Here is a 230,686-nt window from a genome sequence, read left to right on the forward strand (position 1 = left end):
GGAGTTTGTGCAGGCACAACAGTTAATTTACAACCGCGGTCTGCGAGCATACGTAAGATGTTGGTTTTGACACCGTAATCATATGCAACAACATGGAATTTTGCTTCTGATTGGGAGAAACCTTGACCTAATTTCCAAGAACCTTCAGTCCATTCGAAACCGTTTGGATCACAGCATTCTTTCGCAAGGTCTAAACCATTCAGACCGCCGAATGCACGAGCTTTTTCTAAAGCTTCTTCTTCTGTAATATTTTCACCAGCTAAGATACAACCGTTTTGTGCACCTTTAGCACGTAAAATACGTGTCAGTTTACGTGTATCAATGTCAGCGATAGCGACAACATTGTGAGATTTTAAGTATTCGCCTAAAGATTGCGTAGATCGGAAGTTGCTGTGCAATAAAGGTAGGTCACGAATGATCAATCCGTTTGCCCATACTTTATGAATTCGACCTGACTCAGCGTCTTCATCATTACAACCTGTGTTACCAATGTGTGGATAGGTAAGCGTAACAAGCTGTTGTGCATAACTTGGGTCAGTCAAAATTTCTTGATAGCCAGTCATGGCAGTGTTGAAAACGACTTCACCAGTCGTACTACCCGATGCACCGATTGACGTTCCTTTAAAGATCGTACCATCGGCAAGGGCTAAAATTGCTGGGGTGCTCAAACCAAAGCTCCTGAAATTTAGGCTGTAAAAAAGCGAGTAGACGAAAAAAAAGGAAGGCTACTTTAAAACCCACCCTCCTTACATCTGCTCGCTTGAACTTAACACGGCATTATACGCAAACACCTTGTCAAAGTCCACGTAAATAAACCTGAATTCGTCAGATATATACCTTGTAATTTGTTTAAAAGTCTGCTTTTTAAACTTTGGACAAAAGTCTAAGAATGTAAGAATTGTTTAATAATTCAAAAGTTAAGTTTTATCACGATGTATCAAAGTTTATGTAGACTTACAATTAATAAGCTAAGTTTCTGAAACAGAATAACAAAGCTTCTAAAAAGCTGATTTGTTAAATAGAACAAATGTTGAAGTTGCTCCAGATGCTTTCTAAAAGTTCGAAAAAAGTACTGATTAGGTCTATCTACAAGTATTTTAGAAAAGATCAATTAAACATGGAAAATTGAGGTAAATATTGAATTGTTTGTTAAAAGTGTAGGTTAAATTATTCAAAGATGAAATTGGTATTTAGAATGATGGCATTTAAAAATTAAACCGATCGAATTTAAATAGATTTGAGGCTACTTCGGTGTTTGTGAAGAAATATTTAAGAGCAGATTTGGCTGTTCAAGTGATTAAGGACAATTTTGAAAATTAGAGATGAATAACAGGAATTACAAATATAACTAGATATAACACGTTGAGATCAGTTGTATAAAACTTAACTCTAAAAGAGGTGGGAAGAGTCTACAACTATAGAACTTAAATATTGGGGTAAAAAAATAGTGAGATTAAATCTCACTATTTTTTTAAAACTGATGCAACCAATCGCGCTTGTTATGGAAGTCAGCCTCAGGACTACTATGCTGCATCGCATAATAATGTTTAGCTTGCGATGTGTTTAATACAGCGGATAAGCCAATAAAAATATCCTGCCATTTCAATTTATGTTTTAACATAAACTCCGTTAAATCAAGGCTCACATTTAAACCATAGTGCGTCTTTTTGAGTGAGTTTAGTTCTATGTCATAAGCTGCTTGTGGTGGCATATCTTCAGGGTAACGATACTCTTCAAATTGATACGCTTGCCAAGCTTGAGAAGGGGAGAGATTGACTTCACGATAAAAGTCCTGATCTTTCACCCCAATGAAAATTTCAAAGCAAGTTTCTTCCCACAGAAAATCTCGTCGTGGATGTCCAGCTACAATTTCCGGATAGACTAAGTATTGATTTGGGTCACGTAACCAATAGCCCACATTTAGTGTATATGGACTCACTTGTTCAATTGCACCAACCAGGGAGATATCAAAGTAACGGTCAAAAGAATTTAGTTCGTAACTTGCCATTCAATGCAACTCAAATTAATTAGAAAGATGTGCGTGGCGAACAAGATTCGAAAGTTTAGGATTTTGTTTTGCCGCTTTCTTGTATAAAAGTGCAATTTTTCCAATGGTTTGAACAACTTCTGCACCAGTAACTTCGGCGATTTCAGTAATGACTGCTGCACGAGCATCACGATCTTCACCGCCAATTTTTACTTTAATTAACTCATGATCATTTAAAGCACGTTGAGTTTCTTCAATGACATTTTCAGTTAAACCTTGACCACCTAACATTACCACTGGGTTAAGTGCATGTCCGATTTGACGCAAACGTTTGCGTTCCTGAATTGATAAAGCCGCCATAAAGATAACCTAATTTTAAAAACGACTTAGTATAGCAAATCAAGAGATCAAACGCTTATGTTTCTCAGAAATAATCGATCAACTTAAATCAAAAAAACATAAACGATAATCTTGAATTAGATACAGATGAATACTGCAAGGGGGATAAAATTCACGTACAATAAAAAGTTAGAAGATTACGTGTATTTAAAGAGTTATGGCAACACGCATTACCAATCAGAAGTTATCCAAAAGTAGTCGTGCGTGGATGAGAGAGCATTTAGATGACCCGTTTGTGAAAAAAGCACAAAAGGAAGGTTATCGTGCGCGTGCTGCATATAAATTGCTTGAAATCCAAGAGAAATACAAAATCATTAAACCTGGTATGACTGTTGTAGACCTTGGTGCTGCACCTGGTAGTTGGTCCCAAATCGCTGGAAAATTAGTGGGTGATAAAGGTTTAGTGATTGCATCAGATATTTTGGAAATGGATGCACTTCCAGATGTGACGTTCCTGCAAGGAGACTTTCGAGAAGAGGAAGTTTTCGAAAAATTGTTAAATATTTTAAATGGACGAACTGTAGACGTTGTAATTTCAGATATGGCCCCCAATACATCAGGTAATAAGGCCGTTGATCAACCTCGACAAATTTATTTGTGTGAACTTGCATTAGACTTTGCCAATAAAGTTTTAGGTCCGAAAGGACAGTTTGTTGTCAAAGTTTTCCAAGGAACTGGTTTTGACGAATTCCGTAAGGAAGTTGTAGACAGTTTTGAAGTATTAAAAACTGCAAAGCCTGCTGCCTCGCGTGCTCGTTCGAAGGAAGTTTTTTTAATTGGACAGGGCCGTAAAAAGAATTCGCAATAAAGTGACTTGCCAAGTCGCTAAAAAATGTGCATTTTGTACCTTTTGAATATTTTATTGCGAAATTGATTTACTCGCTTTTTGTTAAAGGTCACCCAATTTTGGGCATGATCAAATTAGATTGATATGGGAATAAAGCTTTGAGCGATCTCTTTAAGAATGCCGTTTTATGGCTTGTTATACTTGGTGTGCTGATATTAATTTTCAGCAACATTAGTGACCGTGATAAGCCTGCTGCATTGAACTATTCAGAATTTGTTGCAGCGGTTAATGCTGGTCAAATTAAACAAGTTACCATTGACGGTGAACGAATTAGTGGCGAAAAAGTAAATGGTTCTCCATTTGAGAGTATTCGTCCTGCGGTTCAAGATCCTGAGTTAATGCCGAATCTCATCAAAAATAATGTCGTTGTTGAAGGCACTGCTCCGCAACGCCAAGGTTTATTGATGCAGCTTTTGATCGCAAGCTTTCCAGTACTTTTAATCATTTTGTTATTCATGTTCTTTATGCGCAACATGGGTGGCGGTGCTGGTGGTAAAAACGGCCCGATGAGTTTTGGTAAGTCAAAAGCAAAAATGCTTTCAGAAGACCAAATCAAAGTCACTTTCACAGATGTTGCGGGTTGTGACGAAGCGAAACAAGAAGTCGTTGAAATTGTTGATTTCTTGAAAGATCCAACAAAGTTTAAGCGTCTTGGTGCGAGCATTCCTCGCGGTGTCCTGATGGTAGGTCCACCGGGTACAGGTAAAACTTTACTTGCGAAAGCGATTGCTGGAGAGGCTAAGGTTCCATTCTTTAGTATCTCAGGTTCAGACTTCGTAGAAATGTTCGTTGGTGTTGGTGCATCACGTGTACGTGATATGTTTGAGCAAGCGAAACGCCATGCGCCGTGTATCATTTTCATTGATGAAATTGATGCGGTGGGTCGTCATCGTGGTTCAGGTACTGGCGGTGGTCATGATGAGCGTGAACAAACCTTGAACCAGATGTTGGTAGAAATGGATGGTTTCGAAGGTAATGAAGGTATCATCGTTATTGCTGCGACTAACCGTGCTGACGTGCTAGATAAAGCTTTACTTCGTCCGGGACGTTTCGACCGTCAAGTGATGGTTGGACTTCCAGATATTAAAGGTCGTGAGCAAATCCTGAATGTGCATTTGAAAAAATTACCTTCAGTGACTGGTGTGGATGTCAAAGTATTGGCACGTGGTACTCCAGGGTTCTCTGGTGCGCAATTGGCAAACTTAGTCAATGAAGCTGCGTTATTTGCTGCACGTCGTAATAAAAATACGGTCGATATGCACGACTTTGAAGATGCAAAAGATAAGCTTTATATGGGGCCAGAGCGTAAATCAATGGTTCTTCGTGAAGAAGAGCGTCGCGCAACGGCTTATCATGAAGCAGGTCATGCGATTGTAGCTGAAATGCTTCCAGGCACAGACCCAGTACATAAAGTCACGATCATGCCACGTGGTTGGGCATTAGGTGTAACTTGGCAGCTTCCAGAGTTTGATCAAACCAGTCATTACAAAGACAAAATGTTGAATGAGCTTTCTATTCTGTTTGGTGGTCGTATTGCAGAAGAAATTTTCATTAATCAGATGTCGACTGGGGCTTCTAATGACTTTGAACGTGCAACAAAAATGGCGCGTGCAATGGTGACTAAGTACGGTATGTCTGACAAGATGGGTGTCATGGTTTATGAAGAAGATGCTCAACAGTCATTTATGGGTAGTCTAGGTGGTCGTACTATTTCTGAAACGACTCAACTTGAAGTTGATCGTGAAATTCGCCGTATCCTAGATGAGCAGTACAAAGTTGCACGTGATATCTTAGAAAATAATAAAGATATTGCCCATGCGATGGTAAAAGCTTTGCTTGAGTGGGAAACGATTGATCGTGATCAAATCCGGGACATTATGGAAGGTCGTGAACCTCAACCACCTAAGGTATATGTGGCTGAGAATCCAATTGTAGATGTAACTCCTACAGATGGTCCTTCAACGCCTCCACCTTTACCAGCAAGCTAAAATGAAGGAGCCTCTTATGAGGCTCTTTTTTTGTGTTGAAATTATCCCTCATGTTTAAATTTTACTTGATATCATGTGAATAGATTTTCTAGGAACATCAATATGCAACTTATCTCTTTACCTAATCAGATTCTTAAATGTGGTGCATTGGAACTTGATTTGTCAAAGCCTCATGTAATGGGTGTGTTAAATGTAACGCCAGATTCGTTTAGCGATGGTGGTAAACACAATAGTGTAGAGGCGGCACTAGAGAGAGCAAAGCAAATGATTGCTGAAGGGGCGAGTGTTATTGATGTAGGTGGTGAGTCAACTCGCCCTGGCGCATCTGCTGTTGATGTTCACGATGAAGTAGATCGTGTAGTTCCGGTCGTTGAAGCGTTGTCAAAATTGAATGTAGTGATCTCAATCGACACTTCTCAACCAGAAGTGATTAAAAAGGCGGTTAAAGCTGGAGCACATATTTGGAATGATGTCAGAGCATTAACAAAGCCACATGCTTTAGAAACAGCTGCGGAATTAGATATTCCAGTCATTATCATGCATATGCGTGGTGAGCCAACCACAATGAACCAGTTGGATCAATATGATGATATTACTTTAGATGTGATTTCAGAATTGCAAACTCGATTAGATGCAGCATTAAATGCAGGAATTAAACCTGAAAATATCATGATTGATCCGGGTTTCGGATTTGCAAAAAATGCACATCAAAACCTGAAATTATTAAAAGAGTTGTATAAATTAAATGAGTTGGGCTATCCAATGCTTTCTGCATTATCTCGTAAGCGATTTATTGGTGAAGCTTTAGGTGGTGTACCTGCCCATGAACGTGCAGTGGGTTCGGTGACGGGGCATCTGTTAAGCATACAGCAAGGAGCATGTATGGTCAGAGCACATGATGTAAAAGAAATGGTGCAAGCTATTCAAATTTGGGCAGCAATGAATAGTGTTAGTTAAATTAAAGGCAGATTTAAGACGGTTAAAATCATCAATGAAAATATTAGCTTAGTTATCCTTTGACTCAAAGTGAGATTTACTCCTCGTTTTTATTGTTGGTTTAATGTCTAGCTTGTGTTATATAAGCTCGGTTTTTGTTAATGCTATTACTTGAGCTTTAATATGTTGAATGATGTACTTCTCCCGATGTTCGACGATGAATATTATCCTGATATTCTCGTGGCTGAAATTCAGCAACTCATTGAAAAATTCTCAAAAAAGGTATCTAAGGTGAATTCCGATGCTGAGATTTATCAAATCGCCAATGATATTGTGGCGGAAATTAATGAGATGAAACCTCAGTTCGAAGATCTTGATTCTTCTCTTGATGATGCAGCAGCAGACTATATTGCTGAGGCAATGATGATGGTCGTTCAGGAAGAGGGATTCTTAGATATCGAAATGGAAGAACTTGTTTCAAATAGAGAGTGGTAAATCGCTCTCTATTTTTTTGTGTTGTTATTGTTGTGGCTAAACGTTAGGCATAAAAAAACCAGCTTACGCTGGGTTTTTTATTTACACCATTATTCTCTATTAGAAGAATGGTGCCCGAGGCCAGACTCGAACTGGCACGCTTTGAGGGCGGGGGATTTTAAATCCCCTGTGTCTACCGATTTCACCACTCGGGCATGTGCGCAATAATAGAGGACACTTTTAAGCTTGGCAAGAGAAAATCGTATTATTTGCTTTCTTTTCAATCAACTTGCATTGATTAGGTTAAAAATTATAACTTTGGGGGCGATGGTTTAAGATATTTGGACATTAAATTGTCATCTGATTGCAATTTTAACTTCATAAATATGGTTTAAGTTCGAAGTTAAAATAACTCGCCAATTCATAAATAAAATGAAAAATAAAATCTCAAGACGCGCATTAATTAAAAATTCATTGGCTGGATTAGGTGCGATTTCACTGCCTGTTCTGATTACAGCATGTAATGGCGATGGTCAAACCAGCAATGAGCATAAAGTTGATTTTTTGCATGGAGTGGCGAGTGGAGATCCATTACAGGATCGAATAATTCTTTGGTCGCGAATAACACCTACAGATGTGGCGGCAACATATGAATTAGATTGGGAAATTGCACTTGATGAGAATTTTTCAAATATTGTTCAGATGGGGAAAATCAAGACTTCTGCTGCAAAAGACTTTTGCTTGAAAGTCGATGTACTTAATTTGAGTGCCGATACTCGTTATTATTACCGATTTAAATATGGGCAGATACATTCTCCAATTGGTCGTACGAAGACCTTAGCAACCAAGACCAATGCGGTTAACTTTGCCGTATGCTCATGCTCAAATTATCCAGCTGGTTATTTTTATGTGTATCGTGAAATTGCGAAGCAGGACGTGGATGCTGTGCTGCATCTGGGCGACTATATTTACGAATATGGCAAAGATGGGTATGCAACTGAACAAGCCGAAAAGCTTGGTAGAACACTCGATGTGGATAATCAAAACGAGATTTACCGTCTAGAAGATTATCGAAAACGTTATGCAAAATATCGAACAGATCCTGATTTACAAGCGGTTCATCAACGTCATCCATTTATTCTGATTTGGGATGATCATGAGCTGACAAATGATGCATGGAGAGCTGGTGCGCAGAATCATCAACCTGATTTAGAGGGAGATTTCGTAGCACGAAGAACAGCAGCCCTAACCGCTTATTTTGAGTGGATGCCAATCCGCGAAAAAAGCAATAACGATATTCTTCATATTTATCGTCAGTTTAATTTTGGTGATTTAGTTCAACTTAATATGCTAGATACACGTATGTTGGCACGAGATGAGCAACTGGCTTTTGCTTCATTTATGGATGGTGAAAATCTAAATGTTGAGCAATTTAGAGCGGCATTATTGAATGAGCAGCGACAGCTAATAGGGATAGATCAGTTAAATTGGTTGGCGAATAGTCTTCAGAGTTCTCGTGCAATATGGAATGTATTGGGTCAGCAAGTATTGATGGCGAAAATGTTGGTACCTGCTGAAGTATTGCAAATATTAAATGTTGCCAAAAGTGGAATGGTAGATGACAACTTTTTAATAGAAGCTCAAAAACGTCTGATGGAGTTGGTCGCGATTAAATTGCGTTATAAAAATAGTGACCCGAGCTTAACTGACGCTGAATTATTAAGAATCCTAACCGTGATTCCTTATAATTTAGACGCTTGGGATGGTTATTATGCTGAGCGTGAGCGTGTTTATGCTTTGTATGAGCAGTATCAGAAGAAAGTTGTTGTGTTGGCTGGAGATACACATAATGCGTGGGAGTCTGCATTACATCAACAAAATGGTGAGAAGGTGGGGATTGAATTAGCAACAAGTTCAGTTTCTTCACCAGGTATGGAGAAATATCTCAATTTACCTGAGAACTTAATGCAACAATTTGAACAAGTGTTTATCCAATTGATTGATGAATTAAGCTTTTGTAATTTGAATCAACGAGGCTATTTAAAATTGAGCTTTGATTCTACGCAATTGAGTGCAGATTGGTTGTTTTTAACAGATATTCATTCACAGAAGTATCAAGTTGATCAACTCAGATTGCACTCAACAACGTATGATACCAATTTGAATATAATTAAAGTAATGCAGCAAGCAAGTTGATCGTAGCGCTACATGATGCTATCGATATATTTTTCTATATCGGTATGCTTGTAGCGCATACACAATTTGTTTTCATAGTTCATCAAATGAACATAAAGTTGCGCATTTTTTTGTTTTTGTTCAATCAATAATTGATGCTGCTTTGAGTTTTTGGATGAAAAGATTAGTTTTAAGTAAAGCTTAAAATTTTGTTTATAACTCCAGAAAGCCACTCTACGAATTTCTTGAATGTAGTAATAGTTTTCTTTCGAAGTATTTTCTCGGAATAAATTCTCTTTATAAAATTTAACGAAACCAAAATTCATAGCGAAATAAAACAAAATTCCCTGTAAGAACCAACTTTCCATAAAAGCGATATTTAAACTTTGTAAAAGAATGAGGATGGTCAGTTTGAATGGGGTATTTTTAAGTTGCTGGTAAGTTGAGATGCTACTATGCTTGATCTGTTTGAGGATGATTGGCGTAATCAGCATAAAAAATAACATGATACACAACACAGCACTCCCGCCAGATTGAAAGCCTTCTAAAAAAACAATGTGTTGTTTAAGCAAAAGGGTTAACAAATATGAGCAAGGGAGGAAAATCATTAATGCAAGTGCAAGCGGGATCAGTTCTTTACGCTCATCTAGAATCCCTTTGGTCTTTAACTGACTATAGAGCAAGAAGTTTTTTTTAAACGCTTGAGGATATTGTTGTTTTAGTTCTTGAAGATATTGAGCAACTTGCTGATTTTGATTCATTTGAATATGAAATTCTGAAGATGAGTGATTATAGCAGATGAGTTTAAAGAAAATGCAGACATAAAAAAACCAGCTTACGCTGGGTTCTTTATTTACACCATTATTCTCTATTAGAAGAATGGTGCCCGAGGCCAGACTCGAACTGGCACGCTTTGTGGGCGGGGGATTTTAAATCCCCTGTGTCTACCGATTTCACCACTCGGGCTTAACAAGATGGAGGCGGAGGTCGGAATCGAACCGGCGTACACGGAGTTGCAGTCCGCTGCATGACCACTCTGCCACCCCGCCATGTCTTGTTGATGCGTATATTAACAAGCTCTGAAAAAAAAACAATAGTGCTTTTATTCGTATGTGCAGAAAAACAGCATATAACGGAAATTATTTAAAATATTCATGTAGAATGTGCGAAATTGATTCATATCAACACTTGGGAGATGTGCCGTGGCATTAGTTTTAGATGGTCGTGCATTGGCAAAACAAATTGAGGCTGATTTGTTAACTCGCGTAGAAGCGTTAAAAGCAAAATCAGGACGTACTCCAATTCTTGCGACGATTTTAGTAGGTGACGATGGTGCATCTGCAACTTATGTGCGTATGAAGGGTAATGCATGCCGCCGTGTTGGTATGGATTCACTTAAAGTTGAACTACCAAAAGAAACGACGACAGAACAATTGCTTGCTGAAATTGAAAAACTCAATGCAAATCCTGATGTTCACGGTATTCTTTTACAACATCCAGTACCAGCGCAAATTGATGAGCGAGCGTGTTTTGATGCGATCTCACTTGAAAAAGATGTGGATGGTGTTACTTGCCTTGGTTATGGTCGTATGGCAATGGGTGAAGCGGCTTACGGTTCTGCGACACCTGCAGGTATTATGACGATTCTGAAAGAAAACAACATCGAAATCGCAGGTAAGCATGCGGTTGTTGTAGGTCGTTCTGCAATTTTGGGTAAGCCAATGGCAGCTATGCTTCTCGAGGCGAATGCTACTGTAACGATTTGTCACTCTCGAACACAAGACCTTGCTAGCTTTGTGAAGCAAGCGGATATCATTGTGGGTGCAGTGGGTAAAGCTGAATTGATTCAAAAAGATTGGATTAAACCTGGTGCAGTAGTTGTTGATGCTGGTTTCCATCCACGTGATGGCGGTGGTGTGGGCGATATTCAACTTGTTGGTATTGAAGATATTGCTTCAGCTTACACACCAGTACCGGGTGGTGTAGGTCCAATGACAATCACAACGTTGATTCGTCAAACAGTTGAAGCAGCTGAAAAAGCTTTAGGTTAATATTATCTCCCTCTCTTGCGCCGTATACGGCTCAGGGAGAGGTTCGGGGTGAGGGTATTGAGTTAGATAAATCCTCTCGCTAACCCTCTCCTTTAAAAGGAGAGGGAATTCTCTTTATTAATTTAGGTTTCGTATTTGAAACTCAAATTTTGTATATTTAAAAATAAAATCCAATGAGCTGTACTTTCCAATTTCCTAAAGCGCCTGAACATTTACTAAAAGCCTTACATGATGTGATTCCACATTGTGAACTTCATGCACAGCAATTGCCTGATACACCAATTTCACTTTGGCTCATTCCACCCATTTTTCCAACCGATAAGCTAGACGATGAAGTTATTCGTCGTATTTGGAATGATACTCCATATTGGATTTTCTGTTGGGCATCAGGTTTAGCAATGGCACAATGGTTATTGACTGAACCGCATCATGTGAAAGACAAAGTGGTTTTAGACTTTGGCGCAGGTTCAGGCGTAGTTGCTATTGCGGCGAAAATGGCTGGGGCAAAACGAGTCATTTGTTGTGACATTGATCAAGTTAGTTTGGATGCGTGTCGTGCCAATGCTGAATTGAATGATGTTGAGCTTGAATATTTGGATGACTTATATAAAGCTGAGCAGGTTGATATCTTGTTGGCGGCTGATGTGTTGTATGACCATTGCAATCGTTTCTTCTTAGATGAGTTTTTAAAATTTGCACCCGAGGTATGGGTGGCGGATAGTCGTGTGAAAAACTTTAGTCATCCGAAGTATGAAAAGCTTGATGAGCGCAGTGCAACGACATGGCCAGACTTAGATGAATCACCTGAATTTAGAAATGTCAGTTTTTATAAGACACTCAATGAAGTACATTGAGTGTCTTAAGTTTAGAGTGTGCAGTTAAAGCGAACCACTTGTAAGAGACTAGGCTTAGTTTCTAAAGAAAGACGTGTATTGTAGTCTTCATTGCTGTATAGACTTTGAGTGTTTGAGAGTCCGAAAGATGTTCGTGATTGGCCAATTTGAACCTGTTGAGTTTCTTGAGTTTTGTAATTGGGATTGGCAATTTCATTTACACTCAAAATGGTGGTTTTATACTGTTGAGTATGTCCTAAAACTTGTTGGCAAGTGCGTTGCAATTTGTGTTCATCAATATTTTGGTTGGCACGTGCAGAGAGGGTATACGAAATAGTGGCAGAATTCTCTGATTTATTTTCAATTTGATATCCTGTAGCTCCATTGTGCTGTCGCGGAACAGATTGACAGGCTGTAAGCATAAGGGCGATTAAACAAGAGCCAATCATTTCTATTTTTTTCATTATTCGATCCTAATAAGCTGTTTAAATCAGTATGCCATAAGTGTGACAACTTATTGGTACTAATAAACGTTACTAAATACACTTTATTCAGTTTGTTTGAAGTAAAAAAAAGGTCACCGAAGTGACCTTTTTTCTCATCATGCTTAAGCAGATTTAACCGCTTCTAAAAGCTCAGCTTGACGTTTTTTCAACGCTTCTGGTAAACGATCACCAAGTTTGTTGAATAATTCAGTGTGGCTTTCAAGTTCTTTGATCCATTGATCTTTGTCTTGAGAAGTCACAAGGTCAAATTGTTCTTTCGTAAAGTCAGAACCAGTCCAGTTCAACTGTTCGTATGTTGGAACACGACCAATTGGAGTTTCAACAGCGTCAGCACGACCTTCACAGCGATCGATAATCCACTCAAGAACACGCATGTTTTGACCGAAACCAGGCCATACAAAGTTGCCTTCAGCATCACGACGGAACCAGTTCACGTTGTAAATACCAGGAAGCTTGTTACCAGCAGCTGCAGCTTTCTCGCCAACTTTCTCACCCATTTCTAACCAATGCGTGAAGTAGTCAGCCATGTTGTAGCCAGCAAATGGAAGCATCGCAAATGGATCGCGACGAACAATACCTTGTTGACCAACAGCAGCAGCAGTTGTTTCAGAGCCCATCGTTGCAGCTTTATAAACACCGTCAACCCAGTCAAATGCTTCTGAAATTAGAGGCACTGTGTCCGCACGGCGACCACCAAAGATGAACGCAGAGATTGGAACACCTGCTGGATTTTCCCAGTCAGCATCAATAGAAGGGCATTGACCAGCTGAAACTGTGAAACGCGCATTTGGATGAGCCGCTTTTTCTTCACCAGTGTGTGGTTGACCTTTCCAGTTAGTTAGGTTAGCAGGCGCTTCTTTAGAAAGACCTTCCCACCATACTTCACCGTTGTCAGTCACAGCAACGTTTGTATAGATCACGTCTTTATGAAGCGTAGCCATACAGTTCGGGTTCGTCTTCGTGTTAGTACCAGGCGCTACACCGAAGAAACCTGCTTCAGGGTTGATTGCATATAAGCGACCATCTTCACCTGGTTTGATCCAAGCAATATCGTCACCTACAGTTTCAATTTTCCAACCTTCATAACCTGCTGGTGGAATTAACATTGCAAAGTTTGTTTTACCACAAGCAGATGGGAATGCAGCTGCGATGTAATGTTTTTCACCTTGTGGATTTGTCACACCAAGGATGAGCATGTGTTCAGCTAACCAGCCTTGTTGACGACCCATGAATGATGCGATACGTAATGCTAAGCATTTTTTACCAAGCAATGCGTTACCACCATAACCAGAACCAAATGACCAAATTTCACGAGTTTCTGGATAATGAACGATGTATTTTTCTTTGTTGCAAGGCCAAGCAACGTCTTTTTGACCTTCTTCCAATGGTGCACCTACAGTGTGTACACATGGAACAAATTCGCCATCAGTGCCTAGAACGTCATAAACAGCTTTACCCATGCGAGCCATTTTAGACATGCTGACTGCAACATAAGGAGAGTCAGTAAGTTCGATACCAATGTGAGCAATATGAGAACCTAAAGGTCCCATAGAGAAAGGTACAACGTACAAAGTACGACCTTTCATAGAGCCGTCAAATAAACCGTTTAATTTTTCACGCATAACCGCTGGAGCTTCCCAGTTGTTAGTTGCGCCAGCATCTTCTTTGTTTTCAGAGCAGATAAAAGTACGGTCTTCAACACGAGCAACGTCAGAAGGATCAGAGTTTGCAAGATATGAACCAGGGTGCTTTTCTTGGTTAAGCGCTTGCATTGTGCCGTTAGCGATCATCAAGTCGATATAACGTTGATATTCTTCTGCGCTACCGTCACACCATTCAATTTTTGCTGGTTTTGTTAGTTTAGCAATCTCTTCCACCCAAGCAATAAGCTTAGGGTGACGAACGAATTCTGGTGCGTTCACTTGGGTCATGGTGAGGCCTATATCAAAAGTGTACAATGTGGTGTACAAATAATATCTAGATGCTGGTTTGCAGACTCTAGATTCAGTATGAAAAAAAGTGGCTGTATTAAAGCATATTTTCTTAAAAAAAATAAGACCAAAGGCTTAAATAGTGCTTAAGACTTGTTTGGTGTTAAGTTTATGTAATTATTTGATATTTTTTTAAAAAATGAGTAATTTCTTTTTCATTTTTAAATTTTATGTTTGGTATTTATAGTTAAAATATTCATTTAAAATAAAAACTTAATTAAAATATGAGATCAATTCTCATCATCGAAAAATCAAATGAACATCATTTAAAAATTACATAAATTGGCTTTTAATTGAGTAGTAAATAGACGAAATTTTAAAGTAATTCAATTTTTAAACTCATAAAATGAATTCAATGCTAAAGCCTTTGTCTATGATTTTTAATGAAAAATCTGGATTTCATGCCACCAATAATGATCAAATTTATGAACAACTTATGCATTATTGGACAGATCTAGGTTTTGAAATACAAGTTTTTGATATTGCTTCAGAAATGAGTGTTCAAGCACTCATCGAAAAAGTTCATCTTCGACATTTAAATCATGATAATCAGGGGGTGATTGTGGTTGCTGGCGGGGATGGAACGTTAAATTCTGTGGCTAATTATTTATTACATCAAACCATCCCTTTGGCAATTTTACCTTTAGGGACGTTCAATTATGTTGCACGGGTTTTGAATATTCCTTTAGATATTCTCGAAGCTGCAAAACTGGTGGTTGAAGGTAAGCCTAAAGCGGTACATGTGGCAAAAATTAATGATGCCATTTATCTAAATAATGCGAGTTTGGGTCTTTATCCATTGTTTATTAAAAAAAGAGAGTTATATAACCAAAAACTAGGGCGTCTACCATTACATGCCTATACTTCTGGCTTAGACGTGTTGATTCGTGATCGTAAAGAATTAAAGTTAGAAATTGAGGTGGATGGTGTAAATTATGCAGTTAAAACCCCTTTATTATTTTTAGGTAATAACCAACTTCAATTAAAAGAAATGAACCTCAATATCGCTAAAACGGCAGAAGAGGGTCGGGTTGCGGGAGTTGTACTTGCTCGCACGGATAAGCTGAGTATTTTTAAAACACTCATCCAACTCGTTCGTGGAAAATTAGATCAGGCAGCAGACGTATATAGTTTTAGTGCGGATCATGTGCGCATACGTTCTCATCAAAAAAAGATGACTGTAGCAATCGATGGAGAAATTATTCAACTGGATTCACCATTAAATATTCATGTTGAAAGAAATGCACTGACCTTAATGGTGCCACAATGATTTTACATTTGTCTGATTTGCATTTTGGGACTGAGCAACAAGATTGCTTAGATGCAATTACTCACTTTGTTGCAGAACATTTGATCGAAGCTGTTGTGGTCAGTGGTGATCTCACTCAAAGGGCAAGATTTTCACAGTTTTATCACTGCAAAAAATTTCTAGAAGAACTTAATGTTCCTTATATTGTGATTCCGGGTAATCACGATATTCCTTTGTTTCATTTATGGCGCAGATTTTTAAGTCCGTTTCATCGGTATAAGTTGTTTTTTGGTGACATGGAACAGACCTTAGAAACTGAGCATTTTTATATTATAGGAATCAATACAATTCACCCTAAGTACCATACCAAAGGTCGTATTACTGAGTTTCAAATTCAGGATGTTGATCAAAAAATTAAGGAAGCTCCTCAAGATAAATTAAAAATTCTGCTTACGCATCAACCTTTCTATAGTGGTGATCACGGTATAAATATGTCTAAAGATCGTCCTAAAAATACTGAAAAAGCCCTAAAGACATGGGCAAGCTCAGGGTTGAATGCAATTCTACATGGTCATTTACATGTATCTGCTGTTTATGATCTGAATAAGATTTTCCAACTTAATGCTCAACATCCAATATTGGATATTCATGCAGGTACCGCTACGTCACATCGTTTACATCATGACTTTTCTAATAGTTTTAATCTAATTGATGAAAAACTGAAGGTGCGTGAATATCGCTTTGATTCGAGATTCAAGAAATTTTATTTAGTTGCAAATCGGAATGAAGGCTAAATTATCGAAATGCCTAAAAAAAATACAAAAAATTAAATTTTTTTTCATTTTCCCCTTGAAGCAATTTTTTCCATCCCCACAAAAGTGACATCAAATAATTTTGGTGGTGATCTAAGGAAATTAAGATCACGACTATTAATCAAAAGACTTAGTCTGATGGAGTATTTTTATGAGCAACATTCGTCCATTACATGACCGTGTAGTAATTCGTCGTGTTGAAGAAGAAACAAAAACAGCTGGCGGCATTTTATTGCCAGGTTCTGCTGCAGAAAAACCTGCTCAAGGTGAAATTATTGCAGTTGGTAATGGTCAGATCACTGACAATGGCGTTCGCGCTTTAGATGTAAAAGTAGGTGACAAGGTATTGTTTGGTACTTATGCAGGAACAACTGTGAAAGTAGATGGCGAAGAACTATTAATCATGAAAGAGTCAGATATTTTAGCTGTTTTAGAAGGCTAATTGATTCTTTTTAATACTACTCATTTAATCAATCAGATTTAGTAATTTTAATAATATTCGGAGTCAAATATGTCAGCTAAAGACGTTAAGTTTGGTGATTCAGCTCGCACAAAAATGATTGCAGGTGTGAATATCCTTGCAGATGCGGTTAAAGTTACACTTGGTCCTAAAGGCCGCAACGTAGTTATCGATCGTTCATTCGGTGCGCCACACATCACTAAAGATGGTGTTTCTGTAGCGAAAGAAATCACATTAAAAGACAAGTTTGAAAACATGGGTGCTCAACTTGTTCGTGAGGTTTCTTCTAAAACAAATGACATCGCAGGTGACGGTACTACAACGGCAACTGTTTTAGCTCAAGCAATTTTGAACGAAGGGATCAAGTCAGTAACTGCGGGTATGAACCCAATGGACTTGAAGCGCGGTATTGATATTGCAGTTAAAGCTGTTGTTGCAGATATTAAAGCAACGGCTAAACCAGCATCTGATTCTAAAGCGATTGAACAAGTGGGTTCGATTTCTGCGAACTCTGATACGACTGTTGGTTCACTGATCGCTCAAGCGATGGAAAAAGTGGGTAAAGAAGGTGTAATCACTGTTGAAGAAGGTTCAGGCTTTGAAGATTCTCTAGATGTTGTAGAGGGTATGCAGTTTGACCGTGGTTATATTTCTCCATACTTCGCAAACAAACAAGATACATTGACTGCTGAATTGGAAAACCCATTTATCCTTCTTGTTGATAAGAAAGTAAGCAACATCCGTGAGTTGATTACTGTTCTCGAGGCAGTTGCGAAAACAGGTAAACCACTTCTTATCATCGCTGAAGATGTTGAAGGTGAAGCACTCGCAACGCTTGTTGTAAACAATATGCGTGGCATCATCAAAGTATGTGCTGTTAAAGCACCAGGCTTCGGTGATCGTCGTAAAGCAATGCTTCAAGATATCGCGATCTTAACTGGTGGTACTGTGATTTCTGAAGAAATCGGTATGCAGTTAGATCAAACAACACTTGAACATTTAGGTACTGCACACAAAGTAACTGTATCTAAAGAAAACACAGTGATTGTTGATGGTGCAGGCGATGCGAATCAAATTGCTGAGCGTGTTCAACAAATTCGTGCGCAAATCGAAGAATCAACTTCAGAATACGACAAAGAAAAACTTCAAGAGCGTGTTGCTAAATTAGCAGGCGGTGTAGCAGTGATTAAAATCGGTGCTGCAACTGAAGTTGAAATGAAAGAGAAGAAAGATCGTGTAGACGATGCTCTTCATGCAACTCGTGCTGCTGTTGAAGAAGGTGTTGTTGCGGGTGGTGGTGTTGCATTAGTACGTGCAGCTAAAGCACTTGACGGTGTAACGGGTATTAACGATGATCAAAACGTAGGTATCAACATCCTTCGTCGTGCGATTGAAGCGCCACTTCGTCAAATCGTATCTAACGCAGGTGACGAACCATCTGTAGTGATCAATGCAGTTAAAAATGGCGAAGGCAACTTCGGTTATAACGCTGCGACTGGTGAATACGGCGATATGCTAGAGATGGGTATCCTTGATCCAGCGAAAGTTACTCGTTCTGCACTTGAGCATGCTGCATCTGTTGCGGGCTTAATGTTAACAACTGAGTGCATGATTACAGAGATCCCAGAAGATAAACCAGCTATGCCTGACATGGGCGGTATGGGTGGTATGGGCGGTATGATGTAATTCATCCCACAGCCTAAAAAATCCCCGCTTTAAGCGGGGATTTTTTTGTCATCTATCTGATAAATATTTGAATATTATTGTAAATATTGAATAAAAGCCTAGTTGAGCGCTAATCTCAAAGAACATTAACACCATGATTGGGGGGTGATGATGTTAACTGCTCAAGAAAATCAAATCATAGAAGAAATTTATGAGGCTGCCTTAAAGCCACATCACTGGGAAAATGTTTTAAAACATGTCGTGGAATTTACACAGAGTTCAACGGCGATCTTTACTTACTTTGATCAGCTTCGGCCCGAACAAAATTTTATTTACACCATTAATATCCCGATTGATGGAATTCAAAATTATCAAACGTATAACTTAGATGTCGTAGACATGCGTATTCATGGTGAGTTAATGAATACCTATGGATTAGAGCATGCCTATCAAATTGATTGTCGATCATATGCTGAAACAGATAATGAGGATTTGAAAAGCTTTTATGAATATTGTTTAGTTCCTTCAAACATCTGCTATCTCAGTGGGGTATTGCTAGAGTATGGAAAATATAAATGGGGCGTGCTTGCGGTACATCGACCCTCAGATGCAGTTGCTTATGAGGCTGCTGAATTACAAAGTTTAGAAAGACTCGCAAAACACTTTAGAAGAGCGATTCAAATTCATCGACAAATTAAGTTTCTTCAAAATGATAGAAGTAATTACACCGAAATTTTAGATAAGTTGAATGTGGGTGTGCTCATCGTTCAATCTAACCTAGAAGTGAGATTTGTGAATCAGTATGCGAAGGATTGTTTGAATGATACGAGTATGATTGAAATTGATTTGCATAACAGATTAAAAATAATCGAGCCTTATAATACTCAATTAAAAAAATTGGTGCAGAGCACATTCAAAAAGAATGAGCGTTATTCATTAGAGAGGCATGATCAAGAAGAAGCTGGGGGTGCAATGCAGTTATATAGCGATCGACATCAATCAGCTTACTTAATCACAGTCTCACCACTTAAGGTGCTGTCAGATTTAATGATCTTAGACAATAATCAAGTTGCATTATTCTTATCAAAAATGCAGGATCGAAAACGCTTGTCTAAAATATTACTGAAGTCAACATTCCAACTGACAGCTCGAGAAATTGAAATTTGTCAGCATTTTATGGACGATCAGCATCTTGAAAATATTGCTTTGAAATGTGGGATTACGCTGAGTTCACTGCGGACATATCTGAAAACGATTTATCAGAAGTTAGGATGCTCCTCACAAGCTGAAATGATGCGGATTTTGATCGAATTTATTGATGCTTTTCAGCATATTGAATAATCCCCCTTTAACGAAGATGTTGAAGGGGGATAAAATTAATTCATTCTGGTCAGTGTAAATGTGCCTTCATCTGCCACGGTAAAGCTTAAACTTTGAGTAGAAATTTGTAATGGTAAGCCTAAATGCGCGTCTGTATTGGATAATCCAGCACAACCATTTGTATCAATGCTGAGGGGCGTGGTAACAAAGAGCTTGTTGTCGCGTAATTGATAACGACCATACTCAATACCAGGGCCACCACAAGGTCCGTCATATGGATCTGGTTGATCATCGCCAATAGCATCTACCATAATGAAAGTGTTATTAGAATTAAATACGAAAATTTGTTTACCACTTGAGGACTGCCATGCGCCTACAATTCCACTATTATTTCGAGGAACTCGCGTAAATTCTGCACTTTCATCAAGATTATTATCATCAAAAATTTTGAGTTTAGAACCATTAAAAGATAGCCTTAATGAACGTGATTCCCCATCATCGAGAAGTCCCCAATCTTCATTTGTGTCAATCACAGGCGTAGTACTATCTATGGAAGAAGTATAAAAGCTACCACTCAAAGCATCTAGATTAATCTTGGCGTATTCCATGCCATTTGAAGAACTATTGGGCTCACTTGGGATTGGTTCACCAAGCATATATTCGCCATTCTCTCCAATAAATAACACAATTTCAGACTCATTGTTTTTTGCATACCATACGCCTTGAATGTCTTTGAGCAGTGAGCTGCTAAAATGTTCTTTAGCTTGCTCTTCACTGACTACTGTATTGGAGGCAATTTCAGGAATATTGATAATTTGAGCTTGAAGTCGCTCTCTAAAATCACTTGTCGTGTTGCTGAAATCAATCGCTGAAGGCGAGAGAGTTGAAACATCATCAGGGATTTGTATGGTCTCTTTATCCTCATCGATATCCAGTGATTGTAAAAAAATCAGTAGATTGATAATTCTCTTGTTACGTTCATCTGCATTTAAATCTTCATCCACGAGTTCATTTGGTGTCACACGAGCTAAACCTTGTACAGTACCAATTTCGATATCACCAATTTTAAATGTAATGACATCTCCATCTTGATATTCAAATTCCCCATTTGCATTGGTTTTCTTCGCATTGTCATTATTGCCATTCACGATATACGTCGCACCTGCTACTGGGCTGTCAGTCAGTATTCCTATTTTAATCTGATCATCATTTTTTGCGGATTTATCCGAACCACCACAAGCTGCTAAACAGGTACTGAGCGCCAGTGTTAGAAGAGCTTTTTTCATCATTTCCCCCAAATCATTCGTATTTTTGTACCTCGAATATAGTTTTAAAAAATTGAATATGACTATCCTCAAATTGGGAGGGGGTGATGGCATTAATGCTGCTTAATTTTAGAAGTTTTTTACTTTTGAGAAATTGCGCATATTTTTTTTGAAGGATCTGATAAGCGGTTCATAGGTGAGGGCTTCATATTCTCTTCTTAATTCAATCAATGTTGATCGTTTCTGTTATTAGTTCTTGTTTTTTTATTCATAGTCACTGAATATCAATTAAATTTTTATATATTTTAATGAAAACACTTTCTAGAATTCTTTTGACGGCTTAACGACTATGTTATCTAAGTTCTTTATTGAACGACCTATTTTTGCTGGCGTACTTGCGATCATTGTCATGGCAATTGGTATATTTGCGGTGATGAGCTTACCGGTAGAACGCTATCCTGATATTGCTCCGCCAAGAATTACTGTATCAGCAACTTACACAGGAGCTGATGCCGAAACAGTTGAGGAAAGTGTCACACAGGTCATAGAACAACAAATTAAAGGAATTGATAACTTACTTTATTTTAGCTCTACCAGTAATGCATCTGGGAATAGTCGAATTAGTTTAAGTTTTGAAAACGGAACTGATCCAGACACAGCACAAGTCCAAGTTCAAAATAGCATTAATGGGGTGATCAATCGTTTGCCTGAAGACGTGCAGCGTCAAGGGGTCAATGTCTATAAATCCTTAGGTGACACCTTTATGGTGGTGGGGTTATATGACACTACGAACCAAAGTAATAATATTGCGTTGTCCGATTATTTGGCTGATCACATTGAACCAGAAATTGCGCGTGTAGAAGGTGTTGGTGAGGTTGATGTCTTTGGTTCTCAATATGCCATGCGTATTTGGCTAGATCCGAACTTATTGAAACAATATCAGTTGATGCCTAGTGATATTCGTGCCGCAATTGAAGCACAAAATACACAAGTTGCTGCAGGTGGAATCGGAGATTTACCGACAGTAGCAGACCAGTATCTTAATGCAAAAGTTACCGCTGGATCACGACTAAGAACAGTCGATGAATTTAAAAATATCATTGTCAAAGCGACCCCTGATGGAAGTTTTATTTATTTAAAAGATGTAGCACGCATTGAGTTAGGTGCTGAAAATTATCAAGCTTTTAATACCATTAATGGATCACCTTCAGCAGGCTTGGCTGTTTCAATGTCATCTGGTGCGAATGCTTTGGCAACCTCTGCAAAAATTAAAGAAGTCCTTGAAGACATCAAGAAAAAACTTCCTGAAGGCTACCAAATTGTCTACCCACGAGATAACACGCCGTTTGTTCAAGAGTCCATTAAAGAAGTTGTAAAGACCTTAGTTGAAGCCATTATCTTGGTCGTGTTGGTCATGTTTATCTTTTTACAAAGCTGGCGCGCAACACTTATTCCAACGGTCACGGTTCCAATTGTTATTTTGGGCACTTTCGCCGTCTTATTTGCGCTCGGAATGACCATCAATACATTGACACTTTTTGCATTAGTTCTTGCGATTGGATTACTTGTAGATGATGCAATTGTGGTGGTCGAAAATGTCGAACGTTTAATGCATGAAAAGGGGCTATCTGCAAAGCAAGCGTCTATCTTATCTATGCAAGAGATGACGGGGGCTTTAATTGGAATTACAGTGGTGCTAACTGCAGTATTTATTCCCATGGCTTTTTTTACAGGATCGACAGGGGTTATATACCGTCAGTTTTCAATTACCTTGATTGCAGCCATGTCACTGTCATTATTGGTCGCGTTAATTCTCACACCAGCATTGTGTGCGATTATTCTTAAACCTAAACAACAAGAAGCAAAATGGGCGACATGGTTTAATACAAAAATGGAATCATTACGATTGCATTATCTAAAGTGGGTTGAAAAAAGCCTGTCACTAAAATGGATCGTTTTAACCAGTTTTGCTGGGTTAATTGTGATTTTTGCTTTGTTTTATAAGTCGCTTCCAACCAGCTTTATTCCAAGTGAAGATCAAGGTTTTATCAGTGTCCAATTCAGTTTACCAGAAGGCGCACCTATGACAGAAAGTCAGCTTGTTGGTGAAAGTATTCGAGAGTATTTTCTTGAACAAGAAAAACAGAATGTTAGGTTGGTTCAAATTCGTTATGGACGAAATTTTTCAGGAACGGGTCAAAATTTAGGAACAGGATTTGTAGCATTACATCATTGGGATGATCGTCCAGGTGAGGCAAACTCTGCACAATCCATTCGTGAACGAGCGATGGAGTTCTTTAGAAAAGACAGTCGCGCTCGGATTATGGTGAGTTTGCCAGGTTCTGTAAGTGGTCTTGGCGATACAAACGGCATCGAGTTTTGGCTGCAAGATTTAAATGGACAAGGACGACAGTATTTAGAAGATCAATTTCAAGCGCTAGAACGACAGGCAATCAACTTCACGACTTTTGAAAATTTGGGCAAACGCTCTAATCCAGATAAAGCCAAATTGAAAGTGAATATCAATCAAAAATTAGTGATGGTGAATGGTCTTTCACAATCTGCGATTAACAGCACTTTGGCTGCAGCTTGGGGTGGTTCTTATGTGAACGACTTTATTGATCGCGGACGTATTAAACGCGTCATGATGCAGGGGGATGCCGAGTATCGTTCAAAGCCTGAAGATCTCAATTTATGGTCTGTACGAAATAATCAAAATCAAATGATTTCATTTGGTAATTTTGCCACTGTGGATTGGGATGGAGGCCCTGATGTGGTGACTCGTTTCCAAGGTTATTCCGCGCTACAAATGGAAGCAGACACTGCAAAAAATGTGAGCAGTGGTGCTGCAATGCGTGATATCAAGTCTATGGTTGATCAATTGGACGGGGTTGGGCTAGCGTGGAGTGGATTATCGTTTCAAGAGCAACAATCGAGTACACAAGCCATTTGGCTTTATCTCATCTCTGTTGGCTTTATCTTTCTATGTTTAGCTGCCTTATATGAAAGTTGGTCGATACCTTCTGTTGTGATTGCTGCTATTCCATTGGGTATTGGCGGTAATATTATTTTTAGTTGGTTGGTCGGATTTCCAAACGATATTTACTTCCAAATTGCGTTACTTACGACGATTGGGTTGTCATGTAAAAATGCCATCTTAATTGTTGAATTTGCGGCAATGGCTCAGGAGCGTGGAGCTAACGCGATTGCTGCTGCTTTACAAGGTGCAAGTTTGCGCTTACGTCCAATTTTAATGACCTCGCTTGCTTTTGGTGCAGGGGTTATACCTTTGGTATTTGCTTCAGGTGCGGGTGCTGCCAGTCGTCAAGAAATTGGTGTCAGTGTCCTTGGTGGGGTAATTTTCGGCACAATTTTAGTTCTAGCCTTTATTCCCTTTATGTTTGTTATCGTTCGGAATATTTTCAAATATAAATCAAAATCAGCATCTGAAACTTAATGTGGTATCCGCAGTATAAAGAGTATGGTACTGCGTTTGATTTAATCCACTTTTAAATATCAGTTTTTGACAAGATCAATACGCACTAACATTTTCAATTAGTGTTAGCATGCCTTGCGTAATTCTAAACGATAATAAATGAAGCGATTATGGATCAAATTAAACAAGATCATAAAATTGAAGCATTACAACAAGCATTGATCAATTCTGATGTCGCTCAGATTGATCATATTGCGGATACGATTAATCCTGCAGATTTGGCTTTGTATTTACAGCAATTAGAAATTGATCAACAAATACAACTTATCCACCATTTAGAAAACGCAGCATATGTATTTGAGTTTTTGCCACTCAATCATCAAGTACAGTTGGTTAAAAAAATGGACGGTAAAAGTACAGTCCAGTTAATTCGTTCAATGCATTCAGACGCTCGAACAGATTTGTACAAAGCTTTACCGGATCAAATTAAAACATTTATTTTTGCGAATTTAGATCGAGAAACGAAGCAGCAAGTTCAATCTTTGGCATTGTATGCTGAGGAAACAGCTGGTGCGATCATGACATCTGATTATGTCACTTTGCCATCAGACATCTCAATGCAACAAGCTTTAGAGATTTTGCGTCATTCCGCCAAAGATACTGAAACCTTATATCTGATCTATATTACCAATCAATTTCAGAAACTTGAGGGTGTAATTTCTCTTCGAGAAATTGTGCAAGCACCTTTGGATAAAACAGTCCAAGAAGTCATGACCACTGAGGTCATTTACGGACGGGTAGATGAGGATCAGGAATCAGTGGCAAAAAAATTAAGCCACTATGATTTTATCGCCTTACCCATTTTAGATCATGATGATCATCTACTCGGTATCGTCACTTATGATGATGCTATGGATGTATTCCAAGAAGAATTTACCGAGGACTTTTTGAAAAGTGGGGCGGTAGAGCTTAAAGAAAATATCAGTATTCGTTCAGCACCAATATTATTTTTATTTAGACAACGTGTTTTTTGGCTAGTGTTTCTGGTCTTTGGCAGCCTACTTTCGAGTATTGGGATCGCCCATTATGAAGACATCATTGCTGCGCATATTGTTTTGGTCTTCTTTTTACCGCTATTGGTTGGGAGTGGTGGTAACGCAGGCTCCCAATCTGCAACCTTGATGGTTCGAGCAATCGCAACTGGTGATGTAAAAGCCAAGGATTGGTTTGTGTTGCTTGGTCGTGAAGCGATGGTTGCTCTATGTTTGGGTGCAACGATGGCTGCAGCTGTTTCAATTCTTGGCTATATCCGTGGAGATATGATGGTCGCTTTAGTGCTTGCGATCAGTATGATGGGTATTGTCATGATGGGCTGTATGATCGGGATGAGTTTACCATTTGTACTCAATAAACTAGGACTCGATCCCGCAAGCGCATCTGCACCCTTGGTCACTTCAATATGTGATGCAACTGGTGTATTGGTCTATTTATTTATTGCTTCACAACTCTTATTCTAAGGCTATGACTGATGGAGTATCTTTGCAGGATGTTGCTTAAATGACAAATAAAAATAAATTAACCCAAGCTGAAGTCATCAAAATGGAACGCGATCTTGCCAAGTTCGCAAACATGATGGATTCCGTCGTAAGAATTCCATTCACTAAACAAGGGGTAGGGGCTGATGCAGCATTGAGTACGATTCCTGTGGCGGGTGACGTAGCTGGATTTGTACTTACGTGTTATGCAGTATTACAAGCTCGAAAAATCGGTGTGCCCCAATCTAAATTGAATGGCGTGCTTAAACTTGCTGTGATGGATGGTGTAGTAGGTTTAATCCCTGTTGCAGGTACACTCTTTGATGTGTTTATTCGACCGAGTCGCAAGGCTTTAGATGTGGTTCATGATCATATTCGTGAAGAGTATCAGATTCATTCAGACCATCATGTGGTACACCCATTTTTACATGAAAACTTAGAGCGTAAACAGCAGAACTCTGCCTTCTGGCGAAATCCTGTCGTGGCATGGATTTGGATTCATATTCCTGATTTACTGGGTCTTCTGTTTTTAATTATTTTTGGTGTTGCCTTATGGTTTGGTGTAACGTTCTTATGGCAATGGTTTCAATCTATTTAAAGTGTTATAGATTGAGTCCAATAAAAAAGCCTCCCTATGGAGGCTTTTTTTAGATGCAGATTAAGGACAATCAAGTTGTTGTAATGCTGCTACACGTTGCTCAATTGTTGGGTGTGTTTGGAAGAGTGCAGCAAGGCTGAATCCTTCTTCACGACCAGATGAAATTGAGAAAGCTTTCATTTCTTTAGGCATTTGATCTGGCATTTCAGTTTCTGCTTGCAAGCGAAGTAATGCACTGATCATGGCTTGTTTACCTGCTAAACGCGCGCCAGCCTCATCAGCACGATATTCACGATAGCGAGAGAACCACATCACAATTGCCGAAGCAAGAATACCGAATACGATATCTAACACGATTGTAATGAGGAAATAGCTCCAGCCCGGTGCTTCACCTTCTTCACGACCAAATACATTGCGATCTACAAAGTCGCCGACGATACGCGCGAAGAACATCACAAACGCGTTGACTACACCTTGTACTAAAGCAAGGGTGACCATGTCACCATTAGCAACGTGACCAATTTCATGCGCCAACACTGCACGTAATTCATCTTTATTCATGCGTTCCAATAAGCCTGTTGAAACAGCGACTAAAGCATCGTTTTTGTTCCAACCAGTTGCGAAAGCATTTGATTGATAAGATGGGAAAATACCAACTTCTGGCATTTTAATACCAGCACGTTGAGAAAGTTGTGCCACTTCATTGAGTAACCATGCTTCCGCTTGGTTGCGTGGAGCATTGGGATCAATTAACTCTGTACCTGTGGTTTTCTTTGCAATCCACTTTGACATGAATAGGGAGATTAAAGAACCCACCATACCAAAGACAAAACAGATCACAAGTAAATTGCCAAGATTCAAGCCACCCGCGCCATGGTAACTACCGACACCGAAGAGTGACAAGATTATGCCAGCTACCACCAGTACCGCGAGGTTGGTCAGCAAAAACAAACCAATCCGCATCATCGAGAAAATCCTCTTATAAATAAAATTTAATAAGCTTTTTGAATTAAAAAACCTACGTCAAATATGCTTTCGAATAGGGAAAATTTCAAGAAAAAAATAAAAAATATAACGAAAAAAATTGAGATTAATTCGAAATATAGATCTTCGCTGATGCTGTGGCATTATTTGTAGAATATGAACCAGCTGGTGCGTCAGTAAAACTGCCATCAGCGGCCACAATAATTTGGCGAGGAGGTGACTTTGGTTTAGATGGTGCAGTCACTTGAGCTGATAAATTCTGATTGTTATAGCTCGGTGAACTTAACTTAGAGGATGCTGAAGCTGCATAACTATTGGTTGGATTTGAGCCTACACCATTGGCGTATAAATTATTGTAACGACTGAGTACACGTCTGACATAGTCTTGAGTTTCACGAAAGGGCGGAATTCCACCATATTTAGCAACATTTCCTTCGCCAGCATTATAACCCGCTAATGCCAATTGCGTATTGCCATTAAAGCGTTTCAATAGCCAAGCCAAATATTTTGCACCAGCGAAAATATTTTGTTCAGGATCATATGCATTATTGACATTAAATCGTTGTGCAGTCGCAGGCATCAATTGCATAAGACCCTGAGCACCAACAGGGGAGCGTGCATGTATATTAAAACCAGACTCTGTGTGCATCACCGCTTTAATGAGTCCTTCAGAAATGCCGTGTCGTTGAGCTGCTTGGCGAATATAGCCATCAAAGGCATTTCGATTTTTACTATGGCTTGGGAGAACAGATGCTTCGTTGCTTCCCCAATTGCTGTAACTATGAATATTGCTATCTGGATAGTAGGTTTTCTTTTCAACTTTAAGATGGTTGTATTTGTTTTTGCGGTTGGTCAGTACGGTAGTGCCGTTTGAATCTTTCAGCTGATAGATTGTTTGACCTGCAGAAGCCTGTGGCGAGAATATTAGAAAATTCACACACCCAAATAACGCTATGACTTTTATTTTATTTGTAGTTTTCATCATTCGAACACTATTTTTGTCCCTAAATGATATGTGGGTGATTTTCTGCAATGGAGATGTCTCTCGACTATGTAATGTTTTTTAACAATTCGTTGTAAAAAAATCAAGTCTTAATTGTTGGCTTAATATCCAAAAAAATTATTTATTTTTATTTATAAACAACTGCTTGACACATATAAGTTATTGAATTTTAAGGATATAGAATAGTGGTTAAAAAATGACCAATCTAAGGGAAAGCACCATCTTATCTTGCCAAAACTTTGTCAACCCCTAAAAAGTCCACAATTTTATCCACAGGTTTTGTGGAAAACTGTGGAAAAGTCCAAAAGATAAGCAATTCGACTAAAAAATGAACCCAAGCGTCCATTTTAGATGTGTGAATAAGACAGTGTTATGAAAAAATAAAAATTAGATGTAAAAAACAGATTCTTTAGATGCGATTAAGCACTGAATCGGCTAAAATTGCGCAGTATTTTTTTTATGGTTAATGTCGTCTATGTACTCGCCAGTTGAATCCAACCAAGGATTTAATTTTAAGCCAGAGCCACCTACAAGTTCTGCATATTATCGTTTATTAAAAAAACTTCGTCGTCAAGTAGGTCATGCAATCCGTGACTACAAAATGATTGAGGATGGCGATAAGGTCATGGTATGTATTTCAGGTGGTAAAGATAGCTATACCATGCTGGACATTCTCCTGCAGTTTAAACGCATAGCACCAATCAATTTTGATGTTGTAGCTGTGAATCTTGATCAGAAACAACCAGGGTTCCCTGAGGATGTATTACCCCGTTATTTAGAAGAAAATAACATTCCGTACTACATCTTAGAAAAAGATACATATAGCATTACCAAAAAGCTTACACCTGAAGGTAAAACCTATTGTGCAGTGTGCTCACGCTTGCGCCGTGGTTCTTTATATGGTTTTGCTCAAGAAATTGGCGCGACCAAAGTTGCTTTAGGTCATCATCGTGATGATATTATGGCAACGTTCTTCTTGAACCTATTCCATGGCGGTAGTTTAAAGGCGATGCCACCAAAACTACTTTCATCGGATAAAAAGAATATTTTGATTCGTCCTTTGGCGTATGTTGAAGAGAAAGACATCATCAAATACGCTGAAATGCGCAAATTCCCAATTATTCCATGTAACTTGTGTGGTTCGCAGGAAAACTTACAGCGCGCAATCATCAATGATATGTTGCGTGAATGGGATAAAGCTCATCCAAAACGTTTACACAGCATTTTTGGCGCGTTACAGAATGTCTCGCCATCGCAATTGGCTGACCGAGATCTTTTCGATTTTGAAGCCTTAGATGGACAACGTGAAGTTGATTTTGATGTAACTTGTTCAACAGCCGAAGGGGACACACCAAATAAGCGTATTAGCATGGTCAATCTCGGTTTTGCTGCTGAGTAATTCGTCTTAATAAAAAAAGCACTTTTCGAAGTGCTTTTTTTATTTCTTAGATTTTTACATTTTAATGAAGGTGTTGAGTCGATTTACAAAATGATGTTTTTTGTCACTTTAGGTCGTAGTACCGATACAAAAAATCATTGACAAACTTGTGAAAAAATAAAGATTTGATGATATTTAGGCGATTAGTTTTATTTACAAAAAAAATCGAACGCAGAGTACAAAAAAACGTATCGCATTTGGAAAATATCATGCTATAACTCTCTCAAGCGTAAAGCTTCTACATGTTGTTATCTTGGATAGGTAACGCAATAAATTGAATAAATACATCGAGGAAAGAACATGCCTGCATTTTTAACTGATGATTGGTTTGCAAACGTTGAGAAACTTACAGCTGAAGCTGGTGATTTGAACTTACCACCATCATTAGCAAATCTAGCATTGAATCTTGTAGTAACAGGTAGCGAAGGAACGACTGAATTAGCGCTTGATAGCGGTAAGATCCAAAAAGGCGCTTCTGCGAATGCTAAAACAACTTTAAACTTAGATGCGGATACTTTACGCAAAGTATTCTTAGAGTTTGACATGGCTGCTGCTATGCAAGCATTTATGACTGGTAAAATCAAAGTTCAAGGCGATATGTCTCAATTGATGGCTTTACAAACAGCGAAGCCAAGCCAAGAACAAAAAGATTTGTTCAAAAAAGTTTTAGAGCAAACTACTTAAGACTTTTTAAACAAAAAAAAGCTTACCTTTAGGTAAGCTTTTTTTTGTTAAATACTCACCAAACTTGGTGTCGTTTTTATATGTTCTAAATAAGCACGAATACGAGTGACGTATTGGATCGCTTGCTTATAACGCGTATTGTGCGATTGATTACGGTAAAGAAAATCATATACCTGTATCCAATCATTCGGATTTTTTCCTTGGGCTTTTAGGCGCTTCATAATCGCATCTGTGGCACCTGGCCCCATATTGTAAGCCACGAGGGCATACCAATAACGATCATGTTTAGGAATATAATCATATTTCGACATCATCAGATCAAAATACTTCGCACCACCTGCAATACTTTGAGCAGGATCAACACGATCTGACACACCCATTGCTTTTGCTGTGTTGTTGGTGAGCATCATGATGCCACGCACACCTGTAGGAGACACAGAATTCGGTTTTAAGAACGACTCTTGGTAGCCTATCGCAGCGAGGAAGTGCCAATCTAAGTCGTATGTTTGGGCTGACTTTTTAAAGCTAGCTTTATAAATTGGCATACGTGTTTTCAGATTGCGCTGAATAGTATCCCAATCATCTTGTTTAACCACGTTGCGGTTGTAGAAAGATGCCATTTGACGGATAGCACCATTTTGCTTGCTTTGACAAACAAAACCGCTGGCAGTATCTGTTAAAGGATCAGCAGCATTTTTAAAAACCCAATTGATTTCTGGATTAAGCCCATTTTTGCGTAAGCTTTCAAGGTCACCACATGATGCGGAAAAACCTGAAAGATTCTTTTGCTCAATGGTCATGATCGATGCTGTGGTCACCGCGAAATGAGCTTTACCTTGCTGCACCATTTTCAAAGCGGCTTCATTACTTTGAACCGTTTTAAAATCGAGTTTTACATTTAAGTTTTGAGCGTAACTGCTCACCAAGTCATAGCCAAAGCCATGTTTGAAGTTACCGTCTTTAAAAACCACGGTGGGATTTGACACGGCCACCACTGTAAGCTTGTTCGAATTTACAATGGAGTTGTATTGGTTGTCGGTCTTTGTTGCATTTAATGCATGAAATGGGATAAATGCTGTAGCGAGGACCATCGCTTTAAACGAGAGAGAAGAAGTTAGTGAATTAAGGCAAAGCCTCGATCCAGTGTTTGAACTACTGCGCATGTTGTCTCCGCTACAAGTAATTTATGCCCAAAAAAAGCAAAAGCAGTACCGCCTTAAACTTTTATTTAAAGTTGATAAATTCAATTAGGGTGGGCGTCATGAACGTCATTCAAAATGACATGTGTGGGTGGATAAAATATTGAAGAAAAGATCTTCGTACAAAAAGTAATCAAGATAAAACATGGGCGCATATTAATGGTCAATTTTACTCATGTCAAATTTTGTACAAAAAAAAATAAAAAACATGGTTTTAAGATATTGATAAATAAAAAGAAAAAACTTTATAAAATTTTTCCATGTAGAAATGCGGTATAAAATGTTGCAATGTGTCGCTATAACGTAAGCAAAATACTCATTTTATCGCCTATGAAATCGAATTTAATTACCCGAAGTGGGCATGACAAATTGGTCGCAGAACTACAATACTTATGGCATGAGGAACGACCTGAAATCACCAAAAAAGTGAATTGGGCTGCCAGTTTAGGTGATCGTTCTGAAAACGCAGATTATCAATACAATAAACAAATTTTACGAAAAATAGACCGTCGTGTTCGTTACCTCGGTAAACGACTTGAAGAGTTGCGGATTATCGATTTTTCTCCTGAACAAGAGGGCAAAGTATATTTTGGCGCTTGGGTAGACATCGAGAACGAGGAAGGCCAACTAAAGACGATTCGGATTGTCGGTGTAGATGAAATTTATGATCATCATCCTCAACATATTTCAATAGATTCACCTATGGCACGTGCAATGTTAGGTAAGCAAGTAGATGATGAATTTGAGGTACATACACCCTTGGGAAAAAAAACATGGTTTATTAATTCAATTCGCTATGAAAAGCTCGAAAATTCATCAAAATAGTAATTTCTGATTTAAAAATAGGCAGGCGAGCAAAATTTCTTAGAAAAGTGTTTGCCAATTTTAAAAAATATTTATATGATAGCCGCCATTGGAAGCGTGGCAGAGCGGTTTAATGCACCGGTCTTGAAAACCGACGAGGGTGTGAGTCCTCCGTGAGTTCGAATCTCACCGCTTCCGCCAAATTTTTAAAAAGCCACTAATCATTAGTGGCTTTTTTTATTTTCTTCATATTCGTGCGATATTAAGACTGATATTTACTGTTTGATTTAATTTTTTGAGCATGGCATAAAAAACCACCCTAAGGTGGTTTCTCTACAGCGTTTAAGCCACTTTTTCTGGAAGATCGAACCAAATCACACGAGCATCTTCTGATGCTTCAATCTGCGCTGGATCAATAAATGCAATAGCATCTCCAGCATTCACAGTGTGTTCAGCGACTTGAATTGAACCACTAATCACATGTAGATAGCTGACATGTTGTGTTGCAACAACTTCAAGTGAATGACCTTTCTCCAAAACAGCTGTTTTAACCTCCGCATTTTGGCGAATATGCATGGGTGCTTGTTCTGTCGGTCCACAAATCAGATGCCATTTGTTCGGTTGTTCAGCAGGATCGAGTTGAATTTGTTGGTAATTCGGCTCTGCATCGCGCTGATTTGGAATAATCCAGATTTGCAGTAAATGAACTGTTTCATCACCTTGGTTTATTTCACTGTGTTGAATGCCTGTACCTGCACTCATCAGTTGCCATTCACCAGCTTTGATATCACCGTGGTTACCCATACTATCTTTATGTGTAATCGCTCCCTGCAATACACAGGTGAGAATTTCCATATTGTCGTGTGGATGTGTACCGAAGCCTTGATGACCAGCTATGAGGTCATCATTAATGACACGGAGAGCACTGATGCCCATGTGGTTAGGGTCATACCAGCTCCCAAATGAGAAGCTGTGTTTGGATTCTAACCAACCCATTTTTACATGACCACGTGATTCACTGCGATGTAAATAAGCATTCATGATGATGCTCCTTTCATTATTCTTAAAGATGATGTTATTTTAATAGTTTAAAATGAATAAGATAGTAGGTTAGGACAACGTATCGTTCTAATTTTGAAACATAAAAAGGATAAAAAAGCCTGCTTGAAGCAGGCTTTTTAAAATTAGATTATTCTAAGAATTTTACGGTAACGCCAGAACGAACTTTGTTACCCAGATCATTCGCATCCCAGTTGGTTAAGCGGATACAACCGTGTGAAGCTGTCTTAGAAATACTTGATGGGTTAGGTGTGCCGTGAATACCGAACGATTTTTTGCTTAAACCGATCCAGATATTACCTACAGGGCCATTAGGACCAGGTGGTAATGAAAGTGGCTTCAAATTTTTACCTTGTACAAAGTTACTTGGTGAATAGCTATACCAAGGGTTTTTCGCTACACCAGTAATTTTGTATGTTCCAGTCGGAGAAGGGGTGTCAGCACTACCGATGGTTGCTGGGAATGAGCCAACCATTTGGTTTTGTTGGTTAAATAAATAAAGTTGTTTAGCGCCTTTATGAGCCACGATTAAATGAATATTTTCTGGAAGTTCATTGCGAATGTTGGTCACAATAAGCTTTTCACCCGCTTTCTTAAATGTCGCTTTAGGATTTAGTTTCTTGAGAAACTCTTCATCCATATGGAATTTTTCAGCCAGCATTTCACTTACACGAGTGTAATAAAGACCTTTCATTTTCGCTTGTAAAGCATAGTCATGAGGAATTGAGGCTGCATAAGGACCTTTTAGGTCTGCTTCGGTAATCGTATATTCAACATAAGCAGGTTTACCAGCTTGGCGTGCAACTAGAGCATCCCAAGTTTCTTTCGTCAAAACACCTGTAGCCTTTAAACCATTCATTTGCTGGAATGAAGCAATTGCTTTAAGTGTATTTTTTCCACTTGTACCGTCAATAGCACCTGGTGAAGCATGTGAATTATTTAACATTACATGTGCACGGGCATATACAGGGAATTGACCTTTGCCAATATTTTCATACCATTCAGCATTATTCAGACTGTCTAGCGTCCATGAATTTGCTGTAGCAGGTGCTGATGTAGATGGAGCTGAATTTGTCACTGCTGAAGATGCAGGTGCACTGCCAATGTCCGCAGTGCTATCCTCAGTTCTTTCTAGGTTTTGAAGCGTATCTGCAGCTTGATTTAGATCATTTTGCTCTTGCTGGCTAATTTGGGCTTCAGAGCTAGATTCTACCGCGAGAGGATCAATTGGATCTTGAATAGTATCTAAACTCGTTTTTGTAATTGGAGAAAGCGGTTGTTCAGCAGTACCAGAAGCAGCCAATGCAGTTCCAGACATAATACAACTTAAACTCAAAGCAAGAATTGAGCGAACGAACATGTAATTCAACCTTAAGAATTATTCATATTGATTTATAAAAACACGGATAAAGTATTGCAGAAAAAACACGGATATGCAGTATTTGTTTTGTTTAAATCAAATAAATTCCGATAGTCTCAATCTTTATTTTCATTCTAACTAAATACTTTAAAGTGCAGCTTTTTGGTATGATGAATGGAATTTCAATTTTGCATCGAGAAAGTAAATGACGACCTTAAAAAATGATCGTTTTCTGCGTGCCTTATTACGTGAACCTGTGGACTGCACGCCAGTTTGGATGATGCGTCAGGCTGGTCGATATTTACCTGAATACCGTGCGACACGCGCAACTGCGGGTGATTTTCTTTCTTTATGCAAAAATAATGACTTTGCTTGTGAAGTGACTTTACAGCCGCTTCGTCGCTATGACTTAGATGCAGCCATCCTATTTTCAGATATTTTGACTATTCCTGATGCTTTGGGCTTAGGACTATATTTTGAAGCAGGGGAAGGACCAAAATTTAAGAAAACAGTCCGTACTGAGCAGGATGTAGCCCAATTACCAAAAATTGATGCTAAATCGGACTTAGACTATGTCATGAATGCAGTGTCGACAATCCGATCAGCATTAGGTGGCCAGGTACCGCTAATCGGGTTTTCTGGGAGTCCATGGACACTCGCGACGTATATGATCGAGGGTGGGTCGAGTAAAGATTTCCGTTACACCAAGCAAATGATGTATGCACAACCTGAAGTTTTACATGCCTTGTTAGATCATTTGGCTGATTCAGTCATAGATTATTTGAACGCACAGATTGAGGCAGGTGCGCAGGCGATTCAAATTTTTGACAGTTGGGGTGGTGCACTTGCACATCGAGAATATCAAGAATTTTCCCTCAATTATATGCACAAAATCGTGAAGGGTTTAAATCGTGAAAATGAAGGCCGCAAAGTACCAGTAATTTTATTTACCAAAGGTGGTGGTCAATGGTTAGAACCTATGATCGCAACTGGCGCAGATGCGTTTGGACTAGATTGGACAACCCCTTTAAATGTTGCACGTCAAACTGTTGCTGGTCGCGCTGCCCTACAAGGTAATTTAGACCCTGCAACATTATATGGCTCTCCTGCGAGTATCGAAAAGTCAGTAAAATTAATGCTCGATGATGCATATGCTGCTGGTGAAAAAACGGGTTATGTTGCAAACCTTGGACACGGTATCACCCAATGGGTAGATCCTGCGAATCCTAAAGTTTTCATTGATACGGTACATGAGTACAGCGCAAAATATTTAGGCTAAGCATTTAGGATGAATGTGTGAGCTTTTTAAAATCATTATTTGAGTTTCATTATAAGGCAGCATCCGCTGCCTTATTTGGTATTTTATTACTGCTAGCCTTTGCTTTGACGGCTTCGATAGGGCATCAAGAATATTATGGATTGTACCGATACGACTACCTCTTGATTTATGCAATGGTTATTCAGGTCTGTTTACTGCTTTTAAAGTTAGAGTCTTGGGCTGAAGCCAAAGTTATTGCAATTTTTCATATGGTGGCCATGGTCATGGAGATTTTCCTGACCCATCCACAGATTGCATCATGGCAATATCCGCAACCTGCGGTATTTAAGATTATGACCGTACCACTTTTTGCGGGATTTATGTATTCTGCTGTAGGCAGTTTTTTTGCTCGTTCACTCAGGCTCTATCGCGTAGAAATTGAGAACTTACCTAGTTTTTTCAATATGATGAGTTTAGCGATCTTGTCCTATTTAAACTTTATGACGAAGTTCTTTATCCCAGATATACGATACTTATTGTTTGCATGGAGCGTATTGATATTTTGGAAAACTAAAATAACGTTCAAGCTTAAATATCATGAAATGACCTTGCCAATGCTTCCTGTGCTTTTGTTGTTGGCATTTATTATTTGGATTGCTGAAAATATCAGTACTTTTTATCAAATTTGGTTGTATCCAACGCAAGTGGAACAGTGGCATATGGTGGGATGGGGGAAACTTGGCTCTTGGTATCTCCTATTAATGCTGAGTTTAGTATTGGTGTTAAAAATCCTAGGTGAACGGAATTCACAGGGTTTGTGGCGATTGAAGGGCGAATAAGTTAATTCATCAAAAAAACTCGATACTTGATGGCATTGGTAAGATTTGTTTTGCGTTCTTGGCTTGATATCGCTATGTTAAAGAAGTTCGTAAAAGAACAAAATTGAAACAATAAAGAACACTTGAGTACATCAAGTTTGGAGTGATGTTATGTATAAAAAATTAGCTTTAGCTGCGGTATTGGCAGTAGGATCAACAGCTGCATTTGCTGACCGTGATGTGGGTTGTGGTATCGGTTCACAAGTTTGGGCAGGTCAGTCTGGTAAAGTTGCAAAAATCTTAGCAGGTACGACCAACGGTTTATTTGCTAACCAATTATTCGGTATTACTTTCGGGACGTTAGGCTGTAGTGGTACAGGTACAGTAACAGCACAAGCAGTAACATTTACAAATGAAAATTCCGAAGCTCTTGCACGTGATATGGCGGTAGGTGAGGGGGAAAGTCTTAACGTCCTTGCAGAGCTTCTGAATATTAAATCTGAAGATAAAGCACGTTTCTTTGCAGTATCAAAAGAAAATTTCTCTGAAATTTATTCAGCGGACAATCAAGATGCATTCCAAGTCCTTGCATCTCTTCAAACTGTTATGTCTCAAGACGAAGTTTTAAAAGCTTACGTTTAATTGCGAAAACCCTGTCTTATGGCGGGGTTTTTTTGTTTCATCATTATTAAGTTCATTTTATGAAATTTGCTTTTTTTTCTGCCTTGATTGTCAGTAGCTTTCTGACACATGCATATACTTCTCCAGTTGAACAATATATTGCACAAGCACAACACCATCAGCTTGATAAAAATAAAACTTGGCAAAGATTAATGTATGCACATCAAGCGAAGAGTGAAGTCAGCTATTCAGGATTTTTTTTTAGTGCAAATGGTGCAGATAATTTAGAAGATGAGCTGAATGCAAATATTCGTGAATTATTTATAGATCGAGGACAAGATCAATCCATTATATGTCGTTTCCCAGCTCGCTCTGCATGGTTAATAGAACAACTGAAAATAAAACAAGAGGAGCTTCCTAAAGCAGATTGTCCTGCTCTAGAGGAATGGATTGGACAGATTAAACCGTATCAAGCAACATTGATTTATGCGACAGATTTCATGGGAAATCCAAGTTCGATGTTTGGTCATACCTTGCTACGTCTTGATCCTAAAGATCAAAAAGAGCTTAATCTTATTTCTTATGCAGTCAACTACGCTGCGACGGTCGAAAATAGTGATAGTTTTTCTTTTGCTTGGAAAGGCTTAACGGGTCAATATCCAGGTGAATATTCGTTAATGCCCTACTATCGAAAAGTAAAAGAGTATGGTGATTTCGAAAGCCGTGATTTGTGGGAATACGAATTAGCATTAAACCCAGAAGAAACCACACGTTTAGTACAACATATCTGGGAGTTAAAGCATGTCCAATTTCCCTATTATTTTATAAGTGATAATTGTGCCTACCGCTTATTGGGACTCATTGATTTGGTAAAACCCGATGCCAATCTACAAGCACAGTTTAGTCATATTGCAATTCCAGTCGAAACCATCAAAGCGGTGCAGCAGCAAGGCCTCATTAAAGATACTGTTTATCGCCCAGCACTTGAAACGCAGTTACTTCATCAAGCAAAACAACATGGTAATGACTTAGCACATTCGGCACATCAATTAACGCTGGTGCAACCAGCACAAATGCGTGAATTTTTAGCTCAATTTACGGCCAAGGATCAGGCGCGTATTCTTGAGATGGCATATGATCATTTGTATCTACAGCTCATTTCTCAAAAAATCGAAGCGAGTATTGCGCAACCTAAAATACGACAAATTTTGAGTTTAAGAAGCCAACTCCCTGTTGAAAAACAACGTACTGAAGTGGCAAGACCACGAATTGACCCTGTGGATGGGCATCATGCTCGAAAAACATCGATTGAATTTGGACGAGTGCAAGACGATACGTTTGTGCAGATCAACCATCGACAAGCCTATCACGATTTATCTGATCTTCAGGGGGGATACCGACTTGGAACGCAGTTGAAATTTCTTGAGGGGAGTCTTGAGTTTCGGAATGATCAACTCAAGTTGGCTGATTTGGATCTTTTAGAAGTGAATTCTTATAATCCAATTACGCCTTTTAAGACGCCGTTGAGTTGGGGATTTGGATTCGGTTGGAAACAACTCTCAATTGATGATTCTGGAAATTTCAGTGATACCGAGCAACATGGTGTTTTGAATCTATCAACACAGTTTGGATATAGTTGGGCAGATGCAGATCGTGAACACCTGTGTTATGCGCAGATGCAAAATCATATTCAAGCTGGAAAAAGTTTAGAAAAGGGTTGGAGATTGGGGCTAGGGCCAACTGTAGGTTGCCAAAGTTTATGGTCAGATCGAGTGAATAGTTTAGTGCAAGTTGAAATCCCTTTTTGGGAGGATCAGCAGGCTTGGCAGCTCGGACTAAGATCCTCACTTCATTATGCACCTAACTCGCAAAGTGCTATCTCTATTCACTGGAATTATCAATTACAAAAACAGCATGATTGGCATCAAACTAGTTTGGGATTTACGCGCTATTGGTAAATATACAGTACTAGGAAGTACTGTGCTGAAAGGTGAAGCTTGTTTTTAAACGATTACATTCACATAGTACTTTTTTACTTGCTCAACGACTTCAAATGTGCCAATGAATCCTGGTGGGATTACACCTGCTTGACCTGCCGAAACTTCGATAAAGTGATTTTTGTTTTGAGTGTGGATGCGAACTTTTCCTTCTATAATTTGAAAGAATTCTTGTTTATTGTCGGCAAATTGAATATTCCAAGCACCAACTTCACATTCCCAAATCCCACATTCCATATGCTCGTGTTCATAAAGACTGTAGGTGTGACGTTCGGGATTGCCTTGGACGAGACGATCAGGACGCGGGAAGTCGACTGATTTTTCTGCGTGTTGTTGACCTTGACCTGCAACATGAAGAGATGTCATATATTCACCTTAAGAAATTGAGCCTTGGAATACGGTCTAAAAAAAACCTCAACAGGGTTGAGGTTTTTATGAATTAATAACTTTCTGGAACAGCGCTCAGAAACTCGCGACGTTCATCTTTGTTAGTTTTAAAGTCCCCAACAAATGATACTGTACGAGTGGTTGACTCTTGTTTGCCTACACCACGCATCATCATACACATATGTGCTGAATCAATGACAACAGCTACGCCTCTAGCACCAGTCACTTGAGCCACAGCTTCAGCAATCTGTTGAGTTAGATTTTCTTGAATCTGTAGACGACGGGCAAACATTTCAGTAATACGTGCAAATTTAGATAAACCTAAAACTTGACCTTCTGGTAAGTAGGCAATATGCACACGTCCATAGAACGGCAGTAAATGATGTTCACAAAGCGAATAGAATTCGATGTTCTTGACCAAAACCATTTCACGGTTGTCTGAAGGGAAGACCGCATTGTTGGTCACTTCTTCAAGCGTTTGGCTATAACCTGACGTCAAATACGAAAAAGCTTTAGCAGCACGCATTGGTGTATCTTTAAGACCAGGACGAGTAAGATCTTCGCCAACGGCAGTTAAAATGTTGGCGTAGGATTGCTGCATAGACATAAGACGTGTTCACTTACACAGATGTTGAACAAGGACGGCATTGTATCAGAAAACGATTACAATGCCGTATATTCAGAAAAAATTCCGATTATTGAGTAAATTTTGGATTCTTTTCTGCACGTTTAAGCAGAACTAAGACCGCGCCAGTGCCACCTTGTTTTTCAGGCGCACTGACAAAAGCCAAAACATCACGATGTTGTCTGAGCCAACTATTAACATAGGTTTTTAAAACAGCTTCAGGGCCTTTACCATGAACAATTTTAATGACGTTTTGATTTTGCTCTTTCGCTATCTGAATAATTTGCAATACAGCTGAACGTGCTTCTTCTACGGTACAGCCATGCAAATCAACTGCTTCAAACCAACGTAAATTTCCAGCTTTCAGATCTTCAAATACTTTGTGTTGTAAGGTCGCAATTCGATAACTGAGACTAGCCTGACTGCCAACTGGATTGAGCATGGCTTGAGTATCAGACATCACAGTTTCATCAGTATGCATTGGACCTTCAGCAGCAGCACGTTTTGCTAAGGTTTGAGCATCCAATTTCTTTTTTAATGGTTTCTCAATTTTTGCAATATTGCCATGATCAATTTTTTGAACACCTTGCATCTGCTGACGAAAGAGTTCTAAATCTTCCTCATGCTCTTGTTCAACCGTCTTTTCAATAGGTTTAGGAGCTTCAACACGAGGAGCAGGATTACTGATTTGTTTCTTAAACTGTTTCAGTAAATTAAATTGATCTTTTGATAAAGAAGAATCATGTTTACTCATAACGTGTTTGTAACTTTAAAGTGGAAGATGAATGAATGTGATTATAATCCGAAAACCCCTCAACTTTGTAGTGAGGAGTATTTAAGTTGATTTTAACAGGTTAAATTAAGTGGAGATAACTTAAGGGACAAAGCTAAAAAATAGGTATGTGGCAAAAATACACAGATGTACAATGCCTGGCAAAATGGTGGTGTATCCAGTACGCAGAGAATTTGAAACAACAAAAAGTGATAGTACGAGTAATGCTAATGATTTTGCATCTAAACCTAACTCGAGTGTCCAGCCCATGCCGATCGCAAAAAAAGCCACCACAGGAATCGTAAGTCCGATACTTGCAATTGCAGAACCTATGGCTAAATTTAAACTTGATTGAAGCCGATTTGCTTTTGCTGCACGAATAGAAGCTCCAAACTCTGGCAGTAATACAATTGCTGCAATTATGATCCCAAGGGTCGCTAACGGTGCGCCAAACTGAGTCAGTAGGCTTTCAAGTGTTGGAGAAATTCCTTTTGCTGACAATACCACAGCAATCAAAGAGACGATCAGCATTATTAAGCTGATCATGACAGTATGAATACTAGGAATGAAGACATCTTCTTCTACAGCATTCTGATCGACTTCTACTGGTAGGAAGTAGTCACGATGACGTACAGTTTGGAAAAAAGTAAACGCTGAAAATAATATCAAAGTAATGATGGCGATAAAAAATAATTGTGAATTGTTGTAGCTGCCAATTGCTGGTGAGTTAGTCACATAATTTGGCAATACCATGGCAATAACAATAATGACGGTCATGGTGCCTAAAGCAGCAGTGACACCTTCTAAATTAAAGCCTTGAACTTGATGTTTAGTGGCACCTAATAATAAGCTTAGACCAATGATTGCATTTAAGATGATCATCACCGCTGCAAAAATCGTATCACGTGCAAGCCCCATGGCTTCAGGACCACCTGACATCATCATTGAAACAATCAGTGCAACTTCGATAATCGTGACGGATAATGCCAACACTAACGTACCAAACGGTTCTCCTACTTTATGAGCAATAACTTCTGCATGATGCACAGCAGTCACTACACTGCCAATCAGACCAACACAAAGTAATGTGACAATAAATGGAAAGCTTGGAACAAGATGATATACACCCAGAATAACCAGTGAAACTATAGGTATAGCAATGGTCCATGTGGGATTAAAGCGATTCGTTTTCATAAGATTATGTTCTATTTATTGTTGAAAAATAATGATAAGTGTTTGATGGTTTATTAATCAAATTTATTTTGAATTTGTTCTAGCTATTGTTGTTGGAATTAATGGAGGCAAGAATGGATTCGGGAATCCATTCTTATCAGGTCTAAAGCTTAGAATTTGAAAACCTTACCGCAGAATATTAGAGTTAAATATTCTGAGGTTCGCCAAATAATGCTGTAAAGGCATGATCAGGACGAGGCTGTTTCATAAAACTTTCACCCACAAGGAAAGTGTGAATGTCATTTTCTTGCATCATGGTGACATCCGCTGAGGTTGCAATGCCGCTTTCCGTCACTAATAAACGAGATGGTGCAAGTTGTTTTTTTAGACGAATTGATGTGTTCAAATCAACATCGAAAGTTTTTAAATTACGATTATTAACGCCTAATAAACAACGATCTGATAATTTGAGAGCACGTTCTAGTTCATATTCATCATGCACTTCAACCAGTACATCTAAATGATGTTCAAATGCAGTTTTCGACATTTCCTCAAGTTGTTGATCTGAAAGACATGCAACAATGAGAAGGATACAGTCTGCATGCAATGCGCGAGCTTCAATCACACCATAAGGATCGATTAAGAAATCTTTTCTTAGTGCAGGCAAATCACAGTGAGAACGAGCAATATGAATGTTCTCATCGGCACCTTGGAAGAAATCAATATCTGTAAGTACTGATAAACATGCCGCACCTGCTGATTGATACTGTTCAGCTATTTCAGCAGGATGGAAGTTTTCTCGAATAATGCCTTTAGATGGAGATGCTTTTTTGATTTCAGCAATGACAGCAGGACGTTTGTGCTGTAGTGCTTGAGCAAAACCGCGAACAGGGCTAGCGGCTTGAGCGAGTTCTTCGACGTCCTTATAACTACGTTGTTTTAATCGTGCAGCAAACTCTTCTTGTTTACGGTCAACAATTTTGCCAAGAATAGTATTCGCGATATCTAACATAAGAATGTCCTGACTTAATTAAGCTTCATAATGTTTTATTGTTTTTGTGAATTCAGAAAGCACATCCATCTTTTCAAGTGCCTGACCACCATAAATGATGTCATGTGCTAATGCCACACCTTGTTTATAACTCGAAGTTAAACCTGAGACATAAATACCAGCACCAGCATTTAATGCAATCATACTGGCCGCTTTTTCACCTTTCGGTGATTTTTTCTTACCTAGTGCATCTTTGATCAGTGCCAAACTTTCAGCAGAGCTATCAACAGATAAATGCGTCAATGTTTGAGACTCAATCTCTACATCCTCAGGGAGGATTTCCCATTCAGTAATTTCACCATTTTTTAACTCAGCAACATAGGTGGATGAAGCAAGACTGATTTCATCTAGCCCATCTTTAGAGTGAACAACCATGACGTGCTCAGCACCAAGTTGCTTAAGAACTTCAGCAATAGGTCGACATAATTCTGTTGAGAACACGCCAATTACAAAGCGCTTTACACCAGCCGGATTCGTAAGCGGGCCAAGTAAGTTGAAAATGCTTCTGAAGCCCAATTCTTTACGAGGACCTGCTGCATACTTCATTGCTTTATGATGGTTTGGAGCAAAGAGAAAACCCACACCCAAATCGCGGATACAGCGTTCAGTCTGTGCCATATTTAGGTCGAGATTAATACCAGCTTGTTCTAATAGATCTGACGAGCCTGATTTTGATGACACACCTCGGCCACCGTGTTTGGCAATCGTTGCACCTGCAGCTGCAATTACAAAACTTGATGCAGTTGATACATTAAACAGGTTTTGTCCATCACCACCCGTGCCAACAATATCGACTAAGTATGGAAGATCACTGACATCAATCTTGATCGCATATTCACGCATCACGCGTGCAGCAGCAGTAATTTCGTCAATACTTTCGCCTTTTAAACGTAAACCCATCATTAATGCACCGATTTGTGCATCAGTCGCTTCACCATCCATAATGGTGCGCATAACAGCTTCCATTTGAGGCTGTGTTAATTCAATATTTTTCGTAATGTTGTTTAATGCTTGTTGAATATTCATGTCTTGCTCTTACGCATAAATTTCTAAGAAGTTTTGGAAAATTTTGTGGCCATGTTGGCTGAGTATCGATTCTGGATGGAACTGAACACCTTCAACGGGAAGGGTTTTATGTTTCACACCCATAATTTCTTCCATAGAACCATCTTCTTCATTGGTCCAACACGTCACCTCTAAACATTCAGGTAAAGTCGCTTGATCAATGACTAAAGAGTGATAGCGAGTCGCTGAGAATGGAGAGGGTAGATTGCTAAAGATCCCTTGATCAGAGTGGTACATGTCAGATAAACGCCCGTGCATTACTTTTTTTGCACGAACAATATCTCCACCAAATGCTTGCCCGATACTTTGGTGACCTAAGCACACCCCAAGCAGTGGAATCTTGCCTGAAAAGTGTTGAATCGCTGGGATTGAAATACCTGCCTCAGAGGGAGAGCAGGGACCAGGTCCAATGACGAGATATTTTGGTTGCCATCGCTCAATATCCTCCAAAGTCACGGCATCATTACGGACCACTTTTACTTCCTGATTTAACTCGCCAAAATATTGGACGATGTTGTAGGTAAAAGAGTCATAGTTGTCGATCATCAGAAGCATTTTAAGCTTAACCTCTTGAAATTTATAATTTAACTTAATTTAGCTTTGTTATTCACATTGATAAGATGCATCACAGGGTGTTGACTGCATCCTTGTCTAGTAACTCAAAGCGATTAAGTGGCAGTTATCATAGCAGATTCTTTTATCAGCGCAGGTTAAATTTTGGGGTTCAAAACATCAGCAATATTGATCACTTAAATCAAATTAATGTGTGAATGAATGGTTCTAGGTGAATAGCGCTAATAAATGAAATATTGATCTGAATCTAAAAGCTCATACGTGTTATTCATAAGTTTTTTTAATCATTGTGTTTGATGAGTGAGATTTGTGTTAAAAACAAACAAACAAAATGCACTCAGTAAATTTATAATTTATAAGATTTAGTCTCGCGGTCGTTCACTTTTACATCATTTATCTAAGATATTTAATTTTACTGAACTAATATGATGCACAAAATTTAGATTTATCATGGCTCGATGTGTATTAATAAAGTTATGATTGAGTTGGATTATTTGTCTTCCAAATAAAAATAAAATATTAAAATTTTTTATTTAATGATATATAAAACAATGTGTTAAACGCATGTGTCTGAAAATTTGATCCATTTTTCTAATTTATAAAAATTTATAAAATATATCGTTTGGTAAATTAGGTAATTAAATCCCTGAATAAACTTGACTTTAAGTTTAATAATTAAACGATCATGCTCTGAGATGCACCATTTTGATACAGGTTGTAAATAAATATTTTTTATTGCGATGAACTGTGCCTGAATATGGTGCATTTAGTTTTAAGCACAGTATAATAGTCGCAAAGCAAAGTGAATAAAGCTGTTAATCTGATAAGGATTTCAAGATTTTAGCTTTGCTTTTAAAAGTTGGTACGGTAATTGCTTTAAAACTACCAACTACTAACACGCACTAAATGTGCAACAAAAAATCATCGGAGCAAAATGAGCATGGCGAACAAGGTCCTACAACTCATCCAAGAAAGTGGCGCAAAATGGGTAGACTTCCGTTTTACGGACACTAAGGGTAAAGAACAACATGTTACTTACCCAGCAGATACTATCGATGAAGATACTTTTGAAGATGGTAAAATGTTCGACGGTTCTTCAATTGCTGGTTGGAAAGGTATCGAAGCGTCTGACATGATCTTACGTCCAGATGCTGAAACAGGTTTTATCGACCCGTTTTTTGCAGAGCCAACTGTAGTGGTGACTTGTGATGTTATTGAGCCATCTACTGGTCAAGGTTATGACCGTGACCCACGTTCAATTGCTCGCCGTGCAGAAGAATATTTAAAATCTACTGGTATTGGTGATACTGCTTTCTTTGGTCCAGAACCAGAATTCTTCGTATTTGACGAAGTTAAATGGGACATCGATATGTCTGGTGCTCGCCATACATTAATCGCTGAAGAAGCTGCTTGGTCTACAGGTAATTCTTACGAATCAGGTAACTCAGGCCACCGTCCACGCGTTAAAGGTGGTTACTTCCCAGTGCCTCCAGTTGATTCTCACCACGATATGCGTGCAGAAATGTGTGCGAAAATTGAAGACATCATGGGGCCAGGTCGTGTAGAAGTACATCACCATGAAGTTGCATCTTGCCAATTAGAAATTGGTGTGAGCTTCAACACAATGGTTCGTAAAGCTGATGAAGTACAACAGTTTAAATATGCTGTTTGGAACGTTGCTCATCAATATGCTAAAACTGCAACGTTTATGCCTAAACCAATGGTTGGTGATAACGGTTCTGGTATGCACGTTCATATGTCAATTTCTAAAGACGGCAAGAACTTGTTTGCTGGTGATGAATATGCAGGCCTTTCAGAAATGGCATTGTATTTCATTGGCGGTATCATCAAGCACGCACGCTCATTAAATGCGATTACTAACCCTTCTACAAACTCGTATAAGCGTTTAGTGCCACATTATGAAGCGCCAATTATGCTTGCTTACTCAGCGCGTAACCGTTCAGCTTCTATCCGTATTCCATACGTTTCTAGCCCGAAAGGTAAACGTATTGAAGCACGTTTCCCAGATCCAATGATGAACCCGTACTTAGGTTTTGCTGCATTGTTAATGGCGGGTATCGACGGTATTCAAAACAAGATTCATCCAGGTGAAGCTTCAGACAAGAATTTGTATGATCTACCTCCTGAAGAAGAAGCAAAAATTCCTACAGTTGCACACAGCTTGGATATGGCTTTAGAAGCTCTTCAAGCGGATCACGATTACCTTCTTAAAGGTGGCGTATTCACTAAAGAAATGCTTGATGCTTACATTGAGCTTAAAACTGAAGAAGTTCGTCGTCTTAATACGACAACTCACCCAGTTGAATTTGATATGTACTACAGCCTGTAATTCGTTCACGAATTTCGCTGTAAAAAACCCGCGCAATGCGCGGGTTTTTTTGTGTTTTGAGTTAAAATAAATGTAGTCAAATATGAGAAATATTTCATGGCAAAGCCACGTAAAAAGCACACGGGATTTTTTCCTTGGAATGATCCAAGTGACCACGAAAAAGGATTTAAGCTCAATTTTTCTGAAGTGACCTATTTGGAAGTTGGCAGAACCATGGAAGGCTATAAACAGGCACAATTTCTTGAACTGAGAAATCCTGATTTGGCTTTACAATTTGATTATCCAAATGAATTTTATATCAGTGCCGAAGGTTTTATTTTAGTAAAAACAGCGCAAGGTAAATTTGAAGTGATTGCAAAATCAGACAGTGCTTGAATGTGTGTGTCTGCGCCTAAAAAATAAGATTTATTCCTTGTGATCATCCAAGTCATATTTGAGTAAGTTTTCACGCTCATAAGGTGCATCCTCAGCAGGATATCTTAAATTTTCAATATTTTGGCTCTTGGCGATAGACCATATAATACTCTCTCCAGCGGGGATATTAGAGCTGAAATTCTTATATAGTGGATTAGTATAAGCATCTGTTGCATTGATTATTTTCCAACCTTTGCTTTCTAAGGCTAGAATGATCTCGCCTAGAAACTGTCCATTAATCGCATTCATATGGAGTAACAATACATGTTGAGGAGAGTGTTGAAGGGTTTGCAATGCGAGTGAGTCATAATATTCAGCTCGATCAAGAAGATGATCAATATAAGCACGCTTCAATCTTTTAATGTGTGACGTTTTTCCTGCTTTTAGATACGCTAGATATTTTTGATTATAAAACCAGTCACTTGCATCAATACTGACACCACCATGCTGGTAATGATTTTGTTTTAACCAGTGTTGGACTTGATCTCTTTTCGCAATATTATTGCCTTCTTTGAGATAGGGATATCTAAAAATTTTCCTATAGTTTTTTAAATCATGAAAAACCAATTCATTAATTTTAATGCTCTTGATGTAGTCTTTCGCCAAAATTTCAGGTTTATTTAAATTTTCGTGAAAAGCACTGTGATTGCCAACAATGTGTCCGTGTTTATCCCATTGACGTATTAAGTCTTTACCCGCATTGTCACCGATTTTGATGTAACTTGGGAAAATGATCGATTGAATATTTTTGGATTTTAAATGCGCTAGTATTTGTTGATTAATGTGTGGAGCAGTAGGATCGATAGTTGGATTTAATCCATCATCAAAACTCAGTGCTAATTGACGAGCATGAGCTTGGGAAAGAAATAACAGTGATATAAATAAGTACAAGCTAAATTTAAGCATGTTTAATGAAGTTGTTTACGAATGAATGTTTATAGCATTTTTTGGGGGAGTGCAGTATGAAATGTGTGAGTGTGATGCCTTAAACTAAACCATAGGTTTGGTGCATTCGTTCTAAAGCTTGGGTACACTTGAGAGTATAAAATAATGGTAGTCTGAAATATGCTTGAAAGCCGTCAATTTAATCATCAGGAAAAATTAATGTGTCCTGAGTTAAAAAAATGGTTGTACGCCTCAGGCTCACTTACCCAACAACTGACAGATTTAGCTGATGGAATATTTAAAGTCCAACGAATCCAAGAGCGATTTCAACGTTTAAATTTTCATGATGCCAGCTGGATGGGTGTATCTCATCAGCATACTTCTTGGGTTAGAGAGACTCATTTATTTGGTTCTGAGTGTGAACCGTGGGTAAAAGCGAAATCTATTTTCCCAATTACTAGTCTTCAAAAAAAAGCACGTCTCTTTCAACATATTGGAAATCAGCCTATAGGTCGATTCCTCTTCCAACGCACAGAACCGCAATGCCAACGTCGCGTGATCCTACTTGAGGATGGATGGACCAGACAGAGCTGTTATACTTGGCATGGCTGTAAATTTATTGTCCAAGAAACATTTTTACCAGCATTTGAACGTTTTATAAAAACTCATTGAGCTAGACTTTATGGCAACCGCACAAGCAATCACCTGGCGCGAGCGTTTAAGCGCTTATTACTATTTATGTCGTTTCGATAAGCCAATTGGTACTGAGTTAGTCCTGTGGCCCACCTTATGGGCGCTGTGGATTGCAGCTGGTGGAATACCTGATTTAGTGACACTGCTTGCCATCGTATGTGGCACTATATTTATGCGTGCAGCGGGTTGTGCCATTAATGATTTTGCTGATCGTAAAGTGGATGCACACGTAGAAAGAACCAAAAATCGTCCATTAGCCACAGGTGTGATTTCTGCAAAAGAAGCAGTTTGGGTGTTTATCGCACTGGTTGCTGCAAGTGCTTGTACATTGTTCTTCCTGCCTATTGAAACTTTTTATTGTGCCTTAATTGGGCTGGTACTTGCTTTCATCTATCCATTTATGAAGCGCTATACACATTTACCTCAAGTGGTACTGGGGATGGCATTCTCATGGGGTATACCGATGTCATTTACTGCAATGGGTAAGCCTTTGGATTGGACATGTTGGCTACTTTATTTCGGTAATTTGGCTTGGACTGTAGCTTATGATACTCAATATGCGATTACGGATCGCGAATATGATTTAAAGATTGGGGTTAAGTCGACGGCCATTTTGTTTGGAAAAAATGATATTAAAATTATCAGTTTATTGCAGGCGATGAGTGTCATTTTAATTGGTGCTGCACTATGGCTTGAACAGATACTTGTCCCTTTTGGATTAATCGCATTAGTGCTCGTGGTAGGTGATTTCATCTATCAATGGACCAAAACACGTGATAAAGATCCGCAATGGTGCTTCTGGGCATTTAGACATAACCGATGGGTAGGGGTGATGATCTTTATGGGGATTTTTATTGCATTAATTTAATCTTAACATTAAATAAAAATAAACTAATTAAGCATCCTAGTCGGATGCTTTTTTTTATGTTTAATTAAAAGTACTCATGGAGAGTGATAATAATGAATGGAAAGAATTATGAAGAGTACAATTAAAAAAACGGTTATCGCAATGTGCTGTACGGCAGCATTACTCTTAACAGCTTGTAATAGTGATGATGATAAAAATATTTTTCAAGAAAAAGTGTTTGTTGCTGAGAAAGCTTATCAAAAAGATAGTCTAGAGCAAGCTTCCAAAATCCAAATTATGACTTATTTAATGCCGAATGTTCTGGGTCAGAAAACTAAGGCTACAGCAATGGTCATGTTTCCTAAGACTGCTCAGCCAGCAGCAGGATGGCCAGTGGTGGTATGGGCACATGGAACAACTGGTGTTGGAGACGAATGTGCACCAAGCAATAATGTACTCAATTCGAATTTTGAAATTTTAGCGAACAATCTTCTTAAAGAAGGTTATGTCATTGTAGCCCCTGATTATGAAGGTTTGGGGGTTAAAGGGATTCATCCTTATCTTCATCTATCTAGTGCTGCACAATCTGCGATTCATGCAATAAAGTCAGTTCACCAAGCATATCCATCACGATTAAATAAATCTTGGATGTCTGTCGGCCAATCCCAAGGTGGTCATGCATCATTAGGAATTGCACAATATGCCAATAATGATCCGTATTACAAAGGGGCTGTAGCGACTGCTCCAGCATCCAGTTTGGGTTACATTATTACCCAAGTCGCACCAAATGCCATTTCAGCGATAGAAAGTCAAAATAGAGATTTGGCAATCGCTATTTATTCAGAGCTATTAGCTTATGCTGCTTATACAGGCGTAGGGATTAAAGCATATGAACCTAGATTTTCATTAGCAACGATATTCCAATCTAGGTCTCAAGCTGTGGCAGAGAAAGCTGAGGGGGCGACTGGTGAAAATGGCATATGCTTGATGCCATTAATTGATGAGTTTAGAACAGATATTAAGACTTATTTGGAATCAAATTCAACACAAAAAGTAATGGACTATCCTGGGTTAAAGGTTGGTTTTGAAAATGATCCAGTGGTGAGTAGTTTTTTAAGTAATAATCAGCCTGGAACTCAAAAACTCATGAAACCGGTTTATGTGGTTCAAGGTGAAAATGACACCGCTGTCCCATATCAAGTAACACAACAATTAGTAAATCAGTTAAATGGATTGGGGACTCAACCTCCAATTGTATTAGATATTGTGGCAGGAGCATCGCATACACAAGCGATTGTTGAGAAAAATGATGAGGTTGTTGATTTTATTAAATCGTATTTACCGGTGCGTTAAACGTGACTAGGTCAGCTAGGGTGTTGCATCTTAGTTGACATTTAAAGCTAAAGTTTTTTCTATGACTTTATTCTGTTATATTGCCTCGGACTCAATGACTCAGGTTTTGTCGATGACTTCATCAAAAAAGAAATTCACCACTAAATTTATTTTATTGGCAAGTCTAGGCCCCCTTATCCCGTTGCTTATCATTGCGATTGCTTTTTTTGCAGTAAAGAGTGATGCAAAAAACAAAGCAGAGTACGATCGTTTACGTGCAGAACAAGCCGCGCGAATTGAAGCTAGAGAAAAACAAGAGCAACTTGAGCAGAATGCTTCGTCTGTAGCGGAGCCTTTGAACTAATTATTTTTTAGCAAGAATGTCTTTTCTGAGACTTTGAATACTTGGGATACCGTTATAGCGAAATACTCGATATCCTGCTTCATAAAACATTTGATCGCGTTCAGCATCTTCTTGTTCCTTACCAAGATGACTGGGATCATCGAGCTCGATAATGGCGATAACTTTAAGCTGATCATCCAGTAAGACAAAGTCAGTCACTTTTCGATTAAATTTAGCTCGAATCTTTAGACTGGGGTTTGTGATTAAAGCGCTAAAAGCGACTTGAGCAAGCACATGGTATTGCGGAAAACTCTCTTTTAATCTAAAAAACATTTTACTTTCAAATGCGGTAATAATGCGTTTGGGGTAAAAGCGTTGTGGCTTTTTAAATAATTGTTGAAAGATAATGGTGAGCAGGGCAAGGGTTGCAATAACACCAATAATTAAGAAAGTAATTTGACTGGATTGAAACACAGGAATTCGTAAATAAAAGCACATATAAGAAAAAACCCACTCGATTGAGTGGGTTTTTAGAATCTTGGCTCTCCAACCTGGGCTCGAACCAGGGACCTGCGGATTAACAGTCCGTCGCTCTACCGACTGAGCTATTGGAGAATCTGGTACGCATTCTATGAGTCAAATGAAGAGAGGTCAAGCCTTAACATTGAAAAATATTAGAAATATGAATCAACTGATTTAAATTTAATCTAAGTGAAACGATCTATAGCTTTTTTAATAAATGGACATACTCTGCTTTGCTTTTCAGTGGATTCGCTTTACGGCATAAACTCATAAGTTCCATCATGGTTTGTTGTGATGATTCCACATTTACCTCGTTTTGAATTTTTTTAATCAGGAGTGTGTGTTCAGAGGATAATTCTGAAGTGCAGTGATACAGACGTTCATACATAAGTGCAGGGGCTACTTTATTATGTTCAGATTGCTGAGTGCATTGAAATATAAAGATGAGACTGCCAACAAGTAGAGACCAGAAAATCAGTGATTTAAGCCAAGGTGTATTCATTTTAGACTTTTTTATAAAATTAGAATAATTCTATAATAAATCAAAAAATTTAGGCATAAAAAAACCCAAGTCATTATGCTTGGGTTTTTAGAAACTTGGCTCTCCCACCTGGGCTCGAACCAGGGACCTGCGGATTAACAGTCCGTCGCTCTACCGACTGAGCTATGGGAGATTAGATTGGCTCTCCAACCTGGGCTCGAACCAGGGACCTGCGGATTAACAGTCCGTCGCTCTACCGACTGAGCTATTGGAGAATCTGATGCGCATTTTAGGGTTGAAATTACTAGTCGTCAACCAATTATTGTAAAGAAATGAATAGTTTGATTTATTAATACTCAAATTGATGTAAATAACAAAAAAACCATCCTAAAAGGATGGTTTTTTTAAACCTAATAAGACGGTTAAATCTTATTTTTCTACGCCAGCTTCTTGACCAGCATATTTTGCGTTAGCGTAATCCCAGTTCACTAAGCTTTCTAAGAAAGTAGAAATATACTTAGGACGAGCGTTACGGAAGTCGATGTAGTAAGCATGTTCCCAAACATCGATCGTTAGTACAGCTACTTTACCATGAGCAAGTGGAGTATCAGCATTTGAAGTTTTCATGATAGAAAGTTTACCATTTACTTCATCAGCAACTAACCAAGCCCAACCTGAACCGAATTGAGTTGTAGCAGCAGCAGCAAATTCTTCAGCAAATTTTTCGTAAGAACCGAAAGCTTCGTCGATTTTAGCAGCTAAAGCACCAGTCGCTTTACCGCCACCGTTTTTAGCCATACAGTTCCAGTAGAATGTGTGGTTCCAAACTTGTGCTGCGTTGTTGAAGATACCCGCTTTAGAAGCATCACCAGCAGAAGCTTTGATAATTTCTTCAAGCGTTTTACCTTCAAGATCAGTACCTGCAATAAGGTTGTTTAAATTAACAACGTAAGTATTGTGGTGTTTGTCGTGGTGGTATTCTAAAGTTTCTTTGCTGATGTGTGGAGCAAGATCTTCGTAACCGTACGGAAGAGCTGGTAAAGTAATCGTTGTCATGTTTTAAGTTCCTTGCATTGTGCTGGGTTTTACATCGAAGTGCACTTATTGTAATAGATTCTCACCATATTTTGCGCATTACTTATAAATAAGAATACAGAATAAAGCGTGAATTAATACGTATAAGCTCACTCCAATTTAAAACGCGTGGTTAAATCAAATTAAATAGGATTATTGAGTTCAACGTAATGATATTCAAGACCAAATTGTTCACAAATTGCTTGACCTAGTCGTTGAACACCATAACGTTCAGTCGCATGATGTCCACATGCGTAATAATGCACATCTAATTCTAAAGCTTGATAAAAGGTACGCTCACTAACTTCACCTGAAATATAAGCATCGCAATTTTGTTCGGCAGCTTTAGTGATAAAGTCTTGAGCACCGCCAGTACAAAATCCAACTTTTTGAATACTTGGTTTATCAGCCATCAAATGTATCGCATCATAATTAAGTTGTTGTGACACAAAAGCTTTGAACTCATCTGGGGTCATTGCATTTTTTAAATAGCCGATATTTCCAATGGGATGACGTTCACTCGGATCAAGTGCTTCAATTTGATCAAGATGAAGTAAATCTGCTATCGCAGCATTATTTCCCAAGCTAGGGTGGCTATCGAGAGGTAAATGATAAGCTAATAGTGAAATATCATGTTGAATGAGTGATTTAATTCGCTTGCCACGCATTCCTGTAATCGGAGATGGCTCACCTTTCCAAAAATAGCCATGGTGAACCAATAAAACATCAGCTTGCAGCTCGATTGCAGCATCAATGGCTGATTGAGAAGCCGATACAGCACAAACAATTCGCTTTACTTCTGTTTTACCTTCGATTTGCAGACCATTGGGAGCGTAATCTTTAAATTCATTGGCCTTTAGGGTCTGATCACACCATTGGATAATGTCGTTTAGCTTTGCCATAATGTTCTTAAGTCTGTGAAAATATAAAGATCAAAGCATATTTTTAATCTTAACTAAAGCCGAACAAAACTATTTTCACAATTTTAGGTATATAAATTTTTTTTGATTACAATATGCAGTCATAAAATACTTTTGTCATCAATAAATTAAAATTCTCAGAGGATATTAAAGTGCGCCGGTCCTTTACATGGTTACCATGGGTGTTACTCATCATTGTCATTATTAGTTTTGTCACATGGCAAAAACTAAATCAACCAAAGCCTCAAATAGCAGCTGATGGATATAAAATGCCAGCTGAAAAAGTAGAACCTTTGGTGGATACGACACGTTCTGGGGGAGTAGTGTCATACAATGCTGCGGTAAAGGTCGCAGCACCTGCAGTCGTTAATATTTTTACAACACAAACTGTAAAAAAAGTGGATCATCCGATTTTAAATGATCCTGTTTTTAGAGAATTTTTTGGTGGTCAATTACCTGAACGTTTTGGACAAGAACCAAATGAAAATAGTTTGGGTTCGGGGGTGATTGTTCGGCCTGATGGTTATATTCTGACTAATAATCATGTGATTGCACAGGCTGACCAGATTGTTGTGGCTTTGTATGATGGTCGTCGAGCAGAAGCCAAAGTAATTGGAACAGATCCTGATACGGATTTAGCAGTCATTAAAATCGAAATGGACAAACTGCCAGTGCTTCCTTTCAAACTGAGTGGAAATGAAGTTGGAGATGTTGTACTCGCAATTGGTAATCCATTTGGCGTGGGACAAACAGTTACGCAAGGGATCATATCTGCGACAGAACGTTCGGGATTGGGTATAAATTTCTATGAAGATTTTATTCAAACCGATGCTGCTATTAATCCAGGTAATTCTGGGGGAGCACTCATTGATGTTGCAGGTAATTTGATTGGGATTAATACTGCAATTTTCTCGCAATCGGGTGGTTCTTTAGGAATTGGTTTTGCTATTCCTGCTAAAGTCTGCCAGCAAGTTCTGAATTCAATATTAAAAGAAGGCAGAGTAATTCGAGGGTGGCTAGGTATTGGTTTGGCGAATCCGACGCAACCCGATGTATTACAACCTCGTGAGAAGGGTGTAATTGTGAGCAGCGTCTATGAGTCTGGTCCTGCAGATAAAGCTAAGATTAAAGTCGGTGATCGGATCATGAAAGTAAATGATCAGGAGATCAACAATCCATCACAATTGATTAATTATGTTGCAATGCAATCACCGAATACCTCTGCAAAAATTGAGATTTTACGTGAAGGTAAGAGCATCAATACTGAAGTGGTTATTGGTGAACGACCAGCTGAAACCAGCGATCGTAATAGCCAGTATATTCCATTACCTCGTCGTTAAATTAACAAGCCCCAGTAATATGGGGCTTTTTTATAATTCTTAGATTCTATATTGTTTCATACCTTTGAATGAATCTGAATAAATCTGCTATTTAATAATTAAATACGGTCATGCATTCCTAAGTGACGGTGAGATAGAGTTTTAACACATGCAAAATTGAATTCACTCAACAATGATTAAACAGTGTACGAAACAAAAAAAGCCAGTGGTTCACTGGCTTTTTTTGAGAATAAAATTAGCTTTCCTGTTGAATACCCGCAACCAACCAATCTTGACTAGAACCTGCTGGTTTAACGAAATGCCAAACTTCAGCAAACGGTTGTGGAAGGCTATTTAAGTCTTCACTTACCGTACCCGTGAAACGAACGCTGACAACGTATTGACCATTTTCAGTCGCAGAATCAACAACCATAGCATTCAGATTTGAAAACTCAGCTACGTCTTGATCTTGGTTACCCATAATATCGTTATACATCGATTGATAAAGATCAGGCGTCAAATAACGTTGAATCTCAGCAATATTACTTGCCGTATTCATTGATTGAATATGGTTGAAGCGTTGGCGTGCAATGCGTAAGAAAGCAGCTGGTTCAGTTCCGTCAGGTAGCTGACTTCCACTAGACATTGTTGCTGCACCAAAAGGAGCTTGTGGTGCTTGACCAAATGGCGCTTGAGATGCAGCTGTGCCACCGCCCACAGATTGACCAAAAATATTGGTATTGTCATTAGACACTGAAGGGCGAGGTGCAGCAGTTTGACCAAACGGTGCAGATTGTGGACCTGAACTGTTTGGTGCATAAGGGTTGTTAGCCGCTAATTTTTTTTTTGCTCCGAATTTACGGAAGATGAAGAACGCAGCAGCAGCAATAATCAACAACCATACCCAACTTGGGATACCACCATCTTCCTCAGGTTGTGCAGCAACTTCTGCTTGACTTGCTGGAACAGTATCATCATCTGCTAAAGCATTTGCTGCGACTGCACCAATTGCAGCACCAGCAACACCAGCAGCGACCATACCACCCACACCAGGACCAGACTTTTGAGGCGCAGTCGCTGGAGCAGCAGGTTGTTGGGCAGGAGTAGCTTGACGTGGTTGCTGATATGATTGGGTTGGAGCAGCAGAACGGCTCATACCATGGCTTTTACCACCACCAGCACGTTTTGCTTCTGCAAAAGGCGCTACCATGAGTGTCGCCATTAAAATACCCGCAACTAAACTACGCTGTCGAACTTCCATCTAAAATTCCTATTTTAAAAAGTTAATTTCACACTGTATTTATGCAGTCTTTTGGCTTAAATTTCAACTTAAACCTCAATTTTTTTCAGTATTCATACACAGTGTATAGTTAAATAAATTGATCAGCTGAATTAATGTTCATCCGCTAAGCTCATCGCTTCAGTTAAAGCTTCATGTAGACGGGCAACGGCGATAATGCGAACACCAGGAATATCCTTTTGTGGTGCATTCGCTCTAGGGACTATAATATATTTAAACCCGTGCTTAATTGCTTCCTTCAACCGTTCCTGCCCGTTAGGTACGGGACGAATCTCTCCCGATAATCCCACTTCGCCAAATACAGCCAATTGCTGAGGGAGTGCTTTTGCTCTCAAACTTGAAGCACAGGCCAATAAGACGGCGAGATCTGAACCCGTTTCAGTAATTTTTAAGCCACCAACAACATTCACATATACGTCTTGACCAGAAGTTTGAACACCACCATGACGGTGCATGACGGCGAGTAGCATATTCAAACGGTTTTGCTCAAGACCCAATGCAACACGGCGAGGTTGACCATGCGCGTCATCTACTAGGGCTTGCACTTCAACTAAGAGTGGACGTGTGCCTTCTCGACTAATCATGACGATAGAACCAGGAATCGCTTCATCATATCGGCTAAGAAAGATGGCTGAGGGATTGGCAACCTCTCTAAGCCCTTTATCAGTCATCCCAAAAACACCGAGTTCATTGACTGCACCAAAACGATTTTTAACAGCTCGAATCATTCGATAACGTGAATCAGATTGACCTTCAAAATAAAGTACGCAATCTACCATGTGTTCTAAAACACGAGGGCCAGCTAAAGCACCTTCTTTGGTCACATGACCCACAATAAATAAAGCTGTTCCGCTGTTCTTCGCAAAACGTGTCAGAAGGGCTGCAGATTCTCGAATTTGAGAAACGCCGCCTGGCGCAGACTGTAAAGTTTCAGTGTATAAAGTTTGAATCGAGTCTAAGATCGCGACAGCAGGTCGTTCATGCGCTAATACTTCGCAAATACGCTCTACGCACGTCTCAGCCATCACTTTTAATTGATCAGTTGGAAGATCCAAACGATTGGCACGTAATGCAACTTGAGATAAAGATTCCTCACCAGTGACATATAGGGCGGAACTTTTCGCGGCAGCCATATGGGTTGCCGTCTGCAAAAGAATTGTTGATTTACCAATACCAGGGTCACCACCGATCAGTACAACTGAACCAGTAACAAGCCCTCCGCCTAAAACGCGATCAAATTCTCCAATCCCTGTTGCTAAACGTGTTTCGTGAGAAACTGAAACTTGATTCAATGTAGTGATTGATGCTGCTTGACCAGCATAACCGCCTGCAATTTTTGGATTTGCGCGATGCGTAATCGCTGGGGCAATGGTGACTTCAACTAAACTGTTCCATTCTCCGCATTCTGAGCATTGACCTGCCCATTTAGGATGATCTGCGCCACATTGTTCACAGCGATATACACTTTTTGCTTTAGCCATAACTTGATATAGGTTTTGTGATTTTCTATATGCTGAGCATACTGAGTAAAGGTCGCGAAAACAAAAAAATATTGATCAAATTTAAAAACAATAAGACAAGTCATGACGTGTGCTTTAACGTGATATTGAATTAAAGCGATCATGAATTAATTTATACTCATATCAAGAATCGACTGAGTTATTTGATATGCGCTTGTACGCCCAACATATTGATGCCATCGCACGTGAAATACAGCGTGATGTGCTGTTTATTCATTTTGAGAATTACACGGATGATCAGAATGAGGAAGAAAATATTCGAGATCTTGTGATTACATGGCTTGAACAACATGAAATTGAATTTGAGCCATGTCTAGGTTTGTCAGGTGAGGATGAAATTGATAGCTATCTGGGTGACCTATATCTAGATATTCCTTTTGATGAGCAAAATAAGCAGTATCAGCTGGTTAAAAATTATCTTGAAGATGAACAAGGCAATATGATAATTGAACATGTTCTATTTTTTGTATTGAGCTTAGAGGTTGCGGAAGAAATTGCAAAGGATCAAGAGGAAAAACAAAATTTGAATGAGCAGAAATTTTCGTGAAAAGATAAAAAAGCCTCATCAATGAGGCTTTTTTATTGGTTTAATTCTATTAATTTGTTTAATAAAGCTCACCAGATTTTCGACGTTCAATAAAGTCTTTAGATTCTTTTGCAATGACTCCAGAAAGTAATAATAAGGCAATTAAGTTTGGTGCTGCCATTAACCCATTGAAGGTGTCTGCGAAAAGCCAAACTAAATCAAGTGTGACGACACAGCCTACAAATACCGAAGCAATATAAATGAGACGATAGATAAATACTGACTTTTCACCCAGTAAATAGGTGCAACATTTTTCACCGTAATAACTCCAACCTAAAATAGTTGAATAAGCAAAAAAGATGATTCCGAACGTAACAACCCAGCCCCCAAATCCTGGTAGTAATTTGTCAAAAACACTAATGGTCAAAACAGCCCCAGTTTGATCACCAAATGTTTGTCCTGCCATGATGAAACCCATAACAAGAACAATACCCGTAATTGAGCACACAATAATCGTATCAATGAATGTACCTGTCATTGAAACTAGGCCTTGACGGGCAGGGTGATCAGTTTTAGCTGCTGCCGCTGCAATTGGAGCAGAGCCCATACCAGCTTCGTTTGAAAATACACCACGGGCAACACCGTAACGAATCGCTGCACCGATGGCTCCACCTGCTGCTGCTTCACCTGTGAATGCATAGGTAAAGATCATTTTTAAAGCAGGAACAACTAATTCAAGGTTATTGAAAATAATAATTAGCCCGCCAATGACATAGCCTAGAGCCATGACTGGAACAATAACTGAGGATGCTTTGGAAATAGACTTAATACCGCCTAAAATCACCAATGCAGAGAAAATTGTAATAATGATGGCAGTGGTGAGCGTGCTTATACCCAAACTATTTTCTACTGCTAGTGCCACTGTGTTTGATTGAACTGAGCTACCAATACCAAAGGATGCTAATGTACCAAATAATGCGAAGAGGACTGCGAGCCACTTCCATTTCGCGCCAAGTCCTCGTTCAATGTAGTACATTGGACCACCAGACATTTCTCCTTTTTCATTTTTTACACGGTATTTGACCGCCAAAACACCTTCACCGTATTTGGTTGCCATACCGAAAAAAGCAGTCATCCACATCCAGAATACAGCACCCGGACCACCCAGTACACAAGCAGTCGCTACCCCTGCGATATTACCTGTACCAATCGTGGCTGAAAGTGCGGTCATGAGTGAGGCAAATTGTGAGATATCTCCCGAGTCTTTTTTATCTGGGTGTTTCCCGAACACTTGTTTAAATGCCAATGGAAGCATCCTGAATTGCCAAAAAAGTAGACGGAATGTTAAGAAAACACCTGTCCCAACAATCAGCACCAGCATATAAGGTCCCCAGACTAAGCCGCTGAGTGTTTCCATGATTGATTGTATTTCTTGCATAAATTACCTTCTTATTTTCCTGATTGTTTTTTACATGCATGATCAAGCAAGGGATATGCCATACTTTTGCGCGATCAAACACATCATTCCTTTTGATTATTTTTTGCACTTATATTTTTTACATATAACAACAAGATTTTCAATATTTTACTCAAAATAAGATAAATAAATATGATGAATAATTGATCATTCTGGTGATATATAAGAAAAATGAATTAATACTTTAAACTAATTAGAAAATATTGATCGTGCTAATTTTCTTTTTGAAATCTGATTTTTTTCAGTTAAGTTGTGCCGATTAATATATTTGGTGAATTTGAAAATGTCAGATCAAAATATAAATTCGCCTCAGCAAAATGGTGAATTACAACGAAGTCTATCCAATCGACATTTGCAGTTAATTGCAATTGGAGGCGCAATTGGAACAGGTTTGTTCATGGGCTCTGGGAAAACAATTAGCCTAGCTGGTCCTTCAATTCTTGTAATTTACATGATCATCGGTTTCATGGTTTTTTTAGTGATGCGAGCACTAGGCGAATTGTTGCTTTCAAATTTGCAATATAAGTCGTTTATAGATTTCGCCACGGATTTAATTGGACCATGGGCAGGTTACTTTGTGGGCTGGACCTACTGGCTGTGTTGGATCACCATCGGTATTGCAGATTTATCGGCGATCATTTATTACCTTCAGTTCTTCAATAATGGGATGCCTTTTAGCCCTGAAGAAGGGGTAATGATTAGCATCGCTGCAATCGTATTTATTATGGGATTGAATCTTGTTACAGTGAAACTGTTTGGTGAATTAGAATTCTGGTTTGCTTTAATCAAGATTATCGCAATTGTGGTTTTAATTGGCGTTGGCTTTTGGATGATATTTACAGGTTTCACTTCTACATCAGGTGAAATCGCAGCATTTAGCAATATTTGGTCAAACGGCGGGATCTTCCCAACAGGTGCAATCGGTTTCTTGGCAGGCTTCCAAATCGCAATTTTTGCTTTTGTGGGTGTAGAACTGGTGGGTACAACCGCAGCTGAAACTAAAGATCCTGAAACGAACTTGCCGAAAGCTGTCAACTCGATTCCTATTCGAATCATTATTTTCTATGTTTTGTCGTTGCTGGTGGTGATGTCGGTTACACCATGGAATAAGATTGATCCGAATATTTCCCCATTTGTAAACTTGTTTAGTCAAGCAGGTATTGCAGCCGCTGCTATTATTATGAATTTGGTTGTATTGTCTTCAGTGATGTCATCGATGAACAGTGGCGTATTCTCAACCAGCCGCATGCTGTTTGGCTTGTCGCGCGAGACTCAAGCTCCTGAAGCTTTTGGAAGACTGAATAAGCGAGCTGTGCCAGCGAATGCCTTGTATTTCTCAGCAGTATGTTTGTTACTAGGGGCAGCACTGCAATACTTCGTACCGAATACGGTGGAAGCATTTACTTTAGCGACAACACTTTCCACCATTTTATTTATTTGTGTATGGTTGATGATTATTTGGAGTTATGTGGTGTATTACAAAACACGCCCAGAACTTCATGCCAAATCGAAATTTAAACTACCAGGTGGATTGGTGACATGTGCGATTGTTGCTATATTCTTTGTTGGCATGATTGGAGTATTGGCTTTAGAAGATGATACTCGCCGTGCATTGATGGTGAGCCCGATTTGGTTTGTTATTCTGATCATTGGTTATTTTGGTTTTTATAAGAAAAAATAAAAACTTATAAATGATTTGCAATTTAGGTCAAAAGAAACGTCAGTAATTACTGGCGTTTTTTTATTTCTGTTATTAATCTGTTGCGTTAAATACTTTGGTGAATTAGATGATCAAGGTATACTTCTATAAATTTTACTGATAGGTGTAGGTATGCGTATTTTGATCGGAGTTATCAGTGCAGCCGTTGTTTCAATCTTGGCTGGATGTGGTCAGACTGGTGCATTACAACTACCCAGTGATCCAAACTATGACAAGCGAGCACAATATTTAATTTATAAAAACAATGATCGCCCAAGTCAGGATCAAGCTGAACCTAAAGCAGATGCTGCACCTACTCAAGATTAATATTCATTTATTTTTTTTCTCCAGCGCAATTTAGAAAGGATACATCCATGAGTTTCCCTCGCATTCAAGGGGTTTTGCACGCAGAACAATGTTCATTGGATCAACTTGCTCAGCAATTTGGTACACCACTTTATGTTTATTCAAAAGCAACTTTTGAAAAACATTATTTGGATATGGATCGTGCTTTTAACTTTATCGATCACCAAATTTGTTTTGCAGTGAAGTCAAACTCAAATATCGCAGTTCTAAATGTGTTGGCGAAACTTGGTTGCGGTTTTGATATCGTGACTGGAGGTGAATTAGCACGTGTTTTACGCGCAGGTGGTGACGCTTCTAAAATTGTCTTCTCTGGTTTGGGCAAGTCTGAAGCTGACATTCGTCAAGCATTAGAAGTGGGTATTGCTTGTTTTAATGTGGAATCATATGCAGAGCTTGACCGTATTCAAAAAGTTGCAGCAGAACTTAATGTAAAAGCTCCAATTTCACTTCGGGTAAATCCAGATGTTGATGCCAAAACACATCCATATATCTCGACTGGTCTTAAAGAAAATAAATTTGGTATTCCTTCTGATTCGGTATATGAAACTTATCAGTATGCAGCAAGTTTAAGTCACTTAGATATCGTAGGAATTGATTGTCATATTGGTTCACAATTGACTGAAACTCAACCTTTTGTTGATGCGCTAGATCGTGTAATGAACATGATTGAAGCATTGAAAAAATTAGGGATCAACCTCAAACATATTGATATTGGTGGTGGTCTTGGTGTGACTTATAAAAATGAAGTTCCACCGACAGTTGAAGAATATGCAAATGCTTTACGTCCTGCATTAGAAAAACTAGGTCTTAAAGTGTATATGGAGCCAGGGCGTAGTATTTCGGCGAATGCTGGCGTATTGGTGACGAAAGTTGATCTTTTAAAACCAACCAATCATCGCAATTTTGCAATTGTTGATGCAGCAATGAATGACTTGATTCGTCCTTCTTTGTACGAAGCTTGGATGGATATCCAAGAAGTTAATCAAAATTCGCAAACTGAGAAAAAAGTTTGGGATGTGGTTGGTGCGATCTGTGAAACAGGTGACTTCCTCGGTAAAGAGCGTGAACTTGCGATTCAAGCGAACGATCATTTAGCTGTTTTGGGTGCAGGTGCTTATGGTTTTGTGATGAGTTCAAATTACAACAGCCGAGGTCGTGCAGCAGAGGTGATGGTTGACGGTGATCAAGCACACTTAATTCGTCAACGCGAAACGATTGAGTCTCTGTGGGAACGTGAGTCCTTATTGCCTTAAGGAGACAATAGATGTTGCTAGAATTTACTAAAATGCATGGTCTAGGTAATGACTTCATGGTGGTTGATTTAATCAGCCAACGTGCTTATCTAGATCCTGTCATGATTCGCCGGTTGGCTGACCGTAATTTTGGCATTGGTTTTGATCAGTTATTAATTGTTGAAACACCAGACCATCCGAACGTTGATTTCAAATATCGCATTTTTAATGCGGATGGTTCTGAAGTTGAGCAATGTGGCAATGGGGTTCGTTGTTTTGCCAAATTTGTTCATGATCGTCATTTAACCAATAAAACTAAATTCAAAGTGCAAACAAAGGCGGGGATTGTCGAGCCTGAGTTGGGTGCGAATGGATGGGTTCGTGTGAACATGGGGTATCCGAAGTTCTTACCGAACCAAATCCCATTTTTAGCAGAAACGCCTGCTGCTTTATATGATTTAGCTTTAGCGGATAATGAGACGATCAGCATCGATGTGGTTAATATGGGAAATCCGCATGCAGTGACCATTGTGCCAGACGTGTTAACTGCTGATGTTGCTAAAATAGGCCCTCAAGTGGAATCTCACGAACGTTTTCCTGAGCGTGTAAATGCTGGATTTATGCAGATCGTTGATGAAAAACATGCTCGATTACGAGTTTTTGAACGTGGTGTGGGAGAAACATTAGCTTGTGGTACAGGTGCATGTGCTGCTGCTGTCTCAGGTATGCGCCGTGGTTTATTGTCTAGCAATGTGGAAATCGAACTTGCCGGCGGTAAATTGCTGATTGAATGGAAAGAGGGAGATGTGGTTTGGATGACTGGTCCAACTGCAACGGTCTATGAAGGTCGTTTGGATCTACGTTATTTTCAATAAAACTTATTTCCTGACTAAAAAGCCCTGAAATTCAGGGCTTTTTACTTTATGATTTGTTGGAATGCCCACGAGTATTGATGATTAGGCATCGATTCAATAGAGAGAAAACCAAATGCAATATGGCGCAATGCAATTGCTGTCAATGTGGTTGAAAGAGAGAAAGATTCAAAATCAATCTGAGCATACGCTTGAGGCGTATTTCCGTGATGTGTCTGGTTTTATTGACTTTTGTTATGAAAAGAAAATTGAATTAAATCAAGTTGAAGCATCTGATTTACGAGAATATATGGCTTATAAGGTTGAACAACATCAACTCAACAGTGCAAGTTTACAACGTCATTTAACAGCCATTCGTCAATTCATGAAATGGGCTGTGGAAGGGAAATATCTATCGAATAATCCCATTCATGATTTTAAGTTAAAAAGACAGCCAAGGCCTTTGCCGGGTATGGTTGATGTCGAAACGATTCAGCAAATTTTGGATCAACCTGCACCTGAATCCTCTCAAGATCATCTCTTGTGGTTAAGAGATAAAGCTATTTTGGAGCTGCTTTATTCAAGTGGTTTACGATTAGCCGAAGTACAAGGATTGAATATTCGAGATATCGATTTTACACGACAATTACTTCGAATTACGGGTAAGGGAAATAAAACTCGGGTTGTTCCTTTTGGTTTGAAAGCGAAAACGAGTTTAATCGAATGGCTTAAAGTCCATCGTATCTGGTGTGGGGAAATTGAGTTAGATTCCCCAGTTTTTATTACTAAAAAAGGGAGTCGATTGACGAATCGACAGATTGAAAATCGAGTCAAATTGCAAGCACAAAGAGCGGGCGTAAATGTGGATTTACATCCTCACTTACTGCGACACTGTTTTGCTAGTCATCTGCTTTCAAACAGTGGTGATTTACGAGCAGTTCAAGAAATGCTAGGTCATAGTAATTTATCTACGACACAAATTTATACTCAGTTAGATTTTGATCGTTTGGCTCAAGTCTATGATAAAGCTCACCCTAGAGCCCAAAAATCTTAATCCTCAGTATTAAGTATATTGAATATACTTAATACTGTACTGAATGATAAAGTTATCTGTTTAAAGTGCTGGTGTGTGTATAGGTATCATACGTGCGGGATTCACTTTTTGGAATGCGACTGCGATTTCAAATAAAGTCGGCTCATCAAATTCACGAGCAATAAACTCGATGTTAACATTCATAGGATAACTACTGCGACTTGAGTTGACTGATTTAGCAGGCATAGATAATGCAGGAAAACCACTAAACGGACTTAGGCGATTATTGGTACCTGTGGTCGGGCTACTTCCTAAATTACCAGCGAACCCAGTATTAGAAGGGTAGGCTAAAGCGTCGTATTGTACGCCTTTACGAGTACCATCTAGTTCAACATTATTTAAAGCGCTGTTCATGCGTAAGCGCACGAATGGACTTCTTTCAGTGGTGTTGCGCTCATAATTCTCAATATATGAAGCACTTGTTGGATCAGAATTATAGCCACTGAAGTTACGGATCATTAGTTCACTAGCGAGTAAATCTTCATACGATTGGTAAATACTTCTTGTGGTCTTTAGATATTCTGTAAGTGATATTTTAAATTCAGCACTTGAAAGACTCGAATAACGTGTCAAAATTGTATTTAGATCGCTTATTGTAACTATTTCTACAGTCGCTCCTGCCTCTTCAAGTTTAGTAATTGCGTTATCCATTGCTTCTTTAACGAGATTGTAGTCTTCTTTCTGTTGAGTGGTTGAACCTTCGGAAGGGTAAAGTGCTTGTACTATACCAATACGCTTTCCTTCAAGACTTACAGTGTCATGAGGAACGTAGCTATTCGGTTGATTAATCAATTCGCGGTAAGCAGACTCTGATTTTAGAAGAGGAGAAGTGCGTGCAAATTCACTACGTTGATTTGAACTTAATGAGCTATCGAATCCGATCATTGCATCCATTAATTTTGCACAGTCAATAGCTTGTCTACACATTGGTCCAGCAGTATCTTGAGTTGGTGCCAGTGGAATAATTCCATCTTGGCTCAAAAGACGTAAAGATGGTCGTAAACCGACAAGACCCTGTACTGATGAAGGCACACGAATTGACCCTCCCGTATCAGTTCCTATTCCCACCATTGCAAAACTTGCAGATATGGCAGCGCCAGTTCCTGATGATGAACCACCTGGGCCTTTACTTAAGTCATACACATTTTTAGTTTGATCACCTAGAGTTGATTTTCCACCAAAGCCGAAAGCGAACTCATCAAGATTGGCTTTTCCTAAAATGATTCCGCCATTTTCTTTGATATTTTTTATGATATAGGCATCATCATGTGGAAAATTATCTTTTAATGCTACAGAACCTGCTGTGTTCGCCATATCTACAGCATCAATATTGTCTTTAGCGAGTACAGTGACACAGTGAAGAGGTCCTGAAAGTTTCGAATTTTTTGCAAATTGTTGGTCGAGCACTTCTGCTTCTTTAAGTGCATTTGGGTTTAAAGAAATAATGCTATTGAGCTCTGGACCTTGTCGATCGTAAGCTGATATACGATTTAAATATCCTTGCACAACATCAACACAAGATGAACCTTTGCTTAAAATCGAGTTATGCAAATCACTAATGGTTGCTTCTACAGGATTAAACGGGACAGGAGGCGGCGTGTTAGAATTATTTGTGCTACTTTCATTGTCACCACAGGCTGTTAAGAAAGTTGCTATCGTGACAACAAGCAGAGTTTTTTTAAATGTGATCATGTGCATTCCCCAGATTAAGTTCAAACTGGTTAAGCAATGAATGTGCCACTCTAAAAATGAATGAAATTTACAGTTTTATGCTCCAGAAAATAGCTAATAACCATTGATATAAATAAAATGCGTTAATTTAATGCGAATAAAATTATTTGAAAAATAATGTATTGTTGGGATTGAGCTTTTGAAAGCTGCGCTTTTAAAAATAATTTTCCCTTGAACTTTAGCTTAAATTTTTCGAATTGAATTTTTTTAATACGATTTTTAAGGTATAACTTTAATAGATGGATTTAAGTTGTATACAAATTAAAAAATATTTTGCAGGAATGATTAGGTCAAGCCATGATTGACAATATTGATCAAAAGTATCAGCAACTCTCTTCAGCACAAAAAGACATTTTTGCAGGTTATGGTTTACGTCAGGTGAAACATTTTGTGGAAATCAATTTACCGATGATTGAGGCCGCTCTCCCCAACAATGCCTATGTGCAGGGTATTAATACTGAAGGAAAAATCCAAGCGATTGATCCAATAGCATCTAAGACTTATTTGTGGATTTCTGATCAGCAATGGCAAGAAAGACCTATTGCAGATCAAGGAGTTGATTTGAAAGAAGACTTTATTGAAGTTTGGAAAATTTTTGAACTAGAACAATATCCTATTATTGAATTGAGTCACGTCCATCGTGATTACTTGGCGGCGCTCAATCAAGTTTGAAAAAAATCATTTAAAAAACAGGGCTAATAATTTTAGCTCTGTTACTTTATAGAAAATTAAATTTACCCGTTTCCAACAACTCAATACATAAATATAAAATTATTGATTAAATAACGTTCAATTTTGTTTCATATATTTATTCTGCTCATTCGATTCAGTCAAATTCTTTACACTTGTCTAATAATTTTGAATTTTTTTGGAGAGGGGTAAATGATTAAATTTCATGAAAATAATATCCATGCCGCCATTTTTGATATGGATGGCACAATGTTTGATACGGAGCGACTTCGTTTTCAAACGTTGAAGCAAGCATCATTAGAACTCATTGGTGTCGAATTTACAGACGCCTATTTATTATCTTGTTTGGGTTTAAGTGCTCGTAGTGCCGAAAAACTGGCAAATCAGCAATATGGTCAAGAAGTACCGTATGCGGAAATCAGAAAGCGAGCAGATCAGCTAGAACTTGAGCATGTAAGAAAATACGGAGTGCCGATTAAATTTGGACTCATGCAAGTTCTTGAACGTTTAAGAAAGTCCAATCTGAAAATGGCAGTAGCAACTTCGAGTCGACGTGAAATAGCTGAAGAGTATTTAATCAATGCCAATGTATATAAGTTTTTCGACATTATCGTATGCGGCGATGAGGTTGATAATGGAAAACCACACCCAGAAATTTTCTTAAAAGCTGCTGAGCAACTGAACATTGATCCAACTTTATGTTTAATGTTTGAAGACTCAGAAAATGGAGTGATGTCGGCGTTTGAAGCGGGTGGATTAACGGTATTACTTCAAGATATCAAAGAACCTAATTCAACCATGCTCGAAAAAGCGAATTTCTTTTACGAAAGCATGCATGATTTTCTGGAAGATTTGAATCAATTTACACCAAAATTAAAAATGCCTGCTCTATTTGACTCTTTTCCTCAGACTTTAAATCAGCATGTCGTGGGGATACATGGTTTTGGGGCAATAGGTGGTGGCTATATTGCCCAAGTATTGTCTCATTGGGATGGATATACTCGACCAAAACAAATCTATGCTTCAACTCGGAATTCACTCTATAGAAATAGTGTGAATACTTTTGGTGGTTACAGTATTCGTTATGGGCAACACTCTCATGACGAGCGAATAGACAATATAACCGTCATAGATGCATCAAATATTGAAATGATGCAGCACATGTATATTGAATCAAGTTTAATTGCACTGTGTTTACCTGAAAAGGCAATCGAGCAAGAGGCTAAAACCATTGCTCAAGGGTTGTATGCGCGTTATATCCATTTTGAAGAACAGTTGAATCCTCTAACAGTTTTAATTGTTTTAAACAAAGTAGGCGCAAAATCATTAATTGAACAACAGATTTGTAGTGCTTTGCATGAAATTACGGATGCGAAGACAGTCAATATCATCATGTCGCAGCACTATTTTTGCGATACAGTAGTCAATCGAATGGTAGCTAAAATTACAGATCAAAAACTATTTAGACAGTTAAAAATCAAATACAATATTTTTAGACATGTGCAGCATGAGCATGATTTAGACGTGACGGATGTGGATGAAGGGACGCGTTTAAATGCTGAACAAGAACAATTGGCTACTCAGTATATTGACGATCTATACGAAAAATTCAAATCGGCGCATATTCTACAAAATCTAGAATTGATCTTATTTCATGCCGAAACAGATATGCCACTTTATGTGGAAAATAACAGTCCTTTATTGGCAAAAATGCGCCAAATGATTCTGGTTGAAGAGATTGAAGAGATACAGTTAATCAAAAATCGCATGTGGAATGGTGTGCATGCAATGACAGCATGGGCTGCAAGTTTTCGACAATATGAAACGATCGGGATTGCACTGTCTGATGAGCAAATTTCTAAATTTATGTTGGCAGTACTCCATGAAGTTAAAGTTGGATTAAAGGATCTACTACCACATCGAAAAGAAAATTTAGAACTATTGGCAAAGAGTTTTATCGACTCTTGTGAGACGGCTTATAAAGACCCATGTGATCGAGTGGCGCGAGACCCATATCGTAAGTTAGGTTTTGGTGAGCGGGTACTATCTTCATTGGCATACAATTTTCAACGTGGTAAGCCTTATCAGGAAATTTTCAAAGGGCTTGTATTGGGTTATGCATACGTTATATTGAAGCAAAATCAACGACTTGAAGGTGTGATTCGATATTTTGCGCAGCAACTTAGTCAAACTGAATTGGAGCTTGAGGATCAATTGTATTTACAGGAAGAGCTGAAACGAAGACTCAAAATTTGTGATCCTAAATTGAGTGAATCAGTGGATCAGCATGTACTTTTAGAAAAAATTTTGAATGAAAAAATCGAGGTTGAAAAAACTTAAAGCATTGAAGATTTAACTTTTTAACTTGATCAAAATGGATAATCGGTCCGATCTGAAAAGTCAGTCGGATCGATTGCTTAATGGTATTAAATTGATTGCAGGGGCAGTTGATAGCTTTGTTTAATGATTTGACTGGGTAAATCCGTTTTCACACTGGTAATCCCATTTTTTTTGGTTAAGTGTTCTGACTGAAATTTACGATAGTTCTCCAAATCAGGTACGACAACTTTTAACATCGCATCACATTCGCCCAAAATAATATAGCACTCCATGACTTGAGGGAGTTCTTTCATCGCTTCAATAAAAGTATCGATGGTTTCAGCGTCTTGTCCCACCAACCAAATACGCGAAAATAGAATAAGTTGTAATCCGATTTTTTGAGGATCAACAATGGTTGTGTATTGCTGGATGACTCCAGCATCTTCGAGAATTTTTACGCGTCTTAAACAAGAGGATGGTGATAAGCCAATCTCTTTGGCTAAATCATTATTTTGAATTCGACCGTTGGTTTGAAGTTCATGAATGATACTTTTATCGATACGATCTAATTTAACTGAAATTGATTTAGATATTATTTTCATATATTGGAATTAAATTCTAAAAATTAAAGAATAAATAGAATATTTGAAATCCTATTTTATGTAAATTCGAAGATACTTTTTTTTCATTTTCATTAATGATGGAAGAAAGAAAATGTCTACCTATTGGTTATTTGCTTTGACAGTTATCCCTCTTATTTTTACGCCTGGTCCGGATATGTTATTTATTCTGTCACAGGTAATGGGTAAAAATGCGAAAGCAGGCGTTATGGCGACTTTAGGGGTGTGTTTGGGTTATTTCGTCCATTCTTTTTTAGTCGTTGTGGGTATTGCGGCTATCATTATTTCTTTCCCTATTATTTTTGAAACGATCAAATGGTTAGGAATCTGTTATTTGCTTTATTTGGCATTTAATTTGATTCGATCTGCGCTTAATCACAAAAATATTGAAATTAAACAAAGTCAGGTCATTAGTCCGATTCGACGCGGTTTTATAACATCCTTACTTAATCCTAAAGGTATGCTTATTTATTTTGCGATTTTGCCTCAATTTATTAACCAGCATACCTCTTCGATTATGGGACAGGGGATTGTCTTATCCCTAATCTTCATTGGATTATGCTTAATTATTTATTCATCATTGAGTTTTGTATTTGCATTTTTGACACAGAAAACAGGGATAAATGAAAAACGTCAAAAATGGATTGATGGTGGTTCGGGAGTGATGCTTTCATTGGCAGCAACATGGCTCATTGTGAATTAACATTAAAAAAGCGCAAACTAATGTTTGCGCTTTCTATTCAAATAGAATTAACTTTGGTTAAATTATACTCAAAAAGAATAGCTGTTATTGTAATTTTTGCTGTCTGTTATGACATTTTTTACCTCAAATTTGGTGACTCACGCCAACGCTTTTCAACGTAAAATAAGAGTCTACAGCATCAATTCAACTGATGTAGTTAATAAATTAAAAAAATATTAAAAATCAAAGTTTAATTTTTTACAAAAATATTGAAAAGCTGACAAATTTATTAACAAAATAATTTTGTGAACGCTCCGTTCAACGAAAATTACGCTTTTTTACAGCAGTTTTGTGAATTGTGACTTGACCGAAATGCCAAACACATTGCAAGATAGGACACCTAAAAATTTTAAATGAAGAGTTATTATAACTTTTCTGAATATTTACTTCTGTTAAAACAGCCGAGGATTACATGAAGGCTCTTGTTGCTGTAAAACGTGTGGTTGATGCCAACGTTAAAGTTCGCGTAAAGCCGGACAATAGTGGGGTTGACCTTACTAACGTTAAAATGTCAATTAACCCATTCTGTGAAATCGCAGTGGAAGAAGCGGTTCGCTTAAAAGAAAAAGGAACTGTTTCAGAAATCGTTGTTGTTTCTATTGGTCCTAAAGAAGCGCAAGAACAAATCCGTTCTGCAATGGCGCTTGGTGCAGACCGCGGTATCCTAGTTGAAGCTGATGATAGCCAACTTGGTGCTTTAGAAGTTGCGAAGATTCTTAAAGGCGTTGTAGACGCTGAACAGCCACAACTTATCCTTCTTGGTAAACAAGCAATTGATGACGACTCTAACCAAGTTGGTCAGATGCTTGGTGCATTACTTGGTGCTGGTCAAGGTACATTTGCTTCAGAAGTTAAAGTTGAAGGCGATAAAGTACAAGTGACTCGTGAAATCGACGGTGGTTTACAAACTGTTGAACTAGCACTTCCAGCGATCATTACGACTGACTTACGTTTGAATGAGCCACGTTATGCTGCTCTACCAAACATCATGAAAGCACGTAAGAAACCGCTTGATACTAAATCTCCTGCAGATTTTGGTGTTAATCCTGCAACTAAGCTTAAGACTGTTAAAGTTGAAGCGCCTGCTGAACGTAAAGCTGGTGTTCAAGTGAAGTCTGTTGATGAGCTTGTTGAAAAACTAAAAAATGAAGCGAAAGTGATCTAATACAGAAGGATAAAAATCATGAGTATTTTAGTAATCGCTGAGCACGACAACAAAGCACTTAACGGTGCAACTTTAAACGTTGTAGCTGCGGCTCAAAAAATCGGTGGTGATATCACTGTATTAGTTGCTGGTTCAGGCGCTCAAGCAGTTGCTGATGAAGCTGCTAAAGTTGCTGGTGTAAGCAAAGTTCTTTTAGCTGACGATGCTGCATATGCAAACCAATTGGCTGAAAATGTAGCGAAGCTTGTTGCTTCAATTGGTACAGGTTATTCACACATTCTTGCGGCGTCTACAACGACGGGCAAAAACGTACTTCCACGTGCTGCAGCACTTCTTGATGTAAGTATGATTACTGACATTATTGCAGTTGATGGTCCTAAAACTTTCAAGCGTCCAATCTATGCTGGTAACGCGATTGCAACTGTAGAGTCTGGTGAATCAGTTGTTGTTGGTACAGTTCGTGGTACAGCGTTTGATGCAGTTGCTGCTGAAGGTGGATCTGCTGCGGTTGAAGCTGCAACTTCTACTGGTGATGCGGGTATTTCTAAGTTCGTATCTGAAGAAATCGTAAAATCAGAACGTCCAGAATTAACAGCAGCTCGCATTGTTGTATCTGGTGGACGTGGTGTAGGTTCTGGTGAGAACTACCATAAAGTACTTGATCCATTAGCTGATAAGCTTGGTGCAGCTCAAGGTGCATCTCGTGCAGCAGTAGATGCTGGTTTCGTTCCAAACGATATGCAAGTTGGTCAAACGGGTAAAATCGTTGCGCCAGACCTTTATATTGCTGTAGGTATCTCTGGTGCGATTCAGCACTTGGCAGGTATGAAAGATTCTAAGGTGATCGTTGCGATCAACAAAGATGAAGAAGCTCCAATTAATGCAGTAGCTGACTACTGGTTAGTAGGTGACTTAAATACAGTGGTTCCAGAATTAGTTTCTAAAATCTAATTCAGCATTGCTGTACGAATGCTCTGATCGAGTAATGATTCATTTCATTTTACTTGGTCAGGGCATTTTTATATTTAATCATAAAAAAATCTCATAAAACAAAATTATAGATTATTCTCATCAAGGGATCAGAATTTACCGTTTTATATGTTTTTTGTAATTGTGATATGATTCGCCATCATTTTTTAAGCTCATTCATACTTTCAATGTATTAATGAGGGAGTTTGTGTTTTGCTGGTCGACACCCGAATAACATTACCGCTTGTTCTAATCGCGGTCTCATGTTTAATTTTTCCATTATTTAATCAAGTCCATTTCAATGTGTTTGGTATGGAAGACGTGCGTCTGATTGAAAATTTACAGGCTCTTTTATTGTTGTCCTTTGCAGTTATTAGCTATTTTTACATAAAGCCTTTACAGCTTAGAGAAGGTAAGAAGGAGTTTTGGCTTTGGGCTGTTTGCTGGTGGGTTTTATTGTTTGGTCGTAGTACCAGTTGGGGGCGAGATTATTTCCCTGATGTCCCAAAAATCTATTTTCGAGGTATCTCAATTGTATTGATTGGGTCTGTGGTTTTTCCACTATTGAACCAAAAATTACGCACAGAGATTGTGAACAAGTTTAAGACAGCTATTATCCCAGTTTGGGCCTTGTTTTTGGCTGTGATTGGGCTCGTTGTTTCTGATGCGATAGAGCATCATCGCTTTATAGGGATGCTCCTGCTCACAGAAAATAGTAATGAAAGCTTACTCGAAGAGCTGTATGAGTTTCCGTTGATTTTAAGCTTATTTGCAATTTCTTTTAGTTTAATGAAAGCGGACAAGCGCGAACTTCATCATTGAAGAATATTCATGTATTTATAAAGATCCTTACGAGGATCTTTTTTATGTATAAGTAGCAAAAAAGTGATTTTTATCATTCATTTTAGGGCAATACTGTTTAAGAATTTTGTGTTGAAAATTTAGTCATTTTTATGAATAAAATTAAACAGATCATCCATAAAATTTAGGGACAAAAATACGGATTTGTGCTATAATTTTCGGCTGAGTTTTAGAATTTAGCTCCATAGATTTTGGGCTAATTTTTTGCAAGATTGATTATATAAATCGAGCAGTTTCTTCAAGCTGTTTGTAATAAGGAGTATGCATGAGCGTATCGGAAATTCGACCGATTGCCATTGAGGATGAACTGAAGAGCTCATATCTCGACTATGCTATGAGTGTCATTGTCTCTCGTGCACTACCAGACGTTAGAGATGGTTTAAAGCCAGTTCATCGCCGTGTTCTTTATGCGATGCATGAGCTTGGAAATGATTATAACAAAGCTTACAAAAAATCAGCGCGTGTCGTTGGTGATGTAATCGGTAAATACCACCCTCATGGTGACTCTGCTGTATACGAAACAATCGTTCGTATGGCACAAGATTTCAGTTTACGTTATCAGTTGGTTGATGGTCAGGGTAACTTCGGCTCTGTTGATGGTGACAGTGCAGCAGCGATGCGTTATACCGAAGTGCGTATGCGTAAATTAACGCATGAACTGTTAGCTGATTTAGAAAAAGATACAGTAGAGTGGGAAGATAACTACGACGGTTCAGAGCGTATCCCACAAGTTATGCCAACTCGTGTGCCAAATTTACTCATTAATGGTGTCACGGGTATTGCTGTAGGTATGGCAACCAATATGGCGCCGCATAATATGACTGAAGTGGTCAATGCGTGCTTAGCCTATGCCAATAATCCGAATATCAGTATTGAAGGATTGATGGAACATATTTCGGGTCCAGACTTTCCTACAGGCGGCATCATCTACGGTAAATCGGGTATTGTTGATGCTTACCGTACTGGTAAAGGTCGTTTATTTATTCGTGGTAAGTATCATTTAGAAGAAGACCAAAAAACAGGTCGTACGACGATTGTATTCACTGAAATTCCATATCAAGTGAACAAAGCAAAAACGATTGAACGTATTGCTGAACTTGTGAAAGAGAAGAAGCTCGAAGGTATTTCAGAGTTACGCGACGAATCTGATAAAGAAGGGATGCGTATTGCAATTGACTTAAAGCGTGGCGAAAACGCTGAAGTAATTGTTAATAATTTATTCCAAAATACTCAGCTTCAAAATTCATTCAGTATTAATATGGTTTGCTTGGATAATGGCCAGCCAAAGCTGATGAATTTAAAAGACATCATTGCTGCTTTCATTCGCCATCGTCAAGAAGTTGTAACACGTCGTACGATGTTCGAATTACGTAAAGCGCGTGAACGTGGTCATATCTTGGAAGGTTTAACGGTTGCTTTAGCAAATATTGATGCCATCATCGAAACCATTAAAACCTCTGCGAATCCGCAAGAAGCACGTGAACGTTTGCAAGCAGGGGAATGGTCTGCAGGTGGTGTAGTTGCTTTATTGGAAAAAGCAGGTTCAGTTTCTGTTCGCCCAGATGAGATTGAGGGTGAAGATCCTAATAAACCGTTTGGATTATCTGGCAATATTTATCGTCTCTCGCCGACTCAAGTGGGTGCAATTTTAGAATTACGTTTGCATCGTTTAACTGGTTTAGAACAAGATAAGCTGCATGCAGAATATTCTGAAATTTTGGCACAAATTGCGGAGTTGACAGCAATTCTTAATGATTTTGAATTGTTGATGAACGTGATTCGTGAAGAACTTGCACTTATTCTTCAGCAATACGGTGATGAGCGTCGTACTGCGATTGTAGAATCTCGTGTAGATTTCTCTCGTGAGGATTTAATTCCAGAAGAACAAGTTGTTTTAACCGTTTCTCAATCAGGCTATGCGAAAACACAGCCACTTTCTGATTATGCTGCGCAACGTCGTGGTGGGCGTGGTAAATCAGCAACGTCTATGAAAGAAGATGATTACATTCAACATTTGATTGTGACATCTAACCATGCAACAGTTTTATGCTTTACCAATGTCGGCAAAGTCTATCGCTTAAAAGTTTTTGAAGTGCCTCAAGCTTCTCGTGGTGCAAAAGGTCGCCCTATGGTGAACTTATTGCCATTAGATGAAAATGAGACAATTACTGCTATTCTGCCAGTGATTGATGCACCGAAGAAATTTAAAGAACGTCTAGCCGATTTCCGTCAGTTTGTTAAATCTCATCAAGCTCAATTACAGCAAAACGAAATCATTGCTGCACACTATGATGCATTAGAAAAATCATTTGCTGATCTAGCAGATGGTGACGATCTATCGGACGAATTGCGTACACATCTGAAAGAGTTAGGAGTTGAATTATCAACTACAGATCTTGATGATGAAGTAGTAGTTGAATTTGCTGAGCTTGCAGAAAACTTACGTAAAAACTTCTATGTCTTTATGGCAACGGAATACGGTACGATCAAGCGAGTTGAACTTGAGCAGTTCTCTAATGTACGTTCAAATGGTTTACGTGCAATCGAGTTAGCTGGAGATGACCGTTTAATTGGTGTTGCGATTACTGACGGTGAACAACAAATTATGTTGTTCTCGAATGAAGGTAAAGCGATTCGATTTGCAGAAACTGATGTACGTGCAATGGGTCGTTCTGCGAAAGGTGTACGTGGTATGCGTGTCACCATTGGATTGGCTCAAGCGGAAGAAATTGAAGACAATGATGTAGATTCAGAAGATGAAGATACGGATTCTAATTTCTTAAGCCGTATTGTTTCATTAGTTGTTGTCCCGGCAACAGGTGAAGTGCTATGTGCTTCAGCTAATGGTTACGGTAAGCGTACGCCAGTGGATGACTTCCCGACCAAGAAACGTGGTGGTAAAGGCGTCATTGCGATCAAGACATCTGATCGTAATGGTGAGCTGGTTGGTGCCGTAGCGATCGATGTCAGTAAAGAAGTCATGCTGATTTCTGATGGTGGTACGCTAGTACGTACTCGTGCATCTGAAATAGCTCAGACGGGTCGTAATGCACAAGGTGTACGTTTAATCCGCTTAGGTGAAAACGAGACATTGGTTGGTGTTGAAGCGATTGAAGCTGTTGAGGAAGATGATTTTATAGAATCAGTTGAAGGTGAAGAGGCTTCAATTGAATCTAATGAATCAGTAGATACTCAAGAAATTGATACGACTGATAGCGATGAAAAATCTACAGATGAATAATTTGTAGGAATTAAAAAAGGACGCTGAAGCGTCCTTTTTTAATTAACAATAGTCTAAAAAAGAATTTTAATTAAAAATGAAACTCAAATTTAATTATAGCTTGCTGATTGTAATAGCACTGTTTATAACAGCATGTAGTGAACCCTTTCATTTCAGCTGAATGAAGGAGAGAGGGGAATCTGAGGAATATTGTTCATAAACAAAACATTCAGCTGTAAATACTGATGCGCTTTATGATGCAGTTCGAGATAAAAATAATGAAATGGTTGTTGAAATTGTAGATCAAGATATAAAAGATGGATTTTTATTACACAGTCATTTTAAAAGAGTCAGCTATGAATGGTATGGTGAGATGTTTTAATTGTTCGCATGAAATGAAAGACAATACAACGAAATAGTCATAATAAATTTTTGTCAGATTGAGAGCTGTTGTAGTGAGCGATTTAAACTTACTAACTACGGTGTCTCTCAAAATATAGTAAACATAAATCTCTGATAAATGTAGAGCTTATTGAAAAAATAGCTTTAGTGTGAAAACAAGATTGAAATTATTTAAGTTGAATATACTGCAAGCTATGGTTATCTGTGGTTAAATGCCATCATTTTATTGTGTTTCACTCTGAAAGGAAAAATCATGCGCGCGTACAACTTCTGTGCTGGTCCTGCTGCATTACCTACTGCTGTATTAGAAAAAGCTCAAGCTGAGATGCTTGATTGGCAGGGTAAGGGCCTATCAATCATGGAAATGAGTCATCGTAGTGCAGACTACGTCGCTGTTGCTGAAAAAGCAGAAGCAGACTTACGCAAGTTGATGAATATTCCTGAGAACTACAAAGTGCTTTTCTTACAGGGTGGTGCTTCTCTACAATTCTCTGCGATTCCATTGAATCTATTAGGGAAAAATAACAAAGCAGATTATATCCATACTGGCATTTGGTCTGAAAAAGCTTTAAAAGAAGCAAAACGTTATGGCGAAATTAACGTGATCGAAGCTGGTATTAAAGATGCAGATGGTAATCTTGCAATTTCTGATGAAAGTACATGGAATTTATCTGCTGATGCTGCCTATGTTCATTATGCAGATAACGAAACGATTGGTGGTATTCAATTTAAAAATATCCCAACTACGGATAAACCACTGGTTGCAGATTTATCTTCTAGTATTTTGTCGGCACCAATTGATGTTTCAAAATTCGGTCTTATTTACGCGGGTGCGCAAAAAAATATCGGTCCTGCTGGTTTAACATTGGTAATCATTCGCGATGATTTATTAGATCAAGCAAAAGAAGAAATTCCGAGCATCTTGAAGTATTCAGCGCAAGCGAAGAACGATTCTATGGTGAATACACCTTCTACTTATGCTTGGTATTTATCAGGCTTAGTATTTGAATGGTTGCTTGAACAGGGTGGTGTAGAGGCAATTCATCAAGTGAACCAGCAAAAAGCTGAATTATTGTATGGTTATATTGATTCAAGTGACTTCTATGCAAATCCAATTGCGAAAGAATATCGTTCAATTATGAATGTGCCATTTACATTGGCGAAGCCTGAACTTGAAAAGCAATTCCTGAAAGAAGCAGAGGAAAATAATTTATTAAATCTTGCAGGACATCGTTCAGTAGGTGGTATGCGTGCGAGTATTTACAATGCAGTGCCACTTGAAGGTGTACAAGCTCTTGTGAAATTTATGGATGATTTTGCGAAGCGTAACGCTTAAAATCAGTTCGTAAAAAAGCCTGTCATATGACAGGCTTTTTTATGTGTCTAAAACGTAGATGAAAGTAATCAACGCTAATTTATTAAAATGCTGGAATAAGATTGGTAAAGTGGAAAATAAAAGCAGCGAGGAAAACACCTAAGAAAAAGAAACAGTAAGCACCCTTGTCTACACGAATACGAGGGCGTGCTTGTTCCATTAAGCCTGTTGATTGTTCCGGTATAATTTTCATCTAGGAGCCTAAATATTACTTTATAGTTAAATCCTATTTATTTGATGTATTTTTAGCATAAATATTCGCCTGAATCCATATATTTCCACGAATATATTGACCAATTTCGAAATTTTTATAATTCTCATCCTTAGTCGCGATACGAATAAGTGTAGCAGGTTGGTTTTCTTCCAAAATAAGTGTTACATCATAAAGTTGATAAAATTGATCGTTGAACTGCATTTGGGTCTTGCCAACCACTTTTCCTTGGAACCAGGCCTCATCTTCCTGACCCATGGTTTCACCGTACAAGTAAGCCACCATTTTCGAAAAATCGACCGTTACAGGTTCTTTATCGGCATCTGATTTAGGTTCCCAAGCATCAATCAGCTGCTGTAAATTATCTGGCGCTACACCATTGTGTTCACTCAAAATTTCATTTAAAGCACGATGGTGTTTAATTGAAGCTGGATCATCCACAACAATTTGTTCTTGATCAGCAACTTTTTCTAGCTCATAAGCCCACGCATTTAATTGGACTTTATAAGATTGATTTTTTTGGTATTGAATTTGGTTAACACTGTATAAGCTATCAAAAGCATAAACCACACTATTATCACTAACTTTTAATTGTAACACTGCTTGCGTGTTGGACTTACATGTAATGATGCGTTCAATCGTCGCGTTCAACGTATAAGGACTATCAAAAGTAGGGAAGGCTGTTTTGACTGCTTTAGGTTTATTGTCTTCTACAGCAATGACTTGAACCAATTGGATAGGTTGTTGTTTAGGTCCTTGAATTAGCCAAACATTCGGATCCATATCTTGTTCTTCAGCACAAATCCCCATCGGCATGACAGGTGCATTTAGTGCTTCACTCAACCATTTTGGAACCTGAACAGTCGGATCATCAGTTAACAGCGCCCAATGTTCTACATGGCTACCAAAGCTTTGATCTTCTATCGTAATAATTTCAGGTTTGTTTTGATTGTTCATATGCTCATTCTAAGATTGAGTGAATTACTTTATGTAATATCGAGGATAATTGATATTTTTCAAGTCTTGAATTGTTTTTTCTTTATGCAATCCAAAAGTTTAACGTGGCATAAATGAAAAAGAGCACCTAAGTGCTCTATGGGAATCATGAGTTAGAACTTAAATGTAACATCTGCAATGAATTGACGACCGATTTCAGGACTTGGTGTTGGTGTCACTGAGGATGTATTGGAAGAAAAATACTCATTTTTACGGTTAAGTACATTATTAATGGTTAAACCAAAAATAGTTTGCGTATTCTTTGAACTCGGTATTGTGTAGGTAGTACGCATATCCCAATTCAAAGCATTTTTCGTTTTGTATGCAGTGTAAGTGTCATATTTCATACCATCGAGTTCATAGACGAATTCAGTTTTACTGGTACTCAGGGTTTTTTTCATACCTGGTGTCCCTGCACGATAGCTAAGATAATGATTAATATTTAAAGGAATATTATTAAAACCAATATTCCAATCTAGTCTAACTGTCCATGGAGTATTGAAATTATCAGTGGGTTTATCTTCAGCATTAATCAGTTTGCCATCATAATAAATTTGTGATGTACCTGTGTAGTAGTTGCTTTCATAGCTATCAAAATTACGATTTGTATCTGTCATATCGGCATTTAGGCTTAAATAATGCACAGAATTTTTAAATACAAGTCGTTTAATATTTTTTAAAGAGAAAGTTAATATTTCAGCTTCAGATTTTCCTGAGTTGTTATAAGACTTATTACCTTGCTGCTGGCGTAATTGGTCTTTGTTCTCTCGCTGAACATATTTTAAACCAGTATTGATGTTCCAAATATTGGTGTTAAAAGCAAATACAGATTCATCTGAAAACGGCGTATCCAGCTCTGACCTTGATTTGAAGGATGGCATAAACGTCGGGTCGAGTTCCCAATCTTCAGAAAGACTATTTCTCTTAAATTTTGTCTGTAATCGACCTCGTTGAGCTTGTAATTCGTTGGCGAATGCGTTTAAACCATAATAGCGATTCCAACCAGCCGTGATAAATAATTGATCATTGCCAAATGGCTTCAAAACAAATGAACTACGAGGTGCAATATTGGTGTTTTGAGTCAGTGAATCATAATCAGCTCGTAAGCCTAAACTAGATTGAATAAATGGATTAACATAAATTGAATCTTCGAGATATGCATGCCAACGATCTTGGCGTACATTGATTTGTCCTGCATCATATTTAAATCGTTGCGTTAAATATTGCCCGTCAATTGAATTGCCTTCGTCACAAGCATCATAACGACGACCATCAGAAGCGTAACAGTTTAAGTTTTCAATATTTTTGGAAGAGATAGTAGTTGTGTAATAATTATTAGAAACTTCAGGTCTTTCCCAATACGCTTCATAATGACCATAACCTGCACCCATTTTGAATTGGTGTGATGAGTTCGCAAAGTTTATTGGTTCAAATAGGGCTTTGATTGAGTATTCGAGTTTTTTTTCTTCTTGTGATAATGAACCATAGTTTCCATAAGATTGCGTACTTAAATTAGGATTCCAATTCTTTGTTGAAGATCGAGCCCACACGTACGCATCCTGTTCTGCCTGTCGCGAGTTTTTTTGTGTTTGATAATTAAGTTGTTGTTCTAACCGAACAGCATTTAATTTATTTTTTAAATTGATATAAATACTTTGACTATCAGATATTTGCGTGTTTTCTGAGTTTAAAAATGTAGCATTGAAGTACTCACCTTTATTTTCAAATAGCTGAGTTCCTATTTTTAATGAGGTTTTATCTGAAGGTGTATAGAAGAGTTCGACACTATAATTGCTCGCAGCACGTGTTTGGTCTAATTCTGCTGGCTCAATAAAATTCGTTTTTAATGGAATTAAGGAATGTCGAAAAGAGCCAAAAGCATTGAAACCTAATTGGTCTGTGAGATTACCATACAGTGTTGCACTGACTCCTTGTTTAGTAAAGAAAGGTTGATTTTTTTCACTGTTGGAGGTTTCAAATTCCTGTTGGCTTTCTGGATTAGGAAAGTTGATTTTAGACCAAGAATCAGATGTATAATCATAGGTAATATTACCGTGAATTTTGCCTATCTCAGTTTTTGGTGCGCAGGTTTCTGCACTCACTACACCGCCAGTAAATTCACCATATTCAGCGCTCACATTGCTATCAAGCAGTTTAATATTACAAATCAGGTCTGCATTGACTGCAACAGCTTGACTAGAGCCGAGTAGTTCATTATTTGAGTTCGATGTTGTTGCACCCACAGGGTTAATATTATTGTTGATGCTCATCCCATTGATTAGAAATTTATTTTCATAGGGTAAACCGCCATTGATGCTAATTTCGGCTGGGCTAAGTTCACCTTGTTGTAAGCCACTTTTAAAATTATTACCAAATTGCACATTAGGATTTACTTTTAAAAAATCAGTAATGTTCTTAGAACTATTGGGTGTCTTGTCTAAGTCATCCTTCGTATAAAGATTTTTTCCAACTTCTTGTTGCTCAGTTGCATTCGTTACAATTGTATTGAGTTTGATTGAATCATCATTAGCTGTTGAATTTATTTCTGTTTCATTTGCACAAACTGTAGTTGAGAGAATCGTAAGAATGGCTAAATTTAATTTTGAGCGTACAAATGACATGATTTAACATTGAGAGAATAAAAACGATAGCGATTATCATTTAATAATACTTATTTCACAATATTAATGATAATAATTATCAATACTATATTACGATTAACATAATATAAAAAAGCGATAGTTAAAAATTGGAACAAAAAGCCCCAATACTTTTCAATTAAGATCAATCCACAGGATGATCAAGATTTCTAAAATATTGGGGTATTTAAAGATTTTTACTCTGAAACGAGTGTTTCAAGTAAATGGGGCGCTAATTTATTTAAAATATAGCAGAATAATTCAGCTGTTTTCTGTGTGTCATACAAAGCAGAGTGGGCTTCTTTACCATCAAACTCGATGCCAGCTTGAATACATGATTTAGCCAAAACAGTTTGTCCGAACATCACAGCACTCAAAGTCACCGTATCAAAAACCGAGAAACTATGAAATGGATTTTGATTCTTAGTTCCAGTACGTGCAATTGCCGCTTTTAAAAAACCAAGATCAAAATGAGCATTGTGTCCAACTAGCACAGCATGTGTGCATTGTTGTTGTTTGCGTACCTCATTAATTGCTTTAAACATACGTTTAAGTGCAGACTTTTCATCTTCTGCCATCGCTACACGCATTGGATTAAAAGGATCAATGCCAATGAAGTCGAGTGAGCGACGATCTAAATTTGCACCTTCAAATGGATTGATGTGTGCATGATGCGCTTGACCAGGTACAAACTTTCCAGACTCGTCGTAAATGATTGGAATACATGCTATTTCGAGCAATGCATCAGTATCTGCATTAAAACCAGCTGTTTCCACGTCAACAACCACGGGTAGGAACCCGCGGAAGCGTTGACCGATGACAGGTAATGTTTCAGTGGTCACACTTTTCTCCATTGAATTGTTTTACCTGCATAAAGAGGAATGATCTGTTCGCCATCTAAATATTCAAGGCTTTCAGGAATCACTTGATCTTCTTTGATCAATGTAATGGTTTCAGTATTACGAGGTAAACCATAGAAATCCGCACCAAAGAATGAAGCGAAACCTTCAAGACGTTCAATTTTACCTACCTGATCGAATGCTTGAGCATACAATTCAATTGCAGTTGGAGCGCTATAGCATCCCGCACATCCACAGGCATTTTCTTTCGCATTTTTAGAATGCGGAGCGCTGTCAGTACCTAAGAAAAATTTAGGGTTGCCACTTGTTGCGACTTCTAACAAAGTTTGCTGATGTGTCTGGCGTTTTAAAATTGGCAAACAATAGAAATGCGGTTTAACACCACCAACCAACATGTCATTGCGATTGAATAACAAATGTTGTGGTGTAATCGTCGCTGCCACATTGCGATCTTGCTCAAGTACAAAATGTGCAGCTTCGCTTGTGGTGATATGTTCTAAAACTAATTTCAATTTTGGAAATTGTTTAAGCAGCGGTGCTAAAACTTCATCTAAGAAACGTTTTTCACGATCGAAAATATCAACATGATGATGTGTTACTTCGCCGTGGAGTAAGAGAGGAACCTGATGTTCTTCCAGTTGTTCAATGACGCTATACACTTTACGTATATCACTAACGCCATTATCAGAATTTGTGGTTGCTCCAGCAGGGTAAAGCTTAATTGCATTTACATATGGAGAGTTTTTAATTTTTTGTACTTCTTCAGGAGAAGTATGATCCGTAAAGTAGAGCACCATACGAGGATCGAATTTTACATTTTCAGGAACATGCGCCATGATTCTTTCACGATAGGCATGTGCCTCTTCCACAGTTTTTACAGGTGGAACTGTATTTGGCATACAGATTGCGCGATGAAATTGCTTCGCCAAATCAGGAACAGTACGTTGAAGTGCTAAACCATCTCTTAAATGAGCGTGCCAATCATCTGGCTGGATTAAAGTGATCGTATTCAAGGCAAGTCTTACTGAAAAAATAACATAGATGATAATCGATATTGCTTGAAATTGATAACGACAAAAGCCGATAAAAGGGGTTTTACATCTATTTGTGCTGATTAATATAAAAATGAAGCATACGTTAGATGAATGAGTCATTATCCATCTAGGGAACAATAATAGATTTTCACGTCCAAATAAAAAACCGCGCTCAAAGCGCGGTTTTTTGGGACTAAACTAAATCTTAGTTTTTGTCTTTAAGTTGTGGAACAGCAGAACCTGTACCGACAGCAAGTAAACCTGCACCAGTATAGATTCCTAACTTAGCGCGTGTATCTGTAATGTCTAGGTTACGCATGGTTAATTGACCAATACGATCCATTGGCGTGAATACAGAATCACCTTTTTCCATAGTTAAGCGTTCAGCTTCGTATGTAAGGTTCTCAGATTCAGTGTTCATAATGGTGTAATCGTTACCACGACGAAGTTCTAAAGTCACAGTACCTGTGATTGCTTTAGCAACCCAACGTTGCGCAGTTTCACGAAGCATAAGCGCTTGTGAGTCGAACCAACGACCTTGGTAAAGTAAACGACCTAAACGTAAACCGTTGATGCGGTACTGTTCAATGGTATCTTCGTTATGAATACCAGTCACAAGACGTTCGTAAGCAATATGCAGAAGCGCCATACCCGGAGCTTCATAAATACCACGAGATTTCGCTTCGATGATACGGTTTTCGATTTGGTCAGACATACCTAGACCATGACGACCACCGATACGGTTCGCTTCAAGAATTAACTCAACTGGATCTTCAATACGTTGACCGTTAAGAGCAACAGGGAAGCCTTCTTCAAATGTGATTGAAACTTCTTCAGGTGCAATTTCAACGTCTTCTTTCCAGAATGCAACACCCATAATTGGTTCAACGATTTTGATACCAGCATCAAGATACTCAAGATCTTTCGCTTCGTGAGTTGCACCAAGCATGTTTGAGTCTGTTGAGTATGCTTTTTCTTTTGACATTTTATAGTCAAAACCGTTGTCGATGAGGAACTGTGACATTTCTGCACGGCCACCAAGTTCATCGATAAATGTTTGGTCTAACCAAGGTTTGTAAATTTTAAGTGCTGGGTTCGTTAATAGACCATAACGGTAGAAACGCTCAATGTCGTTACCTTTATAAGTAGATCCGTCACCCCAAATGTTGACGTCATCTTCTTTCATCGCAGTAACAAGCATTGTACCTGTGACTGCACGACCAAGTGGCGTTGTATTGAAGTAAGGTACACCACCTGTAGAAATATGGAATGCACCACATTGAATTGCTGCAATACCTTCTAATGCAAGTTGTAAACGGCAATCCACTAAGCGTGCTTTAACAGCGCCATAAGCTTCAGCTTTCTTTGGAATAGCATCGTAATCATCTTCATCTGGCTGACCTAAGTTTGCTGTATACGCATAAGGTTCAGCACCTTTTTGCTTCATCCACAATAAAGCAGCAGAAGTATCAAGACCACCAGAGAAGGCAATACCAACTTTTTTGCCTACAGGTACATTCTGTAAGATAGTTGCATTATCAGACATTGTTCATCCTAACGATAGAATATAGGCACCTAGAAAATTGGTAACCTGAAAAATATATTTCTTCAATTATAGCACTTTTCGTTGGTAATTTTTTTTAAAAAAAGATACGTGGTGCAAAAATATTTGAATAAATAGCAATATTTCGTCAAAACTCAAAAGTAATAAGCAAGTCTTAATCTAATTCATGATTCCTCTTGAAAATAACACAGCGTATTTGTAAAGATTTTTATGCATCAATTTATTTTATTGCAATTTTTCAATGCGAACTTAATGAAAAATATTTTTTGTAAGTGATTGAATATTAATATCTAATTCAATAGTTGGTAATTTATTATAGAAAAAGAAAAAAAATTGCCATAAACAGTTATGAAAAAAGAAGTATAGTTTTATGCAACAAGTTGCAAAGCCCATAAAATAAGGAATTGCCATGACAACTCGCTATGCAAATATATTAAAACCTCTTGATCTTGGTTTCACTACCCTAAAAAATCGTGTCGTGATGGGATCGATGCATACCGGTCTAGAAGATCGTTTTTATAATTATCCTAAATTAGCAGCATATTTTGGTGAGCGTGCTAAAGGGGGCGTAGGTCTCATCATTACAGGTGGTATTTCCCCTAACCGTCAGGGCTGGCTGCTTCCAGCTGGTGGCACAATGAATACCTTAGGTGATGTTGCCCCACACCGATTAGTGACACATGCAGTTCATAAACATGGTGCAAAAATTTTAATGCAAATTTTGCATTCAGGGCGTTATGGTTATCAACCATTTGTGGTTTCTGCAAGCCCAATAAAATCGCCGATCTCACCATTTAAACCACGTCAGATGTCAGAAAAACAAATTCTGGATACGATTCAAGATTATGCGGCTACAGCAAGTATCGCGAAAAAAGCTGGCTATGATGGTGTCGAAATCATGGGATCAGAAGGCTATTTGCTGAACCAATTTATGAGTCGTCATGTCAATCAGCGTACAGACCAATGGGGCGGGGAAATAGAAAACCGTATGCGCTTTGCAGTTGAAATTGTTAAGGCAATTCGCGCGAAAGTTGGCGAAAAATTTATCATTTGTTTCCGTTTATCTATGCTCGATTTAGTTCATGACGGTAATACAATGAATGAAGTGATCACGGTTGCTAAAGCGCTAGAAGAAGCGGGTATCACATTATTGAATACAGGTATTGGTTGGCATGAAGCTCGTGTTCCAACAATTGTAACCTCTGTTCCTCGTGCGGCATTTGTAGATTATACCGCAGAGGTGAAAAAACATGTGTCTGTGCCTGTGATTGCATCCAACCGAATCAATATGCCTGAAACTGCCGAAGCTATTTTGGCTGAAGGTAAAGCCGACATGATTCAAATGGCTCGTCCATTATTGGCGGATGCTTTCTGGGTGAATAAAACGGCAACTAATCGTGTTGATGAAATCAATACGTGTATTGCGTGTAATCAGGCTTGTTTGGATCATACTTTCAAAAATAAACGTGCCACATGTTTAGTGAATCCACGTGCAGCCTATGAAACTGAACTGGTTTATTTAAAAACCAAGAAGCCAAAAAAAGTAGCTGTTGTGGGTGGTGGTGTAGCTGGAATGTCGGCAGCGACTGTTGCTGCCAGTCGTGGTCATCTAGTTACTTTATTTGAAGCCACTAATGATGTAGGGGGACAATTCAACTTAGCGAAAGTTGTTCCTGGGAAAGAAGAATTTCATGAAACCATTCGCTATTTTAAAGTCCAAATTGAGCGTACTGGGGTTGAACTTCGTTTAAATACTAAAGTTAATCGTGAACAGCTTGAGCGTGAAGGCTTTGATGAAGTGATTGTTGCGACAGGCGTTGTACCACGTGCATTGAAGATCGAAGGAAGTGATGCACCACAAGTTTTATCTTATGCAGAAGTATTAAGAGGTGCGCCTGTGGGTCAAAAGGTAGCAGTAATTGGTGCTGGTGGTATTGGATTTGATGTGTCAGAGTTTTTATTAAAACCTGAACATCAGCCACAGCCACAACCTTTGGCAGAATGGAAACGTGAGTGGGGAGTTGATCCACATGTTCAGTATGTTTCTGAAGGTGGTTTACAACCTGCTGAAGTGGATCATCCAGTTCGCGAAATATATTTATTGCAACGTAAGACAACGCCTTTGGGTATAGGATTAGGTAAAACCTCTGGTTGGGTTCATCGTGCCCAATTAAAAAAACATCATGTGAAAATGTTGCGTGGCGTTCAATATAAATCAGTGAGTGATGAAGGTCTGTGGATCGAAGTTGGTGGGCATGATCAATTATTACGAGTCGATACTATCGTTGTTTGTGCAGGGCAAGAATCTGTTAAAGAGATTATGCCATCAGAGACTGAAACAACTTTAGCGAAATATCATATTATTGGTGGTGCAAAGCTTGCTGCTGAGCTTGACGCTAAGCGTGCGATTCGTGAAGGTGCTGAAATTGCAGCCAAAATTTAATAAATTTGAATCATTTGGTGAAACTATATTCACTTGAATGGTTTGATTGTAATTTTTACTTGTCATGATATGAAAAGCTTCGTATTATGGCGCACATGGAAGCGTGGCAGAGCGGTTTAATGCACCGGTCTTGAAAACCGACGAGGGTGTGAGTCCTCCGTGAGTTCGAATCTCACCGCTTCCGCCAAATTCAAAAACCCTGGCTAATGTCAGGGTTTTTTTATGAGCGAAATAATCGTGCATCATTGCATCATTGCATCATTGCATCATTGCATCATTGCATCATTGCATCATTGCATCATATTGAATATTTAGAATTATGACGGGATCATGACAGAATTTGTCTAAATCAAAAATTTCATAATATCGCTTTAATATATATAAATATTTTAAAAATTATTAATTTTATAGAGTAATTAAACTAAATTTTTTAAAATTCATAGTTACAAAAAAATACATGAATAATTAATTAATAATAAATAAAGAGTTAAAGATAAATTTACAAATGTGAAATGGTTTTAATGAAAATGGCAAAATGTGACTTTATTTACACTTATTTTGTAATGTAATACCATGCTTTTGCAATTTTTTGCATATCAATCGACATTTTTAAACATCCCACCATTCCCCGAATTAGAGTAAGACTAATGAAAAAAATCGCATTATTTTCAGCAGTTTTATTAGCTACGATTGCACAAGCAAATGCAGCTGATGGAACAATTACAATCAACGGTTTAGTTACAGATAAGACTTGTGACATTGTAACGCCACAAGGCAAAAACTTTACTGTGACTCTACCTACAGTTTCAAAACAAACGCTCGCTACAGCTGGTGAAGTCGCTGGTCGTACACCGTTCACGATCAATCTAAGTGATTGTTCAGAAGGTAAAGTCGCAACTTATTTCGAACCTGGTGCAACGGTCGATTTCAACACTGGTCGTTTAAATAACCAAGATGCTAATGGTGCTAAAAACGTACAAGTTCAATTGTTAGGAAGCAACAACCAACCTATTTTAGTTCAGCAGGCTGGTGCGAACGGTGCGCAAACTAACTCTCAGTGGGTTGATGTTGTCGATGGTGGAACTGCTGCACTTGACTACTATGCAGAATACTATGCGACTGGTGCTTCTACAGCAGGTCCTGTAACTACTTCAGTTCAATACACGATTATTTATCAATAATTTGTTTTTAAAATAGAGTTAAGTTATTGATTAACTTGACTCTAATCAAATGTATTAAGTAGAGATCAATTGCATGCTAGGTTCATTTAAAAATATAACAATGACGTTGGGGCTATTGGCTTCGACAAGTTTTGCTCATGCTGAAATCATTATTCATGGAACAAGAGCAATATACCCAGCAGATGCAAGAGAAATCACACTACAGGTCAGTAACAATGGTGATAAACCATCATTGGTACAAGCATGGATTGATGAGGGTGATCCAAAGAGTAAGCCTGAACAATCTAAAGCTCCCTTTATTATTACACCGCCAATCTCGCGTGTTGATCCCACCAAGAGTCAATCGCTTCGAATCACGGCTTTGCCAAATGCAAAATCATTAAGTGGTGAGCAAGAAACTGTGTTTTGGTTGAATGTTTTAGATATTCCGCCTAAACCTAAAGCCAATGCTCAAAGCACGGAACCAGATAACTTTTTACAACTGGCAATACGCTCAAGAATTAAATTATTTTATCGACCAACAAATTTGAAAGATAAGGTTGCAGAAGCTCCAGCAAAATTACAATGGAAGCAAGTGGGTAATCAACTCCAGGTGATTAATCCAACGGCTTATCACGTCACAATCACATCGATATTAAGTCAACAAACTAATGGAAAATTGGTGGATTTGATGAAAGAAGGGATCATGGTGAGCCCCAAATCAAGTGAAAATATAAATCTAAAGTCAGCTATCACTCATAGTAAGTTGAGTTTTACAACGATTAATGATTTTGGTGGGCGTATTCAGACAGATTTGAAATTAAATCCCTAAATTAATGAATCAATATTCCTATTAAATATTAATAGGTAGGCAAAAATATGCTGATCCGTAACCAAAAACAAGATGATGAAAAAAAACTTCCTACAATTATGATTGTTTTGGGGGCTATAACGTTCGGATTTACTTATTTAACGCCAGCACATGGTGAAGAGATTTCAAACGAATCATCAGCGGATGGTGTGGAATTTGACTCATCTTTTTTGATTGGTGAAAACGCACAATCAATTAATACAGATAGGTTTAAGTTTGGAAATCCTATTTTGCCAGGTGAATATAATGTTGATGTTTACGTAAATGGTAACTGGTATCGTAAGCATCGAGTTGTATTCAAGAATGAATTAAATAATAAATCAGCAAATGCTTATACGTGTTTTGATGCAAAAACATTAATGCAGTTTGGTGTCAAAAAAGAGATTTTAAACTTTGAGCCGTCTAATTCTACTTCGACATCTTGTCAGCGTATTGAAAATTGGGTGAAAAATGCATTTTATGAGTTTGATTCTGCTCGTTTAAGACTAGATATTTCTATCCCTCAAATTGCGATGCAACAAAATGCTCAGGGCTACATCGACCCAAGTGCTTGGGATCGAGGGATTAATGCTGGATTTATTTCATACAGTGCCTCAGCATATAAAACAAAAAATAACTCTGAAACCAATCCTGAGATTAACAATGCCTTCATGTCTTTGGCAACTGGTGCAAATTTAGGTGGGTGGCAACTCCGTCATAATGGTCAATGGAAATGGTCTGATCACGAAGATCAGGGGCGTAATAAAAGTAGTTACGATGCAGTCACGACTTATGTACTACGTGCCTTTCCCCAATATCGAGGTATGTTGACACTCGGTGATTATTTTACCAATGGTGAATTATTTGATTCTGTAGGTTATCGCGGTCTAGATTTCACAAGTGATGAACGGATGTTACCCAATAGCATGACGGGTTATGCGCCCCGAATTCGTGGTAATGCTCGTACGAATGCTAAAATCGAAATTAAACAACAAGGTCAAATTATTTATCAAACTACAGTTGCACCGGGTAGTTTTGAAATTAATGATCTTTATCCCACTGGCTTTGGTGGTGAATTAGAAGTTTCAGTCATTGAATCTGACGGTCAAATTCAGCGCTTTTCTGTACCTTATGCATCAGTTGTACAAATGCTAAGACCTGGTATGAATCGTTATTCATTTACGATAGGTGAGTTTAGAGATAAGGATATTGATTTAGATCCATGGGTTGGTCAGGCAAAATATCAACATGGGATCAATAACTATATTACAGCCTATACAGGGCTACAATTTTCTGAAAATTATCAGGCATATTTAGTCGGTACAGCTTTTGCGACACCAATTGGTGCGATTGCAATTGATATCACGCAATCTGATGCTAAGTTTGATCGAAGAAAAGATCAAACTGGACAAAGTTATCGTTTGAGTTACAGCAAATTAATTAGCCCGACGAATACGAATTTAACTTTGGCTGCTTATCGTTATTCAACTGAAAACTTTTTGAAACTACGAGATGCCTTTTTAATCCAAGATTTGGATGAAAAGGGGGTAAGCTCAGGTCATGTAGGTAAGCAGAGAAGTGAGTTTACCATCACGTTAAACCAAGGATTACCAAATAATCTAGGCAATTTCTATGCTACAGGTTCTTGGAGTGATTATTGGAACACCAACCAAAAGTCTAAACAATATCAAGTTGGCTACAGTAATACTTATAATTTGCTGACGTATGGTTTATCTGCCATTAAACGAGAATTAGAAAATAATAATACGAATATTCGTAGCAGCGATACGGAGTATATGCTGACGCTTTCTTTGCCGCTCACATTTAAAAAGAGTGCTTTAAATCTAAGTTCAATTACCACGCAAGATCGTATTAATGTAGGTGCGAGTGGTACAGTGGGCGAAAAATTCAATTACGGATTTTCGACTTCTGCGGATTATGGCAATAATCCAAGTTTTAACACTAACGTACAATATCGAACAAATTATTCAACTCTTGGTGCGTCTTATAGTTTGGCGGATCAATATCAACAAATGTTAGTCACAGCCCGAGGCAATGTAGTTGTACACCGTGATGGCGTACATTTTGGACCAGATCAGGGGCAAACGATGGTCTTAGTCTATGCCCCTGAAGCCTCAGGTGCAAAAGTAAATAATTCGACAGGTTTAGAAATTAATAAATCTGGTTATGCGATTATTCCTTATGTCACACCATATCGTCTGAATGACATTAGCTTGAACCCTGAAGAGATGTCGACAGATGTAGAATTAATGCAAACAAGTCAAAGAATTGCACCTTATTCAGGCGCGATAACGAAAGTGAATTTTGCGACTAAATCAGGGAAGGCAATTTATATCAAAAGTGCGCTAAAAGATGGACAGTCTTTACCATTTGCAGCAGAAGTATTCAATTCTAATCAAGAAAGCATTGGTTTAGTTGCTCAAGGTGGTTTGGTTTATGTCAGAACCGCAGCACTCAAAGATACTTTAAACATTGTTTGGGGTGATGAGCCAGATGATCGTTGCCAAATCCAATATGATGTCACTGCGCATCAGTCTGAAAATATGATTACGACAGAGGCACTATGTCAATGAAAACTAAGATTTTAATAGGTGCTGTTGTACTCTCAGGTTTTGCCATAACTTCTGTTCAAGCAGCTTGTACACCTCAAGCTAACTTTAGAACAGTTGATATTAGCATGGCTGTTGGCAGAGTCGTAGTCAGACCATCTGATCCAGTAGGCCGAGTTTTAACCAAAAAAACGTTTCCAATTTCACCGAATGGTTCAAGTATTCGGTGTGATCGAAATCCTGTAAATATTAATGCAAGACTGATTCAAAATGGTCAGTTGAGTCCCGCTGGGGATTCAGTTTATGAAACCAATATTCCAGGTATTGGGATTAGGCTTTATCGTGAAGCCGCAAATAATCAAAATTTTTCAGGTTATTATCCATACTCTCGTAGGTTAACGGCTAATACAACTTATAACTTAGATAATGGTTTTTTTGTTGTCGAAATTATCAAAACTGCAGTGAATACGGGTTCAGGTGTAATAGCACCGGGACGTTATAGTACTTATTATGTAGAGGGCTATCCTCAGCAAGCTTTTTTAACCAGTACAGTATACGGTAATGCGATTACGATTGCTTCAAGTTCATGTGAGATCCAAGGAAATATCAATAAAACGGTGAATTTACCTACAGTAAATAAATCTGATTTTAAAGGTGTTGGATCTACAGCGGGTGAGCAGGCATTTGATATGAATATCTTATGTAATGGTGGAGATAATCCGACGAGTGTGACAGAAACAAACCGAATTAGCCTAAGCTTTGATTACACTTCAAATGGAAATAATTCAATCGTAAATGATGCAGCGTCAAATGTCAGAGCCAAAGGTGTAAATACACAATTAATTTCCAATTATCAAAATCAAGATAAAGTTATTACTCAAGGTGAGCCAATACAACTTGGCACCGTGAGCTCGAATCAAACGGTTCAATATAACTTGCCATTGAAAGCACGCTATATCCAAGTTGAAAACCAAGTAGAACCTGGTCGTGTGAGAGGTCAGGCAACGGTCACAATCCAATATCAATAGTGATATGTAGTTCACATTAACAAAAAATATTTAATTTATAATATTGTTTTAACTATATTTTTATGTAAATTTAAAGATCGTATGCTTTATTGGGGAAAGGCAATGCGATCATTATTTATACTTATTCTAAATATGGTCATTTCGGTGCACGTCGTGCATGCTCAAAATATTGAATTTCAAGGTTCAGTCATTGAAAATTATAGCTGTTCTGAAAGTTCTTTAGAAAAATATTGTATTGAATTACATGAACTCATTCAGCAGTTAAAAGATCATCAAGTGACTCAAGATGATCGTTTAAGTTTAGATCATTATGTGGTTCAAGTAAGCAATGTAAATGGGCAAGATAAGAAAATGATTTCAGTTTATTACCACTAATTAATCTCAAAAGCTTGCAATGGAATAATGCTCTTCCATAAGAAATCTACGTTGTCATTAATGGAGATGGATTGAATTGGTATTGAAGATTAATCACCAAACTTATTTGGGATGACCAGTAACCTTTTTTTGAGTTGATCATCTTCAACCAGTCTGACTTCAGCATCTAAGTTATAGAGTTGATGGACTAATTGCTTTGTTAGAACATCTTCTGATTTTCCTTGTGCAATGATTTGACCATTTTTCATGGCAACTAGAAAATCGGCACAGCGTGCAGCAGTGGCTAATTCATGTAGAACCATCACTATGGTTTTACCTTGTGAGGCTAGAGAGCGGACTAAATTTAAAATATCGGCTTGATGACCGATATCGAGCATACTGATTGGTTCATCTAAAAGAATTAAAGGAGTTTGTTGTGCGAGTACCATTGCGATCCATGCACGTTGACGTTGACCTCCTGATAGATTACTTAAATTTTGATTTTTTAATTCGCTTAAATGGGTCGCAGACAAAGCGTCATCAATCGCTTTTTGGTCCTCGATGTTGAGTCGTTTAAACCAACCTTGATGTGGAAAACGACCGAAGCTTACTAACTGCTCAACTGTCATGCCGTTGGGTGTAGTTACATGCTGTGGAAGTAATGCAAGTTGTTTAGCGAGCAACTTTTTACTGAGTATATTCAGTTGATTTTTTTCCCAAATGACTTCGCCTTGATCATATGGATGAATTTGAGCAATACATTTTAACAAGGTCGATTTTCCACAGCCATTTGGACCAATGAGGACGATGACTTGACCCTGCTGAAATTCAGCATTGATACCCTTCAAAACTTGATGATGATTATATCCAGCACTTAATTGATTGATGATTAAACTCATGTACGACTCATACTTCTAGAATGACGATATAACAACCACAACAACAGTGGACCACCAACCATGCCACTAATAATGCCTGCGGGAATTTCGACAGGGGCAAGCAAATTTTTTCCTAGTAAATCGGCACATAAAACCATTAATGCACCAATACACATGGTTGGAAAAATCGGAAATAAATGATGAGAAAATGATTTAAATGCGATGATTGGTGCGGCAATAGCCACGAATCCAATGGGGCCTGCAATACTGACAGCGGTCCCAGCGAGAAACGCAGCAATAATAATGAGCATCAGTCTAATTATAGGTAAGGGTTCTCCTAGACTATCAATGACAGAATCAGGGAGAACCATTGCACTAAATAGTCGCCGCCACAGCACAATAATACTGACAAGCAGCATGATAAAAATCGAAGTTGGTAGCAAGATGCTGTAGCTTCGACCAATCAAACTACCACTACTAAAAATTAAAATATTACTGGTGTGCATTACTGGCAGTGTCGCAAGGATAAGGTCAAAACTGGCTTTCATGAGTGTTGCAATTCCGACCCCGATGACCAAAATACGATACCCCTGTGTTCCTACGCCGCCTGAAGCAATTAAAATAAAAAAAACACAGAAGATCGCACCCACTAATGCTTGCCACCATTGACCTAACATACTAGAACTTGAGAGGAGAATGGTGAATGCCAAAGCAAGCACTGCACTGTCACTGATACCAAAAACATCTGGGCTCGCAAGAGGATTTTTGGTGATAATTTGAAGAATGAGACCAGATAAGGCGAGTGCAGCACCAATCAATAAGGCTGCCAAAAGTCGTGGTAATCTAATCTTTTCAACGAGAAGTTGATGTGGAGCTGACGCATTGCCTGTCAATACATTCCATAGCGTATTCAAATTTAATGTGATTTCACCGTACATCAGGCTAAATAAACTAAGTGATATCAGTAGAATTGCAATGATTATCCAAGCCTTTATCACTGATTTTTGTTTTAAACGACTCAAGAGAGAAGACATATTATTTCTCCGCTTGAATGATATTTTGTAGGTTATTTTGACGTACCATCCATATTAAAATAGGTGCGCCTAATAAGGCTAAAAGAATACTGACAGGGGCTTCGAAGGGTTGCACGACTGCACGTGCAATGATATCCGCGATCAGCAACAGCAACATGCCAAATAGTCCGCTATAGATGAATTGTTTCTGAATACTCTGAGCACCAATAGCTCGTGCAAAGTAAGGTGCAATCAAGCCTAAAAAGGCAATTGGCCCTGTTAATGCAACGGCACTTCCAGTTAATAAAACCACAGCTAAAATGCAGAATGCATCAAGTAGTTTCGTATTTAAGCCTAAGCTATTCGCCAATTGATCACCAACTAAACTAAGACCTAGAGGGCGTGTTACCAATATAGCGATGATGAGTCCGATCGCCATTAAAATCAGTGCAAGACCGAGATATTGAATATCAACGCGATTGAGCGAACCTAAAACCCAAAAACGATAGTCATCTAAACCATTTTGGAAACTCAGAAGAATGGCAGCCATAAAACCTTGGAATGTACTGGTGATTGCCAGTCCAGCCAAGACTAAACGTGTAAGTGAGCTTTGATCTGTCATTTGACGAGGGGTGATGGCAAAGACCAATAAGGCACTCACTAATGCACCAATCAGCGCCCAAAAAAATAGTCCGAAGGTATCCATTTGAAGAACAATGGCCAAAACAATGGCAAGAGATGCGCCACTATTAATTCCGATTAATCCACTATCAGCCAAAGGGTTTTTAAGCAAGTTTTGAAGGATGACGCCTGAGATCGCTAAAGCTAATCCGACACTCACCGCCGCAATAGTACGTGGAATTCTAATTTCCAATAGGGGAGTGATTGGTTCTAAGGACCATTGACTTAGTGCCTGAAGAATAAGTTGCAAACTGTCTGTAAAGTAGGGCTGACCAGCGCCGTACGCGATCGACAAAACAGCGCAACATAAAATAATCAAGCTAAGCACGATTCCCATCAGCGGGAATCGGTCAAGTACAGTTGTAGCATTCGTCAGCATGTTAATTATGGAGATGCTTCATTACATCATCAATGGCATGTCGAGCAGCATGTGGTCCACCTATGCCAGTCCACATAGATGCATCAACCACGAAATAATGCTTGTTTTTTGCAGCATTAAGACGTTGGAATTCTGGTAATTTTTCTAGTTCTGCCAGTTGCTTTTCCGAGTTTAGATGACTGCCAATGATGAGCCAGTCTGCATCAATTTGATCAAAACGCTCTCGACTGATTGGAGGCGTATGGCTTGCACCTGGTTGTTGCTGATGTTGAGGTCGTGTTAAGCCAATATCTTTTAAAATTTGGCTCGCAAATGAATCATTTAACATATACACAGGTCCATTGGCTGTCCAACGAATGACACTGACTGATTGACTTTGTTGAGCATGTAATTTCTGTTGAGCTTCTTGCGCATATTGATCGTACGCTTCTAGAGCTTTTTGGGCTTGTTGTTCTTTGTTTAATAAATGAGCTACCTTTTTGAAACTGTCTTTCCATGGCTCTCCGCGTGCAAAACTGACTGCAGTGGGTGCAATCTGCTGCAATTGATTAATCATTTGTGTATCAATCATGCTTCCAGCAATAATTAAGTCAGGTTGTAACGTGAGAATTTGTTCCATGCTCGGTTGTCCAAAGTTACCGACGGAGGCGATCTGTTGTGTTTCATTTTTGAGGTAATCTGGAAAATTACTTTGACCTCGAACATAACTACTGCCTATAGGTTTTATTCCAAGCGCAATAGCACTATCCAAATCAAGTTCACTTAAAACCACAACACGTTGTGGCTGAACAGGAATCGTAACTTGACGACCTAAAGCATCTTCAATTTGTCGTGTCGTATTTATTTGAGATTCAACCGTCGCTTTACTGTCTCGTGAAGAAGGTTCATTCGACTGAGAACATGCTGTGAAGAGAGTGATAGCACTCAATATAATTGCAATTTTATATTTCATATCTTTCTACATATTTCATTAAAATAATTCTATTCACTTATTCAACGGCATCCATCACTTGATGGCGTTCCTCATGATAAGCCTCTTCGTTGTGACCTTGCTTCCAATAAGGCACAGCATATAAATTGCTTTTGGGTAGCTGAAAGTTCTGTCTCAGTATTTTACGAAGTTCAACCACCGTTGAATTTTCACCCGCCAGTGATACTGAAATATCTTTATTTTTCCAGTCTAAGTTTTGCAAAGAATGACGGATGGTATTATTCAATTCATGAGGGCCTTTGCACCAATGAAGCTTAATGTGTTCAGGTTTATTCAGATGTATTTGGTCTGAATCATCTTCGATTTCGATCCAAACTTCACCATAAGCGTCTTTTGGTAATTGTTCAAGCGAGGCAGCGATCATCGGGATTGCTGAAAGATCTCCAACAAAAATCCAATATTCTGCATCGATTTTAAAACGTGCTGGTCCTCCTGGACCGGCTAGACCTAACAGATCACCTGGACTCGCATGCTTTGCCCAATCAGCCGCTATACCAAAATCTTCATGTCTTACAAAATCGATGACTAAAAGTTGCTGTTCTTCATCGAAATCTCGAACAGTATATGTCCGCGTAATTGGTTTCTTTCCATTTGGCCACGTAATTTTGCCTAAAGAATTTCGAAACGGGAGGTCAGGTGCTTGTTGATCAGGGTTCGGAAAAAACAATTTGATGTGCGCACCACCATCACATTTTGCATAACCTGTGAAATCTTCACTTTTAAACTTAATACGCTGTAAATGAGTGGAAATTTGTTCTGTTGAATGGACAGAAATATGTCGAGCTAGAGGAGGAGATTGTGTCGTCATTATTTAATCTTCTGTACTTATCAATGGAGTGAAGATCGTCGATACCGTAATACGTGCGTCAGTCGACAGATTTGAATGGTTATTAATCTAAATCAAACAAATTTAATTTGCAAATGATAATCATTATATTTAATAATCTTTTTGTGCCAAAGTGTAATCACAAAATATGAAGGTTTAAATATTTTGTAAAACTTTGATTTTATAATGAAAATTAAATTTATGCGGTTGTCTTATGCAAATCAATGAATCCCATGATCTATTAACTTGTGCACAACACAGTATGTGGAAAGGACATCATTATCATGGCAGTTATCCTTTTCATACGGCGGAGTGGTTGGTTATTGAGGGACCATTAGATCGAGAGCTTTTTCAAAAAGCAGTTTATCTCACATTAAAGGAAGCTAAATCGCTTCATTGGCGAGCTTTAGTTCAGGGTGAACACGTCTATCGAGTAGATGATGTGACGATACGGAAACCTAGCTTCGTTGATTTATCTCAGCTTGATGAGGAGGAAATTTTAGCGTGGGCTGAAAAAGAAGTAGAACCAGCATTTAATTTAGAATCGGGTCATTTATATGACTATGTATTTGCACACTTAGGTGAGCAAAAGTATGGATTATTTTTTAAAGCGCATCACGTTGCATTAGATGGCTACGCTTACGGACTGATGATTAGCCGATTTATTGATTATTATCAATCTCTCAAAAATGGTACTGAATTAAAAATTAAACGGTTCGATCATTATGAAAAGTTTATTGTAGAAGAACAGCACTACCTTCACTCTGAAAAAGCTAAAAAAGATTTAGACTTTTGGAAGGCTAATTTTTCGTATGAGAAAGCCCCTAAGAAACGACTTAAACGAAAATTAAAAGAACCATTTTCACAAGGGCCACGTTATGAAGAGGTAATAGACTGGTCTACACAGCTACAATTAAATGCATTAGCAACTGAATTAAAATTGCCCAGTGCTCTTATCGTTATGGCGGTGATGATGAGTTATTTAATGAAACAGTCTAAAGATCCTCAACAATGCTTTGGGATACCTTTTATGTCTCGGTTGGGTACTTCATCTATGCGTATCCCGTGCTTAGTCATGAATATCCTGCCATTAAGGTTGGGCATTACTGGACAGGAAAACTTAAAAGAAATCATTTTATTATTAACGAAAAGGTTTGCCGAAATTCGACCGCATCAGCAAAGCTATTTTGAGCAAATGCGATTTGTATTAGAAGATTTTGATCCCTATGAAAATATCTTATTTGGACCTATTGTGAATTGGATTCCTTATCCTTTACCTGAACATTTCGAAGGGTGTAAGTTAACAAAAACAACCATATCCGCTGGCCCAATTGAAGACTTTGATACCGCGATTACCAATAAGTTTGTTAATGGTATTGAGCGTTTGTATCTAGCTGTTGACGGCCATAAAGAACTTTATGATGTGCCAAGTCTCAAAGCTTATTGGTATGATTTTATGGGGATGATGAAAACTTGGTTAGCTCAACCAGAACTTGTTTTTGAACAACTTCAAATTCACAAACCACTGCCAGAATAGTCTGGCAGTTTATCCTTTGAATGAGGCAATAGGGCTGTTACACGCCTAGAGTTGCTCCACCATCAACCACTAATTCGTGCATTGTGATTTGGCGTGCTTGCTCTGAAAGTAAGAATATCACTGCATTGGCAATATCTTCAGCCTCAGCAATTTTTTGTAATGGAATACCATTTCGGAATTGTTCTAGATTTCCGTTGACAATGCCTGCTGGAGGGCGATCCTCAGTCCATAGTTGTTTTTGCATTTGTGTAAGGGTTGAGCCAGGTAAAACTAAGTTACAGCGAATATTGTGAGGCGCGAGTTCCAACGCGAGATTTTTAAAATAGTGACTCACTGTAGCTTTGGTCGTGGCATACAGACCCATATTCATTCTTGGAATGAGGGCTGCATTTGAACTGATGCTCACAATCGCACCTTCTCTTTGCGGAATCATTTGGTGAGCGACCCAACGACTAAGTTCGGCAGGGCCAATGAAATTTATCGACAAATTTTCATGCCATTGTTCAACAGATGTATTTAATAAAGATCCCATTTCTAAGACCCCCACAGCATTCACTAACCCCGTGATCGTGCCTTTAAAAAGTATCGAATTTTCAATGTGCTGAATAATCTCATTGGTCTTACGAATGTCACAGCTGATGTGGTCTAGATGGTTGAGTGATGCTTCAGGAATTAATTTAAAAAGTTCCCATTGATTGATGTCATCAATCCGATCAATTGCGATGACTTGATGATCCTTCTGCAATAGTTGACGACAAATTTCAGCACCAATTCCTCTGGCTGCACCCGTCACGATATATAAACCCATTTAAGTATCCTTTAATTTTATTAACAAATTGAAACGATAATCATTTTCAATTGGGAATAATAATTATTATATTGGTTGCGTTCAACTCCTAGAGGTTGTCCTTTTGTGAATGTTGAAAGTTTGATGCACGCAGTGTGAACAGATAATCGTGAGAACAAATATGTTGCCAATAGAACCGTCAGTTTTTCAAAATATGATAGGCATAAAAAAGGAAGAGTTAATTGAGGAAGATCAACCTGGTTTCGTGTTCGCAACGCCAACGGGGACCATTTCAAGTAAAAAGTTAGTTGAACATATCGAATTTGATCGAGCTTCTCATTTAAATTTTAATCAGCAGCAAGCACAGTGGCTCGAACAAGCAAAATCTGCACTACAAAAAAAAATCGAATTAACAGCGAATAAAGATCTTATTTTGGTCGGGAGCTTGCCTTTTGATCATCGAGATTTACCAGAAATCTCGATTGCGGAAGCAAAAAACACATTTGTAAATGAGCGCATTGATCAATCGGCTCAGTCTTCTCTTAATGATCAAGTGCAAGCGACTCTCATCCCAGCACAAGAGGAATACATTGCTGGTGTCGTTAAATTGGTTGAATTGATGAAGTCATCACCGCTAGAAAAAGCAGTATTGGCTCGGGCAATTGATCTTAAAACCCAACACAAAATTAATATTATTGATTTATTTTACCAGTTGTTGGCCTCTAATCCTGATGGCTACACATTTGCGTTGGCCCAAAACCCAAAACAATCTGGTTGGTTTATGGGGGCAAGTCCAGAACTTCTCGTTGCGAAGCAAAATGAATATTTGTTTAGCCATCCAGTTGCAGGAACATTAGCACGTCATTCAGATCCAACACTGGATCAACAACAAGCTGAAAAATTGCTTGCTTCGCAAAAAGATCAGCATGAACACGCCGTGGTCATCGAAGCCATTGCAGATCAACTCTCTCCCTTGTGCAAAACGCTCAATATCCCAAAATCACCTTCACTGATTAAAACAGAGGCGGTTTGGCACTTGGCGACCAAAATTCAGGGAACGTTGAAAGATCCAGAGCAACATATCTTTGATGTGGTCTCAATTTTACATCCAACGCCAGCAGTCTGTGGACAACCAGCCCCTATGGCTCGCCAGTTGATTTCGGAACTAGAGCCTTTTAACCGTAACCTATTCGCAGGAACTATGGGGTGGTGTGATGCCCGAGGGAATGGTGCTTGGGCAGTGAATGTACGTTGTGGGCGTATCTTTGACCATTATGCGCGTCTTTATGCGGGTGCAGGAATTGTCGAAGCTTCACAGCCGACCAGTGAACTGTCAGAAACCATCGTGAAATTTAAAACGATGTTAAATGCATTGGGTTTAGATTCTCAGCACTTAAATCATGGGGGAATAAAATGAATGCGAATGTAAATGACGAGTCTTTACTCTGGGATGGCATCGTTCCATATCCAGAAGAATTCGTAGAGCGGTACATTCAAAAGGGATATTGGAAAGGTCAAACCATTTCAGAGTTTTTTCAAGAATCAGCCCAGAAATTTGCCAATCAGGTGGCATTGATTTGTGGTGATCGCCAGTATTCTTATCAAGAGCTGAATCAAAATATTGAACAATTTGCAGTCTTCTTGACTAAACAAGGCTATGGGCTGGCAGATGCTGTTGTGATTCAAATGCCAAATATAGCAGAGTTTTTTATTGCTTATTTTGCAGCTTTGCGGATAGGGATGCGACCAGTGATGAGTTTACCAGCACACCGTCATGCCGAAGTAAGTCATTTTATTCAGCAAACAGATGCCAAATTGTATATCTGTGCAGATAAGCATCTAGGCTTTGATTACAGATCCTTAGCGCAAGAGTGCCAGCGCAGATGTCCGACTTTACAGCAAGTGATTGTCGTTGGTGATGCAGGCGATTTTGATCCTTGGCCGAATCTTACATCGTTTAAAAATCATATGGTTTCAAAGCCCAAAATAACGGCTCGCCATGTGGCTTTTTTTCAACTTTCAGGGGGCAGTACTGGCACACCGAAACTTATACCACGAACACATGATGACTATTTGTATAGTGTTCGTGCCAGTGCAGATATTTGTGAACTTGATACAGAAAGCCGTATGCTTATGGTGCTTCCAGTAGCACATAATTTCAGTATGAGTTCGGCTGGTTCATTGGGTCTATTTTATGCAGGTGGAACACTTGTTTTAGCGAAAGATCCTTCTCCCCAAACTGCATTTCCACTCATTGAAGCGCACCATATTACGTATGTTGCTCTTGTCCCTGCATTAGCAGCAACATGGTCGGAAGCAGTTCAAAACGGCGCAACAAATATTTTTAAGAAATTAACGGCTTTACAGGTCGGTGGGGCAAGGTTGCCAGATGCTTTAGCTGAAAAATTGATCGATCAATACCAATGCCGATTACAACAAGTATTTGGTATGGCAGAAGGCTTGGTGAATTACACGCGTTACGATGATCCGAAAGAAGTCATTATAGGTACCCAAGGTTCCCGTATAAGTCCAGATGATGAAATTAAAATCGTCGATGAAGATGATCACGAGCTGCCGTTGGGTGAGGTGGGGCATCTTATAACTCGCGGCCCTTATACCATTAGAGGGTATTATCGGGCTTCAGAACATAACCGAAGTGCTTTTACCTTAGATGGATTTTATCGCACTGGTGATTTAGTTCGATTAACGCCAGAAGGCAATATTATTGTTGAAGGGCGAAGTAAGGAACAAATTAATCGTGGCGGTGAAAAAATCGCGACGGAAGAAGTCGAACAGGTTTTAAATCAACACCAACAAATCATCTTGTCCGCCTTGGTTGCACAACCAGATCCAATGTTAGGAGAAAAAAGTTGTGCATTTATTCAATGGCGACCTAACAACCAAGATGCATCAGAAACAAGGCTGAAACTACAAATTAGACAATTCATTCAAGCATACGGTCTGGCGACCTATAAGATCCCAGATCGCATCGAATTTATTGAAGAAATGCCTTATACGGCATTGGGCAAAATCGACAAGAAACAACTCAGAAAACGCCTCACCGAAGACACGATTTAACGAAGGAAATAAAATATGGCAATCCCACGTATTGCAAGTTATCCCATGCCATCTGCTCAAGATTTTCCAGTTAACAAAGTTGATTGGACTTTAGATGCGTCACGGTCGGTTTTATTGGTACATGATGTTCAGCAATATTTTTTAGATTTTTACGATCAGACCCAAGCGCCCATTCCCACATTAATCCGAAATTGTAAAGCCCTTATTGATCAGGCACATGCACTAGGAATTCCAGTCTATTACACGGCACAACCTGGAGATCAGACGCAAGAACATCGTCAACTATTAACGGATTTTTGGGGTAAAGGTTTGTCAGCTGATCCAGCATTGACCAAAATTATTGATCCACTTCAACCAAAAAGTGAAGACACCGTGCTGACAAAATGGCGCTATAGCGCATTTAAAAAAAGTGATTTTGAGCAGCAAATCAAACAAGCTAATCGCGATCAATTAGTGATTTGTGGAGTATATGCCCATATTGGTTGCTTATTAACAGCTGCGGAAGCATTTATGCTGGATATTCAAGCATTTATGGTGGGTGATGCCTTGGCGGATTTTAGCCGAGAAGAACATGATCTTGCACTAAAATATGCGACTGGACGCTGTGCAAAAGTCATGGATACTCAGACTGTGATTAATGACTTAGGTCAGGGGCAATGATCATGAATGAATTAAGCATGCTTGAGTTAAAAAATATGGTCGCTCATCAATTAAATTTACCTGCAAATGAAATTCAGCAGGAGGATAATTTATTTATGTTAGGACTTGATTCAGTCAGTCTTATGACGCTGGTTGGATTGCTACGTGAAAAAGGCTTTCAAATTGAATTTCAAGATCTGGTGGAGGAGCCAACGTTGAATGAATGGAGTGATCGTCTTAAATTGGATAGAGATTGATGTAAGACTAATGTGCATACCTTGAAAATCAACACATGCACAATCAACGGCCCTAGCCAAAGTACTTATAGCCAAAGGCCATTTTCGTTAAATTATTCGCTAACGTGAGTGGATCTTACATGCAATTAGAAAAATACTATTCTGATCAACAATGGAAAAAAATCCAAAATTTTGCCGAAACAAAGCAAAGCCCTTTTTTAGTTGTTGATTTAGATCAAGTGCAAACTCAATTTATTGAGTTGCAAAATAGCTTTCCAAAAGCCCATATTTATTATGCAGTGAAAGCAAATCCAGGTCGTGAAATTATTCATAAACTTGATCAACTTGGCTCATATTTTGATATTGCATCAATTTATGAGTTAGACAAAGCGCTTGAATGTGGAATTCATCCAGATCGTATTTCATACGGTAATACTATTAAAAAAGCTTCAGACGTTGAATACGCTTACCGAAAAGGAATCCGTTTATTTGTTACCGATGCGGAAGCAGATCTCGCCCAAATAGCCGAATTCGCACCGAACTCTAAAGTCTTTGTCAGGGCAATGGTAGAGTCGGGAGGTACAGCAGATTGGCCACTGTCACGTAAATTTGGATGCCATCCAGATATGGCGGTTGATTTAATGGTGAAAGCTAGACAATTGGGTTTAATACCCTTTGGCGTGTCATTCCATGTCGGTAGTCAGCAACGTGATGTCACTGTATGGCGTTCAGCTTTAACGATAGTGAAGCAAATATTTAATACTTTGAAAGACCAATACGGTATCAGTTTACAATTAATCAATTTGGGTGGTGGTTTCCCAGCACATTACTTAGCTGAAGTTGACAGTATCCAAAGTTATGCGCACGAGATTCAACGCTATCTCGATGAACACTTTGATGATCAGGTAATATTATTTTTGGAGCCAGGCAGATCATTGGTGGGTAATGCTGGAGTGATTGTTTCAGAGATTGTTCTTATCGCCAATAAATCAGCACATGATGATAAACGATGGGTCTACACGGATGTGGGCGTCTTTAATGGACTAATTGAAACTTTAGGTGAGATGATCAAATATCCTATATACACACCTAAAATGCATTCAGCACCTGAGCATTCAAGTGTTGTGCTTGCAGGCCCGACCTGTGATTCAACTGATATCATGTATGAAAAAGTGCCTTATCAGTTACCTAAAAACTTGAGCATTGGAGATCGACTCTATTGGTTAAGTACTGGAGCTTATACAACCTCTTATGCTTCGGTCGAATTTAATGGTTATCCACCTTTAAAAACGTTCTATTTAGATTGATTTAAGGAATGGTGCTATGTGGTTGGTAGTCAGTCGCTCAAGCTGCGAGCCACATAGCCTAACCCTCCTAGAAGCGTTATCATAATGCTAAAATCTTGATGGGTAGGCTCATGAAAATCGTTGCAGATGAAAATCTCGCATTCACAGATTATTTCTTTTCAGAATTTGGCGATATTGATAATAAAGCTGGTCGTACCTTAAAGCATGAAGATGTGGTCGATGCTGAAGCCTTATTAGTACGTTCTGTGACGAAAGTGAATTCTGCGCTCATTCAAAATACTGCATTAACCTTTGTGGGTAGTGCAACGATCGGAACAGATCATTTGGACATTCCAGCAATTGAACAGCAAAATATTCAATGGTCAAATGCTGCAGGATGTAATGCCCAAGCTGTTTCTGAATATGTTATTACTGCGTTATTAGCTCTAAATCCTCATTTGCTAGATGCAGAACAAGATTTCACTTTAGCCATTATTGGACTGGGTAATGTCGGTTCACGACTCGCACATATGGCGAAATTATTGGGATGGAACGTCATCGGGGTTGATCCTTTTGTACAAAGAGAAAATATTCAGCAAGTCACTTTAGATGAAGTTTTTTCAAAAGCAGATGCAATTTCTATCCATGTGCCATTAACCACTTCAGGGATGCATGCAACCCGACATATGTTTAATGCTGAGACCTTAAAAAAGCTTAAACCATCTACAATTTTAATTAATTCTGCCCGTGGGTCAGTCATTGAAGAACAAGCTTTGATTGCAGATATTCGAGCAACAGGTCGTAAAGTTGTACTAGATGTCTTTGAGCATGAACCAGTCATTACGGAAGAGTTACTGGATCTTGTGCAATTGGTGACACCGCATATTGCGGGGTATAGTCTTGAGGGTAAAGCGCGTGGTACCCAGATGATTTATGATGCTTTCTGTCAGCATTTCGGCCATAAATCTTCAAAACAGTTCGAAACCCAATTGCCTACATGTGAACAATATTTTAACAATAGTGATTTCAAGCACACGCTGAAAACTCAATTAAACCATATCTACGATATCTTTAGAGATGATCAGAACTTAAGAGCATGCCTCAAAGATGGGAAAGTAGATCAAGCCTCATTTGATCAATTACGCAAAACATATCCATTACGCCGTGAATGGGCTGCTCATGGAGGGCCTCAGGCATGACTGACTCTCTGAGCTATCTACCAACTTGCGATTTTGCTGCCATGAAAGCCAGAGCGAGGATGTATCAACAGATTCGCCAATTTTTTTTAGAACGTGATGTTTTGGAAGTTGAAACTCCAATTTTATCTCATGCTGGAGTAACTGATGTCCACTTGGCGTCAGTTGAGGCAAGCCGTCATGTACATGGTCATTTGAAAAAGCACTATCTTCAAACTTCACCAGAATTTGCCATGAAACGACTGTTGGCAGCAGGAGTAGGGCCAATTTATCAAATCTGTAAAGTTTTTCGTGATGATGAACATGGCCGTAAACATAACAGTGAATTTACCATGCTTGAGTGGTATAGACCTGATTTTAGTCTCAAAGACTTGATGTTTGAAGTTACAGATTTACTCAATGTCACTTTGGCACATCGTTTTGGCGAAGTGCGACCTACGATTTTAAGTTATAAACATGCATTTATAGATCGCTTAGATTTTAATCCACTTAAATCCACATTAGAGGAATTAAAGGATTGTTGTAATCGTGTTGGGTTAAATCTAGATCTGGGTGATGATCGTCTAGGATATATCGACCTGTTATTTTCGCATATGGTGGAACCGAGCTTAGGTTTTGATACACCTGTATTTTTAACGGATTTTCCACCAGAACTTGCTTCTCTTGCAAAAACTCGAGTTGATGAAGATGGGGAATTGGTTGCAGCACGTTTTGAGCTTTACATTGAGGGCTTAGAGTTAGCAAATGCTTATGATGAGTTGATTGATGCAGATGTATTGCGTTCCCGTTTTGAAGCTGATAATGCTGAACGCGAAAAATTAGGCTTAGATGTTATGCCAATAGATGAAAATCTCTTAGCCGCATTGCCTAAAATGCCAGAATGCTCAGGTATCGCATTAGGAATCGATCGTTTACTGATGGTGGCAACAGAGAAAATGAAATTAGAGCAAGTGATTACATTTCCTGCTGATCGCTCATAAGATTTTTTATCCTCAGGATAAAGGACGATCTTGAGGAGCTAATATTTTGACAAATGTCGTGCTATACGCTTTAAAACCGTGATTTAAATAAAACTGATGTGCAGGTAATCGTTCAGCACGATTACCACTACTGACCACAATTTTTTGAATACCTTGTTGACTGGCTATATGTTCAACGTGAGCCAACAGTTTTTGACCAATCCCTTTATCGCGATGCGCCTGATCTACAATGAGTACTAGAATGCGAAAATACGGATCAGCACATTCACATGATATTTCTTCAACAAAACCAATATATGCGACAACTTGTCCATGATCGATAAATACTAGGGTTGTATAACGCTCCTGGGCTTGCAACCTCATCAAACGTTCTTTCATAACTTCTGTTTGAGTTGGATAGCCGAGTTGGGTAGTCAATTCAGCGATCGCTGCAACATCATGGTTTAAATTTACAGGTTTAATCAGTATTGTCATGGCTATTGAAACATGATTTATAAGTATGAATTGAACTATGTTTAAATAATTTAATCTTTCATGTATTTTGTTTAGATAAATTTAATATTTTATCTTTTAATATTGGATTTAATTCATTTTTCAACGTGAAGATTTAAAACAATAATCATAGGCGACTATATGTCTTTTTCTATATTTTTATCTTTTGTAATTTATACAATTGTGACATCCATAACACCTGGACCTAACAATTTGATGGTCGCAACCTCAGGAGTGAACTTTGGACTCCGTGCGACTTATGGACACATTTTAGGTGTAGCGATCGGTTTTGGGGTCATGGTGATTTTGGTTGGTTTAGGAATTGGTACATTACTGAGTCAAAATCAATTGGTATACGAAATTCTAAAGTTGATCGGTATTGCTTATTTAATCTATTTAGCTATTAAGATTGCTCAATCAGGCTCAGTTGAATTAGATAAAACTCAAGCGAAACCCATTACTTTTTTGCAAGCTGCATTATTTCAATGGGTCAATCCAAAAGCTTGGATTATGGCAATGGGCGCGGTGACGACTTATTTAGCTGCAGGCAGTGAATTTTATTGGTATATCATTTTGGGTGTTGTGTTTGGGTTAGTCTGTATTCCATGCACGGGAGCTTGGGGAATACTCGGAGAAAAATTACAAACTTTGGTGCGTACGCCACAGCATCTAAGAATTTTCAATTACAGTATGGCGCTACTATTAGTGGCTTCAATCATTAAACCAATGATTGATTCTTTTAAATATTTTCAACAATCATTTTTTTAAAATACGATTACCTCCTGAGTTTCAGGAGGTAAATATTATGCGTTTACCAAGGATTGATGTTTTTCTCGGTGCGTTGCCAAAGCCTCGATTCTTTTTTGTATCAGCATTTCACCAATATCAGGGCCTTTGATCTCAGGCGGTAAATCAGATGCTTTAATTGAACGAACAATCTGTACCGCATCTAATACATATTTTGCTTGAGGATATTCACGGTCTTCGAGACCTAAGCGACCTTTGGCATCACATTCACATGCTTGTACAAAAGCCTCAACACGTTCAGGACGGCGTAATACATCTAAACGTTGTAATAGACGCCAAAGTGTTCCTGGTTTTAATGTAAACGCCTGATGGCATTTAAGATGTTCTTTGCACACCGCAATTGCCAATTGTTTGGTTTGGGTCGGAACTTTAAGACGTTCACATAAATCAGTCACGGGCTGAACACCACGTTCCTCATGCATGATATGGCGAGGTAACTCATCTTTAGGCGTGAGTGCTTTACCCAGATCATGCACTAATACTGCGAAGCGTACATCCATCGAGTAGTCTGCTTTACAAGCTTGTTGTAATGACATCAAGGTATGAATACCACAGTCAATTTCAGGATGGTATTCAGGACGTTGTGGTACACCAAATAATGCTTCGATTTCTGGAAAGAGGATTTTGAGAGAATCACACTGACGAAGGACTTCAAAGTAAATATCAGCATCACGTTCCATTAAAGCACGAGAAGTTTCTTTCCAAACACGTTCAGGTGTAAGTGCTTGCAATTCACCAGAATCAGCCAAATTTTTCATTAAGGCTATGGTTTCTTCAGCTACTTTAAAACCATACTGATGATAGCGAGCTGCAAAACGGGCAACACGCAATACTCGTAGTGGATCCTCTGCAAATGCATCAGAAACGTGACGTAAAATGCGTTGATTCAAATCTTGATAACCATGATAAGGGTCGAACAACTCACCATCGTCATTCATGGCCATTGCATTTATGGTCAAATCACGACGAATTAAATCATCTTCAAGGGTTACCGAGGGATCGGTAAAAAATTCAAAGCCATGATAACCATGCCCAGATTTACGCTCAGTACGAGCGAGGGCGTATTCATCTTTAGTTTCGGGATGTAGAAATACAGGAAAATCTTTACCAACAGGTTGGAACCCTTGGTTTAAAAGTTGTTCTGGTGTTGCACCGACAACGACATAATCTTTTTCGTGATAGGGGTGTCCGAGCAACTGATCTCGTACTGCGCCGCCTACTAAATAAACTTGCATAAAAAACCTCTATTCTTAGCACCATCATGCATCAGAATAGAGGTTTTCTCAAGTCACAAAACGTGCCCTAAATAAAGGATTAGAGCGCGTTTTTTTCCTCTTCTTGAATTTCTGCAACAGTTAATGCAGTCATATTCACAACACGGCGCGTAGTTGCTGTTGGTGTTAAGATATGAACTGGCTTAGCCGCACCTAATAAGATTGGACCAATTGTTACATTATTTCCTGAAGTTGACTTCAACAGGTTGAATGAAATATTTGCAGCATCTAAATTCGGCATAATCAATAGATTCGCAGAACCTTTGAAGCGCGAGTTCGGGAATGCAAAGCTACGGATATTTTCATCAAGCGCTGCATCTGCATGCATTTCACCTTCAACTTCAAGTTCAGGTGCGATTTCAGAAAGAATTTCATACACTTTACGCATTTTTTGAGCGCTAGGATCAGTCTGGTCAGAACCAAAACTTGAGTGCGACAACAATGCTACACGTGGAGTAATACCGAAACGACGGACTTCTTCTGCTGCTAAAATAGTCATTTCAGCAAGCTGTTCAGCCGTAGGATTACGATTGATGTATGTATCTGCAATGAACAAGTTACGATCTTCGAGCATCAACGCATTTAAGGTAAAGAAAGTGTTATGACCTTCTTTTAAACCAATGACATTACTCACGAAATCTAAATGAATATCGTAGCTAGAATACGTACCACATAGCATACCATCTGCTAAGCCGTGGCGTACTAACATCGCTGCAATCAGGGTCGAACGACGACGTGATTCACGTTGTGCATACTCAGGTGTTACCCCTTTACGCATCATCAGATTATAGTAATCATCAGCAAACTTTTCGTAATCAGGATTTGTTTCTTGATCAACGATAGTGATATTCACACCATTTTCTAAACGTAAACCTAATTTCTTAATATTCGCTTCGATCACAGCAGTACGACCCACCAAGATCGGTTTTGCCAGGCCTTCGTCTACTGCAATTTGAACAGCACGAAGAACACGAAGATCTTCACCTTCCGCATAAGCAATACGTTTAGGATCAGTTTTCGCTTGAGCAAAAATTGGTTTCATCATAAATGCTGAGTTGTAAACGAACTCAGAAAGACGCTGATGATACACGGAGAAATCTTGGATTGGACGAGTCGCTACACCAGAATCCATCGCAGCTTTTGCAACAGCAGGCGCAATTTCAAGAATCAAGCGTTGATCTAGTGGGCGTGGAATTAGGTAATCACGTCCAAATGATGCAGATTTTTCACCATAAGATGCAGCATCAGCTTCTACATGTGCCATACGAGCAATTGCGTGTACACATGCAATCTTCATTTCTTCGTTAATGGTTGTTGCACCTACATCAAGTGCACCACGGAAGATATATGGGAAGCAAAGCGCATTATTCACTTGGTTCGGATAGTCTGAACGACCCGTCGCCATGATGACATCATCACGAACTTCATGTGCATGTTCAGGCAGAATTTCAGGATCTGGATTAGCAAGCGCGAAGATAATTGGATCCTTCGCCATGACTTTGACCATTTCTTTAGTCAAAATACCCGCAGCTGATAGACCAAGGAACATATCTGCACCAGCAATTACGTCGCCAATCTGAGAACCTTCGATATCTTGAACATAGCGTTTTTTAGACTCGTCTAAACCTTCACGTTTTTTTGTTAAGAGTCCACGAGAGTCAGCAACAATGATATTTTCTTTTTTAGCACCAAGCGCACAAAGAAGATCTAGACATGATAGTGCCGCAGCACCTGCTCCAGAAGCGACGATCTTGATATCTTCAATTTTTTTGCCGTTCAATTGCAAAGCATTTAAAAGCGCTGAACCTACAATAATTGATGTTCCATGCTGATCATCATGAAAAACTGGGATATTCATACGCTCGCGAAGTTTCTGTTCAATATAGAAACATTCTGGAGCTTTAATGTCCTCGAGGTTAATACCGCCGAAAGTCGGTTCAAGAGCAGCAACAATATCTACGATTTTATCTGGATCATTTTCTGCAATTTCGATATCGAAAACATCAACGCCTGCAAACTTTTTAAACAGGACGCCTTTACCTTCCATCACTGGTTTAGAGGCGAGGGGACCAATATTACCCAAACCGAGTACTGCAGTACCATTACTGACGACTGCGACTAAGTTACCACGTGCAGTATAAAGCGCTGCTTTAGAAGGGTCTTTTTCAATTTCCAAACATGGCACTGCAACACCTGGGGAATATGCTAATGCTAGATCATGTTGGTTGACGAGTTGCTTACTCGGAGTAACGCTGATTTTTCCTGGCGTTGGAAATTCGTGGTAATAGAGTGCTTGCTGTTTTAAAGATTGATCGTCCATCTGAATCCCAGTTATTACAATGTTCCAGCCTTGCTGGTTTTTTGGTTATATCGGTTCGAATATACCACTAGTTGCACATTGATCACAGTTAAAAGTCGAAATTTCATACATATTTAGGACTTTGGTCTAGCCTTTATTTGATTTTTGAGAATTGATATTCATTTTGCAGAAATTGAGTGCTATCAGCGCTATTTAATGGTCTCGAAAAATAATAACCTTGGAAATAATCACAACCTTGTTTTTTTAAATATTCAATTTGCTCGATATCCTCAACACCTTCAGCAACTAATTTCATCCCCATCGTTTTACCCATTGAAATAATTGCATCGACAATAGCATTATTTTTACGAGTGCCAATCTTTGAAATAAAGGCGCGATCAATCTTGAGTGTATCAATAGGATAGTCGGCAAGATATGCAAGTGAAGAATAGCCTGTTCCAAAGTCATCTAAGGCGATTAAGAAATTTTTATCCTTAATTTCGTCTAACAAATCAAAAACATGAGATGATTTATCTAATAATGATGACTCGGTAAGTTCAAACTCTATAAACTCGGGTTTGAGTGAGTATTTGAGCACGGCTTGATCAATAAAATTGAGAAATTCCCCACGATGGATCTGTTGCGCCACGACATTAATAGAAATTTGTAACTTATCAAATCCTAATTCATGCCATATTTTAAGTTGCTTACATGTCTGGAAAATAACAAATTTTCCGATATCTGAGATCAGACTAGTCATTTCAGCAATCGGTATAAAACGATCTGGCATGATGATGCCATACTTTGGATGATTCCAGCGGATTAATGCTTCAAAGCCGCTCACTTGCATCGTTTTACTTTCTATCTTAGGTTGATAGTAAATTTCTAAGTCCTGATTTTTTATAGCAAGTCGTAAATCTCTTTCGAGCTCAATGTCACTGCCAAAAATGGATTCAGGCTTGTTGTCATAATAATAGGCTGTGCTGCCCCCTAGTTTTTTTGCTTCTGTTAAAGCGCTTTCCGCGTGACTATTTAAGCTACCAATTTGTCTACCATGATTGGGGTAAATTGCGATACCCAGTGAGACATGAATCATGTGTTCTTGCCCATCGATGATAAAGGGTATTTCAAAGGCCTCAAGGATCTGATCGACGACTTGTTGGATCGTGTAATGACTATGATTTAAGTTGTAAATCATAGCAAAGTCATCATTATTTAAATATGAAATCAGAACAGCTTTAGAACAGGTATATTTCAGTCTTCGGGAAACTTCTTTGAGAACTTCATCTCCAGTTTGATGATTAATAAACTCATTAAAATGTCTAAATCGATCAATGTTAAGACGAATAATAGAAAAATGGCTCAGAATTTTAGATTTACTAATTAGATACTGGTGTAACTGTAAATTAAAATAAACACGGTTAGGTAAATCTGTAAGTAGATCGTAATTCTCTAAGTAGGCCATTCTTTCAAGATTTTGTTTCCGTTCAGTCAAATCTGAAATGATGCCTACATAATTTAAAATTCTATTTTTATCATCACGAACTGCATTGATATGCAGCCACAAGGTTAATATCTTTCCTGAAATAAATTCTTCTGTGACCTCAGCATCATATTGTCCGGTGAGTAACACCGTTTGAGTTATATCGGCGTGATGTTGGCTGAGTTGGGATGTGGAAGATTTGGTAATATCAAAGATGTGTTTTGAGATAATATCCTGCGGTGGGATGTTGACCAATTCACTAAAATAAGGATTAACTTCTAAAAAACACAAGTTATTGTCTAAAACGAAAACTCCTTGGGCCACTTGATTAAATACATTCGAAGCTAATTTCAATTTTTCTTGTGCTTTTTTTTCACTCTCAATGTCTTGGAAAATACCCACCATTTTAAGAGGTTTATTATTTTTAGGATCACGTGTAATAACTCGACCAATATCTTTAATCCAGAACCACTGATCTTTTACTTTAGTTCTATAATGTGCTTCAAAACGTTCAGTATTTCCTCTTAAATGTCTACGGAGCTCTTTACGATAATTTTCTTGATCTTCTGGGTGAATAAAATCGTTAATTTGATCAGTAGCACTTTGGTAGTGTAAAACCTGATTACCATATTTAATTCCTGAAATTTCAATGGTTCTTTTCTCAATATTCCATAGCCAAGATGAAATTCCAGCAGTTTCATGCGCAAAATCGAGATTAGCTTGATGGTGCTGCAGTCGATCGTTGATCTTATTAATATCGTAGGTTCGTTCAATTACTTTTTGTTCGAGTAATTGATTATGCATTTGTAATTGGCTTTCAATTTCTTTGGATTTTTCAATCTCATTTTTTAGCTTGTCTTGGAGAAGTGATGACTCCATAAGATGTTTTCTAGATTCAGATAGATAGAATTTATTGTGACTATTTAATATTCCAAGACGGCGGTACATCTTATGGGTAAGGAGTGCACAAATAAGTAATACACCAAACCAAATATTAAAGATTAAACTAAAAACATCAGGAGTATTATCTAAAAAAAGGAAATTGGAAAGGACTATGGCCGAAGCTGAAGGCAAAAAAACATAAAGGAAGTATCGTAAACGCTGTGATAAAAATACAATAGCAAAAGTATAAACAATAGATAACATTAACCCAGCTAAAGTCAACATATGTATATCTTTGACTTCTGGATTATGTTCGGGCATAAGCTGTAATACGGTATAAATACCAATAGCTAGACCAGCTCCAGTAATTAAGCAAACCAATTGTGCCCACATGTCTAAGTTAAAAATACTAATTTGATTAGATTTTTTAAAAAAGAGGGTAAAGCAAATACAGATTAAAAGAATGGCGGTAAATATAATGAGCCAAATGGTATAAGGTATTGAAAAGCTTTTGAAATAAAAGAAGTAAATAAGTTGATTATAGATACAGGCAAAGAGCACCCACGCTAAAAAAAAATGCAAATTAGAAGTCGCACTTTTGATCTGGCTATCGAGTACAGAGTTGGAAACATGCTCTCCCTGAACTTCACTCATAACTGGCAATACCTTAATTTTCTTTCTACTTTATTTGAATTATTTTTGAGTACGAACTTAAAAAATATAAATTTAGCGCGACAACTCTTTTCTCATTAAAGTACTGTCTAATTGGATGAAAATCAATTCTATTGTGAGTTAAATCACGGAATTTTGAGAAAATATTTATTAAAATTTGTAATTTAAGATCGATAAAGCAACCACTGGTGCGGTTTCTGTACGTAAAACACGTTCACCAATACACCAATTGATAAATCCATGCTGATTTGCAGATTGGATTTCAGCTTCACTTAATCCACCTTCTGGACCAATGAGTAGCGCTATATTTGAGGAGGCATCATTTAACACATCGACCTCATCTTTATTGGGGGCTAAGACTAATTTCGTTTCAGGGAGTGTGCTATTTAACCATTGTGCTAAAGGGAGTGGAGCTAATATTTTTGGAACAATATTCATTCCACACTGCTCGCAAGCTGCAATTGCTACACCTTGCCAATGATCAAGTTTTTTCTGATCACGGTCGTACTTTAAACGCATTTCGCAACGTTCAGAGGTGAGAAGTTGAATTTCAGATACGCCTAACTCAACCGCTTTTTGAATAGCATAATCCATGCGGTCACCTTTACTCATTACTTGACCAAGTAAGGCATTAAAGTTTGGTGTGCGATTGGTTGGGTTAAATTCTTGAACTAGAACCGAGCCTGTTTTTTTATTGGCTTCAGTTAATTCAACTTGATATTCGCCACCTTGACCATTAAACAGGGTCGCTTTTTCACCGACTTGTGCACGTAAAACTTTGACCCAATGATGAAATACAGTTTCAGTCAGTTCAACTGTTGTATTTACATTAAGGTCTGCTTCAATAAAAAAACGAGGCATCTGCATTACTCTAAAATCGGTAAAATAAAAACTTCTTTTATCTTCAGTCCCTACATCAAATAAGGTGAACCTAAGCTGTCGATAAAAGAAGTCAGGAGACTTATGCTAGACCGAGGTCTTTTACAAGTTGACGAGTTGGATCAGTGGTGTTCATCGTATAAAAGTGTAAGCTTGGCGCACCACCAGCAATGAGGCGTTCACATAGCTTCACAATCACTTCATGACCAAAGGCTTTAATTGAAGCAGTGTCATCACCATAAGCCGCAAGTTGCTTACGAATCCAACGAGGGATTTCGGCACCGGTACCATCCGCAAAACGAATGAGATTGCTTGCATTGGTAATTGGCATAATGCCCGGCGCAACAGGAATATTCACACCTTCTTTTTGAATGCGCTCTACAAAGTAAAAATACGCATCTGGATTAAAGAAGAATTGAGTTAAGGCTGCATTTGCACCTGCATTGGCTTTCTCACAAAAGCGTTTGATGTCTAAATCAAAGCTATCTGCTTGTGGATGCATTTCAGGGTAAGCTGCAACTTCAATTTGGAAGTGGTCACCCGAATGTTCACGGATAAAGCGTACTAAATCCTGGGCATACGGTAATTCACCTAAGCCAACTTGACCGGAAGGTAAGTCACCACGTAGTGCAACTATACGGTCAATCCCTTGAGATTTGTATAAATCTAAAAGTTCAGCGATCCGTTCTTTGCTATCACCAATACAAGAGAGGTGAGGAGCAACAGGCGTGCCTTTGCCATTAAAATCAGCTAAAGTCGAAAGTGTACGTTCACGTGTAGAACCACCTGCACCATAAGTCACAGAGAAAAACTCTGGATTCAGCAACTGCAGTTCTTGGTGAACAACCTTAAGTTTTTCCGCACCTGCATCAGTTTTGGTTGGGAAAAACTCAAAAGAAATTGGAATCTGTTTAGACATGTTCAAATCCTTTGTACTTATTTCAGCAAAATAGAATTCAAAGAAAAGCAGGCTGTTCAGCCTGCTTGTTCAAAGATTAGTATTTATAAGCGTCAGATTTGAATGGACCTTCAACAGCAACCCCAAGGTAGTCCGCTTGTTCTTGAGTTAATTGAGTCAGAACACCACCGAAACCTGCAACCATTGCTGCAGCAACTTCTTCATCTAATTTCTTAGGAAGAAGTTCAACACGAATCGCTGCTTGTTTTTGATCTTCAGGAAGATCAGCAAATTTCTCTGCGAACAAGTGCATTTGACCTAAAACTTGGTTCGCAAAAGAACCGTCCATCACGCGTGATGGGTGACCAGTTGCATTGCCAAGATTTACTAAGCGACCTTCAGAAAGAAGAATGAGGTAATCATTTTCATTTTCTGAACGATATACTTGGTGAACTTGTGGTTTAACTTCAACCCATTTATAACCACGTAAGTAGTTGGTATCGATTTCAGTGTCAAAGTGACCGATATTACAAACTACTGCACCTGCTTTTAATGTATCAAGCATTGCAGCGTCACAAACGTGGTAGTTACCAGTCGTTGTTACGATTAAGTCAGTATTTTGAAGAAGGTCAGCGTTAACGTCTTCTTTTTTACCTGTTTGTACGCCATTTTTGTATGGAGAAACTACTTCGTAACCGTCCATGCAGGCTTGCATTGCACAGATTGGATCGATTTCAGAAACACGTACGATCATGCCTTCTTGACGAAGTGATTGTGCAGAGCCTTTACCTACGTCACCGTAACCAATTACAAGCGCACGACGACCAGATAACAGCATGTCAGTTGCACGTTTGATCGCATCGTTTAGAGAGTGACGGCAACCGTATTTGTTGTCATTTTTAGATTTAGTTACTGAGTCATTTACGTTGATCGCAGGTACTTTCAATGAACCGTCTTTCCACATTTCGAGAAGACGTTGAACACCTGTTGTTGTTTCTTCAGTAATACCATGGATTTTTGCGAGTACTTCTGGGTATTTTTCATGAACAAGCGCAGTTAAGTCACCGCCGTCGTCCAAAATCATGTTGGCATCCCAAGGCGTACCATTTACATTAATTTGTTGTTCAAGACACCACATGTATTCTTCTTCAGTTTCGCCTTTCCAAGCAAATACAGGAACACCTGAAGCTGCAATAGCTGCCGCAGCGTGGTCTTGAGTAGAGAAAATGTTGCAAGATGTCCAACGAACTTCAGCACCAAGCTCTACCAAAGTTTCGATAAGAACAGCTGTTTGGATTGTCATGTGGATACAACCCAAAATTTTAGCACCAGCAAGTGGTTTAGCCGCAGAGTAACGCTTACGCAGACCCATAAGGGCTGGCATTTCAGCTTCTGCAAGTTTGATTTCTTTACGGCCGTAGTCAGCAAGTGAAATATCGGCAACTTTATAATCTGTAAATGAAGCATTAACCGCGTTCATCACGATCTCCTTATAAAAAACAAAAATTGATCATTATGTTCGCGGATGCCGTTGTTGGTCCATCTGAGCAGATTGACCGATCGTCGAGCCTGGCGCTTTTACATTTTTTACTTGTAAAACGTCGCAGCATCCCTCGACTAGGGCAGTATTGTACTTCTAAACTTGCGAATTTCCAATGTTAAGTTGGTTATTGGTGATTCAAAGTATTTCAATTAAATCGCGTCAACTTCAGATTCCGATGATATTAGAGATTTTATTTTCTGTGCTTTTTCAAAGTGGTCAAGTTTATGTTTCATGATCCACCAATGAGCTACTTCCATGAGTGCATCGGGGTCATTATTTTTATTTGAAAAGAAAGCATAAAATGACAAACCTACAGATTCTCCCTTCCGATCGATTTTTTCATCACAAATTCGAATAATTTTGTCTTTGATTGATTTATTCATTTTGGCAACGTATTAGAAATTTAATTTAAAATTTTTATCATTCAATCTATCAAGCTTTCATTAGTGTAATGTTGAGAAAATGTAGGATTGAATAATTTGGGCTATAAATAAACCGATTCCGAAGTTTAAGTGTGCCACTAAGCTATTTTTTATGCTGATCCATTGATTGGGCGTTTTACTCGCAAAGAAACCAAATCCAAGAATAGGTTGCATCACCAAAAATGGGATAATAGCAGTTGAAAGTCCAAATAAAATAGAAGATATAAAAGCTTCCAAAGTAGTATGTGAATTATCGATATAAGTATAAATTAAAGCGAAAAAAATACCGGTTATATAATGAAATACCCAACCCGTAATGTATTCAAATTTGTGTACAGGGGCTTCGGTAATATTTCTGTATACGTATTTTTTATTTTTAACTAAAAAGAAAAACCTACCCAAATAAGCATAGTTAAATGAGGGGATTTTAAAAATCATCGCTCTTACCCAACCTAAAAAATTCATAATTAAAGTAGCGCTTAGGCCTAAGGCTAAAATGTAAATTAAAATATTCATGAAAGGATGACTCTCTAATTTAAGTCATGTTAGTGTGCAACTTAAAGCTAACTTGAAGTCAAGGTGCATTAATGGAAATAGATATAGGTGATCTAGTTGATCGGACAAATACTTCAACTGCCACGATTAGGTTTTATGAATCAAAAGGACTTATTCGATCTATTGGAAGGAAAGGGCTTAGAAGACAGTATTCATCCCGAGCAATACAGAATATCTCATTAATCAAGATCTTCCAGAATGGTGGTATGACGCTGAGCCAAATTAAAAATATGGCAATTGATCATGAAAAAATTAAAATTAAACGAGATCAAGTTAGGGAAGCAAAAAACGAAATCAAAGATAAAATTGAGACTTTAAATAACTTACTCTTAATTTTAACACACGTTGAAAAATGTCCATACGATGACCATTTACAATGTCCAGACTTTTTGAAACTTTTAGATGAGTGAGCTTGAATTTTGTATTTAATTTCTTAAATTTTGAAGAAGATTATTTGTTATAATTGATAGCTCAATAAATAATATATATTTTTGATGGAAATTCCCGAAGAACTAGCTAACCTCGAAGCTAATGCTGGCATTTACGCCGTATGGATGCTCTTTCAACATCTTGGGTTAGACCCAGATATTGAACAACTAAAAGAAGTCTGTGGTTATGTAGAGGGTGATGGAACGACCACGATCGGTCTAGCTGTGGGACTTAAAAAATTTGGCTTAGATGTGGAATTTACCACAGATGAAGACAATGCACTTCAAGAGCAAGAAAAGCGAAGTTATTTAGAAGCTGAAAAACTTGCGCTAAAAATATCCCCCGCAATCAGCTATCAAGATATTCAAATCGCATTTGATGCCAATAAGTTTGTGATCGTGTATTACGATACTTTAGAAGGCATTGGTAATCATTCATTGGTATATGACATCAATGAAGAAGAAATCTGCTTTTTTGATAGCTTTGAAGCAATGCCGAAAAAAGTATTTGAACAGCAAAGGGCAGTAGATGGGATTTGTAGACAAGCCATCATCGCTGAAGTTAATTAATATCTAAAAGTATGTCACTATCTTAAAGTATGTTGCTATGTTAAGGTATGTTATAGTTAAAAAGATCTAAAGTAGCTCAATAAAAAGCCTTCAATCATGAAGGCTTTTTGATGCAAAGAAAACGTGATTTCTCTTAAGTGCTTGATTGAGCCTTTTCCTGCCAATAATCAGCTTTTTCCTCGTTTATATCCACACCTAAACCATGTGCAAAGATGGCAGATAAATCACGCATTGCTTGAGTATCACCAAGTTCAGCGGCTTGAGTCACCAATTCAACAGATTTTTGTACATCTTTTTCGACCACATTACCACGACGGTAATAACCTGCGAGCTCTAAAATTGCAGCAGCATGTTGATGTTTACTAGCTTGCGTGAGCCAGTTAAAACCGTACTCAAAGTTTAGTTTTGCATCTTCAGGATCTTCTTCTAAAACTTCTTTTGCATAATGGGTATAACCTTCCCCTAACCAGTACATCGCTTCGACATGACCCAATTGACCAGCACGTAAAGCCCATTCTTCTGCAAGCGCAATGTCTTCATCGTGTTCACTCGTCATATAAAGTTCAGCAAGTTCAAATTGAGCAGCGGCATTACCTGCATGAGCACGATTTTCGAGAGCAATCGGGACGGTAACACGTTTCGTCATAGTGGGATTCCATGGCTTCAAAGCGAAGCAAAAAATATTAAAGTTGTTCCCTGATTATACTGTAAAACTGATTCAAAGCTTGAATAGTATGGTTCGAGCCTATTTACTAAGATATTTTGTAGATGAATTACAAATTCAACTATAGGTAAAAGCTATAGATGAGCGACATAAATTAAGGTTTTTTGATGGAATTGAAGTAAAAGTGACAATTTCTTAAATTTCATAAGACCTTAGCATAACTTTTTCCTATGCTGAAAATCCTCTCTAATGCGAATATTAGAGGAGATTGACCATGTCACAGACCAACACTTATTCAGCAGATGTGATCGTACTTGGTGCAGGCCCAGTCGGTTTAACGATGGCGAACGGCCTTGGCCTTGCGGGCTTAAAAGTAAAAGTGATTGAACAGCTCGATCAATTGATTGATTATCCTCGTGCAATTGGTATTGATGATGAATCTCTAAGAACAATGCAATCGATTGGTTTGATCAACAAAGTATTGCCGCATACCACTCCCGATCATGCGATGCGTTTTCTTACGCCTTCAGGCCGTTGTTTTGCAGATATCCAACCTAAAACACGTGAGTTTGGTTTCCCTCGTCGTAACGCATTCGTACAACCTTATGTTGATGCAGAATTATTGGAAGGTTTAGAACGTTTTGATGATGTGGAAGTACTTTTTTCTCGTCAACTTCAAAGTTTTAAGCAGACTGAAGATCAAGTTGAAGTTCAAATCCAAAATAAAGATAAAACAATTGAATATATAACTGCAAAGTATCTTGTGGCATGTGATGGCGGTAATAGCTACGTTCGCCGTATGTTGAATATTCCTTTTGAAGGTAAAACTGCACCAAACCAATGGATTGTTGTCGATATTGCAAACGATCCATTGGCGACACCACATATTTACTTATGTTGCGATCCAGTACGTCCATATGTGTCAGCGGCTTTACCACATGGTATCCGTCGTTTTGAATTTATGGTGATGCCAGGGGAGACGCAAGAGCAACTGAGTCAACCTGAAAACATGGCTAAACTTTTATCCAAAGTATTACCAAACACTGAAAATATCGATGTGATCCGAAATCGTGTTTATACCCATAATGCACGTATTGCCAGTAGATTTAAAGAAGGTCGTATCTTACTTGCGGGAGATGCAGCGCACATCATGCCAGTATGGCAGGGACAGGGTTATAACAGTGGAATGCGTGATGCGTTCAATTTATCTTGGAAACTGGCTATGGTCGTACAAGGTAAAGTAGATGCTAAAGTTCTAGATTCTTATCAAGAAGAGCGTCATGATCATGCCAAAGCGATGATTGATTTATCTGTTACAGCAGGCCATGTGCTAGCTCCGCCTAAAAAATGGCAAGGTACTGCGCGTGATGCTATTTCATATGTTCTAAATTACATTAAACCAGTTAAACAATATTTGTTGGAAATGCGCTTTAAGCCAATGCCACAATATAAATCTGGTATTTTGGTTGGACAGGTCAATAAGACATCACCAATCGGTAAAATGTTTATTCAACCTAAAATGCAAGACAGCACAGGTCAGGTGAAATTACTGGATGATTTTATTGGTCAAGGCTTTGCTATTATTGCTTGGGGAGTAGATCCGACTTGGGGACTCACACCAACAAGTATTCAAAAATGGAAAGCATTGGGTGTGAAATTTATTAAAGTCGTTCCACCTGAACAATTGAATACTGATGCTCATGATGATGAAATATTGACACTTGGGGATACGGAGCATGCGATTCGAGCATGGTTTGGTCGTACTCAATACTCGATGGCATTTTTAAGACCAGATAAATTTGTCGCTGGCTTAAGTATTCCTCAGACGAGCGAAGAGCTCAGTCAAAAGCTGTTTGATAAACTTGGCGTTTAATCAAAAAGTTTAAGACTAATCTAAAAGAAAACCTGCAAATTTGCAGGTTTTTTATTTTTAAAATAGCGTTCAAATTTTTAAAAAATATGACAATGAAAGTGTTGGCTTAGAATATTTTTGACAGTTTGCAAATGCTTACTTTGATCTTGTTTTCTGAAACTCAAATATAAGCTGATATTCGGTAAATCGATTTCAGTTGATTTAATTAAGACATTTTCACTGAGCAAGCTTTCAACATATTTTGGAACAATGGTCCAACCGACTTGCATCGCTACAAGATTAATATTCATTAAAATGTTACTCGAGTATTGAGCAACTTGAATAGATGTATTTAGAGCTTCAAAAATGTTTTGAATTTTTTGGAATAAGATCGGTGAGGCAGTTTCCTCGCTCATGATAAATTTTTGGGCAATTAAATCCTGTTTTGAAATACAGTCTAAATGCGCATGGGCTGAATGACGAGGAATCAGCAAGATCAGAGGCTCACTAAACAATTCAATAGAGGCAATATGCTCATCATCGATACATTGGCGAGTGAATGCGACATCAATTTTTTGATCACGAAGTGCTTGGATTTGATGTACACAGCTCAAACTATGAAATTGAATATCTAAATCAGGCTGTTGTGCACGAATAATAGGCATGACATAGGGAAAAATTTTCATTTCTGCCACAGGTAAAAAGCCAATATTTAATTTATTTTTCTTGGTATTCGCCATGATTTGAATCTTGTGTTTGGCGTCTTGAGCAAGTTTCAAAATATGTCGAGCATCTTTTAAAAAAGTTTCTCCTTCCTCTGTGAGCGATAAGCTTCTGCTTTTACGAATCAGCAGGGATGTACCTAATTCCGCTTCAAGATCTTTAATTTGCTGACTTAAAGAGGGCTGCGCTATAAAGAGTTTTTCTGCAGCACGCGTAAAATTAAGTTCTTCGGCAACTGAGACGAAATATTTCAAATGTCGAAGTTCCATGCGTACCGATCCTTAATCGCCATAATAAATGAGGTTGATTATACGTTTGAATTGCTAGAACTACAGCGTGATTCACGTTTAAAGCTAATTTAAGAAGAAAAAAACCGACCCATATTGAAATGAAATATTGGTCGGTTTTTTTATCAAGTAGAGTATTTAAATGATGAGGAAGATCAAGCTGATGAATCCAATAAAGGATACGCCCAAAATGATTTTTTTCATTTGTGACTCAAAATAGGTCAGACAAAGTGCAACAAAAAGCGCAGCGAATGTCAGTACACCAATCCAATAACTCATCATATTACTGACTTGTCCTTTGCTCATGCAGAGGATAAGCCCTAACGACAGGAATCCCCATCCAACCATTGAGGCTATTTTCTGGTGTTTAGCACTCAATGTTTGACCAAAAATTTGTTTTTGATGCTTTTGCATTGCACTGGCTAAACCTATAAAACCTAAAGTACAAACTGCCCAAATGAGGAGAAAAAAGCTCATGGTGATTACCCCTCTACCTTAGGTAAAACTTGACTCATTTTTAATGGAGTTCCTTGATGATTTTGAACTTTGTAAAGAGCAAAATAAAAAACCACTGCTAAAACTAGCATCGCCAGATCGAACGAAGCGATAACCCATTGACCGTGAGCTATAGAACGCCATAAAGGTTGACCACCTGTGATAAAGTTTACAAGCGGAAGTAAAGCGAAAAGCAGGGTAGCGAGACCCAGTAATTCAAGCCAAGCTTGGCGATGGGTGCGAAAAACAGCATAAACAAGTGTGAAGAGCCACACAATAAAGAATGTACGGATTTCCCAGTTTAAACGCATTTCCATGTTGGCAGGGATAAAACGGTTTGCATAAAAATAAGCTGCACAAGCAATAGGTAAGCCGATAATCGCAGCGATGTTGGTAATCTCGACCGTACGATACCCAAAGGATTTATAACCTTGTTTCGCTTGTTGAGGTGCACGTTTGACGCACCATAAAATTAATCCTGTTGCGACCATTAGCGTGCCAACGATACCAGAAAAAAAGAGTATCCAACGTAAGGCTAAATCAACTCCTCGTGCTTCATGTAGAACAGTGGCAACATTGTAAATGCCATTGGGAATAGAAGGATTTTTGAGTTGAGTGGAATCATCTGTAATGTTTTGACCTGTCACACCATTGAAGTCTAAAGTTTCATATACGCCACGATGAGCGATACTTGCGCCGTGTAAAGCACGTAACTCAATGGTCGCCTTCGATGTATTTGGTGCTTTAATTGTGATCGAACCAATCGGATTGTTTTTCCACTTCGCTTCAGCTTGAGTGAGGATCGGAGCAATATCTGTAAGTGGTGCAGGTTCAGCTTTTCGATCTTGGTTGCGCGTACGTCGACTTTCACCTCGATTCTTTCTCTCACCATCCATTTTGTTAGTATGTTCATTTGATGCTGACTGCGTACCACGAGCCTCAATTTCTGTACGCGCATTCATCATCGAGCGCTGATTTCCTTGCGGTTGATCAGTACGAGTCTGCCCTTGTGGTTCTGCTGGATTTTGAATTAAGGATTTTCGTTGGTCTTGTAGAAAGGCGCCACGATTGTCATAAATTTGCTGTACCCCCCACGGCATGATGGTAAACAATAATAAAAGTAAACCACTAAAAGTGATCATGATATGAAAGGGAAGTGCGAATACAGCTGTTGCATTATGTGCGTCTAACCAAGAACGCTGTCCTTTACCTGTTCTAAAGGTAAAGAAATCTTTAAAGATTTTCTTATGGGTGATGATGCCACTAATAATTGCAACAAGCATAAACATAGTTGCTATGCCCACAATCCAACGTGACCATATACGTGGCATTCCGTATAATTCAAAATGGAAACGATACAGAAAGCTACCACCACGGGTTTCACGGGCTTCTAATACTTTACCTGTGGCACTGTCAATCGTCACACGTTCACCACCGCGACGAGCATTGGGATCTTCTCCGACACTCCGGATATTCAGTGTGGTGTAATTTTGACGAGCATTGGGTAATTGAATTCCCCAGCTCCCTGCATCAGCATGATTATTCTGCAAATATTGCAGAGCCACTTGCGTCTGCTCAAGTTGAGATCGGCTTGGAATCGATTGGTGATACTCGGGTTTCATCCATGTGCTGATTTCTGCTTGGAAAAAACTCAAAGTACCGGTTACAAAGATGGCATACAGCAACCATCCTAGTATCAAACTAGCCCAAGTATGTAACCATGACATAGACTGGCGTGGGCCTTCAGCTTTGGCATCACTTCTCATGAATTAGTTCCCCATGATTTTATAGATGAGAAATAAAGCAAGGCTAGGTAAGACGATGCCCAATGTAGCTTTTCTGGTTTTGTGAACCATAAAAACCCAAATAAACGCTGCACACTGTAAACAGAAAGCAATGAGCGTTGCTGACATCGCTGCGCTAGATTGATATGTGCTAAATGTTTGTGCAATCACGATAGCAGAGAGGGATGCAAGCAAATAACCTCCAATACCCGCCAATAAAAAACGATAGAGCACCATCAGGCGATAACTGATAGAAACTGATTTAGTAGTCCTACGAGTTTTTTTTACTTGATTCCCAAGTGTTAACTCGCCTGGTAGTTCGAATTCTGTACTGTTCATAAAAGTAAGAAAGTGTGAGTGTATGTAATTATTGTAAATGATAACAATTATTGTTTATCTTTAGAATTATAAATTTAGCATTTTAGAAATAAATTTTTAATTGAATTAGCTTGGGCATGTTAATTGCAGCGTTGTAGTTATTTTTTATCGATAGGTAAAATTTATGACGTATCAAGTTTTTTACTGCAAAGCTAATCCTAATGCTCAATTTGTGTTGTTATCTTCAGGGTTAGGAGGGCATGGACATTTTTGGCATCCTCAATTAGATATATTGACTCGATTTTTTCATGTCATTACATATGATCAACAAGGATGTCATGCAGATGCTGCATTACTAGCACCAACTTATTCAATGACCGATATGGCAATACAAGTGATACAGATTTTAGAGGATCTAAAGATCGATGAATTCCATTTTATCGGTCATGCTTTAGGTGGGCATATTGGAGCGGAGTTAGCCGTTTTAATTCAAAATACAAAATTGGAAATGTTGAGTTTGACCAGTATTAATGCGTGGGACTCACTAGATCCACATACGCTCAAATGTTTTGAAGCTCGAGAATCGTTATTACAAAATGCTGGTGCAGAGGCATATGTTAGAGCTCAAGCATTATTTCTTTATCCACCTGTATGGATCTCTGTTAATATCGATCAAATACAACAAGCAGAAAATAATCAACTCCGAAACTTTCCACCAAAAGAGAATGTATTGAGACGTCTGAAGGCTTTAAAGGAATTTAAAATAACGAATGAACATATCACCGCACTTCAACGAACTCCAATTCACTTGATTGCAAATCGTGATGATTTCTTGGTTCCAGTACATAAGACTCTTGATCTTCAGAAAAATTTTGTACATGCACAATGCTCAATTTTTGATGTAGGTGCACATGCTTCTACTGTGACTGAGCCAGATATCACTAATCAGGCAATTATTCAATTTCTTCGATCACTCTAGCATTTGAAACTTTTCAATTGCATATAAAAAACCACGATTGAGATCGTGGTTTTTTTAATTATTTTACCAAATGGTATTTTTTGGAACATCTTGTGCACTTTTATATGACGTTATTTAGGAGTAATGGGTATTGGGATTATGTGATTAATTTATCATAAGGTAAAATATAAAATTATTAAGTTGTTGTAATATATAATAAAATAATAATTGGCACATCATTTGCTAAATATCTAATACAAGCTCTAAGGCTTAATCCTACTAAATAAAATTTAACTGATCGTTAAATTAGGAGTGTTAGATATGAAAATTGGTGTCTTTTGTCCGATCGGAAATAATGGCTGGTTACTCTCAGAAAATGCTCCTCAATACAAACCAAGTTTTGAGTTAAATAAAAAAATTGTCCAACGCGCAGAGCATTACGGTTTTGACTTTGCATTGTCTATGATCAAGCTGCGTGGTTTCGGGGGTAAAACTGAGTTTTGGGATCACAACTTAGAAACTTTTACGCTTATGGCGGGTCTTGCTGCAGTCACCAGCAAAATAAAAATTTATGCAACAGCTGCGACGCTAGTGATGCCGCCTGCCATAGTTGCACGCATGGCATCTACGATTGATTCAATTTCGAATGGTCGTTTCGGCCTAAATGTCGTCACAGGTTGGCAAGCGCCAGAATATACCCAAATGGGCATGTGGCCCGGTGATGAATATTTCGGAAAGCGTTACGAATACTTATCTGAATACGTACAAATTCTGCGTGAATTATGGGCAACAGGTAAATCTGATTTTAAAGGTGACCATTTCCAAATGGATGATTGCCGAGTTAGCCCACGCCCGCAAGCAGAGATGAAAATTATCTGCGCTGGTCAATCGGATACAGGTTTGGAACTTTCTGCTAAACACGCTGATTACAATTTTGTTTTTGGTAAAGGGCTTAATACACCAACAGCATATGCAGAAATCAACGATCGTTTAAAAGCAAAAACAGATATTACGGGTCGTGATGTTCAAACCTACGTTTTGTTCATGATTATCGCTGCTGAAACAGACGAAGAAGCGATGGCGAAGTGGCAACATTACAACGATGGCGCTGATATTGAAGCGATCAACTGGTTAATGAATCAAGGCGGAAAAGATACTAAATCTGGTGCAGATACTAATATTCGTCAAATGGCTTCATCAGTATCACCAGTCAACATCAATATGGGAACGTTGGTGGGTTCTTACGAAACTATCGCAAAAATGCTAGATGAGATTAGTGAGGTGAAAGGAACTGAAGGCATTTTACTGACATTTGATGATTTTGTTGAAGGTGTTGAAAGTTTTGGACAACGGATTCAGCCGCTTATGAAATGTCGTGAACATGTTGTGGTTGAAGGAATGAGTTCAGAAACTGTGTTGGAGAAAATCGCATGAGTCATTTAGAAAATACCGTTGAAGCTGGATTTACTGTACAAGCGGGTACGGGTGTAAAACTCAAAGCCGAACCGGAAAATATTGTGCTTGCACCAGAGCAAACAGCACTAATCGTGATTGATATGCAAAATGCGTATACGTCAAAAGGTGGTTATTTAGATCTTGCTGGGTTTGATGTGTCGACGACAAAACCTGTGGTTGAAAATATTAAAAAGGCAGTTTCTGTAGCACATGATGCTGGTATTCAAGTGATCTATTTCAAAAACGGTTGGGATAATCAATATCGTGAAGCAGGTGGTATTGATTCACCAAACTTTCATAAATCAAATGCACTGAAGACCATGCGTAAGCGTCCTGAGCTACAAGGAAAGTTGTTAGCAAAAGGGGATTGGGATTTTGAGTTGATTGATGAGTTGGTGCCAGCTCCGCAAGATATTGTGATTGAAAAGCCTCGTTATAGTGGATTCTTTAACACAGCGCTAGACAGCATGCTCAGAGTGCGTGGAATTCGTAATTTGGTTTTTGTCGGTATCGCGACCAATGTATGTGTTGAATCGACGCTCAGAGATGGCTTCTTTCTAGAATATTTTGGCGTGGCTTTAGACGATGCCTGTCATCAAGCAGGGCCAAAAGAAGCCCATGTCGCAAGTATGTACAACATAAAAACCTTCTTTGGATGGGTGTCGGATACAGAAAGTTTTGTCAGTAGTTTTGCAGATCAACCAACACTCGCTGAAAGCGCATAGATATTTATAAATTCTAAAATTAGGAAATAAGTCATGTCAAAAGAAGTCATTATTCCAGTGGGTTCAGGTAAGCCACTCGCACCGTATTCGCCAGCAACTAAAGCAGACAACATTGTCTATGTTTCAGGCACTTTGCCTTTTGATGAAAACAACAATGTAGTTCATGTTGGAGACGTAGCAGCACAGACACGCCATGTCCTTGAAACAATAAAGAAGGTCATCGAAACTGCTGGCGGAACAATGTCGGACATTACTTTCAACCATATTTTTCTGACAGATTGGGCAAACTACGCTGCAATGAATGAAGTATATGCCGAATATTTTCCGAATGCAGAACCAGCTCGTTACTGTGTTCAAACAGGATTAGTCAAACCTGATGCACTCATCGAAATTGCTTCAATTGCTCATGTTTAATTTGAAAGCTTTCATCACCCTATTATGAGTCCCTCACTGACTGCTTAGGCGATGAGGGATGGAGAACACTATGAATGCAAATGTGCAATCAATCAATTTACCCGAGGCAGTGAGTGCCACACTCAACATTGACCAACAGGTTTTTAGACAAGGAATGTCGAATTTAGGTGCAGCTGTCAATGTCATTACTACAGCTGGTCTAGCAGGAAAAGCTGGCTTCACAGCTTCAGCTGTATGTAGTGTGACAGATACGCCACCAACATTGCTGGTATGTCTAAATCGATCAGCATCTGTATTTGAAACATTTAAAAGTAATCAGGTTTTGTGTGTCAATACTTTAAGCAGTAGTCAAAAGCATTTATCGAATGTGTTTGGGGGTAAAACTCCAATGGCAGAACGTTTCGAAAAGGGGGACTGGTCAACATTAGTCACAGGTGCACCTATTTTAGAAGGTGCGCTAGTGAGTTTTGATTGTGAAGTCGTACAAAGTTTATCGGTAGGCAGTCATGATGTTTTGTTCTGCCATGTAAAGGGGATGAAACAGCAAGCGGGTGAAAAAGCCCTCATGTATTTTAACCGCGTATATTGCGAGCCAGTTCCAATGGTCTAAAACAGCATGCTTGATCAGGAGAAGGTCGATGAGCACAAAAGAAACATGGTTTCCAAAATTTAAACCTTTCCAAGGAAATCTAGACACGACCGCAGTTCAAGTAGATGAGTACTTGCCGCCAGGTAAAAGTATGGTATTGGGGCTGCAGCATGCATTTGCAATGTTTGGAGCAACAGTACTTGCCCCATTACTGATGGGTTTCGATCCGAATCTTACAATGTTTATTACGGGTATTGGGACAATATTATTTTTCCTAATGACTGGGGGGCGTATGCCGAGCTATTTAGGTTCGAGCTTCGCTTTCATTGGAGCAGTCATTGCAGTCACTGGTTATACCGGTGTTGGCTTAAATCCAAACTTAGGCTTAGCACTTGGCGGTACCATTGCATGCGGTATTTTGTACGCCTTGATCGGTTTGATCGTGATGAAAACTGGCACAGCATGGATTGAAAAGTTGATGCCACCAATTGTGACTGGAGCAATTGTGATGATCATTGGTTTGCATTTAGCGCCAGTGGCGATCAAAAGTGTCTCTGCTAATCAGTTTGATTCATGGATGGCTCTAATCACGATTATTTGTATTAGTGTAATCGCCGTATTTACTAAGGGCATGATCCGTAGATTGTTATTGCTCATTGGCTTAGTGGCTTCTTACTTTATTTATTTTTTACTCACCAATGTTTTGGGTTTTGGTACAGCGATCGATTTTACTGAAGTCAGTGAGGCAGCTTGGTTCGGTTTACCTACTTTTCATGCGCCAGTGTTTGAATTTAATGCCATGCTGCTTATTGCTCCCATAGCGATCATCTTAGTTGCAGAGAATCTAGGACATTTTAAAGCGGTATCTGCAATGACTGGACGTAATCTATCACCATATATGGGAAGAGGTTTCTTTGCAGATGGTGTATGTACGACCTTGTCTGCATCAATCGGTGGAACAGGAATGACAACATATGCTGAGAACATTGGTGTTATGGCGGTAACCAAAATTTACGCAACCACCATATTTTTATTTGCTGGCGTATTTGCAATTTTGCTAGGTCTATCACCAAAATTTGGCGCGGTTATTAGTACGATTCCTGTCGCATTATTAGGGGGAGCTTCGATTGTTGTTTTTGGTCTGATTACAGTGGCCGGTGCTAAAATTTGGGTGGACAACCGCGTAGATTTTACCAAAAACAGTACTCTGTTGATTGCTGCTGTCACCTTAATTATGGGGACAGGCAATTATAGTTTACAAATTGGCCATTTTGATTTGGGTGGAATAGGGACTGCAACATTAGCGGCTATTTTATTGAATCTTTTCTTAAATCGAGAAGATAAGAATGCGCAAACAGTAGAGCTCGAAAACGAACCGCATTCAGCAGAAGCAACGGCACTCCCTAACACTCAAATTTAAGGTGAAATTAAAAATGAAAATTGCATTTATCGGTTTAGGTGCTATGGGATGGCACATGGCGAGCCATTTACCAAAACTAGGATTTGAAGTTTTAGTTTGGAACCGTAATTTTGAAAAAGCAGAAGCACATGCACAAACATTTGGTACTAAAGCGACTTCTGTCGATCAAGCAGTGAAAGCAGATTTTATTTTCAGTTGCTTACCCACCAGTGCAGATGTCGAACAGCTTATTGCTCAAAATCCTCCGGTCAAGGGGAGCGTATGGATCGACTGTACCAGTGGTGTACCTGTAAGTGCTTTAAAACTTGCAAATCAGTTGAAATTTAATGGTGTTGAATATTTAGATGCCCCCGTTTCTGGGCAAACTATAGGCGCTGAAAAAGGGACATTGACGGTAATGGTTGGGGGGGATGTCGATGCTTATAAGCGTGCAAAACCGATTATTCAGGCATTTGCAGGATTAATTGAATATGTCGGGGAGAGTGGTTCTGGATTTGCTGTTAAAGCAGTGAATAACACGTTGATGGCAACCCATCTATGGGCACTCGCAGAAGGATTGACGGTATTAAAGTCAAAAGGAGTAGATTTGAATAGTGCATTGAATTGTATTAATCATTCTAGTGGTAAAAGTTCAATGTCTGAAAATATTATGGCGCAACGTGTTCTGAGTCGTGCGTTTCCAAAAACCTTTGCCTTAGCTCTTTTACAAAAGGATATAGGAATTGCGACTGATCTAATTCAAGAGCAAGCGTTGAATTTGCCAGCGATGCAACTTATACAAAATCAGTATATGCAAATTGAAAAAGTGAAAGCTCAAGATTCTGATTTTTCAGCTGTGGTTCAGGTGCTTGAACATCAATCTAAAATTGAATTAAGTTAAATCTAGCGTCCAAATACCTTAAATACCGCTTAATGTAGATTAAGCGGTTCATCTATGAATGCTCAATGAGATTAGCTTTGTTGATATTCATTAATGACTTCTAACGCGGCTCTAAATGCTTCTTGTGTAGCTGGAGCACCACAGTACGGCAAGCTGTGCAAAAGAACCTCTTGGATTTCCTCAACAGTTGCGCCGTTATTTAAAGCACCACGTACATGACCTTTAAGTTCTGTTGGGCTTTTTTGGGCTGTTAAAAATGCAATCGTGATTAACGAACGATACTTGCGTGGTAAAACGCCTTCACGTTGCCAAGTTGAACCCCATGCATGCTCATTAATCCAATCTTGAAGTGGTTGAGTAAATGGAACTGTATTGTCTTGTGCACGTTTGACAAAAGTTTCTCCCATCACTTCTGTACGAACTTTTAAACCATTTTCATAATCTTGTTTTGACATTTTTTTCCTCATAAAAAAAGCGCATCTTGAGATGCGCTATAGCATAAATATTAAGCTGGGATTTCAATCGCAATCGCAGTTGCTTCTCCACCACCAATGCAAAGTGCGGCAACACCTTTTGTTTTACCTAAGCGTTTTAGTGCATGGATGAGAGTCAAAATAATTCGTGAACCTGATGACCCCAATGGATGTCCGAGTGCACAAGCTCCACCGTGGATATTCACTTTTTCAGGATCTAAATGAAAAGCATCGATCGCTGCCATGGTCACCATCGCAAACGCTTCATTAATTTCCCACAAATCCACGTCTTCAACAGTCCAACCCGCTTTGTTTAATACTTTTTCTATTGCACCAACAGGTGCGATGGTAAATTCTGATGGGTGTTGAGAGTGCGTTGCGTAAGCTTTAATCGTTGCTAAAGTTGAAAGTCCCTTTGCTGTTGCGAGTTCAGCAGAAGTCACTAAAAATGCTGATGCACCATCACTAATTGAACTGGCATTGGCTGCAGTAATTGTACCGTCTTTAGCAAATGCTGGGCGTAGCGTAGGAATTTTATCAATTTTTGCTGTAAATGGATTTTCATCTTGGGCAACGATGACATCGCCTTTACGTGAACTTACTGTAACAGGGGTGATTTCATCTTTGAAATAATTATTTTGAATCGCATTCTGAGCACGAGTTAAGGAGCGAATCGCGAAATCGTCTTGTTGTTCACGTGTGTAGTTTTTCTTATCTGCCATTTCTTGAGCAAGAATACCCATTGAATAGCCAGTTTCAGCATCTTCCAAACCTTCTTGGAACATGTGATCAATCACTTTGCCATGTCCCATACGGTAACCTGCGCGTGCTTTGTCCATGAGATAAGGTGCATTCGACATGGATTCCATTCCGCCAGCGACGATAATATTTACCGAGCCAGCTTTAATGGCATCTGCAGCTTGCATCACGGCTTTCATGCCAGACCCACAGATTTTATTGATCGTTGTTGCACCTACATGATCTGGTACACCTGCAATTCGCATCGCTTGACGAGCAGGACCTTGTTTTAATCCCGCAGGTAAAACACAGCCCATAATCACTTCATCTAATTGGTCTGCAGCAAGCTTAGATTGGTCAAGTACGGCTTTAATGACTTCAGCACCAAGTTGCGGGGCTGTTAAGCTTGAAAGTCCTCCCTGAAAGCTACCCATAGCGGTACGGCTACCTGCAACTAATACGATTTCTTGACTCATAGCGTTGATCCTTGTCCTGTAGTTTATATGATTCAAATGCGTGTCAATTTCATATGTTTAAAATTTAATGACAGCTATTTTATTAGTTGTAATCACATTATCATAAAAAATGAATAAAGATTCATTATTTTGTTTTCATTTAATTTCGCTGATTTTGATGTTGTTTTCTATAACACCATAGTGGAATGAAATATAAAAAGTGGAATGAAAAATAAAAAACGACCCTTTAGGATCGTTTTTTCAGAAGCAATTGAGTGACTAGTATTGTGTAGAATTTGACAGAGCCTGAGCGTGAGGGTTCTCAAGTTCTAAACTCTGGTTAAGTTCAGTATCGAAAACATCAGTCAACATACTGTCAAAACGTTTAGCGTTATACGTAAGCAACTGATCAGCTTCAGCTTGAGTGATGAAATTCTCCTTAAGAGCAGATTCAATATGCTCTTCGAAAGTCAGACCTCTAAATTGGCCTTTAGATTCAGCCTTTTTAAACTTATTCCATAAATCCTCAATTTGAAACAACATTTGGAATGTAGACTCCATGCGTCCATTGACATCATCGGGATCAGTGCTATAGAAGACATGTTTTTTTAATTCATCGCGGAAAGCATTTTCCTGAAGAATTAGTTCACCTAATTTAAGTTTCAAGGCATCCGATGGTTGAGTAATAGGACGACCAAAAGGGAAACAAATAAGTTTGACTAAACTTGCGGCAATTTTTACAGGGAAGTTATCAAACAGACCATAGAACGCTTCTTGAGATGCATATAATGCTTTCTCAAGTGCGAGTTTAGCATGCAGTTGTTCAGCTTCAGTACGTTGACCATTTTCATAAAATTTAAGAATTGCAGTCGCAATAAATAAGTGTGAATGCATATCTGCTAATCGTCCAGACAGCATTTCTTTGCGTTTGATATCACCTGCAAGGAGGCCTAAGCACATATCTGCGACTAAGGCAAAATTAGCACTCAAACGATTAATGGTTTTGTAGTAAGGGCGACTGAAATCATCAGCCTTTACTGAGCCTTCTGTTGATCCGCCTATAAAACCATAAGCAAATGATTTAGCGGTTCGATTAAATGTATACCCCAAATGCTTATAAAGAATGTCATTAAAATCTTTTAATGCTGCATCTTTATTTTCGGCTTGTAAAAGTTGTAATTCTTCAAATAAATAGGGATGACAACGCATCGAACCTTGACCAAAAATCATCAGTGAACGACTCAGAATATTGGCACCCTCAACAGTAATCGAAACAGGGATCGCTTGGTACATGAGCGCCAAGAAGTTACGAGGACCCATTTGAATAGCACGCCCGCCCACAATGTCCATACTATGATTAACAATCTTACGCATGGTCTCTGTTGCGTAGTATTTTGCCATTGCAGTCATGACTGCAGGTTTACCCCCTTGGTTTAGGCCACAAGTGACGAGGTAACGGAATGCTTCAAGCATATAGGTATCGCTAGCGATATCACTTGAAACCTCTTGAACACCTTCGAATTTACCGACTGAAATTTTGAATTGTTGACGGACACGAGCAAAGGCGCCGACATTTAAATAACACATTTCACCAGCAGCTGTTGATAATGCTGGAAGAGAAATACCGCGGCCAACTGCCAGACATTCCATTAGCATACGCCAGCCTTTACCTGCATTTTCTACACCACCAATAATCCAATCCAGCGGAATGAAGACATCTTTACCATCCACGGTACCATTCATAAATGGTGAACCTGGATTATGGCGTGCTCCTACAATCACACCTTCATGATCAGCTGGTAATAGGGCACATGTGATTCCGTATTCAGTTTTGTTTTTATCACCTAGTAAACCTTCAGGGTCATATAATTTGAAAGCTAAACCGACCACCGTAGCAACAGGGGCAAGTGTAATCCAACGTTTGGAAAAATTCATTTTTAGGCCAAGAACTTCTTGTCCTTCAAATTGACCATAACAAACCACACCTGTGTCAGGAATTGCACCTGCATCTGAACCTGCTTCAGGGCTTGTTAAACCAAAACAAGGAATTTCTTCACCTTTTGCTAAACCTGGTAAATAACGATTCTTTTGATCTTCAGTACCGTAGTGTAAGAGTAATTCTCCTGGACCTAAAGAGTTAGGCACCATACAACTGACAGCAGTGGTAAGTGAGCGCGAGGCAATCTTACTCATGATACGGCTTTGCGCAAATGAGCTGAATTGTTTACCGCCGTATTCTTTAGGGATAATTAAACCCAGAAAACCTTTGGATTTAATAAATGACCAGACTTCTTCAGGGAGGTCTTTACGATGATGGTGAATATCCCATTCATCCAGCATCTGGCAGAGCTGTTCGACTTCATGATCGATAAATGATTGTTCTTCTTCAGACAGTGTGGGGTACGGATACTGATCAAATTTCTTCCAGTCTGGTGCCCCCATAAATAATTCTTTTTCCCACCAACTGGTTCCTGCATCTAATGCTTCACGCTCGGTACTACTCATTGTTGGCATTGCATTGGCTAGAGCTTTATAGGCAGGTTGTGTAATAAATTTCATCCTTAACGTATCAATACTGACAATCAATGAAATTAGGATAAAAGGAATACCGAGTATCAGCGACCAAGGGCTGATCAACGCAACTAAAATAGATACGACTGTGAGTGTGATAGCCCCAGAAGTTCTTGAGAATTCGAAATAAAAAATAGCCCAGAGTGTTATAAATAGAATAATTAAACTGAGTATAAAAAACATTATGAACTGCTCCATTTATGATTTGGTCATGGAGCCAATACCCACAGTAAATTTAATCAAAGCACAAACATCAGATCTACAGCGATATTGGATCATGAAATGTGAAACGAAAGCGTTGAGTTCTAAAACGGACGCATATTAATACTTATATTGGATAAGATTGTTTGAAAAATATTCAAAATTCAAGCAGAAGAGAGATAAGAAATGTGTCAATAAGTAATTGAGAATTATAAAAACCACAAACAAAAAAGCCCTCATACGAGGGCTTTAAAGTAAGAAGAATTATGCTTCGATTGTTTGAACAGTAATTTTCTTTGCAGGATCAGCTTTACGACGAACTGCTGGTACTGGTTCGCCATAGTATTGACGATCAGCAAAATAACTTGAACGTACCATTGGTGCAGCCCAAATATTTTTAAAGCCTAATTTTTGCCCATGTGCTGTATAGCGTTCGAACTCTTCAGGTGTGACGAAGCGATCAATTGGTGCATGTTCTTTCGATGGTTGTAAATATTGACCAATTGTTACGTAGTCAACATCGTGTGCTTTGAGGTCATCAAGAAGTGCGAGAACTTCTTCTTCAGTTTCGCCAATACCTACCATCAAGCCACATTTAGTTGGAATATCTGGGCAGTATTCTTTAAACATTTTAAGAAGATTTAAGGAATGTTGATAGTCTGAACCTGGACGCATTGCTTTGTATAAACGTGGTACGGTTTCAATGTTGTGGTTAAACACATCTGGAGGACATTCCGTCATGATGCGTAATGCAACATCCATACGACCACGGAAATCAGGTACTAAAATTTCCAATAATGTATTAGGACTTAAAGCACGCGCTTCTTTAATACAATCAACAAAGTGTTGCGCTCCACCATCGAGTAGATCATCACGGTCTACAGATGTTATGACAGCGTATTTCAAACCTAAGTTTGCAATTGTCTCAGCCATGTGGCGTGGTTCATCTGGGTCTAATGCATTCGGACGACCATGTGCCACATCACAAAATGGGCAACGACGTGTACAAATGTCACCCATAATCATGAAAGTTGCTGTACCACCACCAAAACATTCAGGAAGATTTGGACATGCAGCTTCTTCACACACTGTATGTAATTTTTGTTCACGTAAAGTTGATTTAATGCGTTGAACCTCTTCTGGTGCAGCCATTTTGACGCGAATCCAGTCTGGTTTACGAGGTGCTTCAACCGTAGGAATCACTTTTACAGGAATACGTGCAACTTTCTCAGCGCCACGAAGTTTTTCACCCTGTACTGGTTTACGGTTTTCTGACATATTCAACGATTCCACTAATGTGTGACGGGAGGAAATATTAAAAATAGGTCTCTTATTATAGCGAATTTATGCATAAATTGGGCAAAAACGATATTCATAAAATAAATGTGGCTATCAAGCAATATATGGTATTGAAATACAGCAAATGTATGCATTTTCAGTCATAATATAAGTTAGATAAATGAAGAGATAATTGTATAGGAGCATTGAATGCCGCGTAAGAAAGAGGTCGTGAGTGGAACCTTTGTCAAATATGATGCAGTCGTTTTAGGTTCAGGCCCTGCTGGTGAAGGTGCGGCAATGAAACTTGCCAAATCAGGCAAGCGCGTTGCAGTAGTTGATATGCGTGAACAACTTGGTGGTAACTGTACGCATGTAGGAACCATTCCAAGTAAAGCTTTACGTCAAACGGTTTCTAGCATTATCCGTTATCAACGTGATCCAATGTTCCAAAAAGTGGGTGATTGGAAACAATTCACCATGAAGCAAGTGCTTCGTAATGCGCATAAAGTGATCCAACAGCAAGTGGATACACACTCGCGTTTTTATGACCGTAACCGCATTGATATTTTCCACGGTCGTGCTTATATCCAAGATCAAAATACGGTGGTGATTTTCACGCCTGAAGGTGTGAAAGAAACGATTATTTTTAAACAGTTGGTGATTGCGACAGGTAGTCGTCCATATCGTCCTTCAATTTTAGATTTTAATCACCCACGTGTGTTTGATTCTGACAAAATCTTAGATCTAGATTTTTCAATTCAAAAAATCATTATTTATGGCGCTGGTGTCATTGGCTGTGAATATGCATCTATCTTTATTGGCTTAGATCACAAAGTTGATTTGATTAATACTCAGCATAAATTATTGAGCTATTTAGATGACGAAATTGCAGATGCATTGTCATATCACTTACGTGAACAAGGTGTATTGATTCGCCACAATGAGCAGATTGATCACTTAGAAACATTTGATGATCATGTGGTGTTGCATCTTGAAAGTGGCAAGAAAATTAAAGCTGATGCAATTCTATGGTGTAATGGTCGATCTGGTAATACAGATGGTCTTGGCTTGGAAAATGTCGGTATCAAACCAAACAGCCGTGGACAACTATCAGTGAACGAGCAGTATCAAACTGAGGTTGAAAATATTTATGCTGCGGGTGACGTAATTGGTTGGCCGTCTCTAGCTTCAGCTGCATATGACCAAGGTCGCTGTGCTGGCGCGATTATGAGTGGTGAACAAGGTATCCAACCCGTGGTTGATATCCCTACTGGTATTTATACCATTCCAGAGATTTCATCAATTGGTAAAACTGAGCAGGAATTAACTGAAGAAAAAATTCCTTATGAAGTTGGTCAGGCGTCTTTCCGTCACCTTGCTCGTGCACAAATCACGGGAGATACAGTGGGTGAGTTAAAGATTTTGTTCCATCGCGAAACCTTAGAAATTTTAGGTGTGCATTGCTTCGGTAATAATGCTTCTGAAATTATTCATATTGGTCAAGCCGTGATGAATAGTCCGAACAACACGATCAAGTATTTTGTTGAGACAACGTTTAACTACCCAACGATGGCTGAAGCTTATCGCGTAGCAACGTTAAACGGGATGAATCGCTTGTTCTAAGGCAACGTGATGACAAAAAACTCGCAAGTTCAGGCTTGCGAGTTTTTTATTTTTGCATTTAAGTTTGATCTTTAAATCACAAAATACAATAAAGCTCCATAGCTAACAAAGCTCGCTAATAAAGAGATGATGACAGGGATTTTTGATCTCAGTAAAAGAATGACAATGCCGATAAAAATAAAATCATAAATTGAGTGTAGATGTTTTTCAGCCATTTGAGCAATTAAACAGAGTAATAATCCGATGACCGCTGCATTAATAGCAGCGACGGCTGCTGCAATCTTTTTGTTTTTGACCCATTTTGACCAATAAGGGAGCGTGCCGAAAATAAGCAGAAATGAGGGCAGGAAAATTATACTGGTTGCAATCGCAGCGTTCAGTAAAGGCGATGCGCTAAATCCTAAATATGTGCCAACGTATCCTGCAAAGCTAAATAAAGGGCCTGGAATAAGTTGAGCAAATGCATAGCCTAAGTCAAATTGTTCCGCAGTGATGTGTTGAGTAAGCACAAAATCTTCATACATGAGTGGCAGGATGATATGACCGCCCCCAAAAACCATTGAAGCAGTGTGATAAAAGCTTTCTATATTTCTAAGCAAGCTTGATGAATAGATAAATTGCAGCGCAGGAAAAAAAATAAATAAAGCGACAAACAGGATGAGCCAGAGATAATGATATTTTGAAGATGTCTGAGTGGTTTTTAAGCGAGGTGATGGCTGAGATTTTCCTTTTTTTGTAAAAGCTAAGCCAATGAATCCAGACACTAAAATTAAGAAAATTTGACTATAGCTCCACTGTGTAAAATAAATAAAAAAAGCAGAACTCAGCATCAGGACATACTGCCACATTTCAGTACAGAAGCTTTTGAACATTTGTAAAAAAGCCCAAATGACGACGGCTATTACAATCAAATGGATGACGTGAAAGAGTTCAAGAGGTACATCGGAAAAAAAATATTGACCAAAAATAGCAAATGAAGTCATTAGAATGAAGGCAGGTAATGTAAATCCTAACCAAGCAATAAAGCCCCCCCAATATCCTTTGGATAAATATCCTATCGATAGCCCCACTTGACTACTGGTCGGACCTGGCAACAATTGCGCTAATGCGACCAATTGTCCATATTCATGAGAGCTTAACCATTTGAGTTGATCAACAAAAGTGCGATGAAATAACACTAAATGCGCTGCAGGACCGCCAAATGAAATACATCCTAATTTAAGAAAAATAAAAAATAGTGCTGATAAGCTAACTTTAGGAAAATTATCTGATTTCATTTAGTAATCGTACGATGTTTTTGAACTAAGTCTAATAGGCGATTATGACAAGTATTTGAAATTAATGAAGGAGTGAGGAGGGGTAAGCCTTATCTTGAAAATGATAAGGCTTGTGGATGTTAAATTAAGCAAAATTTCCATTTCTGAAATCATCAAATGCTTGCACGATTTCTTCCTGAGTATTCATGACGAAAGGACCGTGGGCAACAATGGGTTCATTCAATGGTTCACCACTTAAGCAAAGAATTTTCGCCGTACGATGAGCAAATATTTCGACTTGTGTTGATTTTGGGTCAAGATAAAGCGTTTGCATGGCTGTATAGATCTGACCATCAATCTCAACTTCTCCATCAAGGATGAAAATCAGATGATTCCAGTTTGGCATAAGATTTAATGGAAGGCGTGCTCCATGATTAAGTCTAATGTCATAAACATTCATGTTGCTAAATGTTTGAGCTGGTCCTTGATAAACAGTTGAGCCGATTTGATATTGACCAGCAATAACACGAATCTTGGTTTGCTCATCGTGAGATAAAACTTCAGGAATATTTTGCTCAGTCAATTCCTGATATCTCGGCTCAGTCATCTTGGCATGCTCTGGTAGATTTACCCAAAGTTGAACCATATCCAAAACTCCGCCAGTTTTTGCAAAAGCTTCCGAATGGTGTTCTTCATGCAGAATACCTTTACCTGCGGTCATCCATTGCACTTCGTTTGGACCAATTTTTCCATGATTGCCTTTTGAGTCACGATGCTCTAATTCGCCGTCATAGACAATCGTCACCGTTTCAAAACCACGGTGGGGGTGTAAACCAACACCGCGTTGGTGGTGACTTGGAGAAAATCGATATTGACCTGTATAACCCATTACCAAGAATGGGCTGGTATGATTTCCTATTTCATGCATGGGTAACATGGAGTTTGTTGGAAAACCATCACCCACCCATGTGCTTCGATCGCTGGTATAGACTTTCTGAACTTGTGTCATTTGTATTCCTCTATATATCGTTCTAATCATGATATTGAGGTATATTGATGAGATTACAGGGCGATTCTCTCAACAGATAATTCCAAAAATGAAACAATTATGCAAAATTTAAATGATTACTACTATTTTGTGCAAGTCGTTAAATATCAAGGTTTTACTAAGGCAAGTGAAGCTTTAGGTATTACAAAATCTAAGTTATCTCGTCATATTTCAGATTTGGAAAACCGTTTACACGTAAGATTATTGCAACGAAATACACGAAAGTTTGCCGTAACCGCAGTTGGTCAAGAATTTTTTGAATATTGTATTAAGATTTTGGATCAAGTGGAGGCGGCAGAAAATTTTGTAGAGCAAAGTTTGTCGAGCGAGCCTTCAGGTTTAATTCGAATCTCGTGTCCAATTGGTTTGGTTGAGTTTCCATTGGGGAATATGATTGCTAAATTCATGCAACATTACCCACGTGTTCAAGTTCATCTGGTCGCAACAAATCGTAAAATTGATCTCATAGAAGAGGGGATTGATTTGGCTGTTAGGGTGAGAAATTTACCACTTGAAGATAGCGACTTGATTGTACGAGAGCTTGATGCTTGGCAACATGTGTTAGTGGCAACGCCTGAATTAATTCAACAGATTCATGAGCCTATCCATTTGGATAACCTTGAACAACTTCCGAGTATAGGTTTTCATGTCCCAAAATCGATTTGGAGATTTCAATCCAAATTTGACACAGTTAATAAGTTTCAAGAAGTAGAATTCTTTCCAAGACTCAAAACTGATAATTTTGCTGCCATGAAATCTGCAGTGTTGAACAGTGTTGGAATAGCATCATTACCTAGAGTGTTTGTTTATGAAGAGCTTAATCAAGGCACTCTTGTAGAATTAGTCCCTGAATGGGAGTTGCCACGTGGCGTTATTCATGTTGCCTATACATCACGACAAGGCATGATGCCTGCCGTGAGATGTTTATTAGATTATTTGATTGAGGAATTTAAAAAACTGAGCTGTCAAAACCATGAAATTATATGAATTAATGTGCGCAAAAAGCTTGATTAAAATATGTAAATAAATCAGGAGTGTTCATCCACAAAGTAATCGATAGACTAAGCAGAAGGATGACTCCGATGAATATGCTGATGTTGAGCAGATTGAAGCGATTAGTCATTGACGACATTCTCCTCATTAACAAATAAATGAATGAATACACCGAAGATACTGAGCGCAATACACATCATCCAAATAATATTGTAATTGCCTGTCATATCATGATTTAAGCCACCCAACCATCCTCCAAAAAATGAACCGACTTGGTGAGTAAAAAATACAATTCCACTTAGCATGGTGAGATACTTAACCCCAAACATATTGGCAACAATACCATTGGTAAGAGGAACGGTTGATAACCATAACAACCCCATAATGATGGCAAAACTATAAATCGTAAAGATCGAGAGTGGCAATGCGAGGAATAAAATGATGGCGATGCCACGTAGTCCATATAACCACATGAGCAATTTAGGTTTGGAATATTTATCACCCAGCCAACCAGCAGTGTAAGTTCCAACAATATTAAATAGCCCAACCAAGGCTAAAAACATAGTACCAGTGGTGGTGCTAAAACCATGGTCAGTTAAATAACCCGGCAAATGAATGCCCAAAAATACGACCTGAAATCCACAAACTAAAAATCCTAATGCCAACCAGATAAAAGGTTTGTGGTTTTTAGCAACAATGAGTATTTGTTTAAAACTTAAAGAAGGTTTAGCAATCGCATCAACTGCTTGAGGCGCTTGATACATTGGAGCTTTTAGCATCCAAGCCAAGGGTACAATTAATGCAATTAAAATCGCTGTGATGAGTAGCGCCGATGACCAACCAAAATTTTGTAAGAGTAAAAGTGTGGTTGGCAACATAATAAATTGCCCAAAAGAGCCTGCTGCGCTGGCAATACCCATAGCCATACTACGTCGACTTGGGTGCGCTGCACGTCCGACAGCAGAGAGCAAAACAGAAAATGAAGTAGCTGATAAAGCCAAACCAATGATTAGACCTAGACTAAGATTGATGAGAAGCCCTGTTGAGCTAAATGCCATCATCACAAGTCCAATCGCATATAAAGCGCCGCCTACGGCAACGACTTTTTTACTCCCATATTTATCTGCTAGCGCTCCCGTAAAGGGTTGAACAGCACCCCATAATAAATTTTGAAAGGCAATTGCTAAACTGAAAACTTGATGATTCCAATTAAACTCATGACTCATTGGAACTAAATACAAGCCAAATCCATGTCTGACACCTAAGGAGAGTGCCAAAATAAAAGCACTCCCAATGAGCATAAAGATGAGGGGTTTTGAAAATTTGGTTTCTGACATGGTCAATCCGCTTAGCATTTTTTGTAATTTTAAAAGATCAGTAGCATCATGACGACAGAATAAAAATTTATCAATCAATAAAATTTAGTTATTAGAATGAATAAAGCGGCACTTGGCCGCTTTATGAAGACTGATGGAAATTAGAATCGATAACCAATACCGGCATATCCCAGAATCGGATTAATTTCGATATCTGATTTTGCATTGATTAATTCACCAAGTTCAGCATCGTTTACGGTAATTGTTGTTTCACCTTTAAGATGCGCATAGGAAATTGATCCGACTGCAAACCAACGATCATTGAAATCATAAGTAAAACCAGCAGTAGCTACAGGGGCGAAAGCATCTTTAGCTTCGAGTTTAACTTTAGGATTCGCAGTACTTTCAATTCCATCAAGTGCTTTCCCAGCTTCACCTAATTTGATGTTCGCAATTTTATGACCTGCAGCGACTAGATCAGCTTCAAGGTTGGAGTTCATTTCCAATTCATTGAAGTATGCATACATCAAACCAAGCCCTACATAAGGTCTAAATTTATTTACGCCTGTTTTACCAAAATGGTATTGGAATTCGAATGCTGGCGTCCATGCACGAGCTTCTGCGACTTTACCGTGGGCTCCAAGATTTGTTACTTGGATATCTTGTTTGAGTGGAATATTGCCGCCAATAATACTCCCTGCATCTATATCTGCAATAATGATATTGACGTTTCCAGGATCTACTGAGCCTGTGAGAGGTGCTGATATATTCCCTTTACCTTTAATATCAACCTTAGGTGGAATTCCTGCTTTGACTTCTAAAGAAATATTATCTGTAAAGAAGTAATTAGTCATGATTCCGAGGGTAGTGACATCATCAGCTTCTAATCCTGTCCCTTGAGCAGTCCATGATGATAATCCATCAATTTCGGCAGTGCCACCAACTGATGGCTTAAGATATTTTACGCCATCGATTTCATCAAGGATTAATGGGCTAACAAGACCTGAGTTTATAAGTGTCTCTAATTTACGTTTTTTATCAACACCATCTGCTGTCGAAGTATCAATAGCACCTAGTACAGAAGATGTTGAAATTCGTCCAACTTCAGACTTGGTACCCTCTGGTACAGCGGTGTTAATATTAATCGGTTGAGCTTTACCCTGAGGCATTACATGTAATGCACCCACTGAAACCGAAAAACGTTTAAAGCCATCGCCATCTTTTAAACTAAAATAAGGTGAATCTGCATAACTGAAGACTGGAAAACTTAACGCGCTGATAGATGCAACTAAGTAAGCTAGTTTTTTTTTCATTATGGAACTCCATGTCCAAAACTGTAAATAAAGAGTGATTATTTTTGTATTTTTATTATCAAATTTATTTTTAGACACATTGTAGTAATAATTTGCCAATTATGTTTGGTTTTTGTTTGATTACAAAAAAAAGAGGCAATTGCCTCTTTTCTTACTCTATGCGTTAGAAACGCATGCCAACCCCAGCATAGCCCAATATCGGGTTAATCTCGATATCAGCTTTTGAGTTGATTAACTCTTGTCCAGTATTTTCATTGACGACTGTGATCTTCGTTTCATTCTGCAAGTGAGCGTAACTAATAGATGCTACTGCATACCATGTATCATTAAAGTCGTAGGTGAATCCAACTGTAGCTATAGGTGCAAAAACATCAGTTGCTTCTAAATTAACTTTCATTTTTCCATTGGTATCTTTCTTATCGAGTGCTGCACCAGCATTTTGATTAATAATATTTTGGATCATATGCCCAGCGGCGACTAAATCTTTTTCAATACCTGGATCCATTTTTAGCTCATTAAAATAAGCGTACATTAATCCAACGCCAATGTAAGGGCGGAATTTATTAATCCCGGTCTCACCAAAACGATATTGTAATTCAAAAGCAGGGGTCCATGCTCTAGCTTCAGCAGCTTTTGAAGATTGTTCTAGATTAGTAATATGAATATTATTTTTGAGGTCTAAGTTCCCCGCAATTCCACCTAACGGTGCTGCAGTAGCTGAGAAGGGGGCTTTAATATTTCCAATACCTTTGATATCCACTTTAGGTGGAATTCCACCTTTTATTTCCACAGACAAATTATCTGTAAAGTGATAACTACTCATGATGCCAACTGTTGTAACTTTATCAGCCTCCAAGCCAGTATTCGGATTATCCCATTCAGCTAATCCATTAATATAGGATTTTCCACTAATAGCCCCTGAGACATTGCCTTGAAAAGCAGAAATTAATTTAACAATACCTTCTACTAAATAATTTGGTTTACGATCTGGGTCAAGGTTATCGATTACTGTGGAAGCATTAATGTCCCCAACTTTAGATTCATAATTGTCATTTATGACTGTTTTTACATTAAAAGGTTGGGCCTTACCTTGCGGCATTACATGTAATGCACCCACTGAAATTGAAAAACGCTTAAACCCCTCATCAGAAAGGCTGAAATATCCTGACTCCGCATAACTCAGAGTAGATAAGAATGAACTTGCGAATAATGTAGGAACTAAAAACTTCTTCATTGTTTGAAGGACTCCATGTCCAATTTTTAGTTCATTTTATATTCATTAAATCATCTAAATGCAAAGCAGTTTGTTCACTTGAAATCAAATTTATTATCCTAATTTACAATTGTTAAATTATTGAAAAATATGATATAAGTTGGATTTTAAAGTGTGTGTTAATTGTCTTATTTTTTCTTTATTTGTGATAGGTTGGGCATATTGGGGTATGGCTTCAATATGCCTCAAGTGTTTTAGAAGCGATAGCCTACACCAGCATAACCAATGATAGGATTTACTTCTAAATCAACTTCCGATGAAAATAATGTTCCGAGTTTATCATCGTTGACTTCAATTGTGGTTTTACCTGTTAGATGTGCATAACTAATAGATGCAACTGCAAACCAGTTCTGATTGAAGTCGTAAGTAAACCCAAGCGTGGCTATTGGCGCAAAACTCAATTCGGACTCAAGTTTAACCTTGGGATTTGCTGTACTTTTTTTACCTTTAATTAATGCATCGCCACCGCGTCCATTTTTCATATTGGCAATCATGTGACCTGAATCAATTAGGTCTTTTTCAAGACTTGGATTCAATTCTAATTCATTGAAGTATGCGACCATAAGTCCAAGCCCAACATAGGGTCTAAATTTATTGATCCCAGTCTGTCCAAAATGGTACTGCAATTCCCACATTGGGGTCCATGCACGAGCTGTCGCAATAGAATTTCCATGACTTTCAAGATCTGTAATTGGCAGATCATTCTTAAGATAGATTGTTGGTAAAGGTATACCTAAAAGTGTTGAATTAGCTTCGGCTGTAAATGGTGCTGTAATCTTACCTTTACCTTGAATATCTACTTTTGGGGGGAATCCAGCTTTACTCTCGAATGAGATCTTATCGTTGAAATGGTAATTGATCATGATGCCAAGTGTTGTGACATCATCTGCAGTCATTCCAGAACCATCCATACTCCAACTTTCAATGCCGCTTACAGTTGAAGTTCCACTTTGACTGGCTGGATAAGTATCACTAAAAGCATCAACGATCTTCAAAAGTGCTTGCATACTTTGATTTTCTTTTTCTTTATCAGGATCTAAGTTCTCAAAAACTGTAGAAAGTGTAATATCACCATTTTTTGCAACTTCACCATTTTTTACTGCTGTACGAATTTTAGGTGCCTTGGCTTTACCTTGAGGCATAACATGTAATGGTCCGACTGAAATTGAATATCGTTTAAACCCTTCAGTTTCATCCAGATTAAAAAATGATGATTCTGCATAAATAGTTGTAGATGCAAAAACAATAGGTACGACCATGCACCAGAATGCTTTTTTCGTCATTTTGGACTCCCTGTCCGATTTTGTTGCTAGTTGTTGTTTTACATTCTTTAAGCGTTATATAAACATAAAATGAATCAGTTTGAAAAGCGTTTTTACTCATTTTTGTGATAAAAAATTTTTAAAAATCATGAATTTAAATTTTAAAAATCCAACATTTGTTAGGTTTGTTTGTGAATTTATTTCTTATTGAGTGACTTAGCAAAATAAAAAGTCAGATCAATTTAAATTGGTCTGACTTTTTTAACTTTATTAATTAACTAAAATTATTGAAATCGGGATAAATCCTCTTCAGGGCGAGCAGTTAATACCTCGACACCTGTTTTAGTGACTAAAACAGTATGTTCATATTGCGCAGATAATTTATGATCTTTCGTTACAACTGTCCATTTATCACCAAGAAGTTTAGTTTGCCATACACCAGCATTGACCATTGGTTCAATTGTAAATGTCATACCTTCTTCTAAAACCATGCCTGAATTTGGTTGACCGTAATGAAGCACTTGAGGTTCATCATGGAAAACAGTGCCAATACCATGACCACAATATTCACGAACGACACTGAAACGCTCTGACTCAACATATTTTTGAATCGCATGACCAATATCACCGATCGTCGAACCAGGTTTTACCGTAGCAATACCACGATACATTGCTTCTTGTGCAACTTTGCATAAGCGATCTGCAAGAATAGAAGTCTCGCCACCCACGATGTACATCATGTTGGTATCACCATGAAATCCATCTTTAATCACTGTGACATCAATATTCAAGATGTCACCTTTCTTTAAGATTTTGTTTTCAGAGGGAATACCGTGGCAAACCACATGGTTTACTGATGTGCAAATCGTATGCTGGAATGCAGGACGGCCAGGCGCAGCACCATAGCCTAGGCAAGCAGGAATGGCATCTTGTTTATTCACAATATAATCATGACAAATCGTATCCAATTCTAGTGTACTCACACCAGGCTTGATATGCGGTTTGATCATATCCAAAACTTCTGCCGCTAGTCGTCCCGCCACACGCATCTTTTCGATATCTTCAGCAGATTTAATTAAACGACGTGGTGCTTCATAAGTACTGTTCATGATCTTTAAAAACTTTTGGAAATTTGTGTGTGACTATGGTATAAATAGCCGCCCAATTTATCAAATGCTTTTCGTGAATAGATTCACTTAATCGGATGATATGTTGGTTAATAAAATCCGCACATATGTCGACACATTACTCTGGGTGCCCGTAAGGGTGGAGAATGCGGACATATGGAGGCCTAACCCAAACTTTTAAGGTAAAGAAAATGGCAGATTACAACGTAAGCATGCGCGACCTTCTTCAAGCTGGTGCGCACTTCGGTCACCAAACTCGCTTCTGGAACCCAAAAATGCGTCAATACATTTTTGGTGCGCGTAACAAAATTCACATCATCAACCTTGAGCACACTGTTCCTGCGTTAAATGATGCATTGAACTTTGTTAACAACCTAGCAAGCAAAAAGAACAAAGTATTGTTCGTTGGTACTAAACGTGCTGCTTCTAACATCATCCGTGAACAAGCTCAACGTGCTGGTCAACCATATGTGGATCACCGTTGGTTAGGTGGTATGTTGACGAACTGGAAAACTCTTCGTCAATCAATCAACCGTCTTAAAGATCTTCAAACTCAGTCTACTGACGGTACTTTCGCTAAGCTTACTAAACGTGAAGCTTTAGAGCGTACTCGTGAAATGGAAAAACTTGAACGTGCTCTTGGCGGTGTTAAGAACATGGGTGGTTTACCTGACGCATTGTTCATCATCGACGTTGACCACGAAGCGATTGCAATCAAAGAAGCTAAGAACCTTGGTATTCCAGTAATCGGTATCGTTGATACTAACTCTAACCCAGATAACGTTGATTTCGTTATTCCTGGTAACGATGATGCGATCCGCGCTGTAACTCTTTACGCTACTGCGATGGCTGATGCGATTATTGCTGGTAAAGAATACGCTCAAACTCAAGCTAATGCGCAAGCTAAAGGCGAAGAAGCTGCTAAAGAAGCTCCTGAGGCTTAATGCGATTTGATGCGGATTTGTCATTTTTGCGACACGTAATCGTGGCATCTTAAGCATCAATCAAGGAAAACGGCCCAGATGATTAATTTGGGCCGTTTTTGTTAACAGATACATATCTCGACCGAATTTAGGAGAATAACATGACTGCTATTACTGCAAGCATGGTTAAAGAGTTGCGTGATCGTACTGGTCTAGCAATGATGGAATGTAAAAAAGCGTTGACAGAAGCTGGTGGCGATATCGAGTTAGCGATCGACAACCTTCGTAAATCTGGTCAAGCAAAAGCTGCTAAAAAAGCAGGTAACATTGCTGCTGATGGCGCGATTACAATTGCTCAAGAAGGCAATAAAGCAATTCTTTTAGAAGTAAACTGTCAAACTGACTTCGTTGCTAAAGACGAAAACTTTGCTGGTTTCTCTGCGAAAGTTGCTGCTGCTGCGCTTGCTGCGAATGTAACTGATGCTGCTCAAATTGCTGAATTGAAACTTGAAGATGGTGCAACTGTAGAAGAAGCTCGTATTGCGCTTGTTCAAAAAATCGGTGAAAACATTCAAGTTCGTCGTGCTCAAATCGTTGAAGGTGAAAACCTTGCAGTTTACAAACACGGTTTAAAAATCGGTGTTGTAGTTTCATTTGCTGGTGATGCTGCTACTGGTAAAGGTATCGCAATGCACGTTGCTGCGTTCAACCCAGTTGCTGTAAATGCTGAAGGTGTTTCTGCTGAGTTAATCGCTAAAGAGAAAGAAATTGCTGAAGCAAAAGCAATTGAATCTGGTAAACCAGCGAATATCGTTGAAAAAATGGTAACTGGTTCAGTTGAAAAATACTTAAATGAAGTTGTTCTTGAGCGTCAAATGTACGTTATCGACAACGACAAGAAAGTTGCTGATGTTCTTAAGTCTACAGGTACAACTGTTGCTCAATTCGTACGTTTCGAAGTGGGTGAAGGTATTGAGAAAAAAGCTGAACTTTCTTTCGCTGAAGAAGTTGCTGCTGCTCAAGCTGCTGCAAAATAATTGATTCAATTATTTTGAAAAAGAAAAAGCCCTTTAAGGGCTTTTTCTTTTTTTTGATGAGTCTAAATGATATAAACTTTAGGATGAAATAAAAATATAACTTAGAGATCAATATGTCTCAGAAATCAAAAATGAGTATTGTTGCGTTAATTGCAGTGTTGGTCGCAGCATATTTCGGTGTCGATTTAAAACAGGATTTAAAACAGAGTAATGAGCACGCACTAAATCCTACAGATGCAAGTACTCAATATAATGATGCTAACCAACGAGAACTATCCTCTGCGGATAATGATGATGCCGCAAAAATAGCGACACTTTTTCAAAAAAAGATGAGTGATGTGCAAGTTAGGGCTTCTGGAGAAGTTGTTGCAATATTAAATGATGATAATGAAGGATCTAGACATCAGAAATTTATTTTAAAACTTAATCATGGTCAGACAGTTTTGGTAGCTCATAATATAGACTTGGCACCACGTGTTGAGAATATTCAAAAAGGGGATATCGTCGAGTTCTATGGTGAATATGAATATACCGACAAGGGTGGTGTAATTCATTGGACTCACCATGATCCTAAAAAACTGCATATTGATGGTTGGTTAAAGCATCAGGGTCGAAGTTATCAATAATTTTTATAAAAATAAATATATGAGATGAGCAATTTCATTCTAGATTTAAAATGCAGGCGTGATAGTTTTTATGCAATTTTATAGGCGTAATATCCAGAAAAAAGATGCAAGAGTCTGCTAATTATCTTCATTTCAAAGAATTGGGCGGATTGGAATTATTAAAAGCTCAATTTCAACGTAAGCAATTTTCAAAACATGCTCATGAGGGCTATTGTATTGGTGTCATTGAAGATGGGGCACAAAGTTTTTACCGCTCTGGAAAGCTTCATATCGCACCTAAAGGCGATATTATTCTGGTGAATGCTGATGAAATACATACTGGTTCATCCGCTGTGGAAACTGGTTGGAAATATCGAGCAATTTACCCAACACCTGAAATGATATTAGATCTGAGTCGAGATTTTTTTACAACCAAGAATGCAGTTCCATGGTTCTCGGATGCAGTGATTCATGATTTGGGTTTGGCGAGGCAACTAGTATTTTTATTCGATTTATTTGAGCAGGGCGAGGATACTTTGCTTAAAGAAAGCCTCTATTTGACGACATTTGCCAGATTGATCTATTGCTATGGACGGGCGAAATTGAGTCCAATCAACACACCAGAAATGAGAAAAAAAGTTGAACTAATAAAAGAACTTATGAGTAGTTTTCCTGAACATGACTATTCTCTACACGAGTTGTCTGCATATGTAGATACAAGCCCATGGCATTTATTACGTGAATTTAAAAAACATACGGGATTGCCTCCACATAGTTGGCTTGTTCAAAGAAGAATTCAAAAAGCCAAACAATTGCTTAAGCAGGGGGTGCGAATAACTGAGGTTGCACAACTCACTGGATTTTCTGATCAGAGTCATTTAAATCGACATTTTAAAAGTGCAATAGGTGTAACGCCTAGACAATATCTTTTGAACTATTAATTTTCCTTAAATTTGCGCCGCAATATTATTCAAGATCAATCATTACTCATCAGATGATAATAATCGATAAGTGAATCAGATTAAGATGTATTGATGAAAAAGATGAGTGATACAAAAAAGAATTTTATACATGGTGTGCTGGGTATTATGCCGTTGGCAATTGCAGTCATGCCATGGGGGTATTGGCTGGCTCCTTGGCGATACAGACTGGATTGAATGCGATACAAGCTTTTGCAATGTCATTGTTTATGTTTGCTGGTGCTGCACAATTAGTGAGCTTAGGATTGGTTTCGGGGCAGGCTTCGCTGATGACAATCTATCTGACGATATTTTTTCTGACGAGTCAGCATTTAATTTACGCGCTTAATTTTCGAAATGATGTTAGTAAATTTCCACTATTTAAACGTATTGTATTTGGCTTTCTGCTGACGGATGAATTATTTGCGGTTGGAGTAAAAAATAAATCACAACGCTCATTCGCATATTTATTTGGAGCTGGACTTTGTTTATATATTTTTTGGCTGATATTTAGTTTATTTGGGATTGTGCTTGCTCACTTCATTCCTAATTTATCAAATTTGCATCTTGATTTCTCAGTCGTTGCACTGCTTATATTAATTATAGTGCCAATGATAAAAAATCTTACAATACTTGTTGGTGTTGTGATTACCATAATTTTTTCTTTAATTTTAGAAGCTTACCAAGTAAATGCAGCGTTAATTATTTCTGGTCTATGTGGAATGTTTGCCAGTGTGATAGTTGAAAAATGGCAAACAACAGAAGGGGATTAAAAATGAGCTGGATACTTTTGCTGGGGTTGTCGATCATGATCTTTATTAATCGATATTTATTCTTGGAGCCAAGGGTAAATGTGCCACTTCCTAGAATTTTGAAAAAGATGTTGAAATATTCTGCGCCATGTTTGTTGACTGCAATATGTGTACCGATTGTGTTTTATGAAGCAGCAGAATTAAGGGTTATGTCGAGTAATCACTATTTATGGGCAGCAATGTTTTGTGTACTGCTTGCGGTAATAAGTCAAAAAGTTATCAGTAATTTAGTTTTTACTTTACTGTTTTTCTATCTCATAAATTACTTAATTAGAGTATGAACATCGGGCTAAATTAAATTCTAATTTAACCCATGCTGTATTTGCTAATTTAAGCGCTGATTTGGCGTGATTTCCAATTGGGTAGTATCTTATCTAGGTAGGCATCCATACACCATAGAGGGCCAATTAGAAGGAATTGGAGGTCTTTAAAGAAAGATGGCTTTTTCCCTTCAATTTTGTGCCCGTAAAATTGACCTATCCAAGCCAAAACGAATAGAGCAATATAGAATCCTTTCCCGAATGGAAGAATAATAATAAGCCAAGACATGACCAATAATAACGCTGCCATTGCAACAGCGAGTACAAGATCTAATCTTGCATAAAAAATAAGTGTTAACACCAGTAAAAGGGTAGTCAGTAATGCGCTGAAATGAGCAAGTATGCCAATGATCGAGAATAGAATCGTGGGTACGCAAATCCAGTGTAATGTTTTATTGGTTGGGTTTTGATGGCTATCACTATATTCATCTAACCATTCTGTAATTGTCTTCATCCTATTTCCTTCGCTGATTATTTGAATTTTATTTATTCTATAAAAGACAGTATGACATAAGATGATAAATCAAGATTCTTTTTTGTATATTGGTCACATCGAAACAATTAAAAATAATAAAGCCACTCGATGAGTGGCTTTTCGTTAAATGCTTCGCTGAATCATGAAAACTTAAGAATTTGGACCATCCACACGTTCGATGCTGACACGCGCAGTACCAGCATTGGTAATACCAAGAGATTTCGCAGCACCGTAAGATAAATCTACAACACGATTACCATGAAATGGGCCGCGATCATTTACTTTAACAACGACGCTTTTACCATTTGATTTATTTGTTACACGAATATAGCAATTAAGCGGTAAGCTACGATGCGCTGCAGTAAGTGCATTCATATCAAACGTCTCGCCACTTGCAGTTTTACGACCATGAAATTGACGACCGTACCAAGAAGCAACACCTGTTTGGCTAAAACGACGAACAGTGTTTGAAGCAACATTATTAAGTTTGTCAATCACTGAAGGCTCTTCAACAGGTACTTGAATTTTCGCTGCGATTGTTTCACGACGAATTTTATCACCTGAACTTTCAGTAATTGCTAAACTGTTTAAATTCGAGAAGTGTGAATTGAAACTTGTAGAGTCTTTGCTAATCACGCGTGAAGCAAGACTTGATTGGTCAACATCATTATTTAGATAAGAGGATTGAACCAACTCGGCATGAGTTTGAGTCAAAGCCAAACTAATACCTAATATTGATAACATTTTCAGCGAAGCATGCATCGTTTAACTCCTTGGAACCCTAAGTTAATTATCTAAGTTGCTGATAATTAACCTAAATGGTCTGTAAATTTACTTGTGCAACTGCATTTAACGGTAGTGGATGATATTCATCCTGATACAAAAGTGTCTAGCTTTATTTTCACTTTAGTTACAAAAACGACAAATTATCACAAAATATGGTTAAAAATTAATCAATAGTGTAACAAAATATGTAAAATGTGCAAATAGTGAACTTAATCACAAAAATATTTATTGACTTTTGTGAAAACAAGTAGATTTATATTTATCTACTCGCGATTTCAGTCCCTAAAAGCCACAGTGCAGTTGCATACATTCGACTACGGTTATAGGTCGTAATGACTTGAAAATTAGGATATGTAAGGTAATAAGCTGGTCCATAATTTTCTTGTAGTTGAATCACATTGACCATGTCTAAGTCATCTATTTTAACAATAGGATTGAGTGGGCTAATGCCTTGAACTTTTAATGCACCATATGGAGTAGGTTGTGTTAAGTCTTTGGCTATGATGGCATCCGCATTATTTCCTTGGTAGCGTGCGGCAAAAGCAATCGGTTGATCTCGTTGCCAACCATGTTGAGCAAGATAATTTGCAATAGAACCAATTGCATCTACAGCAGAGTTTCTGAGATCGATATGACCATTACCGTCATAATCCACACCAAATTTCGGAATATTGCTTGGCATAAATTGAGGATAGCCCACAGCACCAGCATAAGAGCCAACGACTGAATTAGCTGGAATGCCGTCCTTATAAGACCATGCAATCAAAGCGCTTAATTCGTCTTGAAAGTATTGTGCACGTCGTTCATATCCAAACCCTAAAGTGGCTAGTGCATCACGTGTGATGAATGAACCTTTATTTGCTCCAAAACCTGTCTCTACGCCGAGAATACCGAGAATGATGGACTGGGGAACACCGAACTGCTGTTCTGCTCGATTTAAAGTGTCTGCATATTGATTTTTAAAACGCACACCACGTTGAATTGTACTTTCTGCTAAAAAATTCTTTTTATATTCGTACCAAGGCTTGCTTTCTCCTGGGCGATTCATAATGTGGATAATATTTGGTAGGTTTTTTGATCCATTCATGGCCCAGTCAACTTGCTCAGCACTCAAACCATAGGTCTGCATCGTTTTTAGTTTAAAATTTTGATATTGAGGATGTTGAGCGAAGTCATTGGCTTGAACAAAACTTGTGATCATAAACGCACTGAGTGCTAAAGCAATACGTTGTAATTTAACATTAAAATTTTCAAATAACATAACAGCAGCAGATCCAATTATTATCGGTGGTAGATGCAAAGGTATAAGTGTTGATAAGGATTAAAAGTTCAACATCATTTGATTAATCGCAATGTTTATTAAGATAACATTAGGTCGTGATGGATTCACAAAAACCTACATAAAAAGTGTAAAAATGGATGAATTATGTCTTTTATTTATTCAATATTGATGAACTATTTTTAAAACATAAAAAAACCTAGCAGAAGCTAGGTTTTTGATTAGTCTGATTTATTCTTGAATAAATAGCGTGTCATGATATTCAGCTGTAGCTAACAATTCTTCTTTAGTAAAGTTAGGAATGAGCTTATCAATAGCAATATGAACCGCTTTGATGACCGCTGAAGAAGCGATATCAGACGCCTTACGTTTAATCATACCCAGATCTAGGGTCTTATTAAAATCATTCATAAAGTGACGAACTGCAGCTTCACCGAATTGTTTGTATTGTTCAGACAGAACTGCACGATTGACATCATTGCCTGCACGTACTTCTGCAAAGCTATTTTTTAAGTTTGTCACTAAATCAGCGGGTAATGGAGCACCGACACGATAATTACCCTCTGGATCTTTGAATAAACTCTTTTCAGAGAATTCAATCGATTGTCTCACGACGTCATTTGGTGCTTTACCCAATAACTGTTTAAGTAGTACCGATACTGTTGATTTAATATAACCAGCAAGTTTTTCAGCTGTTTCTCGTTTGTCACTTGCAGGGAAACGACGTACAAGTTCAACTAAAATTGCATCGATAATTTCATCATTAATAGCGAGTGCAGTTTGATCACGCAAAGGGTAAAGTGGTTCGTTTGAATTTTTTTTCTCAATTCCAGTTTGAATATTCTTTAACAAAGATTCAGATGGAATAAAACCAAAATATGACATCGTATAACCTCAACTATTCTTCAATTTATTGTCGCGCCAATCGAATTGGGCTTGGCATCCATGCAAAGTCCGATACACGACAAGGGTTAATGTCTAAACCACCACGGCGTGTATAAGTCGCATATACCATCAACTTTTCAGGATTAAAGTTTTCCCAAATATCTGCGTAGATTTGTTCAACGCATTGTTCGTGAAAGCCATTATGCTGACGATAGGAGATAATATAAGCTAAAATTGAACGATAACAAGGTTTTTTGCCACGATATCTTAAAAAAACTGTGCCCCAATCAGGCTGACCTGTGACTGGGCAGTTACTTCTTAATAAATGCGAATATAATTGAATTTCAACGATTTCTTCGGAAGACACTGCATCGAGTTTGAGTAAGCTCGCATCAGGGTGGTTTTCAAGACGTTCAGGCTCATAATGGTCGATACATATTCCTACAGGCTGAGCAATATTCAATTGATCAACATCGAATAATTCAAGTCTGACTTCTGCATTGGCTGCTTTAGAAAGATCACGCTCGACTGTCTCAATAAACTGATTTTGAGATTCAAATTGAGCAAAATTAAGACTATTGAAATATAGTTTTAGAGATTTTGACTCAATGAGATTGGGTGATGAAGCTGGAAGATGCATTCGACCAATCGCAACTTGAGGAATCCCTGACAGATTCAACCAAGAAATTTCAAAAATATGCCACCAATCTATTCCTTGTTGAATACCGTCTACATGTGCGTACTTCGCTCGTGCTTCTGCGCGAGCAATTGGAAATAGCACCTCAGGTTGATATTCAGTTGGATAGTTGGTGTCTTTGCCTAAAAGAGATTGTTCAACGCTCATTATTCACGCATTCCTGAACCACGGGAGAGTAAGTGATAAGCGACCGCATATAGCACGGCGCAACACGCTGTGATTACTAATAAAGAAATAGATACATTTACATCGCTATGGCCAAGAATTCCATAACGGAATGCATTGACCATATATACGACAGGGTTAATCAAAGATAGATTTTGCCAAAATGGACTTAATGCAGAAATTGCATAGAACACCCCACCTAAATAGGTCAACGGAGTTAAAACAAAAGTGGGAATAATCGAAATATCATCAAATGACTTTGCATAGACCGCATTAATAAATCCACCTAATGCAAACAGTAGTGACGTAATCAGGACGGTATAAATTGTGACGAACCAGTTGGTAATATATAAGTCAGTAAAAAATAAACTCATCGCAGTCACAATGATAGCAACCAATAAGCCTCGAGCAACACCACCAAGCACATAACCCCAAAGTACGGCATGTAATGGCACAGGACTCATGATCAGTTCTTCAATACTTTTTTGAAATTTAGAACTAAAAAAGCTTGATGAAACGTTGGCATAACTATTAGTAATGACAGCCATCATAATTAGACCAGGTACTATGAACTGCATGTAGGTAAAGCCACCCATTTCCCCAATTCTTGAACCAACTAGATTTCCAAAAATCACAAAATACAGTGACATGGTAATTGCTGGTGGTAACAATGTTTGTGGCCAAATGCGCATAAATCTACGAATTTCCTTATGGATAATCGTATATAAAGCTACAGCGAGTTGGTTAAAATTCATTGCGCAGCTCCATCAAGATTCTTTTCGACCATTTTGACGAATAACTCTTCTAAACGATTTGATTTATTACGCATACTTCGAACTTGAATGTTCTGTGATTCTAGAAGTTGGAAAAGATCATTCATGCTATGTGCTTTATCAAGCGTAATTTCTAAGGTCACTGGATCAACCAAATTAAATTTCACACCAATAATGTCAAGTTGTATCGGTTCTATAGGTTCAGCCAAATCAAAAATGAAAGATTCTTCATTTAATTGATTTAAGAAGTTCTTCATGGTGGTGTCTTCTTTAATGACGCCACGATCAATAATTGCAATTTTGCGACACAGTACTTCTGCTTCTTCTAAATAATGTGTTGTGAGAATGATAGATGTACCTTTCTGATTCATTTCTGTTAAGAAGTCCCACATCGAGCGACGTAGTTCAATATCAACACCAGCAGTCGGTTCATCGAGAATTAACAGTTTCGGATCATGCATCATTGCTCGGGCAATCATAAGGCGGCGTTTCATTCCTCCAGATAGCATACGTGCTTGAGTAGAACGTTTTTCCCATAAACCTAATTTGGTCAGATACTCCTCTGCACGAGTTTCAGCAACTTTTTTTGGAATGCCGTAATAACCTGCTTGTGTGACTAAAATATCGAAAGTCTTTTCAAATTGCGCAAAGTTAAACTCTTGAGGGACTACACCCAAGCATTGTTTAGCTTGAGAAGGATGTGTATCGAGGTTATGACCAAAAATCTGGACAGTTCCTGCAGTTTTTTTTGTAAGAGAGCTGATGATGCCAATAGTGGTTGATTTACCTGCACCATTAGGGCCTAGAAGTGCATAAAATTCACCTTCTGGAACATCTAAATTAATTCCTTTTAGTGCTTGAAAACCATTTCGATAGGTCTTCGACAAATCCCTTAAGGTCAATGCATCAGTCATGAATATCTCGAATGGTGAAAAGTTGAGATATTGTGAGTGATCTTGAAAAATAAACCAAGCTTTGTAATCAGAATTCTCTGTTTTGATGTTGAAACGCTGTATAAAGCATGAGCACTAAAAATTCGAAAGATATATAGTTGCTTTACCTTAGAGTTTTTTTTGTTATGATGTGCGCACTTCCTAAAATGCGCTCATAGCTCAACTGGATAGAGTACAGGTCTCCGAAGCCTGTGGCGTGGGTTCGAGTCCCGCTGAGCGCACCATTTCACTGTTTTACCTCATCCGAATAAATACGAAAATCATTAAAAATAAACAACTTATGTTTTTATCTTGTCCGATACAGTCCGAGCATGTTTTAGGTTATTTAAGTTTTTTGCGGTAATTTTTGCGGTAATTTCAAAATTATTGCAAAGGCTTACCGTAAAAATGCCAAAAATAATTGTAAATCTGACAGATACACAGATTCGTTCAGCTGTAAATGCACATAAAAAGTTATCAACCAATGTTCAAACCAAACTAGCCGATGGTAAAGGATTGTTTTTTATCATTGATAAGAATGGTAACTCATATTGGAGGTGGGACTATGCTCGCCCAATCACTAAAAAACGTAATAGCATTTCTTTTGGAACATACCCAGAGGTATCGTTGCTAAATGCACGAGCAAAAAGAACTGAATGTCGAGAATTACTCGCCCAAAATATAGATCCAGCGGTTGTGAAGAAAAATGAAGAAGAAGCTAAATTAGGCCAAAATACTTTCGGTTTAATCGCAGATGAATATAGAAAGACAGAGGAATTAGAGCCTAGTACTCAACGACGGAATCAATTTGTTTGGGGTAAGTTGTATTCTGCAATTGGGGATTATCCAATAGATAGTATTACTCCATCACAAATTTTAGAAGTTTGTCGTATTTACGAAAAGCAGGGTAAGACAGATTCAGCAAAGCGCATGAGAAGCAAAGCATCCCAAGTCTTCCGTTATGCGATTGCTTTAGGCTTGTGTCAATTTAACGTGGCAGATCAAATTAGTGGGATCTTAAAAGTTGGTAAAACCAAGCATAGATCAGCGATCACAGATGAGCAAAAGCTAGGACAGTTATTGAGGAATATTAATAATAGTGTTGGCCGTGGTGATATCGCGATAGATTATGCCGTGAAAATATTACCTCATGTTTTTGTGCGTCCAGGAGAATTAAGAGGAGCGAAGTGGGCAGACATTGATTTTGAAAATCGAGTTTGGAAATACACCCCTTCAAAGACAAAGAATCAAACGGCATTACAGCATATTGTTCCTTTGTCAGATCAAGTTATGACCTTGTTCAAAGAATTGCACCAGATAACAGGTTATACGGAGTATTGCTTTGTATCGATGCGAGATCAGTCTAAAACGATTAGCGAGTCAACTATTAACAAACGATTAAAGCAATATGGTTTTGAAAATGGTGAAACGACAGGTCATGGCTTTAGAGCGACTGCCAGAACACTATTAGATGAAGTATTAAAGTTTCCTATCGAACGGATTGAACAGCAACTTGCTCATCAGGTTCGTGATATGCATGGAAGAGCATACAACCGTACAAAATACTTAGAAGAACGTACGGTTATGATGCAAGCATGGTCTGATTATTTAGATAAGTTAATGTATAAGACTGTGGACTGATCAGTAAACTTAAATGTAGCAAGCGAATTCAGTTTCCGCCATCTCCACCAAAATTCAATTCAGAGAAGTTCGACTGAATGTAAAAAGCCCTTAAACTTAATGTTTAAGGGCTTTTTTATTGGCTGTCTTATCCGACCTTATCCTAAGCTGTGTGACCCAATTTTTGCCTTTAGTGGGTAATTATTGGGAAAATTTACCCAATAATTTTACGATTGATAAAGGGTAAATACACATGAAACTCACCGATACCGAATGTAGGAAAGCGACACCAAAAGAAAAGCGATACCGTCTCTCAGATGAAAATGGTCTTTCACTTCTTGTGACGCCAGCAGGACAAAAATACTGGAATGTACGCTATACCGTTCATGGTGAACGAAAGTCAGAGTCGCTTGGTCCATATCCTGACTTGAGTTTAAAAAGAGCAAGGGAGCTTGCACTAGAACTTAAATACAAACATTCTAAGTCAGTTTTGCATGAAGATACCAAACCATTTTTTAAAGAGGTAGCTGAAGATTGGTTTGAGAATCAAAGAGAGACTTGGTCAATCAAGCATATCAGTAATGTACGAGCATCTTTAGATGAGCTTTACAGTACGCTTGCCAATAAACGCATCAATCAGATCCAAGCACCGGAGATATTGCAAGTCATCAAAAAGATTGAGGCAAGAGGATCTACCGAAATTGCTAAACGCACGTTATCCCGTTGTGGCATGGTGATGAAATATGCCATTGCACATGGCTATAGATATGACAATCCAGCAAGTGATTTGGTTTATGCCCTTAAGAATAGAAAAGTAAAGAACTTAGCCTCTTTATCAGAAAATGAAATGCCTGAATTTCTTAGATGTATTAAAGCCTATCCTGCCGACGAGAAAACGCATCATGCAATTATTTTGATCATGTTGACGGGCGTTCGAGTAAGTGAGTTACTAAAAGCACGTTGGGACGAGTTTGATTTAGAAGAGCGTAAATGGGATATCCCTGCGGAACGTATGAAGAACGGTTTACCCCATCGTGTACCCCTAACAGATATGATGATAGATGAACTTCAGGCATTACGTAAAACACATAATCAAGATTTATTATTTCCACATCGTTTGAATAACAAAGAGCCCATGCGTAGTGAATCCATTTTGGCTGTAATTAAGCGCTCAGGTTATACAGGTCGTATGACAACACATGGTTTTAGATCACTTTTCAGTACAGTATTAAATGAGTCAAATTTATTTAATCCTGATGCCATTGAACGCCAGCTTGCACATGTACCACAGAACCGTATTCGCTCTGCATATAACCGAGCACAGTATTGGGATGAGCGTGTGAAGATCATGGAGTGGTACGGAGATAAGGTTAAAGAATGGATGGCTCAATAAAGAGCCTTTCCTTTTTCATCAAGCATCTCATTTTGGTACGCATCTTCAATTAATTTTTCTAAAACTTTTGTTTCAGAAATATTCATTTTTTCAGCTAGTGCTACTAATTGTGATTTAGTCTTTTTGGTTAAAGGAAGATGGTATTGTTTTTTAAGACCACCCTTATCTCTAAATTGTTTTTGTTGCCAAGCTTTTTTTAATTTTTGAATGTCTATAATATATTTATCAGTATTCTGAAAACATTGATTATCCCAAAAAATCAAAAACAAATCATATGCTTCTTTACTATTTTTAGGATTATTTTGGATAGGTTCGAGACGCCAGTCATAATTTTTTTTTGTATAATTTAAAGCCCATTCATTAAAATCAGATGTGTTTATGTATTTTTTGAGTACTGATTCGGGTTTCAAATCACTGTACAATTTATTTCTGTAGAAATGTATCTGCTCAAGTGTTATTTCATCATCATTGAAGATATTAAACAGAAGTGAAAAATAAGGATTAATTGTAATTAAATTATCTTCTATCGGAATGTCATTATCTAAGTTTAGCCTAAATAAAGTATTAATAATTAGCCAGCATAAACGTCTATCATTCGATAAAAACTTTAATTGCTGATAAGGAATGAGTGTTCTTCTTTTGGACAGGCATCTATTAATAAAATAATCAAATTGTCTTTGTGAGCACCGAGTAAATTCTAGATTAATAAATTCTAATAATGACTCGAAGCTTTGCTTTTCATTTAAAAAAAGCCAGTATTTTTGATAATCCATTTTATGATGGATTAAACACCATTCGTACACGGCCCAGATTAATTCCTCTTCTTTAAACTCTTTGGAGAATTCATGAAAATAGTCATTTTTGTAAAAATTTAAAGGCATAATTTTCGTAGTTTATATGTAGTATTTCTGTAGTATATCATATAGTATTTTTGTTTTTTTTATTAATTTGTAATTTAATATTTATCAATGGTTTAATTTTTTTTGTGTACTTATATTATGGAATCTCAACACTGTGAACTTCGAAAAATGGGCCTTTAGATATTTTTTAAGTGTCGGATAACTTGACCTATTAAAGTTAATGTAGATCATGCTAAATTCTAAGTAAGTAATGACTAGGCCGTATAGGTAAGCCTATTTATTGATATACAAAAGATCTAAGTGTTAGTGTAATGACTTTGTTATTTATTTAGTTACTAACACTAAGCGAATGATTCATTCACTTATATTTTAAAAAATACACATTAGTCACTTCCTATAGTCCCAAACTAAAGGTAAGTGAACATGAATGTAAACCTTAACCATAATGAAATTAAAGAAGCATTATTATTAATAGAAATAGAGAGGTTTGTTCTATCAATCATGGAGTCAAGAAGACAACCAAGATCATTCTATGAAAACTTTACAGATCTTCTTTTAGATTTTCATCAAGTTTACAATCCTGATTTTAGCTATTCACGCTTAATCGATCTCTTTTGTTGTTTATTGTACGATTATGATTTGAGGTGTGAAACAGAACATTCCCTTTACAATCGGTTAAAACAAAGGTCATTTAATGAATGGCAAAAATATTTCAAACAGGCAAGAGCTGACCACTTAAATGAAATACGTCAACACCGTTATAACGAAAGATTAAATGCAGATAAGCTAGATACACGATTGATTGAGCTGCAAGAAGATTATTCTGCTTTATTGGTGGTTCGTGTGGATTTAGCTTATTCGATGAGTCCAGATATCGAGCAGGTTGATCATGATTTAGAAGTACTGCGCAGAAGAATCAATCGATCTATTTATGGAGATGACCTATTACTTCTTGTATGGGCAATAGAGCAGGGAGAGAGGAAAGGTTACCACTGCCATATTGCATTAGTTTTTGATGAGCGTAAACGAACCAATGCATGGCCTATTGCCAAAGCTATAGGTGAATTATGGGAAGAGATTACATTAGGTGATGGTAACTACTTCAACTGTCATGATCGTAGATACTTAAAGCAATATGAAGAACAAGATGTTTTAGGTGTTGGTGTTATTTTTAGTAATGTTCCTTATCAAGCCAAGAAGATGCGTTCAACGCTTTCTTATTTAGCACGACCTGATAAAGATCAATATTTGAGAGTGAAGACCAGTAAAAGAATGCGAACCTTTGGCATGTCTCAACGTTAATTAAAAAACATTATGAATATATATCATCTAGATGAGAAACATCTTCTCTTTCAAGGCTTATCTAGTGATAAGCCTTTTTCTTTTATAGAGGTATATTTTATGCAAATTAACTGTCCATACTGCCATTCGGAGCATGTTGTCCGTATCATGCCACAACCGTCAAATCATCCTTCTCAGAATATTTTCTCATCCTCTGCATCATTTGCCACAATCGGAGCGACCCTCTCCAAAAGCTTACCGATCTCACCATTAGTTGGAGGTATTGCAGGCATTGTTGTAGGTGGGCTGTTAGATAATGTATTTGGGAGTCAATCTACAGCAGTGACACATTCTTATTTTCATTGCCAACATTGTGGACAAAAGTTTTACTAAATTAAAAAAAACATGGGAGTGGTATTGCTCCCATGTTGTTAACGTGACTTTGGTTTTCTTAAGGCTTAAAGATCCAGTCACCTTGATCTGTTGAAATCGTCACTTCAATAATTTTATTTTTATTGCAATTGGCATCCACTGAAATCCAGTTGCCAAAAGTGACTTTGCGAGGACTATTCATTTTTGCGTAAAGTGGACAGTTTCCACGGTTTAAATGAACGTCTTGTACCGTTACTTCATCCACCACAGATTGAATTTTGAGAATCGACATAAAGTTATGAGCAGGATTAGGCTCAAGGCTAATTTTAATAGGTGATTCTTTGGGAATAGTTTGTGATGAATGATCTCCTGAATATTCAGTCTGATCATCTACAGCATTAAAGCAACTACCTTGAAGTCCGATACCAATGTCATTGGTGTCAATATTCCACGATATTTCAGACTGATCACAACCCAGAATTTGCCCTGAACTATTTTCTTTAAATCTTAAACTGCTTGAATAGAGATAAAGACCTTGATCATCTCGACGAAGATATTGCACATTGAGAAGAGGTAAAGCGGTATAAGTATTGGGAAATTCAGAATCAAGCAATGTTTGTAGCTCAGCTTGAGCATAGCTTTCGATTGCCATTATTCCTAATTTAGAATGTTTGATTCCCGATGGTGGTGTAGGCTCACTATTTTGTTGTGCCTGTGTGTCTACTTGATCATTCGTTGTATCTTTTTGTTGGCAACCGAATAATGCCAAACAGACGATCAAACTAGGGAATAGAATTCTTTTTTTCATGCTGAAATCCTTGAATTAGTAATATAAAGAATCGTGTTTTAGTTTTTAGGTGATTCACCATATTGATTTGAATCTGTAGTGCCTTCTTGAGTCGCCCAAAACAAAAGCCACAAAATGCCAATGATGGGAATAAAGACCAAGAGCATCCACCAGCCTGAACGACCGATGTCATGCAAACGTCTTACACTGACAGCAAGGTTTGGAATGAAAGTAATGAGCATTGCCAAAGTGGCTAAGCTATCGCTAAACAGACTAAGCAAAAGACTGAGCAATACACAAAAGAGTTCGAAATACCAAAACTCACGACGACGTGCACGGCCTTTAAAATCAGCAAACTTTTTAAAGCAAGCGATAATGGCTTGACGATAATGATTTTCAGACTTTTCAAATTTAGCCAACAATGATGGGTTTGACTGACTAGATTCATCTTGTTGAAGCGTATTATTTGAGTCGGAACCAAGGGTTTGAGATGCATGGCTCGGTTGTTGCTGATGGATATCCAGATAAATGGCTATTGCTTGTTGTTCTGAGTTGACGTCGAAATCTACCGATAGTCCACGTACTGGAGCGAGAGAATCCTTCCATTCGTGAATGTCGAATGTAAAGCGTTGTTGATTGTCGCCAAGAATTAGACCTGTTTGATCTTGTACTGAAAAATCTAAAATCTTACCTTTCATTATTATGTCCTCATTATTTATAAATATTGATGTAAAAGCGTGTTAAAAATTAAAAGTAAATTCACCTTGATTGGTCTTAACGGTGACTTCTCTGACTTGCTCAATGTGGCAATCGATAACACTTTGATAGCTTTGCCCAAACTTCAGTGTGGACATGCGTTTTCTCCACGAAGATAAAGGACATTGCCCACGATTAATGACAATGTTTTCTATAGTGACTTGATCTTTAGTTGCTTGAATACTCACGGAATTGAAATAAGCAGGGGTATAGGGATTGTTAGGGATATAGAATTGATTCGGCATGAGGTCAAGACGTACAGATACAGGTGAAGACGAATCTGAATGACAAGCACTTATCCCAAAAATGATGAGCATCAAAAAGCAAAATTTTTTCATGACAAAACACTCATACCTTCCTCAAAGAAAGGCTAAGTTAAAAAGTAATCACCAAAAAATGTGGGTGAATGTAATTATTTTGATTTGTGTGAATACACACCCATACAAAAGCGTTGGGTATTCATTCGCTGCAATGAAGGCGAGGGATATAAATAAGAAAAATTGGTCATGGTTGACTCCTTGGAATTAAGAAGTTCTACCGCATTACTGCTAATTAATGGTGGCAGAACGAAAAGGGGTTAGCAGACTGGGATCCAAGGAACCAGCACACCCGTAGGTGTCCCCCTTCCGTCCTACCATTAAGAAAAAAGGGAGACGAGAGGATTCCCAAGAAATAACCTGAGCCATTTCTTGCTTGGATCTACGGTCTGCTAAAACCGACTGGCAATGTAGGCCAGCGCTAGAATCATAATCGTTGAAAGGGTTTAGGTCAATTTGACCGAGCTAAACTTTAAGCTGAATTTTAAACAAATGTATCCATCAATTATAAAAAAATAGAGATATATAACATCTAAATGAATCTTTTGTAGATTTCACAGTGATTGAATATCTACATGTCCAAGTTTGGTCTGCTTCCCCAGCAGGCCTTTTTTTATGCAGCTGAAGATTGCACAAATATAGAGGTTAAAAGCATGGCACATCAATTAGAACAAATGGCCTATGTGGGCGAAACCCCTTGGCATGGCTTAGGGAATCAACTCAGTCCAAATCAGCCACTCGAGGTTTGGGCACAACAAGCAGGCATGGATTGGCGCATCGAATCATCCAATGTCAGTTACATGGCTCAGAATGAACGTGGTCAAAGCATCATCATGCCCTTTGAAGAACAACGTGTGCTGTATCGCTCAGATACTCATGCACCGTTATCTGTGGTCAGTCAGCGTTATCAGGAAGTACAACCTAAAGAAATTCTAGAGTTCTACCGTGATCTGACTGAACAATCTGGCTTTGAGTTAGAAACAGCAGGCGTGCTGAAAGGTGGTAAGAAGTTCTGGGCTTTAGCACGTACAGGTCAAAGCACAGCGTTGAAAGGAAAGGATGTTAGTAATGGCTATGTGCTCCTTGCCTCTGCATGTGATGGTACGCTAGCAACTACAGCACAATTCACCAGTATTCGAGTCGTGTGTAACAACACGCTTGCGATAGCCCTGAAAGGTGCAACTGCAAGTTCAGGTGTAGTCAAAGTGCCGCACAGCACCAAGTTCGATGCAGAGAAGGTGAAGCAGCAATTGGGTATTTCAGTGCGTGCATGGGATGAGCACATGTATGAAATGAAACAGCTCTCGCAACGTAAAGTCAGTCAACAGGAAGCCAAAGCTTACTTTGATGCTGTGTTCAACAATAGCACCATGTCAATAAACGATCCTGAAGAGAACATCATTCAGTTCTATCGTCAGGTAGCAAGCAACCCACCACAGCAAAACAAAACTGAACCCAATGGAAGAGCCATGACTAAAGCACTCGACATGTTTAATGGTCAGGGACGAGGAGCAGAACTTTCATCTGCTAAAGGTACGGCTTATGGCTTACTCTGTTCGATCACTGAACTTGTTGATCATGAACGTCGTGCCATGAGTACGGATCATCGTCTCGATTCAGCATGGTTTGGTGCAGGCGCAGGTCTTAAACAACGTGGACTCGAACAGGCTTTATCTTTGATAGCCTAAGCTCATGTAATCCATCCAACCTTAACCCTACAAGTCTCAACAATCGCTGAATACAGCACACACGTAATTTGCTCTACTTTCAACTCACAATCCACAATCTGAATCAGCATCCATATCGCCATACCCGACCTCGTGTCGGGTATGGCTTTTTTATGCGTTTCTTTTTTACAAAAACTGAAATTTATAAGGATAGAACCATGAATCAAATCGCACCGATGTCTAATCAGCCTATACAGGTAGGTGTTCAAACAGCATTAAATCCATTAACCACAACTAAAAGAGCTAACTCTGCAAAACGCTTAGTCAGTACCAAAGATATGGCGTATCAAGATTGGCTTGAATTCCGTAAACAAGGTATTGGCAGTAGTGATGCAGCTACGGCATGTGGATTAAACCCATATATGTCGATGCTTGAACTGTGGCTGATCAAAACAGGTCGTCAAACACAATCCATTGAAGATGAAAGCACAGGTGTTGCCCCACTGTATTGGGGCAAACAGCTTGAACCATTGGTGGCTGAGTATTACAGCAAGCACACCAACAATAAGGTACGTCGAGTCAATGCAGTTTTACAGCACCCTGATCCAGACAAGCATTTCATGTTAGCTAACTTGGATTATTCCGTAGTGGGCAGTGATCAAGTTCAGATCCTTGAATGTAAAACAGCAGGGGAGCATGGGGCGAAGTTGTGGCGTGATGGTGTGCCACTCTATGTACTTTGTCAAGTACAGCACCAGTTGGCAGTGACAGGAAAACAGGCAGCCCATGTGTGTGTATTGCTCTGTGGGCATGAAACTAAAATCTTTAAAGTCACTCGTTCTGAATCTGTGATTCAGCACATTATTAATGCAGAACGTTACTTCTGGGAATGTGTGGAAAAGGATACACCCCCTTCAGTAGATGCGAGTGAATCGGCAGCCAAAGCCATCCAACAGTTGTATCCAATCCATGTGCCGCTGACCGTTGAAGATTTATCACAGAATGAAACAGCCAATCACATGTTCGATAAGCTGATCAAACTGAAAGAAGAGATTCAGCATAAACAAGAACGTTTTGATGGGCTAAAGCATCAAATCCAAATGATGATGAAGGATGCACAGCGTGCAACATTCAGTCGTGGTTCGGTGGTTTGGAAGAAAGCCAATGACAGTGTCAGTTTGGATACCAAAGCTCTACTCAAGCATCAGCCTGATCTTATTGAACAATATCCACTAAAAAGACAGGGGAGTCGTCGCTTCAATATCTATACCGACTAAGCCCACATCATTCACCTCATCAAAAATGCACAAAAATCGCTCCCCGCTCTCTACAACATTTGTAGAGAGCAAATCGGTCGCGATTTTTGCAGTCAACACTCGCTTTTTAGTAATTATGTCTACTTTATAGCAGTCGTTGAAACTTACATATAAGAACCCTACGCCTTAAAGATTTAATTGGAGTATTAAAATGATTAAAGGTCTAGCGATCACACCGCCTACACTTGGGCGTATCAGTATTGGTCGAGTCGTGGAAAAGAATGGTAAACGTCTACCTGAGAAAGATGACCAATTTACTATTACCTCACAAATCCAAAATAAAGAAGGATGGGTCAAGCACCCATTAGATGAACAGCTTCGAGCGAATTCACCCAATCAGAAGCTCCGTTCAATTCCTGTACGCATGATCTTTAATGATCCTGATCTGAACCTACGAGCAGAATACACCTTATTTGATCGTCAGACTGGACGACCTGTCTGTGTCGGTGATGGTCAGACCTGTCGGCGTTTAACCAATCAAGGCGTTGAACAGCATCCGTGTCCTTCACCTGATTTGTGTCCATTAGCTCAGGGCGGGCATTGCAAACCTTATGGTCGTTTGCATGTGAATTTAGATGAGTCGGATGAATTCGGCACATTCATTTTTAGAACAACAGGCTTTAACAGCATACGGACTTTGGCAGCTCGACTGAGCTACTACCATGCAGCGTCGAATGGCTTGCTTTCATGCTTGCCACTGCAATTGACGTTACGAGGTAAAAGTACAACGCAAAGTTATCGTCAGCCGGTGTATTACGTGGATTTAACATTGAGGGAAGGCGTTGATTTGCAGTCTGCGACTCACACAGCACATGAGATTGATCAGCAAAGTAAGCAGGCAGGATTTAATCAAGAGGCACTCGATCAGATAGCAAGACAGGGCTTTGCTAATGCGAAGTTTGAAATGGATTTAGAGGAGGGATTGGATGTGGTAGATGAGTTTTATCAGACAGAGGAGCAACAGCAGTCAGTCGTACAAAATGAATCCTTTAATATTCAACAGGGGTTAAAAGGTTCCGTGACTGCGTTGAATTGAATCGGACAGGGTAAATCCTTACGGGATTGCCGTATCTCATGAGCGAGTTGCTCGACATCATGAGATCGGAGTAAACACCATGAGTACATTTGTAGGACAAACATTCCAAATGAACCAACTGATTAGTATCAAGCAGGTCGTAGAGCTAGTTGGGGTAGGACGTTCCACCATCTATGAAATGATGGATGAGAATTCACCCTACTACGATCCGACTTTTCCAAAGAAAGTCAAAATTACCCAAAACCGTATCGGTTGGTCAGCTTACGAGATCCATCAATGGATTGAAAGTAAGTTGGCAAGTCGAGAATAAGCAGGGGGCTTTCGCTCCCTTATTTTTTTGTTTTTTAGTAGACTGAGGTCAGTCTTTAGCCTAAGCCTTAAATATGAAAACAATAGATTATTATAACCAATATGCGGATGAATTTACACAAGCGACATTAAACGTAGATATGGAAAGCTTGTATCAGCCTTTTTTAGCTGAGTTGCCTGAGTGCGCTTACATCTTTGATATTGGTTGTGGATCTGGGCGTGACACTTTGGCTTTTAAAAATAAGGGTTATAAAGTCGATGCAATAGATTACTCAGTAGAGCTTGTGGAAAGAGCAACCTTACTTACGGGTGTTCAAGTGAAGTTGCAGAGCTTTTATGAGATTGATGAGCATGAAGTTTATGATGGAGTTTGGGCATGTGCATCATTATTGCATTGTGAGCGTGATCGCTTGGGTGAGGTTGTAGGGAAGCTGGTAAATGCATTAAAACCCAATGGTGTGTTGTACATGTCATTTAAATATGGTGATAGTGATCGAGAAAAGGAAGGTCGAGCATTTACTGATTTAAACGAAGAACAAGCGGAGGCTTTACGAGAGCAGTTTGATGATGTTCAACAAATTAATCAGTGGATCACAATAGATCAGCGACCTAATAGGCAAGAAAAATGGTTGAATCTCCTTTGGAAAAAGAGAGCTTAATACCATTCATCGGGAATTTAATTGTATACGCCTTATCACACAAGGCTTAATATCCGCGTCGTTAGAAGGGCTATTGAATCATCCTTATCGTTCAGCATAGAATTCTTGAATATTGTTACAATTTTCAAAATTTAATGGGGAGCAGATGTCAATCGTAGATAAGCCAAAACAGCATGGTGGACGTCGAGAAGGTGCAGGGCGTAAACCCAAGCCTGATCAAGTGACCAAAGTCATTCGAGTGCCTGAAGCACGCATTCCTGATATTAAAGCACTTTTAAAAGCCAAACCCTTAGCGCATGAAATTCAACATATTCGTCAGCTTGATCCTGTCACTCATGTTGAAATCCCACTTGCAACCGAGCGTGTCCAAGCAGGTTTTCCATCACCGGCACAAGACTATATTGATAAAAAACTCGATTTAAACGAACACTTAATTAAAAATGAAACAGCGACCTTTATTGTTCGTGTGAACTCACAATCGATGCTGAATGTCGGGATTGATATTAATGATGAGCTGATTGTCGATCGTAGTATTGAAGCCAAACATCGAGATATTGTCATTGCTCTCGTCGATAACGAGTTTACGGTAAAGCGTCTGATTATGGATGCACTGGGTTGTTGGTTGAAAGCAGAGAATGAGGACTATTCTGATATCCATCCCTTAGAAGGACAACAATTCGAAATTTGGGGCGTGGTCACTAAACTGATTAAGAACTTTAAATGAGCCAACAAGAAATCTATGCGCTCGTTGATGTCAATAATTGCTATGTCTCATGTGAGCGGTTATTTAATCCTAAATTAAACCATCGTCCTGTGATTGTATTATCAAATAACGATGGTTGTGCTGTCGCACGTTCGCAAGAAGCCAAAGACTTGGGCATCAAAATGGGTGTACCTCTATTCCAGATCAAAGACATTGTGGAACAGCACAAGGTCGAAGTACTGTCAAGTAACTATGCCCTCTATGCAGAAATGTCACATCGCTTTCATCGCATCTTAGGGCAATACGTTGCGCCAGATGAACAGGAAATTTATTCAATCGATGAGTCTTTTCTGAAGCTCACTGCTTATGCTCAGCACTATGATTTAAACACCTATGCACAAGACATGCGAGCACGTATTCTAAAATGGATTGGTTTGCCTGTCTGTGTCGGGATTGGTCGCAGCAAAACGGAAGCTAAACTTGCCAACTATATGGCAAAAAAAGCTAAACGATTTAATGGGGTATGTAATCTTGTAGAGATGGATCCTAAACATCGAGATTACTTTTGGGGTTTAATCGATGTCAGCGAAGTCTGGGGAGTCGGACGGAAGCACAGTCAAAAACTCAAACAATATGGGATCAACACGGTTTTAGATTTGGTACAGTGCAATCCACATCGTTTAGGAAAAGCTTTTTCAGTGGTGATGCAACGTACCGTGATGGAACTGCAAGGGCAATCCTGTATGGAGCTTGAGCATGCACCAAAGCCACGTAAACAAATTGTCGCAAGTCGATCTTTTGGTGAAAAAATTACAGCACTCGATGATCTAAAAGAAGCTTTAGCCAAGTATGTACAAGATGCTGTGAAAAGACTCAGAGCTGAAAAAGCACTTTGTGGTACCGTCATTGTCTTTGTACAGTCTAATCCGTTTGATCGACATGTGCCGTATTATGGCAAGAGTGTTTCCATCGACCTTGATGAGCCAACGGATAGTGTCACCATGCTTGTACGTACAGCACTTCAACTCTTAGAACGTGTCTATAAACAAGAGGTCATTTATAAAAAATGTGGTGTCATTTTGACTGATATGTTGGATAAGCAGCATTATATTCCTGCCTTATTTGCCGATCATGAGCGTATCCAAAACAATGAAAATCTGATGCAAACCTATGAACAGATTCAACAACGATTTGGTAAGACCAAAATCGCTGTTGGAAGCTGTTATCTGCCCAACCGTAAATGGTCAGGTAAGCGAGAAAGTCTCAGTCGTAATTACTTTAGTTGGGAAGGGATGCTTAAAATTAATCATTAATTTTTTATTAATCAGTTCGATGTCACTAAACAAATGATGTAGCCTAATCAAAAAAGCATGAATTAAGAATCATACAGGGTTGTGAATAGTAATGAGAATGGATGTGCCGAGTGCACAAGAACAACTTAAGTTCCTTAAAAATATTCAGCTAATTTTACAATCAGGTAGTTTTAGCAGTACCTACAAGTTTGCATTACTGATTAGCCTGAGCCGATTGGCGATTGAGAAAGGTGAGGATACAGGTGGGAGCTTGTCACTTGAATATACGGATATTGCTGAGAAATTTATTGAGCTGTATTGGAAGCAAGCGGTGCCGTATGTGTTTAATGATGAAGGGCAACTGATCTTAAATCAGAATAATGGTAAGCAAGCAGCGATTGTAAAGCGGATTATTGAACTTCGGCAGAGTTACTCATCTCTTGGGCTGTTAAGACAAGATTCACAGGTATGGTTGAAGCTAGTAAAGGATGTGGAAAGAACTGTCAAAGACATGCCAGTGCGTTACTTGCAAAATATCAATGGTCAAAATTTTGAGTTTTTATATCAGCTTGATTACTGTGGAAAGCAACTCATTCTTATGCCTCAAGTCATGTACTACCTACGTCAATTCAGCGAGATCATTGAAGAGCTTTGTCAGAAGCGTTGGATCGACTATATCCGTAAGAACAGCACCAATGCACCCATCTTGAATCAATTACCTAACCTTGAGCAATTCATGTTTGAGTCGAGTCGAAGTCAGTTAAATGCTGTAGCAAATGTTTTGGTTGAGCTACAAGACTGTAAATGCTTCTACTGTAATAAGCCGATGCGAAAAGGTAATTATGCAGTCGATCACTTTATCCCTTGGTCGATGTACCCATCGGACACAGGGCATAACTTTGTGTTGACGGATTCCAGTTGTAATTCTAAGAAAAGTAATCTACTTGCATCAGATGAGTTTTTGCATAAGTGGCGGGAGCGGAATGAAGAACAGGATTTGATTATTATAGATCGGATTTCTGTACTTGGATTTTTAACAGATAAAGAGCGCTCGCATAAGGTAGCGGAGTGGGCTTATGCTCAGGGGATAGAAAATAATTATTTACTGTGGAACGGATAAAAAATCTAAGAGTGAGAAATTAGAATTCGTGGTAAATTAATCGTTTATCATAACTAGATAAATTTATTTTTATCAACATGATAGCTTGAAATTATAGCCCTATTTAAAAGAGTAAAATCTGAATGGAAAATACAATCCATACTTTACAAAATATTTTTAAAATCTCAATTTTTAGTATTCCTCAATATCAGCGTGCCTACGCTTGGGAAAAAGATAAGCAACTCCCGACATATTTAGATGATTTAAGGCAACAAGCTTTTGCGACGGATCGAAATCAAGACAAAAGTTATTTTCTTGGTACATTATTACTTCATCAAGTTGATCCTCTTAACAACGATAAAAATATTCATGTTGTGGATGGGCAGCAACGTTTAACGACTTCAGTCATATTTATTGCAGCAGCCTTATACTTTTTAGAAAACAATAAAGAAAAGATCGATGATCCAACGATAAAACTGAAATCCTTATATAGAAATTTTATATTCGATGATGATGAGGAAGTACATAAATTTAATACTATTCACGAAGATAATGCTTTCTTTAGATCAGCAATTTTGAAAACTACAAAGGGGAATACCACTGAAGCATCGCCTTCCTCAAAGCGCTTGAAAGAAGCCTATGATTTTTTCAGTAATGAAGTGAAGCCAGATGAATGGGTTAAATTATTAAAGGTTCTCATTAATGCAAAAGTGATGGTGTATTCAGTGCAAGATTCGGCTGATGCGACACTTATCTTCGAATTGCAAAATGATCGAGGCAAAAGGCTTACAGATTTAGAAGCTTTAAAAAGTTATCTAATGCACTTAATTTATCTGCATGCCAAAAATCCGAATGATAGCCTAGCGATTGTGCAAACTCATTTTTCAAATATTTATCGTTATATTGAAAGACAGTTAGAAAATAAACTAATTCCAAATGAAGACTCTATTTTGTCTTACCATGCTGTTAGCTACTTAAGTTGGCAAGCAGACGAATGGCGTCATCCTAAGGATCTGATCAAAAAGATTATCCAAAGAATGGAGCCTGACTCAATTCAAAATTGGGTTTTAGAATTTGTATCAAATCTAGAAGAGACTTATAAAGTATTCACTAAGCTTTTCGATAGTCTTGATACCTATACTGAATTTACGCATCTACTCATGGTCAAGAAGATGGCAGTATTTTGGCCACTTGTGATCAAAACATTTGTTTTAGACAAGACAGCGAATAAAAAGCAATTTTGCTTAGTGATGCGTTTAATGGAGGTATTTGCAGTAAGAGGTTATGCGTTGAGCGGAATTCGTTCAGATGCAGGCTTATCCACACTTTATGCAAGTGCGAGAGATTTCAAAGGTAATTATAAAGAGTTACAAGATTTACTATTTTCGATGTCATCATGGTGGGGTATGGAAAATAGGTTTACTAATAGTATTGAAAGCCCTACTTTCTATAATCAAAACAGAATTGATGCGACTTATATTCTTTGGCGTTATGAAAATTATTTACGCTCTCAGATAGGTCGGAAAGTTGAGCATTTGTCGTGGAAGCACTATTTAAAGCCTAAAGACAATGCTTCAAAACTAAGTTTGGAGCATATTGCTGCTAGAAATAACCCTATCAGTAATGCGGTAGTTGAGTGGGATGAAGGCGAGCAGAAACACTTCTATGAAGTTGCGACTCATCGAATCGGGAATTTAGTGATTGATTCCATCTCAGCAAATTCATCAAAAGGCGACTATGATTTTTCTGATAAATTAGATGCATTAAGTACTCATTCTACCTTCCTTAGCCAAGGAGAGTTAACGAAGTACGCTTTAAAAGGAGATGACATTTATTATTGGACAATTGATTCGATTAAGAGCCGCCAAAAAGATCTTGTAGCCTTTATTAAAGAAACTTGGAATCCTGAAAAATATTATCAATCAATTGATAGCATTGAAGAAGATGAGTTACAAGGTATGGTTACAGAGCATGAAGATGTATGAAGTGATCATTTGTAATAAGTGATTTGATGGTGAAGTCCATCTATATGGACTTCACCATCTATTAAATATAAAAATTACCAATTTTCTTGAAGAAGAGGGGAAGATGTCGAATATCAATAAGGCTCAACAAGAAGCTCTAAATACCTTAGATGGGCCAGTACTCATTATTGCAGGCCCCGGCTCAGGTAAGACATTTACCCTCGTTGAACGTATTGTGAAGTTGATTCAAGTTAAAGGTGTTCAGCCTGAATCGATTTTGGTTGTAACCTTTACTGAAAAAGCTGCGAGAGAGTTAACGACACGTATTTCAAATCGTCTGCTTGAGTTAAAAATTGACCTGAATTTGAATGAAATGTATTTAGGTACATTTCACTCAATTTGCTTAAGAGTCTTAGAAGAAAATCAGCAGTTTACTCGTCTTAAGCGAAGCTTTGCTTTGTATGATCAATTTGATCAGCAATTTCTAATCTATAAAAAGATGAAAGACTTTGCGGAGATAGAGGATTTCTATCTTTTAGTTAAAGAGGAACAGTCTAGGTGGAATAAGGCTAGCCAACTTCTCTCACTTTTAAATAAGGTGACTGAAGAAGCACTTACGTCTGAAGAGTTAATAGAAGCATCTGATATTGAAGTTTCTGTACTTGGTCATTGCTTGAAGAAATATCATGAGTTACTTGAAGAAAATAATGCCTTAGATTTTTCAACCATTCAATATGAGACCCTAAAACTTTTAGAAAATCAGCCTCACGTATTGGCTGAACTTCAAGAAAAATTAAAGTATCTCATGGTCGATGAATATCAAGATACGAATACGATTCAAGAGCGTATTCTAAAATTACTCATGGGGGAAGCTCAGAACCTTTGTGTGGTCGGTGATGATGACCAAGGTCTCTATCGTTTTCGTGGTGCGACTATTCGAAATATTTTAGAGTTTCCTAAAAATTTTGATTCAAATACTTGTAAGCAGATTCAGCTCACAACGAACTATCGTTCCCATCCTGATATTGTGAATTTCTTTGGTCAATGGATGCAAAGGCTTGAATGGGGATCAGGTGCTAATCGCTTCCGTTATGACAAAAATATTCGCGCTCGAGATGATGAGTTTCCAAATGTTCCTTCTGTTTTGAAAGTCACAGCAGCAGGCCGTGAAGAGTGGTATGAAGAAAATTATCAGTTTTTACTCTCTTTAAAAAATGATGGTTTGACCGATTGGAACCAAGTGGCATTCTTATTCCGCTCTGTTCAAAGTGAACGTGCAGTAGGTCTTGCTAATTATTTAGAAGAAAAAGGTATTCCTGTTTATTCCCCACGATCGAATCAGTTCTTTGATCGTGAAGAGATTAAATTGGTCATTGGTCTCTTTATTTTCTTATTCCCTAAATATTTTGAGATCTGTAAGTGGACTGAAAATCTTAAATTGACCATCTGGGACTACTACGATCAGCAATGTATTCCGTTAATTAAAGAAGAACTTCAAAAAACTGAAAACCAAGACTTGTTTAAATGGGCAGTAGAGCGAGCAAGAACACATCACCAGTTGGTTGAGAATACAGACTATGGTTTCACTGCATTATTTTATCAAGCGTTGCAGTTCCCACTATTCAGTCGTTATTTCTCAGATGAAGCATTAAATGGTTTAGATAAAGGCCGAGCAGCACGTAACTTATCTAAATTTTCATCACTACTCGCCAAGTTTGAACATTTGCACTATGTAACAGTCATTTCAAAAGAGTTTATCGATAAAAACTTAACAGACTTATTTAACCAATACTTCCGATTCCTGAAAGAGGGTGGTATTGGTGAGTATGAAGATGACTCTGAATATGCACCAACTGGCTGTGTATCTTTCCTGACGATTCACCAATCTAAGGGGTTGGAATATCCAGTGGTAATCACTTGTAGTTTGGAAGGTGTACCTCGCAAGAGTCATAGCCAACTCGATGAGATTCTAGAGAATAATTATTTTAATAAACCACCCTATGAGCCATTCGACTTAATTAAGAGCTTTGATTTTTGGCGTTTGTATTACACAGCATTTTCACGCGCACAAAACTTACTGGTCTTATCTGCAGAAATTAAAACGGGTCATGGGGCTTCACCATCCAAATACTTTAAGCCGATTGTCGATGGCCTAGTGAACTGGAGACATCCGGGACTTGATTTATCTCAAATTGAGTTTTCTCAAGTCAAAGAGATGAATTTGAAGCGTGAGTACGCTTTTACTTCACATATTCTCTTATTCGAAGCATGTCCTGAACAATATCGATTCTTTAAAGAACTTGAGTTTCATCCTGTTCGAGCGGGTGCTCAGATCTTTGGTACGTTGGTGCATCAAACGATTGAAGACATTCATAAGGCAGTATTGCGTAACGAAAGTCATCTTGTGACTCACGAGCAGATTCAAAGTTGGTTGAACACCAACTATATATATTTGTCTAAGAAAGAGCGACAGTTCTTGGCGCCTAGTACCATCAAGGCCATTGAGAAGCATGTGCTTAACTACTACGATCGTGAGAAACAGCATTTACATCGATTGCAGGAAGCTGAAGTTGAGATTTCCTTGGTGAAAGATCAATACATCTTGAAGGGTAGTATTGATTTAATTCGTGGCGAAGATGGCACAGTTGAGATTATTGATTTTAAATCTGAGCGTAAGCCTGATTTAGAGAAAGAGAAATCTAGATTGGAAACGTATCAACGTCAGCTTCAGCTCTATGCACACTTGTTAGAAGAGAAGACAGGGCAGACGGTAAGCCGTATGCACTTGTACTACACGGGTGAATCAGAGGGCTCTCCGTATGTCAGCTTTGATAAAAAAACAGAGCAGATTGAAAGAACGGTGAAACAGTTTGATCAAGTAGTATCTAGAATTGAAGCTAAAGATTATGGGATGACGTGTAGACCTGATAAGCTTTGCCCCAACTGTGACATGCGTTTTTACTGCGATCGTAAAAATTGGAATTTTGTGAAGGAAAGTCTTTAAATGACGACTGAAAATAATACTTTAGATTTGCCTGAAGAAAACCCTCAAGAGGGTGTATTTAAGGTTGAGCCAATTAAAGGCTATCCGATGTTGAATTGGAAAGGGAAGCGCCCTTTTAATTCGACTCGCTATTACCCAGCACAATTAAAAGAACAACATGGTGAAGCCGTTAATGGTTGGCTCAATAAGATTTTTTGGGGTGATAACCTTCAGGTCATGTCACATTTGCTACGTGAGTTTCGTGGCAAAGTTGATTTGATTTATATTGATCCACCTTTTGATTCTAAAGCAGACTATAAGAAAAAAGTGAGTTTAAGAGCTGGAACAGCAGAAAATGATCAGACAGCATTTGAAGAAAAACAATATACAGATATATGGGCAAATGATGATTACCTTCAATTTATTTTTGAAAGGATCTGTTTGTTAAGAGAATTGCTTAGTAACAAAGGTGTTTTATTTGTTCATTGTGATTGGAGAAAAAACTTCCATATTAGAGCAATATTAGAAGAGATTTTTGGTAGTCAAAATTATAGAAATGAGATTATTTGGGTAAGATCAACAAATCCAAAGGGTTCTCAACATATAAGTAATAAATTTGATGTGTTTACAGATACGATTCACTTTGTATCTAAAACCGATGATTATGCTTTTAATTCTGATGATATACGCATTCCTTTGACGGAAGACGAAATGCAAGAAAAATATCATCGTGCAGATGATATAGGTCCTTTTTACGATGGTCCTATTGAGTGTTCGGCTTCAATGGGGGCTAGACCAAATCTAGTATATGAATATAAAGGATATACTCCTGGGATCTCTGGTTGGAGATTATCACGTGAAAAACTTGAAGAGCTAGATCGTAAAGGTAATTTGGGTTGGACTTCTAATAACAGACCATTCCGAAAACTTAGACCAGAAGATGATAAAGGGAAACCTATTGGAAACTTTTGGAATGATATTTCATTGTTAAATTCACAATCTGCAGAACGGGTGGGCTACCCAACACAGAAACCTGAAAAATTGTTAGAGCGAATTATCAAGGCATGTACAAATCCTAATGATATCGTCTTCGATTGCTTTATGGGTTCAGGAACAACTCAAGCCGTTGCAATGAAACTTGGTCGTAAGTTTATTGGTGCTGACATTAACTTAGGTGCGATTCAAACTACAACTAAGCGTTTGATTAAAGTTGCTGAGGAACTCAAAAATACTCAACCTGAGTTAGGTGATGAGCAAGCACTCTACACTGGTTTTGAAGTCTACAACGTTAACCATTACGACGTATTCAGAAACCCTGTTCAAGCAAAAGAACTGCTTATTCAAGCTTTAGATATTCAGCCAATTCCTAACAGCATTTATGACGGTGAAAAAGATGGCCGAATGGTCAAACTTATGCCAGTGAACCATATTGCAACTAAAGGTGATGTTGATGATTTAATTCATAACGTAGACTATAAAGCATTTGAAAAACGTAAAGAAGAAAAGCCAAATCAGCCCGTTGAAAAAATGACTTTAATCTGTATGGGGCATGAGCCTGATTTAGCTGCATTTGTGGAACAATCAATTAATTATAAACTTGATATTCAAGTGGTTGATATCTTACGTGACCGTTCAGATCTACAATTTAAACGTGACTCCGAAGCACTGTTCAAAGTTGAAAATGACCAGTTAGTGGTAGATAAATTCTATCCAATGAACTTACTACAAAAACTTTCACAAACCAAAGATACCGTATCTGATTGGCGTGAAATGGTCGAAAGTATCATGATTGATTGGAACTATGATGGTGCGGTATTCCAACCAGCATTAACAGACATTCCAGCTAGAAATGAACTTGTCCAAGGTACTTATACAATCCCTAAAGATGCTGGCACGATTCGTATTAAGATCACAGATCTCCTTTCTGAGTCATTAGAGCGTAATTTAACAGATGAGGAGTTAGCGAATGGCTAAAAAACCTAACTCTTCGGCGGCACTAGACTTTGCTTTCTTTAATTATTTATGGGCTTTCTATGCTGAAAATAAGGGCGCGATCAAAAAAAATTACCGTGATTTGAGTAAAAAATTTCTTGATTACAATGATCCGAGTAATCGTCCTGATGCATTTTTGCGAAGACCTCAATTTGAGGCTTTGGAAACTTATATCTTTCTAAAAGAGTTTCTAAATAATGCCAAAGTTGAGAAGATTTTTGAGGATTGGTACGACTCAAAAAATCAATTTGAAAACAGAAGAGCCACTGGATTTGGCGAAGATGATTCATTGCAAGGCAATCTATTGCTGGGTGATGTCATCGAGCTTAAAAATTATCAAGCTGTTTTAAAGAAAATGAAGGATAACAGTCGAAGTTATCCTAACTATATCTTTGCATTGACCATGGGTACGGGTAAGACCTTACTCATGGCGACGTGTATTTTCTATGAATTCCTATTGGCAAATAAATGGCCAAAGGATGAAAAATACTGTCATAACGCTTTGATCTTTGCACCTGATAAAACCGTATTACAGTCTCTTCGAGAGATTGAATTTTTCGACAAATCTAAAGTAGTTCCCAAAGAATATGTGGGTATTTTTGAAGCTAACCTAAATATTACTTTTTTAGATGAGGCTGGGACATCACTTAATACTTTGGATGGCTCTAGGTTCAACTTGATCGTATCAAATACACAAAAAATTATTTTGAAGCGTCAACATGCTGAAAAGACGGCGACACAGCAATTATTTGAAAATAGCCAACCTAATTACGGCGAGTTCGCAGAGCTTTATGGTGATCTAGGTCTGCCAGCCAATGAAGATGATCTAAAGACAAACCAACGTTTTGAGAAGTTATCACGTCTGCCTCAGCTCGGTATTTTCGTAGATGAAGCACATCACTCTTTTGGCCAAGCTTTGAAAAAGGATATGATGGGTGGTACGACAAAGACGGATAATAGTTTACGTCGAACGATCGATGAGCTTGCTAAGAATTTGAATGAAGCTGGCACTCGGGTTGTTGCATGTTTCAATTATACGGGAACACCATATGTAGGTAAGGATGTCCTTCCTGAAGTGGTCTATGCATTTAATTTAAAAAATGCGATTCAGGAACATTATCTAAAAAGCCCAGCAGTACACTCTTATACAACGACACGTACAGAAGAGTTTGTAAAGATCGCTGTTAAAGATTTCTTAGATGCGACAAAAGATATCAAGCCAGAAGGATTATTACCGAAGCTTGCTTTCTTTGCATCAACAGTTGAAGAACTTACAGAAGAGTTGAAGCCTGAGTTAGAACGTCAGTTAGCTGCTCATGGGATCTCTACGGATAAGATTTTGGTTAACGTTGGTGATGACAAAATTACCAAGTCGGATGATATCCGTAACTTCAATAATCTCGATGTTGCAGGTACGGAAGGAGCAGATAAGCAATTCATTTTATTGGTGAATAAAGGCCGAGAAGGATGGAACTGTCGCTCTTTGTTTGGCGTAGCAATGTATCGCTCGCCAAAGTCTAAAGTTTTTGTACTTCAAGCAACGATGCGTTGTTTACGTTCTATTGGCAAACAACAATACACGGGTTCGATTTACTTAAGCAAAGAGAACTATGACATCCTTGATGCTGAGCTTCAGGCTAACTTTAGAATGACGGCTTCAGATTTTAATGACAATCAACCCCCGACCAGAAATATGCTCAATGTTCAGGTTCGTGAAGATGTCAAAATTAAATTGAAGCATGTTAAGCAAACCATCAAGTTAAAAGAGAAAGAATTTGTAAAAGGCACAGCACTAGAACTTGATCCATCGAATGCTGATGCTTGGAATGAGCTAACCAAAGACTATAAAATCATCCAAGTGACTACGACAAATCTTGAAGCTAGAGACTTTAATTCTGCTCAATATAGTAAGACGACAGATCGGACGAGTGAGAAGACGAAAGGTGAATATTCAGCTTTGACGTTAGTTGCTGAGATATCTCGTTATCTCAACTTGAGCCCTATTCGAATCGAAACCATGCTTGAACAGACTAAAGAGGGCCTTCAGCAAATCCTAGACTGTGTGAATGAGTTTAATGAATTGCTTTACGATGTAGTTATTCCGAGACTTTTCAAAGCGATTTACGATCAAGAAATTGAAAAAGAAACGATTGAAAAAGAAGTTCAGTTAATCATACCTCCTGCAGTTGGTGGCTTATCATTCTATGAAATTGCTGAAGGTAAGGGGGGAACATCACGCTACTCAACTACCCAAGAGGAATGGAGAGATAAAAGCTTCAATCTCGATACTTATACCTTTGATTCAAATCCTGAATATGCATTGTTCTGGGATTTATTAAAGGATGAAGATGTAGAGAAAATCTACTTTACAGGTATGTTTACAGATAAGTCGAAAACTGAGTTCTATTTCCAATATATTGATCCAGACTCGTATGCCTTAAGAAACTACTACCCTGATTTTCTTGTGCAATTGAAAAATGGCCAATACATCATTGTAGAAGTTAAAGGTGATCATCAGTATGAAGATCCAACCGTTTTAGCAAAAGCTAAAGCTGCAAAAGAATACGCGAGTATGAGTGATATTGAATATCGAATGATCAAAGGGACAGATGCCGATGCTCATCTTTATCAGCATTTGATTGCTGGAGGGAATGTGGCGGAAAAAGCCGGGAATCTTCTTAGTTAAATAAAAGAGGCCGTGGCAAATGCCACGGTCTCTTTTATTTTATATGGGTAAATCAGGGTAAATAAAAATTGAAATAATGCTTGAGATTAAAGGATTTAATAGCTGAGTTAAACTGTCACCACCTCTAAGCTAACTACATTGTAAAATAATAAAATTCCGATTAAAAAATTAATTGAAGCTGTAAATTTTTAAAATCTAAATTAAAAAATATCAAAAACAATAAATTATATATTTGATATAGCTGTTCTAATAACTCCCCATATAAGTACTGAAGAATTACACTATGCATCTAACAGATTCGCAGCAGTCGATGTGCGTTGTTCAAGTAACAGAGACTTAGGGTGAGGAATTAATTGTAATTGAATTTTCGATAAGTGTCATACTCTCTAAAAATGGTGCAACGAAGCTAAATTAACAAAAAAGTAAAAAAAGTAAAGATGTGTGGTATTGAGGATTATGGATAAATAAAGTAGATTTCGTCACAATGTTTAATTTTATAATAATAATCGTTAAAAATGAGAAAATTTTTTTATCTAAGTTTGAGTTGTTTTTTTACTTTAAATACTGTGTGTGCTGCTAGTCAAAATGTGAGTACTTCTAGTGTAAAGCCTTTATTTCCTGAAGAGATTTTTTTACCCGAATTGATTAGGCAAGACCAGCGGTTAAAAGATTTAAAACAGCAGCTAGATACACAAACTAATGTTAAACCTAAAACTTATAATTTAGCTATACAGAAATCACTAATTATTGATGAAATCCCTTGTTTTGATATCCAAAGAATAGTTTTAGACGTAGATGATTTGAAACCTAAGACGACAGATGCTTTTGTTTTTTTGACTAAATTACTCAATAAAAAAAATGGTCAAATTATAGGGCAGTGTATAGGTACTAAGAGTTTACAGAATGTGGTGAGATTCGCTCAGAATGAATTGATCAAGAAAGGTTTTGTCACGACTCAAATTGTGGTGCCTGAACAGGATATGACTCAAGGGATAATAAGATTTGAATTGGTGCCAGGACGTATAGCTAAGATCAGTCATAATGGGCCTGATATTTCAGTTCTGCAGTTAAGGACAGCCCTTCCTTTTACAGAAGGCGATATTCTTAATATTCGTTTAATAGACCAAGCATTAGAAAATTTAAAAAAAGTATCTGGATTAGAGGTTGATATTCAAATAGAGCCCGCTACAGAAGAAACAGCAGTAGGGCACAGTAATATTCTGATTAGTACGCAACCTTATAAAAAACTTAATGTTAGCGTGTCTGTAGATGATTCGGGTAATAAAAGCACTGGCCAATATATTGGTAACATTGGACTGACCCTGAATAATCCTGCCCGAATGAATGACAGGCTGTATCTTAATTTCAGCCATTCACTTGATGATTTTGATCAAGACCGTAATAAAAGTTACTTTGCTAGCTATCAATTACCGTTCCAGACTTTTGACTTGAGTGCAACTTACAACTGGTATGAATACGATCAGTATGTTGCGGGTTATGAGAGTCCGATTTTATACAGTGGTGAAAGTCAGCAGGCTAATATCACCTTGTCTAAAATGTTGTTACGCGGAACCCAATATAAAACTTCCGTATATGGCAAATTTTATCAAAAACAAAACCGCAACTATATTGAAGATATTGAAATCGGTGTTCAGCATCGACGTACAGCTGGCTGGCATGCGGGTATTCAGCATAAGCACTATATTGGCAATACCTTAGTCGATGTCGGATTAGATTATCGAAGAGGGGTGGGCGCTTTTAATTCACTTGCTGCGCCAGAAGAAGAAATTACCGACATTTTTGGAAATCCACTTCCGGTTGAAGGTTACTCACGTGCACCACTCTGGAGTGCTGATTTGCGAATAAATTATCCTTTTAATTTATTCAATCAGGCAGCTCAATACCGCATAAATTGGAAAGGGCAATATACGCCCAAGGTCTTGGTGCCCCAAGACCGTCTCCATATTGGTGGTCGCTATAGTGTTCGTGGCTTCGATGGTGAAATCATGTTATCTGGAGATAATGGTCATTTTCTGCAGCAAGAAATAAATATCAATACTCCCTTGAACAGCCAAGTCTATCTAGGGATAGATCAGGGGTGGGTTACTGGGAAGCACAGTATTGCGGGGCAGCGTTATTTAGCAGGGGGAGTTACGGGAATACGTAGCTACTACCAGGGGCTATATCTGGATGCTTTTGTTGGACACGGACTGGTTACTCCACAGAGTATAAAAAAAGAGTTTATTGCGGGCTTTAGCCTGAATTATTCTTTTTAAAGCTTTTAATTTAAAAAATTATTTAAAAAATAGAAGTACTTTCAATGAATAAAAATCTTTATCGCATCATTTTCAGCAAAGCCCGCAATATGTTCATCGTTGTAGGGGAAAATAGTAAAAGTAAAACCAAAGCTGCTGGAAAGAGTGCAAAAATAGCAATCTCTCCAGGGACTCAAGATAGTCAAATTTTACAGCAGCATTGGGTAGTGAAAAGTTTGGTGGCCAGCATGAGTTTATGGATGTCTGTAGCACCTGTATATTCACAGATTCAAGCAGATCCGGCGGCTAATGTAGCGAACAGGCCAGTCGTGGGCGTGGGAAAGAATAGCCAAGGTCAAAATGTACCTGTAGTCAACATTCAAACCCCAGTAAATGGTGTCTCCCATAATATCTATAAACAAATGGATGTGCTAAGTAATGGTGTAGTCCTGAATAACAGCCGTACAGGTGCTGGTTCCATCACTGTTGGGAATGTAGGGGCAAACCCATTTTTAGCTAAAGGTGAAGCACGGCTTATTTTAAATGAAATCAATTCAACTGCAGCAACACGTTTTGAAGGAAATCTTGAGATTGCTGGTCAACGTGCAGATGTCATTATAGCTAACCCAGCCGGTATTAATATTAAAGGTGGCGGTTTCATTAATGCCAATAAGGCCATTTTTACCACAGGCAAGGCACAGCTAAATGCGGATGGAAGCCTAAAGCAATTTGTTGTAGACCAAGGTAAGGTGACGGTTACAGCCAACACAGGTTCAACTTTAGGTTTAGGTGGGAACAACAATAATGCCGATTATGTAGATATTTATGCACGTGCGTTAGACTTGAATGCAAAAATGCATGCAAATCAAGATATTAATGTCATTACAGGTGCAAATACAATCTCAGCCAACCTTGAGAGCATTGACAGTAAAACCTCAACAGTCGCAGCACCTGCATTGGCAGTGGATATTAAAAGTTTGGGCGGGATGTATGCCAATAACATCTTCCTGATGGGGAATGAAAAGGGCTTAGGTGTCACGAATGCCGGTACACTCCAAGCTGTAAATAATATAGTGGTGACCAATACTGGTAAAATTGTTCATAGTGGAACAATTTCAACTACAGATAAAAAGAATGGTTTAGTCAGCGTTGCTAGCACCGGAACAGGAGCTGCTGCAGATATTGCTATAAGTGGATCAGTAAATAGTTATGGTTTAATTAATATTGATTCAGGCAATAATTTAAATCTGAATGCAAAAGATATTACGCTAAATTATGATGCCACAACCCTCAACTCAGCAGCACTGATTATTGGAGCTCAAGGTAATCTAAACTTAGCCACTGGTACCAAAATCAACAACCTCAGTACAAATGGCGACTTATATATCGATGCTAAAGGGATCAGTCTGGCAGCAAATTCAGAACTACGTAGTAACCGAGGCTCTGCCAATATTAATGCCAATGAGAGTCTGTTGAGTAACAGCACAGCAAGACTGATTGCTGCGAAAGATTTAAACTTAACTGCCAATAAAGACCTGAAACTAATAGGAAATACCTTACAAGCCACGAGTGGTTCAATCAATATCCAGTCAGCTGAAGAGGCACATCTGCTTCAAGTAGATGGTGGAACACTTTATGCCGGTAAAGACTTAAATATCTATGGTACAGGTGATGTCAGTCTTAAAAACTTAAGCTTTAATTTGGTCAATAATGCTACACGTTTAAAAAATATCAATGTCTACAGTGGCAAAAATCTGATTTGGGATAATAAAGCGAAACCCTTAGCTAAGATTTCAGGAAAACTACAACTTGAAGCAAAGCAGGGCATAGAGCTCTCGGGTACGGCGCTGCATGCAGCCAATGGTATTGCCATACAGTCTGATACTTTAAATTTGAACACGACTGTAAAATCTGATCAAGGCATTGACTTTACTACTCTTAGTGCCATGTCTCTCGCGCAAGGTACAGCGTTAAATGCAGTAAGAGATGTCAAATTAGCCTCATTACAGGGCAGTATTCAGGCACAAAGTCTGAAAGTAAACTCAACTACGGGCCATACATCGATCATCGCCCATGAAAATGTCAACTTGAATTCGGTTCAAACCACTGTGCCCATGTCCCATGCCGATCGTGATGAACAGATTACAGATAAGACCGTGATTGACGCAGCTCAAGGGATTGTACTTGCCAGTGCAGAAAAAGGTACAGTCAGCGTTAATTCAGCAGATTTAACGACAGCCAAAGGTGATTTAAAGATCCTTGGACAAAATGGTGTAAATCTGGATTCTAATATTGATGTGGTAGTTGGTGGTGGAGATAATGGATATGACACTATTCTTAGCAATCAGCTCAAAGGCCAATCTGTATCAATAGGAACTAAAAAGGGTAATATTGATATTAAGAATACTGATTTGACCTCAACTGTAAACCAGCTACATCTAAACAGTGAGGCAGGTATGCTTAATGTTGCAGACAGTAAGCTGCAGTCGAAGGGAAATACTGAAATTTACGCCAAGGATATTTTGGCTCTTAAAAATATCACAGCAAACTCAGATCAACATTTAGCAGTCAATTCAAAACGAACCCTATATCTGAATGCAGATTATACGCCGACAGCTACTGTGTGGCACCCATCAGCTAAAACCAACTTAACAGCAAAAGGAGTCTTGTCACTTACTGCCACGGGCAACCAAATAATGCAGAATGCCCAAATGACAGGTGGTGCTATTTTATTAGAAACCACAAATTTATCTGTTAAGCCGGGCCTAGTATTCAATGCCACAGGAAGTGACTTATTAAAAAAAGATACCAATTTGAATAGCCTGAATGGTGACTTAAGTATTCTGACTAGAGGGGCAAATGGTTTAAACATTGATCCGAAGATTATTAAGCTATCGGCAGTAGGCGATATTGAATTAATTGCAAAGAACGGCTTATTAAAATTAGTGGGTTATGGTGGCACACAAGGTAAGGGTTCTGAACAAGTGGTCAAGCTCAATACTGCAGGTGGTGGAATTAACTTGCAAGGTGACAAGGTTGAATTACAGGGATCAAAATTAACTGCTTCGAAAGATTTATCAATTGTATCAACTGGTGGAGATTTAATTGTTGATGGAGTTCGGAATACTATTACTAATCAACATACTGATGAATACAAAGCAAGAATAAATAGTTTAATTAACCAGGAAAAATTACTTTTTGAATCAGATGATTATAAAGATTTTATGGCGTTTTTAATGCAGGAATTAACTACATTAGGTAAAAGAGTTGAATCTGGTGAATTAGTAGCCGGAGGTGAGGCTGTCTGGAAGGAAGTAGAAAAAATTTTAATTATAGGAACAAAACAATATCCGAATTATGTTTCAAAAGCTATTCGAATACGAGAAGAAAAAGACTTTTATTCTGAAATGTTAGAGTTATTTAATGTTGGTTATGTTAATGGAGAGGTACATACTGGTACAGAATTTATTAGTGAAAAAGGCAATATTCAGGTTGTATCAAATAAAGGTTTAAGTATTAGCGGTTCATCTATTGATGCGAAAGATGGAAAGGTCAGCCTTGAAGCTGCGGGAACCTTGGATGGTGATGGGTATAATATTCAAGGAAAATATAATAACCCTATTGAAAACAGTGTAAAAAAAGGTGTTATTAAAGGCAGTATAGTTATTGATGCTAATCAAGACTCGTATGAACAAGGGAAAGCCTCTGATAATAATTATCGTTGGTATAGCCCAGTAAGCCCTACAATTATTAATGGAACTAAAGGGGTTTCTATAAAAGCTACGGGTAAGCAGGCTACAGATAATTTAGTTTTACAAGGAGTATCGATTACCTCAGAAAATGATGTAAATATTGAAGCTTATAAAAATATAATTTTCGATGTGGCGATTAATAATAGTTTTAATAAATCTCAGAAAACTGAAACAAAAAGAAAATGGTACGGAAAAAAGAAAACGATTACAACAACGCAGACCGATGAGAAAAGTGGAGGCTTGTCTGTCGATATTGATGCAAAAAATATTAATATTAAAAGTCAAGAAAAGAATACAGCTTCGATGACAGGTCAGAATCGCACGAGTATTGATATGTATTCTAGTCAACTAAATGCTATTGATGGAAAAATTAATATTCAGGCTGGAGGGGATCTAAACTTCTTAACTGCTGATGATGTAACACTTAGTACAACAGATATTACTAAGAAAAGCTCATTTCTTGGTGTCAAACTGAATAACTCACATACCACAAAGACGCGAAATGTAAAATCAGAATTACCTTCAGAATTAAATGCCAACTATATAGGAACTAAATCTGGATTTGATACTCGTCTCAAAGGAACAGTATTTAACTATTTGGAGGGGGCAAATATTGAAGCGGGTGGAAATATTACTCTGGAAGGAGCTTCCAAAACCGTCGCAGAAACTTTGAAAAAAGAAAGTAACAGTGTTGTTTGGCAGTCTATGCAAGATAAGGGTTCGATTACGGAAACTGCAAAACTTCCAAGTTTTAATGGGCCAGTTGCACCAACGTTTATTGCGAAAGGTGGACTGACTGTACAAGTTCCAGTGATTAGTGGTCAGAATAATGATGTTCGTGCTGAAGTGATCAAGCTATCCAATCAACCTGGTAATGAATATCTGAAAGGTCTTATTGCTCGTAAAGATGTCAATTGGGAAGCAGTAAAACTTGCACAAGAGAGTTGGGATTATAAGTCACAAGGATTGACGGGTGCTGGTGCTGCACTCATTGTCATTATTGTTACTATAGCAACAATGGGAAGTGGTACCGCAGCCGCAGCAGGTGCTGCTGGAGGGGCTGCTGCTAGTGGAACAACAGTAGGTCTAGGTGCAAGTATGATTGGGGCTGCGGGTGTAACAACTACTGCAGCAGGAGTCATTGTTCCTTCAACATTAGGTGCAATGGCGAATGCAGCTGTCACTTCGCTCCTGACACAAGCTAGTATCAGTACCATCAATAATGGTGGTGATCTAAGTAAGACCTTAAAAGACTTGGGAAGCAAAGAATCTGTTAAAAGTTTAGCTACAAGTGTTGTAACTGCAGGGCTATTGAGTGAAGTAAGTAGTGCATTAAAGTTGAAACCAAATAGCACAGCATTAGCTGACAAAATGACGAATACTTTTGTCAATTCAACAGGTTCTGCTCTTATACAAAGTGCAGTTAATGGCGGTGATCTGAAAACTAACTTGGAAAAAGCATTATTATCTGGCTTTGTTTCAGTGGGACACGCAGGACTTTCGCAGCTGATTGGTTCAAATATAGATGGATTCACTGGGACACAAGTAGAATTTATACTGCATAAAATTGCTCATGCGGCTGCAGGTTGTGTGGCTGCAGCAGCACAAAAAGCACAATGTGAAGCAGGTGCAATAGGAGCTGCTGTAGGAGAAACAGTTGCTGGTGTAATGCTGAATCAAAATAAGCAATTTAATTCAGTTGATGAAGTGAATAAGTATTTTGAATCTATAGCAGAATATTCGCAATTAGCAGCTGGATTGGTTGTTGCTTATGCAGGCTATAAAGATGTTGCTGTTGCAGCCAATGCTGCTGAAGTAGCGGTAAAAAACAATGCATTAATGTTTATTCCTGCAGCTCTCGAAGGGCTCGCAACGTTAACAGCTGGCTCTGCAAGGCTGTGTGCTACAAATCCTGTATGTAGAACAAAAGCAGCACAAATTGGTGTGGATGTGCTTGCTATGGTCGCAATAAATAGTGGGAAACCGGATAATGAGAGTGTTCAGATAGTCCCATTGCCATCAACTTCAGGAAGTTCAGCTACTGGAATGCCACCCAATGATCCTGATCATGAAGATAAATGGCGGGAAAATAAGACAGACTACACCAGTAGATTAAATGTTAGAGAGGATACTGCACGTACTGAACTTAGAAGTAACTTGCCAGGTAGTGGAGGCCAAGCGCACCATATAATTCCTTGGCAGTTAAGAACTAATCCATTAGTACAAAAAGCTTCAAAGGGTGGGTTTAATATAAACGGCGCAGAGAATGGTGTACGATTATCAAATCATAGGGGGCCACATCAATATTACAGTATAAGGATTGAAAATTATTTGAATAACGTAAATCGTACCTATCCGAATATGACGAATGAAGAGGCAGCAAAGTACCTTGTTAACTTTAATCGTGAAATGAGAGTAACTTTGAGAAATATGGATAAGAAAGGGACAAGACTGGAGTAAGTGTAATGGCATTATATGATATTGAGAAATATGATGACTCTTTAACTTTTAGTAGTGATCATGTCGGTAAGTTGGATCAAGGCAGTGATGAGTTATCTTCTGATTGTAAAAAAGCTATACATATGTTTTTCGAAGAATTCTCGCAAGTAATCACATTGCTTGATTGGGATTATATAGCTGTTGAGTTCTGGTTTGATGCGGGGCATTTATATTTATTTCCAGAAAAAATTGTTGACAAAACAATTGATTTTACTGATTTAGGGGCGACCGAAAGACTTGATCCTTATTTCACTCTTTGTCTTACATCGTATCTAAAGAAATTTGATGCCTTTATTGAGCATGATTATGGTAAGTTCTCTGATAATGAGCTTGAAGAATGGTATTTACAAAATTGTAAAGAGGTTTTTGGCAGTGTTAGTCTTGCATTAAGTGATAGTACCCTTTCCAATTTTATTCTAAATGCTTTAAATAGGAAGCAAATTGTTTTTCGTTATTTTGGAACTTCTAGAGAAATTGAGTATGGAGAAAAAACTATTGCTTTGATAATGTGATACATATTGTAGATTTTTTACCATTGCAGGGGGGAGAGAGGACGATGCTAATTTATTTTTTTCTTTAAAGCATCAATATTTTCAAACGTAACTTTTTCCCTGCAGTTGAATTCTTAAATGATACATGAAAATAAATAAATATAAAAAAGAAATGTTATAGCATTTCTTTTTATATTCAATTTACATGTGTTAATCTGAGTACACAGGTTCAAATCCTTAAACGGACTTTGAACAAAATTAATTTCAGGATTCAATAAACTAAATCTAATTTGGGTAAAAATTGGGTGCAAAATTTATAGATTATATAAATTAATATTTAAAATCATTGATTTAGGTTTTGAGTTCAATTGACGCAATCTCAAAAATAATAAAAATTGAAGAATAACTTTTATTGATTACAAGAAATGTTTTAACTTAATTGTTTCTTAATAAGTTTTTTAAATAGGAAAATATGGCTACTAAATCTTACTCAGAAATGCTTACTGCTATTAAAAAAGTGAATCTGGAAAATTCGAAAGATTTATCAGCCTTAGATTCATTAAAAATCTTGGAACATGGAAATATTAGTAGTTACTACATTCCGTTTGATTATGTATCAGAAAAAGCGAAAGTAGTCCTAGTAGGTATAACTCCAGGTAAAACTCAATTATTTAATGCCTTATCATCTGTGCAAAGATCTTTAATGAAAGGGCTAGTGCAAGAGGATGTTCTTAAAATAGCTAAGAATGAAGGGGCATTTAGTGGAACACTACGTAAAAATTTGATCAAATTATTAGACCATATTGGCTTACATGAAAAGCTAGGTATATCAAGTACTTCAAGTCTTTTTGATAAAGATGCTTATTTAGTGCATACGACTTCTGTACTAAGGCACCCTGTATTTATTAATGGTAAAGATTATAGTGGGTCAACACCTAATATGCTGAAACACCCGTTATTACGTGACATGATTGATGTCTATTTAATGGAAGAAATTAGCAAATTGCCGAAAGCAATTTATATTCCTCTCGGCCCTAAAGTTAGCCAAGTTTTTGAGTATCTAATTCAGCAGGGATCATTACAAGACCAGCAGATATTGTTTGGATTGCCACACCCATCTGGTGCAAATGCTGAAAGAATTGCATATTTCTTGGGTAATAAAGCACGAGAGTCATTAAGCCTAAAAACTAATCCAGATTTACTTGATCAAGCTAAGCTAAAAATCTTGGAAAAGTTGTCTTTAAAAACTAATTAGTTTTTCTAAAATATCCCTTCTTTATCCTAACCATAGTTAAGAAGAGATATTCATATTAAGTTATTTGATATAATTTTCTAATTGTAATTTATAAAAATACTATGGGGTATGCAGTGAGTTTTTTGACAATAGCAGAATTTTTACAAAGGTATTATGTCATACCGATTACAATGGCAGTTTTTGTTTCTCCTTATGGGGTATTTGTATATATAGGCTGTATAAGCCAATAATTGACTTAGATTTTTAATACAAGATTGAGAAGAATATGGAGTTATTACTAAAAGTTGTTGAAATATCACAAAAAGTATGGGCAATACCAGTAATGATGTTTGTTGTTATGTGTTGTGTATACTTTATTCTTTTTCGACCTAATTATTTAAAACGAGCTAAAAGCCTAAGTAATAATTTACAGCAATGGACCAAGGAAATTCTTGATACAAAATCAACTCTAAAAGAGTATGAATATAAATCTTTTTTATCTAATCTATTCTCTCAAACAGAGCTCAGACATGCATGGTCAATGTATGAAAATACATTACATGATCAGCAGCAGGTGATTGATGGTGAAAGTGTTTTTACACAATCTAGAGCGACTGTAAGAAGTGAAATATTTTTTTCCCAAGGTCTTATTGTCGATACACCTTTAGGCATAGATTTCTATAAACATTTACCCGGCATTATTACTGGTATTGGTATTATTGCGACATTTTTGGGTTTATTGTTGGGGCTCTTAACATTCGATCCAGCAGGAGATCCGGCAAGAGTTCAAGATAGTTTAGGATTGCTGTTAACAGGTGTGAGTGAGGCCTTTATTGCATCAGCCATTGCAATCGTAACGGCCATGATAATCACATGGCAAGAAAAAAGTTGGGTAAGAAAGTGTTATGCCCAGCTTGAAAGTCTAACTACTGCTATTGATAGTGTTTTTGAACCTGATGAAACAGGTGAAGAGTATCTCGCACAACTTTTAAAATCTAGTCAAGCGAATGAAACCAATGCACGTCAATTAAAAGACAGTTTAGTCAATGATTTAAAAGTCATGATGACAAACTTAGTAGAGGAAAATAAAAAGAATCAACTCGCATTTGCGAGTCAACTCACCGAGAGTTATGCCAAAACAAGTCAGGATATGGCGACGCAAATTGGTCAATCCATTACAGATACTTTACAAGCACCGTTGGACAAGATTGCATCAAGTGTACAACAGGTCAGTGGAGATCAGGGTAGTCGGGTACAAGAGTTAATTACCGATGTTTTAACAGGGTTTATGTCCAAACTGGAATCTACTTTTGGTGCACAGATGCAGGGCATGGGCGACATGATGACTCAATCTGTATCTGCAATGAAAGAAATGCAACTAGGGTTTAGTCAGCTCATTACAGATATGAAACTCAATAGTGAAAGTGCATCACAAAACTTGGAAATGCAGATTACTAAAATGATTGAAGATATTCAGATGAAGCAAAATGCGATGTCTGAGCAAATGAATCAAATGGTGGAACATTTATCACAAGGCGCTAAAAAAATTGGAGAACAGGGGCAATTTGCAATTGAGCAGTTAAATGGCAAAGTATCTGAGTTAATTGGTCATATGGGCGGCACTATGTCTAATGTAATGGCAGATATTGCAAAACAACGTATGGAACAAGATGAATTAGTTGCTAGCAACCAACAAAAATTGCACGAGCAATCCTCAGCATTGATTGATCACTTGGGTACAGAAATAAAAGAATTGATTGTGCAGAGCCAACATGCTGTAAATGCCTATAAAGACAATATAGATAAACTGACACAAGTGACCACAGAAAGTATTTCAGGAATGAATACGGGTGCTGAAAAAATGCGTCTTGCTGCAGATCAATTTAATACGGCAGGTTCATCGTTAACGACGGTTACAGATAAAACATCACAGTTGATTTCAGAGGTCACAACAACATCTACTCATTTGACAAGCGCAAGCAGCAATCTGATTTCCTTGCTCGGTGATTATAAAAACTCACAAGACAGTGTGAATAAGGCAATCGCGACACTTGAAGGGCTTATTCAACAAGCACAAACAGAAGTCGGTATGAGTAGCAAAATGCTTGATGATATGAAGCAGATGACTTCTGCACTAAATCAAGTGAAGAAAGAAATGCAGGATTATTCAGCGCAAATTGGCGACGTGATGGTGAAAAGCTTTGAAAGCTTTGGTAATTCTGTCGAAACAAGTCTTAATCACACCTTGGGGGTATATGACAATGCTCTTGATCAAGCAGTTAAACGTTTATCAACAGGTATAGAAGGTTTAAGTGGTTTCGTTGAAGAGCTTGAAGAAATTGTGACTCAAAAGAAACATTAATATTGGAGTGCTTAAGTCATGTTTGGTAATCGGTACTCCCATGTTTTACGATCTAAAGACGAAGGTGAAAAGCCATTCTGGATTTCTTTTGCCGATTTGATGACGGCTTTAATGACGCTTTTTCTTGTGGTTATGGCCGTGTCTTTAATGATTGTGACCAAGAAAATTAATGAAGCAACTCACGCAGAAGATCAGCGTAATGCGGATATTTTAAATATTTGTCAAAATATTCAGAACAGTGCACGTTTAAAAGATGCTGGCATTGAAGTGGACTGTAAAAACAACCGTATCAATTTTGGGGAAGCAGGACGTTTTGCACATAATGACTATCGTTTAAATGAGGTGGGGCGCAACCGACTCAATACCATCGTGCCCATTATCCTTGAGGAAGCGAATAATCCTTTAGGTGAAAAATGGTTTAAACAAATTGTCATTGAGGGTTTTACTGATACGGATGGCTCTTATTTATACAATCTTAATTTAAGTTTAAGACGTTCAGAATGGGTGATGTGTAGCTTACTTGATCCAAAGTTTAGTTCTGGCTTAGCTTTAACTGAGCAGGAAAAACAGCAAGTGAAACAGCTTTTTTTAGCAGGTGGTGTTTCATTTAATTCAGCAAAGGACAGTAAAGAAGCCTCGCGGCGTGTAGAATTAAGAATGCAGTTTTATGGCTTAAAAGAAAAGGAAAACGCTGAACCACAACCACATTTCGTCTCATCTCCTGTTGAAACTTGTCAGTTGGCGAGGTAATGCGATGACAATAGAACGTTTGCAACGTCGGTTAGAACAAAGTTTAAGCCTACTTTTCCCAAAAGAAACCACATATAGTAATTTCGTTCAACCTGTACGTTTAACAAAAACCTTGCAGGTATTGGAGCGAAAATTTGATGATCTTGAAAATTCAATTCCATTAGATGTCAAAATATTCAAAACGATTTCGAAACTTGAGCATTCAGGATTTGAACAATTTACTCGAAGAGATTGGAAGAATTTAGCTTGGGCATTAAGTAAGGTTTTGCCGGATACCCAAGAAAAACTTATTTTTAATGATATTGGCAAACGTATTGTTCAGCATTTTAATCAGGCAGAACAGAGCATCATTAACTTGGTTTATTTTCCATTATTGTATAGTTATTTTGCTTTAGCGAAAGAAGATATTGCAGCGAAGCCAGCAGTTTGGTTGACATTGCGAGATATATTGAATCGTCATAAGTCGAATGTTTATAAAAGTACGCAACGTCCAAAACAATGGATGACAACTTTAATTGATCATGCTGACATTTTATCTGATACACCAACCAAAGCATTTGTGAAACAATTCTTGCAAGACGATGATAAGAGTGGGATTCAGGATGAACTCGAAAGTCTAAGAATTGCACCAAATAGTTGGTTTTGGGATGACTTAATTAAATCTTCTATTCAGTCCATTCGACAGATGAATGAAAAAGACTATTTTAAATTTATTGCACGTTTCATTAAGTTATCAGAGCAGAATAGCTTATATAGTCGAGATATTCTGGCGGCGTTGTTAGAGCGTTATGCAAAAACATCTGCACGTGACAAGGTACATGAAATACTCAAGCAGATGGCATTAGATCAATGGGGGAATCCACAATATGATTCTTCTGCGGGTTGGAATAATGTCAATCCTGATACGAAACGTATGGTGGTTCAATGGTTTGTCAAAGCCGACTTAGAAGCGTTCTTTAAATTATTTAGTCGAACAGCGGATGTAAACCGATTTGATTATTGGATGAAGTTCATTGATAAGATTAGTTTCTCACAAATTTTTCTTGGACCTAGTGCATTAAATTCTCAGCAGGCGTCACACAGAAAATTCCGTGAAATGAATCGTGGGCGATTGAAAAAATTAGCAGGGTCATCTACGCAGACTAATAATGCTTTCATGCTAAAGATAGAAAATCTATATGTGATCGACTTTTCTGATACTGGTAATGCATGTTTTATCGTTAATAAAATTCCGTACAACGAAAACAAGTTTGAAGTACATATAGATACTTTAAAGCCGTGGAATAATTTACTGAAGTTAACTCATACGCCAGGTTGGCAAGCACGTTTTGACAGGAGAATGGAAGAGTTAGGGGTTTTTCTTAATCATCAAAAAGTAAAGAAATCTAATAATAGACATGGTAAGTATTAGGAAAGGTTATGAAATTAGCATTTTGGAAAAGAAAGAAGTCGTCTGAAATCATTGAAGCACAAGTGCCACAAGCATCATTGCGATCATTGGCTTACAATGATTTAGGCTTAACTTATCCGATTTCACAAAATGCTATGACGGATACAGATTACTATTGGCAAAGTCTTGAAGAAGAAGCTTTAGCTTATTTGACGGATGAGGGCTATGTCTTACCTTGGGAAGAACTATACCAGATCTTGAATGATGAAGATCATGCAAGTGTGATTCATTTATTACATTTGCCTAAACAAGCCAATGTACGCCCAATCATTAAAAGTGAAGGCGGTTTAAGCGATTCAACTTTTAAAATCATTTTAGATGGTTGGCTGAATGAACAAAATATTAGACTCAAAAATCAGCCTGAGCGTATTGGCGCCATTTTAAGAATAGATGGTCAAGAATACTTGTTGAATGAACAAAATTTTAAAGTCGTAGAGCAGCTAAAAGAATTTTCAAGACTACAAAATAAAGATAAAGCATTAAATCAAAAATATTGGGCCAAAATTAGAAATTTAGCACATAAAGCCAATGCCAATTTAGATGATTTTTTAAGAAAAACCATTGTATTGGCACCTGAAAAGTTACAATTAAATTTAAGAAAAAATCTGATTAGCCAAGAAGCGGTAGTCGAAGTACAGCCGGTATTCGATGAAGCGCCAAATGATTGGTTAACAACGTTTGATCAATATCAGCAGGTTCAGGATCAGTACAGTATTGGTTTACCAGATGGTGGCATTGCTCATGTGGTGATTGAGCCAGAGGTAAAACATGTACTGCAAGAAATTAAAAAAATGCCCAATCGGCGTGTGGCAGGTGAGCAAGCTCAGGCATTTTTACATAATCCCTTTGCACAATTGGGCGAAGATGCCCTAGATGTGGTGACACCAGAAAGTTTTGAAGCAGCCAAACAACAAGCTGAAATTTATAGCTACACCTTAAGTATTCACAAAAATTACAATGAATTAAATCTCTATACCTCAGCAACGCTCAACTTACTCGAAAATTCTGAAAGAGAGACAAACCCAATTGTCTTAGCGCTGAGTAATCTAGAACAAAGCGCATATTTCATTCAGGCATATGAACGCAATACGCCTTTTTTTGTATGGGCGGGCTATGAAATTGAACGTACAAGTGTTTTAGACCAAGAGATAAAAACACTCAAGCAAGACTTAGAGACCATCCAAAAATATCAGGATGCAGCACAAGCACAGCAAGTTTTGGATTTATCGAACTATAGTGATCGAGTCATTGGCATTGGTGAAGCACCAAAGCTTCATTCAGAATTTATTCAGAGAAACAGTGGAGAATCAGGTTGGTTACCACAGCATTTAATAGATCTATATGATCAGACTGATACTGATGCTCAACTAGATGACATGGTTACTGCACTTGAAAAATGTATTCAAGCTGCAGAACAGGATGGTTTAACAGAAGTGGCGTTGCCACATGCGGATCAAAAGTTGTCAATTGAGCAAAGCAAACAACTTTTAGAAGAATTACGTCAAAAACATCATGCACTGAATAACAAAGAAGTGAGGCAAGAAGAAAATTCTGCTCAGAAAAAAAAGAGAGATACGCTCTTAATTGCTAACAACATTGATGAGGCTGAGTATAGTAAACAACGTGCAGCACAACTTGCATTTGATCGAACCAATTTTCCTGCACCAAGATTGCCAACAAGTTTTAGGCAAAGCGAATTTAGTTTAAAACAGCATCAACGTTATGGTGTTGCGTGGCTACAGCATCTGCATCAATATGCGCCTGAACAGGTCAGTGGATGTCTATTGGCGGATGATATGGGTTTAGGTAAAACCTTACAGTTGTTATGTTTTATTGGCGAATATTTGGAAAATGCCAAAAATAAAAAGCCTGTACTCGTGGTTGCACCTGTTTCATTACTTGAAAACTGGGAAGCAGAAGCGAATCGTTTTTTTAGTCGCCAATTCCCTAAAATTTTAAGCTTATATGGCGATCACCTCAAAACAAGAAAAATTCCTAAACATTTGATATCTGCACAGTTGCGTGAAAATCATGGTATTACGCATCTATTAGAAGAAGACTGGCGCGGTGATGCAGAGATCGTGTTAACCACTTATGAAACCTTACGTGATTTAGAATTCTCTTTGGCACGGGAAGACTGGGGGATCATGGTATGTGATGAAGCACAAAAAATTAAAGTACCAACCTCAATGGTGACTAAAGCAGCTAAAGCGCAAAAAGCGGATTTTAAAATTGCTTGTACCGGTACACCTGTAGAAAACTCTTTGACAGATTTATGGTGTCTATTCGATTTTATTCAGGAAAATTTACTTGGTCCGTTAAATGAATTTGGGAAAAAATATCGTAGACCGATAGAAGATGCTGAAGTCAGTGATGAGAAAGTCTTAAATGAGCTGAGAGCATTGATTGATCCTCAAGTCCTAAGACGAATGAAAAATGAGGTGGCTGATTTACCACCTAAAACTGAAGTAAATAGTTGTAAAAAAATTCATATTTCTAACTTACAAAGAAAATTATATGCCGATGTGGCTCAACATTTTCATAAGTTGTCGGCTGAGGGAAATCGTGGTGCCATGCTAAGTAGCTTACACAAATTGAGAATGATTTGTGCACATCCTTTAGCAGAAGATCCAATGGCAACACTAAAAGATTCACCCAAAGTAGATTGGTTGTTCAATACCTTGCAAATGATTCAGCAAAGAAATGAAAAGGCCATTATTTTTACGGAGTTTAGAGAAATTCAAGTCTTTCTGAAACGTATTTTAATGGAACGTTTTGGTTTAAATGTAACGACTGTGAATGGGGATACCAATACAAGCAGTAAAAGTGGCTTAACCAGACAAAATTTAATTGATAAGTTTCAAGAAAAGCCAGGCTTTAATGTGATTCTTCTGTCTACAACAGCTGTGGGGTTTGGCGTAAATATTCAAGCGGCAAATCATGTCATTCACTATACACGTAGCTGGAATCCCGCTAAAGAAGATCAAGCAACTGACCGTGCTTATCGTATCGGTCAGCAGAAAGAAGTTTATGTGTATTATCCAACGATCTCTGCACCTGATTGGGAGGAATTAGAAACTTTTGAAGTGAAATTGGATAGACTTTTAGGGATTAAACGCGTACTTGCAACTGATATGCTTCAACCGAAAACGGATGTCAGTAAAGAGTTAATGCAATTAATAGACTAGTGTGAATGTTTAAAATATCAGAGTTGCCAATAACCTAATATTTTCCCTATCATCATTCTGAAAAAATAATAGGGAATTTTTAGATTCCTAAAATTAATTGATATGGTTTAAACCCCTCTAGCACAGCTTCAGCAACCAACTGAATGAAAGCCTCAGTTTTGCCATAGGCCATCCACTGATCCAAAGCTTCATAGTAGGCTAAGCGATTTTCGACCGTAATAACACAAGGAGGATATCCTGCTTTGAGCAATTCAAGATTCATCAAAAGACGTGATGTGCGTCCATTTCCATCAATGAATGGATGAATTCCAACAAAATCAGCATGTACTTTAGCTGCACGTTCAATGGGGTGTAACTTATGTGCTTCGGAGTTGTACCAATCGACAAGTTGAGCCATCTTATCATTCAATAATGTATAGTCGGGTGGGGTAGTCGTAGCACCTGAAATTAATACGTTTTGTTGGCGATAACGTCCAGCATTGTCATCATCAATATTTTTTAGAATAAGTTGATGGATATTACGAATCTGCCATTCAGAAAAAGGCTCTTCTTTGCGAATAATGTCTTCAACATAGTAGATAGCATTTCTATGGTTGATTGCCTCGAAATGTTCTCGTAAAGCTTTTCCACCAACAGTTATGCCTTCCAAAACGACTTTGGTCTCTAGCAATGTAAGTGTATTGCCTTCTATTGCATTTGAGTGATATGTCCAACGAACAATAAGGTCTTCTTGTAGATTTTTTACAATTGCAGAGGAAAGAGGACGATGCTGATCTAATCTCATTTTTAAAGCATCAATATTTTCAAACATAACCTTAACCCTGAAGTTGTACCATTAAATGATACATGAAAAAAATAAATATAAAATGTGATGTTATATTGTTTCATTTTATATTGAGAATTTACGTGTTAAACTCAGTATACAATTTCAAATTCTCAAGAAAAATTTGAACAAAAGTCCGTGGCTTATGCCTTGATCTAAATTCATGTCATCTTAGGGAATCTAACTTCTCTAGAATAAGTTAAAAGATTTTTTTACGGTATTTTTTACGGTAAAGCTCAACGGTATTTAATTTTTATTAATATAAAACAATATGATAGTTCCTGAGTTTGGTGCGCGCTGAGCGCACCATTTCTTTTATGTTTTTCAAACAAAACATAGTCTGTCAATTAAAATATTATTAGTAAATTTTTATCAAAATTTAATGATTAATCTGAATTGTTAATCTGAGTCGATTGAATGGTGAGATGCACCAATATTGACAAATGATAATATAATAATTATCAAAATAAACATTAAAATGATAAATAAGTCACATAAAATTCACATGACCTATCTTAAGTTTGAATTGCGGCATTGGCGTATAAATCACATAAATTATGAATAATTCAAATAAGCGGCACAACAATGTACGAAGAAAAAGTTCTGATCCAAAATCGAATTTCGTGGGCGAGTATTTTCGCTGGCGTTATTGTTGTATTAGCTATTTCAATTTTATTCTCATTACTTGGTGATGCATTAGGTTTTGCACTCCTAGATCCACAATCTACCACTGATATTACAAATGGCTCAGGGATAGCAGTAAGCGTTTTGATAATTATTTCATTGTTAGTATCGTTGGCTATTGGTGGATTTGTTGAAGGTCAATTGGCTCAAGCTGATGGTGCAATCCATGGCTTTATTGTCTGGTCACTTTCATTGCTGTTAGGTATCTGGTTTGGTGCAATGACCATTAGCGGCGTGGCAAAAATTACTGGTAGTGCGATTAGTTCAGTCAGTAGTGGTGCGGGTAGTGTAGTAACAGGAATTGGTCAAGGTGGCATTAATTTAACTCAGATCGGAGTTCAAGCATTTGAGGAGTTAGTTCCTTTACCAAAGCTCGAAAATAGTGATGAAAAGATGTCTGAAGCATTGCACAAAACTGGGATTGAGGAATTGCAACCCGAATTCTTAAAAGCGCAGGGTGAATGGGTAAAGGAGCAAATTAAAGTTGCCGCAAAAGAGTTGGTGATTCATCCAGATAACAGTGATGCTATTATTCAAAAGTTATCAGAACAATTAAAAACTCGTGCACAATCTGTGACTGCTTCAATTAATAAGAATGAGGTCAGTGCTGCTTTAGCGAAAAATTCATCTCTAACTCGGCAAGAAGCGAATCAAGCTGTCAATAATTTCCTTATACAGCAGAATAAATTCTTTAACGATTTAGAGGCGAATATTCAATCTGCTAAATTAAAATATGCTGAACTTAAAGATCAAGCACATGAAAAAGCAGCTGATGCGACTAAAGCTGCTGCAAAAGCTGCTTTATGGTCTTTTATTGGTTTATTGATTGGATTGATTGTGACAATTTTTGCTGGACGTTTTGGTGTAAATCATTCAAATAATCGTTCACGTTATTTGGCTTAATTCTGAGCTTAAATTTAGAAATAAACGTTGCCCCATTAGGGTCGACTTTTTTAATAAGGTTTTTTTCTGTATTCGCGAAACCTATTCTTATCTATAAATAAAAAAGTTCAATTGTATTTTTTTAATACAGTTGTTGAAAAGTGTTAAAGTGACTTCACATCACATATTGAAAGTATTAAATTAAAAATCACAGTAGGTTGTAAATATTCAACGCTGCTGACGAGTTGGACGGATCAATGACAGTTAGTTGAGTTCAGTTGAACAATAAATCTAACACTAGCCTTCCAACATAAAGCCCGCGTAAAGCGGGCTTTTTCATATCGGAATTATGCTTTAAACATGACATCAACATCATATTTTCGAAATTCACTGAGCAGTTCTTGAATGATCGATCCACCCGTTTGTTCTGAAGCATTGAGCAGGACTTCTTTATTTTCAAGGCTATCAAAACATTCTATGTGATTGATTTGCCATTGATGTTCTTGATCAGCTTGCTCAATGATAATACGTCGAGGCTGCAACGAGCCATCTGCTTGACGCGGAATAACATTGGTAATGGCGAGCTGGATTTTCTCCACCTGGTCATGGGCATGCAAGAAGGTGAGTACCCAATTTCCGACTTTTTTAAGATACATAGGATTATCTAAAGGATCAAATTCTAGAATTTGGCTGAGTTTAGACATAAGGCACCTATTTATACCGTTGTTGTATGATCGTATTAATATATTTATGACAACGATGTTCTACTTCGCCTTAGTCTAATAGCGGATGAGGTGGGCAGTGTTGAATGAATAAAAATAATAAAAAATATTTGATTATCATGTGCTTATATTATTTTAATTATTGGTGTAAATTTTAGTTTAATCGTTTAAAAGTATTAAAAAAAATAGTTAATTTCTCACTTTGAGCTTTAGGTTCAAAGTGAGAGTCTTGAAATATTGCTTAAAGCGTATCAATTAAAGTTTTTTCTAAGGCTTTTTTCAAATAGGGATCCAAGTCTTCTTGTCTTAGTAACCATGAAACATAATCACTTGGAAGATCTACAATGGCTGTCCCACGATGTTTACCGAAGTTAATTGTACGAGGAATACGTGCATCTTCAGATACTTCATAGAGTTCTTCAATGTTTTGAATACCTAAATGATGAATAATGTGCATTAAGATATTTGCAGTCAAAATAATATCTGCATCAGCTCGATGGGCACCTTTTAACATCTTTCTAGCTTTGCTACTGCCTTTACTAATCATATAAATTAAAGCAGAAATGTTGTGTGCTTCTGCATGAGGCCAAACTAGTCGAGAAAGAGCGAGTGTACAGATGGCTTTAATATGACTTGTTTCAACGCCGCATTGCTGAATAGCTCGAATATCATAATCAATATTATGACCAATAATATACGTCGTTTCTTGAGGTAACTCGAAGGTTCTGAAGTTGGGTTGATCTACTAAATCGCTTTCAAGAATATGATGAACCGCCATTGCAGCATAGGAAATTTTTTCGTCACCAATGCTATATAGTTGGTCAAAGATTTTTTCGCGATCAAGACTTAATTTGCCTTGTTCAATCTGAATAGGAGCATATGCAATTTCTATGGGCAAACCGTTTAATGTATGGGTTTCAGTATCCAAGATAATGGCTTGCATGCAAATGTCCAAGTAAATGATAAAGATGTAATTAATTTAACATTTTCAAATCTGAGCTCACAGTAATAAAGTCAATGAATTGTATAAATTATGCTGAATTGAACAAATTATGGGAATTATTTAGATAAGGTGCTCATTTAAAGAAATTTCGTTTTCTATGATATTGACGCTGCAAGTTTAGACTGTAGGTTGTTAAAAATAATTTTTAAAAATGAATAAATTTAAAAAGAATAGTCATAATTCAGATATTTGTTTTTAATAGTAATAGAGTGAACACACAAGAATTAATCAAATTTAATTGCAAACTGTTTAAACTTCATTCTCGAAATTTAACAAGTTCATGTTACAATACGCGCCAATCTTAGCACGGCTTAAAAGCCCTACATTAATAGGACCTCGCTAATGTTTGCCAATATCTCTATTGCTGACTTTGATCCAGAATTAGCTCAAGCTATTACGAGTGAAGATGCTCGTCAGGAAGCTCATATTGAGTTAATCGCTTCAGAAAACTATTGCTCTCCAGCAGTAATGGAAGCTCAAGGTTCAAAACTCACTAACAAATATGCAGAAGGCTACCCAGGCAAACGCTACTATGGCGGTTGTGAATATGTAGACGTGATTGAACAATTGGCAATTGACCGTGCTAAAGAACTCTTTGGTGCTGATTACGCGAACGTTCAGCCTCATGCTGGTTCTCAAGCAAACTCTGCGGTTTATCTAGCGCTTCTTAACCCAGGCGATACTGTTTTAGGTATGAGCTTAGCTCACGGTGGTCATTTGACTCACGGTGCTAAAGTTAGCTTCTCTGGTAAAACATATAATGCGATCCAATACGGTTTAAATCCAGAAACGGGTGAAATCGATTACGAAGAAGTAGAACGTTTAGCTGTAGAACACAAGCCACGTATGATTGTTGCAGGTTTCTCTGCTTATAGCCAAATCGTTGATTGGCAGCGTTTCCGTGAAATCGCGGACAAAGTAGGCGCTTATCTATTTGTAGATATGGCTCACGTTGCTGGTCTTGTTGCTGCTGGTGTTTATCCAAGCCCAGTTCAAATTGCTGACGTAACTACAACGACGACTCACAAAACACTTCGTGGCCCACGTTCAGGTTTAATCCTTGCAAAAGCAAACGAAGAGATTGAGAAAAAACTTCAATCTGCTGTATTCCCAGGTAACCAAGGTGGTCCTTTAGTTCATGCTGTAGCGGCTAAAGCAATCTGCTTCAAAGAAGCAATGGCTCCTGAATACAAAGCATATCAACAACAAGTTGTGAAAAACGCGCAAGCAATGGCTGAAGTGTTAATCGAACGCGGTTATGATGTTGTTTCAGGCGGTACGAAAAACCACTTGTTCTTGTTGTCTCTCATCAAACAAGACATTACAGGTAAAGATGCTGATGCTTGGTTAGGTGCGGCTCACATCACTGTGAACAAAAACTCTGTGCCAAACGATCCACGTTCTCCATTCGTAACTTCTGGTATCCGTATCGGTACTCCAGCTGTAACAACTCGTGGTTTTGGTGAAGCAGAAGTGCGTGAACTTGCAGGTTGGATCGCGGATATCTTAGATTCTAAAGGTGATGAAACTGTCATTAACGCTGTGAAAGCTAAAGTTGAGACTGTATGCGCTAAATTCCCAGTTTACGCAAAATAATCTTCGACTTGAGAAAAGCCCCCTCAAGGGGGCTTTTTTATTGAATGTTGGAATGTCAAATCTGTCATTTTGGGATAGTTCTGATATAACTGATGTATCTATTAATTATTCAATTGTCTCTATACATTTGAATTGGAGCAGAAAATGAGCCATCCAAATATTATTATTTCTGAGCAAGATTTAAATCGTTTAGAAACCATGTTGGAACATCAGAAGCAGGTAACTCCAACGATGGAGCATTTAGAAAATGAGTTGGCTCGTGCTGAAGTCGTACAGCCTAAAGATATCCCTGCCAATGTAGTGACGATGAATGCTAGAGTACTGATAACGGTTGCACCCTCCACTGAATCTACAGAGATTGTGCTGGTATATCCCCATGACTTTAAAGGTGAAAAGGGGCAGGTTAATGTAATTGCACCTATTGGTGCAGCAATCCTAGGTTTGGCGGAAGGACAAGAAATTGAATGGCCTCAGCCTGATGGGCAAACAATGAAAGTGAAAATTGATAAAGTGCTCTATCAGCCTGAACGTGAGGGTATATATCTTTAACTAAAAAATAAAGCCTCTTGTGGAGGCTTTAAAGTTTATTATTTCATTGTGGTTTGTTGCATATATTTATTTAAATAAGTTTCGCGTATTTCTTTGCGCTGCTCGGCAGTCGTCGCGTTCATCATTTTTTTACGCAAATCATTTCGTTCACTTGAGCTCATCTGTTGCCAAGTTTCGCGCATTTGTATTTTTTCTTGTTCAGGCAGTTTAGTAAACCAATCCATTCTTTGTTGTAGAACAACACTTTGCTCTTCAGGAATTTCTTTCAAATTTTGATAGCGTTTAATCAGTGCTTTTTGTTCATCTTCAGAAAGCGATTCCCAAGATTCATTAAGTTCAGAATTATTGTCTTTCGAGAAGATCCAAAAACGTTCATAGCCTGCAAAACTGGTTTGTAAAAAACCTAATGTGCAGAGTGCAATCGCTAAGCCTTTAGCTGCCATGAGCTGATTTATCCTCACCAAAAACAGATAACATTTCTAGATCTTCCATCATTTGCGGAGAAAGTTTAGGGGTGACAATCACTTGTTGTGGGCTTGGAGCTTCTTCCAAATCAAATGCATTTGGAAGTACCACAAATCCTGTGATCGCGGCTGCTAATGCAAAACCAGTAACTTTCCAAGTCATCAACTGAGAAAATAACGGTTTGTCTTTAATCTCATCGAGTACATGCTCCATCACGACCGCTTTATTGCGATGTTGTGATGCCAGTACATTCAATTTTTCAGTCACTTGTTTGGTAAATTCATCATGATTCATCCGATGATCCCCCGTCATTTGGGTTTAAGTGAGACAAAGCAGATCTTAAGCCCTGTATAGCTCGATGGTAATGGGTCTTTACACTGCCTTCTGAACAATTCATGATTTCGGCTGTGGTTTGTGTATCAAACCCTTCCCATGCTCTCAACATAAATGCTTGTTGTTGGCGAACAGGTAACTTAGAAATTGCATTTTGAATCTCCTCAACAGCCATCTCTTGTGCAAGAAATTGCAGCGGATTAGGTGTTGATTCATCCACAATATTGATGGTTTCGTCATCATCTTCATCGTGGTTATTTTTTTTAAATAACGAGAATGGAAAAGCCCGTCGAGATTCTTTACGACGCCAATCCTGAAGTTTGTTATTTAAAATGGTATAGAAAAGGGGATACCACTCTGCAGTGGATTTATCAGCATAAGATTTATGCAAAGATATAAAAGCTTCTTGGACTAAATCCATGGCAATGCCATTGTGTCCTTGAGTTGCACTTTCCATCATCACCAATGCACGCCCAGTGACGTCTTGCATAAAATATTTAAGACGTTGTTCGGCCGTATTCAAAAGAACACTCGAATCTTCAGGCTTGACTTTTTTTGGTGCTAAATCCATAGAGATGGAAAATCCCGTCATTGGGTACCCACCATTATTTTCTAATCGTTACTTATATAACGTCAAAACATAATGGTAGGTTGACAATCTAAGCAACTATTTTTTAGCAGTTTAATAGATTTTTTTATTTTCAGTGACTTCGTTAATATATTTTAACGAATCATATCCGTTGGCGTACCATTTCAAAGAAACAAATCGATCCGGCAACTGCAACGTTTAATGATTCTTGACCACCCGGTTGGGGAATGGTAATTGCTGAAGCATGTGCTAGGGCATATTCCGAAACGCCTTGACCTTCATTGCCCAGTACCCATACGCAAGCTTGAGTTAAGTCTTTTGCATATAAACTTTCTGATTCATGTGAGCTCGTGACATACACGGGAATTTTGAATTGAGACAGCACATCTTCAAGCGCAACGTTTTCATAGGTTTTTAATGAAAAGTGCGCACCCATTCCTGCTCGTAATACGCGAGGAGACCACAAAGATGCTGAACCTTTGGTGCAAACAACTTGTTCAATACCTGCAGCCGCAGCTGAACGAAGTAATGTACCCACATTGCCTGGATCTTGAACATTTTCAAGAATTAAAGTGTCTTGAGTGTAATCTAGAGCATCACGTTGAGTTGGTAAATCTACAATCGCTAAACATGCTAAGGTGGTTCCTAGCGTGCTAATGTCTTTATAGAGTGATTCACTAATAACAAACACTGAACCTGTATAGTGTTGTGCGATTTCGTCAAAATCGGCGTGTTCCATTGCTTTTTCAGTGGTAAAAATCGAATTCAGCTTACGATTTTTTTCTAACCAAGCTAAGCACAAATGTGTGCCTTCAAGAACAGTTTGGCCTTGCTTTTTACGGTAACTATTTTGATCAATTAAACCACGTAAATGTTTAATTTTCGGGTTGTCTTTAGATTCTAAAAAGATAATGGCCATTCAGTTTGACTTCCATGAGAGCCTAAATCAATAGGCTCTCAATTGTAAAATTATTGATGATAAGCAGTAACAAGCTCAACTTCATTTTTTGAACCAATAACGACTGGTACACGTTGGTGAAGTTCAGTCGGTTGGATTTCCATAATACGCACGCGACCTGTTGTCGAAGCACCACCTGCTTGTTCCATGAGCATACTCATTGGATTTGCTTCATACATAAGACGTAGACGACCTGCTTTCTTAGGATCTTTGGTATCGTAAGGGTATAAGAAGATCCCACTACGGCAAAGAATACGGTGGATATCACCAACCATGCAGGCAACCCAACGCATATTAAAGTCTTTTTCACGTACAGATGTTTTACCCGCTTGTAGCTCACCAATATAGCGTTGAACAGGTTCTTCCCAATGACGTTGGTTTGAAGCATTAATGGCGTATTCTTTTGTATCGGCATCCACTTGGATATTTTCAGTCGTCAACAGGAATGTTTTTGATTCTGGATCAAATGTAAAGAAAACAGTACCTGCACCAACGGTTAATGCCATCATAGTTGATGGGCCATATAACACATAACCAGCTGCGACTTGTTCAGTGCCTGCTTGAAGGAAATCTTCTGCTTGTGTCACTGAATTTTTGGCAGGCAGGATAGAGAAGATTGTGCCAACACACATATTGATATCGATATTACTTGAGCCATCTAGTGGGTCAAATAAAACTAAATACTTACCGTTCTCTTGTGCTGGTGTAAACTCATCGAGTTCTTCAGAAGCTAAACCGCCTACATTTGCGTTGTTTTTTAGCGCATCAATTAAATAGTCATTTGAAATAACATCTAATTTTTTTTGTGCTTCACCTTGTACATTTTCATTACCAGCACTACCTAATACACCCGCTAAGGCACCCTTTTGCAATGCTGAATCGATGGTTTTACACGTTTCAGCAATTGTTTCAATCACATTAGAGAGTTCAGGCGTTAGATTTCCTTGTTGTTGTGCAAGATATTGTGACAAGGTGAGGTATGACATTACAAGGACGCTCCTAAAAGCTTTAAAAGAATAAAATTTGGATCTTGGGCTATTTTAGATGAGTTCAGTGCAAAATAGAAATTATCCTGCGTTATTTGTGGTGATTTTGCACTTGCCAGAGTTTTAGAACATGGTATGTTGGTAGGAGGATGATTTTAAAAGGAGCTTTAAAATGAGCATTCAAAAGTTTGAAGCAACTCCAACGCCAGGTGAGGCAATCGACTTAAACGAAATTAGTTCAGAGAGTTCCAAGGAAGCATGGAAACAGTACGAGGCTAAACCTGAATATAAAGAGTTTAATAAGCATGACATGATTGAGTCTATGCAAGTGCCCATGCCAGACTCGCAAAGGTCTTAAACCTGATATAAAAAAAGCGCTCGAATTGAGCGCTTTTTTTGCATTCATTAGCGAAGAAGTGGTGGCACTGCTTCATAATTGAGTTCTACACGACGGTTTTCTTTCCACGCAGCTTCATTGTTACCTGTATTAATTGGCATTTCTTTACCATAACTCACAGCTTCGAGTTGGTTTGGATTTACACCATTTGTAACCAAATAACTTTCAACTGCTTTGGCACGTCGCTCACCCAAAGCCATATTGTATTCACGCGTTCCACGTTCATCGGTATGACCAGTTAATGCGATTTTAGAGTTTGCATTTGCCAATAAAAATTGTGCATGTGCTTGGAGGGTTTGATAGTCCTCAGTAGATAGCTCACTGCTGTCATAATCAAAGTGAACAACACGTTTAGCCAAGAAAGCTTTATTGGCTTCAGTTACCCCTTTAGCAGAAGCACCCGTTAAGTTTTGAGCATTTAATGCTGCATCTTCACTGAGACCAGTCGTATTTACAGAGGTGGACGTTGATGGTGGTGTCATCGTAGTGGTATCTGTAGTTGCTGGTTTACGGCTTGCGCAACCCGTCATTACTAAACTTACAGCAATGAGTGGAAGAGCAAACGTTTTAATCGCGTTCATGTTCATCTCCTTGAAAGATTAAATTCGATTATTTAGGTGCCCAAGCAGGTTCACGAACTTCACCTTGCTCGCTAGGTAAATTCATGCGGAAGCGGCCGTCTGTAGACATAATCGATAACAATCCACGGCTGCCTTCACGTGTCGCATATACGACCATTTGACCATTTGGTGAAAAGCTTGGTGATTCATCTAAACTGGTTGGCGTTAATATGTTCGTGATCCCAGTGGAGATTTCCTGAATTGCTACCTTATAGTTGCTACCTGAAGGGCGATGTACTAAAGCAACATATTTACCATCGGCACTTAAACTGCCACGTGCGTTGAATGCTCCGCGGAAAGTCAAACGTTTTGTTGAACCATCAGCAAACGTGTAATGATAGATCTGTGCTGAACCACCACGGTCTGAGGTAAAGATAAAACCTTTACCATCTGGGGTATAGCGAGCTTCTGTATCAATTGCTGTATTATTTGTCATACGCTTCACTTGGCGCGTATTTAAATCCATTTGATAAATTTCAGGGTTGTCATGCATTGAAGCAGTGAACAACATGCTTTTACCATCTGGGGAAAAACTTGGCGCACCGTTTAAGCCACGGAAGCCAGCTAATTTTTCACGTTGTCCAGTCGCTAAATCTTGAACATAGATCGCTGGACGTTTAGTTTCGAATGAAACATAAGCGATTTTTTTGCCATCAGGTGTCCAAGCAGGGGATAAAATTGGATCGCGCGAACTCAATACAGTACGTGGTTGTTCGCCGTCCGTATCTGCGATTTGTAAAGTATAGCGATTATCAGGAGTCGCAGGATTTCGCAAAACATAAGCGATGCGACCACTAAAGTCACCAGGAATACCTGTTAATGCTTGGTAAATCGCATCACTGATCATATGTGCTGCAGATCGAATTCGCGATGGTGGTACAGTTAATAGTTCATTGAGCAAATATTGTTGTTTTTGGACATCATAGAGTTGGTAATGAACAGCCAGTGAGCCATCAGGATTGGTTTTAACTTCACCATTCACAACATAAGGTACGCCTGCAGATTGCCAAGCAGCACCATTGGCTTGATTGATGGTTGCTGTTGCAGGTAAATTTTTAGATGAACTGGTAAAGCGACCTGAACGGTTTAAATCTTGCTCTACAACAGGGTATAAGCGTTGATCACCTACGAATGGCACGATAGCAATTTTTGGTGCTTCTTCAGGTGCTTTAGCAATTTCAAGATGAAGCTGTGCATAAGAGGTCGTAATGAGGGCAGGGCTAAATGCTGCCAAAATTGCTAAACCGAGAAGATGTTTTGAGATCATTTTCATGAGAGGTCACGTACTCAAGATACTAATTTTTCGAATATTCTAGCTTTTTAGCATATAGCTCCGTACCGAATCTATATAAAGCGTGTAATTATCCGCAATTCATAAAAAAACCTTTCGACGAATCGAAAGGTTTTTTATTATTTCACGGTGAATGAAGAAGTGAAACTACGAGCTTCACGCCTTGCATCAGGATCGGATGGCATCGGATATGGTGCTGCTGCACGAACAGCCTGTTCAACACTGGCTTTGACATCTGGATCTGATGCATTGACGATGACTGAAGTCACAGAACCACTGTCAGATAATGTCACGCGTGCTGTCGCTTTTTGACCTGAAGAGCCTATTGGCATTCTCCAAGCACCTTTAATTTTTTGCTCAAAGTCTCTTTTTGCTGAAGAAGCGATGCGTTTAGATTCAGCTTTTTTGTTGGCTGCTTCTTGTCTAGCTTTTTCAGCGGCAGATTCTCGAGCTTCAGCTTCGGCACGTTCTCTGGCTTCGGCATCCGCTTTTCTTTGTGCTTCCTGACGAGCTTTCGCATCAGCTTCCGCTTTAGCTTTGGCATCAGCTGCAGCCTTAGCTTTACGATCAGCATCTTGTTTTGCTTTGGTTTCAGCAGCAGCTTTAGCTTTCCGGTCGGCTTCTTGTTTGGCTTTAGCATCTGCTTCCGCTTTAGCTTTACGATCAGCATCTTGTTTTGCTTTGACTTCAGCAGCAGCTTTGGCTTTCCGGTCGGCTTCTTGTTTGGCTTTAGCATCGGCCTCCGCCTTAGCTTTCCGATCAGCTTCTTGCTTAGCTTTGGCTTGAGTTGCCTCAGCTTTAGCTTTTCGATCAGCTTCTTGTTTCGCTTTTAAAGCCGCATCAGCTTTCGCCTTTTGTTGTTGTTCCTGTTTTGCGCTTTGCTCAGCTGCTTTGGCTTTTTGAGCGGTCTCTTGTTTAGCTTTAGCATCGGCCTCAGCTTTAGCTTTCCGATTCGCTTCTTGAGTCGCTTTACGTTGTGCTTCAACCGCAGCTTTACGTTCGGCTTCTTGTTGAGCTTTAACCGCTGCCACTTGCTCAGCTTTATGGTCGGATTTTGGCTCTTCGGCTTTTGGTTGAGTTGGAGGAGATACAGGAGGCGCAACAGGAATCACAGGAGCATTTTTAATCGGCTCATTGGTCTGTTGAACATTTTCTTGAACGTTCTGGTGCGCTGTATCTGAGTGATCAGATTCAACCAATGGTGTGGGTTCAGGTGGTACCAGATCTTCAGGTTTAACTAAAACTGTTTTAACAGTTTTAGTTGGCTCAGGAGGTTGAGTCAACCCAAGGAACAATAAGCCTGTGATCGCAATCACATGGACCGCAACAGTGAATCCGATTGCAATTTTCTTTTCTTTTGAAAAGCGAGAGTTAGATTCTTTCATAGCTTATTGAATTGGTTTGGTCAGCAAGCCAACTTGATTGATCCCTGCATCTTGTAAGTTTGACATGAGCGTCATCACCTCACCATAAGGTCGAGTATTATGACCATTGATGACGACACTAAATTGTTTATTCTCACGTTCAGCAGTTTGTTGTGCATCACGGAGTGTCTGTTGTAATTCCTGCAAGCTCAGTGGACTTGGTTGGCTACCCTTGTATTCTAAAAAGTATTGTCCTTGTTGATCTAAAGTCACCATAGCTGGTGCATCCTTAGATTCAATCGGTACACTGTTTGCTTCAGGTAAATCAACTTTTATGCCACTTGTGATCATTGGTGCGGTCACCATAAAAATCACTAAAAGTACTAACATGACATCAATATAAGGAACTACATTCATGTCACTGTTAAGTGGCTTTTTGATGCGTTGGAAACGCCCTGAACGACGAACGGCCATTTATTCAGCTTCCTGTGTAGAACCCACAGAACGACGTTGTAAAAGCGCCACCATTTCTTCAGCAAACAAGGAACGATCTGAGTAAATTTCTTCACTTTTGGCCGTATAGTGGTTGAATGCAAGTACTGCAGGAATCGCAGCAAATAAACCAATAGCAGTCGCAATGAGGGCTTCCGCGATACCTGGTGCGACAGTTGCTAGCGTCACTTGATCGACTTGGGCTAAGCCGATAAAAGCATTCATAATGCCCCAGACTGTACCAAATAAACCAACATAGGGCGCAACCGAACCAATACTGGCAAGTGCACTGAGGCCTTGTTCCATACGGCTCTGATCTCGGCTTAAACCCACCCCAAGAATACGCTCTGTGCCATCAATGACTTGTGCTGTTTCAGCTTTGGTTTTTTTGAGTTTGAGAAACTCTGCAAAACCAAGATAAAAAACATCTTCCAAGCCTTCACGCTTAGAGTTGACTTGTGCATTGTTATATAAAGTGTTGAGTTCAGCACCAGACCAAAAAATCTTTTGAAAATGATCATCACCTTGGCGAGCTTTTTTAAACGTCATATGTAACTTGGCAATAAGGTACCAGCTAAAGAGTGAAGCTAGTACCAACACCAGCATGACCAGTTGTACGACTGGACTCGCTTGAAGAATTAAATCTGTGACGTGAAGTGAAGATTCGAGTTGTGTTGCCATAGTTACATGTGCCAATCATATTTTTATGCGTGGGCTAATTCTTTTTCGATTAGATCACGGATTTCATTTGGAATTCTCAGCGGTTTCATTTCAGCGCTAATACACGCCAATTCTACTTCCCCTGAAGCTAGCATGATTTCACCACGATAAATATTTTGTTGCAATACAAAAGACGTTGCTTTACACGAAACTACACTTGCTGTAACAGTAATTAAGTCATCCATTAATATTGGACGTGAATATTTAAGCGCTAATTTATGCACGACAAAGTTGTAATCTTTTTGATGCCAGTAATGTGAAATCCCTGAAGCGCGTAACCATTCTGTACGTGCGCGTTCCATAAAGCGAATATGATTGGCATGATAAACAATGCCTCCTGCATCTGTATCTTCAATATACACTCGGATTTGAAATTCAAATTTGTTCGCCATACAGGTGTTCCATTACTTTAAATAGTCCAGTGTTTTGCAACATTCTTGACAAAGAATGCGAAACGCTGATTGATACAATGTTTGAAAGGCTTGAAGTTTAGCACTCCATTTTTACAGACCAATGGCACAAGATTTCAAAAATAGCTGTAGATTGGGCGAAATATTTTAAGATGAAAATGCAGATCTAATTGAATTTTATTCATGTTTGGCATAGGGCTTGCTTAAATAATTTCACATGAAATTTATAGTTGGATTTGGGTGTATGTTAAAAAAGTTAGCTTTATCGATTTCGATTGCTACATCGATATTAAGCCTTTCGACCATGAGTTTGGCTGAAGATTTTAAAATTTTAAAACAGATTGAAAGCAAGCCAACTTTACTAAAAAAAGGGGAATATGCTGGACACTATTATATTCCAAGCACACTCAATACTATTCAATGGGGTTATCTACCGAATAAAGATGCTAAGCCAGTTTTAACGGTTCCATCGGGGAGTCATGTGACTTTTGATACAGTGTCACATGAAGGTTTATTAGAGGATCAAGGGCGTGATGCTGAAAAATACTTTACATCTAAAGGTGTTAAAAAAGAGCACATTTTAGATGAAGCGAAATTGATCACCCGCTCTAATTTAAAGCATGATTTCCATAAAGATGGTCCACACATTATTACTGGTCCGATCTACGTTGAAGGTGCAATGCCGGGAGACGTGCTTAAAGTTGAAATATTGAAAATAGAACCACGTGTTCCTTATGGTGTTATTTCGAACCGCCATGGTAAAGGTACATTGCCTGAATTCCCTAAACGACAAAAACAGGATCATGCTTCGCCAGAAAATCCCGATGCTTATGGCAATGTTTCAGTATTTACACCCATTGCGCAAAATAAAGAGGGGGTATGGGAGGGGGTGATTCAAACAGAATCTGGTAAAGCGATTCGTTTTCCATTAAATCCGTTTATGGGAACAATGGGTGTTGCACCAAATACCAGCGAACCTGTTCACTCAGTTCCACCCTCATTTTATGGTGGAAATATTGATATTAATGATTTAACTGCTGGGGCAACCGCTTATTATCCTGTTCAAGTTCCAGGTGCATTATTCTACACAGGTGATAGTCATTTTGTTCAAGGTGATGGTGAAGTTGCATTAACTGCTTTAGAAGGTTCAGCGCGTGCAACGTTTAAAATTAGTGTGTTAAAAGCGGGTAAAGATCATATTCCAGGTAAGCAACTTTCTCAGCCATTAGGTGAAAACGATCAATTTTGGATTACACCTGGTTTAGATGAAGATTTGGATGAAGCAATGCGCAAATCTACGCGTGAAGCAATTAATTTCTTAGTGAATGAATATGGCATAAGTGAAGAAATTGCATATGCTTATCTCAGTGCTGCGACTGATTTTGAAGTTTCTCAAGTTGTAGATAAAACCAAAGGCATCCATGCGATGATTCGTAAAGCAGATTTCAAAGAGTTCATCGAGCAGAAATAAATTTTTCAAATAAAAAATCCTCCATCAAGGAGGATTTTTTTATGATGCTTAAGATTTGTTATTCCAATCTTGTTGAACTTGTTGTGCAATAGTCGGATAGTCCATCACAAAACGAATGTGGCTTTCAACGCCAGTTTTTAATGTCGCATCATCTACAATAAATTGAGGGTTATGATTGGGTGCAGCCTTACTCATCTCTTGATCTTGAGGTGTTGCACCAATGAAAATGAACAATGAAGGCATAAGTTGACCATAATAGGCAAAGTCTTCACTTGCACTCGCATTGTTCTCGAGCACATGTAATTTATCTTCGCCATGAATTTTCGCAAGTGAGGGCGCGATGAGTTGAGTTAGTGTTTTATCGTTCGTAGTGACGGGGGCATAAGCGGCAATTTCTACTTTGGCTTTTACGTCATTTGCATGAGCATTATGTTCGATGAGCTTTGGTAAATCCTTGAGAATATTCTGGCGGACTTCTTCACTATTTGATCGAATCGTGCCAACCATATTGACTTGCTCTGGTATCACATTTCCTACCGTTCCACCTTGGATACTGCCAATACTGATTGCCCCCATACCTTTGGTTAAATCTGCACGACGGCTGATCAAACTCTGCATATTACTAATCATTTGAGATGAAGCATAAATGGGATCACGTCCTAGCCATGGCATAGAACCATGAACTTGTTTTCCACTGACATGAATGCGCAAATGATCTGCACTGTTTAAAATGGTGCCATCTTTATAAAAAATATGACCACTTGGCATACCCGCCATAACATGCATACCGAAGATCACTTCAGGCTTAGGATTTTTTAAAGCCCCATCTGCAATCATCTTACGTGAACCAATTTGATCGCCATGGCTAAAGTTATCAATATCTGCTCCACCTTCTTCAGCTGGTTGGAAGACAAACACAACAGTACCTGCAATTTTATCTTTATTTTCCGAAAGCACTTTTGCAGCGCCGAGTAACATTGCTGTGTGAGCATCATGTCCACAGGCATGCATCACTGGCGTTTCTTTACCTTGATAGGTTGCCTTTGCTTTACTCGCAAAAGAAAGTCCTGTTTTTTCCTCGATAGGTAATGCATCCATATCTGCACGTAATGCCATCACTGGGCCAGGTTTTGCACCTTTAAGAATTCCGATTACACCTGTTTTGGCATAGCCTGTGCGGACTTCAATTCCATATTTTTTTAATTCTTTTTGAACCAGAGCCGAGGTTTTAAATTCCATATTGCCGAGTTCGGGATGTTGGTGAATGTGCTGTCTTAATTTGATGGTATGTTGTTCAACCGCGTTCACACCGTCATCAACCCAATCTGCAAAACTCAAGGTTGAAGAAAGGGACAAGATAGTACAAGCAGAAATTAGCCTAAGTGATATCATGAACTCAATGTCCTAAAAATCCTAAAGTTTTATGAGCTTCTCATTCACTTCTGATGGTTGCAAAACTTAACAGGTATATCGAAATACATGAAAAGTATAGTGACCATGAAGCATTGATTTTTAATGCTTTATCCATAGATTTAAAGTTGTTATTATTTGTAAATTATTCATTTTGAATAATTTTTTAATAGTTGTGGGGGAGTTAATGAGTGTTGAAGAAGAACTAAAGCATAATCAAGATGTCATGATTCAACTGCCGTGGACTGTTCCACAGCAGCCGTTATTAATGACACAAATTCAGGTTGACCCTGAAACAAAGAAAATTCCACTCGATATAAAACATTCAACTGATACGACAGCGATTTGGATTACTGGATTATCATTTATCGTGACAGCATTCATTGTATATATGTCCACAAAGCAACAGATAAAAGCGAACATAGAGTTAATAGAGAGTCAAAAAGATCATTTTGAAAAAGAATTAGTATTTAAAAACAAACAAGTTATAACTCAAAATTTTATTCAATATGCTTCGAAATTCATTAGTGGACAAGCAAATCTTATTATAAAACTAAGAGACTTTGGGGTATTTTACGGTTCTATTAGTGAAAAGGAAAAATTGGATCGAACTACACATGTGGGGCAGATATATCAAGAGTTAAGAGATATCTCAAATCAAGTTTTACAAGATTATCATGTCTTAGAGCTATTTTTATTGAATAAAGGCCGTTCAATCACCAATTTAGAAGTAAAAAATAGACTGTTTTTTAACTTATTATGGAGATATTTAGAAATTTTATTAGATGAGCCTAAATCAGAGTCATGGTTTAAAAAAGAGGACATAACACTTAGTGATCTGTTAGAACATAGGGAATTTCAAAATATAGGAATTGAGCTTAAAAAGAATTTAGGTGAAGATAATATTACAATTTACTTGCTGCTAAATGAGTTAAGTAGACAGATTAGCAAATTAATTAAAGCCGAATTAAAAAAAGCAGCCTAAGCTGCTTTTTTAAAATCATTTGTCTTTCGGTTCAGGCGGTGTCATCCCAAATTGCAAATATGCCATATTGGTTGCAATACGCCCACGTGCAGTACGCATCACATATCCTTGCTGAATTAAATAAGGCTCAATCACATCCTCAAGAGTACCAGAGTCTTCTGCCATGGCTGCCGCCAACGCTTCAACACCTGCAGGACCACCATCAAAACGTTCTAATAACATGGATAAATAACGGCGGTCGAGCGTATCTAAACCATCCTTGTCCACATTCAACATATCAAGCGCACGTTGCGCCATTTCTTGTGTGACCTCACCTGTACCTTTCACTTGAGCATAGTCACGTACACGACGCAGTAAACGGTTTGCGATACGAGGCGTACCACGAGAACGACGAGCCACTTCCTTCGAACCAGCTTCAGTGATTGGAACATCCATCAGATTTGCAGAACGAGTCACGATATGGGTCAAATCTTCAACCGAATAAAACTCTAATCGCTGGACGATACCAAAACGATCTCGAAGCGGAGAGGTCAATAAACCGGCACGAGTAGTCGCAGCGACTAAAGTGAATGGCGGTAAATCTAACTTAATTGAACGCGCAGCAGGGCCTTCACCAATCATAATATCCAGTTGGTAATCTTCCATTGCAGGATAAAGGATTTCCTCGATCACTGGAGAGAGACGGTGAATCTCATCAATAAATAAAACGTCACCTTCTTCTAAGTTAGTGAGCATTGCTGCCAAATCACCAGCGCGCTCTAACACAGGACCTGAGGTGGATTTGAGATTGCCACCCATTTCACGCGCGATAATATTGGCAAGTGTGGTTTTACCTAAACCCGGAGGACCAAAAATCAAGGTATGGTCTAAAGCTTCACCACGTCCACGAGCTGCACCAATGAAAATTTCCATCTGCTCACGCACAACAGGCTGACCAATATAATCATCTAATGATGTTGGTCGAATGGCACGATCAAAATGATCTTCTGGTTTTTCAGAACCACTGATAATACGGTCTTGCATAATATGAGATCTTATTTATTCATCGATTTTAAAGCAGCACGGATAATATCGGATGCCTCAGTGAAGTCACCTTTAACGGCATTGACTAACTTTTGTGCTTCTAGTGGCTTGTAACCTAATGACTGTAAAGCAGCTTCAGCCTCAGCGACAGCAGAGTTACCCGTAAACTGAATTTGCGCTGTTGTAGAGTTTGATGTGGATGGCTGAGCTGCAAGCGCTTTAAAGCGATCTCGAAGTTCAATCATCAAACGCTCTGCAGTCTTTTTACCAACACCTGGAACTTTGACTAAAGTGTTTACATCTTCATGTTCAACGGTATGAATGAGCATGTCTACGCTGAGTGTTGAGAGAATACCCAATGCCATTTTGGGACCAACGCCGTTCACTTTAAGTAAAGTGCGGAAAATACTTTTTTCTTGTGCGTTGGAAAATCCATACAGTAATTGAGCATCTTCACGTACAGCCAAGTGCGTCCACAAAGTGACTTTTTGTCCTTTCTGCAATTGGCAAAATGTTGAGAGAGGTGTATCAACCTCATAACCAACACCATTTACATTCAATAAAACTGTTGGTGCTTCTAAAGCAAGCACTTCACCAATAAGACATCCAATCATTCAATTATTTCACTTATTTGTCGATGTTAAATTCACTATGCCAGCATAGTAGTGTTCATTGCTTCAGAACGCAAAATCAAAAAACACTTTATGCTCTTTTCCTGAACACTAAATTTAAGTTTTATAAAAATCCAACTTTATTCCCTTGAAGTTCCTGTGCCAAATGATAAGCCTGATGATCTGAAAATTTTGAGATCACATCTAAGACTTGCATGATATTGTCATAGTGATCATCACTAAAACGAACACCTAAGCCTGAGATAATAGACAGTAAACGTCCTTCCTTAAAGTTATGAATTTTGTTTGGTGTTGTAAGTGGAATAAATGCATCTAGTATGTGCTGTAAGCTTTGATGTGCAATGATTTCTAAACCAGATTTTTGAGGGTGCTCAAAGATTTTCTCCCGTGCTAAATTCTTTGCACAATCAATTCCTGCTTCGATATCGGGCGAGCAATATTGGAGTAAACTACCTTTAAGCTGTCCTGACAAAATTTCAAAATGATGTTTAGCAAAAGCGGAAGTGACTTCATCAACCAAGCGTTTCATCACACGACCACGCAATGCTGCAATCTTTTGTTGCCACGTGGTGTATGGCATTGCAAGTTCAGCAGGCGTGCCATAGTCACCGAGCAGATTTAAAAAAATAGGTTCGACTTGCTCATAGCTGAGCATGTTAAGAATAATGCCATCTTCTAAATCGATCAGGGCATAACAAATATCATCCGCAGCTTCGAGTAAATAGGTGAGTGGATGGCGACAGAAATGATACTCACCATATTGTATAAGACCTAATTGGTGACCAATTTGTTGCAAAATTTCTTTTTCAGATTGATAGCAACCAAACTTAGCTCGTTTACTGGCAGGCGTATTTCCCTGAGAGTCAATGGTTTTAGAAAGCCATGGGTACTTTAAGTAAGCTCCTAAGGTTGCGTAAGTGAGGCGCATTCCACCGTCATTAGGGTGATAGTCAATTTTCGTGAGTAAACGAAGACCTTGAGCATTGCCTTCAAACTGGCGAACATCGGCCTGCTGTTCAGGGGTTAAACTCGATAAAAAATCGCCGTGTGATGCATCATCAAACCATTCTCGAATCGCATATTCACCTGCATGACCAAAGGGGGGATTACCAATATCGTGTGCAAGACAAGCTGCTTGAATAATTGCACCGACATCTGCAGGAGAGATCCACATAGGTAACTCATCACGAATTTTTTCAGCTGCCAGCATTCCCAAAGAGCGTCCGATGCAAGAAACTTCAAGGGAATGTGTTAGACGCGTATGAATGCCATCATGTTGAGTCAGGGGGTGAACTTGAGTTTTACGGTTAAGTTGCCTAAAACTCTGAGAAAAAATAATACGATCGTAATCTTTATGGAAGGGGCTACGTGCTTGTTCTGTATTTTGTTTTGAACTACCAAATCGAACTGTTGATAACAGTTCCAGCCAACGCATTTGAGTCATTTATCATTATTCATCATTACTGTATGGAACCATCATGCCAAAAAAATAGTGAAAAATATATGCTGACACGACATAATTTGGCGCATTGAAAATACATTTCAGAAAAGTTTAACAAGTTAAATAATGAGTATTAAGATGTTGATTTTAAGAGTTATTTTCCTAATATAATTCAATTTATTCACTCTGAAATCATATAAGAGTCTCTAATTGATTATAAAGATAGATATCAATCATGAGATGATGCGTGGATGCTCATCGGTTCGATAATTTTTTATCGAGATAGTATGCATAATGTATCTACTTTTTATGCCGATTGTTGATCAAATTGATCCTACGATTGGCAGAACATTTCAATAAAGCTATTGAAATTTGTCTATTTTGACCTCATGTTATCCTCATAAAGATGAATTATAGAGATGTGAATTTATATGTTATTTCATTTGCCGAAACTTCCTGCCGAAATTCGAGTCACTCACTTAAATGCGCGTATTAATGAACAACGAAAAAAAATTGCGCAAAGTACTGCATCTAAACTTGAACTTCTGCAGTTGTCTCAGCAGTTTTCAAAAGAAGCACGCACGCGTAAAAAGAATAATCAGAAAGTATATGTAATTGATTTTAAAGGTGACATGGCAGCTTCAGCTGTAGAGAATCTTCGTGAAGAAATTACTTTGATTTTGGCGACTGCTAAAGCAGGGCGTGATCGTGTCGTAGTTCGTTTGGAAAGTCCAGGTGGGATGGTACATGGTTATGGACTTGCGGCTGCTCAACTGGTGCGTCTGCGCGATGCTGGTTTTCATCTAACCATTTGTGTTGATAAAGTCGCAGCAAGTGGTGGATATATGATGGCATGTATCGGTAACGAAATTATTTCTGCTCCATTTGCAGTGATTGGTTCAATTGGCGTTGTTGCCCAAGTGCCTAATTTTAATCGTTTACTTAAAGAACATAATGTTGATTTTGAGCTTTATACTGCGGGTCAATATAAACGTACCGTGACCATGTTTGGTGAAAATACGGAAGAGGGTAAAGCAAAGTTTGAAGAAGAGTTGCAACAAACGCATGCATTGTTCAAGCATTTTGTTGAAAAATATCGTCCACAGTTAAATGTTGAAAAAGTAGCAACAGGTGAACATTGGTACGGTCAAGATTCATTAGATTTGAATTTGGTTGATAAGCTTCAAACCTCGGATGAGTATTTATTAAGTTTATTGACAGTGCATGATGTTTACTTAATTCAAACTCGCCGTAAACCTACCTTAGGTGAGAAATTAGGACTGCAAGCGGCACAAATGGCGGACAGTTTGATTCCTGCTGTGATGAATAAAGTTATGGACACTTTAGTCAAAACTAATGCGAACTTAGTGCAACTACGTGATCCTAAACTTTAAATTCAATGAAATAAAAAAAAGCCAATCTAATGATTGGTTTTTTTTATGATTTATCATTTGTATGGTCGAGAGTCT

Annotated in this window: 202 protein-coding genes, 9 tRNA genes and 1 pseudogene (2 of these 212 running past the window's edge); 110 read left to right on the forward strand and 102 right to left on the reverse strand. The window is 38.3% G+C overall.

What is annotated here, in order from left to right:
• From carA to yhbY, 3 genes are all read right to left on the reverse strand, one after another.
• Window positions 1-668: the 5' portion of a glutamine-hydrolyzing carbamoyl-phosphate synthase small subunit gene (gene carA / locus AC1M9E_RS03720; RefSeq protein ID WP_488225041.1), read on the reverse strand. Its footprint begins 475 nt before the window's first position; the window shows 668 of its 1,143 coding nt (coding positions 1-668); the start codon lies at window positions 666-668; the stop codon falls past the left edge of the window.
• An 803-nt stretch (window positions 669-1,471) separates the two neighbouring features.
• Window positions 1,472-2,008 carry a DOMON-like domain-containing protein gene (locus tag AC1M9E_RS03725; RefSeq protein ID WP_092765927.1) on the reverse strand — a complete coding sequence of 179 codons (537 nt, stop codon included), beginning with the start codon at window positions 2,006-2,008 and terminating at the stop codon, window positions 1,472-1,474.
• A gap of 15 nt (window positions 2,009-2,023) precedes the next feature.
• Complete coding sequence (gene yhbY / locus AC1M9E_RS03730) at window positions 2,024-2,347, reverse strand: ribosome assembly RNA-binding protein YhbY (RefSeq protein WP_035266903.1); 324 nt, start codon at window positions 2,345-2,347, stop codon at window positions 2,024-2,026.
• A 196-nt stretch (window positions 2,348-2,543) separates the two neighbouring features.
• Here yhbY and rlmE point away from each other — a divergent pair, with 196 nt between their 5' ends.
• From rlmE to AC1M9E_RS03750, 4 genes are all read left to right on the forward strand, one after another.
• Entirely contained in the window at window positions 2,544-3,194 is a 651-nt protein-coding gene (gene rlmE / locus AC1M9E_RS03735; RefSeq protein ID WP_179998526.1) for a 23S rRNA (uridine(2552)-2'-O)-methyltransferase RlmE, read from the forward strand.
• A gap of 137 nt (window positions 3,195-3,331) precedes the next feature.
• A complete protein-coding gene (gene ftsH / locus AC1M9E_RS03740; protein ID WP_035266907.1) occupies window positions 3,332-5,221 on the forward strand; it encodes an ATP-dependent zinc metalloprotease FtsH in 1,890 nt (629 codons plus the stop codon).
• Window positions 5,222-5,323: 102 nt separating this feature from the next.
• Window positions 5,324-6,178 carry a dihydropteroate synthase gene (folP, locus tag AC1M9E_RS03745; RefSeq protein ID WP_488225042.1) on the forward strand — a complete coding sequence of 285 codons (855 nt, stop codon included), beginning with the start codon at window positions 5,324-5,326 and terminating at the stop codon, window positions 6,176-6,178.
• A 162-nt stretch (window positions 6,179-6,340) separates the two neighbouring features.
• Window positions 6,341-6,652: a DUF5713 family protein gene (locus AC1M9E_RS03750; RefSeq protein ID WP_035266912.1), complete on the forward strand. Its 312-nt coding sequence runs from the start codon at window positions 6,341-6,343 to the stop codon at window positions 6,650-6,652.
• A 108-nt stretch (window positions 6,653-6,760) separates the two neighbouring features.
• Here the strand turns inward: AC1M9E_RS03750 and AC1M9E_RS03755 are convergent.
• Window positions 6,761-6,846 (reverse strand) — tRNA-Leu (locus tag AC1M9E_RS03755).
• Window positions 6,847-7,063: 217 nt separating this feature from the next.
• Here AC1M9E_RS03755 and AC1M9E_RS03760 point away from each other — a divergent pair.
• The gene (locus AC1M9E_RS03760; RefSeq protein WP_481586562.1) at window positions 7,064-8,827 is read left to right on the forward strand and encodes an alkaline phosphatase D family protein; all 1,764 of its coding nucleotides are present in this window, start codon (window positions 7,064-7,066) and stop codon (window positions 8,825-8,827) included.
• Window positions 8,828-8,835: 8 nt separating this feature from the next.
• Here the strand turns inward: AC1M9E_RS03760 and AC1M9E_RS03765 are convergent, their stop codons facing one another.
• From AC1M9E_RS03765 to AC1M9E_RS03775, 3 genes are all read right to left on the reverse strand, one after another.
• A complete protein-coding gene (locus AC1M9E_RS03765) occupies window positions 8,836-9,567 on the reverse strand; it encodes a hypothetical protein (RefSeq protein WP_180028125.1) in 732 nt (243 codons plus the stop codon).
• Between the two features lie 119 nt (window positions 9,568-9,686).
• Window positions 9,687-9,772 (reverse strand) — tRNA-Leu (locus AC1M9E_RS03770).
• Window positions 9,773-9,781: 9 nt separating this feature from the next.
• Window positions 9,782-9,855, reverse strand: a tRNA-Cys gene (locus tag AC1M9E_RS03775).
• Window positions 9,856-10,008: 153 nt separating this feature from the next.
• Between AC1M9E_RS03775 and folD the strand changes: the two genes are divergently transcribed.
• Entirely contained in the window at window positions 10,009-10,857 is an 849-nt protein-coding gene (folD, locus tag AC1M9E_RS03780; protein WP_092765931.1) for a bifunctional methylenetetrahydrofolate dehydrogenase/methenyltetrahydrofolate cyclohydrolase FolD, read from the forward strand.
• 173 nt (window positions 10,858-11,030) lie between these two features.
• Window positions 11,031-11,711, forward strand: coding sequence for a class I SAM-dependent methyltransferase (locus AC1M9E_RS03785; protein ID WP_481586563.1), 681 nt, complete (start codon window positions 11,031-11,033; stop codon window positions 11,709-11,711).
• 11 nt (window positions 11,712-11,722) lie between these two features.
• Here the strand turns inward: AC1M9E_RS03785 and AC1M9E_RS03790 are convergent, their stop codons facing one another.
• Window positions 11,723-12,154 carry a hypothetical protein gene (locus AC1M9E_RS03790; RefSeq protein ID WP_035266928.1) on the reverse strand — a complete coding sequence of 144 codons (432 nt, stop codon included), beginning with the start codon at window positions 12,152-12,154 and terminating at the stop codon, window positions 11,723-11,725.
• A 143-nt stretch (window positions 12,155-12,297) separates the two neighbouring features.
• Window positions 12,298-14,127 carry a phosphoenolpyruvate carboxykinase (GTP) gene (locus AC1M9E_RS03795; RefSeq protein WP_035266931.1) on the reverse strand — a complete coding sequence of 610 codons (1,830 nt, stop codon included), beginning with the start codon at window positions 14,125-14,127 and terminating at the stop codon, window positions 12,298-12,300.
• 406 nt (window positions 14,128-14,533) lie between these two features.
• On the opposite strand from AC1M9E_RS03795, the gene AC1M9E_RS03800 reads away from it, so the two are divergent.
• From AC1M9E_RS03800 to AC1M9E_RS03820, 5 genes are all read left to right on the forward strand, one after another.
• Window positions 14,534-15,457: a diacylglycerol/lipid kinase family protein gene (locus AC1M9E_RS03800; protein ID WP_488225043.1), complete on the forward strand. Its 924-nt coding sequence runs from the start codon at window positions 14,534-14,536 to the stop codon at window positions 15,455-15,457.
• A complete protein-coding gene (locus AC1M9E_RS03805) occupies window positions 15,454-16,230 on the forward strand; it encodes a metallophosphoesterase family protein (RefSeq protein ID WP_481607126.1) in 777 nt (258 codons plus the stop codon). The genes AC1M9E_RS03800 and AC1M9E_RS03805 overlap by 4 nt, the downstream gene beginning before the upstream one ends.
• A 169-nt stretch (window positions 16,231-16,399) precedes the next feature.
• On the forward strand, window positions 16,400-16,690 hold the full coding sequence (locus tag AC1M9E_RS03810; RefSeq protein ID WP_004810787.1) for a co-chaperone GroES: 291 nt from the start codon (window positions 16,400-16,402) through the stop codon (window positions 16,688-16,690).
• A 69-nt stretch (window positions 16,691-16,759) separates the two neighbouring features.
• On the forward strand, window positions 16,760-18,394 hold the full coding sequence (gene groL, locus AC1M9E_RS03815; protein ID WP_035266940.1) for a chaperonin GroEL: 1,635 nt from the start codon (window positions 16,760-16,762) through the stop codon (window positions 18,392-18,394).
• Window positions 18,395-18,544: 150 nt separating this feature from the next.
• Window positions 18,545-19,714 carry a LuxR C-terminal-related transcriptional regulator gene (locus tag AC1M9E_RS03820; RefSeq protein ID WP_488225044.1) on the forward strand — a complete coding sequence of 390 codons (1,170 nt, stop codon included), beginning with the start codon at window positions 18,545-18,547 and terminating at the stop codon, window positions 19,712-19,714.
• A gap of 35 nt (window positions 19,715-19,749) precedes the next feature.
• Here AC1M9E_RS03820 and AC1M9E_RS03825 read toward each other — a convergent pair whose 3' ends face one another.
• Entirely contained in the window at window positions 19,750-20,979 is a 1,230-nt protein-coding gene (locus AC1M9E_RS03825; RefSeq protein WP_481607124.1) for a hypothetical protein, read from the reverse strand.
• A 328-nt stretch (window positions 20,980-21,307) separates the two neighbouring features.
• Here AC1M9E_RS03825 and AC1M9E_RS03830 point away from each other — a divergent pair, with 328 nt between their 5' ends.
• The 3 genes from AC1M9E_RS03830 to AC1M9E_RS03840 all read left to right on the forward strand — a co-directional run bounded on the left by AC1M9E_RS03830 (window position 21,308) and on the right by AC1M9E_RS03840 (window position 26,527).
• A complete protein-coding gene (locus AC1M9E_RS03830; RefSeq protein ID WP_488225045.1) occupies window positions 21,308-24,415 on the forward strand; it encodes a multidrug efflux RND transporter permease subunit in 3,108 nt (1,035 codons plus the stop codon).
• A 158-nt stretch (window positions 24,416-24,573) separates the two neighbouring features.
• Window positions 24,574-25,911, forward strand: coding sequence for a magnesium transporter (gene mgtE, locus AC1M9E_RS03835; RefSeq protein WP_481607139.1), 1,338 nt, complete (start codon window positions 24,574-24,576; stop codon window positions 25,909-25,911).
• Between the two features lie 40 nt (window positions 25,912-25,951).
• Complete coding sequence (locus AC1M9E_RS03840) at window positions 25,952-26,527, forward strand: DUF4112 domain-containing protein (RefSeq protein ID WP_035266953.1); 576 nt, start codon at window positions 25,952-25,954, stop codon at window positions 26,525-26,527.
• A 60-nt stretch (window positions 26,528-26,587) separates the two neighbouring features.
• Here AC1M9E_RS03840 and htpX read toward each other — a convergent pair whose 3' ends face one another.
• Complete coding sequence (gene htpX / locus AC1M9E_RS03845; protein ID WP_035266954.1) at window positions 26,588-27,493, reverse strand: protease HtpX; 906 nt, start codon at window positions 27,491-27,493, stop codon at window positions 26,588-26,590.
• A 124-nt stretch (window positions 27,494-27,617) separates the two neighbouring features.
• Window positions 27,618-28,475 (reverse strand): lytic transglycosylase domain-containing protein, encoded by an 858-nt coding sequence (locus tag AC1M9E_RS03850; RefSeq protein ID WP_481595671.1) that lies wholly within the window; start codon window positions 28,473-28,475, stop codon window positions 27,618-27,620.
• Between the two features lie 514 nt (window positions 28,476-28,989).
• On the opposite strand from AC1M9E_RS03850, the gene ttcA reads away from it, so the two are divergent.
• Window positions 28,990-29,913, forward strand: coding sequence for a tRNA 2-thiocytidine(32) synthetase TtcA (ttcA, locus tag AC1M9E_RS03855; protein WP_035266955.1), 924 nt, complete (start codon window positions 28,990-28,992; stop codon window positions 29,911-29,913).
• A 339-nt stretch (window positions 29,914-30,252) separates the two neighbouring features.
• Window positions 30,253-30,636 (forward strand): SCP2 sterol-binding domain-containing protein, encoded by a 384-nt coding sequence (locus AC1M9E_RS03860; protein WP_092765941.1) that lies wholly within the window; start codon window positions 30,253-30,255, stop codon window positions 30,634-30,636.
• Between the two features lie 47 nt (window positions 30,637-30,683).
• Here AC1M9E_RS03860 and AC1M9E_RS03865 read toward each other — a convergent pair whose 3' ends face one another.
• Window positions 30,684-31,799, reverse strand: coding sequence for a transglycosylase SLT domain-containing protein (locus AC1M9E_RS03865; RefSeq protein ID WP_481607122.1), 1,116 nt, complete (start codon window positions 31,797-31,799; stop codon window positions 30,684-30,686).
• Window positions 31,800-32,165: 366 nt separating this feature from the next.
• Here AC1M9E_RS03865 and greB point away from each other — a divergent pair, with 366 nt between their 5' ends.
• Together greB and AC1M9E_RS03875 are read left to right on the forward strand one after the other, a co-directional pair.
• Entirely contained in the window at window positions 32,166-32,660 is a 495-nt protein-coding gene (gene greB / locus AC1M9E_RS03870; RefSeq protein WP_180028138.1) for a transcription elongation factor GreB, read from the forward strand.
• A gap of 90 nt (window positions 32,661-32,750) precedes the next feature.
• Window positions 32,751-32,840: transfer RNA gene (locus AC1M9E_RS03875), tRNA-Ser, on the forward strand.
• 141 nt (window positions 32,841-32,981) lie between these two features.
• Here AC1M9E_RS03875 and AC1M9E_RS03880 read toward each other — a convergent pair.
• A complete protein-coding gene (locus AC1M9E_RS03880) occupies window positions 32,982-33,680 on the reverse strand; it encodes a pirin family protein (protein WP_481607121.1) in 699 nt (232 codons plus the stop codon).
• Window positions 33,681-33,828: 148 nt separating this feature from the next.
• Entirely contained in the window at window positions 33,829-35,058 is a 1,230-nt protein-coding gene (locus tag AC1M9E_RS03885) for a L,D-transpeptidase family protein (protein WP_092765945.1), read from the reverse strand.
• Window positions 35,059-35,263: 205 nt separating this feature from the next.
• Between AC1M9E_RS03885 and hemE the strand changes: the two genes are divergently transcribed.
• From hemE to AC1M9E_RS03905, 4 genes are all read left to right on the forward strand, one after another.
• On the forward strand, window positions 35,264-36,337 hold the full coding sequence (gene hemE / locus AC1M9E_RS03890) for a uroporphyrinogen decarboxylase (RefSeq protein ID WP_481607120.1): 1,074 nt from the start codon (window positions 35,264-35,266) through the stop codon (window positions 36,335-36,337).
• 17 nt (window positions 36,338-36,354) lie between these two features.
• Window positions 36,355-37,155: a DUF817 family protein gene (locus tag AC1M9E_RS03895; RefSeq protein WP_481607119.1), complete on the forward strand. Its 801-nt coding sequence runs from the start codon at window positions 36,355-36,357 to the stop codon at window positions 37,153-37,155.
• A 150-nt stretch (window positions 37,156-37,305) separates the two neighbouring features.
• Window positions 37,306-37,776 (forward strand): DUF3015 family protein, encoded by a 471-nt coding sequence (locus AC1M9E_RS03900; RefSeq protein WP_481586570.1) that lies wholly within the window; start codon window positions 37,306-37,308, stop codon window positions 37,774-37,776.
• 59 nt (window positions 37,777-37,835) lie between these two features.
• Window positions 37,836-39,713 (forward strand): Lnb N-terminal periplasmic domain-containing protein, encoded by a 1,878-nt coding sequence (locus tag AC1M9E_RS03905; RefSeq protein WP_481607118.1) that lies wholly within the window; start codon window positions 37,836-37,838, stop codon window positions 39,711-39,713.
• A 45-nt stretch (window positions 39,714-39,758) separates the two neighbouring features.
• Here AC1M9E_RS03905 and AC1M9E_RS03910 read toward each other — a convergent pair whose 3' ends face one another.
• The 7 genes from AC1M9E_RS03910 to AC1M9E_RS03940 form a co-directional block, all read right to left on the reverse strand.
• A complete protein-coding gene (locus AC1M9E_RS03910; RefSeq protein ID WP_481593179.1) occupies window positions 39,759-40,118 on the reverse strand; it encodes a cupin domain-containing protein in 360 nt (119 codons plus the stop codon).
• Window positions 40,119-40,191: 73 nt separating this feature from the next.
• Window positions 40,192-40,740 (reverse strand): GTP cyclohydrolase I FolE, encoded by a 549-nt coding sequence (gene folE / locus AC1M9E_RS03915; RefSeq protein WP_171076769.1) that lies wholly within the window; start codon window positions 40,738-40,740, stop codon window positions 40,192-40,194.
• Between the two features lie 94 nt (window positions 40,741-40,834).
• The gene (locus AC1M9E_RS03920) at window positions 40,835-41,518 is read right to left on the reverse strand and encodes a Smr/MutS family protein (RefSeq protein ID WP_488225046.1); all 684 of its coding nucleotides are present in this window, start codon (window positions 41,516-41,518) and stop codon (window positions 40,835-40,837) included.
• Window positions 41,519-41,638: 120 nt separating this feature from the next.
• Window positions 41,639-42,730, reverse strand: coding sequence for a calcium:cation antiporter (locus AC1M9E_RS03925; RefSeq protein WP_035266988.1), 1,092 nt, complete (start codon window positions 42,728-42,730; stop codon window positions 41,639-41,641).
• Window positions 42,731-42,914: 184 nt separating this feature from the next.
• Window positions 42,915-43,721 (reverse strand): indole-3-glycerol phosphate synthase TrpC, encoded by an 807-nt coding sequence (trpC, locus tag AC1M9E_RS03930; RefSeq protein ID WP_481607116.1) that lies wholly within the window; start codon window positions 43,719-43,721, stop codon window positions 42,915-42,917.
• 18 nt (window positions 43,722-43,739) lie between these two features.
• Window positions 43,740-44,786 (reverse strand): anthranilate phosphoribosyltransferase, encoded by a 1,047-nt coding sequence (trpD, locus tag AC1M9E_RS03935; protein ID WP_035266991.1) that lies wholly within the window; start codon window positions 44,784-44,786, stop codon window positions 43,740-43,742.
• 9 nt (window positions 44,787-44,795) lie between these two features.
• Entirely contained in the window at window positions 44,796-45,380 is a 585-nt protein-coding gene (locus tag AC1M9E_RS03940) for an anthranilate synthase component II (protein ID WP_092765952.1), read from the reverse strand.
• Window positions 45,381-46,332: 952 nt separating this feature from the next.
• On the opposite strand from AC1M9E_RS03940, the gene glnA reads away from it, so the two are divergent.
• Both glnA and AC1M9E_RS03950 read left to right on the forward strand, forming a co-directional pair.
• Window positions 46,333-47,748 carry a type I glutamate--ammonia ligase gene (gene glnA / locus AC1M9E_RS03945; RefSeq protein WP_171076768.1) on the forward strand — a complete coding sequence of 472 codons (1,416 nt, stop codon included), beginning with the start codon at window positions 46,333-46,335 and terminating at the stop codon, window positions 47,746-47,748.
• Window positions 47,749-47,844: 96 nt separating this feature from the next.
• Entirely contained in the window at window positions 47,845-48,123 is a 279-nt protein-coding gene (locus AC1M9E_RS03950) for a hypothetical protein (RefSeq protein ID WP_180028688.1), read from the forward strand.
• 30 nt (window positions 48,124-48,153) lie between these two features.
• Here the strand turns inward: AC1M9E_RS03950 and AC1M9E_RS03955 are convergent, their stop codons facing one another.
• Window positions 48,154-49,068, reverse strand: coding sequence for a polysaccharide deacetylase family protein (locus tag AC1M9E_RS03955; RefSeq protein WP_488225047.1), 915 nt, complete (start codon window positions 49,066-49,068; stop codon window positions 48,154-48,156).
• Between the two features lie 159 nt (window positions 49,069-49,227).
• Here AC1M9E_RS03955 and AC1M9E_RS03960 point away from each other — a divergent pair, with 159 nt between their 5' ends.
• The 4 genes from AC1M9E_RS03960 (at window position 49,228) to AC1M9E_RS03975 (ending at window position 52,283) form a co-directional block, all read left to right on the forward strand.
• On the forward strand, window positions 49,228-49,719 hold the full coding sequence (locus AC1M9E_RS03960; protein ID WP_488225048.1) for a chorismate--pyruvate lyase family protein: 492 nt from the start codon (window positions 49,228-49,230) through the stop codon (window positions 49,717-49,719).
• Between the two features lie 10 nt (window positions 49,720-49,729).
• Window positions 49,730-50,608: a 4-hydroxybenzoate octaprenyltransferase gene (ubiA, locus tag AC1M9E_RS03965; RefSeq protein ID WP_488225049.1), complete on the forward strand. Its 879-nt coding sequence runs from the start codon at window positions 49,730-49,732 to the stop codon at window positions 50,606-50,608.
• A 108-nt stretch (window positions 50,609-50,716) separates the two neighbouring features.
• Window positions 50,717-51,940 (forward strand): alpha/beta hydrolase family protein, encoded by a 1,224-nt coding sequence (locus AC1M9E_RS03970; RefSeq protein WP_481607112.1) that lies wholly within the window; start codon window positions 50,717-50,719, stop codon window positions 51,938-51,940.
• 112 nt (window positions 51,941-52,052) lie between these two features.
• Entirely contained in the window at window positions 52,053-52,283 is a 231-nt protein-coding gene (locus AC1M9E_RS03975) for a hypothetical protein (RefSeq protein ID WP_051586562.1), read from the forward strand.
• Here the strand turns inward: AC1M9E_RS03975 and AC1M9E_RS03980 are convergent, their stop codons facing one another.
• The 7 genes from AC1M9E_RS03980 to AC1M9E_RS04010 form a co-directional block, all read right to left on the reverse strand.
• Complete coding sequence (locus AC1M9E_RS03980; RefSeq protein ID WP_481607111.1) at window positions 52,284-52,736, reverse strand: DUF2726 domain-containing protein; 453 nt, start codon at window positions 52,734-52,736, stop codon at window positions 52,284-52,286.
• 65 nt (window positions 52,737-52,801) lie between these two features.
• Window positions 52,802-52,877: transfer RNA gene (locus AC1M9E_RS03985), tRNA-Asn, on the reverse strand.
• A 106-nt stretch (window positions 52,878-52,983) separates the two neighbouring features.
• A complete protein-coding gene (locus AC1M9E_RS03990) occupies window positions 52,984-53,286 on the reverse strand; it encodes a hypothetical protein (RefSeq protein ID WP_481607110.1) in 303 nt (100 codons plus the stop codon).
• A gap of 96 nt (window positions 53,287-53,382) precedes the next feature.
• Window positions 53,383-53,458: transfer RNA gene (locus AC1M9E_RS03995), tRNA-Asn, on the reverse strand.
• Between the two features lie 6 nt (window positions 53,459-53,464).
• Window positions 53,465-53,540 (reverse strand) — tRNA-Asn (locus AC1M9E_RS04000).
• A 154-nt stretch (window positions 53,541-53,694) separates the two neighbouring features.
• Window positions 53,695-54,321 (reverse strand): superoxide dismutase, encoded by a 627-nt coding sequence (locus AC1M9E_RS04005; protein ID WP_092765960.1) that lies wholly within the window; start codon window positions 54,319-54,321, stop codon window positions 53,695-53,697.
• A gap of 161 nt (window positions 54,322-54,482) precedes the next feature.
• On the reverse strand, window positions 54,483-55,241 hold the full coding sequence (locus tag AC1M9E_RS04010) for a Nif3-like dinuclear metal center hexameric protein (protein ID WP_481588532.1): 759 nt from the start codon (window positions 55,239-55,241) through the stop codon (window positions 54,483-54,485).
• A 170-nt stretch (window positions 55,242-55,411) separates the two neighbouring features.
• On the opposite strand from AC1M9E_RS04010, the gene AC1M9E_RS04015 reads away from it, so the two are divergent.
• Window positions 55,412-56,599 carry a trypsin-like peptidase domain-containing protein gene (locus tag AC1M9E_RS04015; protein ID WP_180028696.1) on the forward strand — a complete coding sequence of 396 codons (1,188 nt, stop codon included), beginning with the start codon at window positions 55,412-55,414 and terminating at the stop codon, window positions 56,597-56,599.
• Window positions 56,600-56,834: 235 nt separating this feature from the next.
• On the opposite strand, the gene AC1M9E_RS04020 is transcribed toward AC1M9E_RS04015, so the two are convergent.
• Window positions 56,835-57,839 (reverse strand): Tim44 domain-containing protein, encoded by a 1,005-nt coding sequence (locus AC1M9E_RS04020; RefSeq protein WP_481596768.1) that lies wholly within the window; start codon window positions 57,837-57,839, stop codon window positions 56,835-56,837.
• A gap of 131 nt (window positions 57,840-57,970) precedes the next feature.
• Window positions 57,971-59,359, reverse strand: a complete 1,389-nt coding sequence (gene radA, locus AC1M9E_RS04025) for a DNA repair protein RadA (RefSeq protein WP_035267023.1) — start codon at window positions 59,357-59,359, stop codon at window positions 57,971-57,973.
• A 187-nt stretch (window positions 59,360-59,546) separates the two neighbouring features.
• Between radA and AC1M9E_RS04030 the strand changes: the two genes are divergently transcribed.
• The gene (locus AC1M9E_RS04030) at window positions 59,547-59,945 is read left to right on the forward strand and encodes a hypothetical protein (RefSeq protein WP_481589700.1); all 399 of its coding nucleotides are present in this window, start codon (window positions 59,547-59,549) and stop codon (window positions 59,943-59,945) included.
• Between the two features lie 58 nt (window positions 59,946-60,003).
• On the opposite strand, the gene AC1M9E_RS04035 is transcribed toward AC1M9E_RS04030, so the two are convergent.
• Entirely contained in the window at window positions 60,004-61,362 is a 1,359-nt protein-coding gene (locus AC1M9E_RS04035) for an alanine/glycine:cation symporter family protein (RefSeq protein WP_481607109.1), read from the reverse strand.
• 322 nt (window positions 61,363-61,684) lie between these two features.
• On the opposite strand from AC1M9E_RS04035, the gene AC1M9E_RS04040 reads away from it, so the two are divergent.
• From AC1M9E_RS04040 to AC1M9E_RS04060, 5 genes are all read left to right on the forward strand, one after another.
• On the forward strand, window positions 61,685-63,082 hold the full coding sequence (locus AC1M9E_RS04040) for an amino acid permease (protein WP_481607108.1): 1,398 nt from the start codon (window positions 61,685-61,687) through the stop codon (window positions 63,080-63,082).
• Between the two features lie 150 nt (window positions 63,083-63,232).
• The gene (gene lptM / locus AC1M9E_RS04045) at window positions 63,233-63,427 is read left to right on the forward strand and encodes an LPS translocon maturation chaperone LptM (RefSeq protein ID WP_092765967.1); all 195 of its coding nucleotides are present in this window, start codon (window positions 63,233-63,235) and stop codon (window positions 63,425-63,427) included.
• Between the two features lie 47 nt (window positions 63,428-63,474).
• Window positions 63,475-64,719, forward strand: a complete 1,245-nt coding sequence (lysA, locus tag AC1M9E_RS04050; RefSeq protein ID WP_481607107.1) for a diaminopimelate decarboxylase — start codon at window positions 63,475-63,477, stop codon at window positions 64,717-64,719.
• 11 nt (window positions 64,720-64,730) lie between these two features.
• Entirely contained in the window at window positions 64,731-65,573 is an 843-nt protein-coding gene (gene dapF, locus AC1M9E_RS04055; protein WP_481607106.1) for a diaminopimelate epimerase, read from the forward strand.
• Between the two features lie 112 nt (window positions 65,574-65,685).
• A complete protein-coding gene (locus tag AC1M9E_RS04060) occupies window positions 65,686-66,603 on the forward strand; it encodes a tyrosine recombinase XerC (RefSeq protein WP_481607105.1) in 918 nt (305 codons plus the stop codon).
• 60 nt (window positions 66,604-66,663) lie between these two features.
• Here AC1M9E_RS04060 and AC1M9E_RS04065 read toward each other — a convergent pair whose 3' ends face one another.
• Complete coding sequence (locus AC1M9E_RS04065; RefSeq protein ID WP_488225050.1) at window positions 66,664-68,334, reverse strand: amidase; 1,671 nt, start codon at window positions 68,332-68,334, stop codon at window positions 66,664-66,666.
• A 336-nt stretch (window positions 68,335-68,670) separates the two neighbouring features.
• Between AC1M9E_RS04065 and AC1M9E_RS04070 the strand changes: the two genes are divergently transcribed.
• Complete coding sequence (locus AC1M9E_RS04070) at window positions 68,671-69,045, forward strand: hypothetical protein (RefSeq protein ID WP_481588525.1); 375 nt, start codon at window positions 68,671-68,673, stop codon at window positions 69,043-69,045.
• Between the two features lie 210 nt (window positions 69,046-69,255).
• Entirely contained in the window at window positions 69,256-71,403 is a 2,148-nt protein-coding gene (mtlD, locus tag AC1M9E_RS04075) for a bifunctional mannitol-1-phosphate dehydrogenase/phosphatase (RefSeq protein WP_481607103.1), read from the forward strand.
• An 86-nt stretch (window positions 71,404-71,489) separates the two neighbouring features.
• On the opposite strand, the gene AC1M9E_RS04080 is transcribed toward mtlD, so the two are convergent.
• Window positions 71,490-71,984 (reverse strand): Lrp/AsnC family transcriptional regulator, encoded by a 495-nt coding sequence (locus tag AC1M9E_RS04080; protein ID WP_092765973.1) that lies wholly within the window; start codon window positions 71,982-71,984, stop codon window positions 71,490-71,492.
• A 112-nt stretch (window positions 71,985-72,096) separates the two neighbouring features.
• On the opposite strand from AC1M9E_RS04080, the gene AC1M9E_RS04085 reads away from it, so the two are divergent.
• The 6 genes from AC1M9E_RS04085 (at window position 72,097) to serC (ending at window position 80,697) form a co-directional block, all read left to right on the forward strand.
• Window positions 72,097-72,705: a LysE family translocator gene (locus AC1M9E_RS04085; protein ID WP_035266421.1), complete on the forward strand. Its 609-nt coding sequence runs from the start codon at window positions 72,097-72,099 to the stop codon at window positions 72,703-72,705.
• A 451-nt stretch (window positions 72,706-73,156) separates the two neighbouring features.
• Window positions 73,157-73,909, forward strand: coding sequence for an electron transfer flavoprotein subunit beta/FixA family protein (locus AC1M9E_RS04090; protein ID WP_035266425.1), 753 nt, complete (start codon window positions 73,157-73,159; stop codon window positions 73,907-73,909).
• An 18-nt stretch (window positions 73,910-73,927) separates the two neighbouring features.
• A complete protein-coding gene (locus tag AC1M9E_RS04095; protein ID WP_092765976.1) occupies window positions 73,928-74,860 on the forward strand; it encodes an FAD-binding protein in 933 nt (310 codons plus the stop codon).
• A 330-nt stretch (window positions 74,861-75,190) separates the two neighbouring features.
• On the forward strand, window positions 75,191-75,700 hold the full coding sequence (locus AC1M9E_RS04100; protein ID WP_488225051.1) for a hypothetical protein: 510 nt from the start codon (window positions 75,191-75,193) through the stop codon (window positions 75,698-75,700).
• 304 nt (window positions 75,701-76,004) lie between these two features.
• Window positions 76,005-78,980: a DNA gyrase subunit A gene (gene gyrA, locus AC1M9E_RS04105; protein WP_092765977.1), complete on the forward strand. Its 2,976-nt coding sequence runs from the start codon at window positions 76,005-76,007 to the stop codon at window positions 78,978-78,980.
• Window positions 78,981-79,614: 634 nt separating this feature from the next.
• Window positions 79,615-80,697, forward strand: coding sequence for a 3-phosphoserine/phosphohydroxythreonine transaminase (gene serC / locus AC1M9E_RS04110; protein ID WP_035266433.1), 1,083 nt, complete (start codon window positions 79,615-79,617; stop codon window positions 80,695-80,697).
• An 82-nt stretch (window positions 80,698-80,779) separates the two neighbouring features.
• Here the strand turns inward: serC and AC1M9E_RS04115 are convergent, their stop codons facing one another.
• From AC1M9E_RS04115 to argG, 6 genes are all read right to left on the reverse strand, one after another.
• A complete protein-coding gene (locus tag AC1M9E_RS04115) occupies window positions 80,780-80,929 on the reverse strand; it encodes a hypothetical protein (RefSeq protein WP_171076764.1) in 150 nt (49 codons plus the stop codon).
• 33 nt (window positions 80,930-80,962) lie between these two features.
• A complete protein-coding gene (locus AC1M9E_RS04120; RefSeq protein WP_035266435.1) occupies window positions 80,963-81,904 on the reverse strand; it encodes a hypothetical protein in 942 nt (313 codons plus the stop codon).
• 152 nt (window positions 81,905-82,056) lie between these two features.
• Complete coding sequence (locus AC1M9E_RS04125; protein ID WP_488225052.1) at window positions 82,057-84,564, reverse strand: TonB-dependent receptor; 2,508 nt, start codon at window positions 84,562-84,564, stop codon at window positions 82,057-82,059.
• A gap of 215 nt (window positions 84,565-84,779) precedes the next feature.
• On the reverse strand, window positions 84,780-85,436 hold the full coding sequence (gene rnt / locus AC1M9E_RS04130; protein ID WP_035266446.1) for a ribonuclease T: 657 nt from the start codon (window positions 85,434-85,436) through the stop codon (window positions 84,780-84,782).
• Window positions 85,421-86,455, reverse strand: coding sequence for a dihydroorotase (gene pyrC, locus AC1M9E_RS04135; protein ID WP_035266516.1), 1,035 nt, complete (start codon window positions 86,453-86,455; stop codon window positions 85,421-85,423). The genes rnt and pyrC overlap by 16 nt, the downstream gene beginning before the upstream one ends.
• 226 nt (window positions 86,456-86,681) lie before the next feature.
• Window positions 86,682-88,022, reverse strand: a complete 1,341-nt coding sequence (gene argG, locus AC1M9E_RS04140) for an argininosuccinate synthase (protein WP_092765981.1) — start codon at window positions 88,020-88,022, stop codon at window positions 86,682-86,684.
• A 427-nt stretch (window positions 88,023-88,449) separates the two neighbouring features.
• On the opposite strand from argG, the gene AC1M9E_RS04145 reads away from it, so the two are divergent.
• The 7 genes from AC1M9E_RS04145 to AC1M9E_RS04175 all read left to right on the forward strand — a co-directional run bounded on the left by AC1M9E_RS04145 (window position 88,450) and on the right by AC1M9E_RS04175 (window position 96,466).
• Complete coding sequence (locus AC1M9E_RS04145; protein ID WP_481607101.1) at window positions 88,450-90,483, forward strand: oxidoreductase; 2,034 nt, start codon at window positions 88,450-88,452, stop codon at window positions 90,481-90,483.
• A gap of 97 nt (window positions 90,484-90,580) precedes the next feature.
• A tRNA-Ser gene (locus AC1M9E_RS04150) sits at window positions 90,581-90,670 on the forward strand.
• Between the two features lie 460 nt (window positions 90,671-91,130).
• Complete coding sequence (locus tag AC1M9E_RS04155) at window positions 91,131-91,664, forward strand: fimbrial protein (RefSeq protein WP_035266450.1); 534 nt, start codon at window positions 91,131-91,133, stop codon at window positions 91,662-91,664.
• 100 nt (window positions 91,665-91,764) lie between these two features.
• A complete protein-coding gene (locus AC1M9E_RS04160; protein WP_481607138.1) occupies window positions 91,765-92,475 on the forward strand; it encodes a fimbrial biogenesis chaperone in 711 nt (236 codons plus the stop codon).
• Window positions 92,476-92,573: 98 nt separating this feature from the next.
• Window positions 92,574-95,087 (forward strand): fimbria/pilus outer membrane usher protein, encoded by a 2,514-nt coding sequence (locus AC1M9E_RS04165; protein ID WP_488225193.1) that lies wholly within the window; start codon window positions 92,574-92,576, stop codon window positions 95,085-95,087.
• Window positions 95,084-96,091 carry a fimbrial protein gene (locus tag AC1M9E_RS04170; RefSeq protein ID WP_481607100.1) on the forward strand — a complete coding sequence of 336 codons (1,008 nt, stop codon included), beginning with the start codon at window positions 95,084-95,086 and terminating at the stop codon, window positions 96,089-96,091. The genes AC1M9E_RS04165 and AC1M9E_RS04170 overlap by 4 nt, the downstream gene beginning before the upstream one ends.
• 102 nt (window positions 96,092-96,193) lie before the next feature.
• On the forward strand, window positions 96,194-96,466 hold the full coding sequence (locus AC1M9E_RS04175; protein ID WP_481607099.1) for a hypothetical protein: 273 nt from the start codon (window positions 96,194-96,196) through the stop codon (window positions 96,464-96,466).
• Between the two features lie 89 nt (window positions 96,467-96,555).
• On the opposite strand, the gene AC1M9E_RS04180 is transcribed toward AC1M9E_RS04175, so the two are convergent.
• From AC1M9E_RS04180 to AC1M9E_RS04200, 5 genes are read right to left on the reverse strand one after another with little or no spacing between them, the layout of a single operon-like run.
• Window positions 96,556-97,344, reverse strand: coding sequence for an ABC transporter ATP-binding protein (locus AC1M9E_RS04180; RefSeq protein ID WP_488225053.1), 789 nt, complete (start codon window positions 97,342-97,344; stop codon window positions 96,556-96,558).
• Window positions 97,341-98,357 carry a FecCD family ABC transporter permease gene (locus AC1M9E_RS04185; protein WP_481607097.1) on the reverse strand — a complete coding sequence of 339 codons (1,017 nt, stop codon included), beginning with the start codon at window positions 98,355-98,357 and terminating at the stop codon, window positions 97,341-97,343. Before AC1M9E_RS04185 ends, AC1M9E_RS04180 begins: the two co-directional genes overlap by 4 nt.
• A gap of 1 nt (window position 98,358) precedes the next feature.
• Window positions 98,359-99,396, reverse strand: coding sequence for a FecCD family ABC transporter permease (locus AC1M9E_RS04190; RefSeq protein WP_481607096.1), 1,038 nt, complete (start codon window positions 99,394-99,396; stop codon window positions 98,359-98,361).
• A gap of 1 nt (window position 99,397) precedes the next feature.
• Window positions 99,398-100,348: an ABC transporter substrate-binding protein gene (locus AC1M9E_RS04195; RefSeq protein ID WP_481607095.1), complete on the reverse strand. Its 951-nt coding sequence runs from the start codon at window positions 100,346-100,348 to the stop codon at window positions 99,398-99,400.
• Window positions 100,349-100,385: 37 nt separating this feature from the next.
• A complete protein-coding gene (locus tag AC1M9E_RS04200; protein ID WP_488225054.1) occupies window positions 100,386-101,195 on the reverse strand; it encodes a siderophore-interacting protein in 810 nt (269 codons plus the stop codon).
• Window positions 101,196-101,427: 232 nt separating this feature from the next.
• Between AC1M9E_RS04200 and AC1M9E_RS04205 the strand changes: the two genes are divergently transcribed.
• Window positions 101,428-102,750 carry a condensation domain-containing protein gene (locus tag AC1M9E_RS04205; RefSeq protein WP_481607093.1) on the forward strand — a complete coding sequence of 441 codons (1,323 nt, stop codon included), beginning with the start codon at window positions 101,428-101,430 and terminating at the stop codon, window positions 102,748-102,750.
• Window positions 102,751-102,787: 37 nt separating this feature from the next.
• Here the strand turns inward: AC1M9E_RS04205 and AC1M9E_RS04210 are convergent, their stop codons facing one another.
• Window positions 102,788-103,558 (reverse strand): SDR family oxidoreductase, encoded by a 771-nt coding sequence (locus tag AC1M9E_RS04210; RefSeq protein WP_481607092.1) that lies wholly within the window; start codon window positions 103,556-103,558, stop codon window positions 102,788-102,790.
• A gap of 160 nt (window positions 103,559-103,718) precedes the next feature.
• Here AC1M9E_RS04210 and AC1M9E_RS04215 point away from each other — a divergent pair, with 160 nt between their 5' ends.
• The 7 genes from AC1M9E_RS04215 (at window position 103,719) to epmA (ending at window position 110,952) form a co-directional block, all read left to right on the forward strand.
• The gene (locus AC1M9E_RS04215) at window positions 103,719-104,954 is read left to right on the forward strand and encodes an isochorismate synthase (RefSeq protein ID WP_481607091.1); all 1,236 of its coding nucleotides are present in this window, start codon (window positions 103,719-103,721) and stop codon (window positions 104,952-104,954) included.
• Entirely contained in the window at window positions 104,951-106,615 is a 1,665-nt protein-coding gene (locus AC1M9E_RS04220) for a (2,3-dihydroxybenzoyl)adenylate synthase (protein ID WP_481607090.1), read from the forward strand. Before AC1M9E_RS04215 ends, AC1M9E_RS04220 begins: the two co-directional genes overlap by 4 nt.
• Before the next feature lie 15 nt (window positions 106,616-106,630).
• Window positions 106,631-107,275 carry an isochorismatase family protein gene (locus tag AC1M9E_RS04225; RefSeq protein WP_481607089.1) on the forward strand — a complete coding sequence of 215 codons (645 nt, stop codon included), beginning with the start codon at window positions 106,631-106,633 and terminating at the stop codon, window positions 107,273-107,275.
• 2 nt (window positions 107,276-107,277) lie between these two features.
• Window positions 107,278-107,511 carry a phosphopantetheine-binding protein gene (locus AC1M9E_RS04230; protein WP_481607088.1) on the forward strand — a complete coding sequence of 78 codons (234 nt, stop codon included), beginning with the start codon at window positions 107,278-107,280 and terminating at the stop codon, window positions 107,509-107,511.
• Between the two features lie 119 nt (window positions 107,512-107,630).
• Window positions 107,631-108,797: a type III PLP-dependent enzyme gene (locus AC1M9E_RS04235; protein WP_481607087.1), complete on the forward strand. Its 1,167-nt coding sequence runs from the start codon at window positions 107,631-107,633 to the stop codon at window positions 108,795-108,797.
• A 110-nt stretch (window positions 108,798-108,907) separates the two neighbouring features.
• Window positions 108,908-109,975: a 4-phosphoerythronate dehydrogenase gene (locus AC1M9E_RS04240; RefSeq protein ID WP_481607086.1), complete on the forward strand. Its 1,068-nt coding sequence runs from the start codon at window positions 108,908-108,910 to the stop codon at window positions 109,973-109,975.
• The gene (epmA, locus tag AC1M9E_RS04245) at window positions 109,972-110,952 is read left to right on the forward strand and encodes an EF-P lysine aminoacylase EpmA (RefSeq protein WP_481588506.1); all 981 of its coding nucleotides are present in this window, start codon (window positions 109,972-109,974) and stop codon (window positions 110,950-110,952) included. Before AC1M9E_RS04240 ends, epmA begins: the two co-directional genes overlap by 4 nt.
• A gap of 12 nt (window positions 110,953-110,964) precedes the next feature.
• On the opposite strand, the gene AC1M9E_RS04250 is transcribed toward epmA, so the two are convergent.
• Window positions 110,965-111,426, reverse strand: a complete 462-nt coding sequence (locus tag AC1M9E_RS04250; protein ID WP_481607084.1) for a GNAT family N-acetyltransferase — start codon at window positions 111,424-111,426, stop codon at window positions 110,965-110,967.
• Between the two features lie 159 nt (window positions 111,427-111,585).
• Here AC1M9E_RS04250 and AC1M9E_RS04255 point away from each other — a divergent pair, with 159 nt between their 5' ends.
• On the forward strand, window positions 111,586-112,212 hold the full coding sequence (locus AC1M9E_RS04255; RefSeq protein ID WP_481607083.1) for a LysE family translocator: 627 nt from the start codon (window positions 111,586-111,588) through the stop codon (window positions 112,210-112,212).
• A gap of 35 nt (window positions 112,213-112,247) precedes the next feature.
• On the opposite strand, the gene AC1M9E_RS04260 is transcribed toward AC1M9E_RS04255, so the two are convergent.
• The 8 genes from AC1M9E_RS04260 to AC1M9E_RS04295 form a co-directional block, all read right to left on the reverse strand.
• A complete protein-coding gene (locus AC1M9E_RS04260) occupies window positions 112,248-113,486 on the reverse strand; it encodes a multifunctional CCA addition/repair protein (protein WP_481607082.1) in 1,239 nt (412 codons plus the stop codon).
• 79 nt (window positions 113,487-113,565) lie between these two features.
• A complete protein-coding gene (locus AC1M9E_RS04265; protein WP_481591306.1) occupies window positions 113,566-115,845 on the reverse strand; it encodes an NADP-dependent malic enzyme in 2,280 nt (759 codons plus the stop codon).
• Window positions 115,846-115,978: 133 nt separating this feature from the next.
• A complete protein-coding gene (locus AC1M9E_RS04270) occupies window positions 115,979-118,843 on the reverse strand; it encodes an EAL domain-containing protein (RefSeq protein WP_488225055.1) in 2,865 nt (954 codons plus the stop codon).
• Window positions 118,844-119,011: 168 nt separating this feature from the next.
• Window positions 119,012-119,722, reverse strand: coding sequence for a 16S rRNA (uracil(1498)-N(3))-methyltransferase (locus AC1M9E_RS04275; RefSeq protein WP_481589727.1), 711 nt, complete (start codon window positions 119,720-119,722; stop codon window positions 119,012-119,014).
• Between the two features lie 100 nt (window positions 119,723-119,822).
• Window positions 119,823-120,659: a methylenetetrahydrofolate reductase [NAD(P)H] gene (gene metF, locus AC1M9E_RS04280; protein ID WP_035266512.1), complete on the reverse strand. Its 837-nt coding sequence runs from the start codon at window positions 120,657-120,659 to the stop codon at window positions 119,823-119,825.
• A gap of 76 nt (window positions 120,660-120,735) precedes the next feature.
• On the reverse strand, window positions 120,736-122,118 hold the full coding sequence (gene ahcY, locus AC1M9E_RS04285) for an adenosylhomocysteinase (protein ID WP_481588499.1): 1,383 nt from the start codon (window positions 122,116-122,118) through the stop codon (window positions 120,736-120,738).
• Window positions 122,119-122,330: 212 nt separating this feature from the next.
• On the reverse strand, window positions 122,331-122,564 hold the full coding sequence (locus tag AC1M9E_RS04290; protein WP_092766004.1) for a DUF6500 family protein: 234 nt from the start codon (window positions 122,562-122,564) through the stop codon (window positions 122,331-122,333).
• 60 nt (window positions 122,565-122,624) lie between these two features.
• Entirely contained in the window at window positions 122,625-123,119 is a 495-nt protein-coding gene (locus AC1M9E_RS04295; protein ID WP_481607080.1) for a DUF2938 family protein, read from the reverse strand.
• A gap of 71 nt (window positions 123,120-123,190) precedes the next feature.
• Here AC1M9E_RS04295 and AC1M9E_RS04300 point away from each other — a divergent pair, with 71 nt between their 5' ends.
• Together AC1M9E_RS04300 and AC1M9E_RS04305 are read left to right on the forward strand one after the other, a co-directional pair.
• On the forward strand, window positions 123,191-123,568 hold the full coding sequence (locus tag AC1M9E_RS04300) for a MerR family transcriptional regulator (RefSeq protein WP_481607079.1): 378 nt from the start codon (window positions 123,191-123,193) through the stop codon (window positions 123,566-123,568).
• Between the two features lie 84 nt (window positions 123,569-123,652).
• Window positions 123,653-124,156, forward strand: a complete 504-nt coding sequence (locus AC1M9E_RS04305) for a cysteine peptidase family C39 domain-containing protein (protein ID WP_481607078.1) — start codon at window positions 123,653-123,655, stop codon at window positions 124,154-124,156.
• A 133-nt stretch (window positions 124,157-124,289) separates the two neighbouring features.
• On the opposite strand, the gene AC1M9E_RS04310 is transcribed toward AC1M9E_RS04305, so the two are convergent.
• Complete coding sequence (locus tag AC1M9E_RS04310) at window positions 124,290-124,802, reverse strand: tetratricopeptide repeat protein (protein ID WP_481607077.1); 513 nt, start codon at window positions 124,800-124,802, stop codon at window positions 124,290-124,292.
• 292 nt (window positions 124,803-125,094) lie between these two features.
• On the opposite strand from AC1M9E_RS04310, the gene AC1M9E_RS04315 reads away from it, so the two are divergent.
• Complete coding sequence (locus AC1M9E_RS04315; protein ID WP_035265649.1) at window positions 125,095-126,693, forward strand: bifunctional 3-(3-hydroxy-phenyl)propionate/3-hydroxycinnamic acid hydroxylase; 1,599 nt, start codon at window positions 125,095-125,097, stop codon at window positions 126,691-126,693.
• Between the two features lie 77 nt (window positions 126,694-126,770).
• On the opposite strand, the gene AC1M9E_RS04320 is transcribed toward AC1M9E_RS04315, so the two are convergent.
• The 4 genes from AC1M9E_RS04320 to AC1M9E_RS04335 form a co-directional block, all read right to left on the reverse strand.
• Entirely contained in the window at window positions 126,771-127,664 is an 894-nt protein-coding gene (locus AC1M9E_RS04320; RefSeq protein ID WP_481607075.1) for a LysR substrate-binding domain-containing protein, read from the reverse strand.
• A 156-nt stretch (window positions 127,665-127,820) separates the two neighbouring features.
• The gene (locus AC1M9E_RS04325; protein WP_481588494.1) at window positions 127,821-128,159 is read right to left on the reverse strand and encodes a DUF3325 domain-containing protein; all 339 of its coding nucleotides are present in this window, start codon (window positions 128,157-128,159) and stop codon (window positions 127,821-127,823) included.
• Between the two features lie 5 nt (window positions 128,160-128,164).
• Entirely contained in the window at window positions 128,165-129,943 is a 1,779-nt protein-coding gene (locus AC1M9E_RS04330; RefSeq protein ID WP_481607074.1) for a PepSY-associated TM helix domain-containing protein, read from the reverse strand.
• Between the two features lie 3 nt (window positions 129,944-129,946).
• On the reverse strand, window positions 129,947-130,300 hold the full coding sequence (locus AC1M9E_RS04335; RefSeq protein ID WP_481607073.1) for a hypothetical protein: 354 nt from the start codon (window positions 130,298-130,300) through the stop codon (window positions 129,947-129,949).
• Window positions 130,301-130,463: 163 nt separating this feature from the next.
• On the opposite strand from AC1M9E_RS04335, the gene rutD reads away from it, so the two are divergent.
• The 7 genes from rutD to AC1M9E_RS04370 all read left to right on the forward strand — a co-directional run bounded on the left by rutD (window position 130,464) and on the right by AC1M9E_RS04370 (window position 136,720).
• A complete protein-coding gene (rutD, locus tag AC1M9E_RS04340; RefSeq protein ID WP_481607072.1) occupies window positions 130,464-131,258 on the forward strand; it encodes a pyrimidine utilization protein D in 795 nt (264 codons plus the stop codon).
• Window positions 131,259-131,558: 300 nt separating this feature from the next.
• Window positions 131,559-132,671, forward strand: coding sequence for a pyrimidine utilization protein A (gene rutA / locus AC1M9E_RS04345; protein WP_488225056.1), 1,113 nt, complete (start codon window positions 131,559-131,561; stop codon window positions 132,669-132,671).
• A complete protein-coding gene (gene rutB / locus AC1M9E_RS04350) occupies window positions 132,668-133,417 on the forward strand; it encodes a pyrimidine utilization protein B (RefSeq protein WP_481607070.1) in 750 nt (249 codons plus the stop codon). Before rutA ends, rutB begins: the two co-directional genes overlap by 4 nt.
• Before the next feature lie 33 nt (window positions 133,418-133,450).
• Window positions 133,451-133,831 carry a pyrimidine utilization protein C gene (gene rutC / locus AC1M9E_RS04355; protein WP_035265663.1) on the forward strand — a complete coding sequence of 127 codons (381 nt, stop codon included), beginning with the start codon at window positions 133,451-133,453 and terminating at the stop codon, window positions 133,829-133,831.
• A 70-nt stretch (window positions 133,832-133,901) separates the two neighbouring features.
• Entirely contained in the window at window positions 133,902-134,441 is a 540-nt protein-coding gene (rutF, locus tag AC1M9E_RS04360) for an NADH-dependent FMN reductase RutF (protein ID WP_481595593.1), read from the forward strand.
• Window positions 134,442-134,469: 28 nt separating this feature from the next.
• Window positions 134,470-135,840, forward strand: a complete 1,371-nt coding sequence (rutG, locus tag AC1M9E_RS04365) for a pyrimidine utilization transport protein G (protein ID WP_481595592.1) — start codon at window positions 134,470-134,472, stop codon at window positions 135,838-135,840.
• 43 nt (window positions 135,841-135,883) lie between these two features.
• The gene (locus AC1M9E_RS04370) at window positions 135,884-136,720 is read left to right on the forward strand and encodes an NAD(P)-dependent oxidoreductase (RefSeq protein WP_488225194.1); all 837 of its coding nucleotides are present in this window, start codon (window positions 135,884-135,886) and stop codon (window positions 136,718-136,720) included.
• Window positions 136,721-136,791: 71 nt separating this feature from the next.
• On the opposite strand, the gene AC1M9E_RS04375 is transcribed toward AC1M9E_RS04370, so the two are convergent.
• From AC1M9E_RS04375 to lipA, 4 genes are all read right to left on the reverse strand, one after another.
• Complete coding sequence (locus tag AC1M9E_RS04375) at window positions 136,792-137,175, reverse strand: carboxymuconolactone decarboxylase family protein (protein WP_179998434.1); 384 nt, start codon at window positions 137,173-137,175, stop codon at window positions 136,792-136,794.
• Window positions 137,176-137,225: 50 nt separating this feature from the next.
• Window positions 137,226-138,407, reverse strand: coding sequence for a thiolase family protein (locus AC1M9E_RS04380; RefSeq protein WP_481607068.1), 1,182 nt, complete (start codon window positions 138,405-138,407; stop codon window positions 137,226-137,228).
• A gap of 258 nt (window positions 138,408-138,665) precedes the next feature.
• On the reverse strand, window positions 138,666-141,140 hold the full coding sequence (locus AC1M9E_RS04385; protein WP_481607067.1) for an acyl-CoA dehydrogenase: 2,475 nt from the start codon (window positions 141,138-141,140) through the stop codon (window positions 138,666-138,668).
• A 282-nt stretch (window positions 141,141-141,422) separates the two neighbouring features.
• Window positions 141,423-142,436: a lipoyl synthase gene (gene lipA, locus AC1M9E_RS04390; RefSeq protein ID WP_035265671.1), complete on the reverse strand. Its 1,014-nt coding sequence runs from the start codon at window positions 142,434-142,436 to the stop codon at window positions 141,423-141,425.
• Between the two features lie 210 nt (window positions 142,437-142,646).
• On the opposite strand from lipA, the gene sthA reads away from it, so the two are divergent.
• Complete coding sequence (gene sthA / locus AC1M9E_RS04395) at window positions 142,647-144,062, forward strand: Si-specific NAD(P)(+) transhydrogenase (protein WP_035265673.1); 1,416 nt, start codon at window positions 142,647-142,649, stop codon at window positions 144,060-144,062.
• Between the two features lie 71 nt (window positions 144,063-144,133).
• Here sthA and chrA read toward each other — a convergent pair whose 3' ends face one another.
• Both chrA and AC1M9E_RS04405 read right to left on the reverse strand, forming a co-directional pair.
• The gene (gene chrA, locus AC1M9E_RS04400; protein WP_481607066.1) at window positions 144,134-145,339 is read right to left on the reverse strand and encodes a chromate efflux transporter; all 1,206 of its coding nucleotides are present in this window, start codon (window positions 145,337-145,339) and stop codon (window positions 144,134-144,136) included.
• Window positions 145,340-145,463: 124 nt separating this feature from the next.
• Window positions 145,464-146,327: a pirin family protein gene (locus AC1M9E_RS04405; protein WP_481607065.1), complete on the reverse strand. Its 864-nt coding sequence runs from the start codon at window positions 146,325-146,327 to the stop codon at window positions 145,464-145,466.
• 99 nt (window positions 146,328-146,426) lie between these two features.
• Here AC1M9E_RS04405 and AC1M9E_RS04410 point away from each other — a divergent pair, with 99 nt between their 5' ends.
• Complete coding sequence (locus tag AC1M9E_RS04410; RefSeq protein ID WP_481591323.1) at window positions 146,427-147,353, forward strand: LysR substrate-binding domain-containing protein; 927 nt, start codon at window positions 146,427-146,429, stop codon at window positions 147,351-147,353.
• A 128-nt stretch (window positions 147,354-147,481) separates the two neighbouring features.
• Here the strand turns inward: AC1M9E_RS04410 and AC1M9E_RS04415 are convergent, their stop codons facing one another.
• The 5 genes from AC1M9E_RS04415 to map form a co-directional block, all read right to left on the reverse strand.
• Window positions 147,482-148,696, reverse strand: a complete 1,215-nt coding sequence (locus AC1M9E_RS04415; protein WP_481588481.1) for an MFS transporter — start codon at window positions 148,694-148,696, stop codon at window positions 147,482-147,484.
• Window positions 148,697-148,836: 140 nt separating this feature from the next.
• Window positions 148,837-149,988, reverse strand: coding sequence for an OmpW/AlkL family protein (locus AC1M9E_RS04420; protein WP_092766024.1), 1,152 nt, complete (start codon window positions 149,986-149,988; stop codon window positions 148,837-148,839).
• Window positions 149,989-150,151: 163 nt separating this feature from the next.
• Entirely contained in the window at window positions 150,152-151,222 is a 1,071-nt protein-coding gene (locus tag AC1M9E_RS04425; protein ID WP_092766025.1) for an OmpW/AlkL family protein, read from the reverse strand.
• Between the two features lie 233 nt (window positions 151,223-151,455).
• The gene (locus AC1M9E_RS04430) at window positions 151,456-152,544 is read right to left on the reverse strand and encodes an OmpW/AlkL family protein (RefSeq protein ID WP_081403241.1); all 1,089 of its coding nucleotides are present in this window, start codon (window positions 152,542-152,544) and stop codon (window positions 151,456-151,458) included.
• A 263-nt stretch (window positions 152,545-152,807) separates the two neighbouring features.
• The gene (map, locus tag AC1M9E_RS04435) at window positions 152,808-153,632 is read right to left on the reverse strand and encodes a type I methionyl aminopeptidase (RefSeq protein WP_035265682.1); all 825 of its coding nucleotides are present in this window, start codon (window positions 153,630-153,632) and stop codon (window positions 152,808-152,810) included.
• A gap of 209 nt (window positions 153,633-153,841) precedes the next feature.
• Between map and rpsB the strand changes: the two genes are divergently transcribed.
• The 6 genes and pseudogenes from rpsB to AC1M9E_RS04465 all read left to right on the forward strand — a co-directional run bounded on the left by rpsB (window position 153,842) and on the right by AC1M9E_RS04465 (window position 158,267).
• On the forward strand, window positions 153,842-154,594 hold the full coding sequence (gene rpsB / locus AC1M9E_RS04440; RefSeq protein WP_035265684.1) for a 30S ribosomal protein S2: 753 nt from the start codon (window positions 153,842-153,844) through the stop codon (window positions 154,592-154,594).
• 140 nt (window positions 154,595-154,734) lie between these two features.
• On the forward strand, window positions 154,735-155,610 hold the full coding sequence (tsf, locus tag AC1M9E_RS04445) for a translation elongation factor Ts (protein ID WP_035265686.1): 876 nt from the start codon (window positions 154,735-154,737) through the stop codon (window positions 155,608-155,610).
• Between the two features lie 113 nt (window positions 155,611-155,723).
• Window positions 155,724-156,236 carry a DUF3465 domain-containing protein gene (locus tag AC1M9E_RS04450; protein ID WP_481589746.1) on the forward strand — a complete coding sequence of 171 codons (513 nt, stop codon included), beginning with the start codon at window positions 155,724-155,726 and terminating at the stop codon, window positions 156,234-156,236.
• Between the two features lie 104 nt (window positions 156,237-156,340).
• Complete coding sequence (locus AC1M9E_RS04455) at window positions 156,341-157,156, forward strand: AraC family transcriptional regulator (RefSeq protein WP_481607063.1); 816 nt, start codon at window positions 156,341-156,343, stop codon at window positions 157,154-157,156.
• Window positions 157,157-157,249: 93 nt separating this feature from the next.
• Window positions 157,250-157,947 (forward strand): annotated as a pseudogene (locus AC1M9E_RS04460) (AzlC family ABC transporter permease).
• Between the two features lie 2 nt (window positions 157,948-157,949).
• On the forward strand, window positions 157,950-158,267 hold the full coding sequence (locus tag AC1M9E_RS04465) for an AzlD domain-containing protein (RefSeq protein WP_481607062.1): 318 nt from the start codon (window positions 157,950-157,952) through the stop codon (window positions 158,265-158,267).
• Window positions 158,268-158,316: 49 nt separating this feature from the next.
• On the opposite strand, the gene AC1M9E_RS04470 is transcribed toward AC1M9E_RS04465, so the two are convergent.
• From AC1M9E_RS04470 to AC1M9E_RS04500, 7 genes are all read right to left on the reverse strand, one after another.
• Window positions 158,317-158,760, reverse strand: a complete 444-nt coding sequence (locus tag AC1M9E_RS04470; protein ID WP_481586624.1) for an Mpo1 family 2-hydroxy fatty acid dioxygenase — start codon at window positions 158,758-158,760, stop codon at window positions 158,317-158,319.
• 171 nt (window positions 158,761-158,931) lie between these two features.
• A complete protein-coding gene (locus AC1M9E_RS04475) occupies window positions 158,932-159,543 on the reverse strand; it encodes a septal ring lytic transglycosylase RlpA family protein (RefSeq protein WP_218947276.1) in 612 nt (203 codons plus the stop codon).
• A 283-nt stretch (window positions 159,544-159,826) separates the two neighbouring features.
• Window positions 159,827-160,768, reverse strand: a complete 942-nt coding sequence (mltB, locus tag AC1M9E_RS04480) for a lytic murein transglycosylase B (RefSeq protein WP_481607136.1) — start codon at window positions 160,766-160,768, stop codon at window positions 159,827-159,829.
• A gap of 309 nt (window positions 160,769-161,077) precedes the next feature.
• Window positions 161,078-161,731: a hypothetical protein gene (locus AC1M9E_RS04485; RefSeq protein WP_092766031.1), complete on the reverse strand. Its 654-nt coding sequence runs from the start codon at window positions 161,729-161,731 to the stop codon at window positions 161,078-161,080.
• Window positions 161,732-161,756: 25 nt separating this feature from the next.
• A complete protein-coding gene (gene queF, locus AC1M9E_RS04490; RefSeq protein ID WP_481591331.1) occupies window positions 161,757-162,575 on the reverse strand; it encodes an NADPH-dependent 7-cyano-7-deazaguanine reductase QueF in 819 nt (272 codons plus the stop codon).
• On the reverse strand, window positions 162,575-163,348 hold the full coding sequence (locus AC1M9E_RS04495) for an ABC transporter permease (RefSeq protein WP_092766033.1): 774 nt from the start codon (window positions 163,346-163,348) through the stop codon (window positions 162,575-162,577). The genes queF and AC1M9E_RS04495 overlap by 1 nt, the downstream gene beginning before the upstream one ends.
• The gene (locus AC1M9E_RS04500) at window positions 163,345-164,280 is read right to left on the reverse strand and encodes an ABC transporter ATP-binding protein (protein ID WP_481595579.1); all 936 of its coding nucleotides are present in this window, start codon (window positions 164,278-164,280) and stop codon (window positions 163,345-163,347) included. The genes AC1M9E_RS04495 and AC1M9E_RS04500 overlap by 4 nt, the downstream gene beginning before the upstream one ends.
• Before the next feature lie 187 nt (window positions 164,281-164,467).
• Here AC1M9E_RS04500 and AC1M9E_RS04505 point away from each other — a divergent pair.
• The 3 genes from AC1M9E_RS04505 to AC1M9E_RS04515 all read left to right on the forward strand — a co-directional run bounded on the left by AC1M9E_RS04505 (window position 164,468) and on the right by AC1M9E_RS04515 (window position 167,311).
• Window positions 164,468-164,543 (forward strand) — tRNA-Arg (locus tag AC1M9E_RS04505).
• A gap of 163 nt (window positions 164,544-164,706) precedes the next feature.
• Window positions 164,707-165,939: a tyrosine-type recombinase/integrase gene (locus AC1M9E_RS04510; RefSeq protein ID WP_488225057.1), complete on the forward strand. Its 1,233-nt coding sequence runs from the start codon at window positions 164,707-164,709 to the stop codon at window positions 165,937-165,939.
• A gap of 232 nt (window positions 165,940-166,171) precedes the next feature.
• A complete protein-coding gene (locus tag AC1M9E_RS04515) occupies window positions 166,172-167,311 on the forward strand; it encodes a tyrosine-type recombinase/integrase (protein ID WP_488225058.1) in 1,140 nt (379 codons plus the stop codon).
• Here AC1M9E_RS04515 and AC1M9E_RS04520 read toward each other — a convergent pair.
• Window positions 167,305-168,192 (reverse strand): hypothetical protein, encoded by an 888-nt coding sequence (locus tag AC1M9E_RS04520; RefSeq protein ID WP_488225059.1) that lies wholly within the window; start codon window positions 168,190-168,192, stop codon window positions 167,305-167,307. The two genes, AC1M9E_RS04515 and AC1M9E_RS04520, sit on opposite strands and share 7 nt — an antisense overlap.
• Window positions 168,193-168,594: 402 nt before the next feature.
• Between AC1M9E_RS04520 and AC1M9E_RS04525 the strand changes: the two genes are divergently transcribed.
• Window positions 168,595-169,473, forward strand: a complete 879-nt coding sequence (locus AC1M9E_RS04525) for a YagK/YfjJ domain-containing protein (RefSeq protein WP_488225060.1) — start codon at window positions 168,595-168,597, stop codon at window positions 169,471-169,473.
• Between the two features lie 99 nt (window positions 169,474-169,572).
• Complete coding sequence (locus AC1M9E_RS04530) at window positions 169,573-169,845, forward strand: hypothetical protein (RefSeq protein WP_488225061.1); 273 nt, start codon at window positions 169,573-169,575, stop codon at window positions 169,843-169,845.
• A gap of 58 nt (window positions 169,846-169,903) precedes the next feature.
• Here AC1M9E_RS04530 and AC1M9E_RS04535 read toward each other — a convergent pair whose 3' ends face one another.
• Genes AC1M9E_RS04535 through AC1M9E_RS04545 form a run of 3 tightly spaced genes read right to left on the reverse strand, consistent with a single transcriptional unit; the run spans window position 169,904 to window position 171,705 of the window.
• A complete protein-coding gene (locus AC1M9E_RS04535; RefSeq protein ID WP_488225062.1) occupies window positions 169,904-170,632 on the reverse strand; it encodes a hypothetical protein in 729 nt (242 codons plus the stop codon).
• A gap of 38 nt (window positions 170,633-170,670) precedes the next feature.
• Entirely contained in the window at window positions 170,671-171,309 is a 639-nt protein-coding gene (locus AC1M9E_RS04540) for a DUF805 domain-containing protein (RefSeq protein ID WP_488225063.1), read from the reverse strand.
• Between the two features lie 42 nt (window positions 171,310-171,351).
• Entirely contained in the window at window positions 171,352-171,705 is a 354-nt protein-coding gene (locus AC1M9E_RS04545; protein WP_488225064.1) for a hypothetical protein, read from the reverse strand.
• Window positions 171,706-172,337: 632 nt separating this feature from the next.
• Here AC1M9E_RS04545 and AC1M9E_RS04550 point away from each other — a divergent pair.
• The 20 genes from AC1M9E_RS04550 (at window position 172,338) to AC1M9E_RS04645 (ending at window position 207,371) form a co-directional block, all read left to right on the forward strand.
• Window positions 172,338-173,372 carry a DUF932 domain-containing protein gene (locus AC1M9E_RS04550; protein WP_488225065.1) on the forward strand — a complete coding sequence of 345 codons (1,035 nt, stop codon included), beginning with the start codon at window positions 172,338-172,340 and terminating at the stop codon, window positions 173,370-173,372.
• Window positions 173,373-173,587: 215 nt separating this feature from the next.
• Entirely contained in the window at window positions 173,588-174,628 is a 1,041-nt protein-coding gene (locus AC1M9E_RS04555; protein WP_488225195.1) for a YqaJ viral recombinase family nuclease, read from the forward strand.
• Window positions 174,629-174,818: 190 nt separating this feature from the next.
• Window positions 174,819-175,703 (forward strand): recombination directionality factor, encoded by an 885-nt coding sequence (locus AC1M9E_RS04560; protein WP_488225066.1) that lies wholly within the window; start codon window positions 174,819-174,821, stop codon window positions 175,701-175,703.
• 79 nt (window positions 175,704-175,782) lie between these two features.
• The gene (locus AC1M9E_RS04565; protein WP_071321306.1) at window positions 175,783-176,013 is read left to right on the forward strand and encodes a helix-turn-helix transcriptional regulator; all 231 of its coding nucleotides are present in this window, start codon (window positions 175,783-175,785) and stop codon (window positions 176,011-176,013) included.
• A 73-nt stretch (window positions 176,014-176,086) separates the two neighbouring features.
• The gene (locus AC1M9E_RS04570) at window positions 176,087-176,671 is read left to right on the forward strand and encodes a class I SAM-dependent methyltransferase (protein WP_488225067.1); all 585 of its coding nucleotides are present in this window, start codon (window positions 176,087-176,089) and stop codon (window positions 176,669-176,671) included.
• Window positions 176,672-176,816: 145 nt separating this feature from the next.
• Window positions 176,817-177,395: a LexA family protein gene (locus AC1M9E_RS04575; protein ID WP_488225068.1), complete on the forward strand. Its 579-nt coding sequence runs from the start codon at window positions 176,817-176,819 to the stop codon at window positions 177,393-177,395.
• Window positions 177,392-178,687 (forward strand): Y-family DNA polymerase, encoded by a 1,296-nt coding sequence (locus AC1M9E_RS04580; RefSeq protein ID WP_488225069.1) that lies wholly within the window; start codon window positions 177,392-177,394, stop codon window positions 178,685-178,687. The genes AC1M9E_RS04575 and AC1M9E_RS04580 overlap by 4 nt, the downstream gene beginning before the upstream one ends.
• A gap of 97 nt (window positions 178,688-178,784) precedes the next feature.
• Window positions 178,785-179,786 carry an HNH endonuclease domain-containing protein gene (locus AC1M9E_RS04585; RefSeq protein WP_488225196.1) on the forward strand — a complete coding sequence of 334 codons (1,002 nt, stop codon included), beginning with the start codon at window positions 178,785-178,787 and terminating at the stop codon, window positions 179,784-179,786.
• A gap of 122 nt (window positions 179,787-179,908) precedes the next feature.
• Entirely contained in the window at window positions 179,909-181,750 is a 1,842-nt protein-coding gene (locus AC1M9E_RS04590; RefSeq protein WP_488225070.1) for a DUF262 domain-containing protein, read from the forward strand.
• A 103-nt stretch (window positions 181,751-181,853) separates the two neighbouring features.
• Complete coding sequence (locus tag AC1M9E_RS04595) at window positions 181,854-184,733, forward strand: ATP-dependent helicase (RefSeq protein WP_488225071.1); 2,880 nt, start codon at window positions 181,854-181,856, stop codon at window positions 184,731-184,733.
• A complete protein-coding gene (locus AC1M9E_RS04600; RefSeq protein ID WP_488225072.1) occupies window positions 184,734-186,686 on the forward strand; it encodes a site-specific DNA-methyltransferase in 1,953 nt (650 codons plus the stop codon).
• Window positions 186,679-189,390 carry a TnsA endonuclease N-terminal domain-containing protein gene (locus tag AC1M9E_RS04605; RefSeq protein WP_488225073.1) on the forward strand — a complete coding sequence of 904 codons (2,712 nt, stop codon included), beginning with the start codon at window positions 186,679-186,681 and terminating at the stop codon, window positions 189,388-189,390. Before AC1M9E_RS04600 ends, AC1M9E_RS04605 begins: the two co-directional genes overlap by 8 nt.
• A 515-nt stretch (window positions 189,391-189,905) precedes the next feature.
• Complete coding sequence (locus AC1M9E_RS04610; protein WP_488225074.1) at window positions 189,906-191,666, forward strand: ShlB/FhaC/HecB family hemolysin secretion/activation protein; 1,761 nt, start codon at window positions 189,906-189,908, stop codon at window positions 191,664-191,666.
• A 44-nt stretch (window positions 191,667-191,710) separates the two neighbouring features.
• A complete protein-coding gene (locus AC1M9E_RS04615; RefSeq protein WP_488225075.1) occupies window positions 191,711-197,857 on the forward strand; it encodes a DUF637 domain-containing protein in 6,147 nt (2,048 codons plus the stop codon).
• Window positions 197,858-197,862: 5 nt separating this feature from the next.
• Window positions 197,863-198,408 (forward strand): hypothetical protein, encoded by a 546-nt coding sequence (locus AC1M9E_RS04620; protein WP_488225076.1) that lies wholly within the window; start codon window positions 197,863-197,865, stop codon window positions 198,406-198,408.
• Between the two features lie 451 nt (window positions 198,409-198,859).
• On the forward strand, window positions 198,860-199,642 hold the full coding sequence (locus tag AC1M9E_RS04625; protein ID WP_488225077.1) for a hypothetical protein: 783 nt from the start codon (window positions 198,860-198,862) through the stop codon (window positions 199,640-199,642).
• Window positions 199,643-199,907: 265 nt separating this feature from the next.
• On the forward strand, window positions 199,908-201,983 hold the full coding sequence (zorA, locus tag AC1M9E_RS04630; protein WP_488225078.1) for an anti-phage ZorAB system protein ZorA: 2,076 nt from the start codon (window positions 199,908-199,910) through the stop codon (window positions 201,981-201,983).
• An 18-nt stretch (window positions 201,984-202,001) separates the two neighbouring features.
• Window positions 202,002-202,733 carry a type I Zorya anti-phage system protein ZorB1 gene (zorB1, locus tag AC1M9E_RS04635; RefSeq protein WP_488225079.1) on the forward strand — a complete coding sequence of 244 codons (732 nt, stop codon included), beginning with the start codon at window positions 202,002-202,004 and terminating at the stop codon, window positions 202,731-202,733.
• A 4-nt stretch (window positions 202,734-202,737) separates the two neighbouring features.
• Window positions 202,738-204,144, forward strand: coding sequence for an EH signature domain-containing protein (locus tag AC1M9E_RS04640; protein ID WP_488225080.1), 1,407 nt, complete (start codon window positions 202,738-202,740; stop codon window positions 204,142-204,144).
• Window positions 204,145-204,152: 8 nt separating this feature from the next.
• On the forward strand, window positions 204,153-207,371 hold the full coding sequence (locus tag AC1M9E_RS04645; protein ID WP_488225081.1) for a DEAD/DEAH box helicase: 3,219 nt from the start codon (window positions 204,153-204,155) through the stop codon (window positions 207,369-207,371).
• A gap of 79 nt (window positions 207,372-207,450) precedes the next feature.
• Here AC1M9E_RS04645 and AC1M9E_RS04650 read toward each other — a convergent pair whose 3' ends face one another.
• On the reverse strand, window positions 207,451-208,182 hold the full coding sequence (locus tag AC1M9E_RS04650; RefSeq protein ID WP_488225082.1) for a Fic family protein: 732 nt from the start codon (window positions 208,180-208,182) through the stop codon (window positions 207,451-207,453).
• A gap of 597 nt (window positions 208,183-208,779) precedes the next feature.
• Between AC1M9E_RS04650 and AC1M9E_RS04655 the strand changes: the two genes are divergently transcribed.
• Window positions 208,780-209,781: a YrzE family protein gene (locus tag AC1M9E_RS04655; protein WP_488225083.1), complete on the forward strand. Its 1,002-nt coding sequence runs from the start codon at window positions 208,780-208,782 to the stop codon at window positions 209,779-209,781.
• A gap of 326 nt (window positions 209,782-210,107) precedes the next feature.
• On the opposite strand, the gene AC1M9E_RS04660 is transcribed toward AC1M9E_RS04655, so the two are convergent.
• The gene (locus AC1M9E_RS04660; protein WP_488225084.1) at window positions 210,108-210,464 is read right to left on the reverse strand and encodes a hypothetical protein; all 357 of its coding nucleotides are present in this window, start codon (window positions 210,462-210,464) and stop codon (window positions 210,108-210,110) included.
• A 259-nt stretch (window positions 210,465-210,723) separates the two neighbouring features.
• Complete coding sequence (locus AC1M9E_RS04665; RefSeq protein ID WP_488225085.1) at window positions 210,724-211,425, reverse strand: putative quorum-sensing-regulated virulence factor; 702 nt, start codon at window positions 211,423-211,425, stop codon at window positions 210,724-210,726.
• Between the two features lie 402 nt (window positions 211,426-211,827).
• On the opposite strand from AC1M9E_RS04665, the gene glyA reads away from it, so the two are divergent.
• On the forward strand, window positions 211,828-213,081 hold the full coding sequence (glyA, locus tag AC1M9E_RS04670) for a serine hydroxymethyltransferase (protein WP_035265704.1): 1,254 nt from the start codon (window positions 211,828-211,830) through the stop codon (window positions 213,079-213,081).
• 144 nt (window positions 213,082-213,225) lie between these two features.
• Window positions 213,226-213,630, forward strand: coding sequence for a nucleoside diphosphate kinase regulator (gene rnk, locus AC1M9E_RS04675; protein WP_481588470.1), 405 nt, complete (start codon window positions 213,226-213,228; stop codon window positions 213,628-213,630).
• 38 nt (window positions 213,631-213,668) lie between these two features.
• On the opposite strand, the gene AC1M9E_RS04680 is transcribed toward rnk, so the two are convergent.
• From AC1M9E_RS04680 to AC1M9E_RS04700, 5 genes are all read right to left on the reverse strand, one after another.
• Window positions 213,669-214,073 (reverse strand): DUF3106 domain-containing protein, encoded by a 405-nt coding sequence (locus tag AC1M9E_RS04680; RefSeq protein ID WP_481588469.1) that lies wholly within the window; start codon window positions 214,071-214,073, stop codon window positions 213,669-213,671.
• Complete coding sequence (locus tag AC1M9E_RS04685) at window positions 214,063-214,389, reverse strand: hypothetical protein (RefSeq protein ID WP_092766070.1); 327 nt, start codon at window positions 214,387-214,389, stop codon at window positions 214,063-214,065. The genes AC1M9E_RS04680 and AC1M9E_RS04685 overlap by 11 nt, the downstream gene beginning before the upstream one ends.
• Window positions 214,379-214,999: an RNA polymerase sigma factor gene (locus AC1M9E_RS04690; protein WP_171260669.1), complete on the reverse strand. Its 621-nt coding sequence runs from the start codon at window positions 214,997-214,999 to the stop codon at window positions 214,379-214,381. Before AC1M9E_RS04690 ends, AC1M9E_RS04685 begins: the two co-directional genes overlap by 11 nt.
• Before the next feature lie 160 nt (window positions 215,000-215,159).
• Entirely contained in the window at window positions 215,160-215,936 is a 777-nt protein-coding gene (locus AC1M9E_RS04695) for a TrmH family RNA methyltransferase (protein ID WP_481595542.1), read from the reverse strand.
• A 50-nt stretch (window positions 215,937-215,986) separates the two neighbouring features.
• On the reverse strand, window positions 215,987-216,961 hold the full coding sequence (locus tag AC1M9E_RS04700; RefSeq protein ID WP_035265714.1) for a class 1 fructose-bisphosphatase: 975 nt from the start codon (window positions 216,959-216,961) through the stop codon (window positions 215,987-215,989).
• Window positions 216,962-217,133: 172 nt separating this feature from the next.
• Here AC1M9E_RS04700 and AC1M9E_RS04705 point away from each other — a divergent pair, with 172 nt between their 5' ends.
• Window positions 217,134-217,319 (forward strand): NF038105 family protein, encoded by a 186-nt coding sequence (locus tag AC1M9E_RS04705; RefSeq protein WP_035265716.1) that lies wholly within the window; start codon window positions 217,134-217,136, stop codon window positions 217,317-217,319.
• A gap of 47 nt (window positions 217,320-217,366) precedes the next feature.
• On the opposite strand, the gene pal is transcribed toward AC1M9E_RS04705, so the two are convergent.
• The 6 genes from pal to ybgC form a co-directional block, all read right to left on the reverse strand.
• On the reverse strand, window positions 217,367-217,939 hold the full coding sequence (gene pal, locus AC1M9E_RS04710; RefSeq protein ID WP_035265718.1) for a peptidoglycan-associated lipoprotein Pal: 573 nt from the start codon (window positions 217,937-217,939) through the stop codon (window positions 217,367-217,369).
• A 28-nt stretch (window positions 217,940-217,967) separates the two neighbouring features.
• A complete protein-coding gene (gene tolB / locus AC1M9E_RS04715; protein WP_179998402.1) occupies window positions 217,968-219,251 on the reverse strand; it encodes a Tol-Pal system beta propeller repeat protein TolB in 1,284 nt (427 codons plus the stop codon).
• Between the two features lie 137 nt (window positions 219,252-219,388).
• Window positions 219,389-220,654: a cell envelope integrity protein TolA gene (tolA, locus tag AC1M9E_RS04720; RefSeq protein ID WP_488225086.1), complete on the reverse strand. Its 1,266-nt coding sequence runs from the start codon at window positions 220,652-220,654 to the stop codon at window positions 219,389-219,391.
• Between the two features lie 3 nt (window positions 220,655-220,657).
• The gene (gene tolR, locus AC1M9E_RS04725) at window positions 220,658-221,107 is read right to left on the reverse strand and encodes a protein TolR (protein ID WP_092766076.1); all 450 of its coding nucleotides are present in this window, start codon (window positions 221,105-221,107) and stop codon (window positions 220,658-220,660) included.
• On the reverse strand, window positions 221,108-221,806 hold the full coding sequence (gene tolQ / locus AC1M9E_RS04730; RefSeq protein WP_179998400.1) for a protein TolQ: 699 nt from the start codon (window positions 221,804-221,806) through the stop codon (window positions 221,108-221,110).
• 23 nt (window positions 221,807-221,829) lie between these two features.
• Complete coding sequence (gene ybgC, locus AC1M9E_RS04735; protein ID WP_035265725.1) at window positions 221,830-222,237, reverse strand: tol-pal system-associated acyl-CoA thioesterase; 408 nt, start codon at window positions 222,235-222,237, stop codon at window positions 221,830-221,832.
• Window positions 222,238-222,499: 262 nt separating this feature from the next.
• On the opposite strand from ybgC, the gene AC1M9E_RS04740 reads away from it, so the two are divergent.
• A complete protein-coding gene (locus tag AC1M9E_RS04740) occupies window positions 222,500-223,726 on the forward strand; it encodes an acetamidase/formamidase family protein (RefSeq protein WP_488225087.1) in 1,227 nt (408 codons plus the stop codon).
• Window positions 223,727-223,774: 48 nt separating this feature from the next.
• Here AC1M9E_RS04740 and AC1M9E_RS04745 read toward each other — a convergent pair whose 3' ends face one another.
• Window positions 223,775-225,118 carry an amidohydrolase gene (locus tag AC1M9E_RS04745; RefSeq protein WP_481596832.1) on the reverse strand — a complete coding sequence of 448 codons (1,344 nt, stop codon included), beginning with the start codon at window positions 225,116-225,118 and terminating at the stop codon, window positions 223,775-223,777.
• Window positions 225,119-225,323: 205 nt separating this feature from the next.
• On the opposite strand from AC1M9E_RS04745, the gene AC1M9E_RS04750 reads away from it, so the two are divergent.
• Window positions 225,324-226,121, forward strand: coding sequence for a hypothetical protein (locus AC1M9E_RS04750; RefSeq protein ID WP_481596833.1), 798 nt, complete (start codon window positions 225,324-225,326; stop codon window positions 226,119-226,121).
• Window positions 226,122-226,136: 15 nt separating this feature from the next.
• On the opposite strand, the gene ruvB is transcribed toward AC1M9E_RS04750, so the two are convergent.
• The 3 genes from ruvB to AC1M9E_RS04765 all read right to left on the reverse strand — a co-directional run bounded on the left by ruvB (window position 226,137) and on the right by AC1M9E_RS04765 (window position 229,220).
• On the reverse strand, window positions 226,137-227,144 hold the full coding sequence (ruvB, locus tag AC1M9E_RS04755) for a Holliday junction branch migration DNA helicase RuvB (RefSeq protein WP_481596834.1): 1,008 nt from the start codon (window positions 227,142-227,144) through the stop codon (window positions 226,137-226,139).
• Between the two features lie 11 nt (window positions 227,145-227,155).
• The gene (ruvA, locus tag AC1M9E_RS04760; protein ID WP_035265729.1) at window positions 227,156-227,758 is read right to left on the reverse strand and encodes a Holliday junction branch migration protein RuvA; all 603 of its coding nucleotides are present in this window, start codon (window positions 227,756-227,758) and stop codon (window positions 227,156-227,158) included.
• Between the two features lie 121 nt (window positions 227,759-227,879).
• A complete protein-coding gene (locus AC1M9E_RS04765; RefSeq protein WP_035265731.1) occupies window positions 227,880-229,220 on the reverse strand; it encodes a deoxyguanosinetriphosphate triphosphohydrolase in 1,341 nt (446 codons plus the stop codon).
• 428 nt (window positions 229,221-229,648) lie between these two features.
• Here AC1M9E_RS04765 and sohB point away from each other — a divergent pair, with 428 nt between their 5' ends.
• Window positions 229,649-230,611: a protease SohB gene (gene sohB, locus AC1M9E_RS04770; RefSeq protein WP_179998383.1), complete on the forward strand. Its 963-nt coding sequence runs from the start codon at window positions 229,649-229,651 to the stop codon at window positions 230,609-230,611.
• 53 nt (window positions 230,612-230,664) lie between these two features.
• Here sohB and AC1M9E_RS04775 read toward each other — a convergent pair whose 3' ends face one another.
• Window positions 230,665-230,686, reverse strand: partial view of a DUF2238 domain-containing protein gene (locus AC1M9E_RS04775; protein WP_488225088.1) — the 3' end only. The gene runs 620 nt beyond the window's last position; only the last 22 of its 642 coding nucleotides appear in the window; its start codon lies off the right edge, out of view; the stop codon is at window positions 230,665-230,667.

The organism is Acinetobacter sp. 24-47-47, from assembly GCF_057737035.1.

Excerpts from the sequence above, each read along its gene's own strand:
- AC1M9E_RS04090 (WP_035266425.1), top strand. The coding sequence starts at position 73,157 with ATGAAGGCTCTTGTTGCTGTAAAACGTGTGGTTGATGCCAACGTTAAA.
- AC1M9E_RS03910 (WP_481593179.1), bottom strand. The coding sequence starts at position 40,118 with ATGACATCTCTTCATGTTGCAGGTCAAGGTCAACAACACGCAGAAAAA.
- htpX (WP_035266954.1), bottom strand. The coding sequence starts at position 27,493 with ATGATGCGGATTGGTTTGTTTTTGCTGACCAACCTCGCGGTACTGGTG.
- AC1M9E_RS03795 (WP_035266931.1), bottom strand. The coding sequence starts at position 14,127 with ATGACCCAAGTGAACGCACCAGAATTCGTTCGTCACCCTAAGCTTATT.
- AC1M9E_RS04380 (WP_481607068.1), bottom strand. The coding sequence starts at position 138,407 with ATGAGTCAAGAAATCGTATTAGTTGCAGGTAGCCGTACCGCTATGGGT.
- AC1M9E_RS04270 (WP_488225055.1), bottom strand. The coding sequence starts at position 118,843 with ATGAGTGAAGTTCAGGGAGAGCATGTTTCCAACTCTGTACTCGATAGC.
- AC1M9E_RS03970 (WP_481607112.1), top strand. The coding sequence starts at position 50,717 with ATGAAGAGTACAATTAAAAAAACGGTTATCGCAATGTGCTGTACGGCA.
- AC1M9E_RS04190 (WP_481607096.1), bottom strand. The coding sequence starts at position 99,396 with ATGCTGACGAATGCTACAACTGTACTTGACCGATTCCCGCTGATGGGA.
- AC1M9E_RS03975 (WP_051586562.1), top strand. The coding sequence starts at position 52,053 with ATGACTTCATCAAAAAAGAAATTCACCACTAAATTTATTTTATTGGCA.
- ahcY (WP_481588499.1), bottom strand. The coding sequence starts at position 122,118 with ATGAACGCGGTTAATGCTTCATTTACAGATTATAAAGTTGCCGATATT.
- AC1M9E_RS04290 (WP_092766004.1), bottom strand. The coding sequence starts at position 122,564 with ATGAATAAATCAATCAAAGACAAAATTATTCGAATTTGTGATGAAAAA.
- AC1M9E_RS04265 (WP_481591306.1), bottom strand. The coding sequence starts at position 115,845 with ATGGACGATCAATCTTTAAAACAGCAAGCACTCTATTACCACGAATTT.
- AC1M9E_RS04335 (WP_481607073.1), bottom strand. The coding sequence starts at position 130,300 with ATGAACAGTACAGAATTCGAACTACCAGGCGAGTTAACACTTGGGAAT.
- AC1M9E_RS03820 (WP_488225044.1), top strand. The coding sequence starts at position 18,545 with ATGTTAACTGCTCAAGAAAATCAAATCATAGAAGAAATTTATGAGGCT.
- AC1M9E_RS03990 (WP_481607110.1), bottom strand. The coding sequence starts at position 53,286 with ATGAATACACCTTGGCTTAAATCACTGATTTTCTGGTCTCTACTTGTT.
- AC1M9E_RS04455 (WP_481607063.1), top strand. The coding sequence starts at position 156,341 with ATGCAAGAGTCTGCTAATTATCTTCATTTCAAAGAATTGGGCGGATTG.
- rutG (WP_481595592.1), top strand. The coding sequence starts at position 134,470 with ATGAGCACAAAAGAAACATGGTTTCCAAAATTTAAACCTTTCCAAGGA.
- AC1M9E_RS04310 (WP_481607077.1), bottom strand. The coding sequence starts at position 124,802 with ATGACGAAACGTGTTACCGTCCCGATTGCTCTCGAAAATCGTGCTCAT.
- AC1M9E_RS03725 (WP_092765927.1), bottom strand. The coding sequence starts at position 2,008 with ATGGCAAGTTACGAACTAAATTCTTTTGACCGTTACTTTGATATCTCC.
- AC1M9E_RS03760 (WP_481586562.1), top strand. The coding sequence starts at position 7,064 with ATGAAAAATAAAATCTCAAGACGCGCATTAATTAAAAATTCATTGGCT.
- AC1M9E_RS04530 (WP_488225061.1), top strand. The coding sequence starts at position 169,573 with ATGCAAATTAACTGTCCATACTGCCATTCGGAGCATGTTGTCCGTATC.
- AC1M9E_RS04120 (WP_035266435.1), bottom strand. The coding sequence starts at position 81,904 with ATGAACAATCAAAACAAACCTGAAATTATTACGATAGAAGATCAAAGC.
- AC1M9E_RS04410 (WP_481591323.1), top strand. The coding sequence starts at position 146,427 with ATGCAAAATTTAAATGATTACTACTATTTTGTGCAAGTCGTTAAATAT.
- ttcA (WP_035266955.1), top strand. The coding sequence starts at position 28,990 with ATGTACTCGCCAGTTGAATCCAACCAAGGATTTAATTTTAAGCCAGAG.
- AC1M9E_RS04065 (WP_488225050.1), bottom strand. The coding sequence starts at position 68,334 with ATGATCACATTTAAAAAAACTCTGCTTGTTGTCACGATAGCAACTTTC.
- folP (WP_488225042.1), top strand. The coding sequence starts at position 5,324 with ATGCAACTTATCTCTTTACCTAATCAGATTCTTAAATGTGGTGCATTG.
- AC1M9E_RS04305 (WP_481607078.1), top strand. The coding sequence starts at position 123,653 with ATGGAAATTCCCGAAGAACTAGCTAACCTCGAAGCTAATGCTGGCATT.
- rutC (WP_035265663.1), top strand. The coding sequence starts at position 133,451 with ATGTCAAAAGAAGTCATTATTCCAGTGGGTTCAGGTAAGCCACTCGCA.
- AC1M9E_RS04645 (WP_488225081.1), top strand. The coding sequence starts at position 204,153 with ATGAAATTAGCATTTTGGAAAAGAAAGAAGTCGTCTGAAATCATTGAA.
- AC1M9E_RS04690 (WP_171260669.1), bottom strand. The coding sequence starts at position 214,999 with ATGGATTTAGCACCAAAAAAAGTCAAGCCTGAAGATTCGAGTGTTCTT.
- AC1M9E_RS04085 (WP_035266421.1), top strand. The coding sequence starts at position 72,097 with ATGTCTACCTATTGGTTATTTGCTTTGACAGTTATCCCTCTTATTTTT.
- AC1M9E_RS04415 (WP_481588481.1), bottom strand. The coding sequence starts at position 148,696 with ATGTCAGAAACCAAATTTTCAAAACCCCTCATCTTTATGCTCATTGGG.
- AC1M9E_RS04260 (WP_481607082.1), bottom strand. The coding sequence starts at position 113,486 with ATGCAAGTTTATTTAGTAGGCGGCGCAGTACGAGATCAGTTGCTCGGA.
- AC1M9E_RS04650 (WP_488225082.1), bottom strand. The coding sequence starts at position 208,182 with ATGTTTGAAAATATTGATGCTTTAAAAATGAGATTAGATCAGCATCGT.
- AC1M9E_RS03785 (WP_481586563.1), top strand. The coding sequence starts at position 11,031 with ATGAGCTGTACTTTCCAATTTCCTAAAGCGCCTGAACATTTACTAAAA.
- AC1M9E_RS03750 (WP_035266912.1), top strand. The coding sequence starts at position 6,341 with ATGTTGAATGATGTACTTCTCCCGATGTTCGACGATGAATATTATCCT.
- AC1M9E_RS04570 (WP_488225067.1), top strand. The coding sequence starts at position 176,087 with ATGAAAACAATAGATTATTATAACCAATATGCGGATGAATTTACACAA.
- lipA (WP_035265671.1), bottom strand. The coding sequence starts at position 142,436 with ATGTCAGAAAACCGTAAACCAGTACAGGGTGAAAAACTTCGTGGCGCT.
- AC1M9E_RS04300 (WP_481607079.1), top strand. The coding sequence starts at position 123,191 with ATGGAAATAGATATAGGTGATCTAGTTGATCGGACAAATACTTCAACT.
- AC1M9E_RS04060 (WP_481607105.1), top strand. The coding sequence starts at position 65,686 with ATGCAATATGGCGCAATGCAATTGCTGTCAATGTGGTTGAAAGAGAGA.
- AC1M9E_RS04385 (WP_481607067.1), bottom strand. The coding sequence starts at position 141,140 with ATGTTTTTTATACTCAGTTTAATTATTCTATTTATAACACTCTGGGCT.
- queF (WP_481591331.1), bottom strand. The coding sequence starts at position 162,575 with ATGAGCGTTGAACAATCTCTTTTAGGCAAAGACACCAACTATCCAACT.
- AC1M9E_RS04620 (WP_488225076.1), top strand. The coding sequence starts at position 197,863 with ATGGCATTATATGATATTGAGAAATATGATGACTCTTTAACTTTTAGT.
- metF (WP_035266512.1), bottom strand. The coding sequence starts at position 120,659 with ATGTCTAAACAGATTCCAATTTCTTTTGAGTTTTTCCCAACCAAAACT.
- AC1M9E_RS04420 (WP_092766024.1), bottom strand. The coding sequence starts at position 149,988 with ATGAAAAAAAAACTAGCTTACTTAGTTGCATCTATCAGCGCGTTAAGT.
- AC1M9E_RS04235 (WP_481607087.1), top strand. The coding sequence starts at position 107,631 with ATGCAATTAGAAAAATACTATTCTGATCAACAATGGAAAAAAATCCAA.
- sohB (WP_179998383.1), top strand. The coding sequence starts at position 229,649 with ATGTTATTTCATTTGCCGAAACTTCCTGCCGAAATTCGAGTCACTCAC.
- AC1M9E_RS04225 (WP_481607089.1), top strand. The coding sequence starts at position 106,631 with ATGGCAATCCCACGTATTGCAAGTTATCCCATGCCATCTGCTCAAGAT.
- AC1M9E_RS03825 (WP_481607124.1), bottom strand. The coding sequence starts at position 20,979 with ATGAAAAAAGCTCTTCTAACACTGGCGCTCAGTACCTGTTTAGCAGCT.
- AC1M9E_RS04555 (WP_488225195.1), top strand. The coding sequence starts at position 173,588 with ATGTCTAATCAGCCTATACAGGTAGGTGTTCAAACAGCATTAAATCCA.
- AC1M9E_RS04470 (WP_481586624.1), bottom strand. The coding sequence starts at position 158,760 with ATGAAGACAATTACAGAATGGTTAGATGAATATAGTGATAGCCATCAA.
- tolB (WP_179998402.1), bottom strand. The coding sequence starts at position 219,251 with ATGAAAATGATCTCAAAACATCTTCTCGGTTTAGCAATTTTGGCAGCA.
- AC1M9E_RS04035 (WP_481607109.1), bottom strand. The coding sequence starts at position 61,362 with ATGCAAGAAATACAATCAATCATGGAAACACTCAGCGGCTTAGTCTGG.
- ubiA (WP_488225049.1), top strand. The coding sequence starts at position 49,730 with ATGGCAACCGCACAAGCAATCACCTGGCGCGAGCGTTTAAGCGCTTAT.
- AC1M9E_RS04215 (WP_481607091.1), top strand. The coding sequence starts at position 103,719 with ATGTTGCCAATAGAACCGTCAGTTTTTCAAAATATGATAGGCATAAAA.
- rutF (WP_481595593.1), top strand. The coding sequence starts at position 133,902 with ATGAATGCAAATGTGCAATCAATCAATTTACCCGAGGCAGTGAGTGCC.
- AC1M9E_RS03865 (WP_481607122.1), bottom strand. The coding sequence starts at position 31,799 with ATGCGCAGTAGTTCAAACACTGGATCGAGGCTTTGCCTTAATTCACTA.
- AC1M9E_RS04765 (WP_035265731.1), bottom strand. The coding sequence starts at position 229,220 with ATGACTCAAATGCGTTGGCTGGAACTGTTATCAACAGTTCGATTTGGT.
- AC1M9E_RS03880 (WP_481607121.1), bottom strand. The coding sequence starts at position 33,680 with ATGAATGCTTATTTACATCGCAGTGAATCACGTGGTCATGTAAAAATG.
- yhbY (WP_035266903.1), bottom strand. The coding sequence starts at position 2,347 with ATGGCGGCTTTATCAATTCAGGAACGCAAACGTTTGCGTCAAATCGGA.
- AC1M9E_RS04275 (WP_481589727.1), bottom strand. The coding sequence starts at position 119,722 with ATGCCTCGTTTTTTTATTGAAGCAGACCTTAATGTAAATACAACAGTT.
- AC1M9E_RS04210 (WP_481607092.1), bottom strand. The coding sequence starts at position 103,558 with ATGGGTTTATATATCGTGACGGGTGCAGCCAGAGGAATTGGTGCTGAA.
- AC1M9E_RS03800 (WP_488225043.1), top strand. The coding sequence starts at position 14,534 with ATGAATTCAATGCTAAAGCCTTTGTCTATGATTTTTAATGAAAAATCT.
- AC1M9E_RS04450 (WP_481589746.1), top strand. The coding sequence starts at position 155,724 with ATGTCTCAGAAATCAAAAATGAGTATTGTTGCGTTAATTGCAGTGTTG.
- AC1M9E_RS04475 (WP_218947276.1), bottom strand. The coding sequence starts at position 159,543 with ATGCATGCTTCGCTGAAAATGTTATCAATATTAGGTATTAGTTTGGCT.
- rutA (WP_488225056.1), top strand. The coding sequence starts at position 131,559 with ATGAAAATTGGTGTCTTTTGTCCGATCGGAAATAATGGCTGGTTACTC.
- AC1M9E_RS04600 (WP_488225072.1), top strand. The coding sequence starts at position 184,734 with ATGACGACTGAAAATAATACTTTAGATTTGCCTGAAGAAAACCCTCAA.
- zorB1 (WP_488225079.1), top strand. The coding sequence starts at position 202,002 with ATGTTTGGTAATCGGTACTCCCATGTTTTACGATCTAAAGACGAAGGT.
- AC1M9E_RS04585 (WP_488225196.1), top strand. The coding sequence starts at position 178,785 with ATGGATGTGCCGAGTGCACAAGAACAACTTAAGTTCCTTAAAAATATT.
- AC1M9E_RS04070 (WP_481588525.1), top strand. The coding sequence starts at position 68,671 with ATGATTGACAATATTGATCAAAAGTATCAGCAACTCTCTTCAGCACAA.
- AC1M9E_RS04550 (WP_488225065.1), top strand. The coding sequence starts at position 172,338 with ATGGCACATCAATTAGAACAAATGGCCTATGTGGGCGAAACCCCTTGG.
- AC1M9E_RS04320 (WP_481607075.1), bottom strand. The coding sequence starts at position 127,664 with ATGGAACTTCGACATTTGAAATATTTCGTCTCAGTTGCCGAAGAACTT.
- AC1M9E_RS04685 (WP_092766070.1), bottom strand. The coding sequence starts at position 214,389 with ATGAATCATGATGAATTTACCAAACAAGTGACTGAAAAATTGAATGTA.
- AC1M9E_RS04005 (WP_092765960.1), bottom strand. The coding sequence starts at position 54,321 with ATGACAACGATTACTTTACCAGCTCTTCCGTACGGTTACGAAGATCTT.
- AC1M9E_RS04220 (WP_481607090.1), top strand. The coding sequence starts at position 104,951 with ATGAATGCGAATGTAAATGACGAGTCTTTACTCTGGGATGGCATCGTT.
- AC1M9E_RS04205 (WP_481607093.1), top strand. The coding sequence starts at position 101,428 with ATGCAAATCAATGAATCCCATGATCTATTAACTTGTGCACAACACAGT.
- AC1M9E_RS03790 (WP_035266928.1), bottom strand. The coding sequence starts at position 12,154 with ATGAAAAAAATAGAAATGATTGGCTCTTGTTTAATCGCCCTTATGCTT.
- AC1M9E_RS04145 (WP_481607101.1), top strand. The coding sequence starts at position 88,450 with ATGACAACTCGCTATGCAAATATATTAAAACCTCTTGATCTTGGTTTC.
- AC1M9E_RS04605 (WP_488225073.1), top strand. The coding sequence starts at position 186,679 with ATGGCTAAAAAACCTAACTCTTCGGCGGCACTAGACTTTGCTTTCTTT.
- folE (WP_171076769.1), bottom strand. The coding sequence starts at position 40,740 with ATGCAGCAATCCTACGCCAACATTTTAACTGCCGTTGGCGAAGATCTT.
- AC1M9E_RS04660 (WP_488225084.1), bottom strand. The coding sequence starts at position 210,464 with ATGTCTAAACTCAGCCAAATTCTAGAATTTGATCCTTTAGATAATCCT.
- AC1M9E_RS04030 (WP_481589700.1), top strand. The coding sequence starts at position 59,547 with ATGCGCTTGTACGCCCAACATATTGATGCCATCGCACGTGAAATACAG.
- AC1M9E_RS04255 (WP_481607083.1), top strand. The coding sequence starts at position 111,586 with ATGTCTTTTTCTATATTTTTATCTTTTGTAATTTATACAATTGTGACA.
- hemE (WP_481607120.1), top strand. The coding sequence starts at position 35,264 with ATGACGACCTTAAAAAATGATCGTTTTCTGCGTGCCTTATTACGTGAA.
- AC1M9E_RS04405 (WP_481607065.1), bottom strand. The coding sequence starts at position 146,327 with ATGACACAAGTTCAGAAAGTCTATACCAGCGATCGAAGCACATGGGTG.
- AC1M9E_RS04575 (WP_488225068.1), top strand. The coding sequence starts at position 176,817 with ATGTCAATCGTAGATAAGCCAAAACAGCATGGTGGACGTCGAGAAGGT.
- lysA (WP_481607107.1), top strand. The coding sequence starts at position 63,475 with ATGAGTTTCCCTCGCATTCAAGGGGTTTTGCACGCAGAACAATGTTCA.
- AC1M9E_RS04495 (WP_092766033.1), bottom strand. The coding sequence starts at position 163,348 with ATGAATTTTAACCAACTCGCTGTAGCTTTATATACGATTATCCATAAG.
- AC1M9E_RS04040 (WP_481607108.1), top strand. The coding sequence starts at position 61,685 with ATGTCAGATCAAAATATAAATTCGCCTCAGCAAAATGGTGAATTACAA.
- AC1M9E_RS04010 (WP_481588532.1), bottom strand. The coding sequence starts at position 55,241 with ATGGCAAAGCTAAACGACATTATCCAATGGTGTGATCAGACCCTAAAG.
- zorA (WP_488225078.1), top strand. The coding sequence starts at position 199,908 with ATGGAGTTATTACTAAAAGTTGTTGAAATATCACAAAAAGTATGGGCA.
- serC (WP_035266433.1), top strand. The coding sequence starts at position 79,615 with ATGCGCGCGTACAACTTCTGTGCTGGTCCTGCTGCATTACCTACTGCT.
- AC1M9E_RS04515 (WP_488225058.1), top strand. The coding sequence starts at position 166,172 with ATGAAACTCACCGATACCGAATGTAGGAAAGCGACACCAAAAGAAAAG.
- AC1M9E_RS04230 (WP_481607088.1), top strand. The coding sequence starts at position 107,278 with ATGAATGAATTAAGCATGCTTGAGTTAAAAAATATGGTCGCTCATCAA.
- gyrA (WP_092765977.1), top strand. The coding sequence starts at position 76,005 with ATGAGCGTATCGGAAATTCGACCGATTGCCATTGAGGATGAACTGAAG.
- AC1M9E_RS04525 (WP_488225060.1), top strand. The coding sequence starts at position 168,595 with ATGAATGTAAACCTTAACCATAATGAAATTAAAGAAGCATTATTATTA.
- AC1M9E_RS03900 (WP_481586570.1), top strand. The coding sequence starts at position 37,306 with ATGTATAAAAAATTAGCTTTAGCTGCGGTATTGGCAGTAGGATCAACA.
- AC1M9E_RS04510 (WP_488225057.1), top strand. The coding sequence starts at position 164,707 with ATGCCAAAAATAATTGTAAATCTGACAGATACACAGATTCGTTCAGCT.
- AC1M9E_RS03960 (WP_488225048.1), top strand. The coding sequence starts at position 49,228 with ATGCTTGAAAGCCGTCAATTTAATCATCAGGAAAAATTAATGTGTCCT.
- AC1M9E_RS04565 (WP_071321306.1), top strand. The coding sequence starts at position 175,783 with ATGAGTACATTTGTAGGACAAACATTCCAAATGAACCAACTGATTAGT.
- AC1M9E_RS04745 (WP_481596832.1), bottom strand. The coding sequence starts at position 225,118 with ATGATATCACTTAGGCTAATTTCTGCTTGTACTATCTTGTCCCTTTCT.
- AC1M9E_RS04640 (WP_488225080.1), top strand. The coding sequence starts at position 202,738 with ATGACAATAGAACGTTTGCAACGTCGGTTAGAACAAAGTTTAAGCCTA.
- dapF (WP_481607106.1), top strand. The coding sequence starts at position 64,731 with ATGTTGCTAGAATTTACTAAAATGCATGGTCTAGGTAATGACTTCATG.
- AC1M9E_RS04080 (WP_092765973.1), bottom strand. The coding sequence starts at position 71,984 with ATGAAAATAATATCTAAATCAATTTCAGTTAAATTAGATCGTATCGAT.
- rutD (WP_481607072.1), top strand. The coding sequence starts at position 130,464 with ATGACGTATCAAGTTTTTTACTGCAAAGCTAATCCTAATGCTCAATTT.
- AC1M9E_RS04485 (WP_092766031.1), bottom strand. The coding sequence starts at position 161,731 with ATGTCATATTTTGGTTTTATTCCATCTGAATCTTTGTTAAAGAATATT.
- AC1M9E_RS04545 (WP_488225064.1), bottom strand. The coding sequence starts at position 171,705 with ATGAAAAAATTTTGCTTTTTGATGCTCATCATTTTTGGGATAAGTGCT.
- AC1M9E_RS03810 (WP_004810787.1), top strand. The coding sequence starts at position 16,400 with ATGAGCAACATTCGTCCATTACATGACCGTGTAGTAATTCGTCGTGTT.
- rlmE (WP_179998526.1), top strand. The coding sequence starts at position 2,544 with ATGGCAACACGCATTACCAATCAGAAGTTATCCAAAAGTAGTCGTGCG.
- AC1M9E_RS04595 (WP_488225071.1), top strand. The coding sequence starts at position 181,854 with ATGTCGAATATCAATAAGGCTCAACAAGAAGCTCTAAATACCTTAGAT.
- AC1M9E_RS04125 (WP_488225052.1), bottom strand. The coding sequence starts at position 84,564 with ATGTCATTTGTACGCTCAAAATTAAATTTAGCCATTCTTACGATTCTC.
- map (WP_035265682.1), bottom strand. The coding sequence starts at position 153,632 with ATGAACAGTACTTATGAAGCACCACGTCGTTTAATTAAATCTGCTGAA.
- AC1M9E_RS04165 (WP_488225193.1), top strand. The coding sequence starts at position 92,574 with ATGATTGTTTTGGGGGCTATAACGTTCGGATTTACTTATTTAACGCCA.
- epmA (WP_481588506.1), top strand. The coding sequence starts at position 109,972 with ATGACTGACTCTCTGAGCTATCTACCAACTTGCGATTTTGCTGCCATG.
- trpD (WP_035266991.1), bottom strand. The coding sequence starts at position 44,786 with ATGAATATTCAACAAGCATTAAACAACATTACGAAAAATATTGAATTA.
- rutB (WP_481607070.1), top strand. The coding sequence starts at position 132,668 with ATGAGTCATTTAGAAAATACCGTTGAAGCTGGATTTACTGTACAAGCG.
- AC1M9E_RS04665 (WP_488225085.1), bottom strand. The coding sequence starts at position 211,425 with ATGCAAGCCATTATCTTGGATACTGAAACCCATACATTAAACGGTTTG.
- sthA (WP_035265673.1), top strand. The coding sequence starts at position 142,647 with ATGCCGCGTAAGAAAGAGGTCGTGAGTGGAACCTTTGTCAAATATGAT.
- AC1M9E_RS04315 (WP_035265649.1), top strand. The coding sequence starts at position 125,095 with ATGTCACAGACCAACACTTATTCAGCAGATGTGATCGTACTTGGTGCA.
- AC1M9E_RS04185 (WP_481607097.1), bottom strand. The coding sequence starts at position 98,357 with ATGTCTTCTCTCTTGAGTCGTTTAAAACAAAAATCAGTGATAAAGGCT.
- AC1M9E_RS04250 (WP_481607084.1), bottom strand. The coding sequence starts at position 111,426 with ATGACAATACTGATTAAACCTGTAAATTTAAACCATGATGTTGCAGCG.
- rnt (WP_035266446.1), bottom strand. The coding sequence starts at position 85,436 with ATGGAGAAAAGTGTGACCACTGAAACATTACCTGTCATCGGTCAACGC.
- lptM (WP_092765967.1), top strand. The coding sequence starts at position 63,233 with ATGCGTATTTTGATCGGAGTTATCAGTGCAGCCGTTGTTTCAATCTTG.
- ruvB (WP_481596834.1), bottom strand. The coding sequence starts at position 227,144 with ATGCAAGACCGTATTATCAGTGGTTCTGAAAAACCAGAAGATCATTTT.
- glnA (WP_171076768.1), top strand. The coding sequence starts at position 46,333 with ATGAGCATGGCGAACAAGGTCCTACAACTCATCCAAGAAAGTGGCGCA.
- AC1M9E_RS04615 (WP_488225075.1), top strand. The coding sequence starts at position 191,711 with ATGAATAAAAATCTTTATCGCATCATTTTCAGCAAAGCCCGCAATATG.
- AC1M9E_RS04195 (WP_481607095.1), bottom strand. The coding sequence starts at position 100,348 with ATGAAATATAAAATTGCAATTATATTGAGTGCTATCACTCTCTTCACA.
- tolA (WP_488225086.1), bottom strand. The coding sequence starts at position 220,654 with ATGAAAGAATCTAACTCTCGCTTTTCAAAAGAAAAGAAAATTGCAATC.
- trpC (WP_481607116.1), bottom strand. The coding sequence starts at position 43,721 with ATGTTAGATATCGCGAATACTATTCTTGGCAAAATTGTTGACCGTAAA.
- radA (WP_035267023.1), bottom strand. The coding sequence starts at position 59,359 with ATGGCTAAAGCAAAAAGTGTATATCGCTGTGAACAATGTGGCGCAGAT.
- AC1M9E_RS04170 (WP_481607100.1), top strand. The coding sequence starts at position 95,084 with ATGAAAACTAAGATTTTAATAGGTGCTGTTGTACTCTCAGGTTTTGCC.
- mtlD (WP_481607103.1), top strand. The coding sequence starts at position 69,256 with ATGATTAAATTTCATGAAAATAATATCCATGCCGCCATTTTTGATATG.
- AC1M9E_RS03885 (WP_092765945.1), bottom strand. The coding sequence starts at position 35,058 with ATGTTCGTTCGCTCAATTCTTGCTTTGAGTTTAAGTTGTATTATGTCT.
- AC1M9E_RS04330 (WP_481607074.1), bottom strand. The coding sequence starts at position 129,943 with ATGAGAAGTGATGCCAAAGCTGAAGGCCCACGCCAGTCTATGTCATGG.
- AC1M9E_RS04325 (WP_481588494.1), bottom strand. The coding sequence starts at position 128,159 with ATGAGCTTTTTTCTCCTCATTTGGGCAGTTTGTACTTTAGGTTTTATA.
- AC1M9E_RS04540 (WP_488225063.1), bottom strand. The coding sequence starts at position 171,309 with ATGAAAGGTAAGATTTTAGATTTTTCAGTACAAGATCAAACAGGTCTA.
- AC1M9E_RS04240 (WP_481607086.1), top strand. The coding sequence starts at position 108,908 with ATGAAAATCGTTGCAGATGAAAATCTCGCATTCACAGATTATTTCTTT.
- AC1M9E_RS04560 (WP_488225066.1), top strand. The coding sequence starts at position 174,819 with ATGATTAAAGGTCTAGCGATCACACCGCCTACACTTGGGCGTATCAGT.
- AC1M9E_RS03860 (WP_092765941.1), top strand. The coding sequence starts at position 30,253 with ATGCCTGCATTTTTAACTGATGATTGGTTTGCAAACGTTGAGAAACTT.
- AC1M9E_RS04430 (WP_081403241.1), bottom strand. The coding sequence starts at position 152,544 with ATGACGAAAAAAGCATTCTGGTGCATGGTCGTACCTATTGTTTTTGCA.
- rpsB (WP_035265684.1), top strand. The coding sequence starts at position 153,842 with ATGGCAGATTACAACGTAAGCATGCGCGACCTTCTTCAAGCTGGTGCG.
- AC1M9E_RS04375 (WP_179998434.1), bottom strand. The coding sequence starts at position 137,175 with ATGTCAAAACAAGATTATGAAAATGGTTTAAAAGTTCGTACAGAAGTG.
- AC1M9E_RS04705 (WP_035265716.1), top strand. The coding sequence starts at position 217,134 with ATGAGCATTCAAAAGTTTGAAGCAACTCCAACGCCAGGTGAGGCAATC.
- AC1M9E_RS04295 (WP_481607080.1), bottom strand. The coding sequence starts at position 123,119 with ATGAATATTTTAATTTACATTTTAGCCTTAGGCCTAAGCGCTACTTTA.
- AC1M9E_RS04160 (WP_481607138.1), top strand. The coding sequence starts at position 91,765 with ATGACGTTGGGGCTATTGGCTTCGACAAGTTTTGCTCATGCTGAAATC.
- tolQ (WP_179998400.1), bottom strand. The coding sequence starts at position 221,806 with ATGGCAACACAACTCGAATCTTCACTTCACGTCACAGATTTAATTCTT.
- AC1M9E_RS04695 (WP_481595542.1), bottom strand. The coding sequence starts at position 215,936 with ATGGCCATTATCTTTTTAGAATCTAAAGACAACCCGAAAATTAAACAT.
- AC1M9E_RS04425 (WP_092766025.1), bottom strand. The coding sequence starts at position 151,222 with ATGAAGAAGTTTTTAGTTCCTACATTATTCGCAAGTTCATTCTTATCT.
- AC1M9E_RS04625 (WP_488225077.1), top strand. The coding sequence starts at position 198,860 with ATGGCTACTAAATCTTACTCAGAAATGCTTACTGCTATTAAAAAAGTG.
- rnk (WP_481588470.1), top strand. The coding sequence starts at position 213,226 with ATGAGCCATCCAAATATTATTATTTCTGAGCAAGATTTAAATCGTTTA.
- AC1M9E_RS04740 (WP_488225087.1), top strand. The coding sequence starts at position 222,500 with ATGTTAAAAAAGTTAGCTTTATCGATTTCGATTGCTACATCGATATTA.
- ruvA (WP_035265729.1), bottom strand. The coding sequence starts at position 227,758 with ATGATTGGATGTCTTATTGGTGAAGTGCTTGCTTTAGAAGCACCAACA.
- AC1M9E_RS04370 (WP_488225194.1), top strand. The coding sequence starts at position 135,884 with ATGGGATGGCACATGGCGAGCCATTTACCAAAACTAGGATTTGAAGTT.
- AC1M9E_RS04590 (WP_488225070.1), top strand. The coding sequence starts at position 179,909 with ATGGAAAATACAATCCATACTTTACAAAATATTTTTAAAATCTCAATT.
- AC1M9E_RS03955 (WP_488225047.1), bottom strand. The coding sequence starts at position 49,068 with ATGCTTAAATTTAGCTTGTACTTATTTATATCACTGTTATTTCTTTCC.
- AC1M9E_RS03940 (WP_092765952.1), bottom strand. The coding sequence starts at position 45,380 with ATGCTTCTGATGATCGACAACTATGACTCTTTTACCTACAACATCGTC.
- AC1M9E_RS03950 (WP_180028688.1), top strand. The coding sequence starts at position 47,845 with ATGGCAAAGCCACGTAAAAAGCACACGGGATTTTTTCCTTGGAATGAT.
- ybgC (WP_035265725.1), bottom strand. The coding sequence starts at position 222,237 with ATGGCGAACAAATTTGAATTTCAAATCCGAGTGTATATTGAAGATACA.
- AC1M9E_RS03840 (WP_035266953.1), top strand. The coding sequence starts at position 25,952 with ATGACAAATAAAAATAAATTAACCCAAGCTGAAGTCATCAAAATGGAA.
- AC1M9E_RS04115 (WP_171076764.1), bottom strand. The coding sequence starts at position 80,929 with ATGAAAATTATACCGGAACAATCAACAGGCTTAATGGAACAAGCACGC.
- AC1M9E_RS04020 (WP_481596768.1), bottom strand. The coding sequence starts at position 57,839 with ATGGAAGTTCGACAGCGTAGTTTAGTTGCGGGTATTTTAATGGCGACA.
- AC1M9E_RS04465 (WP_481607062.1), top strand. The coding sequence starts at position 157,950 with ATGAGCTGGATACTTTTGCTGGGGTTGTCGATCATGATCTTTATTAAT.
- AC1M9E_RS03920 (WP_488225046.1), bottom strand. The coding sequence starts at position 41,518 with ATGAGTAAACATGATTCTTCTTTATCAAAAGATCAATTTAATTTACTG.
- AC1M9E_RS04100 (WP_488225051.1), top strand. The coding sequence starts at position 75,191 with ATGGAAGACGTGCGTCTGATTGAAAATTTACAGGCTCTTTTATTGTTG.
- AC1M9E_RS03925 (WP_035266988.1), bottom strand. The coding sequence starts at position 42,730 with ATGAAAACGAATCGCTTTAATCCCACATGGACCATTGCTATACCTATA.
- AC1M9E_RS04750 (WP_481596833.1), top strand. The coding sequence starts at position 225,324 with ATGAGTGTTGAAGAAGAACTAAAGCATAATCAAGATGTCATGATTCAA.
- AC1M9E_RS03805 (WP_481607126.1), top strand. The coding sequence starts at position 15,454 with ATGATTTTACATTTGTCTGATTTGCATTTTGGGACTGAGCAACAAGAT.
- AC1M9E_RS04680 (WP_481588469.1), bottom strand. The coding sequence starts at position 214,073 with ATGGCAGCTAAAGGCTTAGCGATTGCACTCTGCACATTAGGTTTTTTA.
- AC1M9E_RS03830 (WP_488225045.1), top strand. The coding sequence starts at position 21,308 with ATGTTATCTAAGTTCTTTATTGAACGACCTATTTTTGCTGGCGTACTT.
- AC1M9E_RS04655 (WP_488225083.1), top strand. The coding sequence starts at position 208,780 with ATGTACGAAGAAAAAGTTCTGATCCAAAATCGAATTTCGTGGGCGAGT.
- AC1M9E_RS04095 (WP_092765976.1), top strand. The coding sequence starts at position 73,928 with ATGAGTATTTTAGTAATCGCTGAGCACGACAACAAAGCACTTAACGGT.
- AC1M9E_RS04700 (WP_035265714.1), bottom strand. The coding sequence starts at position 216,961 with ATGTCATACCTCACCTTGTCACAATATCTTGCACAACAACAAGGAAAT.
- tsf (WP_035265686.1), top strand. The coding sequence starts at position 154,735 with ATGACTGCTATTACTGCAAGCATGGTTAAAGAGTTGCGTGATCGTACT.
- groL (WP_035266940.1), top strand. The coding sequence starts at position 16,760 with ATGTCAGCTAAAGACGTTAAGTTTGGTGATTCAGCTCGCACAAAAATG.
- AC1M9E_RS04500 (WP_481595579.1), bottom strand. The coding sequence starts at position 164,280 with ATGACTGATGCATTGACCTTAAGGGATTTGTCGAAGACCTATCGAAAT.
- pal (WP_035265718.1), bottom strand. The coding sequence starts at position 217,939 with ATGAACGCGATTAAAACGTTTGCTCTTCCACTCATTGCTGTAAGTTTA.
- AC1M9E_RS03765 (WP_180028125.1), bottom strand. The coding sequence starts at position 9,567 with ATGAATCAAAATCAGCAAGTTGCTCAATATCTTCAAGAACTAAAACAA.
- argG (WP_092765981.1), bottom strand. The coding sequence starts at position 88,022 with ATGTCTGATAATGCAACTATCTTACAGAATGTACCTGTAGGCAAAAAA.
- AC1M9E_RS04610 (WP_488225074.1), top strand. The coding sequence starts at position 189,906 with ATGAGAAAATTTTTTTATCTAAGTTTGAGTTGTTTTTTTACTTTAAAT.
- glyA (WP_035265704.1), top strand. The coding sequence starts at position 211,828 with ATGTTTGCCAATATCTCTATTGCTGACTTTGATCCAGAATTAGCTCAA.
- AC1M9E_RS04180 (WP_488225053.1), bottom strand. The coding sequence starts at position 97,344 with ATGAGTTTAATCATCAATCAATTAAGTGCTGGATATAATCATCATCAA.
- chrA (WP_481607066.1), bottom strand. The coding sequence starts at position 145,339 with ATGAAATCAGATAATTTTCCTAAAGTTAGCTTATCAGCACTATTTTTT.
- AC1M9E_RS03905 (WP_481607118.1), top strand. The coding sequence starts at position 37,836 with ATGAAATTTGCTTTTTTTTCTGCCTTGATTGTCAGTAGCTTTCTGACA.
- AC1M9E_RS04155 (WP_035266450.1), top strand. The coding sequence starts at position 91,131 with ATGAAAAAAATCGCATTATTTTCAGCAGTTTTATTAGCTACGATTGCA.
- AC1M9E_RS04200 (WP_488225054.1), bottom strand. The coding sequence starts at position 101,195 with ATGACGACACAATCTCCTCCTCTAGCTCGACATATTTCTGTCCATTCA.
- mltB (WP_481607136.1), bottom strand. The coding sequence starts at position 160,768 with ATGATCACAAGTTTTGTTCAAGCCAATGACTTCGCTCAACATCCTCAA.
- tolR (WP_092766076.1), bottom strand. The coding sequence starts at position 221,107 with ATGGCCGTTCGTCGTTCAGGGCGTTTCCAACGCATCAAAAAGCCACTT.
- AC1M9E_RS04175 (WP_481607099.1), top strand. The coding sequence starts at position 96,194 with ATGCGATCATTATTTATACTTATTCTAAATATGGTCATTTCGGTGCAC.
- greB (WP_180028138.1), top strand. The coding sequence starts at position 32,166 with ATGAAATCGAATTTAATTACCCGAAGTGGGCATGACAAATTGGTCGCA.
- AC1M9E_RS04520 (WP_488225059.1), bottom strand. The coding sequence starts at position 168,192 with ATGCCTTTAAATTTTTACAAAAATGACTATTTTCATGAATTCTCCAAA.
- AC1M9E_RS04580 (WP_488225069.1), top strand. The coding sequence starts at position 177,392 with ATGAGCCAACAAGAAATCTATGCGCTCGTTGATGTCAATAATTGCTAT.
- AC1M9E_RS04535 (WP_488225062.1), bottom strand. The coding sequence starts at position 170,632 with ATGAAAAAAAGAATTCTATTCCCTAGTTTGATCGTCTGTTTGGCATTA.